155 protein-coding genes, 12 tRNA genes, 10 rRNA genes, 3 pseudogenes and 4 riboswitches (2 of these 184 running past the window's edge) are annotated in these 218009 nt (G+C 43.3%); of the genes and pseudogenes, 30 read left to right on the top strand and 150 right to left on the bottom strand.

What is annotated here, in order from left to right:
- From MHI53_RS02090 to MHI53_RS02055, 8 genes are all read right to left on the bottom strand, one after another.
- Positions 1-390 (bottom strand): 16S ribosomal RNA (locus MHI53_RS02090); it reaches 1161 nt to the left of the window's first position.
- Between the two features lie 387 nt (positions 391-777).
- Positions 778-2847 (bottom strand): glucose-specific PTS transporter subunit IIBC, encoded by a 2070-nt coding sequence (ptsG, locus tag MHI53_RS02085; RefSeq protein WP_340372649.1) that lies wholly within the window; start codon positions 2845-2847, stop codon positions 778-780.
- Between the two features lie 210 nt (positions 2848-3057).
- A complete protein-coding gene (locus MHI53_RS02080) occupies positions 3058-3900 on the bottom strand; it encodes a transcription antiterminator (RefSeq protein ID WP_061143204.1) in 843 nt (280 codons plus the stop codon).
- 149 nt (positions 3901-4049) lie between these two features.
- Positions 4050-5381, bottom strand: coding sequence for an NCS2 family permease (locus MHI53_RS02075; RefSeq protein WP_061143203.1), 1332 nt, complete (start codon positions 5379-5381; stop codon positions 4050-4052).
- Between the two features lie 97 nt (positions 5382-5478).
- Positions 5479-5580: riboswitch (purine riboswitch) on the bottom strand.
- Between the two features lie 222 nt (positions 5581-5802).
- Positions 5803-7323 carry a glutamine-hydrolyzing GMP synthase gene (gene guaA / locus MHI53_RS02070; protein ID WP_167353425.1) on the bottom strand — a complete coding sequence of 507 codons (1521 nt, stop codon included), beginning with the start codon at positions 7321-7323 and terminating at the stop codon, positions 5803-5805.
- Positions 7324-7501: 178 nt separating this feature from the next.
- A riboswitch (purine riboswitch) is annotated at positions 7502-7603 on the bottom strand.
- Positions 7604-7639: 36 nt separating this feature from the next.
- Positions 7640-9838 carry a transglutaminase domain-containing protein gene (locus MHI53_RS02065; protein WP_340372648.1) on the bottom strand — a complete coding sequence of 733 codons (2199 nt, stop codon included), beginning with the start codon at positions 9836-9838 and terminating at the stop codon, positions 7640-7642.
- Positions 9835-10989, bottom strand: coding sequence for a DUF58 domain-containing protein (locus MHI53_RS02060; protein WP_340372647.1), 1155 nt, complete (start codon positions 10987-10989; stop codon positions 9835-9837). Before MHI53_RS02060 ends, MHI53_RS02065 begins: the two co-directional genes overlap by 4 nt.
- A gap of 59 nt (positions 10990-11048) precedes the next feature.
- Positions 11049-12005, bottom strand: coding sequence for a MoxR family ATPase (locus MHI53_RS02055; RefSeq protein WP_340372646.1), 957 nt, complete (start codon positions 12003-12005; stop codon positions 11049-11051).
- 189 nt (positions 12006-12194) lie between these two features.
- A riboswitch (cobalamin riboswitch) is annotated at positions 12195-12410 on the top strand.
- A 106-nt stretch (positions 12411-12516) separates the two neighbouring features.
- On the opposite strand from MHI53_RS02055, the gene MHI53_RS02050 reads away from it, so the two are divergent.
- A complete protein-coding gene (locus tag MHI53_RS02050) occupies positions 12517-13116 on the top strand; it encodes a hypothetical protein (RefSeq protein WP_081092491.1) in 600 nt (199 codons plus the stop codon).
- Between the two features lie 3 nt (positions 13117-13119).
- Positions 13120-14058, top strand: coding sequence for an ABC transporter substrate-binding protein (locus MHI53_RS02045; protein WP_340372645.1), 939 nt, complete (start codon positions 13120-13122; stop codon positions 14056-14058).
- Positions 14059-14550: 492 nt separating this feature from the next.
- On the opposite strand, the gene essA is transcribed toward MHI53_RS02045, so the two are convergent.
- From essA to MHI53_RS02010, 7 genes are all read right to left on the bottom strand, one after another.
- Entirely contained in the window at positions 14551-15027 is a 477-nt protein-coding gene (gene essA / locus MHI53_RS02040; protein ID WP_340372644.1) for a type VII secretion protein EssA, read from the bottom strand.
- Positions 15014-17944, bottom strand: a complete 2931-nt coding sequence (gene esaA, locus MHI53_RS02035; RefSeq protein ID WP_340372643.1) for a type VII secretion protein EsaA — start codon at positions 17942-17944, stop codon at positions 15014-15016. The genes essA and esaA overlap by 14 nt, the downstream gene beginning before the upstream one ends.
- Positions 17937-22418 (bottom strand): type VII secretion protein EssC, encoded by a 4482-nt coding sequence (gene essC, locus MHI53_RS02030; protein WP_340372642.1) that lies wholly within the window; start codon positions 22416-22418, stop codon positions 17937-17939. The genes esaA and essC overlap by 8 nt, the downstream gene beginning before the upstream one ends.
- Before the next feature lie 30 nt (positions 22419-22448).
- Complete coding sequence (gene essB, locus MHI53_RS02025) at positions 22449-23756, bottom strand: type VII secretion protein EssB (RefSeq protein WP_340372641.1); 1308 nt, start codon at positions 23754-23756, stop codon at positions 22449-22451.
- A gap of 69 nt (positions 23757-23825) precedes the next feature.
- The gene (locus MHI53_RS02020; RefSeq protein WP_061143206.1) at positions 23826-24065 is read right to left on the bottom strand and encodes an EsaB/YukD family protein; all 240 of its coding nucleotides are present in this window, start codon (positions 24063-24065) and stop codon (positions 23826-23828) included.
- A 96-nt stretch (positions 24066-24161) separates the two neighbouring features.
- Positions 24162-24452, bottom strand: a complete 291-nt coding sequence (locus tag MHI53_RS02015; RefSeq protein ID WP_061143192.1) for a WXG100 family type VII secretion target — start codon at positions 24450-24452, stop codon at positions 24162-24164.
- Positions 24453-25021: 569 nt separating this feature from the next.
- On the bottom strand, positions 25022-25942 hold the full coding sequence (locus MHI53_RS02010) for a nucleoside hydrolase (protein WP_340372640.1): 921 nt from the start codon (positions 25940-25942) through the stop codon (positions 25022-25024).
- A 250-nt stretch (positions 25943-26192) separates the two neighbouring features.
- Here MHI53_RS02010 and MHI53_RS02005 point away from each other — a divergent pair, with 250 nt between their 5' ends.
- Complete coding sequence (locus MHI53_RS02005; RefSeq protein ID WP_061143190.1) at positions 26193-26375, top strand: hypothetical protein; 183 nt, start codon at positions 26193-26195, stop codon at positions 26373-26375.
- A 180-nt stretch (positions 26376-26555) separates the two neighbouring features.
- On the opposite strand, the gene MHI53_RS02000 is transcribed toward MHI53_RS02005, so the two are convergent.
- The 8 genes from MHI53_RS02000 to MHI53_RS01965 all read right to left on the bottom strand — a co-directional run bounded on the left by MHI53_RS02000 (position 26556) and on the right by MHI53_RS01965 (position 38203).
- Positions 26556-27914, bottom strand: a complete 1359-nt coding sequence (locus MHI53_RS02000; RefSeq protein ID WP_340372639.1) for an IS1182 family transposase — start codon at positions 27912-27914, stop codon at positions 26556-26558.
- A gap of 309 nt (positions 27915-28223) precedes the next feature.
- Positions 28224-29951 carry a glycine betaine ABC transporter substrate-binding protein gene (locus MHI53_RS01995; protein WP_061140633.1) on the bottom strand — a complete coding sequence of 576 codons (1728 nt, stop codon included), beginning with the start codon at positions 29949-29951 and terminating at the stop codon, positions 28224-28226.
- Positions 29952-29955: 4 nt separating this feature from the next.
- Complete coding sequence (locus MHI53_RS01990) at positions 29956-31161, bottom strand: glycine betaine/L-proline ABC transporter ATP-binding protein (RefSeq protein ID WP_061140632.1); 1206 nt, start codon at positions 31159-31161, stop codon at positions 29956-29958.
- Positions 31162-32125: 964 nt separating this feature from the next.
- Positions 32126-33520, bottom strand: a complete 1395-nt coding sequence (locus MHI53_RS01985; RefSeq protein ID WP_260320088.1) for an amino acid permease — start codon at positions 33518-33520, stop codon at positions 32126-32128.
- Between the two features lie 287 nt (positions 33521-33807).
- Positions 33808-35325 carry a histidine ammonia-lyase gene (gene hutH / locus MHI53_RS01980; protein ID WP_340372638.1) on the bottom strand — a complete coding sequence of 506 codons (1518 nt, stop codon included), beginning with the start codon at positions 35323-35325 and terminating at the stop codon, positions 33808-33810.
- A 114-nt stretch (positions 35326-35439) separates the two neighbouring features.
- Entirely contained in the window at positions 35440-35889 is a 450-nt protein-coding gene (gene hutP / locus MHI53_RS01975; RefSeq protein ID WP_061140629.1) for a hut operon transcriptional regulator HutP, read from the bottom strand.
- Positions 35890-36209: 320 nt separating this feature from the next.
- A complete protein-coding gene (locus tag MHI53_RS01970) occupies positions 36210-37235 on the bottom strand; it encodes an iron ABC transporter permease (RefSeq protein ID WP_061140628.1) in 1026 nt (341 codons plus the stop codon).
- Complete coding sequence (locus MHI53_RS01965) at positions 37235-38203, bottom strand: iron ABC transporter permease (RefSeq protein WP_260320087.1); 969 nt, start codon at positions 38201-38203, stop codon at positions 37235-37237. Before MHI53_RS01965 ends, MHI53_RS01970 begins: the two co-directional genes overlap by 1 nt.
- Positions 38204-38411: 208 nt before the next feature.
- Between MHI53_RS01965 and MHI53_RS01960 the strand changes: the two genes are divergently transcribed.
- On the top strand, positions 38412-39413 hold the full coding sequence (locus tag MHI53_RS01960) for an iron-hydroxamate ABC transporter substrate-binding protein (RefSeq protein ID WP_061140626.1): 1002 nt from the start codon (positions 38412-38414) through the stop codon (positions 39411-39413).
- Positions 39414-39599: 186 nt separating this feature from the next.
- On the opposite strand, the gene pbp4b is transcribed toward MHI53_RS01960, so the two are convergent.
- The 38 genes from pbp4b to MHI53_RS01770 all read right to left on the bottom strand — a co-directional run bounded on the left by pbp4b (position 39600) and on the right by MHI53_RS01770 (position 92815).
- Entirely contained in the window at positions 39600-40976 is a 1377-nt protein-coding gene (pbp4b, locus tag MHI53_RS01955) for a penicillin binding protein PBP4B (RefSeq protein WP_061140625.1), read from the bottom strand.
- A 352-nt stretch (positions 40977-41328) separates the two neighbouring features.
- Positions 41329-42732: a decarboxylating NADP(+)-dependent phosphogluconate dehydrogenase gene (gene gnd, locus MHI53_RS01950; protein ID WP_340372637.1), complete on the bottom strand. Its 1404-nt coding sequence runs from the start codon at positions 42730-42732 to the stop codon at positions 41329-41331.
- A 76-nt stretch (positions 42733-42808) separates the two neighbouring features.
- Positions 42809-44155 carry a GntP family permease gene (locus MHI53_RS01945; protein WP_340372636.1) on the bottom strand — a complete coding sequence of 449 codons (1347 nt, stop codon included), beginning with the start codon at positions 44153-44155 and terminating at the stop codon, positions 42809-42811.
- Between the two features lie 18 nt (positions 44156-44173).
- Positions 44174-45718, bottom strand: a complete 1545-nt coding sequence (gene gntK, locus MHI53_RS01940; protein WP_340372635.1) for a gluconokinase — start codon at positions 45716-45718, stop codon at positions 44174-44176.
- Entirely contained in the window at positions 45711-46442 is a 732-nt protein-coding gene (locus MHI53_RS01935; RefSeq protein WP_061142156.1) for a GntR family transcriptional regulator, read from the bottom strand. Before MHI53_RS01935 ends, gntK begins: the two co-directional genes overlap by 8 nt.
- A gap of 1097 nt (positions 46443-47539) precedes the next feature.
- Positions 47540-47992 (bottom strand): hypothetical protein, encoded by a 453-nt coding sequence (locus tag MHI53_RS01930; protein WP_061142155.1) that lies wholly within the window; start codon positions 47990-47992, stop codon positions 47540-47542.
- A gap of 3 nt (positions 47993-47995) precedes the next feature.
- Positions 47996-48808: a DUF3100 domain-containing protein gene (locus MHI53_RS01925; protein ID WP_061142154.1), complete on the bottom strand. Its 813-nt coding sequence runs from the start codon at positions 48806-48808 to the stop codon at positions 47996-47998.
- 76 nt (positions 48809-48884) lie between these two features.
- Positions 48885-50087 (bottom strand): M20 family metallopeptidase, encoded by a 1203-nt coding sequence (locus MHI53_RS01920; RefSeq protein ID WP_340372634.1) that lies wholly within the window; start codon positions 50085-50087, stop codon positions 48885-48887.
- A gap of 692 nt (positions 50088-50779) precedes the next feature.
- A complete protein-coding gene (locus MHI53_RS01915) occupies positions 50780-51139 on the bottom strand; it encodes a YrdB family protein (protein ID WP_340372633.1) in 360 nt (119 codons plus the stop codon).
- Between the two features lie 282 nt (positions 51140-51421).
- Positions 51422-52150, bottom strand: coding sequence for a nucleotidyltransferase domain-containing protein (locus MHI53_RS01910; protein WP_340372632.1), 729 nt, complete (start codon positions 52148-52150; stop codon positions 51422-51424).
- A 170-nt stretch (positions 52151-52320) separates the two neighbouring features.
- The gene (locus tag MHI53_RS01905; RefSeq protein WP_061142150.1) at positions 52321-52806 is read right to left on the bottom strand and encodes a DinB family protein; all 486 of its coding nucleotides are present in this window, start codon (positions 52804-52806) and stop codon (positions 52321-52323) included.
- A gap of 580 nt (positions 52807-53386) precedes the next feature.
- Positions 53387-54091 (bottom strand): DsbA family oxidoreductase, encoded by a 705-nt coding sequence (locus MHI53_RS01900; RefSeq protein ID WP_340372631.1) that lies wholly within the window; start codon positions 54089-54091, stop codon positions 53387-53389.
- Positions 54092-54189: 98 nt separating this feature from the next.
- Positions 54190-55056 (bottom strand): SDR family oxidoreductase, encoded by an 867-nt coding sequence (locus tag MHI53_RS01895; protein ID WP_061142148.1) that lies wholly within the window; start codon positions 55054-55056, stop codon positions 54190-54192.
- Between the two features lie 567 nt (positions 55057-55623).
- Entirely contained in the window at positions 55624-55977 is a 354-nt protein-coding gene (locus tag MHI53_RS01890; RefSeq protein WP_340372630.1) for an ester cyclase, read from the bottom strand.
- Entirely contained in the window at positions 55974-57128 is a 1155-nt protein-coding gene (locus MHI53_RS01885) for a stage II sporulation protein P (protein WP_340372629.1), read from the bottom strand. Before MHI53_RS01885 ends, MHI53_RS01890 begins: the two co-directional genes overlap by 4 nt.
- 201 nt (positions 57129-57329) lie before the next feature.
- Positions 57330-58223 carry an ROK family protein gene (locus MHI53_RS01880; protein WP_340372628.1) on the bottom strand — a complete coding sequence of 298 codons (894 nt, stop codon included), beginning with the start codon at positions 58221-58223 and terminating at the stop codon, positions 57330-57332.
- A 2-nt stretch (positions 58224-58225) separates the two neighbouring features.
- Positions 58226-59146, bottom strand: coding sequence for an ROK family protein (locus tag MHI53_RS01875; protein WP_340372627.1), 921 nt, complete (start codon positions 59144-59146; stop codon positions 58226-58228).
- Positions 59147-59207: 61 nt separating this feature from the next.
- The gene (locus tag MHI53_RS01870) at positions 59208-60614 is read right to left on the bottom strand and encodes a glycoside hydrolase family 1 protein (protein ID WP_340373634.1); all 1407 of its coding nucleotides are present in this window, start codon (positions 60612-60614) and stop codon (positions 59208-59210) included.
- A gap of 76 nt (positions 60615-60690) precedes the next feature.
- Positions 60691-62145 carry an ABC transporter substrate-binding protein gene (locus tag MHI53_RS01865; protein ID WP_340372626.1) on the bottom strand — a complete coding sequence of 485 codons (1455 nt, stop codon included), beginning with the start codon at positions 62143-62145 and terminating at the stop codon, positions 60691-60693.
- Between the two features lie 39 nt (positions 62146-62184).
- On the bottom strand, positions 62185-63039 hold the full coding sequence (locus MHI53_RS01860) for a carbohydrate ABC transporter permease (protein ID WP_260320183.1): 855 nt from the start codon (positions 63037-63039) through the stop codon (positions 62185-62187).
- Between the two features lie 179 nt (positions 63040-63218).
- Positions 63219-64103 (bottom strand): sugar ABC transporter permease, encoded by an 885-nt coding sequence (locus MHI53_RS01855; RefSeq protein WP_061142162.1) that lies wholly within the window; start codon positions 64101-64103, stop codon positions 63219-63221.
- 257 nt (positions 64104-64360) lie between these two features.
- Complete coding sequence (locus tag MHI53_RS01850; protein WP_061142142.1) at positions 64361-65866, bottom strand: response regulator transcription factor; 1506 nt, start codon at positions 65864-65866, stop codon at positions 64361-64363.
- 1 nt (position 65867) lies between these two features.
- Positions 65868-67730, bottom strand: a complete 1863-nt coding sequence (locus tag MHI53_RS01845; RefSeq protein ID WP_340372625.1) for a sensor histidine kinase — start codon at positions 67728-67730, stop codon at positions 65868-65870.
- Between the two features lie 60 nt (positions 67731-67790).
- On the bottom strand, positions 67791-70925 hold the full coding sequence (locus MHI53_RS01840; RefSeq protein ID WP_340372624.1) for an alpha-mannosidase: 3135 nt from the start codon (positions 70923-70925) through the stop codon (positions 67791-67793).
- 20 nt (positions 70926-70945) lie between these two features.
- Positions 70946-71590, bottom strand: a complete 645-nt coding sequence (locus tag MHI53_RS01835; RefSeq protein ID WP_340372623.1) for a YesL family protein — start codon at positions 71588-71590, stop codon at positions 70946-70948.
- A gap of 66 nt (positions 71591-71656) precedes the next feature.
- Positions 71657-74317 carry a discoidin domain-containing protein gene (locus MHI53_RS01830; RefSeq protein WP_340372622.1) on the bottom strand — a complete coding sequence of 887 codons (2661 nt, stop codon included), beginning with the start codon at positions 74315-74317 and terminating at the stop codon, positions 71657-71659.
- A 72-nt stretch (positions 74318-74389) separates the two neighbouring features.
- Complete coding sequence (locus tag MHI53_RS01825; RefSeq protein WP_061142138.1) at positions 74390-75718, bottom strand: glycoside hydrolase family 125 protein; 1329 nt, start codon at positions 75716-75718, stop codon at positions 74390-74392.
- 5 nt (positions 75719-75723) lie between these two features.
- Entirely contained in the window at positions 75724-78441 is a 2718-nt protein-coding gene (locus tag MHI53_RS01820) for an alpha-mannosidase (RefSeq protein ID WP_340372621.1), read from the bottom strand.
- A gap of 931 nt (positions 78442-79372) precedes the next feature.
- Complete coding sequence (locus tag MHI53_RS01815) at positions 79373-82102, bottom strand: CHASE3 domain-containing protein (protein WP_061142136.1); 2730 nt, start codon at positions 82100-82102, stop codon at positions 79373-79375.
- Positions 82103-82676: 574 nt separating this feature from the next.
- Complete coding sequence (locus MHI53_RS01810; RefSeq protein ID WP_340373633.1) at positions 82677-83600, bottom strand: C40 family peptidase; 924 nt, start codon at positions 83598-83600, stop codon at positions 82677-82679.
- Between the two features lie 186 nt (positions 83601-83786).
- Positions 83787-84842 carry a dipeptide epimerase gene (locus MHI53_RS01805; protein ID WP_061142134.1) on the bottom strand — a complete coding sequence of 352 codons (1056 nt, stop codon included), beginning with the start codon at positions 84840-84842 and terminating at the stop codon, positions 83787-83789.
- A 35-nt stretch (positions 84843-84877) separates the two neighbouring features.
- Positions 84878-86041: a DUF819 family protein gene (locus MHI53_RS01800; protein WP_061142133.1), complete on the bottom strand. Its 1164-nt coding sequence runs from the start codon at positions 86039-86041 to the stop codon at positions 84878-84880.
- Between the two features lie 72 nt (positions 86042-86113).
- Positions 86114-86434 (bottom strand): DUF3870 domain-containing protein, encoded by a 321-nt coding sequence (locus MHI53_RS01795; RefSeq protein WP_061142132.1) that lies wholly within the window; start codon positions 86432-86434, stop codon positions 86114-86116.
- A 756-nt stretch (positions 86435-87190) separates the two neighbouring features.
- Positions 87191-87523, bottom strand: coding sequence for a DUF1878 family protein (locus MHI53_RS01790; protein WP_340372620.1), 333 nt, complete (start codon positions 87521-87523; stop codon positions 87191-87193).
- A 651-nt stretch (positions 87524-88174) separates the two neighbouring features.
- Positions 88175-88672, bottom strand: a complete 498-nt coding sequence (locus MHI53_RS01785) for a GNAT family N-acetyltransferase (protein ID WP_061142130.1) — start codon at positions 88670-88672, stop codon at positions 88175-88177.
- A gap of 176 nt (positions 88673-88848) precedes the next feature.
- Positions 88849-89742 carry a DMT family transporter gene (locus MHI53_RS01780; RefSeq protein WP_340372619.1) on the bottom strand — a complete coding sequence of 298 codons (894 nt, stop codon included), beginning with the start codon at positions 89740-89742 and terminating at the stop codon, positions 88849-88851.
- Positions 89743-89969: 227 nt separating this feature from the next.
- Entirely contained in the window at positions 89970-91304 is a 1335-nt protein-coding gene (locus tag MHI53_RS01775; RefSeq protein WP_340372618.1) for an MFS transporter, read from the bottom strand.
- Between the two features lie 113 nt (positions 91305-91417).
- Entirely contained in the window at positions 91418-92815 is a 1398-nt protein-coding gene (locus tag MHI53_RS01770; RefSeq protein WP_185113074.1) for a PLP-dependent aminotransferase family protein, read from the bottom strand.
- A gap of 193 nt (positions 92816-93008) precedes the next feature.
- Here MHI53_RS01770 and MHI53_RS01765 point away from each other — a divergent pair, with 193 nt between their 5' ends.
- The 3 genes and pseudogenes from MHI53_RS01765 to MHI53_RS01755 all read left to right on the top strand — a co-directional run.
- Positions 93009-93596: a hypothetical protein gene (locus MHI53_RS01765; RefSeq protein ID WP_340372617.1), complete on the top strand. Its 588-nt coding sequence runs from the start codon at positions 93009-93011 to the stop codon at positions 93594-93596.
- Between the two features lie 643 nt (positions 93597-94239).
- Positions 94240-94386 (top strand): BH0509 family protein, encoded by a 147-nt coding sequence (locus MHI53_RS01760; RefSeq protein ID WP_155645458.1) that lies wholly within the window; start codon positions 94240-94242, stop codon positions 94384-94386.
- 445 nt (positions 94387-94831) lie between these two features.
- Positions 94832-94962: pseudogene (locus MHI53_RS01755) on the top strand (tyrosine-type recombinase/integrase); the annotation flags it as partial.
- A 97-nt stretch (positions 94963-95059) separates the two neighbouring features.
- On the opposite strand, the gene groL reads toward MHI53_RS01755, so the two are convergent.
- Both groL and groES read right to left on the bottom strand, forming a co-directional pair.
- On the bottom strand, positions 95060-96697 hold the full coding sequence (gene groL, locus MHI53_RS01750) for a chaperonin GroEL (protein WP_100533498.1): 1638 nt from the start codon (positions 96695-96697) through the stop codon (positions 95060-95062).
- Between the two features lie 60 nt (positions 96698-96757).
- Positions 96758-97042, bottom strand: a complete 285-nt coding sequence (groES, locus tag MHI53_RS01745; protein ID WP_061142109.1) for a co-chaperone GroES — start codon at positions 97040-97042, stop codon at positions 96758-96760.
- A 326-nt stretch (positions 97043-97368) separates the two neighbouring features.
- On the opposite strand from groES, the gene MHI53_RS01740 reads away from it, so the two are divergent.
- Together MHI53_RS01740 and MHI53_RS01735 are read left to right on the top strand one after the other, a co-directional pair.
- Positions 97369-98094 (top strand): type II CAAX endopeptidase family protein, encoded by a 726-nt coding sequence (locus tag MHI53_RS01740; RefSeq protein ID WP_061142108.1) that lies wholly within the window; start codon positions 97369-97371, stop codon positions 98092-98094.
- A complete protein-coding gene (locus tag MHI53_RS01735; protein ID WP_061142107.1) occupies positions 98091-98303 on the top strand; it encodes a YdiK family protein in 213 nt (70 codons plus the stop codon). Before MHI53_RS01740 ends, MHI53_RS01735 begins: the two co-directional genes overlap by 4 nt.
- Before the next feature lie 134 nt (positions 98304-98437).
- Here the strand turns inward: MHI53_RS01735 and MHI53_RS01730 are convergent.
- From MHI53_RS01730 to moaC, 3 genes and pseudogenes are all read right to left on the bottom strand, one after another.
- A pseudogene (locus MHI53_RS01730) lies at positions 98438-99785 on the bottom strand (IS1182 family transposase).
- A gap of 297 nt (positions 99786-100082) precedes the next feature.
- The gene (locus MHI53_RS01725) at positions 100083-100745 is read right to left on the bottom strand and encodes a redox-sensing transcriptional repressor Rex (protein ID WP_057915804.1); all 663 of its coding nucleotides are present in this window, start codon (positions 100743-100745) and stop codon (positions 100083-100085) included.
- 25 nt (positions 100746-100770) lie between these two features.
- Entirely contained in the window at positions 100771-101277 is a 507-nt protein-coding gene (gene moaC / locus MHI53_RS01720; RefSeq protein WP_061142106.1) for a cyclic pyranopterin monophosphate synthase MoaC, read from the bottom strand.
- Positions 101278-101406: 129 nt separating this feature from the next.
- Between moaC and MHI53_RS01715 the strand changes: the two genes are divergently transcribed.
- On the top strand, positions 101407-103326 hold the full coding sequence (locus MHI53_RS01715; RefSeq protein WP_061142105.1) for an ABC-F family ATP-binding cassette domain-containing protein: 1920 nt from the start codon (positions 101407-101409) through the stop codon (positions 103324-103326).
- A 276-nt stretch (positions 103327-103602) separates the two neighbouring features.
- Here the strand turns inward: MHI53_RS01715 and tsaD are convergent, their stop codons facing one another.
- The 20 genes from tsaD to MHI53_RS01615 form a co-directional block, all read right to left on the bottom strand.
- Complete coding sequence (gene tsaD, locus MHI53_RS01710) at positions 103603-104616, bottom strand: tRNA (adenosine(37)-N6)-threonylcarbamoyltransferase complex transferase subunit TsaD (RefSeq protein ID WP_061142104.1); 1014 nt, start codon at positions 104614-104616, stop codon at positions 103603-103605.
- The gene (rimI, locus tag MHI53_RS01705; RefSeq protein WP_061142103.1) at positions 104613-105065 is read right to left on the bottom strand and encodes a ribosomal protein S18-alanine N-acetyltransferase; all 453 of its coding nucleotides are present in this window, start codon (positions 105063-105065) and stop codon (positions 104613-104615) included. Before rimI ends, tsaD begins: the two co-directional genes overlap by 4 nt.
- 21 nt (positions 105066-105086) lie before the next feature.
- Complete coding sequence (gene tsaB / locus MHI53_RS01700) at positions 105087-105779, bottom strand: tRNA (adenosine(37)-N6)-threonylcarbamoyltransferase complex dimerization subunit type 1 TsaB (protein ID WP_061142102.1); 693 nt, start codon at positions 105777-105779, stop codon at positions 105087-105089.
- Complete coding sequence (tsaE, locus tag MHI53_RS01695; RefSeq protein WP_061142101.1) at positions 105779-106231, bottom strand: tRNA (adenosine(37)-N6)-threonylcarbamoyltransferase complex ATPase subunit type 1 TsaE; 453 nt, start codon at positions 106229-106231, stop codon at positions 105779-105781. Before tsaE ends, tsaB begins: the two co-directional genes overlap by 1 nt.
- Positions 106232-106432: 201 nt before the next feature.
- A tRNA-Met gene (locus MHI53_RS01690) sits at positions 106433-106506 on the bottom strand.
- A 34-nt stretch (positions 106507-106540) separates the two neighbouring features.
- Positions 106541-106656 (bottom strand): 5S ribosomal RNA (gene rrf, locus MHI53_RS01685).
- Between the two features lie 116 nt (positions 106657-106772).
- Positions 106773-109705: ribosomal RNA gene (locus MHI53_RS01680) — 23S ribosomal RNA — on the bottom strand.
- A 171-nt stretch (positions 109706-109876) separates the two neighbouring features.
- Positions 109877-111427, bottom strand: a 16S ribosomal RNA gene (locus MHI53_RS01675).
- Together the 16S, 23S and 5S rRNA genes with 12 tRNA genes alongside form the textbook arrangement of a ribosomal RNA operon.
- Positions 111428-111522: 95 nt before the next feature.
- Positions 111523-111596, bottom strand: a tRNA-Gly gene (locus tag MHI53_RS01670).
- A gap of 33 nt (positions 111597-111629) precedes the next feature.
- A tRNA-Pro gene (locus tag MHI53_RS01665) sits at positions 111630-111706 on the bottom strand.
- 8 nt (positions 111707-111714) lie between these two features.
- Positions 111715-111791 (bottom strand) — tRNA-Arg (locus MHI53_RS01660).
- An 18-nt stretch (positions 111792-111809) separates the two neighbouring features.
- Positions 111810-111895 (bottom strand) — tRNA-Leu (locus MHI53_RS01655).
- A gap of 60 nt (positions 111896-111955) precedes the next feature.
- Positions 111956-112037: transfer RNA gene (locus MHI53_RS01650), tRNA-Leu, on the bottom strand.
- Between the two features lie 8 nt (positions 112038-112045).
- Positions 112046-112121: transfer RNA gene (locus MHI53_RS01645), tRNA-Lys, on the bottom strand.
- A gap of 11 nt (positions 112122-112132) precedes the next feature.
- A tRNA-Gln gene (locus tag MHI53_RS01640) sits at positions 112133-112207 on the bottom strand.
- A gap of 79 nt (positions 112208-112286) precedes the next feature.
- Positions 112287-112362: transfer RNA gene (locus tag MHI53_RS01635), tRNA-Asp, on the bottom strand.
- Positions 112363-112381: 19 nt separating this feature from the next.
- Positions 112382-112453 (bottom strand) — tRNA-Glu (locus tag MHI53_RS01630).
- A gap of 17 nt (positions 112454-112470) precedes the next feature.
- Positions 112471-112561: transfer RNA gene (locus MHI53_RS01625), tRNA-Ser, on the bottom strand.
- 7 nt (positions 112562-112568) lie between these two features.
- A tRNA-Asn gene (locus MHI53_RS01620) sits at positions 112569-112643 on the bottom strand.
- Between the two features lie 131 nt (positions 112644-112774).
- Positions 112775-113254 carry a SprT family protein gene (locus MHI53_RS01615; protein WP_340372616.1) on the bottom strand — a complete coding sequence of 160 codons (480 nt, stop codon included), beginning with the start codon at positions 113252-113254 and terminating at the stop codon, positions 112775-112777.
- 83 nt (positions 113255-113337) lie between these two features.
- Between MHI53_RS01615 and cmpA the strand changes: the two genes are divergently transcribed.
- Positions 113338-113484, top strand: coding sequence for a cortex morphogenetic protein CmpA (gene cmpA / locus MHI53_RS01610; RefSeq protein WP_340372615.1), 147 nt, complete (start codon positions 113338-113340; stop codon positions 113482-113484).
- Between the two features lie 19 nt (positions 113485-113503).
- Here the strand turns inward: cmpA and MHI53_RS01605 are convergent, their stop codons facing one another.
- The 14 genes from MHI53_RS01605 to acpS form a co-directional block, all read right to left on the bottom strand.
- Entirely contained in the window at positions 113504-115687 is a 2184-nt protein-coding gene (locus MHI53_RS01605; protein ID WP_340372614.1) for a Tex family protein, read from the bottom strand.
- 92 nt (positions 115688-115779) lie between these two features.
- Positions 115780-116391, bottom strand: a complete 612-nt coding sequence (locus MHI53_RS01600) for a PP2C family serine/threonine-protein phosphatase (RefSeq protein ID WP_260320323.1) — start codon at positions 116389-116391, stop codon at positions 115780-115782.
- A complete protein-coding gene (sigB, locus tag MHI53_RS01595) occupies positions 116388-117176 on the bottom strand; it encodes an RNA polymerase sigma factor SigB (RefSeq protein WP_061143980.1) in 789 nt (262 codons plus the stop codon). The genes MHI53_RS01600 and sigB overlap by 4 nt, the downstream gene beginning before the upstream one ends.
- Positions 117154-117627: an anti-sigma B factor RsbW gene (gene rsbW, locus MHI53_RS01590; RefSeq protein ID WP_057915601.1), complete on the bottom strand. Its 474-nt coding sequence runs from the start codon at positions 117625-117627 to the stop codon at positions 117154-117156. Before rsbW ends, sigB begins: the two co-directional genes overlap by 23 nt.
- On the bottom strand, positions 117624-117956 hold the full coding sequence (locus MHI53_RS01585; protein WP_061143979.1) for an anti-sigma factor antagonist: 333 nt from the start codon (positions 117954-117956) through the stop codon (positions 117624-117626). Before MHI53_RS01585 ends, rsbW begins: the two co-directional genes overlap by 4 nt.
- A gap of 59 nt (positions 117957-118015) precedes the next feature.
- Positions 118016-119026: a PP2C family protein-serine/threonine phosphatase gene (locus MHI53_RS01580; RefSeq protein ID WP_340372613.1), complete on the bottom strand. Its 1011-nt coding sequence runs from the start codon at positions 119024-119026 to the stop codon at positions 118016-118018.
- An 8-nt stretch (positions 119027-119034) separates the two neighbouring features.
- Entirely contained in the window at positions 119035-119436 is a 402-nt protein-coding gene (locus MHI53_RS01575) for an anti-sigma regulatory factor (RefSeq protein ID WP_061143977.1), read from the bottom strand.
- A 3-nt stretch (positions 119437-119439) separates the two neighbouring features.
- Positions 119440-119796 carry an STAS domain-containing protein gene (locus tag MHI53_RS01570; protein ID WP_061143976.1) on the bottom strand — a complete coding sequence of 119 codons (357 nt, stop codon included), beginning with the start codon at positions 119794-119796 and terminating at the stop codon, positions 119440-119442.
- A gap of 2 nt (positions 119797-119798) precedes the next feature.
- Positions 119799-120626 carry an RsbT co-antagonist protein RsbRA gene (locus MHI53_RS01565; protein ID WP_340372612.1) on the bottom strand — a complete coding sequence of 276 codons (828 nt, stop codon included), beginning with the start codon at positions 120624-120626 and terminating at the stop codon, positions 119799-119801.
- A gap of 426 nt (positions 120627-121052) precedes the next feature.
- The gene (locus tag MHI53_RS01560) at positions 121053-121403 is read right to left on the bottom strand and encodes a type II toxin-antitoxin system PemK/MazF family toxin (RefSeq protein WP_034306610.1); all 351 of its coding nucleotides are present in this window, start codon (positions 121401-121403) and stop codon (positions 121053-121055) included.
- A 7-nt stretch (positions 121404-121410) separates the two neighbouring features.
- Positions 121411-121692 (bottom strand): antitoxin EndoAI, encoded by a 282-nt coding sequence (locus tag MHI53_RS01555; protein WP_034306380.1) that lies wholly within the window; start codon positions 121690-121692, stop codon positions 121411-121413.
- A gap of 160 nt (positions 121693-121852) precedes the next feature.
- Positions 121853-123016 carry an alanine racemase gene (alr, locus tag MHI53_RS01550; RefSeq protein ID WP_340373632.1) on the bottom strand — a complete coding sequence of 388 codons (1164 nt, stop codon included), beginning with the start codon at positions 123014-123016 and terminating at the stop codon, positions 121853-121855.
- A gap of 242 nt (positions 123017-123258) precedes the next feature.
- A complete protein-coding gene (locus MHI53_RS01545) occupies positions 123259-124266 on the bottom strand; it encodes an outer membrane lipoprotein carrier protein LolA (protein ID WP_061143974.1) in 1008 nt (335 codons plus the stop codon).
- Between the two features lie 237 nt (positions 124267-124503).
- A complete protein-coding gene (acpS, locus tag MHI53_RS01540; RefSeq protein WP_061143973.1) occupies positions 124504-124860 on the bottom strand; it encodes a holo-ACP synthase in 357 nt (118 codons plus the stop codon).
- A gap of 108 nt (positions 124861-124968) precedes the next feature.
- On the opposite strand from acpS, the gene MHI53_RS01535 reads away from it, so the two are divergent.
- Positions 124969-125556, top strand: a complete 588-nt coding sequence (locus MHI53_RS01535) for a rhomboid family intramembrane serine protease (RefSeq protein ID WP_061143972.1) — start codon at positions 124969-124971, stop codon at positions 125554-125556.
- Positions 125557-125581: 25 nt separating this feature from the next.
- Here MHI53_RS01535 and MHI53_RS01530 read toward each other — a convergent pair whose 3' ends face one another.
- The 3 genes from MHI53_RS01530 to MHI53_RS01520 all read right to left on the bottom strand — a co-directional run bounded on the left by MHI53_RS01530 (position 125582) and on the right by MHI53_RS01520 (position 129164).
- Positions 125582-127051: a PH domain-containing protein gene (locus MHI53_RS01530; protein ID WP_340372611.1), complete on the bottom strand. Its 1470-nt coding sequence runs from the start codon at positions 127049-127051 to the stop codon at positions 125582-125584.
- On the bottom strand, positions 127044-127517 hold the full coding sequence (locus tag MHI53_RS01525) for a PH domain-containing protein (protein ID WP_061143970.1): 474 nt from the start codon (positions 127515-127517) through the stop codon (positions 127044-127046). The genes MHI53_RS01530 and MHI53_RS01525 overlap by 8 nt, the downstream gene beginning before the upstream one ends.
- Before the next feature lie 186 nt (positions 127518-127703).
- Complete coding sequence (locus tag MHI53_RS01520) at positions 127704-129164, bottom strand: DEAD/DEAH box helicase (protein WP_311316496.1); 1461 nt, start codon at positions 129162-129164, stop codon at positions 127704-127706.
- A gap of 1242 nt (positions 129165-130406) precedes the next feature.
- Here MHI53_RS01520 and MHI53_RS01515 point away from each other — a divergent pair.
- Positions 130407-131510: a PP2C family protein-serine/threonine phosphatase gene (locus MHI53_RS01515; protein ID WP_340372610.1), complete on the top strand. Its 1104-nt coding sequence runs from the start codon at positions 130407-130409 to the stop codon at positions 131508-131510.
- Positions 131511-131642: 132 nt separating this feature from the next.
- Here the strand turns inward: MHI53_RS01515 and murF are convergent, their stop codons facing one another.
- From murF to MHI53_RS01475, 8 genes are all read right to left on the bottom strand, one after another.
- A complete protein-coding gene (gene murF, locus MHI53_RS01510; RefSeq protein ID WP_340372609.1) occupies positions 131643-133025 on the bottom strand; it encodes a UDP-N-acetylmuramoyl-tripeptide--D-alanyl-D-alanine ligase in 1383 nt (460 codons plus the stop codon).
- A gap of 155 nt (positions 133026-133180) precedes the next feature.
- Positions 133181-134263 carry a D-alanine--D-alanine ligase gene (locus MHI53_RS01505; RefSeq protein WP_061143966.1) on the bottom strand — a complete coding sequence of 361 codons (1083 nt, stop codon included), beginning with the start codon at positions 134261-134263 and terminating at the stop codon, positions 133181-133183.
- Positions 134264-134454: 191 nt separating this feature from the next.
- A complete protein-coding gene (locus MHI53_RS01500; RefSeq protein ID WP_061143965.1) occupies positions 134455-135237 on the bottom strand; it encodes a hypothetical protein in 783 nt (260 codons plus the stop codon).
- Positions 135238-135623: 386 nt separating this feature from the next.
- Positions 135624-136883, bottom strand: coding sequence for a cation:dicarboxylase symporter family transporter (locus MHI53_RS01495; protein ID WP_061143964.1), 1260 nt, complete (start codon positions 136881-136883; stop codon positions 135624-135626).
- A gap of 170 nt (positions 136884-137053) precedes the next feature.
- A riboswitch (cyclic di-AMP (ydaO/yuaA leader) is annotated at positions 137054-137200 on the bottom strand.
- Positions 137201-137385: 185 nt separating this feature from the next.
- On the bottom strand, positions 137386-138648 hold the full coding sequence (locus MHI53_RS01490; protein WP_340372608.1) for an efflux RND transporter periplasmic adaptor subunit: 1263 nt from the start codon (positions 138646-138648) through the stop codon (positions 137386-137388).
- A 15-nt stretch (positions 138649-138663) separates the two neighbouring features.
- On the bottom strand, positions 138664-139326 hold the full coding sequence (locus MHI53_RS01485; protein WP_061143962.1) for a hypothetical protein: 663 nt from the start codon (positions 139324-139326) through the stop codon (positions 138664-138666).
- Positions 139327-139442: 116 nt separating this feature from the next.
- Positions 139443-140339 (bottom strand): YegS/Rv2252/BmrU family lipid kinase, encoded by an 897-nt coding sequence (locus MHI53_RS01480; RefSeq protein ID WP_340372607.1) that lies wholly within the window; start codon positions 140337-140339, stop codon positions 139443-139445.
- A gap of 141 nt (positions 140340-140480) precedes the next feature.
- The gene (locus MHI53_RS01475) at positions 140481-141356 is read right to left on the bottom strand and encodes a TetR/AcrR family transcriptional regulator (protein WP_340372606.1); all 876 of its coding nucleotides are present in this window, start codon (positions 141354-141356) and stop codon (positions 140481-140483) included.
- A gap of 191 nt (positions 141357-141547) precedes the next feature.
- On the opposite strand from MHI53_RS01475, the gene MHI53_RS01470 reads away from it, so the two are divergent.
- Positions 141548-144691 carry an efflux RND transporter permease subunit gene (locus MHI53_RS01470; RefSeq protein WP_340372605.1) on the top strand — a complete coding sequence of 1048 codons (3144 nt, stop codon included), beginning with the start codon at positions 141548-141550 and terminating at the stop codon, positions 144689-144691.
- A 432-nt stretch (positions 144692-145123) separates the two neighbouring features.
- Here MHI53_RS01470 and MHI53_RS01465 read toward each other — a convergent pair whose 3' ends face one another.
- The 7 genes from MHI53_RS01465 to MHI53_RS01435 form a co-directional block, all read right to left on the bottom strand.
- A complete protein-coding gene (locus MHI53_RS01465; protein WP_340372604.1) occupies positions 145124-145963 on the bottom strand; it encodes a tyrosine-type recombinase/integrase in 840 nt (279 codons plus the stop codon).
- Positions 145964-146258: 295 nt separating this feature from the next.
- Positions 146259-146374 (bottom strand): 5S ribosomal RNA (rrf, locus tag MHI53_RS01460).
- Between the two features lie 62 nt (positions 146375-146436).
- Positions 146437-149369 (bottom strand): 23S ribosomal RNA (locus MHI53_RS01455).
- Between the two features lie 171 nt (positions 149370-149540).
- A 16S ribosomal RNA gene (locus MHI53_RS01450) occupies positions 149541-151091 on the bottom strand.
- A gap of 511 nt (positions 151092-151602) precedes the next feature.
- Positions 151603-151718, bottom strand: a 5S ribosomal RNA gene (gene rrf, locus MHI53_RS01445).
- 62 nt (positions 151719-151780) lie between these two features.
- Positions 151781-154713: ribosomal RNA gene (locus tag MHI53_RS01440) — 23S ribosomal RNA — on the bottom strand.
- Between the two features lie 171 nt (positions 154714-154884).
- A 16S ribosomal RNA gene (locus MHI53_RS01435) occupies positions 154885-156435 on the bottom strand.
- A gap of 656 nt (positions 156436-157091) precedes the next feature.
- Between MHI53_RS01435 and MHI53_RS01430 the strand changes: the two genes are divergently transcribed.
- A complete protein-coding gene (locus MHI53_RS01430; RefSeq protein ID WP_061143757.1) occupies positions 157092-157868 on the top strand; it encodes an alpha/beta fold hydrolase in 777 nt (258 codons plus the stop codon).
- 61 nt (positions 157869-157929) lie between these two features.
- Entirely contained in the window at positions 157930-158100 is a 171-nt protein-coding gene (locus MHI53_RS01425; protein WP_081092530.1) for a CsbD family protein, read from the top strand.
- Between the two features lie 84 nt (positions 158101-158184).
- Here MHI53_RS01425 and MHI53_RS01420 read toward each other — a convergent pair whose 3' ends face one another.
- The 5 genes from MHI53_RS01420 to MHI53_RS01400 all read right to left on the bottom strand — a co-directional run bounded on the left by MHI53_RS01420 (position 158185) and on the right by MHI53_RS01400 (position 165503).
- Complete coding sequence (locus tag MHI53_RS01420; protein ID WP_340372603.1) at positions 158185-159327, bottom strand: fused response regulator/phosphatase; 1143 nt, start codon at positions 159325-159327, stop codon at positions 158185-158187.
- Positions 159328-159602: 275 nt separating this feature from the next.
- Positions 159603-160439 (bottom strand): protein-glutamate O-methyltransferase CheR, encoded by an 837-nt coding sequence (locus MHI53_RS01415; RefSeq protein ID WP_340372602.1) that lies wholly within the window; start codon positions 160437-160439, stop codon positions 159603-159605.
- Positions 160440-160467: 28 nt separating this feature from the next.
- On the bottom strand, positions 160468-163272 hold the full coding sequence (locus tag MHI53_RS01410; protein ID WP_061143828.1) for a response regulator: 2805 nt from the start codon (positions 163270-163272) through the stop codon (positions 160468-160470).
- A 291-nt stretch (positions 163273-163563) separates the two neighbouring features.
- On the bottom strand, positions 163564-164862 hold the full coding sequence (locus tag MHI53_RS01405) for a hemolysin family protein (protein WP_061143829.1): 1299 nt from the start codon (positions 164860-164862) through the stop codon (positions 163564-163566).
- Between the two features lie 179 nt (positions 164863-165041).
- Entirely contained in the window at positions 165042-165503 is a 462-nt protein-coding gene (locus MHI53_RS01400) for a MerR family transcriptional regulator (protein WP_260320314.1), read from the bottom strand.
- A gap of 425 nt (positions 165504-165928) precedes the next feature.
- Between MHI53_RS01400 and MHI53_RS01395 the strand changes: the two genes are divergently transcribed.
- Together MHI53_RS01395 and MHI53_RS01390 are read left to right on the top strand one after the other, a co-directional pair.
- Complete coding sequence (locus tag MHI53_RS01395; protein ID WP_340372492.1) at positions 165929-166324, top strand: transposase; 396 nt, start codon at positions 165929-165931, stop codon at positions 166322-166324.
- Positions 166325-166800: 476 nt separating this feature from the next.
- Positions 166801-166947, top strand: a complete 147-nt coding sequence (locus tag MHI53_RS01390; RefSeq protein ID WP_340372601.1) for a DUF4395 family protein — start codon at positions 166801-166803, stop codon at positions 166945-166947.
- Here the strand turns inward: MHI53_RS01390 and MHI53_RS01385 are convergent.
- The 4 genes from MHI53_RS01385 to MHI53_RS01370 form a co-directional block, all read right to left on the bottom strand.
- Positions 166939-168693, bottom strand: coding sequence for an FTR1 family protein (locus MHI53_RS01385; protein ID WP_340372600.1), 1755 nt, complete (start codon positions 168691-168693; stop codon positions 166939-166941). The two genes, MHI53_RS01390 and MHI53_RS01385, sit on opposite strands and share 9 nt — an antisense overlap.
- Positions 168694-168780: 87 nt before the next feature.
- Entirely contained in the window at positions 168781-170067 is a 1287-nt protein-coding gene (gene efeB / locus MHI53_RS01380) for an iron uptake transporter deferrochelatase/peroxidase subunit (protein WP_340372599.1), read from the bottom strand.
- Positions 170068-170913: an iron uptake system protein EfeO gene (efeO, locus tag MHI53_RS01375; RefSeq protein WP_061143762.1), complete on the bottom strand. Its 846-nt coding sequence runs from the start codon at positions 170911-170913 to the stop codon at positions 170068-170070.
- 100 nt (positions 170914-171013) lie between these two features.
- Complete coding sequence (locus MHI53_RS01370; protein ID WP_061143763.1) at positions 171014-171493, bottom strand: MarR family transcriptional regulator; 480 nt, start codon at positions 171491-171493, stop codon at positions 171014-171016.
- 128 nt (positions 171494-171621) lie between these two features.
- Here MHI53_RS01370 and MHI53_RS01365 point away from each other — a divergent pair, with 128 nt between their 5' ends.
- Both MHI53_RS01365 and MHI53_RS01360 read left to right on the top strand, forming a co-directional pair.
- Positions 171622-173127, top strand: coding sequence for an MDR family MFS transporter (locus MHI53_RS01365; protein WP_061143764.1), 1506 nt, complete (start codon positions 171622-171624; stop codon positions 173125-173127).
- A gap of 137 nt (positions 173128-173264) precedes the next feature.
- Positions 173265-173993 (top strand): GDSL-type esterase/lipase family protein, encoded by a 729-nt coding sequence (locus MHI53_RS01360; RefSeq protein WP_061143765.1) that lies wholly within the window; start codon positions 173265-173267, stop codon positions 173991-173993.
- A gap of 203 nt (positions 173994-174196) precedes the next feature.
- On the opposite strand, the pseudogene MHI53_RS01355 reads toward MHI53_RS01360, so the two are convergent.
- The 3 genes and pseudogenes from MHI53_RS01355 to def all read right to left on the bottom strand — a co-directional run.
- Positions 174197-174328 (bottom strand): annotated as a pseudogene (locus tag MHI53_RS01355) (peptide deformylase); the annotation flags it as partial.
- A 1177-nt stretch (positions 174329-175505) separates the two neighbouring features.
- Positions 175506-176864, bottom strand: coding sequence for an IS1182 family transposase (locus MHI53_RS01350; protein ID WP_340371732.1), 1359 nt, complete (start codon positions 176862-176864; stop codon positions 175506-175508).
- Between the two features lie 303 nt (positions 176865-177167).
- A complete protein-coding gene (gene def, locus MHI53_RS01345; protein ID WP_100530797.1) occupies positions 177168-177746 on the bottom strand; it encodes a peptide deformylase in 579 nt (192 codons plus the stop codon).
- A gap of 248 nt (positions 177747-177994) precedes the next feature.
- Here def and MHI53_RS01340 point away from each other — a divergent pair, with 248 nt between their 5' ends.
- Positions 177995-179728 (top strand): AAA family ATPase, encoded by a 1734-nt coding sequence (locus tag MHI53_RS01340; protein WP_340372598.1) that lies wholly within the window; start codon positions 177995-177997, stop codon positions 179726-179728.
- 79 nt (positions 179729-179807) lie between these two features.
- Here MHI53_RS01340 and MHI53_RS01335 read toward each other — a convergent pair whose 3' ends face one another.
- The 11 genes from MHI53_RS01335 to MHI53_RS01285 form a co-directional block, all read right to left on the bottom strand.
- Complete coding sequence (locus MHI53_RS01335; protein ID WP_061143769.1) at positions 179808-180059, bottom strand: hypothetical protein; 252 nt, start codon at positions 180057-180059, stop codon at positions 179808-179810.
- Between the two features lie 44 nt (positions 180060-180103).
- A complete protein-coding gene (locus MHI53_RS01330) occupies positions 180104-181465 on the bottom strand; it encodes an aromatic acid/H+ symport family MFS transporter (RefSeq protein WP_061143770.1) in 1362 nt (453 codons plus the stop codon).
- A 76-nt stretch (positions 181466-181541) separates the two neighbouring features.
- Positions 181542-182258: a 4'-phosphopantetheinyl transferase superfamily protein gene (locus tag MHI53_RS01325; protein ID WP_061143771.1), complete on the bottom strand. Its 717-nt coding sequence runs from the start codon at positions 182256-182258 to the stop codon at positions 181542-181544.
- A gap of 100 nt (positions 182259-182358) precedes the next feature.
- On the bottom strand, positions 182359-183807 hold the full coding sequence (locus tag MHI53_RS01320) for an MDR family MFS transporter (RefSeq protein ID WP_061143772.1): 1449 nt from the start codon (positions 183805-183807) through the stop codon (positions 182359-182361).
- An 8-nt stretch (positions 183808-183815) separates the two neighbouring features.
- Complete coding sequence (locus tag MHI53_RS01315; RefSeq protein WP_340372597.1) at positions 183816-184037, bottom strand: MbtH family protein; 222 nt, start codon at positions 184035-184037, stop codon at positions 183816-183818.
- Positions 184037-191227, bottom strand: coding sequence for an amino acid adenylation domain-containing protein (locus MHI53_RS01310; RefSeq protein ID WP_340373631.1), 7191 nt, complete (start codon positions 191225-191227; stop codon positions 184037-184039). The genes MHI53_RS01315 and MHI53_RS01310 overlap by 1 nt, the downstream gene beginning before the upstream one ends.
- A gap of 37 nt (positions 191228-191264) precedes the next feature.
- Positions 191265-192161 carry an isochorismatase gene (locus tag MHI53_RS01305; RefSeq protein WP_061143774.1) on the bottom strand — a complete coding sequence of 299 codons (897 nt, stop codon included), beginning with the start codon at positions 192159-192161 and terminating at the stop codon, positions 191265-191267.
- A 31-nt stretch (positions 192162-192192) separates the two neighbouring features.
- On the bottom strand, positions 192193-193815 hold the full coding sequence (locus MHI53_RS01300) for a (2,3-dihydroxybenzoyl)adenylate synthase (protein WP_061143775.1): 1623 nt from the start codon (positions 193813-193815) through the stop codon (positions 192193-192195).
- Between the two features lie 20 nt (positions 193816-193835).
- Positions 193836-195059 (bottom strand): isochorismate synthase DhbC, encoded by a 1224-nt coding sequence (gene dhbC / locus MHI53_RS01295; RefSeq protein ID WP_061143776.1) that lies wholly within the window; start codon positions 195057-195059, stop codon positions 193836-193838.
- Positions 195060-195114: 55 nt separating this feature from the next.
- The gene (locus MHI53_RS01290; protein WP_061143832.1) at positions 195115-195900 is read right to left on the bottom strand and encodes a 2,3-dihydro-2,3-dihydroxybenzoate dehydrogenase; all 786 of its coding nucleotides are present in this window, start codon (positions 195898-195900) and stop codon (positions 195115-195117) included.
- A gap of 216 nt (positions 195901-196116) precedes the next feature.
- Positions 196117-196986, bottom strand: a complete 870-nt coding sequence (locus tag MHI53_RS01285) for an alpha/beta hydrolase-fold protein (RefSeq protein WP_061143777.1) — start codon at positions 196984-196986, stop codon at positions 196117-196119.
- Positions 196987-197467: 481 nt separating this feature from the next.
- Here MHI53_RS01285 and MHI53_RS01280 point away from each other — a divergent pair, with 481 nt between their 5' ends.
- Genes MHI53_RS01280 through MHI53_RS01265 form a run of 4 tightly spaced genes read left to right on the top strand, consistent with a single transcriptional unit; the run spans position 197468 to position 201333 of the window.
- Entirely contained in the window at positions 197468-198445 is a 978-nt protein-coding gene (locus MHI53_RS01280; protein ID WP_061143778.1) for an iron-hydroxamate ABC transporter substrate-binding protein, read from the top strand.
- Between the two features lie 22 nt (positions 198446-198467).
- The gene (locus MHI53_RS01275) at positions 198468-199475 is read left to right on the top strand and encodes an iron ABC transporter permease (protein WP_061143779.1); all 1008 of its coding nucleotides are present in this window, start codon (positions 198468-198470) and stop codon (positions 199473-199475) included.
- Positions 199468-200490 (top strand): iron ABC transporter permease, encoded by a 1023-nt coding sequence (locus MHI53_RS01270; protein WP_061143780.1) that lies wholly within the window; start codon positions 199468-199470, stop codon positions 200488-200490. Before MHI53_RS01275 ends, MHI53_RS01270 begins: the two co-directional genes overlap by 8 nt.
- Before the next feature lie 15 nt (positions 200491-200505).
- Entirely contained in the window at positions 200506-201333 is an 828-nt protein-coding gene (locus MHI53_RS01265; protein WP_061143781.1) for an ABC transporter ATP-binding protein, read from the top strand.
- A 47-nt stretch (positions 201334-201380) separates the two neighbouring features.
- Here MHI53_RS01265 and nagE read toward each other — a convergent pair whose 3' ends face one another.
- Complete coding sequence (gene nagE / locus MHI53_RS01260; RefSeq protein WP_340372596.1) at positions 201381-203297, bottom strand: N-acetylglucosamine-specific PTS transporter subunit IIBC; 1917 nt, start codon at positions 203295-203297, stop codon at positions 201381-201383.
- Between the two features lie 298 nt (positions 203298-203595).
- On the opposite strand from nagE, the gene nagA reads away from it, so the two are divergent.
- From nagA to MHI53_RS01240, 4 genes are all read left to right on the top strand, one after another.
- Positions 203596-204777: an N-acetylglucosamine-6-phosphate deacetylase gene (gene nagA / locus MHI53_RS01255; protein ID WP_340372595.1), complete on the top strand. Its 1182-nt coding sequence runs from the start codon at positions 203596-203598 to the stop codon at positions 204775-204777.
- Positions 204774-205508 carry a glucosamine-6-phosphate deaminase gene (nagB, locus tag MHI53_RS01250; RefSeq protein WP_061143784.1) on the top strand — a complete coding sequence of 245 codons (735 nt, stop codon included), beginning with the start codon at positions 204774-204776 and terminating at the stop codon, positions 205506-205508. Before nagA ends, nagB begins: the two co-directional genes overlap by 4 nt.
- Positions 205509-205523: 15 nt before the next feature.
- Positions 205524-206246, top strand: a complete 723-nt coding sequence (locus MHI53_RS01245; protein ID WP_061143785.1) for a GntR family transcriptional regulator — start codon at positions 205524-205526, stop codon at positions 206244-206246.
- A 67-nt stretch (positions 206247-206313) separates the two neighbouring features.
- A complete protein-coding gene (locus tag MHI53_RS01240) occupies positions 206314-207039 on the top strand; it encodes an SIS domain-containing protein (protein WP_061143833.1) in 726 nt (241 codons plus the stop codon).
- A 440-nt stretch (positions 207040-207479) separates the two neighbouring features.
- Here MHI53_RS01240 and MHI53_RS01235 read toward each other — a convergent pair whose 3' ends face one another.
- From MHI53_RS01235 to MHI53_RS01225, 3 genes are all read right to left on the bottom strand, one after another.
- A complete protein-coding gene (locus tag MHI53_RS01235) occupies positions 207480-208838 on the bottom strand; it encodes an IS1182 family transposase (protein ID WP_340371447.1) in 1359 nt (452 codons plus the stop codon).
- 306 nt (positions 208839-209144) lie between these two features.
- Positions 209145-212261 (bottom strand): MMPL family transporter, encoded by a 3117-nt coding sequence (locus tag MHI53_RS01230; protein ID WP_340372594.1) that lies wholly within the window; start codon positions 212259-212261, stop codon positions 209145-209147.
- On the bottom strand, positions 212262-212726 hold the full coding sequence (locus tag MHI53_RS01225) for a MarR family transcriptional regulator (RefSeq protein ID WP_061143787.1): 465 nt from the start codon (positions 212724-212726) through the stop codon (positions 212262-212264).
- A gap of 168 nt (positions 212727-212894) precedes the next feature.
- Here MHI53_RS01225 and MHI53_RS01220 point away from each other — a divergent pair, with 168 nt between their 5' ends.
- A complete protein-coding gene (locus MHI53_RS01220; RefSeq protein WP_061143788.1) occupies positions 212895-213416 on the top strand; it encodes a hypothetical protein in 522 nt (173 codons plus the stop codon).
- A gap of 287 nt (positions 213417-213703) precedes the next feature.
- On the opposite strand, the gene MHI53_RS01215 is transcribed toward MHI53_RS01220, so the two are convergent.
- The 5 genes from MHI53_RS01215 to MHI53_RS01195 all read right to left on the bottom strand — a co-directional run.
- Entirely contained in the window at positions 213704-214588 is an 885-nt protein-coding gene (locus MHI53_RS01215; RefSeq protein WP_340372593.1) for a peptidylprolyl isomerase, read from the bottom strand.
- A 217-nt stretch (positions 214589-214805) separates the two neighbouring features.
- On the bottom strand, positions 214806-215879 hold the full coding sequence (locus tag MHI53_RS01210) for an ABC transporter substrate-binding protein (protein ID WP_340372592.1): 1074 nt from the start codon (positions 215877-215879) through the stop codon (positions 214806-214808).
- Positions 215876-216679: an ABC transporter permease gene (locus MHI53_RS01205; RefSeq protein ID WP_061143791.1), complete on the bottom strand. Its 804-nt coding sequence runs from the start codon at positions 216677-216679 to the stop codon at positions 215876-215878. The genes MHI53_RS01210 and MHI53_RS01205 overlap by 4 nt, the downstream gene beginning before the upstream one ends.
- A gap of 1 nt (position 216680) precedes the next feature.
- Complete coding sequence (locus MHI53_RS01200; RefSeq protein WP_061143834.1) at positions 216681-217484, bottom strand: ABC transporter permease; 804 nt, start codon at positions 217482-217484, stop codon at positions 216681-216683.
- Positions 217474-218009, bottom strand: partial view of an ABC transporter ATP-binding protein gene (locus MHI53_RS01195; protein WP_061143792.1) — the 3' portion only. 574 nt of this gene lie beyond the right edge of the window; the window shows 536 of its 1110 coding nt (coding positions 575-1110); the start codon falls outside the window, past its right edge; the stop codon is at positions 217474-217476. Before MHI53_RS01195 ends, MHI53_RS01200 begins: the two co-directional genes overlap by 11 nt.

Here is a 218009-nt window from a genome sequence, read left to right as displayed (position 1 = left end):
CTTTCGTCCATTGCGGAAGATTCCCTACTGCTGCCTCCCGTAGGAGTCTGGGCCGTGTCTCAGTCCCAGTGTGGCCGATCACCCTCTCAGGTCGGCTACGCATCGTCGCCTTGGTGAGCCATTACCTCACCAACTAGCTAATGCGCCGCGGGCCCATCTATAAGTGACAGCGTAAACCGTCTTTCCATCTTCCTTCATGCGAAGGAAGAACGTATCCGGTATTAGCTCCGGTTTCCCGAAGTTATCCCAGTCTTATAGGCAGGTTGCCCACGTGTTACTCACCCGTCCGCCGCTAATCTCAGGGAGCAAGCTCCCGTCGATTCGCTCGACTTGCATGTATTAGGCACGCCGCCAGCGTTCGTCCTGAGCCAGGATCAAACTCTCCGAAGAAATGTTTGACTTGCTCATTTGCTTTTTTAATAGTGTGTGCTCACTTAAAATTTAACGTTGGCGCTTTGTTTTGTTCAGTTTTCAAAGAGCAATTTTTCACAACGTCGCTTTAGCAACTTTATGATTATAGCACCTTCCTCTGCGACATGTCAACAGCAAGTTTCAAAATAATCTTGTCTGCCTTTGATGTCGTAAGCGGTGTATTTAATATATTATCACTTGGCCTAAGACAAGTCAATTTAATCTTTGGATATTTTTCATTTTTTTCACGAACCTGCCGTCTTCTTCTATTATAATATATCCTTCCTGCCGAATAAGGCCCATACCAAGCATAAAGGAATGAAAATAGAGGGCAGCCATGACAGCTGCCCTCCTTGTCTACAATTATTATTTGATGGAAATGACGTCCGCTTCTTCCCTGTCTACAGTACCAGCCTTTTCAATCTTCACGCTTTCCCCCTCGGAAAGGTTCGTAAAGACGATTGGCGTGATGATGGAGGCGGCATTGTTTTTAACATATTCTAAATCGACTTTAAGCAACGGCTGCCCGCTTGTTACCTTATCACCTTGAGCGACAAGTGCTTCAAAGCCTTTGCCTTCCAGCTTAACCGTATCGATCCCGACATGAATCAAGATTTCACGTCCAGCATCGGAGACAATACCAATTGCATGTTTTGTAGGGAAGAGATTAACGATCGTGCCATCCACTGGAGAAACGACCAGTCCTTCATGCGGTAAGATGGCAAACCCATCACCCATCATTTTTCCGGCAAAGACTGCATCCGGCACTTCAGTAATCGGCTTCAATTCCCCTTTGATAGGTGAAACAAAGTGATGGGTTGCCCCTTCTGTCCGTAAAGGTTGCGGAATGATATCCTCGATTTGGTTTTCGACGCCTTTTTCCGGAGACGCCTCAACCTTACGAGGCCTTTTCCCATCCATGATATCTTTCATTTGTCCTTTGATCGTTTCCGAACGAGGTCCGAAGATAGCTTGGATATTATTGCCCACTTCCAGCACTCCAGCAGCCCCGAGTTTCTTCAACCTATTTTTATCAACGTTGCCGATATCATTCACGGATACACGAAGACGGGTGATACAAGCGTCTAAATGAGAGATATTCTCTTTTCCGCCCATGGCTTCAAGGATATCTCCAGGCAGGGTACCCGCTGTACTTGCAGATCCAGCAGATTCAGCGTCTTCATCCTCTTCCACTTCACGACCAGGAGTTTTCAGGTTGAATTTCCGGATGGCAAACCTGAAACCGAAGTAATAGATAAGCGCAAAGACTAAACCAACTGGAATGACAATCCAAGCATTCGTTTGCGGATTAATCAAACCGAACAGGACGTAGTCAATCAATCCACCCGAGAATGTCATCCCGATCTTAACATTAAGCAAATGCATCGTCATGAAAGAAAGACCGGCAAACACACAGTGGATACCAAAAAGTACCGGTGCAACAAATAAGAATGCAAATTCAAGCGGTTCCGTAATACCTGTCAAGAACGATGTCAGAGCTGCAGAAGCCATCAAGCCACCGACAATTTTCTTGCGTTCCGGTCTAGCTTCATGATAAATGGCCAAAGCTGCAGCTGGTAAACCGAACATCATGAATGGGTACTTACCAGTCATGAAGGTACCAGCAGTTAAATTCTGAACACCATCTTTAATTTGTTCCATGAAAATACGTTGGTCACCTTTAACCTCTACCCCAGCCGAATTGACATAGCTGCCAAATTCATACCAAAATGGAGAGTAGAAGATATGATGCAAACCAAACGGGATTAAAGCACGTTCCACTACCCCGAATATAAATGCTCCAAGTGTTAAGTTGGCACCTAACATGTTTTCGGAAAACGAATTTAGACCAGACTGTATCGTCGGCCAAACCAAGATCATCAACAGCCCAAGAATAACTGCACTTACAGCTGTCGCAATCGGTACGAACCGTTTACCCGCAAAGAATCCTAAATATGGAGGAAGTTCAATTTCATAAAATTTATTATACATAAAAGCAGCCATGACACCGACAATGATACCGCCAAAAACACCTGTTCCCAATGTCGGGATTCCAAGAACATTAGTATACATCGCACCATTGTTCTTAATATCGACAGCATCAATTCCAAGAACTGTTCCCATCGTTACATTCATTATTAAAAATCCTATAATTGCAGCAAGTCCGGCAACGCCATCCCCGCCTGCTAACCCAATCGCGACCCCAACAGCAAATAGCAAGGGAAGATTGCCAAAGATAATATTTCCGGCATTCTCCATGACGGATGCGACCATTTCAACTCCGCCACTCGCCAAGAACGGGGCGATATCCAACAAAGTCTCATTTTGCAATGCATTACCAAACGCAAGCAAGATTCCGGCAGCCGGTAATATGGCTACAGGAAGCATCAAAGCTTTACCGATTTTTTGCAACACACCAAACAACTTTTTAAACATGTATTTTCCTCCTCTTTAATAATTTCCAGACTAATAAAACGGTTACATATGGTGATATAATGCATTTTCCCACGCAGCATTTCCCCAATACAAAAAGGCATAAGCAAAGATAGGATCGAAATGAAATCAGGTATATATTACCCTCTTTCATAACAATCATTCTCCTCACTTATGCCTGATCGAATCAGTAACACGTAAGATAATGTATTTTTATTTTATTTTCTTTTGTAATCGTTGAATATGCATCGTTAAATAGACAGCTTCCGCATCACAAACCGGCTTGCCTAATTTCCTTTGCATAATTTTTATTAGCTTCCATGAGATATTGTAGCACAAAGGATATTCTTCTTTCAATAGCAAAGCGATTTTTTCTGGCTCATCCACTTTTTCCCCTGCGAGGACCCTATCTACCATGAATCTTAGATGACGGACCAGGCGGGAATAGTCGATGCTCTCTTTGTTTATCCGTACCCCGAGCTGCTCTTCCACCACTTGTATGAGATGATAGATTAATTGCGAATGCTGATTGACTTCCGATAAGTCCTTGTTGGCTATTGCACTATGGATATGAAGCGTTATGAATCCGATTTCTCCTTGCGGCAGGCCGATTCCTGTCTTGTCTTGAATTAAATCGATGACATCGACGGCGATATCGTGCTCAAAAGGATAGAGGGTTATCGTTTCTTTCAAAAATGGGTTTTTGATAGTCATTCCTTGTGAAACACGCTGAAGGGCGAACAATAAATGATCAGTTAATCCGACATGTATATGTTCATTGAGCTTTCCCGACACTCGATCATTAATAAGATGAATGGATTCTATAATGGCAGCTTGGAGATTCTGGTCGATCTGCGGCAAAAGTTTTTTGTAACTTTCCTGCTCCTTAACATCTTTTAGAACAAATGTCTTATCAAAAAGTTGCGGACTTAACTCCTCGCCTTTCTTTCTGTTGAAGCCTATGCCTTTCCCGATCGAAACCACTTCGCCATACGACGGATGCGTGGCAATCACCACGTTATTGTTCAATACCTTTTCAACGATAAAACCGCTCATTTTTCTCCCTCATTTTTTCGCAAAGTCATCCTTATGCGCACAGGATAAAGTACTCAGTACTTAGTCCCTTTACTATACACGATTTGTCCTTTCTCTTACAACAGAAAGAAGAGCCCCCAAAAAAGGGCTCTTCTGATCAATGCGTATCATTACTTCAAGAAAATAAAATATAAAAGGAAGACGACTCCTAGCCCCCACATGATGGGATGAACTTCCTTGGCTCTTCCCTTCATCGACATCGTGATCGGATAGAAGATGAATCCGCAAGCTATCCCCGTGGCGATCGAATAAGTCATCGGCATCATGATGACGGTAAAGAACGCTGGAACGGCCACTTCGAACTTGTGCCAATCAATATTCTTAAGTGAAGATGCCATCAGTACTCCGACTATGACCAATGCCGGAGCGGTCACCGCCGATGTTACGACGGAAAGAAGCGGGAAGAAGAAAAGCGATAGGATGAACAGCAAACCTGTCACCACGGCCGCAAATCCGCTTCGTGCACCGGCTGCCACGCCCGATGTTGACTCAACATACGATGTAGTTGTGGATGTACCCAGGATTGCACCTGAAACGATGGATAAAGAATCTGCAAGCAACCCTTTTCCCACTCTAGGAAGGACATTATCTTTCATTAAGCCTGCTTGCTGCGCTACAGCCACCAACGTACCAGCCGTATCGAAGAAAGCCACGAACAAGAAGGTCAATATAACGATTAACATTTGTCCCGTGAAGAGATCTCCCGGATTTCCGAAAGCATCGAATGCAACCCCAAATGTAGGGGCAATGCTTGGAACCGCTCCGATGATTTTCTCAGGAACAGGCACTTGGCCAAAAATCATTCCGGCGATGGCCGTAATGACCATACCGATGAACACGCCGCTTTTGACGCCCCTCGTCATTAAAATGACGGTTACGACAATTCCGAAGACTGCCAATAACGTATTTCCCGAGGTTAAATCGCCCAAGCCGACAAGGACACTGTCATCATTCGTAATGATTCCGGAGTTTTGGAACCCTACAAACGTAATGAATAAACCGATACCCGCTCCAACTGCGTATTTCAGCTCGACCGGTATTGCATTGATAATTTTCTCACGTATTCCAGATAAGGAGAGTAAAACGAAAATGACCCCTGATATCAAAACGCCAGTTAAAGCGGTCTGCCAAGGTATTCCGAAACCAAGAACAACGGTAAAGGCGAAAAATGCATTCAGTCCCATACCAGGGGCGAGTGAAATCGGATACCTTGCTATGAGCCCCATCAATATCGAGCCAATTGCGGCAGCTAGGGCTGTAGCCGCGAAAACCGCTCCGTAATCCATTCTCAATTCATCTGGATAGTCATCGATGCTTTGCAATGTCAGCATCACAGGGTTAACAACCAGGATATATGCCATAGAAAGGAACGTTGTTAGACCGCCAAGTATCTCACGGCGATAATTCGTTCCCAATTCATTAAAACGAAAATAATTCTTCATTATGAGTCTCCCCTATCATAAGATCGTAAGCCAAAAGACAAAAAGCCCGATTCGCTTCCGAACGGGACTTGACTACTATTATGTAAAGAAGTGGCCACTTGGCCTCTGTTCACATCGTAGTCAAGCCGTTAACGGCAGCTTGGTAGAAACTTTTGGGCCATATCCCCAATATTATACGACAATTATGTTTTTTTATTAATATAGGTATAGTGTATCAGTCGCCAAAATAATCGTCAATATGTCTCACGAATATTTTTTATGTAATTTCAGGAAACGTTCGCGTTTCGCTTTATATTCCTGTCTAATTATGGGTATACGTTCACCAACATACGTGAAACAAAACCACATCACATACTCTTTCGTTAATCCCACAAAAAAAATCAGTGAAGGTCTCCCTTCACTGATCAGCTGCTAGTTGCTTCTATTCCCACTCGATCGTTGCAGGCGGCTTGGACGTAATGTCATACACGACGCGGTTTACGTGGTTCACTTCATTCACGATTCTCGTCGAGATGATCTCAAGTACATCCCACGGAATACGTGCCCAATCCGAAGTCATCCCATCAATGGATGTAACCGCACGGATGCCGATGGTGTAATCGTACGTCCGGGCATCGCCCATGACCCCGACACTGCGGATGTTAGGCAGCACCGTGAAATACTGCCAGATTTCGCGCTCTAAGCCATTCTTTTTAATTTCTTCACGCAAGATATGGTCAGATTCACGAACGATTTCAAGTTTTTCATCAGAGATTTCGCCCAATACACGAATACCTAAACCTGGACCCGGGAATGGTTGACGCCATACGATTTCATCCGGAATGCCCATTTCACTTCCAAGTGCACGCACTTCATCCTTGAATAGCGTATTCAATGGCTCAATCAATTTAAATTGCATATCTTCCGGCAGGCCGCCGACATTGTGATGCGATTTGATTGTTTGTGCAGTGGCCGTGCCACTTTCAATAATATCCGTGTAAAGCGTACCTTGCGCAAGGAAATCGATGCCTTCAAGCTTCGTTGCTTCGTCATCGAATACGTAGATGAACTCGTTACCGATGATTTTCCGTTTTTGCTCGGGATCGGATACGCCAGCTAGCTTCGATAGGAAACGCTCGGATGCATCGACCTTGATTACGTTCATATTGAAGCCTTCGCTGAATGTTTCCATTACTCCTTCAGCTTCGCCTTTACGAAGCAATCCATGATCAACGAAGATACATGTCAGCTGATCGCCAATCGCTTTATGGATCAATACGGCAACAACGGAGGAATCGACACCGCCGCTTAAGGCGCATAATACCTTTTTATCTCCGACCGTTTGGCGGATTTTCTCCATCTCGATTTCAATGAAGTTCTCCATGGACCAATCGCCCTTGCAGCCGCAAACTCCGAATACGAAGTTTTTCAGAATGTCATTACCGTAAACCGAATGGCGGACCTCCGGATGGAATTGTACCGCGTATAATTTACGTGACTCGTCACTCATAGCCGAAATCGGGCATGATGGGTTCGTCCCATCAACGGTGAAGCCTTCAGGAGTCTCAACCACTAAGTCACCATGGCTCATCCAGACGATTTGCTCTTGCGGCAGGTCACTGAATAGCTTGGATTCATTTTGGATGGCTAATGTAGCTTTTCCGTATTCACGGTTTTTCGCCGGCTCCACTTTTCCGCCAAAATGCTTGGTCATCAACTGCATGCCATAACAAATACCGAAGATCGGCAGACCCATTTCGAAAATGCGTTCATCACAGCCAAACGCCGCTGCATCATAAACACTGTTCGGGCCCCCTGAAAAAATGATTCCGGTAGGATTCATTTTCTCGATTTCTTCTACCGTGATTGTATGAGGATGAAGCTCACTGTACACACCGAATTCACGGATACGACGAGTGATCAATTGGTTATATTGGCTTCCGAAATCTAGTACTACGATCATTTCCTGGTTTTTTTGCAATTCTGTTTTCCCCGGCACAAACGTCACCTCTATCAATGTAATTCACCCGTATAATCGGGTGATACTTTCTTATAAAAAATATTATCATAAAAAAAGAAAAACTAAAAATCCACCCTCAAAAATACACAAAAAGTACAGACGAAGGCAGATTTTCAGCTTTCCTGTTAAAATCCGCCTTCATAGTCAAATCATTTACGGTGATTCGGTAGAAACTTTCGATCCATATTATCGAGGATATATGAAGGATATATTAGTTTAAGTTAGTTTTTGTTATTGTATCAATATAATAAAAACCTGGTCAAGAGCTAGTTTTTTTCATCAAGCGTTCCCAGACGCTTTGAAAGTGCTCCCATTCGCCATCTTCCACGTCTCCACGATACAACATTATTTCGTATCCAGCCGTCAATTCGCTCATCTCATTTGTACCGTACACTGCATCGACATAAGCTGCGTACTCCCTTAACGTTTGCCCAGCTGGTCGAATTAGCCCAGCCCGGTTTAATTGCTTCAATAAAATGGCATACGCAGACGTGAAATGCTGGCCGGATTTCCGCCTATACATAAGGACGTGCAGATGCGGAATCCATTTCCTTCTCGAGATATAGCTTATTGCCAGGAGAATCAGGACAACCATAAGAGCGGAGGCCATCCATTTCCTTTGCCCGTCCAGTCTCCGTTCATCCTTTTCCTTCATGGATTCAGCATCGTTATCGGGTTTATCCAGGCGTTCCCTCTCCTCTACCTTTGGTTGCTCTGCATTAGCTGGGGCATCCTCCCGGTTCTTGATTTCTTGCTGTTTCAATTCCGAGTCATAAAATTCGACTTCCCCGTTGAAACTCTTTGTTGGTTCGAAGGGCACCCAGCCTATCCCCGAAAAATAAACCTCGACCCAGGAATGTGCATTATTGTTGGTGACTTTATAAACGGATTCTCCACGATTAACCGTTTTCTCCCCTTCCGTGTAGCCCTTTACCCATCTGGCAGGTATATTGGCGGCACGGAGTAATACGACCATTGCCGTCGAATAATTATCGCAGTACCCTATCTTTGTCTCGAATAAAAATTGATCGGCATAATCCTGATTCGTATCTGGATATGGAATTTCATCTTTTGAATAAATGAATTCAGGGCGATCGAAATAATTCTCAATGACTTTTGCCTTATCGTACCAATTCGTTTCATTTCTCGTAAGCTGCGTAACCAAATCATAGACCCGGTTAGGCAATCCCTCAGGAAGCTGTGTATTTTTTTCCATTAACACAGCCATCGATTCATCGGGTTCCGTTACCTTCCTTAGCTCAGCTATATCAAAACTAGGCATGTCATAGGTCAACTCATATTCTTTCATTAATTGAGGGTCGCCATTTTTCCATTCGGTAATGATTTTGTCCATGCCTAGATAATATATAAAATTCATTTCGGTGTTGCTGTTATCCTCAATCTTTTTTAAATACCCGGATTGAGGATGCAGGATATGCGGATACATTTCTTCCATGGACACTTCAGTTGTCATTTCCTTCGTTTTCATCACTTCAGGAACTTGGTAAATATCCAATGGGCCCATATCCTGACCAATGGAAAAAGAGGCAACGTCCGGTTCCTCTATGGAAACCCAGCCCTTCCCTGTATAAACATCTTTGTTTTCCACTTTCCAATAATGCCCCTCAGTTGCATTATTATAAAAAACGACGGAGCTATCAGGCTCTATCGAACCGCCAAGACTTGAATCATCTTCATCGTAACCGACGCTTTTGTCCTTAGAACCATCGCCTTCCTGCATCGTTTTATTTGAATAAGAAGTGATATAAGGAACTGGGTCGGGCCACTGAGGAGAGAGCTTTGGACCGATGAAGCCAGCGACGGCACTTAACACGATCACGCCAATCAGCACCATGGCCCATTTTTTGATGGCTGCCGGCGGAAATGCAATCTGCTCCTGTATCATGAGACGCAGCAGGGAAAGCAGGCCGAGCATCAGAAAACCAGTGATGATGATCCTTATCATTGACATGTCCCCCGCGTAGGGAGTGAATGTATCAAGTACAGATACGAAAAACACCGTTAAAAGGAAAAAGAAAAAAATGCTTTGCCTTACCATCACCCAGTAATGGATCAAATACGTTACAAGCCATAGAAGCACAAAAAATAACAACGTTCGAAATGGGTTTGTGATCGACTCCCAATTCGCATCGTATATAAACCTTAGGTTAGCTGTAAAATCGACTAGAAACCCACTCATCCATGATATACCATTTATTGAGTGAAGGAGCTGTAAGGAAAACATGATATACACGGAAATGAGGATAAAGCGGATGGGCCAATGTATTTGGAAGTAATGCAGCAGCAGGGAAAAGATTAAAAACAGGACAAAAATAAAAATATTGCCTGTATCCGTCAGTTGATCGACCGGCCTTAGCCACTCAGTGGTCAAGATCAGACCAAAAACATATAGGATGATATGCATGTACCTTTGCAGCTTTTCACCAGTGACAGTCATTTTGCCATCACCCCCGTTCTATCGAACCGCAGCTGCTCATGTTCAATAAAGCTAACCTTGATTCCTTTTGTCATAGCAGTAGTCATTACCCTTTTTTCCTCATCCAGTAGATTTTCCGGATTCTTCATGCATAACATCGTTAACCCTCGATTAGTGCGGAAAGCATTTAATAGTTCCATCTTTTCCCTGGTCAAATCGGATACGATGAAAATCACGGCTGCGTTTGCCGGCAAATTTCCCTTCCTTCCTTTATCAGCTAATGCATTTGTTTCATCCGTTCTTTCTTTAGCAAGTCTGGTAAAAATCTTCCTTCTCTGGTTCCTGCCCGCCCCGGCAGGCAGGATTAGACTCGAAGACGTACTCGCATAACCAACCTGGATGCCCTTTTTTAACAGGCTGTGGACAAAGGAAGCCGCCGCAATAATGGATTCTTCAAATGATATCGATGGCTGGTTATCAAGGATGATCCATACATCCCGATTTTTTTGCACTTCGAATTCCTTCGTCATGATCTCACTCGTTCGAGCCGTCGCTTTCCAGTTGATCCATGAAAGCTGATCACCTGGCTGATACTCCCTCACCCCGGATACCACCGAATGTTCCCGATGTGTTTTCTTTGTCGGGCCTGCTTGTCCCTGATTGAACAATTGATCGAGATATAGGGAGTCAAGCTCATGATACGTAGGGAAAACGGTTATATTCATAGGAGAATCGAATATCGCCTCCTTTTCAACGAGTCCAAAAAAGTCCCCTATCAAAAAACGGATCGATTGGAACCTATGCTCACCACGTGGCAGGCCCTCCAAAGCATACGACAAGCTGATGGTACGCTTGAACCCAGGGAAGATCAGCGCCTTTCTATAAATCCCACTATCTTCACTATCTTCACTATCTTCCATATCTCCTGGCAATTCCTCCTCTATCACCAGAAATAAGAGCGGGAGCCGGTTCTTACGGGTGAACGTCAGGTTCATTTCAACGGTTTCACCTGCCTGGCATTCTCTTTTGCTGACGTTTCTTTCAACCGTAATGGAGTGAAGGGGATAAAACAGCAGAATCATGGCATACGCGGCAAAGGGCAAAAACGAATAAAAAATGAACCAACTGACAAATCCGCCTTGAAACATCGCAAAGCAAAAGGAAGTGGCCATAAGAAATACCAACCCGGCCGCATTCATGTTTTTCTTTAGAAAATGATTGAAGCTACGCATTATGACAAGGCCCGTTTCACAGGCACATGAGTCTTCGCGACAATTTCGGTGATCACCATTTCAGCATCGAAGCCATCATAATTCGCTTCAGGTTTTAAAATCAGGCGGTGGGAGAAAACGAACGGAGCTAAATATTGAACATCATCCGGCAGGACATAATCCCTGCCCTGTATTAGTGCATAAGCTTGGGCTGCCTTCATCAAAGCAATCGATCCACGCGGACTGACCCCAAGATAGACAGCCTGATGGCTCCTCGTTTCATTGGCCAGTTCAACAATATATCCTTTTATTGTGTCATCCACGATCACCATCTTAGCCTCTGCCTGCAGGGCCTTCAATTCTTCCAAGGTGATGACTGATTCCAGCTCTTCAAGCGGAGCCATGTATTGAGCTCTTTGCAGGACCTCGATTTCTTCCGCAACACTCGGGTAGCCCATCTTCATTTTTAACAGGAATCGATCCAATTGCGCTTCCGGAAGCGGATATGTGCCCTCGTACTCAATCGGGTTCTGCGTCGCCATGACAAAAAAGGGCTGCTCCAATCCCCTGGTGACGCCATCGATCGTCACACTTGCCTCCTCCATCGCTTCAAGCAGGGCAGACTGCGTTTTCGGAGAGGTCCGGTTAATTTCATCTGCCAAAATAATATGTCCCATTATCGGTCCTGGCCGAAAAATGAACGCTTGTTCCTTTGGGTTGAAAATCGAAACGCCGGTTACATCGGAAGGGAGTAAATCAGGCGTGAATTGTATTCGCTTAAAGCTCGCACTTATCGATTTGGCAAGCGCCCGGACCATGACTGTCTTGCCTACTCCCGGAACATCCTCCAATAAAACATGCCCACCGGAAAGCAGTGCGACGATGCTCAGTTCTGCAATATCCCGCTTTCCGATAATCACTTTTTCAATATTTCCTAGAACCTTTTCCAGTTTTTGATTTGCCTGCTTATAAATCATTCGCTACCTCCTGGGAAATCTATCACGATTATCTCATTTCCAATCTATCTCCGACTTCTCTTTACAGTAACAGCCAATTAATCCTTACATTGTAAGTTTACTAGATATTCCGTAAACCATAAACGAAATTCTCTAAAAATATTAGTGCAGCTTAAGGAAAAAGGTATGGTAAACTTATCCTAAGTGAATATGAACCTTGCAGAAAAGGGTGCTGCCTTGTCAGCTTAATAGGGAATTCGGTTCAAAACCGAAGCTGTTTCCGCAACTGTAAGTGCTAATGAAATAAGATGCATACCACTATTTGATGGTGGATTGGACATTTGTGCTATCCATCATCAAATGGGAAGGTTCTTAGAGTAAAATGACGCACAAGCCAGGAGACCTGCCTTTTTTTATCGTATCATGCTCTTCGGAAGATAGGAGATTGTACGGCAGCCTTCCATCTTTTTTTCTACTAGGAATACATGGATGCTCGATGCCGACCAAAACTCTTGGTCGGCTTTTTGTTTTGATGCGAAAAGCGATACGGCAGTCATTCACCAAACTACGTAAAGGAGGAAGAGTTATGGCAAAGAAAGACCTTCGTTTTTTATGCTATCCATACATGCGCGAATCCGCTTCCACAGTCGATTTTGAAATACGAACAGACTCCTTGACGACGCGAATCGGCATGGCCGCATCCCTGACGAAGGATGTTCCTGACGTTCACCGGGATTTAATGGTTTTGCTGCCCATGGCCTATCATCTAAATGGTTCAGTCCGTGGAAAACTAGCCATCAGCGACCATGACCTGGACCATTTAAGTTCGATTTATGACCGGTATGTCGCAGAAGTTAAAGAACAGATCCAGACATTTGTGCTCCCCCAAGGGTCAACGGCGGCATGTGCCCTGCATGCCTGCCGCAGCGAAGCCAAAAAGTCCGTCCGCGCTTTGCACAAAGTCAGTCTGGAAAGGGAAGTTCCGGACATCCTTTTCGATTACGCCCACTTGCTTGCAAACGTTTTATTCGTAATGGCAGTCTACGTTAATAAGCGACAAGGCTTTGAAGAAATACCTTTTATTAGCAAATCTTATCCTACTAAACCGATGAAAAAACAGATGGAGGAATAAATAATGAAATGTACCCAAAGATTCAGCTGGATTTCCATGCTTATGCTCGCCCTTTTCCTTACAGGATGTGGCGTAACGGATCAATCTGCAAAAGATGATAAAAAAGCGAACGAGGCGAAGAGCTATACCGTTACAGATGATACTGGAAAGAAAATAAAATTCTATAAGGCACCAGAAAAAGTCGTTTCACTGCAGCCTAGCAATACCGAAATTCTATTTGCCTTAGGACAGGGGAAGAAAGTGGTTGGCGTGACGGACTTCGATAATTATCCCGAGGAAGCGAAGAAAATCGAACATGTTTCAGATTCCGTGAATATCAATGCAGAAAAGATCATAGCCCTGAAGCCAGATGCGATCATCGCTTATACCGTTGGCGATGAAGCGACGCTGAAGCCACTCGAAGATGCCGGCATCCCTATATTCATCATTAAATCGGCAGCCAATTTCGATGACGTATACGGAGATATTGAGCAGATTGCCAAAGTGATGGGAGTTACCAAGAAAGGCGATGCATTGGTGAAGGATATCAAATCCCAAATAGCAAGTGTCGAGGAAAAAGTGGGAACCTTGGATGAACAGGAGCAAACATATTTTGAAATCAGTCCGGCTCCGGAAATCTATACAACAGGTGACGAAACCTTCCAACAAGAAATCCTGGAAACCGCTGGCATTAAAAACGTCTTTGCCGACCAAAAGGGCTGGGTTAAAATATCCGGGGAAGAAGTCGTCAAGCGCAACCCGGAAACGATCCTTACCACTGCAACCTATGTAAAAGATGCCGTTGATGAAATAAAATCACGTAAAGGTTGGGAAGAAATCGCTGCCGTGAAAAACGATGACGTCCACCTGCTTGATGAAAGTGTCATGTCCCGTCCCGGACCAAGGATCGGTGAAGCGGTAGAACTTGCTGCTAAAACCGTTTACCCGGACTTATTTAAATAATATTGAACAAGGATGCTCCGATATATCGGGGCATCCTTCCATTCATATCATTCGCTACATTAAGTGATGGCAATGGACTCTGCTTTTCTTCCTTTGTTTATGCTAAAATGAAGGCAATCCAAACCTATGATATCCGAGGTATCGATCATGTATAAAAGATTCTTCATTTGGGTCTTGGCAATCGCCCTTGTTTTAGGGCTTCTTAGAGCCATCATGGACCTTTAGCAAAAAAAGATAGGCAACTACAAGGAGATGCTGTCTGCCTTTTTATTTTTCAGGCGGCATCTTTTTTTCGTAACTGTCGGTAATCAGTATTGCACCTTCATTTTCACGCCAAGTGGAATGAAACGGAATAAGTACACCACCACACTGCAGGCATCTTGATCTTAGTGCGGAGTGGAAGAGACGAAATATTACAAACAAAAATACCCTACAGGATAGACATTTTTCATAGTGTCTTCCTGTAGGGTATTTTTTAGCTAAAGCCCTTTTTCATGTTCGTTTAGTAGCTCCATTCAGCTTTCCCATTTTCGGGATGATGATAAAAAACAAACACACGACCGCAAGCGCTAGAATGATAACAAGCAAAATCGTCAGGTCAAAATGAAGCGAGGGCTCCGCTTCTTCTTCGCTTGTCATTCGCTTGCCGTCCTCTTTGAATAATCCAAGCTGTTCGGCCTTTGAAGCGATGGTATTATTATTCTCCGTTACTGGGGAAAGAAACAGTGAATCCGTCACCGAATCGACGGCATCATATTTCCCCCTTTCAAAGGAAAGGTCCTTTTGTTCCTCAGGCAGTCTCTGCTTTTGCTCCAGCAACCCCTCCTCATGGAAATACTCCGTTTGAATATCAATATCCTTTTCCTGATATTCGTTGGGCTCGACCATCGGCTCCTCGGCGTGGCCATGCGGATGATCGATAAAGAACAAAATGAACAAGATATACCATACATATTTATTCCGCTTCATGGGCCATTTCTCTTCTTTCTGTAAAGCGCTTCACTATATAGGGAATGACCGATCCGATGAGCGTCAGTATCATCAAAATGATGATGGCCGGAATGAATGCCGACTGATCACCGAATTGGATGGACATGTATACGTCTGCAACCGGATGATCGACGTTGAAATTAGGCATGATCAAATCCAATAATGGAATCATGAAGAAACTAATCAAACCAATCACCAGCATCGCCCCGACAAACGGCCCGATGGAGAAGGCAAGCCGGGTGCATGCAGAACAGAAGAATAACAGCAGGACGGTGAAAACGGTCCATTTAATCTCCTGCATATCCCCCAAAGGATATATTTTCAAGCCATAGATGCTGATGATCAAACCTACAATTAAATTCAATAAAGCGTTCAGTGCTGCATGGACCATCATTGGAAGGGATCCATAATGATGCAGGAAAAAACCGATCAATAAGCCGGAAATGAGGATGATCACCAACATGACGATCGGCGGGATATTGACCTTTTCCTGCTGAAGGACTTCTCCGCTGATTTGAACGGGATTCGCTAAATACTCATACACATACCCATTCTGCTGATCATCGACTAGCGTGTTATTCAAGACACTGTATACGTCCGTCTTGATTTGAACGGTCGAATCCACGTTTTTTGACCAATTATCATTAAGCTGATCGGCCCTTTCCTGTACGGAGCCCACTTTCACTTGCAGGTCGGCGGTATCCTTCGTAACCGTTTCTTGACGCTCGGCCACCGAATTGACAAGCTCGGAGATGAAGCCGACAGTTGTCGCTGTATTATCTTGAAGCGTTACAAACATTTCACCATCAAGGTTCAACGGCGGTTCCGTTTCTATTTCAGGTGGCTCCATATGATCCGACATTTGGGCAGATACTTCTTGAGCACGTACGGTAATTGCCGCCAACTCAGCTAACGTTGCTTCCTGCCCCGCTTTTACGTTTGCATCATATTCCTTCATAAAACCTAAGATGGAGTCGGAGAACACTCCGAAATTATCATCGACTCCTGCTAAACTTGTTTTGACGAGTTTCGCTCCCTCATCCACGTTTGGGGAAACCCCATTTTTCAGGTTTTCCAATTCCTTTATATTGGCTGCAAATATTTTATCGACTTTCGCTGCCGTGACTCGTTCAGCCAATTCACTGTAAGATGACAGCGAGCCATAATAGGATAGGAGCTCATTTGCATTACGGTTGGTGATGGAATCATTAAAGACCTGCACCAGCACCGCGCGCCTTTCTCCCCCCACTTTTTCAAGGAGGCTCTGCTCGGAACTCCTGATCTTCGCGATGGCCTCGTCGATGGTCATATTTTGGATGTTCTGCAGCTCCTCTATATCCTCCTGTGACTTTTTCCATTCATCGCCAAGATCCTTGTAATCGGAGCCAAGTTCATGATAATCAGCTTGTAGCTGCTTATGCTGTTCCAGCAGTTGATTATATGAATCTACCAGTGCATTGAACTCCGTTATCACTTGATTATAATTCCCGGTTCTGCCGTTCACCGTTCCGCTGAGGTTATTGATTTCTGCTTGGAGTTCTGCTGTAAGAATATTGAGTTGCTCAGCAGCTCCTTCACTCCCCTCAGCCGGCACCAAACCTGCAAGGGCCGATTGGATGCCATTGATTTGGTCCAGTAATGCCTGCAGCGAGAGCTCATCGATTGGATCCTTCTTTGTAGGGGCATCTGCCGCCTCCCCCATACCCGTTTCAGTCTCGATATCCTCTATCTTTGCACCGTTCCCTCCAGTGGCATCCGTCCCATCGCCAGAGCCGCTTGCAAGGTTTCCTCTTTGCGCAAGCATGGCAGCCTGAAGCTTATCAAGGTCTAACTCTTCCGTTTGTTTGAATTGTTCAATCGAGCTTTGTTGTTCTTGAGAGATTTTCGAAATTTGATCGACTTGCTTTCCTTTCAGGTTTGTTGTGAAGGTTTCCAACTCAGCATTGCTGGAGTCCAGCCTCTCCTTCATGATCCCGACGTTTTCACTAAAGTCTTTGTCATTTAGGCTGTACTTGGCACTCATTCCTTGCTGAATCTCAGGAATCTGTTGGCTCCCCTCATCCAACACCTTGCCATAAGCTTGCACACTGTCCTTGACTAGCTGCTGATTTTGGCTCGAAGCGTCCATGAAAAGTTTGCTTTGATTTTTTTGATATTCCTCGAACGAGGCGACATCTTTTACGAAGGAAGCCATTTGGGCTTTTGTATGACCCATTTCATCCATGGTTTCATTACTCGTCTTCCCGGCATCCTTCGTTTCGGCGAATACCCCTTCAAGCATATCCTTATGCTGCTTTATACTCCCGGCAAGGCTTTCCGAGCTAGGTGTATAGAATTCATACATCGTATTTTGAAAGGCGATTTCCTTTGCAAGGACATTATCGAATTTCTTGCGGATGTCCTCGACTGATTGGGAAACATAACTCCAATACTGTGTTGAAATATGCTTGTTCATTTTGCTTTTTGTCTTTTCTAATTCCTTTTGTACCTTTTCCATATTCTCTGCATTTAAACTTGTTTGTACCTTATACTTTATCCCCGCCTTGATTGGCCGTTCATCATTGAACGTATAAATATTCTTTGAAAAATCGGACGGGAAGTAGATAACGGCATCATACTTTTCATTGGCAAGCCCGCTTTCAGCCGTGCTTCGGTTAACTACGATCCACTCATATTCAGAATCCTTGTCCAATGTCGTAACAAGTTCCGAACCGACGTAAATCGGCTTTTCATTGAATTCAGTGCCATTATCTTCGTTGACGATCGCGATTTCACGGGATGCCGTTTCCAGTTTCTTCATTGGATTTTGACCAATATAAGAAAAAAACAAAATTGGCAGCGCTAAAATCACGAGTATTTTAGCGATTAACAGCACCGGTTTAATTTTTTCAGACACTCTCGTGCACTCTCCTTCTTTCTTCACTTAATGGAATTTGAATTTTACATTCCCGGCCATTTTGGACAAAGTATCCGTAGCCCGGCTGAATTTCTTCTTCTTTTCTCGAATAAGAGAGTGTATACAGGCTTTGGTCCGATTTTTTCAGGAGCAAGACTGCCTGCCTGACTTGCTTCAATTCCGTTGTCAATGAATCATACCCCTTGGTGAAGTCATTGGCATTTCCAGCGACGATCAGTCTGAAACCAAGATGACTATACTGCTTCATCATCCCGCTGATTCGATCCTGGATCCTGCCATCGATCGTTTGCTGAAACCGGGAAATGCTATCAATTACAAAAATGATGGCTTTGTATTCCTCTTGCTCCATCGGTTTCAACTCCAACGCTGCTAGGTACTCCCTTTCACGCTCTTCAAAGATTTCCGTAATATGATCGAGCCACTCCGTTATCTGATCTTTTGTTTCCACATAACGTACCTTTTCAATCGGAGCGTATGAGGATAAACCACGGTCGATTCCGTCAAATAAGCCTATTTCGCCAATCGATTGTGTCAGCAAGGACTCCATGAGCACTCTTAGCACATTCGTTTTTCCTTTCCTAGACTGACCGAGGACAAGCAAGAATGGATCGACATTCAGCTCCACACAAACAGGTGTAACGCTCTCCTCCGAAAGACCGATCGGGATGGCCTCTTTCTTGATGGCTTGTGTCCAGTATTCCTTGAAAGAGCCGGTATCAAGGTGCGTCGGCAACATCGCAATGGCCGGCGGCTTAGGGTATTCCCGGTACTTCCCTTTATGTTCAGCGACAGCCTGTTTCATTTCTGCCAGAACGGCTATATCATCGGCTCCATCGGCTGGTAAATAGACCTGCACGAGATAAGTTTGATCTTTTTTCACCAAAGCTCGTCCCGGGACCGGTTCATTTTCATAAGGGGTTCTGCCCAGGACTGAATATTGTTCCGAACTGTCCATTAAATAATGAACCACTTTCGTCTTAAGGTTATTCATCAATGGCTGGCGAATGGCATTGATTCTAGTCGCCGTCAAAATCATGAAAATCCCCAGTGATTGTCCGTCACGTGCAAACTGGATCAATTGCGCCTCCTGATCTTGCATCTCATCCTTCACTAAATCGAAATTGTCGACCGTGATATAAATAATCGGCAATTTCTCCTCCGCTAACGCGTTATAAAGCTTGATGTTACTAAGCTCCTTTTGCGAAAAAAGCTGCTTGCGCCTTTCGATTTCCGCTTTCATGAATAGCATGAATTTTTCAATTTTCCTAAGCTCATCGAATCGGAAGTAATCCCCTGTATGGGGCAGCTGGCGCAATGGCAGTAACGCGCTATTGCCAAAATCGAACAAATAATAATGTAGTTCTTCAGGAGAGAATTGATCGGCAAAGCTAAAGAGCAGGGTCAAAGCCGTAGTTGATTTACCGTATCCGGAAGAACCGAATATCCCGATATTTCCATCCTCCAACCAGTTATAGATATAATTTGTCTGGCTTTGCAATTCCGGTTCATCCTTCATTCCGAGATGGATTTGATTGCTCGTCAGGCTGCTTTCACCGCTTCTCGATAGGCGAGCTTGAAGGGGCGGAAGCCATGGGCTTGCCAGCTTCTCGATCTTCATTTCTGCCTGTGTCGCCACGATATGATCGGCAACGGCTTCGATTTCACTGATTTTTTCTTTCCTTCGACTAGCAGCCTGTTCCGAAACACTCGAGATTTGAACTAGGCCAAGGTCGGTGACCAGTGCCACCTCGTCCTCCGATCCCGCCGTATCCTCCAAATAAGGGGCACCGCTCCATGCTGACTGAAACAGTTCGTACACCTCGTTATTGCCTACCTGCAAATATCCCCGCCCCGTGACCGTGATATTTGCGGCATCGCCATTTTTAAGGATTTCCTTGCTATCATTGGCATCCTGCACCTTTAGGGAAATCTTGAAGCGGGCATTACTCCATATCTGGTTATCTATGACACCGCCGGGCTTTTGCGTGGCAAGAATCAAATGAACACCCAAGCTTCGACCAATTCTGGCAGTGCTGACTAATTCACGGATGAAATCCGGCTCCTCATTCTTAAGCTCGGCAAACTCATCTGATATTAAAAATAAATGCGGCAACGGTTCTTCCGCTTTTCCTTCTTTGTACAAATCCGTGTAGTCGTTGATGTGATTGACTTCATATCGATCGAATAGGCGCTGGCGTTTTTTCAATTCGCTATTGATGGAGGCAAGGGCCCTTGCGCTGAAGTTCTTGCTTCCCTCAATATTCGTAATCACTCCAAGCAGATGGGGAATCTGCCTGAATGGCTGCGCCATTCCCCCGCCTTTATAATCGATGAGCAAAAAGGCTACTTCATGTGGATGATAATGAACGGCTAACGATAGGATGTAGGTTTGCAGCAGTTCACTTTTCCCCGAACCCGTCGTCCCAGCCACCAATCCATGAGGTCCATGCGCCTTTTCATGCAGATTCAATTCAACTCTATCCGTTCTTCCTTTCAGACCAATCGGTACGGCCAAGGATTTGGAGGATTGGTTGGTAAGCCAGTTCTTGCCGATCGGCAGGTCCTCCACTTCTCGTGCCCTCAACAGTTCCAAAAAGGACACCGTTTCTGGGATTGAATTGTTCATGCCCTTTTGATGATCTAGTGAGCGCAGCGTCCGTGCAAAACGCTCATTACCTTCTCTAGCATGGACATCAAGTGTAAAGGGAGTATGGACAGCCTTCGATTGCTGGATGAGAATATCACCTTGGCGATCGTTTATATACTTCACGAGTGTATGAACATTTTCCGTCAAACTTTCTTTTGCATCGGCAGCAAAAATTGTCGAGATGCCCAAATCATCCGCTCTGCCTTCCAAGTATTCCAATATGACATGCTCAGCAATTAACTGGCGATCCGTAACGATGAAGACAATATGAGGAGTGAACCTCGCTTTTCCTTTGTTTTCATCCAAATCCCGCTCCCTCAAAAGCTGATAAATCGAAGTCAATAGCTGATCGCGTGATTGTTCATTGTATATGAATCCTCTTGCATAGGCGTGAGGCAGTTGAAAATGGGGAAGCCATTTCATCCATTCCCATTCCTGGTAGTCGGTTTCCGGAAAGATGGCCACAAACCGGACATCATGATAACTATGGAAAAATGCCAGCTGCCCAATCAATTGTTGCAACTCCCGTTTAACGATCGACTCCTTTCCGACAAGCCCCATCGATCCATGAGATAAATCGATTGATAACGGAAGAGCCTCCAGGTTTTTGTATACATCGACAAGTTCCTGTGACCGCTCGAGTAATTCATCAATTTCTCGATTGGACATATCGTTACTGTTGACCGAGACCTCATAGCTTGACGATATCGTCGCCGTCCCGATCTTAAAGTGGAGTGCGTCTTCACTTTCCAAGGTTCGCTCCCATATACGGTCACTGATACTTTCGGTTAGCTGCTTCATCCTTTCGAAGGATGGATAATGATAGAAAAGCACATTCCTTTGCTTTTCAGAAAGTTCTTGCAGTTCCTCCCGTTTTTGATCTAGATATCTTGTGTAGACACGTTGGCGTTTTTCTTCCCTGAATTTTTGTTTCTTTTTATCTTTAAAGTATTGTGCCGTCGAGGTTACCAAAGTCGTGGTGAACATCACAATCGATATGATGATGAATATCCCCCGCGGCTGAACGATCGTAATGACACCCATGACAATCAACATCATCAGCGGCGGCATCAGGATGAGCCATAACCCTCTATTATTATCTTCCGATTCCTGGCTCGGAAATGAGATTGTCACTTTCTCGTCAGGCAAATCATAGATCATCCTTGGAGTCCGGCGAAATTGGGGATAGCTTTTCTTCATTTCCGAGATCGGCTTCTTCATTTCAGGTAAGGATGTTGCATAGGTTTCGGCACTATGAACCATTAGTAAGTCGCCTTCAATCAACCTCAGTGTCATATTAGGCAAAAAAATGAGATCGCCATTTTGAATGGGTGCTTTTGCTGCCAGCCTTTCACCATTCAGGAAAACCCTGCTTTTTTCATCGGGCATTAGAAACCATCGCCCTCGAAGAAAAACCATGGATAAGCCATTCCACGAAAGGGTTCCTTCCTTACGGAAAGTGGCTTCCGCCTTGTGTGATACAGTGATTTCTTTCAAGTTGCCGATATAATAGAGGCTTTCTTCCGATTGTCCTGCTATATAAAAAATATCGACCGTTTCATCTCCCTCACGAAACGTGAAGCTCTGTAACGGCTTTACATCACCAAGCTTCTTTTCTCCTCCATATACCTCATATTCATGGAGCCCATCCCGTTTTCTCAGCTCGATAGATCCATGTTCGAAAGGCAACGAATGGATGCGGATTGTATCCTTTTTTGCTGGCCCAATCGTAATGGGGCCGTTATGCTGATCCTTGATCGTATAGGATTGGTAGGTTCGCTGGGAATAAATCCATAATAAACTCATATAATCTCACCTCCGCAAAAGGCAATATGCTCACTCTTTGCTTTTCTCTTTTTCATCAGATGTTTTTATTGAATCCTTGCTTTCTTTCTTTTCAACTTCCTCTTTTACTGCTGGCTTAGCTTCTGCTTCCGCATCGGATTTCTCCAGGTTCTGTCCTTCCTGTTCATCCAATTGCTTTTCCAATTCCTCTTTTTCCTTTTTATATTGGATCAGCTCCGTATCGACTTCTTTAAGTTGCGTTTCCTTTTCTTCTCCAGATAGCCGATCATCCAGCTTAATCTGTTCTTTCTGGTTGATCAGCCCGTACATGATCAATTCGCGGTCCTCCATGATTCTCGCCAAATCGATCGCGTCCTCGTTCTCCCCCCTGCCTATATAAATCCAATACAAGAGATACTGACTATCGGTCTGCAAGGTGATGGCATTTTCGACATTCTTCCTCGCGGCACCCTCTAACGGTTCATAAGTGACATAAGACCTTGCCAGTTCATATTGAACGACATACGGCATTTTCCTTGGATCATAATTTTCCAATCGGTCAATAACTTCACTATATTTTTGCGTTAGGAAGCTTTCACCGCTTTCTACGTATGCAGTATGTCTTGGCTGGGAGATGAAAAGCGTATAAATCGTAAAGAACAGCAATGGCACAAGGGCGATCATCGTTCCCATAAGAGTATACCGTGCCGTTTTCCACTTCTTTTCGGGGATATGCACAAATGCTTTTTCTTCCTTCTCCAACGCATCTATTCGAGATTGAATGATTGTGGAAAGTTCATCCCAGGTCCCGGCAGCCAATATGCTTTGTGCTTCGTTCGATAGCTTCAGTGTTTGATGGTAAAGCAGGTACTCTTCGAATGAATGTTGCCCATCCACAAGCGCCGAAATCGTTGCCTTCGTTTCTTGAAATAACATATCCTGATCCTGCTCATAGGGAGGCAGACTGTCCCTTACACCGTAATGGAGGAAATACGGGGACATACTTGAATCAAAAACGATATTTTCCGGACAGACGGCAAGCATCAACCGAGTCAATTGATGATTTCTGATCTTCTTCACGATTTGATAAGAAGATACCCATTGGCGTATCACATTTTTCTCTCTTGCCCTCGAAAAAACAAAAAAAGAGGCTGGTGGATTTACTCTGATCTGCACCTCATCCTCTGTCACTTCTATATGTCTCTGGAGAGCATCATCAGCTTCATGGATAAGCTGCAATTCCAGCCGATCTTGCATCGATAGTTTCGCCCGTTGAAAAACGAACATATAACCACTATCATCCTTCACCATATGTGTTGCGATTTTTTTCTCCAGATATGAGGAACTCAACTCGTCCATTTTATGTACTCCTTTACCCCTGCTAAAGGGCTTTAGACTTTTATCCTATTATGAGGCCGCACTGAACCACTAAAGGATCTCAAGGCGATCCCCAGTCGTAATCCCGCTATCGAGCAGGGTGTCATAACCTGAACATACAAACTCTTTATTCTGGACCCGCACCCAATAGCCCTCCTTAGGTGTAAGGGCAATATCCTTAAGCTGCCATACTATTTCGATAACCTTCTTGATGGATCGGTAATCCGACACTTGCAAGTCGAATACTTCACCCGTATACCTCTTTAAATCGATCGTTAATTGAATATATATAGAGCCCACCTCATTTCAAGCAAAAAAACACCACGATCTTCATAAAGAGTCGCGGCGCTTTTTCTAAATAATTCTTTATCATTTATGACCTGAAGATTATCCGCGAATTTGACTAGCAATCTGGTTATCTGTGTCCTCAAGGATCTGAGCTGATTTATGCAATTGTTGAGAAACTTCATTCAACAATCGGGCCATATCCATGAATGAAGGCTTCAATTCCTCGTATTGCCCGACGAAAGCCTCACTGGAAGAACCTTCCCAAATGCCAGTTAAATGATCTCTCATTCTATCTAAACGACCAATGATATCCGTAACCTGCTGGCTCTCATTATCATATTGTCTAGCTACATCTTTCAGTTCTGAAGGTGTTACGCGAATTTGTGACATAGTAAAAATCCTCCTTTTATCTTATAGTTACATTTTAATGGAACCATACAAATTCTGCCATATAAATAAGAACGAAGTCGAAAAATGGTAAAAAATGATTACGTAAATTAACCTAATTCTGGAATCACTAAAGTCTATGTACCTGTTTTCTTAAGGCACTAAACTTTTTTTTCATGAAAATTTCAAAGGTTTTACTTTTTTTCGAAAAAGAAAGTTCCTTTTACCCACTATTTCAGAAGCCTTGCTCAAATATATGATTCTAGTCATAACCATAGTGACTTTAGACTGGAATTAATCAAACGTTTGATTAATATTCGAAAAAACACCAGACTTATCAGCAACTCGGATTCAAAAAAGGACATCCGACAAAACGGAAGTCCTTTTTACAAATATATATGAAGCTGATGCGGCTTTATTCAGCCTTACTCAGTTTTATTCGGCCTTACCTCAACTTAATTCGACCTTACTCCAGATTTATTTGGCCTATCTCCGATTAATTCGACCTTACTCCGATTAATTCGTCCTAACCTCAACTTAATTCGACCTTACTCCAGATTTATTCGGACTTACTACGAACGAATGACCCGTTCCAAAAAGTGTTTTACAAATCGTTCGGCATCGACTTGCGTGCAGACGCGGATATTGGATTCGCGGTCAGGCTGACCGATTGTCCTGCCTGTCTCTTCGCCTTCGGTCACCACTTTGACGTTCATTTGTACTGTACTTACGAAACCTGAATCGATCGCAACCCCTACTGCAAGTGGGTCATGAAGAGCGCAACCGCCCAAGCCTGGATGGGAGGAATCATAAGCCTTCATATAATAATCGGTCATTTCCGCAAGAAATTGGGCAGATTCCTTACCAGACGCACGCCATTCACCAAGCTTCGATTTCGGTAAACACGTTTGCAAGGTCACATCAAGCCCCACCAATGTTACTGGCAGACCTGATGAGAATAAAAGTTCGGCAGCATCGGGATCTGATAGGATGTTCGCTTCAGCAAAGGGGGTTACATTGCCCGGTACTCGTACTGCACCGCCCATTATAATCACCTCTTTGACGAAGGACATGATTTTCGGGTCTTTTTTGATCGCCAAGGCGATATTGGTCAGCGGGCCAACTGCAATGACCGTAATTTCATGGGGGCGGCTTTTCACTTGATCGATGATGAAATCCACTGCATTTCCTTGTGATGCTTGGAGGGATGGTACCTCCTTACGTGTATTTCCCAGTCCGTCCTCGCCATGGACATGCTTCGGGTATTTCTTCTTTTCCCCGCGGTTCAATGTTTGATTGGCTCCGCTAAACACCGGTATATGCCGATCTAACTTTTCCAAAACAGTAAGCGTATTACGAGTCGCATCCTCAACGGCCACATTGCCGAAGCAAGTCGTGAAACCGAGCACCTCCAATTCTGGAGAATGTAATGCGTATGCCATCGCCAGGGCATCATCAATTCCTGTATCAACATCGAATATGATTGGTTTCATTTTTTCCACACCTTCCTGATTCAATATGTACCACTGCTTATTTCTTATGTAGCAAACAAACCTTATTCACAACTTTACCATTCCATAATATGCAGTACCAGACAAAGGTGGACACGCCTATCATTTGACAATCGGTGATGGTCTTGACTCATGATTATTGGAACAGCTAAAATTGTACATAATGACTGCATTCTTTAATCCGATACATGCAAAATGATGAACTTATGATAGTCAAGGTGGAAAAGATAAAATGAAAATGTATAAGTTAATCAAAGAAGAATCTTTTGCGTACAAAAAAGGAACAAAATTCTTTTTGATTTCGCATTCCGAATTCATCGGTGTCAAAAGCTATGTGCTACTGGCTGAAGATTTACAAGGGAAGATTGAAGTAACGGAAGAAGAATTGACAGGCAAGTTCGTTTCCATCCATTAAGCCCCCTTCATTCATAACAGTCTGTAGCTTGTGATAACTAAAAAAATAGGGAATCTCTAATGAGATTCCCTCAGTTTGTAGACAAAAGGGGTTCGGAATTAAAAAATTCCGAACCCCTTTTGAAATTCCTTTGAAATTTTGACCAAAGGTTACGAGATTTGGGCTCTTCGAGCCACTATGTTAAGCCATTTTAGGACCTTGCCATGTCCAAGTGGCCATCTTCTTTAAATTCATGGCAGCGAAAGTAAGCATCGCCTGCATCGACAATTTTTTAAGTCCCCTTAAAGTAGTCCAACGCATACCATGCTTTTCTTTTGCATCTGCGAATACACGCTCAATCGTTTCTTTGCGTTTCGCATATATAGGTTTTACCTCTTGATGATGACGCAGATGATCTGCTTCTTCCACATATGCTTGCCAGATATGCCGTGTCACTACTTTTTGATGGTCTTTGCTTTCCGTACACCGTGATAAAAATGAGCATGTTGCACAAATTTGTTTGGGCGATTTGTATTCGCGATAGCCCTCTTTATTTGTTGTTGAGTACTTTAAAGTTTCTCCCGAAGGGCAAAGGTAACAATCAAAGTGTTCATCGTAAACATAGTCATGTTTGCGAAAGAATCCTTCTTTTGTACGAGGACGTGTATAGGGTAAAGCAGGTGTGATTTCTTTGTTAAATAGGTAGCTTGTAATCGCTGGTGTTTTATAAGCTGCATCTGCGGCAACTGCTTCTGGTTTTCCAACTTTCTCAATCACTTGCTCAACAAGTGGCTCCAAAATATGACTGTCATGTGTATTACCAGGTGTTACAATCGTTCCCAATACAAAACCGTTGCCGTCTGCGGCCGCATGGAATGAATAGGCAAACTGTTTTGTTCGTTCATCTTTCACATAGTAGCCACTCTCAGGATCCGTAGTACTTTCTTTAATTGCTTTGGTTTCTTCCTTATCAAATTTATCTGGTGGAAAAGGCTTCTTTCCATGGTTTTCACGATCTTGATTGATTTCTTCTTGAAGACGTCCTTGATACGCTCGTGTTTCTTTACGAACGATTTTCTTTTCAAATTTCCGTTTATTCGCACTGGCTTTCACATGGGTGGAATCCACGAAAACGTGTTCTACACTTATTAACTTTTTATTAGCAGCTGTCATTAAAATGCGACAGAAAATCTGTTCAAACAGGTCTGTATCTTTAAAGCGTCGCTCATAATTTTTTCCGAACGTAGAGAAATGAGGTACTTTATCATGGAAACCATAGCCTAAGAACCAACGGTAAGCCATATTGGTTTCAACTTCTTCAATCGTTTTACGCATGGAACGAATACCGAAGGTATATTGAATGAAAGTCAGTTTAACTAAAATAACTGGATCAATACTTGGGCGTCCTACCTCTGAGTACATATCTTTCACCAAGTCATAAATGAAAGTGAAGTCAATGGCAGCCTCCATTTTACGAACCAAATGGTTCGGTGGCACCAGTTGATCTAAAGTAATCATTTCAAGTTGATCTCGCTGAATAGAATCATGTTTAGAAAGCATCCTCATCACCTCAAGTTTTAATCCTTCAATTTTAAAACAAAAATGACTCCAGTCAAAAGTGTTCTATCTAAAAGGTAAGACAAAATTGATTGGAACGGAAGGTACGAGACTCCTGCGGGAAAAGCGCGTCTAGGGGAGACCCCGCAGGCAAAGCCGAGGAGGCTCCCCGACCGCCCGCGGAAAGCGAGTGCCTGGAGTGGAAATCAACGTCTAAATTGTACAGGCCATAAAAATAGACAAACTCGATTTTCATCGAGTTTGTCTACAGTCTGAAATAGGGAATCTCTAATGAGATTCCCTATTTTTTAATTACTTTAAGTCTTCGATCGAATCGATCTCTACATAATCAGGTACGACCAGACCATTTTTCGTTCCTTTTAAGTTTGGTCCAAGGTTGACCAAATCGGCTTTGTACTTATCATAGTACTCCATATGTGTACTTGGAAGCCAACCAGCCACCATGGCATCGGCACTTCCGTTTGCCACACCGGCGAACATTGGTCCCACCTCAACTTGGCTTAATGTTACGTCATACCCGTTTTTCTCCAATACCTTGCCAATTACATTCGTGCTGGCAATTTCAGTATCCCAGGCAACATAAACCAATTTGATTTTTTTACCATTTCCTGGCACAGCATCCTTGGTCCATTTGGATACCTTGTCCTGATGTTCTTTTATCCACTTATCTGCTGCTTCTGAAGGAGTCATTCCTTCTGCAACATTAACCATTACATTTTCCATATCTTTCGTTTCCCAGTAGAATTGATCAAGAATTTTATAGGCTCCTGGCGCATCCTGTTCAAGACCTTTTCTGGCGATCGAATTGATATTTTCAGCTCCGCCGTATGCTTCATCCGGATCTTCGAGATATTTCAAGTCATATTTCGAGAACATCCAATGCGGTGTCCAGCCTGTAACGACGATTGGTTCTTTTTTATCGATTGCCTTTTTCAGTTCAGCTACCATTGCAGCCGAAGATCCTTCGACAAGCTTCCAATCATCTAGCTTATAATCGGAAATAGCGGTTTTGGTTTGCTTCATTATTCCTGCTCCAGGTTCGATTCCGATGATTTCATAATTGGCTTTGGCAGCAAAACTGTTCTCATCGCCTTTCACACCCGTGTCTTTTGCAAACGTAGTGAATAGTGCAGTAGCAACCACGAGTATCGCAAGAACGATTACAATGATTTTTCTGCTAACGATGTGCTCGTAAGCCGGCTTACGAAGATTTTGCGTAATACGATCAAGAATGATTGCTATGATGACGATGGATAGTCCTGCTTCGAATCCTTGTCCTACATTTATTTGGCTGACAGCGCGGTAAACATCTGCCCCAAGTCCTGGTGCACCGACCAATGAAGCTGTAACGACCATGGAAAGTGCGAGCATGATGCTTTGGTTTACCCCTGCCATGATCGTCGGAGTGGCCAAAGGTATTTGTACCTTGATTAACTTCTGGCCGCTAGTCGAGCCAAAAGCATCCGATGCTTCGATCAAATCATTGGGCACTTCCTGAATTCCAAGATTCGTCATCCGGATTGTCGGTGCGATTGCGAAAATGAATGACGCAATGATTCCCGGCACTACCCCTATTCCAAAGAATAATATCGAAGGAATCAAGTAAACGAATGCGGGCATCGTTTGCATGAAGTCCAAAATCGGGGTGACGATCTTGCGCACTGTATTATTTTGGGCGCACCATATCCCAATCGGTATCCCGATCAGTATCGTTAGGAATCCTGACAATAACACGATAGCCAGTGTTTGGATGCTTGATTCCCAATAACCAAGATTATCGATCAATAGCAAGCTGATAAGTGTAAAGATTCCCAATGGCCATCTGCTTGTATAAGTAACCAAAAGGGTTAGCACTACAATCAATACGATGGATGGTCCGGCACTCATTACGTCGACAAGTATATTTAAAAGTCCTTCAATCACATTCGTAATCAGTGTAAATAATCCAGCAAATACAATAGTTATCCAATCCACTAAAGAATCGACCCAAGCTCCTAGTGGGATTTTCGGCATATTCATTGAATTATTCACTCTCCATTTCATTCAAGGAATCTTTATTACCTGCCAAGGCACCGATAACGGCACCGCGGAGAAGAATTCCTTTAATTCTTTTTTCATCATCTACGACAGAGATCGGCAAGCTTGACGTTGCCATCACGTCCATAAGGTTTCCTAGTAATTCATCTTCTTTGACTGTCGGGATATCCGTAGTCATCACTTCGGAAATCGATTGATTATTGCTCATGGCCTGACGCGCTTGTTCAGCTGTCACCGCCCCCAATAATTTCTGCTTCCTATCCACAACGAAAATGCTTGAATATCCCTGTTTACGCATGATTTCCAAGGCAACCCTCGGTCCTCTGTCAACTGAGATTTTCTCTGGTCGGATCATCACATGAGATGCTGTCAATACTTTTGATAAATCAACATCTTCGACGAACTTCTCGACAAATTCATTGGCTGGATTCATCATGATTTGTTCTGGTGTTCCCAGCTGAATCACGCTTCCATCCTTCATAAGCGCGATCCTATCCCCGATTCTCAATGCTTCATCAAGATCATGGGTAATGAAAATGATCGTTTTTTTATACTGATCTTGAATTTCAACCAGCTCATCCTGCATATCTTTACGTATTAGTGGATCAAGGGCGCTAAAGGCCTCATCCATCAATAATACGTCCGTGTCGCTTGCAAGCGCCCGCGCTAATCCGACCCTTTGCTGCATACCGCCGCTAAGTTGGGATGGAAGCTGATTTTCATAGCCCTTCAATCCGACCGCCTCAAGCGCCTTCATGGCTTTATCATGACGTTTTGCAGGATCGACCTTCTGGATTTCGAGCCCGAATTCCGCGTTTTCCAATATCGTTTTATGCGGGAATAAAGCAAAGTTCTGAAATACCATGCTTATTTTCTTTTGCCTGACCTCTCTTAAACGGGCGGCGTTCATCTTTACGATATCTTCTCCGCCAATCAATATTTCACCAAGGGTGGGATCGATCAAGCGATTGAACATACGGATCAACGTCGATTTACCGCTTCCGGATAGACCCATGATGACGAATATTTCTCCAGGGTAAATCTCGAAATTCACATTATTAACGCCGACAGTCTGTCCCGTTTCTTTCAGTATTTCTTTTTTCGATTTGCCTTGAATCAATAAATCTGTTGCAGCTTTTGGAGATTTGCCGAAAATTTTCGAGACATTTCTGACTTCTACATATGGCTTCATCAAGTCACCTCATTCTAATAGTTGCCCATATGATTCAGTTTTGCTGAATTTCCCCGTTTTATGCGAGTGATGATGATTAATACACACGTCCCTTGAAATAATCGGAATGTAAAAAACGATTCTAGCTCTACACTTTTTCTTATGTTCCATACTATATATTCCATACTATATATAGATCAAAAAAAGCGGATTTGACACATATATGAGGGGCCTTCTTGTAATGTATTGTTCCCAAGAAGGAATTCTTTACTTGGATTATATATGCGTGATTAATTGAGCATTTCCAGTAGGAAAAAGAGGTGTAATCACAACTGAGGGAACAAGCAGGCACAACCTATACCACCTGTAACATAAACGATTTCCACTTAGAGACATTGTCCAGGCGTCGGACAAACGATTACCCTCTAAAGTACTTCATTTTCCTAAAACCAGGTGGAATAATACTTGGTATGACACCAAAACGCATTGAAAATAATATAGGATTCCCATGTGTCTATTTTGAGTATTTCAAGCAGGGAAAAGAGGTGCAATACTACTGAGGAATCGAACAGGCACAGCATATACCAACTGAAATATAATGGTTTTTATTTTAAAGCTTCGGTCAGTCCAAGCACATGGACTGAACCTTTATCCCTAAAGTACTTCATTACCTTAACAAACTATGAATATTAATTCAAATGATGTGCGGCCGGATTCCTGCTTATAATGGCCAAAATCACATTCCCTTACTAGGGTTCCGGAATCTTGAGAAAACGTTGATATACCAACGTTCTGGCAAGCCGAAAAAATAAAGTCCTACCCTCCGCCGTAATTTTTTTCAGTTTTTTTCGATTTGTAAAGTTCCAAAAAACCCCAGAAACACTTTTGGAACATCCCACCTTTGGATAATCCCGTATCTTATTCCCCCAAATCCTCAAAATAAAACCTTGAAATAATTTCCTATTTCAAGGCTTTCATCCATGCGTTACACATTCCTATGTTCATCGAAATTTATCCGGCATTTTTCTAACGGAATCACTTTCGTTTTTTTAACGAATTTATAGCCGAGCCACATTACCAGAAAAAACGGGATGCCAAGATAAGCTGCCATTACGCCCGCCCAATTAATGTGGTCTCCCATGAATGCCTGATAGTTTTGCGCCATTAAAACGAAGAAACATAGGGCAAAGGAAAATATCGGACCAAAAGGGAACCATTTTGACAGATAGGGAAGATCATTTAATGAATGCCCTTGAGCGATGTATGCTTTCCGAAACCGGTAATGACTTGCCGCTATGCCAAGCCAAAAGATAAAACCCGTAACTCCGACTGCATTCATCAGCCAAACATAAATCACTCCATCACCGAAAATGGATGCAAAAAATGCCAGCATGCCTACAAGTGAAGTGACGATCAGTCCCCAGATGGGAACGCCTCGCTTGTTGAGCTTTCCGAAAAGTTTTGGTGCCAGCCCTTCATTTGCCATCGAGTACAACATCCGGCTTGTCACATAAAGACTTGAATTACCTGCTGATAATACTGCCGTTAAAATGATGGCATTCATCACTGAAGCTGCAAATGCCAGTCCCACTTTTTCAAATACCATCGTAAACGGGCTGACCATGATTGTGTGCCCCTGAAGACTCCCATTTGTATAGGGAACGATCAGGCCGATAACCAGGATGGCTAAAATATAAAACAGGAATATCCGCCAAAAGATGCTGCGAACGGCCCTTGGAACATTCTTTGCCGGATCTTCACTTTCACCCGCTGCCACACCGACGATTTCGGTTCCTTGAAAAGAAAAACCAGCCGCTATGAAAATTCCCAATGTCGCCAAGAACCCGCCAGCGAACGGGGCGTCACCTACCGTGAAATTTTTAAAGCCGATCGCCTCTCCGTTCATGATTCCGAAGATCATCAGTATACCGACCACGATAAAGATGATGATGGTCGCGACCTTGATGAGTGAAAACCAATATTCCCCTTCTCCATACCCTTTCACGGATACGTAATTCAATAGGAATATCAAAACTAAAAACATGGAACTCCATAAAAATGATGGACTGTGCGGAAACCAGAATTTCATGACCATCGTTGCGGCAGATAGTTCCGCGGCAAGCGTCATCGCCCAAGTGAACCAATAGTTCCAGCCAAGCGCAAATCCGAGGGCGGGATCGATGAACCTTGTGGCATATGTACTGAAAGCACCGCTGACTGGCATGAATGATGCCAATTCCCCCAAGCTTGTCATGATGAAATATACCATGATGCCGATGACGGCATATGCGACCAACGCCCCGCCAGGACCTGCTGAATGGATGGCTGGGCCACTTCCGAGGAAGAGCCCCGTTCCAATCGCACCGCCTAATGAAATCATCGTCAGATGGCGCGCTTTCAGTTTTCTTTGCAAAGAATGTGGCGGCTCGTTTTGCTCATTTTTACCGGGCAGTTGCAATTGGCGATTTTCCAAATTAAATTCCCCTCCAACCATGCATTTTTAATCTCTCAAAATCTTGTCGATTTTCACTGCATCCAGGTCTTTTTCTCTAATCAAGAAGATACTTTCGGGTTTTTTGGAACTATGTACTTTTTCAAACGCCGCCAGGCCTACAAACCCGGTAAGGGGCTCATGGGCCTAGCGTTTAGAAGAAAACCGTCCTATCATTATGTGGTATGCAAGGTCCCATGAATGAACGAATTCCAGTCGATTTCAAGTAACCAGCTAGCCGCTGCTTCGATATCCTTAGCGAAGACGCGATCTTGTGTAATGCTCGGAATGATCTTTCTTGCTTCCGTATAAAAATCCTTCGTGAATGGAGCCATCTTTTCCGTTCCGCGGTACTCCACCGCTTGCAGGGCACAAATGAGCTCTATCGCCAAAACGCGGCGGACGTTTTGGATGATTTGATGCGCGTGCCGCGATCCAATAGTCCCCATGCTTACATGATCTTCCTGATTCGCTGAAGATGGAATGGAATCCACACTAGCCGGATGGGCGAGTGTCTTATTTTCAGAGACGAGTGAAGCGGCGCAATATTGCATGATCATCGCTCCCGATTGCAAGCCAGGCGACGGACTCAGGAATGGCGGTAAATCATTCAACTGGGGATTGACGAGTCGCTCGATCCGGCGCTCGGAAATGTTCGCAAGCTCGGCAACGGCGATTTTCATGAAGTCCATCGCAAACGCTATCGGCTGGCCATGGAAGTTTCCGCCTGAAATCACCTTTTCACCATCATCGAATATAAGCGGATTATCCGTTGCAGCATTCATTTCAATTTCCAGTTTTTCTTTGACATAATCGAGAGTTTGCCATGATGCCCCATGAACCTGAGGAATGCACCGAAGCGAATACGCATCCTGTACCCTGAGCTCCCCTTGCTTGGTGATGAGCTGGCTGCCATGGATCATGCGGCGAATCCGTTCCGCGACCTCCGTTTGCTGGCGATAACCGCGGGCAAGATGAACATCCGGATCAAAGGCGTCTTCAATGCCGCGCAGCCCTTCTAACGTCAAGGAAGCAATCGCCTCCGTTTGATGGGCAAGCTGTTCCGCTTCGATATAATTGACCAGGCCCATCCCCGTCATCGCCTGCGTTCCGTTGATTAATGCCAATCCTTCTTTCGCTTTAAGCGTCAGCGGCAGAATCCCTTCTTTCGATAATGCGGTGATCGCCTCCATTCGGTCACCTTTGTAGAACACTTCTCCTTCCCCCATCAATACCAGCGCCAAATGGGAAAGAGGCGCCAAGTCGCCGCTCGCCCCAAGTGAACCTTGCTGAGGGATGACCGGATGGACCCCGGCATTCAAAAGCTCGATCAAGCGTTCGATGACCACAGGACGCACCCCGGAGAACCCTTTTAAGAGCGCATTGGCACGGAGTAGGACCATCGCTCTTGAAACCACCTCAGGAAACGGTTCGCCTACACCGCATGCGTGAGAATGGATCAAATTCCACTGCAGCTGCTCTGCATCACCTGCATCAATCAGCACATCGCTGAATTTTCCGAAACCTGTTGTAATCCCATAGACGACTTTCTTTTGTTTCACGATATTCTCAACCGCCTCCCGGCTTTTTTCCACCTTCTCGACACTCTCGGCTGATGCCGTGACGAATGCCCCTCCATACAATACTTGCTTCGCATCTTCAATCGTTAAAGTTTGGCCTGTTAACGTAATCATTTTCCTGCACCCCTCATCCTTTTTTCACAAACAAAAAGGAGGCCATATTGACAGACTTATCCAGTCATCAATACAGCCCCCTAATTCACTAATTAACTATAGGCTTTTAAATATTTAAATGTGGTTAATTCCCAAGCCAACCGCTTCATGCTCGAATCCCCGAACCGGTGCGCCGATCGTTCCATACACGGCGACTGCAATCCATTCGCCCTCATCACCGTTCTTGAAGGGCCTGCCTCGGACGATTGCAAACCGAAGGCCCGCCGTCCTCAATAGACCGCCAAGCTCGACTTGGCCTCGAGTCACCCCGTGCAATGCCTCGATGATCGCATGGTACAGCGCATGCATTTCACGATATATATCGGGATTGACCAGTCCCAGCCTTTTCGCTGATGTCTCGATGGCTGCCACAATTTTCTGCAGCTCCATCGAACCGACCTTCCCTTTTCCATAAAGCCAATCCATTCGCTTTAAATCATTCGTTAATGAAATTTCTTCCTCTTCTTCCGCAAACGCGTACATGATTGCATGGCGCCCGATTCTTCTGTCGAATTCCTTAGTCATGCAAGGACCTCATTTTCAATTTTCTAAATTGACTAATAACTACATATTATTGTAAGCGGGTACAAGCCGTCCGGTCAACCTCTTTTTCAGATTTCTTTTTATTGCGAGACTTTCATCCCACTACATGCATATTCGGGCTACAGGCTTCGCTTCCTGAAATTTGACTCTCTTTCCTCTTCATCCAGCGTAAAACAATGTTAAAATCTTGCTTTCCGCGGGCGGCCCTGGACTCCGCTTTGGAACAAAAAAGAGGCCGCCTGCAAAATCAGACGGCATCTCCTTCCAGTTTATATGGTACAACCCTTGCACAACTTCAATAGCTAAATGTTTTTCACAAGCAAGTAAATGAAGTACGGAGCTCCTAGAATCGAGACGATGATCCCCACCGGCAGTTCCATCGGGGCCATGATGACCCGTCCCAATGTATCGGCGGATAACAGCAATAAAGCACCTAGGATTGCAGTCAATGGCAATAATCTTGCGTGTGTCCCCCCCACTAGCCTTCTCGCCATATGCGGGGCGATCAGACCTAAAAAGGTTATGCCCCCGCCCACGGAAACACATACACCAGCCAGTGCGACGGAAACCATCAATAATAACCTGCGTTCCTTTTCTATCCGTACACCGACGCCGATGGCGATCGAATCACCTAACCGCAGAACGTCCAATACTTTTGATTTATAAATGGCGAAAGGAATCAAGACAACCAACCACGGTAATAACGCCCAGACAAACGTCCAGTTCGTGCCCCAAATCGTTCCCGATAACCAGATTAATGCCTTCATGAAATTGTTCGGTTCCATTTTCATCTGGAAAATGACCAAACCTGCTCCGAACGCGGCATTGATGCCGATCCCGACCAGTAATAGCCTCGCAGGCGTCACCTGGCCTTTTTTCCAGGAAAGAACATAAATTAAAAACGCGGCAATGAACGAACCAAGCAAGGCCGTGATGGGCATGATGAAAACGGAAGATCCTCCATTGAAGAATGCAGTGCCCTGGAAAAAGAACATATAAAGGACGACCGTGAATCCTGCTCCTGCGTTGATGCCCAATATGCCAGGGTCGGCTAATGGATTTTGGGAAACGCCCTGTAAAATCGCTCCCGAAACGGCAATCCCCATTCCTACAAGGATCGCCATGACGATCCTTGGCAAACGGAAATCGAAAATGGTCAATTCATTTTCAGCAGTGCCATTTCCTAATAATGTTGATATAACATCCATCAGCGGAATCTTGAGGTATCCTGCGTTAATACTGATAAAAAACACAATTATGGTTAAAATGCTTGTTAAGGCAAGCAGCTTCTTAAAGCGTCCCTCATTGGGGCCGGAATGCTTCGGCATCATAGTCCCCTCCCTTCTTTACGAGCTAAATAAAGGAAAAAGGGAACGCCAATGATGGCTGTGATGGCCCCGACAGGCGTCTCGAATGGGGCATTCACCATCCGTCCAACGATATCGGCAACCAGCAATAGCACGCCACCAAGAATGGCGGAACAAGGGATGATCAGCCTATAATCATTCCCGACCAAAAACCTGGTGATATGAGGAATGACCAGGCCTACGAACCCAATCATGCCTGCAATCGATACTGCAGCTCCGGTCAGCAGCAGCACCGCAATCATTCCTATAAGCTTCACGATTCCGGTATTTTGCCCAAGTCCCTTTGCCACCTCTTCCCCTAAGCTAAGAATGGAAATGGAGCGGGAAAGAACCAAGGCTACCAATATCCCCACCACGATAAATGGAAGCGTAAATAAAACATGCTGCGGCTGCACACTTGAAACCCCTCCGGCAAACCAATAGCTGATATCTTTTGAAATATTGAATTTGATCCCGACCGCAGTTGAAAGCGAGCTAAGCAAGGATGCTATCGCCGAGCCGGCGAGTGCGAGCTTGACAGGCGTTATGCCGCCCCTTGAATACGATGTGATTCCGAAAACCAATGCTGCGCCCAACCCTGCACCGGCAAAAGAGAACATCATTAAGCCCAGATACGTTATACCCGGCATGACCACAAGCGCAATCGCAATGAAAAACGATGATCCGGCGGTTACACCCAGTATGGAAGGATCAGCCAATGGATTCCTCGTCATTCCCTGCATGATTGCCCCTGAGACGGCTAACGCCGCTCCTACACACACTGCAGCGATTGCCCGCGGAAATCTTAATTGGCGAATGATCGTATGAGCGGGATTGTCTTCATCAAATTGAAATAATGCATTATATACATCACGATAGCTCAAATCGGCGGCACCGAGATTGATTGAAGCAATAATCGAAACGAGTAAGCATGCAAGGCCCACTATCATGATGACCAAGCTGGTTACTCTATTTTTATATGTATTTAGTGGTATCTTGTCGATTTTTGTTTTTGAATTCATCTGTACAACTACTCTCCAGAGGGATTATCCCTAAAAAATAACGATTGACAATGAATGATTTCTATATTTAAATTAATTGAAATCGAGAATCATTATCATGCATAGATAATTTTATCATATTTTTAGGGGGATTTAAATGTATAACGTGATAAGCAAGAAAAAAATGCTGCAACTTTTGGGCGCTGGACTGTTAGCCATTTCATTGGCTGCCTGTGGTGATGAAGGAGCGAAGGATAGCCAATCTTCGACAAATAAAACGGATCAAACTTCCAATAAAGATAACCAAGAAGAAGTGAAGACAAGAACGTTAACGGATGCAATGGGACATAAAGTCACGATTCCGGCCAAGCCGAAGCGTGTCATCGCGTCATACCTTGAAGATAATCTTGTCACATTGGGTGTTAAACCAGTCGCGCAATGGAGTGTAAAAGATGGAGCAAGCATTCAAGGGTATTTACAGAAGGACCTTGATGGGGTTCCTACCATTCCACACGACCTTCCATTCGAAGCTGTTCAAAAAATGAAGCCGGACTTGATCATCATGGACTCTGCAAGCATGGTCGAAGGCGGGAAATATGAGCAATACAATAAAATCGCCCCTACTTATGTAATCGGTACCGAGGTGAACAATGATTGGCGTGATGAACTTAAGCGCGTTGGACAAGTGTTCGGCAAAGAAGATGAAGCCAAGAAGGCTTTAGACAAGTACGAGGCGAAAGCTGCAGAAGCTAAAAAAACGCTTGAAAAAGAAACGGACAACCCTTCCGTGGCAGCCGTTTGGCTTGTCGGCGGCAAGTTCTTCGTCGTTAGTGACAACCTATCGAGCGGAGCTGTCATGTATGACGATTTAGGCTTGAAGGAACCGGGTGTTGTCAAGGAAATTTCCGCTAGTGCAACAGGAAATTGGAGTGCCATTTCATTAGAGAAATTAGTGGAAATGGACGCCGATCACCTATTCTTGATCAATAGCGATACATCCACTGGCTCAAAAGCACTTAATGAAGCACTATGGAAAAGCATCCCTGCTGTAAAAGCAGGAAATGTACATGAGTTTTCTGCCGACGAAAGCTGGTTATACACAGGACCTATCGCTAACGAACAAATCATTGATAATGTGTTAAAAAGTTTAGTGAAATAAAAATCAAGGCTATCACATCTGGTGATAGCCTTGATTTTTTTAATAGCTCGAACTCCTATTTCCGTTTTCGTCGATATATCTCGGCTTTTCGTTGATAAATTCCAATTTTCGTCGATATATCTCGATTTCTCGTTGATATATCTCTTTTAATCGCAAGCAGCTGGAATGCGAGTCAGTACGCATCCTCTATTTTTCATTACTTTCCAACGCTTCATAGATCGCCGTTACGACGCTTCCATAACCTCCTGTTTTAAAGAGGTCACCGTAGAACTGATTGCTATTGGCTGCAGGGTTTACGAGCGGTGAATGCTTTTTATTCGTAAGCAAAACAATGCCTAACTGTTTCTCGGGATCAATGATCGTGACCGTTCCCGTCCAGCCTGTGTGACCGTAGGCACTCTCACTGGCATAAGGACTGAACATCCACTCCATGCTTGCATCGCCATTTCGTCTCCAGCCAAGGCCATAAGTCGGATTGATCTCGGAAGGTGCAACGAACTCATCGATCGTTTCTTGATCAAAAAACGCATGCTTTCCGTATCCCCCGCCATTCAGCATCACCTGCAGCAGGACAGCGAGATCTTTCGTATTGGAAAAAAGACCTGCATGACCTGAAACGCCCCCCATCGAATAAAAGGCCTTTTCATCATGGACCTCCCCTTGAAGCGTGTATGTGCGAATGTTAGGAAATGCTATCACGCCATCCCGTGTGTTGCCTAGCAATTCCGTTGCAGCAAAATCCTTTGGCTTGAACCCCTTTTGAAGCGGATTGAATTTTGTATGTTTCAAGTTAAGCGGCTTGTACACTTCATTTTCAACGTACGTATCAAGCGGCTGACCCGTTATTTTTTCAATAATCGCACCGAGCAGCATATAATCGACATCACTGTATACGTTCTGCGTTCCCGGTACATAGGTCAGCGGTGTTTTCGATAGGAACGAAATCGTTTTATCCCGCTCCTGTGAGTAGAGTTCCTTTGAAACAGTTGGATTGTGATATTGCGGATCCGGCTTAAAACCGGCGGTATGATGAAGGACATCAATGATCCTCAAGGTATCCTTCCCCTTGATTACATCCCCTTCCGCATCTTTGAAATCAGGAATATATTGCTGAACTTTTGCCTCGATATCGAGCTTGCCTTCACTGACTAATTTTTGAAGCGCAAAATTAGTCGCATACATCTTCGTGTTTGAAGCAAGGTCAAACATTGTATCGTCTTTCATCTTCTGAAACCGCTTAAGAGGCGTATGCTCATTGAACTTCCGTTTGTACCCGTAGCTATCATTTTTAACGATTTTTCCGTCCTTGATAACAATCAACGCAGCCCCGGGGAACCCGGAAGCCACCTCCATTTCAATCAACCGGTCGACCTTTTCCAACTTTTCCGATGAAAAGCCCGCATCTTCCGGTTTTCTTGCTTTTGTTAACACCGGAAACGAGTTGCCCGCTTCCTTACTCACTGCAGTCTCTTTGTTTGAATTTGCTTGTGCATAGGATGTGAAAGATATAAATAAAGAAAATGCCAAAATTGAACTCAGTGTACAGCTTGTCCATTTTTTCATCATATTCCCCCTATGAAATTCCAATTCATAAACCTTGTACCGTAAATGTTTGAACGCGTATTCGTAACCGTCATCATTTATTTTTTATTTTTTATTTTATAACATCCACGAATAAACCTCCTAGTTAATTCCAAAATGATTCGAAAGATGGCTCAAAAGTCATAACTTGAATAAAAGAGGGATTCTTTCGCAAACAGGACTATATTCACAATGAACACTATGATGATGTAAAACGAAAATTCAAATGTAATTGAAAAGAGCGATAAAAATCCACAAACTAAAAAGACCACTTCTAAAGTGGTCTTTTTAAATCGATATCTTTACTCTTTAAGCCATTGTACTGACTGATACATCACTGCCAGTCTGTGTGAAAGACTCCTGCCAAATCACGACGTTCATAGGTATGTGCACCAAAGTAATCACGTTGTGCCTGCAAGATGTTAGCGTTTGAGATGCCTTTTCGGTAACTATCGTAAAAATTGAGTGAAGAGCTTAAACAAGGGAACGAGATACCGGATATTATCCCCTCACAAACAACCTTTCGCAATCCTGCCTGATAGTCGGTAACCTTTTCGGCAAAGTATGGTGAGATTAATAAATTTGCCAGATTCGGCTGCTCTTGATAGGCTTCACTGATGACATTTAAAAATTCGGCACGGATGATGCAGCCACCGCGGAAAATCAGCGCAATATCCTTCAAAGGCAAATCCCAGCCGTAAAGTTCAGAAGACATTTTATATTGCGTGAAGCCTTGCGCGTAGGCACAAACCTTTCCCATATATAATGCCTGTCTGATGTAGTCGATCCACTCATTTTTATCGAGTTCTTGCCCAACGTTCTCAGGGCCCGTCAGGATGTTTTCGGCATTCATCCGTTCCTCTTTTAGAGCGGATATGTAACGTGCAAACAAAGCTTCTGTAATAATCGAAGCAGGTATTCCATTATCGATGGCCTGCATGCTCGTCCATTTACCCGTTCCCTTTTGTCCCGCTTTATCGAGAATCACATCGATCAATGGTAAGCCCGTTACTTCATCTTTTTTCCTTAAAATTTCGGCTGTTATTTCGATTAAATAACTTTTCAGTTCGCCTTGGTTCCATGTTTCAAAGATGTCAGCAATTTCATTCACTTCCAAATGGAGTCTTTCTCTTAGGAAAGTGTAAGCTTCGGCGATTAATTGCATGTCTGCATACTCAATCCCGTTATGCACCATTTTTACAAAATGACCTGATCCCTTTGGGCCGATATAGGTACAGCAAGGCTCTTCATTTACTTTGGCCGCGATTTTCGTCAGGATCGGAGCGACTTTTTCATAGGCGTCTTTATCGCCACCTGGCATGATTGAAGGCCCCTTTAATGCCCCGACTTCCCCGCCAGAAACCCCAATGCCTAAATAACTGATGCCTTTAGGTTTCAATTCATCATATCTGCGTTCCGTATCAACATAATGGGAGTTACCGCCGTCCATGATAATATCGCCTGATTCAAGATGAGGAAGCAATGATGTGATCACCGAGTCGATCGCCTTCCCTGCCGTCACCATCAGGAAAATCTTTCTTGGGGCTTCCAGTGACTGAACAAAGTCCTGGATTTCGTAATACGGATGGAGCGACTGACCGTCCAGCTTGGCAACAAGCTGGTCCGTTAGATCTCTTGTATAGTTATAGACGGCTACTTGTTCCCCTCTACTAGCCATATTTAAGGCGATATTGCTGCCCATAACCCCTAAACCAATGACACCAATTGAATTGAACATTATTTCTTCTCCTTTTATGTAAGAATAATAGGCAGTAACCCCTCCGATAAATGGGGGATTTACTGCCGGGATAGACCTATACGAATAAGCTGATCAATAGAATGAAGCCTAATCCAGCTACTGAAATGATCGTCTCAAGTAAGGTCCATGTTGCAAACGTTTCTTTCATGCTTAAACCAAAGTACTCTTTAAACATCCAGAATCCGGCGTCGTTAACGTGTGAAGCGATTAAACTTCCCGCTCCTGTCGCAAGAACGACTAAAGCGAGGTTAACGTCCGTCTGGCCTAACATCGGAATAACCAAGCCCGCTGTCGTTAAGGAAGCAACGGTGGCAGATCCCAAGGAAATACGCAGAATTGCCGCGATGATCCAGGCAAGCAGGATTGGCGAAAGCGATGTCCCTTTGAATAGTTCAGCCACATAGTCACCTACACCCCCGTCGATCAATACTTGCTTGAAGGCTCCGCCGCCTCCGATGATCAAGAGCATCATCCCGATATGCAAGATTGCGTTTGTACAGGAATCCATGATATCCTTCATTGGAATTTTTCTTGCCAATCCCATTGAATAGACCGCAAATAGCAAGGAAAGCAACATGGATGTACCAGCTTCGCCAATAAAACGGATCGCTGCCAGCCATCCATTATCTTCAAAGCCCATGGTTTTTTGCAGCAAAGTGATAATTGTAGCAATGGACATCAAAATGACCGGAAGTAAGGCGGTAAAAACACTGATCCCGAATCCAGGCGTGTCTTCCAGTTTAAATGTTTTTTGTTCTCCTAAAGAGGCTATGCTGCCTGTTTTCGTAAAGGATGCAGGTACTAATCTTTTAGCAATCTTCGTAAATACCGGTCCAGCTAAAAAAACGGTCGGGACCGCAATGATGAAGCCATACAGCAAGACCTGACCAAGGTCCGCACCATATTCACCGGCAATAACGGTTGGCCCTGGGTGCGGCGGTAAGAAACCGTGTGTTACGGATAACGACGCTACCATCGGAATGCCAAGATACAATATCGAAACTTTTAGTTCTCTTGAAATGGCAAATACGATCGGTATCAATAATACTAATCCTACTTCAAAAAATAAAGCAATACCGATTATAAAGGAAGCTGCCACGACTGCCCATTGAATATTCTTTTCACCGAATTTGTTAACAAGGGTCATGGCAATGCGTTGCGCACCGCCTGAATCTGCGATTAATTTACCTAACATCGCTCCAAGGCCAAAGATTAACGCTAAGTGGCCAAGTGTTCCGCCTAGCCCTGCTTCAATAGTCTTTACAATTTGGTCAAGTGGCATTCCAAGTGCCAAAGCTACCCCAAATGATACAACGATCAAGGAAATGAATGTGTTTAATTTCAAGCCCATTATTAAAATTAATAAAGCGACAATTCCTACAGCAACAATAACTAATGGCATTGTAACTCCCCCATGTGTTTACTTTGTAGCATGTATCAAGTTTCTTTGATAGTTCGCAATCTGCGTATATTCGTTTTCCAATACTCTTGATAGGTTAATGAATATCGGCAATATCTGCCTATATTCTTTTACCGAATCATCATTCGGTGTGTGCTTATGGGTGTTGCCAATCATTTCGGAAACGACCTCGAAGGAATCGATTTCCCCAGAAGCATATAAACCCAATATACAAGCCCCCAGGCATGAACTTTCATAGCTTTCTGGAACGACGACATCCGATTCGAAGATATCTGACATCATTTGCCGCCAAACAGCCGACCTGGCAAAGCCTCCCGTAGCCTGGATTCGGGTCACAGGACCGTCCATACATTCCGTTAAGGCTAAAAATACTGTGTATAAATTGTAAATGACTCCTTCAAGTGCTGCTCGAATCATATGTTCTTTCTTATGTGAAAGTGTCAATCCGAAAAATGAACCCCGTACATCTGGATTCCATAATGGAGCACGTTCACCGGCAAGATATGGATGAAACAGCAATCCATCGGCGCCTGGCCTTACACGTTCGGCAATTTTGGTTAACACTTCATAGGCGTCGATTCCGAGCCTTTTGGCTGTTTCCACCTCGGAAGATGCAAATTCATCGCGAATCCAGCGAAGGACCATTCCCCCATTGTTTACCGGACCGCCAATCACCCAATGCTTTTCCGTTAAGGCATAGCAAAAGATTCTTCCTTTTTCGTCTGTTTTCGGCTCGTCAATGATCGTCCGAATGGCACCGCTTGTCCCGATCGTGACAGCGATTTCACCCTTGCGGATAGCATTTACACCTAGATTGGAAAGGACGCCATCGCTAGCTCCGATCACAAAATCGGTTTGCGGATCAATTCCAAGCAGTTTCGCTATATCAGGGTCGCAGTTGTTGAAGATCTTCGTTGTTGGCACAAGCTCCGATAATTGACTGCGGGATATTCCCGCAATTCTTAGGGCTTCACCATCCCAATCCAAGCTTTTGAGGTTCATCATCCCCATCGATGACGCAAGGGAAATATCGACAACATATTGATCAAACAGCCTTTTAAAAATATATTCCTTAATCCCGATATACTTTTCAGCTTTGGCTGCGATCTCTTTGCAATCATTCACGATCCAAGTGATTTTGGATAATGGTGACATCGGATGAATCGGTGTCCCGGTCCGTTTGTACACTTCATGCCCATCCAGTTCAGCTTTTATTTTATGGGCCCAAGCTTCACTGCGGTTATCTGCCCAAGTGATGCAAGGGGTTAACGGCTGATCATTTTCATCCATCGCTATCACACTATGCATCGCACTGCTAAATGATATGAATGATGGTTTTTTATCGGCATGCTGTCTCGTTAACGTTGAAACGGCTTTCAAGACAGCCTGAAAAATCTCCTCAGGGTCCTGTTCCGCTGTTGTCATATCCGGTGTGTAAAGCGGATAGCCAATATTCGCTTGCCCGATCACATCGCCTTTTTTCGTAAATAATACTGCTTTTGTACTGGTTGTCCCAATGTCTACACCTAACATATAGCTAGTCATTTTCTTGTCCGACTCCTTTTGAAAGCATCTGTTGGGCCCTCCATAAGTCTTCGACCTTCTCTTGTACATCATCAAAATTCACATGCAGCGATTTGATCATGAGATCTCGATCTTTTGATTTGATCGCATCGATATAAAGCTGATGATTATTTATGACCCGTGTAAAGTCTTCATATTTTTCATTAATACGATGACGCATGGATAGAAGAATCAAACTTTCCATCACAGGTTTCAAATTATCCCAGATCATCAGGATATAGGAATGATCGATGGATCGAATAATCGTTTCGTGGAACAGGACGTCCTGATAGGAAAACTCATCTGCATCTTGGTATTTAATGGAGATTTTCATCATTTCCAGAATTTTACTAAGCTCCCTCACCAAGTCATCCGTCTCCACCCTCACTAGACGCTCAAATACAAACGTCTCGATGAGTATCCGTACATCATAAATTTCCGAATATTTTTTTTCCGTCAGCCCTATGACGACCGCACCCATTCTTTCCAAGCGAATGATATTTTCAGATGCCAATATTTTTAACGCTTCACGAACCGGTGAGCGGCTGACACCGAAATCCGCAGCTATTTTATTTTCAGATAAGATGGTACCGCTTTCAATCATGCCCGAAATAATGCGCATCCTAAGCTCCGAAGTTACCCGATCACCCGCAGAAGCTTTTGAAAGCCATTTTATAGGATAAAAAAATTCCTTTGATTCTGCCATACATTCACCTTCTTATAGAGTTCAAGTACACTTGTATACAAGTATTATAATCAATATTTCGAATAATGCAAGCGCTCTTTTCCTGGTTGTCACTGGAGTCGCGTGGAAACAAAGAACGTGAAACTGAGAATAATAAAGCAGCATTGGCTTGTAAGACTCCATTCATGCTCACGTAAAAAAGGCCTCCCGGATGAACCGCAAGATGCCTTCGACTTTAAAGATCTTCACATGTAAGGTATTTTACCTGGGTTACTCATTAAGCCTCCAGCAGCAACTGATTCTATGATGGATCGTGCCTTTTAAAAAAGTGCTTTAAAGCTATTTCAGCAGTATACTTTAATGTTCCAAGAGATAATTACTTAAATCCACTTCAATATATTGGTCTAGATAAATAGGATTCACATCAATATTTACATGTAACAATGCCTTTTCCAAGGTATCCATGGACACGGAATGGTTATCTCCTAATAACTGTTTGGTAAGTACCTTCCTTTTTATCTTCTAAAGCATGAAGTATATCAAAAATTAGCTTTGATCTTTTTCACTCAGATCATTATTCAAAATAAAATGAAAAAAAGTATATTATTCAGGGTTTTTGTCCAATGCAATTGTAAGTAATAACTTTTGATGATATTTCATCTTTTTAAATTATCTATTAGCTCATCCATGTGGTCAAACTCCTTATAACATTGGGCTAGGGTGATGTTTCCGCACTTCTAACTTTATTATGCTGTACCTAGTAAATCCTCTCGTTCCAAAAATGAAACGATTTATTTCATATCATAATTACCTTATTTCCCCTTGATGGACTAAAGTCGGAACCTTCCCTCCTCTTCAATGTCCATTGCGAGACGGAAGGCATTGATTCATCATGGATATCTTTTCGTAAGTCATTAGGCCTCCCACAGGAAACTGTGGGAGGCCTAAACTTTGCAGAATTCACATGTTTGGTAAGTTTTCCATTCTGAATTCCATAAAGGATTCAATGAAACATGTGATTAATGCCCTTTTGTTGATGAAATTCAAATCCGAACAATCCATTATAATTACAGAAAATTACCAATGAAGTTCGTTTTCTGCATTCACTCACCCTCCAATCATATAATGCCTTGAAAGCGTAGGACGATTTCAGCAATGATTGCAGAACCTAAAAAGGTCCCAAGTAATACACACATTCCAACAACGATCGTTCTCCAACCTAGTTTGGCAAAGTCTGCCCATGAACGGCCAATACCTATCCCCGCATAGGCTAAGATAGGTGTAGCTATTGCTAATAGACTGACGTCTGCAGTCCACTTTACAAGTTGATCTGACCCAGGCATGCTGGGGACAGTAAGGATAAAACCTATGATTCCTATGTAAGCTATACTTGGAATTTTGAGTGGGACCAGTTTACCGATAATAAGGCCCGCTAACGAAATAAGGATTAATATAATCATTCCTGGTAAAGCAGTTATTGGGAGTATATCATAGCCGATCCAATTTCCGGTTAACACCACAATCCCAATAATGCCTAAGACTAAAACCCATTCTTGGATGTTCTTTAACATTGGTTACGCCCCCACATTCGTTTTCATATTTTTCGTTTTCCTTTTTGTCATCCAGAGATAGATTTTTTCTGTTAGAGGCAAAGCAATGAAAATACTCACGTATAAACCTGTTACAGATGTTGCAAGGTTACTTGCACCTGAAAAAGCAATAATCTGATCTTTCATCTCTGGAAACGCCGTAACTAGAGGTCCTAATGCAGCAGCTGCCATACTTCCACTGCCTATTCCTGTTGCCATCGCAAAGGATAATGGATGAATCGGCGTAATAGTCGCTAACAATCCAGATATTAAACCCATAAAAATAGCGCCGAAAACGGTCCCGAAAATATATACGGCCATCACTCCACGGCCTTCCGGTGAGGAAAAACCGTATTTATCCGTTATTAAAGCGACATTGGGCTCACGTCCAATGGAGTGTGTCATTCCGATCGATTCTCGTTTCAATCCTAGTAAAACTGCGACTGGAAGGGCCAGAAAAATGGTGCCGAGATTCCCTATTTCCTGAAGCAGCAGTGCAGGGCCTGCTTCAATTAACAGAGGCAAGGCTGGGCCTGCCTGTACTCCAAACTTCGCAATAAGTAATGTAACCGATATAAAAACAAGTGATTCCGCACTTTTGGATTGCTTTTCCTTAACAAGTGGGGTGAAGAATAATAAAATTCCGATTATAACTGCATAAAGCATCGGCAATAATAAAATAACTCCTGGTCCTAATGGAATTTCGTGTGTGCCTATCGTTTCAGACAGTAATACGATAGCAAAGACGGTGGCATGCACTCGCCAATCTTTCCAAAGTGTCTGTGTTTCGTTTGTCATCTTTATCATCCCTTTTCATTATTGGTGTTAATTAAGGGGCCAAATGTGAATAGGCCCCCTTATTTTCACTATTTTTTTATACTTGTTGTGATGATAAAGTCTTTGCATTATTCTTCATGTATTGTAAAGTTGCTACCCCAAGGGTTTTTGCAGCGATTAATAATGAGCGTTCATCGATGTCAAACTTTGGATGATGATGTGGATAGGCTTGCTCCCAATCGGGACTTTTTGCTCCTGTGAAAAAGAATGTTCCTTTTACTTTTTCCAAATAATAGGAAAAGTCTTCACCGCCCATAATAGGCGGGGTTTCATTAACAGCTTCAACGCCAGGTACAGAGTGAGCCAATTTCGCAACGAATTCAGTTTCCTCCTTGTGGTTCACTGTCGTCGGATACCCTCTTGTATATGTATAGTCATAGGTTGCATCGGATACAATACATGTTCCCTTCACGACTCTTTCAATTTCTTTTTCGATAAAATTACGAATTTCTTCTTTAAATGTTCGGACCGTACCAGTCAATGTAGCTGTATCTGCAATGACATTGTAAGGATTTTTTGCTTCAAAGGCACAAACAGATACAACGGCAGATTCCAATGGATCTACTTTCCGGCTAACGATTTGTTGCAGATTGCCTATCAGCTGTCCTCCAATTACAATACTGTCCTTTGTTTCATGCGGAGCAGCGCCATGTCCGCCTTTACCCTGAATGGTTATATCAAATCGATCAGGTGCTGCTTGGAGCGGGCCTGACCGATAACCAATTTCACCTAAAGGCATCTGCGCCTGTAAGTGCGTCCCAAAAATAACATCCACCCCATTTAGGCAGCCATCTTCTATCATGGCAATGGCCCCACCCGGTGGCAATTCTTCGGCATGTTGATGGAGAAAAACCACGGTCCCTTCAATTTCCGACTTCATGCCATTCAGAACCTTTGCAAGACCTAATAATGTTGCTGTATGCCCATCATGGCCGCATGCATGCATGACTCCTTCGTTAACCGATTTAAACGGGACGTCCGTTTGTTCATGAATCGGAAGTGCATCAAAGTCCGCCCGTACTGCAACCGTCGGCCCTGGTTTATCTCCTTCCAGATAAGCTAAAACACCATTTCCCCCTACATTTTTGCGTACTTCATGCCCAAGTTTTTCATGGTAGGCCGCAATATAATTAGCTGTATTCACTTCTTCAAAAGAAAGCTCGGGATGTTGATGAAGATAGCGCCGAATATCGACGATTTCGTTATAAATATCATCTAATCCTTTAAATAATTGATCCATTAAATCCACTCCTTTAAGATTGTAGTATGTTCTTTCTAATAAATGGTCCCATAAAGCTTCAATCCTTACTGGAATATAATCATCATTATAGTATCAATAATTTTCAGAAAATTCAATATACCCAAATGTTAACAACTACCTGTTATTCCATCATTAGATAACTTAATGTGAGAAAAAAGGCTCATACTGCAGACGAGAGGCACTCGCTTATCAGGCGGCCGGTGAGCCCCTCCCTCGAGTCATTTTTGTTATTTAACAAACAGATATGGAAGGTCAGTTCGTCTGCGTCATCATCAGGATGTAAAGTTATATATGCGAAACGTATAGAAACGATCGAGGTGTATTCGCAGATGCAAAAGAAAAGCATGGTATGCGTTGGACTACTCTAAGGGGACTTAAAAAATTGTTCATGCACCTTGCCATGTCCAATTTGATACAGCGATAATAGCACCGCCGAAAAAACAGCTTATTAACAGACTTCGAATATTTATAAAATGTTAAAAGCCCTTCTCATTAGAGTAGGGCTCAGTTTGTAGACAAAAGGGGGCGGAATTATAAATTATTATATTACAAAAACTTTTGCTGCGTTTATTTTAATTCGTTAAAATGGGGAATTTCCCTTCTTCACCTATCACATCTCCTTATTCCAGATAGGCGCCCGATTATTGATGTTCGGTTTTAGACTAATCCATTTAATTCACTTTATGAAGTTTCAAGATAAAGACTGCTGCCACGATAAGAAGGGACATCGTCAGAAAAATAACCGCGAGCGCGCTTTGACCGCTTGCATACAAAGATGCGGAAGCAACAATGAACACAACCAGCTTAAGCGTCGTTCGGATGGAGAAGGAGAAGATGGGGAGCGGTGCCTTCGGAGAGAGAAACATACTCCATAAAGCGGCTATGACCACGGGGGTGGCAAATGCGAGTATAACGCTGACCGCTGCTCCTGTCTTAATATGATAACCCCAGTAACTGAACGCAGCCATCGCAGCAAGCTCCAGTAGAAAGAATCCGGTGAGGACGCTAACACCAATCCATTTTATTCCCATCTGACTCTTCCTCCTAATATATTGAAACTAGAATAAACTTTTTATATACAAGACGCCCCCTTTTTCAAATGGGTAGCAGACTTAAATAGAACGTTTTAATGACGAGGCTCCGCTTAGCTGAACAATAAAAAATTACTACAAATAGAATTATGCACGATATGTGAGGAAACCAGAAAAAAAACGTTTACACCAGATTTAAAAAAGCAAGTGGTTGCTATAGACAGATCGCACATACGATTTGAAACCAGACTGTATCTATCAGGAGCTAGGAAGTGATGGTTATTATTGAGGCTGATTTTTCCCCAACGAAAATCCATCAAACAACTGTCCACCATATGGTTCCAAAACCTTATCAACTAATTGCACAACTTTATTTTTATCACCTGTCCTATATAAAACATCAAAGGCTTCAACAAAATGATTAGCGAATTTCCGGTCATATTGTTTTAAGGAACGTACCATCCATTTAGAAGTGCCAATCCATTGAAGGTTTGATCTTAAATAAAATTCACTAACAAGTTCAGCTAAAGTATTAGCAATAAAAATTTCTTCGGCTCTATATTTACAGCCTATTAAATCGTCTAGTGCATCAGTTATAAAATATCGCTTCGTTTTAATGGTTTCATCTGACCATTTCTTCGGACCCTGGTCCAATATTTCTTTCGCCTCTTTTTTTATGGGTTCTATTATTCCGTCATCTTTTAAAATAATTCCTTCTGAAACCATCCTAGGCAAAGATGGCCTTGCTACCTCGCAATCACTTTCAAAAAAATGCTTATACGAGGTTAGATTATGTACAAAAACCTCTATAGCCCATCCAAAGTCAATGAATGACTCTCTGTAAGGGGAAGTAAGGTCTTTATCAAAAACAACAATATCAAGGTCCGATGTGTCTGTCGCTTCACCTCGAACGACACTTCCAGCTAATAAAGATCCTTGGCAATTTGGAAAATGCTTAAAGATAAACTGTTGTGCCGCTTCAATTGGTTTTAGCCTCATAATATCCTCCATTATCTTCACCTGAAAAAATCCAGTTACTATTTATTTCGATCATCAAGGTGAAGATCCCTCTAAAACGTGTTGTCCCTTCTTCAGCTATCCTGTCCCTTTCGTTCATGAAGGGCGACGAATCTTCCTCAAGAATCGTGCTCCTGATCCTTCGATATCCATCATGTAGCGAATTAAGGCAGCCCCAATATGTCTGTATTTTCAGGTATATGGCCAAGAATACGCAGCATCGTTACAATTTGCCCTTTATGGTGCGACTCATGTGTAATGGTATGGAATAGTAATTGGCGTGGCGTTTTTTTTACAAGCCCACTGCCGGTTCTCCAAGAAAGCTCTTTGTCGATAACCTCATCAAATTTGTTTGTGAATTGTTCAAATACACGTTCTACATATATATCTGCTTGTTGAAAATAACGTTGAATATCATCAAACTGCATATTATTAATCACTTCCTTCGTAAATAAAGGCGATGATGTTTCTGAAAGTACAAAAGAACCTAACCAAGCATGATAGCAGCCTGCCACATGAACTAAAGAATTTCTAATACTCTGAAAACCAAATTCAAACTCTTTAGTAAAATCAGCTTCAGCCAATTCTCCACACTGGTCCAATAAAATCTGACGTGTTTGTTTCACCCATTCATATTCTAGCTTTTCCATAGGTATCCCCCCCTTTGATATATAAAGATATAAACCAATTGATCTTATCATTACTATTCATTTATTTTTTTATCGAATTATCTAGAGGTTCTTAACACTCATCCCTATTATCAAAGGATTGATGACCGTCCTTCTCGTAGAAGTGATAGACATCAGGTGCTCCTTCAGTTAAAAAGTACTTTTTGACTTACATGCTTATACTTTTCACGGACATACGACATCATGATTATTGCAATGTCTTGATTTTGATATGCATTTAAAAATTAGCATCTCTTGAACATGGACAATTGTAAGACCCTCCGATCATACGATTAAGAAGCCTTTATGGAGTTGCTGAGTGGCTCCATGTTTTTTTGTTCTATAATGACCTTATATTTTCCTCCTCAAAATTTTATTTTGAAGAGTATACACCACTTTGTATTTCTACTTGCCAAAGCTCCAGATCATTCATTTTTGACTGTGCTAAATCACTAGCAGCATGGATTCCACTCAAGCCTAGCGCACAAAAAGAGGGAGATTTTTCAACCTCCCTCATACTGCACAACGCTATACTCGTTCATCATTTTCTCGTACTTTGACGTCAGTCCTTAATGACACAGGAGCCATCTGCACAAGCAGCATCGCTCGTCGATTTTACAATTTTCAGTTGTTGCTGGTCTTCCCACCCCTGCTGTAAAGCGTTCAGGAACACAGTGCCTGCCTGAGCGCCTGATACCGTATGTTTATGGTTAATGACATAGAATGGAACACCGCGTATACCAAGACGTCTACCTTTTTCTTCATCCGAACGCACTTGCTCAGCGAACTGCTTACCAGCGAGCATGAAGAGGGCTTCTTCACGATCAAGTCCTGCTTCAACTGCCAGGTCGGCGAGCATTGTGTGGTCGCTCAAATCCTTTGATTTGGTGAAATAAGCTTGGAACAACAGCTCCGATACCACAGCACCCTTACTGTATTGATCAGCGAAATGTCTTAGTCGATGTGCATCGAATGTATTCGTTAGCACCATGCCTTCATACTGAAACTGAAGTCCTTCGTCTGCTGCCTGTTTGATCACACTCTGATTCATGTTGATGGCTTCCTGACGGCTCATGCCATATCTGTTGGAGAGCATGTCATAAACATCATGAGACACATGTTTGGGAGCATTGGGATCCAGTTCGAAACTTCGGTATACAATTTCAATACCATCGTTGTGCTCAAATTCCTCTAGCGCTTTTTCGAAGCGACGTTTGCCAATAAAACAGAATGGACATGCAAAGTCTGCCCAAATCTCTACTTGCATAAAAACACCTCTATTTATTGTTATAAATCATTTCATTTGTTTAAGACTAGACCATTTTTGTTGTTCAACGTCAAACGTGTTTTTCTAACAATAACTATTTATTGGATATTTCCTTTAACAATTTGAGTAAGTGCCTCTTTCGTTGGTGTAACGGTTCGTCCGAGAAGTTTCTCGAGATCATGGCTCTCAACCTCTAATGTGCCTTCACGAATGTCTTTTTGGATATCAACAAGCATAGGAAGAAGGAAATCCGGTACACCAGCGCCTTTCATTATATCCGTATAGGTAGCATCATCAACCTGTTGCACAGGTACTTCTTTACCTAATACAGTGCCCAGAGTGGAAGCAAGTTCTTCTTGAGTCATTAACTTTCCAGAAAGCTCGTAGATGGTGTTTTCGTGCCCTTTACCAGATAGGACCGCAGCTGCAGCTTCTGCATAATCTTGTTGAAGTGCCCAGCCTACCTTGCCATTTCCTGCTGATGTCACCCATGGAGCTCCGGCTAGAACACCTTGAATACTTGAAATTTCATTCTCCAGGTACCAGTTGTTTCGTAAAAAAGAATAAGGAATTCCTGTTTTTAAAATAGCTTCTTCTGTTGCCTGATGAGTGGGAGCAAGGAAGTTTTTACTTTCCTTTGCATTCGTTATGCTAGTATAAGCAATAAATTTGACTCCGGCACGCTCTGCCGCAGCTACCGCATTTCTGTGTTGTGGAATTCTTGTTTCATTGTCACCATCCGCGGAAATGATCAATAAACGGTCAATCCCTTCAAAAGCAGTATCCAATGTTTCTGGATGGTCAAAATCTCCTTGGCGGATGTCCACTCCACGTGCACGTAATTGTTCCGCTTTGTCCATATTACGTACACTGACAGCAAGTTGGCTTGCCGGTACAATTTTCAATAGGGCTTCAACTACTTTTGAGCCTAATTTTCCTGTAGCACCTGTTACTAATATCTTCATTGTGTTTTCCTCCATATATATTTTGTCTTATTGATTGTTGTTTTAACTGGTCTGTACTATCAGCTCGTTACTTCTTACCGTGTACTCGACTGGCTATAAAAAGATTTACTTTTTGTGTTATCAAGTATAGGTATATGGTATATCCATAGTTCAAAAAATAAAAGTAGTCATAAAAATATGACCATTATGATTTATCATGGCTCGAACTTCATTTTAGGGTAAAATTCCCAAGAGTAAAACAGTGGTATGCTCAGTCACAGATAAATGGAAAGTTATTATTTTGTGGCACTTGATAGAGGATTTGGTGAGCTTGGAAGAGTTGTTCGGGGAATCTCAGAAGGTATTCCCTAAAAGGTGCCGGGAAAAGTTTTATAAAAGCGAACATGTATGCAACGAGGCATAAAGAACTATTGATAACATGATGATTTAGTAATAACGATCGTATATGTAAACTCGTTTCTTTCGATGATGTGTCGCCTATGAGCGATGATACGCCTGCGTAATATAGGAATCACAAGTTACCCAATTGGTACGCTGCAAGAGCTTGATGAGCTTGCAGCGTACCAATTAGAACATGCTATTTGTATTCTTAGCCTTCTCCGGCACTGTCTGGATCACGTCCCAATGCTCAACGACCTTGCCATCTTCTAGCAGGAAGAAGTCGGCCAGAGCCAATCCAGGATCATTCGGGTTCAAGATCAGATGGGAATGGGTGACGACATAGTCGTCCTCTCTGAAAATCCGCTTAATCTCAAGCTTCATTTCAGGATTTTCACCTCGCAGCGCATGCCCGAATCCAATAAACGCTTCCGGTCCGTTGTCCGCTTCTGGATTATGCTGGATAATGTGCAAACTAATGAAGGTCGATGAAAAAGTGAATAAAAGCCATTTCAAGGAGCTTTTATTTGTTCTCTTCTTCATTGTCCGTTTACCTCTTTCGCTTCATTTTCTTTCCAATAGATGTATGAAAACACTTCAGAAAACGCATCAATACTTCTATCTAGTTCTTCAAAGTCATTATCTACGCCACCTACTTCAATTAGGATGGCCTTTTCAGAGATATTTTGGTTATACACCCCATTACCCATACTATTAGGTTTCAGGAATATGCCACGACTTATACCTGGATATCTTTTTTCAAGCTCTGTATTTAATTTTTTTACAAACTGCAGGTTTTTTTCATATTTTTCATTGCCTTTGCCGACTACAAAAAAAAGTTTCGCGTAATCTTTTCCATTTAGAGTTTTGGTCGTGATATCTTTACGTGAGGAATCACGATGGATGTCTATAAAATACTCCAATTTCCCATTTTTGTTTGCATTTGCTTCAATGATAGCTCCAGACATGGAATAAGATTTAGTTGATTTCCATTGTCTCTTATTCAATTCTCTAGTCATGTTAGTTTGATCATGTTCCGTTCCTATACCTTTTTCATTCAATTTATTACTTAAACGACTTCCGAGGGCGACGACATTAACTCTATTGTCGTTACTTATCGCATCATCCGGAACTTTAGCACCTCTTAACAGAGGAAGGTACGATTCCCAACTATGGGTTTGATAGATAAATACTGTTTTATTTTGAATTTCAGGGCTATTTTTGATTGTTGAATCCTCTTCATGCCCTTTATTTTGTAGCTCGTCTTCAACTACATCTCTTTCTTTTAACAAAACATCCGTAGGTGGTGAAGATTCTAAGGGTAAAGTCGAAATATCAGTCCCTTCTCCGGCAACTGCAATTTCATAATCGTAAGCGGATAGTCCTGGCAGTTCACTCCCTAAAAACGTTCTAATATCATCCGTCCTTATATTTACACCTAACTCCATTAGATACATTGAAACGCTTCCTAATGTTAGCCAATTTTCACCGGTATCTTGAAAGAAATAATGATTTTCCGTACGCATTACTTGAGAAAATAATTTCTCTGATTTCACATGTTTTAAAGAATCTTGAATGAATTTATATTGGTAGCTAATGTTTAAACTGATGATGAATCCGCTAATAATGATTGAAAGAGTAACCAAAATCGTTGAACTAGTAATGATTAAAAAACCAACCCTTTTGAATTTCATAAGGCACCTCCATGATCCATTTATATGCAGGAGGTAAGTTTATATTATTAAAGTCATCCTTTTTAATAGAATTCAAACAAGAAACTTATAGCGATCGTTTTTTTATAGGAGCAGCAACCTACCTAACGATTGGCACTCACATTTTACCGATCATTTTGTTATTCCGTTCTTTATTCGTGCTAGTGTCAGGTAAGAAGCTCCCTATTTTCGATTCAGGAAATGAAAGAGGGCGCCAATCAAGTTTGCATCGTTTTCAAATTTACAAGCTTCAACCGTAATATCCAATGTAGAGATATCATTCTTCAATTGTGCCAGTTCACTATTTATGCCTTCTATTACATCCGGGCGCTTGCTGATTCCCCCGCCGATTAGAATCTTGTCAGGATCTAGTACATACTTCAAATTATAGATTCCCGTTGCCAGTTTCTTAAATAGGTTGGCAATGCATTCATTCGCAATCGTATCTCCTGCTTCCGCCAATCGAAATATTTCTTCACCGTCCAACGTTCCCCTTGCTAGAGATTTTTTCCGTTCGACTTCTTCTACAAGTGAGTTTGTCGATGCAACATTGCTCCAAGTTGATTGTAGAGGGCTCTTACCTGATTCACCCATGATCATGTATCCAAACTCCCCTCCATGGAGGTTAGCTCCACGGAGAATGGATTGGTTAATCACGATTGCCCCGCCAATTCCTGTACCAATTACAATACAAATGTAAAAATCAGTTCCTTTTGCTACACCCAGCCAGCCTTCTGCCAATGCCGCGCAGTTCGCATCGTTTTCAATGGACACCTGCAGCCCTGTTCGTTCCTTTAGTTTTTCTGTCATGTAAATGCCATGTATAAAGGGAATAGCACTTGCGCCGCCAACAAACCCTGTTGCCACATCTACGGCACCAGGCGAACTTAAAGCGATGCCTTGAATGTCAAATGAATTCGAATAATGATGTACTATTTCGGTGATTCGATCTAAAAATATATCTAATCCTTCTTTAGGGGTTGGAATCTTCCCCCATTCCAGTTTCTTTGATTTGTCATCCATCACCGCATACTTTATGTAAGTTCCGCCAATATCTAGCACCATGTAAGCTTTCATTGTCATCCCCTTCCCTTACCGGAATACCCTTGCTGTGTCAACAGTGCCGCTCCGATAACACCCGCTTTTGTTCCTAACGAGGCACATTCAATTTGTACCTTATTACGTAGCTGTGGATATAAGTAATCATTTACTTTTTCAAGAAGAAGCGGCATTATATACTCTTTTGATTGCATGACTCCCCCGCCTAACACGATGATATGCGGATCAATTGTATGAACGATATTGGAGATTCCTTTTGCCAAATAAGTTAGCACCGTATCAACAATCTCCTCCGCTTCCTGCTGACCGTTCATCGCCAGAGTAAACACTTCACCCGCATCTCCTGCCATACCTACCTTTTCTTTTCCAAGACGGTGCACAGCAGTACCGCTTGCCAAAGATTCCAAAGAGCCAACATTCAGTATAGGGTGCGGTGGTCCATCTGGATTAACCACCATGTTGCCAACTTCACCCGCACAGAAATTGGCACCTTGAATCAACTGATTTCGATAGATATATCCTCCACCGATTCCTGTACTGATTGTCATATAAAATACGGATTCTTTTCCTTTGCCTGCCCCAATTGCTGCTTCCGCTAAAGCAGCTGCGTTGGCATCGTTATCGAGTACTACCTTTTTCCCTAAAGCTTCTTTTAAGATTAGAGTTAAAGGAACCTCATCCCACCCTGGTAAATTGGGAGGGTTTAAAATAATCCCTTGCTTTGAATCTAAAGGACCGGGAGCTCCGATCCCTATCGCTTCAATATTTCGTTTTTGAAGCAGCCCTTCGCATATGGTGATCATGTTATGGATGACATGTTTCGGTCCTTTGTCACTTTCCGTTTTTACTTTGACCTCTTCTATAAGGTTGCCTTCCGATGTAACGACGGCCATTCTCAAGTTTGTTCCACCCAAATCGATGCCAAGAAGATACTTGTCCATTCCCTTCACTTCCTTCGTGATATCCTGATAGAACAATCGCTCATCAGCGCTCTTCCATCAATCAAAAACCGTTGTTTTCAGATAATTGTTTATACCATATACCTGATTTCTTGATTGTACGCCTGAAGTTTTTAGTTAAATCCACTTCTACTAGCCCATATCGGTTCTTATATGAATTTAACCATGACCAGTTATCCATGAATGTCCATACATGAAACCCTTTTACATTGACCCCTTCATTTAGTGCTTGATGAATCCACTTTAAATGATCTTCGTAAAAGGTAATTCGATAATCATCCTGAATCATTCCACTCTCATCCTTGAAGCGCTCTTCCGCTTCAACTCCCATACCGCTTTCCGATATGAAACATTCGATATTCCCATAGTTTTCTTGGATGTTTTTTAAAATATCGTAGACGCCCTTTTCATAAATCTCCCAGCCTCTATATGGGTTCACCTTTTTTCCTGGCATGTCATAATGATCAAAGTACCGTTCTGGCAGGAATGGAGCATTTGGATTCGGAATATTTTCCTTCGCCTTGACTCTTCGTGGCTGGTAGTAATTAATCCCTAATAAATCGACTGTATTGTCTCGGATAATATCCAAATCTTCAGTTAAATATTCAGGCAAAAAGTTTTCTACTCGCAACATCTCTATTAGCTTCTCAGGAAAAGTGCCTTTGACTGAAGGATCTAGAAAGGAACGGTTGAATAGTAAATCCGATTTTTCGGCAGCATCTACGTCAGCAGGGTGATTACTTCTTGGATAAGAAGGAGTGACATTCAGTATAATTCCGATTTTTCCTCCTAGCTCTTTTTCATGGTATGCATTAATTGCTTTTGCGGAGGCTAATACAGAATGGAACCCAACTTGAACAGCCTTTCCAAAGTCACAAAATGCTGGATAATGATGTCCATATAAATAACCGCATTCAACAGGTACGATTGGCTCATTATGTGTGAACCACTTCATCACCCGGTCTCCAAAGTTCTCGAAACAAGCAGACGCATATTCCACATACGCATCGACTACAGAGCGGCTTTCCCAACCACCCTCTTCTTGCATAGCCATGGGCATGTCAAAATGATAGAGATTCACAAAAGGCTCTATTCCATTCTCCAGTAAGGTGTCAATGACAGAATTATAGAAGTCGATTGCCTTTGGATTCATTTCTCCACGCCCCTTTGGAAACAGGCGGGACCACGAGATAGAAAACCGAAAACTGTTATGCCCCGTTTCCTTCATGAGGGGAATATCATCAATGAAATTCGTATAAAACAGTGAAGTTTTATCCGGTCCAATACCTTGGTGAAAACGATTCGGTTCTGTTTCATACCAGTGGTCCCATATATTCTTCCCTTTACCATCCGCCCCGGAGAACCCTTCCATTTGCGTTGCCGATGATGCAGATCCCCACCAAAAGTCTTTCGGAAACTGGTAAATATTCTTTTCTACTTCTATACTCATTTTCATTCCTGCCTTCCCCTAAAAAGAAAGCAGCCGGAAAATTAACTCTCCGACTTTGCCTCCTGAATGAGATCTATTAGTTATCTTTCTTCCACTCATCATATTGTTTTTGAATTTCTGCCAGCACTTTATCCAATCCAGCTTCTTTAAACTTCTTATTGGCCTTTGGCAAATATTTCTCAGGGTCAACACTTCCAGTTAACAGGGGAGGTGCATATTCATTCGCAACGTTCGCGATTGCCGCGATCTCCGTTCGGACAGGATTCGTATCGAAATAAAAACCTAAGGTTGGTGCTTGAACGGATGCCTCATTGAATTTTTTGAACGCATCCCATTTATCTTCGGGATCATTTTCATATAATTTAAGAATGAAATGGTTTCCTAGAGAGTAACTTGGCATGTTGTAGCTTTCTATACGGGCAGGAAGGTCTTTAATTTTTCCGTTATCTTCCTCTTCGTAATGCACGCCTTCAATGCCTCTATCAATTAAATTGCGAAGGTATGGATCTGTATTCAATAGATTTAAGAACGCCATGGCCTTTTCTGGATTTTTGGAAGTTGCAGAGATAGCTTGAATGGCGCCTGTTACAGAGTTGTTAAATGTAATCGGATCATGCATCGGTTGGACGGCTACGTTATAACCTGCAGAACGGGACCATATCAATTCCGCATATGGCTGGTACATTTCTTTACGTACGAACCAGTTTTGTACCTCTAACGGCCATGGATCTGTACTTGTGGCTGCATCCGCTTTTATATAACCCGCTTTATAGTATTCGTGCATCGTTTTTAACGTTTCCATCATAATATCCGATTCAAAGATATTAACTACTTTTCCTTTATCTCCCTCTAGAGGAAACGCAAACGGCAATTCATCTTCCAATACATAATCAAATGGTAGATACGGTTTGAAAGTGGCAATCGGTGTAAAGTCTGGCTCATTTTCTTTAACGGTTTGCAATAAAGGCTTCAAGTCTTTCAATGAGTGAATGCTTGAAATATCCATATTATATTTATCGACGATATCCTTATTGAATACGTACACGCTTTGCTGACCTACTTCTTTGTTTGAAGGAATGCCATAAAGCTTTCCATCAATTTTAGCTCCTTCTAAGTAAGCTGGATCAATCGTTGCTTTCAATTCTTTTCCATGTGTGTCAAGAAGTTCATTCAAGTCTTTAAATGCCCCTTTTTGTGCATTTAACACATAGTTTCCTCCTGCAGTATAGGCAATATCAAATGATTCACCTGAAGCAATCATAACTTGCATTTTTTGATCATAATCGCCCCAGTCGATCTGTCTCATTTTAACGGTGGCGTTAATTTTTTCTTTCGTGTATTTACTTACTTCCTCCATGACTTTATCAGCATCTTTTTGAGGTGTCCCGATCGTGTACCACGTAATTTCATAAGGTTTTCCTTCACCCGCTTTACTTCCGCTCGTTTTTTCTGAATCCCCTCCACTACATGCAGCTAAAAATGTTGATAAACTTAATAAGAGTACTAGAATGATAGCTAACTTCTTATTCATTTTAACTCCCCCCTTTTATTTGTTTTTTTCAAAAATCAATTATTCCTTAACCCCGCCGATTGTCAATCCATTAACAAAGTATTTTTGGAAAAACGGATAGGCAATCGCTATTGGCAAAGTTGAAATAACGACCATTGCCATTTTTGCAGCATCCTGAGGTACTGCACTTAATAAATCATTTTGTAAACCTCCTGCTAACGAATTTTGCCTTAAAAATTCTATATTGTTTTCAATTTTCATCAGCATAGACTGTAGTGGCACCAAGTGCGCTTCATCAATGAACAACAATGCATTAAACCAATCATTCCAGTAACCCAATGTACTAAAAAGGGCAATCGTTGCAAGACCTGGCAATGATAGTGGAATGACAATTTTGACAAATATCCTTAATTCACTCGCTCCATCAATTCTAGCCGACTCCAAAATGGATTCTGGTACAGACCTTTGGAAAAAGGTCCTCATGATTAGAATGTAGAATGCATTCATTGCGAGTGGTAAGATCAAAGCCCAAATGGAGTTACGTAAATGTAAAAACTGGGTTGCTACTATATAGAAAGGAACTAGTCCTCCACTGAATAGCATCGTGAAGAATGCAATAAAAGTAAAGAATCCGCGATATTTGAATTGCTTTCTGGAAATGGCATAGGCATATAATGAAATCATCATTACACTGACAAGTGTACCAAGCACCGTTACTACAATCGTTATCGTATAAGATTGCAGTAACTGATCCTTCATTTGCCACAAGTATCGATATGCTTCGAAACTCCATATTTCAGGTAACAGCTGATATCCATTTCGAGCTAAGGTTTTTTCATCCGTTAAAGAGATGACGATTACATATAGAAATGGAAAGATACACATCATAGAAAATGCCGCAAACAATATATTCATAATCAGGTTAGGAAATCCGCTTAGACCATGTGGTGTGTACTTTTTCTTACGCTTATGTGGTTGATTCACTTGATTTTGGGCATTGCCTTTGTTTAATGGAGTAGGTTGAGAGCTATGTTGATTTGTTATCATTGTATTTGCCACAAAACTGCGGCCACTCTCCTTTCTCTCTCGATTTTTTAAAAGAGGGCATATTCTTTATCAACCTTCTGAACAAGATAATTTGTCAGCATGACTAAGGCAAACCCTACAATTGATTGATAAAGACCAGCGGCCGTACTCATACTAATATCACCCATTGTCGTTATCCCACGGTATACATAAGTATCTATAACGTTTGTTACGGAATATAATGGACCTGAATCACGAGGAACCTGAAAAAACAGACCAAAGTCTGCACTAAAAATCCTCCCAACATTTAAAATGGTTAAAATAACAATGAGCGGTGTAATCATCGGAATTGTAATATTACGAATTTGTTGCCACTTATTGGCGCCATCTATCATAGCGGCTTCGTAATAGTTTTTATCAATCCCGACTATAGCTGCTAAATAAACGATACTTCCGTAACCAACGCCCTTCCACATACTTGTTAGAACGATAATGAAAGGCCAATATTCCGCTTCGTTATACCAGGATATGGGATCTTCCACTCCAAACCATAAAAGTATATTATTAAGCAATCCTCTATCCACGCTTAGAAACGTAAAGACAAAATAACTAACAACAACCCATGATAAAAAGTGTGGAAACAGCATTCCTGTTTGGTAAATTTTCGACAACTTCTTATTTGCAAGCTCATTTAGAACAATCGCTACAAACACTGCTAATACAAGCCCTACCACGATAAAGACTAAATTATATAGAACCGTATTTCTTGTAATGATCCAGGCATCATTTGTATTGAATAAAAACTTGAAGTTTTCAAAGCCGACCCACTCACTATTTAGGATGCTTGCAAAAAAACCATTCGGATCATATCGGAAATTTTTAAAGGCAATGACCGTTCCAAACATCGGAAGATATGAAAATAACAATAGCCAAATGGTTCCTGGTAAAACCATGAGGAGCCATACTCGATTCTTATAAACATCTTGGAAAAAACTCTTGATATGATTCACAAAGCCCCTCCTCCCTTTTATTGAAAACCCTTACATCTTTATATTAAGAAAAAGCAAAAAATGTATAAAGTTAACAATATTAAGATTTACTGTACTTATTAAACATTCGATCGTTTATCCAGTATCTTTTGTCATTTTTGTGATTCTTTTAGGATGAGAGACGCTCCTAAAAAAACAAAAAAATCCCGAATGACGGGATATCAAGATTTGATATTCATGGCTCTCCAAGCTGATGGTGTAATCCCCACCGCCTTCTTAAACTGTTTATAAAAATAAGCGGAATCCGAATAGCCAACTTGTTTTCCAATCATTCCAGCCTTTAAATGTGTCCCTTTCAACAATTGCTTTGCTTTTTTGAGCCTTAAATGATTAATATACTCAGAGAATACCAAGCCCGTTTCTTTCTGGAAAAGTTGTCCTAAGTAAATCGAATTTATATGAAATTTATAGCTTAAGGTTTTCAAAGAAAGTTCCTCATGAAAATGTTCTTGAATATATTGCACCACGCTTTGAATGATAGGACTTCGATGTTCCGCCCTTTGTTCCAATGTTCTAAAAATTCCCTCGATATAATCAGTAAGAATGTCAACTAACATCCCCATTGAATGGGCCTCCAAGATTCGCTTCACAATGCCTACCGTTTGATCATCTGCATGTGACGATACATCTTTTTGGATAGACGTAACTATTTCAATCGCAAACCCTCTTATAATGGTCGGAGCTACTTGTTTAGTGGATTGATTAATCTCATCGAAGGCACCTTTGATCCACAAAAACGCCTTTTCTTGTTCTGAGCCCACAATATATCTCTTTAAATTATCCAAATCATTCGAAGTAGAAAGGCTTGCTTGCGTATACTGCTTTGTTAATTCATCTGTTATTAATCCACTTTCTTTGAGTACCAATCGATAGCTGGATAGTTCTTTTGCACGTTGATAGCTCTTATGCAATTCACTTGTGGTGCAAACGAATGAGCCAATGCTAATATGATACTTCCCGGTCATATAACCAGCAAGTAGCCTATTCAATTCATTAAGTTTTTTCTTAAGTCCCTCTTCACAATCAAACGAAACCAAGAGGATAAGTTCGCCACCTGGATTAATGATGCAGCTAGACTGAAATATCTCCTCTGCTCTTTTTCTGAAAAAGGAGGATTTTTCATGTTCTCCATCTGATATTTGCATTAAAACAACAGCCTGGTTTTGACCCTCGAACTCCAAACCATACAACTCTACTCTTTCACGCCATTCTTTTGCATCGATGTCTTGATTAAGGCATCGCCAAATCGTATTATCTCTTAAAATAGTATAGGCTTCCTCGTTATTTGTAGATTTCTCAAGTTTCTCTATACTATTTACCAATGTTGAAATCAGTTCTTGCTCATTGACAGGCTTTAAAAGATAATTTTCTATTCCTAGCTTCATACCCTTTTTCACATATTCAAATTCCTCGTATCCAGATAAAACGATATATTTTGTATTAGGATGACTTTCTTTCAGCCTGCTAATTAACTCCAATCCATCCATTATGGGCATCATGATATCCGTTAATACTATATCAACCTGACACGTTGCCAGCTTTTTAATGGCCTCACTACCATCAGAAGCCTCACCAACAACCTTTAGTCCATAATCTTCCCAAGGTACCAACGCTTTCATGCCCTCAATAATGAATGGTTCATCATCTACTAAAAATACGTTATACATGTTATACCTGATCCCTCCTAGCTGCTGGAAATCGAACCTTTACAATCGTTTCTTCTTCTTCATTACTGCTGATTTGCACCCCATAATTTTGTCCGTATTTCAATTGTATTCTTTGATGAACATTACTCAGCCCGATTGAACCCTCGGACGTGGTAGTTCCTTCCAATAATTTGGTTTGAATAGCCAATAGTCCAGCTGCTGGAATACCTCTCCCATTGTCTTTTATGATTATTTCCATTTCCTGATGAGTTCTTTGAACTTTTATTAATAATTCATTATTATTTGTTTCTTTTCGGAAGCCATGAACCAAATAATTCTCAATAAGCGGTTGAAGGGTGAATTTGAGGATTTTTTCGTCTAAACAATTATCTGGAATCTCGTACGTCACATGTAAGCGGTTAGCATACCTAATCTGGTTTAGGCTTATATACTCCTTAACATGTTGGATTTCATCAGAAATTTGAACGATTTCTTTGCTGCTTAAAGAATAACGAAATAATTGCCCTAAACTATAAATCATGTTACTAGTTGGTTTAGATCCGTCAGCTATAGCTTTCATCCGAATGGCTTCCAGTGTATTGTATAGAAAATGCGGCTGAATTTGCGACTGAAGCGCTTTCATTTCAGCCTCCCTTTGGCGAATATTTAAAACATATACATCTTTGATATACATGTTCAGATCATCTAACATATCATTGAAACTTTCTGATATCGCTGTTAATTCGTCTTTTTCTCTACTATTAGGTATTCTGATTTGCAAGTTTCCACCGCGAACTTCATGAATGGCCGTTTCTATTTTATTGATTCTTCTAGAATACGATCTCATCGCAAAATAGGTTACAGCAATTGCTATACAGGAAAGTAAAACGGTAGATAATAACATATACCTATGAACAATCGTTATTTTCTTAATATCTTCCTCAGGCATGAAACCGACATATAGGTAGCCCCTATGGTCGTCAGCCAATGTATTGATATAGTAGTTTTTTCCCTTCCACTTTATTTTCTTAAAGCTCGTTTCAAATGATACATCCTTCAATGGGACTGGCATGGCACCCTCGTCTGACGAGTAAAGATAATCCCCATTACGTTGAAAAATATGGACTGTTCCTTTAAATTGAGATTTCCTTAAACGAATCAAGTCTTGAATTCCTGCCGTATCATAATAAACCGTTAGATCCCCTAATTTCTTAAGGGTCGCAGGATCATTAATCGAACGAGATATTTGAATATTGTTGAAGATACTCCTTTTTTGCTCCCACTCAACTTGCTTAAATTGCAGGTCTTCAGGATGAACAGCCATACCTTCCTGATTCCCGTTCATTTGCTCTCTCTTATCCATATATTTATTCCATCTATAGTGGCTATTTATATATTCATACTCCGTACCGGGGCTTGCACTTTTTAATCGAACTGCATTTATATCGGAATCTTGACTAAAATACGCTTGAAAAAATGTATTTAAGTTGTTCGGAATGAATGAAGAGTTTTCACTATACTTATCTAGTCGATACGCAAGATACGCATCATAATCATGCTGCAAGGCAAATGCAATATCATTGTATATGAGATCTGTCTTTAAATATAATTCCTGCATGACATATTGTACATGCTCATCTTTTTGCTGGAGATAAGATTCAACCCTTTCCAGTGTTTCTGTACTTGCGTCCATTTCTTTCTGGATAATAACTTCTGTATAATAGCGTGATAATACAAGGAGCAACAGAAACATGGTAAGAAGGATTGTAACGGAATAAGTGATTAGAATTTTGCTAAACACCTTATTCGTTAGCCGCCGCTTTATTATATTACTCAAGAACATCTCTTGTATCCTTCCCTGCAAATTTAATAACTCATCTACCATTTTACGTATTTTCTGTCGGAAAGTGAAGTTGATTCACTGCCCGACAGAGGATAAATACGATTACCTTATTTCATCATGAAAATAGACGGCTATCGTTTTGATTTCATACGGTTTTATTTCAAAGTCGATAAGTTCGGTTTGTTTCTTGCCATCGACTTGTTCCATCAAGTTTGTTTCATACCATTTTTTAACGTTGCACGGAAATTCAATCAAGACCCTTCCGCGTCGCCCCTCATACTCATGAAGGCGAATGATTACTGCGTCATCGCCCTCTTTTTTCTTTATCGCATCGATCTTAACATGATCGTTATTCACATTCATAAACGAGCTTTCTGCTGGGAAAAATCCTCCTTTCACCACTTTCAATCCATTATTCAAAAGCCATGCTTGCTTTACTGTTTGCCCAGCTCTCCAATCTCCCTGATGAGGTAGCAGTGAATACGTAAATTCGTGTTCACCTTGATCTGCAGTTGGATCAGGATGAAGTGCTGCTTTTAGCAAGGATAAGCGAATCGTTTGGTCTTTAATGTCATATCCATATTTGCAATCATTCAATAAACTCACTCCGTACCCTGTTTCAGAAAGGTCTGCCCACTGATGTCCAACTGTTTCAAATCGTGCCATATCCCAGCTCGTATTCCAATGTGTCGGTCTCTTAACGTTACCAAATTGAATATCATATGTTGCTTCGGTAGAACGAACATCAACTGGGAATGCTACCTTCATTAATTTACGTTGCTCATGCCAATCCACTTTTGTTTTAAAATCAATCCGTCCATTTTGTGCATAGAAAATCATATCTTGTTCGACCAAAGAACTTTGATACTTCCATTTCGTCCGAATGACAATACGGAGCGGGCCATTTTCAACAACTTCACTTGATACTAAATCACGGATCTCCTCCATTTTTTCTTGGTAAAACAAATCAATATCCCACGCATCATGTGCCAATGGTTTATCTTCAAAAATTTGAATGATGTTTCCTTTTTTCTGTTGTGCCAGTACTTCACGCCTAGCTTCCTTATCAAATATACGAGTCAGTTGAAGCGAGTCATTCCATTCAACTTGATAAAAAGGTGTTTCTAGCACCCTTCCCTTAATAAGAAATGGTGTTTCATTTTCCACCGGACGATCTTGTTTGAATTGAATTTCTACTGCACCGAATTGTTTGGTCTCCTCTAATTCAACTAACCAGCCATTTTCAGTTCGTTGGCTACATAGAATTTCATCTGAACCTGATATCCATCCTCCAACCGCATCATTCGTTTGATCATATGGGATGATTACGCTTTGTTGATTTTGCCAGCTCGTTGCATTGAAGACCGTATACGTTCCGTGCTTAGGTTCAATAAACTCTTTGAAATTATTCTGATCCATTCCAAGTTGTATATCTTCTGCTTGTTTATATTCCACCTTTGCATCTTCGTATACTTCCTTAATGGATGAACCAGGAATAATATCATGGAATTGATTCCGCAAAATAATCTTCCACCCATCATCAAGCTGTTTCTTAGGATATTTGGCCCATGAAGACAGTAAAGAGTTCCAAACAGACAACCATTCCGACTCCCTATAGCTCAACTCTAGTTTACGATTCATTCGTTTTGTATAGGCTTGACTTGTATAGGTCCCCCTGTGGTATTCAAGGTACAATTCACCGTCCCACGTGTGGACATACTCATTTGAATTCTCTATATTCCTGTGTAGCTTTTGGAAGTAATCCCCTGCTTTTGTCGTTTTTACTTTTGGCAGTCCTGGCATATTCTCGAATCTACGACGAAGCTCTATCATTTCTCGATTGACTCCTCCACCTCCATCACCATACCCATAGGAAAGCAGTAAATCTTGGTTCACATCCTTATTCCGGTATGAATTCCACGCACCGTTTACAGTCTTTGCGGTAATCAGCCCATTATATGTATAAAACCACGAATCTTCCGGATTCCAAGGTTCAGGGGTGGTTACAAAATGCGTCAGGATTTCTGTCCCATCGATTCCGCGCCACTTAAAAGTATCATTTGGCATACGATTGTACTGATTCCAGCTGATTTTAGTCGTCATAAATGTATCGATTCCCGATTTTTTCAAAATTTGCGGAAGTGCCCAGCAATACCCAAAAACATCTGGCAGCCACAGATATGTGCAATCGACCTCAAATTCCCTTTTAAAGAATTCCTTCCCGTACAAGATTTGTCTCACTAGTGATTCCCCGCTAGGGATATTACAATCCGCTTCCAACCACATTGCACCTTCAGTTTCCCAACGACCCTCTTTTACACGTTTTTTTATATTTTCATAGATTTCTGGGTAGTCTTCTTTAATATACTCATATAACTGTGGCTGTGTTTGGAGAAAATAATATTCCGGATATTGTTCCATTAATCTTAAAACAGTAGAAAAAGATCGAGCGGCTTTTTCACGTGTATGTTTCAAACGCCATAGCCATGCAACATCAATATGTGTATGACCAACACAATGAATGGTCACAGGATGATGTTTCTCGATTTCGTTAAGACTTTCATTTAATTCCCCCCTAGCAATCGCACAACTATCAAAAAATGCTTCATTACCAGGCTTACTCCAATTTATTTTCATGAAGGCTTGATTCAACGCATTGATAATGGCATGTTTTTCTGGTCGCTCATCACCCAGTTCTTTAATTGTTTGCCACGCTGCTAGGGATGTATAATATAAATCATCTACAGCCTCGTCCAACCAAGCCAATTGGGCCATCTCAAGTGTATACATTTGTTCCTTTGGCTCTCCGCCGCCTTCAAGTCCAGACCAAAGTCTGAAATCTAGTTGAACTGTGTTTCCTATTTCGGTTGATGGAAAAAACACTTCTTGATGGTTAGAATCGACACCTTGGTATGGATTTCCATTCAAGAATAATAATGATTCAAAACCAGAATTATTTCCTCCGCCTGTACGTCCAAAGTCAAATAAACCGACTACTTTTCTATCCGCCCATTCCGTTGGAAGTTTAACAGCTGCATGTAGCCAAAGATACCGATCTCGCCCCTTCCATTGGTCTCTTCGTTGTAATGTCGCTTCCCCCTTTACCATAGGAGGATATGCTCCTACTGCACCGTCATCCTCAGTTGTGCTGAACTGACCAATCTCAATTCCATCACGATAGCGGTACTGTGCCATTTCTTGTATTCTTGCTTCCAGCTTTCTTTCTACTAAAAACATATAAATCCCCCATTTTCCTATTAATTTATACTTTGCTCGATCTTCATATGTTCAATTACTTGCGATTGCTGCTGTTCTAGAGTTTTAAACCTTTTTATACAAACATTCATAATCCAATAGGCAGGTAGTACACCTGATATAAATGGTATAAGTCCCGGCATATTCGTGATCAAATAGCCTATGAAAAACAAACCGATACAAATCATTATTGTGGAAACAGGACTAATAAGAGAAATAATGAATGATTGTTTTAGGTAATCCTTTAGTGAGTAATGATAATGGACATACATAGGGAAAAAATGAACGATAGCATTCAAATATAAAAGAATGATAAAGCTGATGAAGACATAAAGAATAACGGAAAACGTTCCCTCCATGCTTTCAGCCATTCTTAAATCGACATATAAAAAAAAGCCGATCGCTGCATAAATCAGCCCAATACAATTTGAACGGATAAACTCTTTTTTATAGGTTTCTTTAAAGGTTTTCCATAAGGAAACATCCAGGTCCTTCATCTTCCACTTTCGTGTAACAGCAAATAAAGCAACAGTCGCCGGCATAATACCCAAAACCCCTAATCCAGCCACAATAAATGCAAACCAAAGAATATTCGTCCATACTAATCTAACGATCCATTCACTTACTTCTTGTAACATTCTCCCCATTTTTTCATCTCCCACCAATATGATAAAAGGAAAGGGGGACAAACCCCTTTCCGATTACAATATTACTTAATATCCATATGCCTCGACTTCATATATTCTAATTGCTTGATCTCCACCTTGTGTTGGCTGTTGGACTGAAAGGCGGATATAGCGAGCTTCTGTCGTTGTAATGGCATGTTCCGAGATATCATCTGCATTATTTGTGACAGTTACTGCGTTCGTCCATTTTTCACCATCAAGACTCACCTCGATCGTGAATGCCCTCGTATTGAAGGCTGCTGGCTCCCCACCTGCCTCAGCATGTTTGACAACAAACTTTGATAGATGTAACGCCTCACCGAAATCGACTTCCAGCCAATGATTTGCACCAATTGCACACCATTTACTATTACTCGTCACGATTCCATCAATCGCGTACTTTGGCCCTTCAGAGGGGCCGCATTGCCCACTAGCAGTTGCCGTTTTGTTCAGTGCAACGTTAGTAATGTTTTTTGCATCCTTTGAAATTGTAATAAAGCCTTCTTTTGTAAGGACATCTTCTCCTTCGCTATTTTTAGCGGTTAGAGTAACGGAGTACACGCCTTCTTCTTCATACCTTACAACAGGATTATTCTCTTCACTTTCTAAAGGTGTACCACCTTCAATCCGCCATTCAACTTCTTCTGTCGCTTCAGATGAATGGTTGAAAAATTGAATTTCTTCACCTGGTGCTGCAACCGTTTGACTTACGCTAAAGTCTGCCTCTGGTTTTGGGTATGCAGGCCATTTAAACATTACCTTCGCAGCCTTGCCCCGAACAAAATCAGTCGTTACAGCTACGATTTCCAGGGTACTTGCTGTTTCCTTACCACTTCTCCGTAGATTCGAAAGGTAGTATGCATCATTTGGAACTGCTCCGATAAATTCTTTTTTGCCATTAGGAAGGTCACGATATATTTCATAATGCTGAATATCACCTTTCACTGACTCCCATGATACATCTAAATCAGCATATAGCCCCTTCGGGAAAGTTGCATTTTTCACCTTAGCTTTCGTCGGCTTTGCCGGGACCTCTTTAGCGTTATGTTTGTTTGTAACTTTAATTTCCCCGATGTTGATTTGATAGTCTTTTATTGCTTCATCACTCTCGAAGAATAGAGAGATGGTTGCGATTTTTTTCCCCTTGTATTTGTTTAATTTAAATGTTTCCTTCACCCATTGATTTCGGCTCTTTTTCTTCACATCAAAAAACACAAAATCATCAGGCTGATCCACAAAGCTTACACCAAGCTTCATATTAGGCTTTTTCACACCCGTTTTGTAAGTTACAGAGACCTCCGTATCCTTTTCAATGGGTAGATTCGTTTTATAAAGCTTCACATGTGTCGCATTTTTTTTCGTTAGGTTACCCGAAACCTTCAAAGAACTGCCACCAAAAAATGCTGTATCCCAATCAAAATCAACCTTTAGAGGCTCCCCTTTGCTATCCTTTAGCCAGCGCCATGTTGGTAAAACATCTTGTAAACTGCGATTATTCCATTCTTCCATCCTTTGTGCTGAACCAGCCACGGCAAAGAATTTCCCACTACCTGTATTAAAATGAGTGACAAAAGGAAGCTCTTGAATCACCGTTTTTGCTGTAAAATAATGAGCCATTCCTTTCCAGTTTCCATTATCACCAGTCTTGCGAGGATCCCCAGCTTTTCCAGTCCAGAATTCTTGTTCTTTCTGATAGAACGCTTCCATTGTTTCAGTTGTTTTAAAAGCCCAGTCTGGACGATAAACCCCTAATGAAGTCAAAGGTTTTTGCCCTTCTGGAAAAATCCCATTCCAAGGAATGTTTGTCTTCGTTCCATTGGCTTCTACATCAATGCCGGTATATAGGTCATAAGGGTTTCTACCCATTTCCAATGCCTTATCATGGGAGGATTGTTGATTCGTCCACCAGAAGTTCAAAAACATACTGTCGGATATTCTGTCCTTATCATCTTGCAAGAACATCTTATTACGATCTGTTAAGTGATTTTGCCAGTTGATTGATCCGTCTTCCACCATTGAGTCATACCACATAATGTGCATGTCTTCTTGCTTATTGTTTTGAAGATATTTTAAAAACTTTTTGGTTTTTTGTGCAGTTTCATTATTCCCACCTGCTGTTTCTTGATTGACGAACCAGCCGTCGAATCCGTAATATTCAGCTGCCTCTAAAAGTTTATCAGCAGCAGGAAATGACCCATCTTCCCGCTGTGCAAGCATTTGTTCTACCCACTTCGCTTGTCCTCCGTACGTTATCGGAGGAAAGAAAATCGTGCCTAAGATTGGAACGCCATTCTTATGGGAGGCATCGATCACATCAGCGCTTGGAGGAGTAATGATTCCTTCTCCGGCAGAACCCGCCCAATACACCATTAAATCAACATACTGCCAGTAGCTAAATGTATTCGCAAAAAATTCATTTCCGCCTTGAGAGGGCACCCCGCTTGTGTTGGGGTTTAATGCCGATAATGCAACCAATTTAGCTTCTGACTGAGCTGTTTCATTCACATTGAAAACAACCTCTCTATCAGCTAATGGAACGGTGCTTTTGTTATATACAGCATCCGGGTCATTTTCCGGACTCCAGGCTAATAATGTCTCAGGATACCAATAAGATGATTCCGGCTGTTTTGCAAACCCCGTAATAGGAAGTATACAAACTAAAAGCAAACCGAAGAACGCAGTGACGAGTCCAAATCTTATCTTCAACAAATCCCCACTCCTGTCAGTAAGATCATTTTATTCATCCTCTGTAACAACCAAGATGCGGTACTGTGCCTTGAATCAGATATTGTTTTCTTGTAGCTTTTTATGGAGCGGGCTGCCCTTGACTGCAAAACCGCATAAGCTTAATACAAATTCACTGAACATCGAATTTGCCCAGGAGAACCACTCTCTCGTAAATTCTTCTGGTTGGTCTGCATTGAAGCCTTCATGCATAAATCCAGTTCCGCCATCCGATTGCTTCATCGCTTCCAAAATCCTCTTTTTATCCGAAACATCTGTAGATGTCATCCCCTCCATTGCCAATGCAATATGCCATATATAATGATCGGGTGTGTGCGGACTACCAATTCCATGGGCCGCTTTTCCTTCATAAAAGTAAGGATTATCCCTACTTAATAAGAAGCGTCGAGTATTCTGATAGGTTGTATCATCAAATTGGCACCAGCCCAGATATGGAGCAGCTAGTAAACTGGGGATGTTCGCATCATCCATAAGATGATATCTTCCCATTCCATCCGTTTCATAGACATATAAATCTCCATGAATCGGATGTTCTAACACTGCATGTTCTTCTATTCCCGCTTTTATCTCAGAAGCTAATTGCTCACATTGCTTCGCAAGACCTTCATCCTTTAAAACTTCTCTACAAATCTCTGAGGCATACCCTAGCACTACTACGGCAAACATATTTGCAGGTACCAAATAACCATATAAACAAGCATCATCACTTGGTCTAAATCCGCTCCAGGTCATTCCCGTTCTCACAGTTTTAGATCCCTTCCCATCCCGGTGCAAAGTATCTGATTGCCTTACATCCATTCTTTCGAAGCTATATGGTGATTCATCCTCATGATTTTGTTCCACTTTCCAGACGTGCAAAATCTTGTTCAATGCTTGTACAAAGATGTCATCAAAGCAGGCCGTTTCCCCAGTGGATTTCCACAAAAGATAAGAAAGCTGAATCGGGTAGCAGAGTGAGTCAATTTCATATTTACGTTCCCATGTCATTGGGGACATTTCCGTTTTATCATCTTGATGGCCTTTTCCATTAGCGGCTTCATTGAATGCATTTGCGTATGGGTCATGAACGATATAGTTCATTTGGCGACGAACCACACCTTCAATTAATTTCGCCATTTCATCGTCCTTCTCGGCAGCCAGTAAATATGGACGCACTTGGGCTGCTGAATCTCTTAACCACATAGCTGGTATATCACCTGTAATGACAAATGTTGTTCCATCTTCTTGCGGCTTTAGTGTCGTTTCATACGTATTAACAAAACATCGTTCAAACATTTCCTGAAGCTTTTTATCTTCAGGGAAATTCTCCTTCACCTTTTCGATGAAATAAGATAGTGATTGCGGGATCGTTTTCTCAGTTTCCATTACCTTCACTCCTTCACTTGCCAACCAAGGCTTATGATTTCAAACGGTTTTACTTTTTCTTGAATTTTCGTATTGCCAAAAGGCTCTTTCACATTCTCAACGATAGTACTTTTATAGCCATTTATTCCTTGCGATGGTTGAGCATTTACCATTGTTGCTTCTTCAGAAGTATTGAACCATCGGGCAATTACATCATCTCTTTCCTCCGCTAACTTGATAGAAGAGATGGCTAATGATTTACCTTCCCAAGTAAAAAATTCCTTTTCGGTTGGAAGTGCCCCTTCATGGATATCTGTTTGTACAGCAATCACAGGCACTTGGAAGTCATACGCCGCTTTGAATACTTCTGACTCAACGACTGTACCTTGGTGAGGGATGACCATCCATTCTGCTTGATATGTTCCAATGCACTGAGCTTCTGGTGTCGGGAAAAGACCCCAATCCCCTAACTCAGAAGTGGAACGGAGAATCGTAACGGCTATTGTTTGTTGCTCCTCAAGGATTTCATACTCATGTAATCCTTTATTCGCAATTGTCATCCCATGTTTCCCATCCGTTACACTTACAAATGCCTGTTGATGATGATCAAAACTAGGATTGTCCCACTCCCTTTCCGGTATATTAGGACGTTTGGCCACTTCAAAAATACTGTCTGCATAGTGCTCATTCGTATGTAGATTAGTTGGAAAAAGAACACGCAGACGATGATCCTTTGCTTGATTTTCAATTGTCACCTTAACTGAAGGTCCCTTCGCTTTTTCATCTAACTGAATTCGAGTAGTTAAGCGAATGGTTACATTTTCGGAAGATCTGCCTGACAGCCGGTCCTTATGCCAAACCAATAGTGCCTTTTCTCGTTGAAACGATTCATCGGCCTCTTTTGGAATCTCCCACTCATGAACAAGTTCCATAACTGTACGTACTGGATGGTCTTCTACGACTCGTATCTCCGCTTTCAAATCTTTCGTTGTAAGTGGAACTTCACCATTTGGCTTCCTGAACATATATTCATTTCCAATGTCCCCGCTATTTTCATAAATTCCGAGATTTTTAAATACTTTCCCAGTCTGCTTGTCAGTCAATGTATACGAACCATTTTCATGAACAAACAAATGAACAAATTCATTCTCCAATTCACGAACACATGGATTGATCGGTGGCTGTTCATTCAACTTGGTTCCCTTGGCCGGTTTGAGATAATATGTTTGAAATCCATAACCCGGAAGAGATTGAGCCAGGAATGTTAATTTGATGATTCTTGCATAATAAGGACGCCGGAAGCCATCTCCTGGTAACTCATATCCAAACCGGGTCCCAAGGTCCTTTGTTTTACAAGCAAGTATCTTGCCGCTTTTATCAACCAAATTAATATCAGGCAAATCCTTCGAACCAAGGAAAGCTGGAATCTCTGAAAAAGTCATATCTGAAAAATAGACTTTTTCTAATTCAATTTCCTTTTCGATAACCACATCTCGTCGATTTCCTGATGTGTTAAAAATAACAACTGGAATCATGTCCTCATCAACAAGACTATGTTTCGTTGAAATATGAGATACAACTTCATTGGCCTTATCCTCGACAATGGATGATGCAACCTGCTGAACCTTCTCAAAGCGAGTTACCATTTCTCGATGCACTTCATCTACACTACAACCGCAAATACTGTCATGGGGATGGTTTTCCATCAAAGTTTTCCACGCATATCGCAAATAATCACGTGGATATTCATGACCAAGGAAATATGAAAAAACGGATAGCGGCTCAGCCACTTTTTCTAAAAGCGTTTGACACTCTTGATTCATCTGCTTTAAATAGATACGGGCGGAGGCTGTATTTACAAGAGTGGACCACCCATCTGTACGTTGATTCCGCAGTTCTCCCGTAATCGTCTGGAGCTGTTCTGGTAATGATTCCTGCAGCGCTTCCATATAATCATCAAAATTGGAGTGTACAAACGTGATATCCGGAAAAAGATCTTCAGCCACCTTGATTGCTTCTCCTACATCCACTTGAATTGGCTGATGATCACAACCATTCATGAAAAGAAGATTTGCTGTTGAAGAATATTTCTTGGCATCCGCTAGTTTTGTTTCCCAATACTTTCTCGCAGTCTCTCTTTCCACTGGTACTTCATTGCCGTTTGAATACCAATTCGCAAACAACACACCAAGCACCGCCGAACCATCCGGCGACTCCCACTTAAGTTCTGAAAAAGGAGATTCAAATGATTTCGCATCGCTCACCATATTATTGAATCCGGTCGGCTTTACACCTCTCCCAAACGCGGCAGTATTGATATTAGCTTGCTGAAGCATTTGAGGCGCTTGCCCGTAAATGCCGAATGTATCCGGGAAGTAGCCTACCTTTGACACAGCACCGTATTCCTTTGCCGCTTGCAATCCATATAACATATTCCTGACATTCGCTTCCGAGCTTGTTAAAAAGGCATCCTGTAACACATACCACGGACCGATATGAAGCTTTTGTTCTTGTATGAGCTTCTTAATCCATTCCTTTTTGTCAGGACGAATTTGGAAATAATCATCCAAGATAATCATCTGTCCATCCAAGTGAAAGCTCTTGAAATCTTCCCCCTTTTCAAATAGATCGATAAGTGTATCCATTAATTTCACTAAGTGGTAGCGATGCTTTTCAAAAGGCATATACCATTCCCGATCCCAATGGGAATGAGAAATAATATGCGCAGTAGTCTTACATTCCATCTTGTTTCCCTCCTATATCTTAATCCTTCGACAGGAAAGTAGCCGCCAGAGCACCCTTCGGTCACGTCCATGTACCCTGACACTTTTTCCTATCTCATTCATTAGCCAGCTTGGTGAAAATGATAATAAGTCATCACCTACTACGAACAGCCAACCCCATTAGGAAAGCGCTATCAATATTTTCTTAGGATGACCTTGCCACGATTTAGATTATGTGGATTTAGTGCCTTCACTTATTTCTAATCCAGGAGAAGCGGAGTCCCTATAACGGTATGGAACTGCTGCATCGAATTCTTTCACACACGAGGCAATCTATCGGTATCGGAACCACCCGGTGCTAGGACGACTTCACCTCTTGTACATATTTCAATCGCTATAATCGTTCTTATATGTTGCCTATAGCCGTTTTCATGTACAATCTCCTTCTTCTATTTTTCTTCACATTAACGATATGTTTCAGAAAGTCAATAGTCAATCACCACAGAGAAAGTGATAAGCTTTTTCCATATAATCTATAATTTATCCATAATTTATAATAATTCATTTTTTACATGTGAACCCCTGTTCGATAAAAGATCCAAAGAGCCGAGCAGTAGCTTCTGGCAACATCAATCTGCATTATTGCACCCATCACCCGGAGCTATAAAAATGGCATTCCACAGTAAATGAAGTGCACCCCCATTGTTAGACACATATCTAAGGGGCATGCCGACAAAACGCAAAGACTCTAATACAATTTCCCCGAATAAAAAGCCCTGAATGTTCTACGCTAGGTAGAACATTCAGGGCTTTTTTTGAGTTGTATTTGGAAAATACAACGTAAAATATATGCAAATTATCGGTCAAACTGAGAGAAATAGAATCAAAATATACTTATCATCCTAGGTCTTATAGTTTATGGACTTGATTTTGCAAACTTACCGTAAATCTCTTACTTTGTCATCCAAACATGCATCACCGAAAACAGTTGTTCCAATTTCAATGGTTTGCTAATATAGTCTGACGCACCTGATTCCAGGCATTTTTTCCGGTCATCTTTCATCGCCTTTGCAGTCAGGGAGATAATCGGAAGATCCGCGAATTCTTTTATGTCACGAATCCGCTTCATCGTTTCGTACCCATCCATCTCAGGCATCATGATATCCATCAAAATGAGGTCTATCCCTTTATTTTTGTCTAGTACATCCAGGCATTCCAGGCCATTATTCGCAATCAGGATCTTCATCCCTTTACTTTCAAGAGCTCTTCTTAATGCAAAAATATTACGGTGATCATCATCGGTAATCAAAACCGTCTTGCCATAGAAAACATTATTTTCATCGGCCAATTCTTCATTTGACTTGGTATGTTCCACTTCCGGAACTGCCGCTATTGCTGTATTAGACTGTTCAAGAGTTGCTGCTACTTCTGCGGACGCTTGTAAAAATGTTTCACGGGAGATACTTTCTTCGGTAATACTCGGAATGAGAAGAGCGAACGTACTTCCTTTCCCTTCTTCACTATCAAGCTGGATTCTGCCACCTAAAAGTTTTGCAAATTCAGTGCTGATGGACAACCCTAGACCTGTACCGCCATATTTTCTACTCGTAGCTCCTTCTCCTTGTTGGAATGCTTCAAAGATCAGGGCATGTGTTTCTTTTGGAATGCCAATCCCCGTATCCGTAACCGAAATCTCTAGCCAATAATCGACACCCGTGTAGTTCACGTTCGTCAGCACTTTCTTGATTTGGACGGATACAGAACCCTTCTCTGTGAACTTGAAGGCATTCGAGAGCAGATTTTTAATGATTTGCTGGAAACGCTTCTCATCGGTTTGGAAAATGGTCGGTACATCCGGGCTCATAGTTATATGAAAATTAAGGCCCTTCTGATTCGCAATATGTGAAAAATTCCTCTCTAAACTGGCAGGAAGTTCACTTATATTCACTTCACTTAGCGTAAGCTCAAGCTTTCCAGCTTCAACTTTTGAAAGATCTAGAATATCATTGATCAAGTTTAACAAGTCTTGCCCAGAAGAATGAATGACTCCAGCAAACTCTAATTCTTCTTCTGATAGAGAACGCGTGTTATTTTCAGTAAGCATCTCGGATAGGATCAAAATACTATTTAACGGAGTGCGTAGTTCATGAGACATATTCGCCAGGAATTCCGATTTGTATTTAGAACTAATCGTAAGCTGTTTCGCCTTCTCTTCAAGATCTTTCTTTGCGATTTCAAGATCTCTTGACTTTTCTTCCGCTTCTTGTGAACGATTTTTCAGCTGCTCATTGATCATCTGTAATTCTTCTGACTGCATCTGCAGTTCCTCAGACTGACTCTGCATTTCTTCAGATTGTGCCTGAAGTTCTTCGGTCATCGCCTGAGATTCAGTTAATAATCGTGCAATCTCCATGCGATCAATGACACTATTGATGGTTAACCCGAATGTTTCAAGTACAGTATCTATAAAAGCGATATGCTGCTCCGTAAATTCATTAAGGCTCGCAAGTTCAAATACGGCGATGACTTCCCCTTCATGAATGATTGGAGCGATCAGAATACTTCTCGGCTTTGTTTCTCCTAATCCAGAAGAAATCAACTGATAGTCTGCTTCCATTCCATTGATCACTTGTATTCGTTTTTCAAGTGCACATTGTCCGATCAAGCCTTGTCCGAGGTTGAAACTCTCTCTTCCTGCATCATCCACGGAATCTGCAAAGGAAGCCTTTTTTACGAACTTAGTCCCTTTCTCTTTTCCTTCTTTACTATAAAAAGCTCCAAATGATGAACCCGTTATTTTAGCGGCACCGGATAGGAATGTCTCCGCAAGGTTCTCCAATGAAGATATGCCTTGGTTGTTACTTACGACTTTTGTAACATTCGTTTGCAGCCAATCCCGTTCTTCAAATGAATTCAGAAGTTCGTTCGTCGCTTCTCCAAGATCCCGAATTTCGTCGTTGGTCTTAACGTGAATCCGCCCGCTCAAGTCACTGCCGTTCGCCATTGCACGAATGCTTGCCACAACTGCTTTTAACGTTTTGAGGATGGATCCGGATATAATCATCGCTAGGACAACAGATGCAATGATGACGAAGGCTAACATGCTAAAGAGACCAATTTTCAGATTCAGGTTCTGCTCGTTCAAACTCTCCGCACGTTGTTCCGTAAGCGCTTTTTCCTTATTTCGGAAGGTTTCAAATTGGATCAAGACGTTATCGATTTCTTCTTTTCCCCGTTCTTCTTTAAAAAATTCGCGAATACCCGCTGTATCGTTCTGCTCCTTCAGCTTAATGAACGGATCACCTGCGACCGCTACCCATTGCTTGATGTTTTCATTAATCGAATCAAGCACTTTTTGCTGTTTCGGATTGTCGGACAGAAGCTCCCTAAGTGCATTGTAGTCTTTTCTCAATTGGGAACGCGTCTCATTATACGGCTCTAAATAGCTCTGCTCTCCCGTAATAATATAAGCTCGCTGACCCGATTCCAGCTTTAACAGATCTTTTTCAATTCGATTTGTGATATCTCTAACCGCGAAATCATGCTCGACGATAAAGTTTCTTTCCGTGTTCATCGTATCTAACTGCTTCATTACAGCCCAAATAGACGCAATTAAACAAATAATCACAATAATATACCCAGTAATAATCTTCTGGCGTATTCCAAATCTAAAATTACTCATCCATGCTTGCCTGCCTTTTAATAACATAATTTCTTTTAATTATAATATGTTCCACAAGATATAGATAGCTCTTGAGCATGTTATATGTTTGATAGTAGGACAAGCACTGCACGTATTCGAATGAAACACGCCAAATAGGCTTGGTGACAGGATTCTTTTTGTAGCTCGCAACTTATAACACGGCCTTTGTATGGTCCTGTTAAACATGGTTGCTTTAAAACTTTATTGTACTAAAATCAAATTCGGACTTCCTCCTTGCCCGGAACTATATGCCTGTCTTTCTATGAAACTGGATGTATGAAGTTTCCCTTTCAACAACAAAAAAAATCCTCCCACAGTAAACCGCGAGAGGCCTTCAACGTTAAAGATCTTCACATTTTTGGTGAGCTTTCATGATTTCGTGGTCAAAAAATGGGTAGCACCTGACTTAGTCGGGTGCTACACCAAAAAATATCAATCTACTTGTTACCTTCAGCGGCACCCACACTCTTTATGGAACGATGAAGGGTAAAACTTTCTCTACAGCCTATGACGGAAGATTTACCGTCAATTTCCTTACTTCACAAATTTCTTGTTAAGGCAAATACCTTCTTGCACCTGTTAATTCCTCTATATACCCTTTAGTATTAACAGGAATGATTTCAACATTTTTCTTTGAGTTAGGCGAGTGAATCATCATACCATTTCCCGCGTACATCGCTACATGGTGTACACTTCCTTTTCCATTATCATGAGCAAAGAAAAGTAAGTCCCCCGGCTGGAGATCTTCAAGTTCAACTGATACACCATTTTTTGCTTGAACACTGGAATCCCTTGGTATGGTAATTCCGTATGATTGATACATCGTAAAGGTAAATCCTGAACAATCAAAACCAAAGCCGCTCATGCCGGCCCATAAATAATGCAATCCAAGAAATCTTTTTCCCGTTTCTACTAACACTTCCCCTGTTGGCGCAGGAATTTCAGCTGTTGAGTGAAACAACTTGGCGTGTTCCTTTTTTACAAAAGCCTTTTTGCCATTTGGTTTGAGTACTTTATATGCATGTTTGGTTTCACCTTCATAGGGAAGGCGAGTATTGTAGCTAATTTCTATATTTTTTTCTTTAAAAGATGGTGATGGATAAAGAAAGGTTGTAGGTTCGGTAATCATAATAAAAGGTTGATTTTCTGCCTTTGCAAACTTTTTGCTATAGGTTAATTGGGATGCTGGCAACCAACCAGGGTATCCCAAATCATTTCTTGGGGTTGGTTGACCCGCTACAGCTACTTTCACCCATTCACCTTGTCTTTCAAGAATTGTCACTTTATTTCCGTAAAGAGCTTGAGTTTCCAGCATTCCGTCAGCGGATAATTGCAATTGCTGCTCATATGTCATAGCACTCGTCCATTTTCTCATATTCACTGGGTTGGCAGCAGATGGTTCATCAACGGGGCGTAAAATATTGGGAGCTGTCCAAAGTGTCGAAACTGAGACATCCACATAAGCGGTTTCATCCATTTTTTTCTCTTTCGTGTTTGCTTGTACATTCGAACCAAATCCTACTAGGAAAATGGCGATAATCGTTAAAATGAAATGTTTCATAATCCAAGTCCTCCTTTTTTTTGTTAACATGGTTTGAATCCTCGGAACTATCATCCAATTAAATTACTATTGCACGCTATAGTAAAACTTCCATTACTCTACTTAGACCCGACCAATCCCAGGCAAATCCGATAATTGAATTTCTTCCCCGTGATACATAAGTACATCCGGTTTTTCCGAAAGCCAAAGCGGTGCATCAAGATCAAAATATTTCACATTTGGATGTGAGGCCGCAAAATGGGCTGCAGCTCCAACAGAAAGGGCTGGTTCCATCATGCTTCCAATCATACAAGCGACTCCATTTGCTTCGGCGATACTCGCAATATTCCAGGCTTGTGAGATTCCACCACATTTCATCAATTTAATGTTTAATAGATCAATATATCGACCAGCGACAAGTTTCAACGTATCTTTGGTCGAAAAGAGACTTTCATCCGCCATAATTGGAAGCCCAACTCGTTCCGTGACGAATTTTAGTCCCTCCAGATCATAGCTTGCTACAGGCTGTTCGATGAATTCGATGTTAAACTTTTTTCGTTCCATCTCGTTAATCAGCTGTACCGCTTGTTTGGGTCTCCAGCCTTGGTTCGCATCGAGACGAAGCTTAATCGTTTCTGGTATTCCATCACGGATGGCTTCGATTCGTGCAATATCAAGCTCTGGATTTGCTCCAACCTTCACTTTTAAGGTCTGAAAACCATCATCAGCACTTTTGCTGGCATCAGATGCCATTTTTTCTGGTGTATCTACCCCCACTGTCATACATGTTTTCAAGTCCTTTTTATCGCCAAGAAAAGCATACAAAGGGATATTTAATAGTTTGCAATAAGCATCGTGTACAGCAATGTCAGCAGCTGCTTTGGCACTTGTATTCCCGACACAGCAGGATTGGATTCTTTGAAGGACCGTTTGAAAATGAGTAATATCAGCACCGACAAGTTCATTTTTTATTGGCCCAACTAGAGCCGCTTCAATGCCCTCTGATGAGTCTCCCGTAATGATGAAGGTTGGTGCTGCTGCCCCCTTGCCAATCATGCCATTTTCAAGCGTTAATGACACTTCGATATTTTCGATTTCGGTTGCTGTTCTTAATGCGGTTTTAAAGGGTACACGCAAGGAAACCTTACGACGCTTGACTTGTAAGTCATGTATAATCACGATACTCATTTCCTTTCCATTTTTTTATAGCCCTTTTAGAAAATACTTAATATTTTAGCAACGATCATACCAAAATAGGTTCCAAGGAATGATCCGATTAATGCCATGATCACACCAACTGGAATGAGTGCGCGGCTATATGATGCAGCTAACATTGGCGCTGATGCCATCCCGCCGATGTTCGCAAGGCTTGCCACGCCAAGTGTAAATAAATCATATTTAAAGAGTTTCCCTAACAATAGCATGATGATTAAATGGATCAACATGATCAAGAATCCAGAGACAAGATAAATCGGTGCTTGCGCAATATTTGAAAAATCCGATTGCGAGGCAATGAGTGCAACAATAACATATAGCATCACATTCGAAACATCCAATGCACCCGGAATCTTGGCAACTGGTGTTTGTCCTAAAATTAAACCGATCACGGAAGCAAGCATGATTGTCCAGCTTGTCCCATTTATTACGGCACCTATCTCGGGAAGATGCTGACCTGCAAAGGTAGATAGAGCTGAAATGAATAAACCAATACCCAATAAATACAACATATGCTGGAATTGTACTCCAGTCTTTTCTTCGGAACTTGCTGCCGCTTCCTCGAATCCTTTTTGAAGAAAGCTTGTATCCGCCTTTGTCCAGCGATTAAACTTTCCCGCAAATGGAACAAGCCAAAACATGAACATGACCCAAACTGCGTAATTAATTGTATCCATCATTAAGGCATAACCAAAGATATTCTCCGGCACTTTCAATATGCCTTGAAGGGCCACCATGTTTGCAGATCCACCTGTCCAGCTTCCTGCAAGTGCTCCAAATGCCTTCCACGTATCTTTAATATAAAAGTGTTGAAAAGCGATATAGACTACGATAAAGCCAATCATTATACTGACAACAGCTACTAAAAACCCGCCAAGCATCCGCGGTCCTAGCTTGATAATACTGCGTATGTCACACTTTAATAACATGATGGCCAGCATAGCGGGAAGCAAGGCTCCTTTTACACTGGAATAAACAGTCGCTGTGGACTCATTATCTGCAAAGAGACCACAAGTTTGCATGATCGCAGAACCGATGTAAATAAGAACTATACCCGGTATAAATTTTAAAAAGCGATTGGTATTGAATTTCTTCTCAAACGCAACCATTAAAGCTGCAAAAGCAACCAATACACTGAAATACATGAATCCATCCTGAATCATTGATATATCCTCCTTAAAAAGACAAAAAAATCCAGCCTAACAAAAAATCGTTAGACTGGATTTTGTCTAGGTTTATTTAGACAAAGCAGTTATAGCTATATATTTCTTTAGAGCATCCTGAAAAGCGACAACCATCGCCTTTTGGGAAGAACCAAAATAACGGTTGGTAATATCTTCTACAATGGACGGATCATCCACATGACGTCCAATAAAAAGTGATTGCACAAAGCGAATGGTTAAATCCACTGTCGCCGAGCAATCCACATCAATAATTTTGCCATCTCTTCGATCGACTACCAGCGCCAAAAAATATTGACTGAATTTCATGGTAATCGGGTTATTTTGTGACGACTTCGCATCACCAATTATAAAAATCGTGTCTTTTTCATACATGCCATTGAATTCCTTTCAATCATAATTCAGACGATATAAGGGACCAACAAGGAGCACTTGCAGAAGCTCATATCATGAAATCGTTTTCAAAGGAATATTAACAATATACCATCCCTTTTATTTTCAGACAATAGGAAATTATTAATTATTAGCTTTGTAGAGTAAATTTTATCAAAAATTTCACGAAAAGGAAAAACTTTTATTAATGAAGCGGGTTTCACCATATAAAATCACTGATACTTTTGCTAAAAAATAACCTATTCCATCTATTTGTATTAAGTTGGAAAGTTGAATCCGATTTTAATTACTGGTAGTCCCTTTATTTTCAAGATCTTAATTGTCTCTGAATATTTAATCTCTAATACATTTATATCGACCCCTTTAATCAAATTTTCCAATCTAAAATAACCCCAGACCACGATTGGATATCAATTCAGTAATAGCATACGAATGGATCCAACAGATAAAAAAAACTTTGCATCTAATAAGCATTTCCATATTGTTCAGGTGATTTATAACGGAGGTAGTTAATAAAGTTAAACCAATATTTTAAAATCAAAAAAGCCCCTACTCAACAAGTAGGGGTTTTCCTAAAGATAAATGCCTCATGACGGCTGCCGCACAGATCGCTTATGTATTTTTAAAAGTAGTATGAAAAAGATTTTTTATACAGCATTAAACTGTATTCACTCAACAGTTATAAAATTTTCACTTTAATTCTCGTAGTAAATAATTACATAAATCAACTAGAATATATTAATCTCTCATAGATTTAGTTAGATAAACGGGATTTACATCTATATTTACATGCAACAATGCCTTTTCAATAGTATCTATGGACACTGAAGGATTATCTCCTAGTAGTGATGCAATGCCTGCTTCATATTTGTCCTTTTGGTAAGTACCTTTCCTTTTATCTTCTAAAGCATGCAGCAAATGAAAAATTACCTTTGAATCCTTTTCACTTAAATCATGATTCATAATGAAATGAAAATATGTATATTGTTCAGGGTTATTATCCAATGCAATTGTAAGCAGTAATTTTTGATGATATTTCACCTTATTTAATTCATCTAACATATTATCCATTATAATCCACCTCTTTTATTATAAAACCCAAAGTGCAATTGCAACTTCTCTAACTCTAATACTTTTCATTGTGGTCAAACTCCTTTTAATAATGGGGTTAGGGTAAGTGTTTCCTCACTTCTAACTTTATTTTAATATATTTAGTAAATTCTCTCGTTCCAAAAATGAAACGATGTATTTCACATTTCCAATTCCTTTATTCCCCTGTGTTAATTGTTATTCGTTAGTAAACTTTAATAAAATAGAGTGAGCAGGATTGAAGTAAGGTAAGCCATACTCCCTTAAGGAAACTGCATCTACAATATCAACATTGGTTAAAAGACCCTCTAGCTTTTGTTTTGGTTTAAAAACGCTATATGGTAATAATGCTGATCCATCATACTATCTTCTATCTTATCTCTGCACACCTTGCCCCAGCTAAAAGATCCTAATGAACCTGTTGGCTCCAAAAACATCGAGAAGAGGCCTCTCACAGTAAACCGTGAGAGGCCTCAACCTTAAAGGTATTCACATGTTTGATGACCTTTGAATTCCAAAAGATTCTTAATGACCAAAAGAAGGGTTTAAATAGTCAAAACCGATACGCATAGATCGAGTGTTTTCACCTTTCGCCCCACTGGCTACTCTTTAATACGGACGCACCTGTACGAATCAATTCTTATCCTCTCTAAATTTGACCAAGTTGAACCAGCTGGCTCCCCCATGTTGCGATTCAGACAGGCCATGGCTAACAAACCCCAATTTTTCATAGAAAGGAACTAATTCCTGTTTACAAGTTAAAGTGATTCCCTTTCTGTCATGTTCTTCTACAAGTGATTCCATTTTCTCCATTAAAGTCTTCGCAATTCCTTGCTGCCTGGCATTCTTGGACACAGCTAACCCTAGGATGCTCTGATATCCTCCACTTTTCGGATTCTCTTTGATTTCCTCAAAAAGATCATCCGTTATATAAGGCTGATCAATGATGGGACCATTAATATAACCAAGGATTCCGCCTTCCTTTTCTGCCACAATAAAGGTGTCGGATATCAGAGTGATCCTGTCCACAAACGCTTCCCTTGTGGCAGCTTCTTCCACGGAAAACCCTTCATTCTCAATGACTATAAGCTGTTCTAAATCTGCAGCTTGAACATTTCTTAAAAAAATCATTCTGACAAAAACCCCTTTCCTAACCGGATTGATTTGCATGAGTTTTACGAGTAAACAATATTTTATCTAGAAAGCTTTCATTGATGGATAGCGGACATATCGAACCACACGGTAAACCCGGCCTTTTACTTGAACGGGATAAAAGGCAGGGAGGAAGTTCCCCCACTGCCCTATTTTCATTTCGTTAAGATCTTCGCGTAAACTTTTCGGACATGAATGAAATTATATTCACTTACAAAGGTTGAGCCTAACAGGAGGGTGCCGCCAAAGATTTGAACGGTTGTCATATTTTCTTGTAGTAATGCAGCCGATATCAGGATCGCTACAAATGGATCCACATAGCTTAGCATGGCAATGCTTTGCCCTTTTAAATTTTCCATTCCGGAAAAAAACAACCAAAAACCAATACCTGTGTTCACAACCCCTAAGAGCAGCACAAACGGAATGGAAGTCCTTGGTGCTTCCAAAATACCCAGCCCCTCAGTGAATAATACATAAGGCAAGAGCAGGAAGGCAGTGGTGCCAAGCTGAATGATGGTAATCTCCAACATGTCGATGTTTTTAATGAATTTATTCAATAACATTAAGGCGGCGTAAAATGCAGCCGCGATCAACCCGAAAAGAATCCCCAGCAAATCTTCTCTGCCAGAGGCGCCAATACCGTTTCCGATAATCAATAACATACCGACTATCGCTACGCCAATGCAAACTACTTTTTTGATTGGCAATCGTTCTTTCAGTACGAATGGCGAGAGAACCATGACAAAGACTGGTGCAAAATAATAACCCAATGTTGCATTCGCAAGTGTTGTGTGTTCGTAGGATTGATAAAGAAAAATCCAATTCCCTCCCAAAGCGAAAGCGGAAAGAAACAAGGGAAGAGCATTGCCCTTTACGAATTTCCAAGGAATGGGCTTCCTCATCATTACAAATACGAACACTAAAAAAAGACACCCGATCGAACTGCTCAGCAAAGCTGTTTCACTCGAGGATAAATCAATGAATTTTACAACTAAACCGATCGTACCAAAGATGATCATTGATAAGATAAACTGAATGCTAGATTTCATCGTCTACTCCTTCGAATCTGCGAAACAGCTTATACATTTCGCAGATTCTTAATCTGTTTTATATATAAGCAAATACAGCTGAGTAAACGGTGGCGGCGGTGATGTCGAAACTGGCTTTGTAAGGTATGGATTTTCACATGATTTTGGCATCATGAACCTCCTAATATGCAAGAATGATAGTTTTAAGCATAATGCTTTGGTTAAACAATGGGAAGGGATATCTTTTTTTATTTTTTATCAATTTGCTGAAGTCCTGAAGTTTTTTCATGTCGACCGCTACCTGCCCAAAGGACAAACGGAATGAGCAGTAAGGCAAGCACGGCACCCGCAATCGATAACGTTGCATAACTGGAATGGGCTACAACCATTCCCGATAAGCCTCCGCCCAATGCGCCCGACAATGCAATCAAAACATCTACAGAGCCCTGTGTCTTAGCCCGGGTGGATGGAGGGGCGGCATCCACCAGAATGGCTGTGCCACTAATCAGACCGAAATTCCAGCCTAGCCCAAGCAAGGCAAGTGCAATGATGAGCATCATCATCGAATCAGCAGGTCCAAGAGCAGCTAAAATGCCGGCAATCAGTAACGTAAGGGCAGAAGCAATCGCCATAACGCCACGACCCATTTTATCCACAAGAAAACCGGTCACCAACGAAGGCAAAAACATGGCACCGATATGGAATCCGATGACCAGCCCCACTTCATTTAACCCGTGACCATGGTGGCCCATATGTATGGGTGTTATCGTCATGATGGCAATCATGACGAATTGGGTTAAAACCATTACTGCAGCTCCTGCATAAATGCCCCGCCTGTTTGCCGATAGCAAATCGGCCTTCCCATTCAAAGGTGAATCACTAGTTCCTTTTTGAGCAGCAGCAATCGCTTTTGCAACAATGAAGGGATCAGGACGAAGCAGCATGAATAATACGAAGCCTGCAAGTAGATAAGCTATCGCAGCTAATATGAATGGACCAGCTAAAGCTGGAATTCCAATTGATACAGCCAAATCCCCCATGACATCCACCAGGTTCGGTCCTGCCACGGCACCGAATGTCGTCGAAACCATGGCCATGCTGATCGCTTTTGCTCTTTGGCTCGAGTTTGCCAAGTCCGTTCCTGCGTATCGTGCTTGCAAGTTTGTCGCCGTCCCGGCGCCGTAGATAAGCAGTGATGCAAATAACAGCAGGATGCTATTTGTTAAAGCTGCGATCACCACGCCAACGGCACCGATGCCTCCCGCAAAAAATCCTGCCGCAAGTCCTGGACGGCGTCCGAAGCGCTGGGACAGACGCCCCACTAGCAGCGCAGCCCCTGCTGACCCTAACGTGAATAACGCCGTAGGAATTCCCGTCACACTATCTGTACCCAGCATATCCTGTGCCAGCAATGCCCCCACTGTCACCCCCGCTGCAAGTCCTGCTCCGCCGAAAATTTGGGATATGACAACAACCAGTAACGACCGTTTGTATAATTGTTGTTGTTTTTCAGGAGAATCAATATAGCTTTGCAGTCTATTCGATTGGCCTGCCAACTCTTTTACACTATTTTGCAATACCATCTAACCTCTCTTTCCAAAATGATGATTCTATTCTTGTAACGATCCAAGATTTGCATTATCATAACATTCACAAAAAAACCATACAATATCATAATTGTATGGCGAACAATATATTAGGCTAAGTTTTTTAGTAAACGTTCAAGGATACGTAATCCTCTTTCCAGCTCCTCCATTGTTTCCGGAGCACAAATGGAAACCCGTACAGCCCTCTCCGGGGAACTTTTCCCCACTACAAACCGTTCAGCGGCATACACCTGTACCCCCTGCTCTGCAGCTAACGCTTCGAAGCCAGCACCTGTAATCTTTCCAGGCAATAGTAACCAACGGAAGATACTTGTTTCAGCACCTAAACACGCATAGCCTGCCAAATATCGATTGACGACCTGATTCCGACGAATTGTTTGCTTCCGATGGCCCGCAATCATACCTTCAAATTGATTCGATATGATGGTACGCGCCGCAAGCTCCGCTAATAACGGGGAAACAGTTATATTCAAATTATAAAGTGCCCTTGAAATCGGCTCCTTGAATGGACTCGGCACAGCGACATAGGCTAGCCGCAAACCCGGTGCGATCGACTTCGATAAACTGGCAATGTAGATGACCTGTTCCGGGGCAAATGAGGCGATGGCCGGTAATGGTTTTTCGTTATGTAGATGATACGTCGCATCTTCTATGATGAACTGATCATGCTTTTTCGCAATTGCCGCAATCATTTTCCGATTCTCGACAGACATCGAGCAAGCTGTCGGATTATGAAAATCCGGGATCAAGTATATGCCTTTAATATTGTCATGCTTACACGCATCCTCAAAAGCAGCTGGACTCATTTCACCATTCTCGGATTTTATCGGCACTATTTGCACACTAAGCATCGCGGCCGCCGTTTTCAAGCCTGGATACGTATGTTGATCAGCGCCAATGCGATCACCTGGCTGACACAGACTCGCCAGCGTGGCGGCAATCGCATTTTGACCGCCATTTGCAAATAATATGCGCTCGACTGTCGTTTCAAACCCGCCTCTTTTCATTAGCTTGATCGCTGCATCCTTTTGCCAAAAGCTTTCACCTGTTCTGCCATATCCGAACCACTTTTCATAATCCGTCTCCTGCAGCATGTTTTTCAGCTGGTGGAGCAATGGCTCAAACGAAGCATTATCTGGCAGTGTCGCTCCCATTTCAATCAAATGCCCCGGCTTCACTTCGTCCAGTAAGTAAGCATTCGATAAAGCATCATACGAAACGAACGTGCCGCTTCCAACCGTTGCACTCAGCAAGCCCTTCAACTCACACACCTTAAACGCCTTTGAAACAGTACTTACATTCAAATCCAAATAATCGGCCAATTCCCGCTGCGGAGGAAGCTTCGTACCAGGCACCAAAAGCCCCTCCATAATGTCACATTCTAACCGCTTCGCCAATGCCTGATATATCGGCCTATCCTCCCTACTGATCGTCGGCTTCCAGGTCATTGGATAATCCTCAAACGAATTGATCGGCACAGTCCTCATCCTTTTTCATACAATCTTAATATTGTATGGCGATAAATTCAAACCAATCCTGCACCGATCACCTTAACTAAACATTGATTATTCCTATTATTCACAATACCATTGACAATGAAGTGAATCCATCATACAGCAAAAGCAACGACTGCAACTGATGATTACACTATCATCACGAAAATAAAGAGGTGCTACATATATGCTTCCAAAGTATGCTTTCCCTTTTATCATTTGTATGTTTCTTCTAATGGGGTGTGATACCACAGAAAAGACAAGTGAAAAATCTGTCCATGATCCAATCGAGACTAAACAGAATAACTCATCGAATCAAAAAAACAAATCATTGGAAAACAAGCTGCTTCCCCCTAAATTTAGCATCACAAAGTTTGAAATGAATTATATTCCTGAGAATAAGGAATTAACTTTTCTGATGAATTACGAAATAGATCAGGACATATACGAAATCTTACAGGAAAACACCCAAAAGCTGTACTTTTCACTGGAGTACCCTGAAGCAGTATACGATGTTTTACATAAGACAACCAGTGAATCAGTGTTGGCAGAGCAGCCTACAGATCACAAAACTACATATCAAACTCCATTCAAACTAAACATCGATTTAACGAAAAAAGAATTGGAGAAAATAAAAAACAACCTATCTGGCTTTAACCTCATTATAGCTGACAAAGATAAGGATCCTATTGCCCATTTTATTGATTTGAATGGGTTCAATACTTTCGATCCTGATACTTCAAACTCTACTCATATAGATGAGATAACGGAATAGATCGCAAAGAAAACTGCCGATTCAGTTAATGCTTCCATTAACCCTCATAACGAAAATGTTTTGAGGGTATTTGTTTACCATAGCTTTGGGGCTATAGGGCGGATAACGAAAAATGTCTACTCTAATATTTCTCAGAATAGCGAAGGCCTCCCGCATTAAACCGTGGAATGCCTCAAATTTATATATTTACATGTATATAGTGAGCAAATTCCTAAACCCTCGTTAAATCCCTATATTAAAGGATTTAAGCGATGATTACATCATGCCGTCCATAGATTGTGAAGTCTTACATAATAACATCATACAATTTAACCTTAATTAAAACACATAACAAAACATACGTTCTAAACTAAGATATTCACTCAAAAATTTAAAATAATAACATTTTCGGCATCCATTCGGCACCTTTGAATCAAATCCCTACTCCTTAACAAAAATCAAGCTTTGGAAATCCGACCTTGTCTCATTAACTGCTTCAAAGTAAATAGATAAATACCATTTCTATATTATATCCTTAAAATTCATCTATATTTGATATTTGTTTAATCTAACATTGAGATATATAATAAAAATAAGATAAAAAAGAAAGCGTTTTCAACATTTAAATACTTCGTTACTTCTCATATTATAAGGAGGATTTAAGATGAGCCAAGTAGAAAGAAATTCCAAAGCGCAGAAATTAATTGAGCAACAAAAGTTCAATGAGAAAGACATTTCCAAGATGACGGATTCACAGGTTGAATATTATCACTGGCTCTATTTCGATGACTCTGTTTATGATTATATGTAACTCAAATATTAAATGATAAAAAGCGGGGAAAACACTGATAATTCAGGGTTCCCCGCTTTTCCTTTTATCCTTTCCGAAATACTTTCTTGCAAACCCGATCTTTGCTGATAAGTGGGTTTCAGTTGCTTTTTTGACCTGGCTGACTTTCAGCTTCCTTCCTTTCCCCCCATTTACTTCCTTGCGGCTGGGCACCCATACATAATAGAAGGGAATGAGCTCTACAAAACAGTCGAGGGAACAAACCTCCCACTCAAGCCAAAACATTTTCTAAAGATTGCTTTATAATCCACATATCACAGTACACTGCATCCAATACTAATCCTCCGTTCAACAGTTATTCATATAAAAAAGCCCTCCTTGGATATATGGCAGCGTAGAGATCAGTAATAGGTTTTTCTTGTTTTCCAGATGATTTATTAGCTGAACCCAAATGCTATCTCGAACCAGGCATACGCATACATCCTTACTGATTGAAGCAGGAGTGGGGTTGAAAGAAATTCAACAACGAATAGGGCATACAGATATTCAAACACGATGAATATCTATGCTCATATGAAAAAAGCCTCCCACAGTTAACCGTGGGAGGCCTTCTAATTTAAAGATATTCACATGTTTGGTGAGCAATCATCCTGAATACTCGTTAAATCCCTATATTAAGGGATTTAAGCAATGATTACATCATGCCGCCCATTCCACCCATGCCGCCCATGTCAGGCATGCCCATGCCGCCAGCGCCTGCTGGTTCTGGTTTGTCCGCAACAACAGCTTCTGTTGTTAAGAACATGGCTGCAACTGATCCAGCGTTTTGTAGAGCTGAACGAGTTACTTTAGTTGGATCGACGATACCGGATGCGATCATGTTGACCCATTCGCCAGTAGCTGCGTTGAAGCCAGTGCCTACTGCTTCGCCTTTTAGGCGTTCTACGATTACAGAGCCTTCAAGTCCAGCGTTGTGAGCGATTTGGCGTACAGGCTCTTCGATTGCACGAAGGACGATTTTCACGCCTGTTGCTACGTCGCCTTCCGCTTGGATTTCAGCGATTTTATTGTATACATTAAGAAGTGCTGTACCACCACCGGCTACGATACCTTCTTCAACAGCGGCACGAGTGGAGTTCAATGCATCTTCAATACGAAGTTTACGTTCTTTTAATTCTGTTTCAGTGGCAGCACCAACTTTGATGACCGCTACACCGCCAGCTAATTTAGCAAGGCGTTCTTGTAATTTTTCACGGTCGAATTCAGAAGTCGTTTCTTCCAATTGAACACGGATTTGGTTTACACGAGCTTGGATTTGCGCTGTATCTCCAGATCCTTCAACGATCGTTGTGTTTTCTTTTGTAACAACCACTTTAGAAGCACGTCCTAAAGATTCGATTGTTGCAGATTTAAGGTCAAGTCCGATTTCTTCAGTGATTACTTCGCCGCCTGTAAGAGCTGCGATGTCTTCAAGCATTGCTTTACGACGGTCACCGAAACCAGGAGCTTTAACCGCAACTGCATTGAATGTTCCACGAAGTTTGTTCACAACAAGAGTTGCAAGCGCTTCGCCTTCTACATCTTCAGCAATCAATAATAGCGGTTTACCTTGTTGTACAACTTGCTCAAGTACAGGAAGGATTTCTTGGATATTCGTGATTTTTTTATCTGTGATCAAGATATATGGATTTTCAAGGACTGCTTCCATTTTATCTGAATCAGTAACCATGTATGGAGAGGCATATCCGCGATCGAACTGCATACCTTCTACTACGTCCAATTCTGTTGTGAAACCTTTCGACTCTTCGATTGTGATGACGCCGTCGTTACCAACGCGCTCCATTGCTTCCGCAATCAGTTGGCCCACTTCTTCATCAGCTGAAGAGATGGCAGCAACTTGTGCAATCGATTCTTTGTTTTCGACAGGTTGGGAAATGGCTTTCAATTCTGCGATGGCAGAGTTGACCGCTTTCTCGATCCCTTTGCGGATACCCATTGGGTTCGCACCAGCTGTAACGTTTTTCAAACCTTCGCGGATCATCGCTTGTGCAAGAACCGTTGCAGTCGTAGTACCGTCACCAGCTACGTCGTTTGTTTTGCTTGCTACTTCAGCAACCAATTTCGCACCCATGTTTTCGAATGCATCTTCCAATTCGATTTCTTTAGCGATCGTCACACCGTCATTCGTGATAAGCGGTGAACCGAATTTTTTCTCAAGAACCACGTTACGGCCTTTTGGTCCAAGCGTTACTTTAACTGCATCTGCAAGTGCGTCCACACCACGAAGCATGGAGCGGCGTGCTTCTTCACTAAATTTGATTTCTTTAGCCATTTTTAAGTACCTCCCTAAAATTTTAAGAAAATTTTTCGTTCAGTTAAGTATGATGTATAATTAGCCGATTACAGCCAAAATGTCGCTTTCACGTAAAATTAAGTATTCAGTATTTTCGTATTTAACTTCAGTACCTGCATATTTTGAGAAGATAATTAGATCGCCTTGGGCAACCTCTAAAGCAACACGTTCGCCATTTTCAAGGACACGGCCAGTACCGACTGCTACTACCTTACCTTCTTGTGGCTTTTCTTTTGCAGTATCAGGAAGAACAATACCGCTTGCCGTTTTCTCTTCAGATTGAACTAGTTCAATAATAACGCGATCACCTAATGGTTTTAACAAGTGAAACAACCTCCTCATATTCTCTTGATAATGTGCTTCATGATTATTAGCACTCTTCATCATCGAGTGCTAACACATTTATAATATTAAATAAACCGAGCCTTTTTTGCAAGTATCTTATCGAAAATTTTTTATTAATTTCTGATAAATTCCGGGTATACTACATTAACATAATGATTAGATACGGAAATGTTTTTGCAGGGGTACCTTTGAGTGGTGTTCTGCCTCATTATTTGATACCATTTTGGAGTATGCGTTTATCGATTTTCCCCTGTCAGGAACGTTTTCAGGCGAAATGGGCGACTAAATAAAAGGAGTTTTCATCTTTGAAAAAAGAATATTGGTTCGTCATCATCACTTACATTGCCATGCAATTATCCAGTATTGTCGGGGTACCCATCTTCATGCTGATTGGGACTTCAACCGGAATGCCTGCTGATGAACTTGAGCAAAAGTCTGCAGCATACTGGATCGTATTCAGCTTTTTCGTTGCATTAGCCTTGATTCTTTTTTTAATGAGAAAAGATATGAAGGAAAAGATGGACACAAGCAACCAAGCTCCCGTTTCCGAATCGATATTGTGGGCGATAGGCGGTGTGTTCCTGGCCCTGGCTGCTCAAGCGGTCGCTGGGATCATTGAACAAAATCTTGGTGTGGAGCCTGAATCGGAAAATACGCAGCAACTCATTGCAATCATTTCCCAAGTCCCCATGGTCATTTTCGTCACTTCAGTACTCGGACCAATCATGGAAGAAATCATTTTCCGGAAGATCATTTTCGGATCACTTCATAAACGCTTTAACTTCTTCATTTCCGCTGTACTTAGCTCGGTTATTTTCGGCTTGGCGCATGGTGAATTGGAGCATCTGCTTTTATATACGGCAATGGGCTTTACCTTTGCTTTTCTTTATGCGAAAACAGGCCGCATCCTCGTGTCCATGAGCGCACATATTGCGATGAATACGCTTGTCGTCATCTTTCAAGTCGTGAATCGCGAGCAAATTGAGAAGATGCTGGATACTGCTCAAGCCTTCATCGGAGGTTTATTATGAAACGACAGTCACCCTTGTTCATCGGAATCATCTATGCAGGCTTAGGTGTCCTTTTTACGGCGATTGCGGTGCAAACCGTCAATTCGTCAGGATGGGGCATCTTCGCCTACATACTTGTCCTTATCGCGACGCTTGATTTTGGATCGGGCTTACGGATGATCATGATCCATTTTAAGATCAAGGCAGCGCAAAAAAATAAGAAAAAATAAAAAAACGCTGCAAATGTGCAGCGTTCAGTTTGTAGACAAAAGGGGTTCGGAATTAAAAAATTCCGAACCCCTTTTGAAATTCCTTTGAAATTTTGACCAAAGGTTACGAGATTTGGGCTCTTCGAGCCACTATGTTAAGCCATTTTAGGACCTTGCCATGTCCAAGTGGCCATCTTCTTTACATTCATGGCAGCGAAAGTAAGCATCGCCTGCATCGACAATTTTTTAAGTCCCCTTAAAGTAGTCCAACGCATACCATGCTTTTCTTTTGCATCTGCGAATACACGCTCAATCGTTTCTTTGCGTTTCGCATATATAGGTTTTACCTCTTGATGATGACGCAGATGATCTGCTTCTTCCACATATGCTTGCCAGATATGCCGTGTCACTACTTTTTGATGGTCTTTGCTTTCCGTACACCGTGATAAAAATGAGCATGTTGCACAAATTTGTTTGGGCGATTTGTATTCGCGATAGCCCTCTTTATTTGTTGTTGAGTACTTTAAAGTTTCTCCCGAAGGGCAAAGGTAACAATCAAAGTGTTCATCGTAAACATAGTCATGTTTGCGAAAGAATCCTTCTTTTGTACGAGGACGTGTATAGGGTAAAGCAGGTGTGATTTCTTTGTTAAATAGGTAGCTTGTAATCGCTGGTGTTTTATAAGCTGCATCTGCGGCAACTGCTTCTGGTTTTCCAACTTTCTCAATCACTTGCTCAACAAGTGGCTCCAAAATATGACTGTCATGTGTATTACCAGGTGTTACAATCGTTCCCAATACAAAACCGTTGCCGTCTGCGGCCGCATGGAATGAATAGGCAAACTGTTTTGTTCGTTCATCTTTCACATAGTAGCCACTCTCAGGATCCGTAGTACTTTCTTTAATTGCTTTGGTTTCTTCCTTATCAAATTTATCTGGTGGAAAAGGCTTCTTTCCGTGGTTTTCACGATCTTGATTGATTTCTTCTTGAAGACGTCCTTGATACGCTCGTGTTTCTTTACGAACGATTTTCTTTTCAAATTTCCGTTTATTCGCACTGGCTTTCACATGTGTGGAATCCACGAAAACGTGTTCTACACTTATTACCTTTTTATTAGCAGCTGTCATTAAAATGCGACAGAAAATCTGTTCAAACAGGTCTGTATCTTTAAAGCGTCGCTCATAATTTTTTCCGAACGTAGAGAAATGAGGCACTTTATCATGGAAACAACCAACGATAAGCCATATTGGTTTCAACTTCTTCAATCGTTTTACGCATGGAACGAATACCGAAGGTATATTGAATGAAAGTCAGTTTAACTAAAATAACTGGATCAATACTTGGGCGTCCTACCTCTGAGTACATATCTTTCACCAAGTCATAAATGAAAGTGAAGTCAATGGCAGCCTCCATTTTACGAACCAAATGGTTCGGTGGCACCAGTTGATCTAAAGTAATCATTTCAAGTTGATCTCGCTGAATAGTATCATGTTTAGAAAGCATCCTCATCACCTCAAGTTTTAATACTTCAATTTTAAAACAAAAATGACTCCAGTCAAAAGTGTTCTATCTAAAAGGTAAGACAAAGTTGATTGGAACGGAAGGTACGAGACTCCTGCGGGAAAAGCGCGTCTAGGGGAGACCCCGCAGGCAAAGCCGAGGAGGCTCCCCGACCGCCCGCGGAAAGCGAGTGCCTGGAGTGGAAATCAACGTCTAAATTGTACAGGCCATAAAAATAGACAAACTCGATTTTCATCGAGTTTGTCTACAGTCTGAACGCTGCAAATGTGCAGCGTTTTTTCATTCTTCTAATGCCGCTTCCTCCACTACCGGATAATGCTTCAAAAAGTAGATGAGCGATTGGAGCTCCACGGCAAGGTCAATGTGGTGCACCCTTATGGATGGCGGCACCGTCAGCCGCGCAGGGGTGAAATTCAATATCCCTTTAATGTCCGCTTTGACCAGGCGATCGGTAATCGTCTGAGCCACTTGTGCAGGGACTGTCAAGATAGCAGCCGTGATATTATTTTCCTGCAATAGTGTATCGATTTGGTCCATATGATAAATCGGCACGTCAGCTATTTGCTTCCCTACCTTGTCTTCAGAAACTTCAAATGCCATTTCGATCTTTGTATTATTATTTTTTATGAAATTGTAATTCAAGAACGCAGTCCCTAAATTCCCTACCCCGATCAAAGCGACTTTCGTCAGCTCATCTTGATCCAGGGTTTTCCTGAAGAAGGATAATAAATAATTGACATTGTAGCCGTAGCCTTTTTTCCCAAGCGCGCCAAAGTAGGAAAAATCGCGGCGAATGGTGGCAGAATCCACTTTTACAGCTTCGCTTAACTCTGCCGAGGAAACTCTTTGTTTTCCTGAGGAGTGTAAGTTCTTTAAAAATCGATAGTACAGTGGCAACCTTTTTGCAGTTGCCTGCGGTATCTTTGGGTCATGGTTCATCATTCTTCCCCGCCTTCACACATGCTTTTCAATCTCTATTTGTTTGATTTACTTGTCTTCTATAATCGCTGCTGGATACTCCACCGGTTTTCTCGACTAAGAATGTAGGCCCGATTACCATCCCCTTATCCAAGGCCTTACACATATCATATACAGTAAGGGCAGTCACGGATGCAGCTGTTAACGCTTCCATTTCCACACCTGTACTCCCTTTGGTCTTGGCTTCCGTTTCAATCCCAAGTCTATATCCCTTTGGTTCCTTTTCCCAATCAAAGGCTATATTGACCCCCTGCAGTGCAATGGGATGGCACATCGGGATGATATTGGACGTATTCTTGCTGGCCATGATTCCCGCAACTTGGGCGACAGCCAAAACATCACCCTTTTTCATTTTCTGGTTGGTGATCGCTTCATATATTTCATCGTTCACCATAATGCTCGATCGAGCCGTGGCCGTCCGGGTCGTTTCCGGCTTGGCACTCACATCGACCATTTTTGCCCTGCCTTGATCATTGAAATGCGTCAAGTCTGCCATTAAATAACCCCTCCTAAATAATACACTATTATTCCACTTTATGTAACAGCTTGTTTTGGCCCGGAACCAAGCTATTGCCGATAATAACTATAATACGTTACACTAACAATAATCAATTGAGGTGAAACTATGATTTTATTACAAATCAATCAACTATCAAAATATTACGGAGCTGAACTTATTTTATCAAACATGAAGCTCGAAGTTCAGAATAAAGATCGAATTGCACTTGTCGGGCGGAATGGTGCGGGTAAATCCACATTGCTGAAAATCATAGCCGGCCAGCTATCGCATGATGGCGGTGAAATCATCAAGCCAAAAGGTGTCACGATCGGCTACATGGCACAGGATACCGGCCTTGAATCCGAGCTGACCATCTGGGATGAGATGCTGACCGTATTCAAGGATCTTATGGATCAAGAGAAGGAGCTGCGCCGCCTTGAAGCGGATATGGCCAAGCCTGATATCTTTGGAAATGAAGCCGTGTACCAAAAGGTGCTCAACGAATATGACGCACTGATGGTCGCATTCAAGGAAAAGGGCGGTTATCAGTATGAAGCGGATATCCGTTCCGTATTGCATGGCCTTCAGTTTGCAGACTTTGACTACTCTACCCTGATTTCCACATTGAGCGGCGGCCAAAAAACGAGGCTTGCGTTAGGGAAGCTGTTGCTAAGGAAACCGGATATATTGATACTCGATGAGCCGACGAACCATTTGGATATCGAAACCCTCTCATGGCTTGAACAATATTTACAGAGCTATCAAGGCGCTGTCCTCATCGTTTCCCATGACCGTTATTTCCTCGATAAAGTGGTCAATCAGGTTTATGAAATTTCCCGCAATAATATGAAAAAGTATTATGGGAATTATAGTTCCTACCTGGAGGGAAAAGCCGAGGATTATGAGCGGGACATGAAGCTGTTCGAGAAACAACAGGGGGAAATCGAAAAGCTCCGCGACTTTGTCCAACGGAACATCACAAGGGCGTCGACCACGAAAAGGGCGCAAAGCAGGCGCAAACAGCTTGAAAAGATGGACGTGCTGGACAAGCCGCAAGGTGATGAGAAATCCGCCAATTTTTCATTCCAGATTGAGAAGCAAAGCGGAAACGAAGTGCTCCACCTTCAGGATTTGGCGATCGGTTACGAAGATGAAACGGTTTCCAAAAACATTAACTCGCGGATGACGAAAGGCGAAAGCATAGCGCTAGTCGGTCCGAACGGGGTTGGAAAATCGACATTACTGAAGACGATCATCTCCAAGCTGCCTGCACGTGCCGGATCTTTCCGTTTCGGAACGAACGTCGAGGTCAGCTACTACGATCAAGAACAAGCCAACCTTATTTCCAATAAGCGCGTACTCAATGAATTATGGGATGACTATCCCCTTAAACCGGAAAAGGATATCCGCACGGTTCTCGGGAATTTCCTTTTTAGCGGGGACGATGTTTTGAAAACCGTGTCCACTTTAAGCGGCGGGGAAAAGGCCCGGCTGGCGCTGGCCAAGATGATGATGGAGAAAGGGAATTTCTTGATACTGGATGAGCCCACGAACCATTTGGATCTCGACAGTAAATTGGTGCTTGAAAATGCGTTGATCGATTATCCGGGAACGATACTTTTCGTCTCACATGACCGTTATTTCATAAATAGAATTGCCACCAAGGTCATCGAGCTCTCCAAGGAAGGCAATGAGGAATTCCTTGGTGATTATGATTATTATGTAGAGAAAAAACAAGAGCAAGCGGAGATCAAGGCGCTTGAACAGGAAAATCAAGCGAAAATCGTAGATGTGGCTGTCGAAAAAACGAATTACAAGATCGATAAGGAAGCTAAAAAGGCTGAACGGCAGAGAAAGCGGCGGATAGAGGAAATCGAAGCGGCCATGGAGCAGCTTGAAGCCGAAATAAACGAATACAATGAACTCCTTTGCGACCCAAATGTCTTTCAGGACCACGAAAAGGTGATGGAGGTCCAAACAAAGCTCGATCAAGCCCAAGAAACATTGGACCAGCTCCTCGAGGAATGGGCGGAACTGGAAGAATGACAAAAGACCAGAGTCTGATGACTCGGTCTTTTCTTTTTGAATGAAAAAGACAATTAAAGTTATCCACACATTTATTAACAAAACAATTACCCTTCACTAGCGAACAATTAGAGTTATACACATTATCCACAGAAACATATCCACTTATCCACATAATCACCTGTTTATACACATGACGTTCGATTTCCCCAAAATAATTATCCACAGAATATTCTATTTTTAATAAAACGGGGCAAAAAACAGGATCCCTCAATAGGGATCCTGTCTTCTCATTCTTTAAAACATTTCTATATCCAATCCAGGGTTTCCGTTCAAATCCATTCCGGAGCGTTTACCCTTTTCGAACATTACACTTCCAGCAGCACCGATCATCGCCGCATTGTCCGTGCAAAGATAAAGGGGAGGGATGGATAGATCGATAGGCAACTCCAAAAATGCCTCCGTTAACGCTTCCCTTAGCCCTTTATTCGCAGCAACTCCCCCTGCAAGCAATACCTGTTTAACATTGTACTCTTTGGCAGCCTTCACAGCCTTCACGACGAGAACTTCTATTACGCTCGCCTGGAAGCTGGCAGCCAAATCTTCAGGTTCAATCTTTTCCCCGCGCTGTTCTGCATTATGCAAAGTATTGATCACGGCGGATTTCAATCCACTGAAGGAAAAGTCATAGCTGCCTTCCAGCCACGCCCGGGGAAGCTTCAATGAAGGTGAACCCATTTGGGCAAGCCTATCGATATGCGGACCGCCTGGATAAGGAAGCCCCAAGGTCCGTGCCACTTTATCATAGGCCTCCCCTGCTGCATCATCACGCGTCTCCCCTATCACCTTGAAGGAGCCCGGTTCTTCCAAAAGGACCAATTCGGTATGGCCGCCTGAAACGACCAAAGATAATGCAGGGTATTCAATTTCCTGAATAAGCCGATTCGCATAAATATGGCCGGCAATATGGTGTGTCCCTACAATCGGGAGTCCATGGGCGAAAGCCACCGCTTTAGCCGCATTCACACCTATCAGGAGTGCCCCTACCAGACCAGGGCCCTCTGTAACAGCTATCGCATCCAAATCTTCATAGCTCACACCTGCCTGGAGCAGGGCTTCTTCAATTACAATCGTAATTTGCTCCACGTGATGACGCGAGGCTATTTCAGGGACGACCCCGCCAAAACGTTTATGGCTTTCTATTTGTGAAGCCACGACATTGCTTACTATCTCTGTTCCATTTTTGATGACCGCAGCCGCGGTTTCATCACAGCTCGTTTCTATTCCTAATATAAGTTGATCTGTTTTCATGCAAAATTCACCCACATAACATAAGCATCTTCTAGATTATCTGTATAATAATTCTTCCGGATTCCACCCTTTTGAAAACCTAGCTTTTCATAAAGTGTAATGGCCACTACATTACTGACACGAACTTCAAGAGTCATCCTCACCACACCCATGGCAATGGAGATCTCAACCATCTTCCTGAGCAAGGCTTCCCCAAGCTTTTGCCCTCGATATTCGGGCAGAATGGCAATATTGGTGATGTGCGATTCATCGATGACGATCCATGCACCGCAATAACCGGCAATTTTCCCCTCGTCCTCTATTACCATGTATACGGCATATTGATTATGATTCAATTCATTATAAAAAGCTTCCCGGCTCCAAGGCAGAGTAAAGGACTGTGTTTCCACGTGCAGCACTTGGTCGATATCTTCCGTTTTCATCTTTCGGAACGTCATTGTTTTACTCATAATAATCGGTCGCTTTCTTTTTTATTTCCCCTGCTGTTCAAGCCACTTAGCTTCTGCTTCCGCCATGCGTATATAGTTCGGTACAAACTTGTGAATATCCTCTTCCGTCTTGTTAAGGCCAAGGAAAGCCAGTTCGCTTGGTCTTGAGTTGAAGGACTGTATCGGGGCAAATACGGCTGATTCGCCCAGTGAGTCCGTGATTGCCTCCCGATGGATATCTGCATCTTGGCCAACAAATAAAATGGGACGATCCAATCCCTTCAATCGTTTCGCCCATTCAGAGGATAGGATATTACAATCTTCCATCACCGTTTTTAACAGATTATTGTCCATTTCATATAGACCGGTATAAATCTGCCCTCTTCTTGCATCGAACAAGGGAGAAATCAGCCCATTAAAATGGCGTCCATTAGCGGCCAATGCTTCCAGACTCGAAACGCCTGATAACGGTATTTGAAGCGTCCAGGCCAAAGTTTTGGCGATTGTCACACCAATCCTTACTCCTGTATAAGAGCCTGGCCCCTTGGCGACCACTATCTTGGTCAATTCCTTTGGAGCGGTATCACAATCCTTAAGCAGCGTTTCAATGGCCGGCATGACCCGAACTGAATGATTTTTCTTCAAATTTGTCGTGTACTCTCCAATTACCTGATTGCCATCCACAAGGGCGACCCCTAATGTGAAGTTCGATGTATCTATCGCTAAAACTTTCATCAAATAATCTCCTTACATAACTTTACATACCGGTCACCTTTAGGTTCCAGGACAATCCGCCTGCTAGTATCACCGAGACGATAAATATAGATGGTCAGGATTTCATCTGGAAGCTGATCCTTTATTATATGTGCCCATTCAACGACAGTCACACCATCACCTTCAAAATATTCATCGAATCCTAAATCTTCTTCGGATTCACTAACCCGGTATACATCCATATGAAATAAAGGCAATCGGCCCATGTATTCCTTTATAATCGTAAAAGTTGGGCTGTTTACCGTTCTGGAAACGCCTAACCCTTTGGCCAGGCCTTTGGTAAATGCCGTTTTCCCTGCACCCAAGTCGCCTTCCAAGGCCAATACATCACGGCTTGAAAGCCTTTGGGCCAGCTTCTGTGCAAACTGCGCCGTTTCTTCTTCATTTTGAGAAATCCATTCAACATGCTGCATATATCAATCACCTTTTATCATTATTAGCAAAATCATCATCCGGATTTTGACGTGAACCAGAAACGATATTTAACACGATGGTCAAAGAGCTCTATATGTAGTTTACCTTGTTTCAAAAGAAGAAACAAATAAGTTAAGGTCTTATTATTCGCATTTTGGATAAAACAAAAAAACGAAACATAAGTTTCGTTTTTTTCATGATTGCGGGGACAGGATTTGAACCTGCGACCTTCGGGTTATGAGCCCGACGAGCTACCGGACTGCTCCACCCCGCGACGGTATAAATGATGCTTTATGAAATTGATTACAGCTTGGCGGCGTCCTACTCTCACAGGGGGAAACCCCCAACTACCATCGGCGCTGAAGAGCTTAACTGCCGTGTTCGGAATGGGAACGGGTGTGACCTCTTCGCTATCGCCACCAAACATATAATCATTTTCCAGTACATCTCTTATCATAACATATATGATTTTGAAATGCAAGAGGGAATTTTCATTCCTTCAAAACTAGATAATAAGAAGGCCTTTCATTTTTTAAAGCGTTGGTTAAGTCCTCGATCTATTAGTATCAGTCAGCTCCACATGTCGCCACGCTTCCACCTCTGACCTATCAACCTGATCATCTTTCAGGGATCTTACTAGCTTGCGCCATGGGAAATCTCATCTTGAGGGGGGCTTCATGCTTAGATGCTTTCAGCACTTATCCCGTCCGCACGTAGCTACCCAGCTATGCCTTTGGCAAGACAACTGGTACACCAGCGGTGCGTCCATCCCGGTCCTCTCGTACTAAGGACAGCTCCTCTCAAATTTCCTGCGCCCGCGACGGATAGGGACCGAACTGTCTCACGACGTTCTGAACCCAGCTCGCGTACCGCTTTAATGGGCGAACAGCCCAACCCTTGGGACCGACTACAGCCCCAGGATGCGATGAGCCGACATCGAGGTGCCAAACCTCCCCGTCGATGTGGACTCTTGGGGGAGATAAGCCTGTTATCCCCGGGGTAGCTTTTATCCGTTGAGCGATGGCCCTTCCATGCGGAACCACCGGATCACTAAGCCCGACTTTCGTCCCTGCTCGACTTGTAGGTCTCGCAGTCAAGCTCCCTTGTGCCTTTACACTCTACGAATGATTTCCAACCATTCTGAGGGAACCTTTGGGCGCCTCCGTTACTCTTTAGGAGGCGACCGCCCCAGTCAAACTGCCCACCTGACACTGTCTCCCACCCCGATAAGGGGCGCGGGTTAGAATTTCAATACAGCCAGGGTAGTATCCCACCAACGCCTCCACCGAAGCTAGCGCTCCGGCTTCTCAGGCTCCTACCTATCCTGTACAAGCTGTACCAAAATTCAATATCAGGCTGCAGTAAAGCTCCACGGGGTCTTTCCGTCCTGTCGCGGGTAACCTGCATCTTCACAGGTACTATAATTTCACCGAGTCTCTCGTTGAGACAGTGCCCAGATCGTTACACCTTTCGTGCGGGTCGGAACTTACCCGACAAGGAATTTCGCTACCTTAGGACCGTTATAGTTACGGCCGCCGTTTACTGGGGCTTCGGTTCAAAGCTTCGCTTGCGCTAACCTCTCCCCTTAACCTTCCAGCACCGGGCAGGTGTCAGCCCCTATACTTCGCCTTGCGGCTTCGCAGAGACCTGTGTTTTTGCTAAACAGTCGCCTGGGCCTATTCACTGCGGCTTTTCCGGGCTATTCACCCTAAAAAGCACCCCTTCTCCCGAAGTTACGGGGTCATTTTGCCGAGTTCCTTAACGAGAGTTCTCTCGCACACCTTAGGATTCTCTCCTCGCCTACCTGTGTCGGTTTGCGGTACGGGCACCTTACATCTCACTAGAGGCTTTTCTTGGCAGCGTGGAATCAGGAACTTCGGTACTATATTTCCCTCGCCATCACAGCTCCGCCTTAATGGAAACGGGATTTGCCTCGTTTCCGGCCTAACTGCTTGGACGCGCATATCCAACAGCGCGCTTACCCTATCCTTCTGCGTCCCCCCATCGTTCAAACGATGTATAGGTGGTACAGGAATATCAACCTGTTGTCCATCGCCTACGCCTTTCGGCCTCGGCTTAGGTCCCGACTAACCCTGAGCGGACGAGCCTTCCTCAGGAAACCTTAGGCATTCGGTGGAAGGGATTCTCACCCTTCTTTCGCTACTCATACCGGCATTCTCACTTCTAAGCGCTCCACCAGTCCTTCCGGTCTGACTTCAACGCCCTTAGAACGCTCTCCTACCATCGACACCCTACGGTGTCAATCCACAGCTTCGGTGATACGTTTAGCCCCGGTACATTTTCGGCGCGGAGTCACTCGACCAGTGAGCTATTACGCACTCTTTAAATGGTGGCTGCTTCTAAGCCAACATCCTGGTTGTCTAAGCAACTCCACATCCTTTTCCACTTAACGTATACTTTGGGACCTTAGCTGGTGGTCTGGGCTGTTTCCCTTTCGACTACGGATCTTATCACTCGCAGTCTGACTCCCAAGAATAAGTATTTGGCATTCGGAGTTTGACTGAATTCGGTAACCCGTTGGGGGCCCCTAGTCCAATCAGTGCTCTACCTCCAATACTCTCATCTTGAGGCTAGCCCTAAAGCTATTTCGGAGAGAACCAGCTATCTCCAGGTTCGATTGGAATTTCTCCGCTACCCACACCTCATCCCCGCACTTTTCAACGTGCGTGGGTTCGGGCCTCCATTCAGTGTTACCTGAACTTCACCCTGGACATGGGTAGATCACCTGGTTTCGGGTCTACGACCTCATACTCATTCGCCCTATTCAGACTCGCTTTCGCTGCGGCTCCGTCTCATCAACTTAACCTCGCATGAAATCGTAACTCGCCGGTTCATTCTACAAAAGGCACGCCATTACCCATTAACGGGCTTTGACTACTTGTAGGCACACGGTTTCAGGATCTATTTCACTCCCCTTCCGGGGTGCTTTTCACCTTTCCCTCACGGTACTGGTTCACTATCGGTCACTAGGGAGTATTTAGCCTTGGGAGATGGTCCTCCCTGCTTCCGACGGGATTTCTCGTGTCCCGCCGTACTCAGGATCCACTCAGGAGGGAACGAAGTTTCAACTACAGGGTTTTTACCTTCTTTGACGGACCTTTCCAGATCGCTTCATTTACCCCGTTCCTTTGTAACTCCATGTTGAGTGTCCTACAACCCCAAGAGGCAAGCCTCTTGGTTTGGGCTAATTCCGTTTCGCTCGCCGCTACTCAGGAAATCGCGTTTGCTTTCTCTTCCTCCGGGTACTTAGATGTTTCAGTTCCCCGGGTCTGCCTTCAGTACCCTATGTATTCAGGTAAAGATACTGTTCCATTACGAACAGTGGGTTTCCCCATTCGGAAATCTCCGGATCAAAGCTTACTTACAGCTCCCCGAAGCATATCGGTGTTAGTCCCGTCCTTCATCGGCTCCTAGTGCCAAGGCATCCACCGTGCGCCCTTTCTAACTTAACCGTTAAAAAAGTCTTACAGATGCTTTGAAAAAATTAATTGCCTTCTATCTATTATCTAGTTTTCAAGGAACAAAGTGGAGAGAATTCATCACATCGTGATGCCTCTACCTTCATTGAATGAATTACTCATTCAAAACTGAACAAAACAAAAGCGCACTCGTATTATCCTTAGAAAGGAGGTGATCCAGCCGCACCTTCCGATACGGCTACCTTGTTACGACTTCACCCCAATCATCTGTCCCACCTTAGGCGGCTGGCTCCATGAAGGTTACCTCACCGACTTCGGGTGTTACAAACTCTCGTGGTGTGACGGGCGGTGTGTACAAGGCCCGGGAACGTATTCACCGCGGCATGCTGATCCGCGATTACTAGCGATTCCGGCTTCATGCAGGCGAGTTGCAGCCTGCAATCCGAACTGAGAATGGCTTTATGGGATTCGCTTACCTTCGCAGGTTTGCAGCCCTTTGTACCATCCATTGTAGCACGTGTGTAGCCCAGGTCATAAGGGGCATGATGATTTGACGTCATCCCCACCTTCCTCCGGTTTGTCACCGGCAGTCACCTTAGAGTGCCCAACTGAATGCTGGCAACTAAGATCAAGGGTTGCGCTCGTTGCGGGACTTAACCCAACATCTCACGACACGAGCTGACGACAACCATGCACCACCTGTCACTCTGTCCCCCGAAGGGGAACGCCCTATCTCTAGGGTTGTCAGAGGATGTCAAGACCTGGTAAGGTTCTTCGCGTTGCTTCGAATTAAACCACATGCTCCACCGCTTGTGCGGGCCCCCGTCAATTCCTTTGAGTTTCAGCCTTGCGGCCGTACTCCCCAGGCGGAGTGCTTAATGCGTTAGCTGCAGCACTAAAGGGCGGAAACCCTCTAACACTTAGCACTCATCGTTTACGGCGTGGACTACCAGGGTATCTAATCCTGTTTGCTCCCCACGCTTTCGCGCCTCAGTGTCAGTTACAGACCAGAAAGTCGCCTTCGCCACTGGTGTTCCTCCAAATCTCTACGCATTTCACCGCTACACTTGGAATTCCACTTTCCTCTTCTGCACTCAAGTTCCCCAGTTTCCAATGACCCTCCACGGTTGAGCCGTGGGCTTTCACATCAGACTTAAGGAACCACCTGCGCGCGCTTTACGCCCAATAATTCCGGACAACGCTTGCCACCTACGTATTACCGCGGCTGCTGGCACGTAGTTAGCCGTGGCTTTCTGGTTAGGTACCGTCAAGGTACCAGCAGTTACTCTGGTACTTGTTCTTCCCTAACAACAGAACTTTACGACCCGAAGGCCTTCTTCGTTCACGCGGCGTTGCTCCGTCAGACTTTCGTCCATTGCGGAAGATTCCCTACTGCTGCCTCCCGTAGGAGTCTGGGCCGTGTCTCAGTCCCAGTGTGGCCGATCACCCTCTCAGGTCGGCTACGCATCGTCGCCTTGGTGAGCCATTACCTCACCAACTAGCTAATGCGCCGCGGGCCCATCTATAAGTGACAGCGTAAACCGTCTTTCCATCTTCCCTCATGCGAGAAAAGAACGTATCCGGTATTAGCTCCGGTTTCCCGAAGTTATCCCAGTCTTATAGGCAGGTTGCCCACGTGTTACTCACCCGTCCGCCGCTAATCTCAGGGAGCAAGCTCCCATCGATTCGCTCGACTTGCATGTATTAGGCACGCCGCCAGCGTTCGTCCTGAGCCAGGATCAAACTCTCCGAAGAAATGTTTGACTTGCTCATTTGCTTTTTTGATAGTGTGTGCTCACTTAAAATTTAACGTTGGCGCTTTGTTTTGTTCAGTTTTCAAAGAGCAATAATGGAGCGGGTGAAGAGAATCGAACTCTCATCATCAGCTTGGAAGGCTGAGGTTTTACCACTAAACTACACCCGCATTTATATTTTCTTGAAATGTTACGAGAAAGGATGGTCGGGAAGACAGGATTCGAACCTGCGACCCCTTGGTCCCAAACCAAGTGCTCTACCAAGCTGAGCTACTTCCCGTAAAAAAATGGTGCGCCCGGCGGGAGTCGAACCTACAACCTTCTGATTCGTAGTCAGATGCTCTATCCAATTGAGCTACGGGCGCTAATTTCTATGATGTTAATGGTGCGGCCGAGAGGAGTCGAACCTCCACGGGGTTTCCCCCACTAGGCCCTCAACCTAGCGCGTCTGCCATTCCGCCACGACCGCGAAAGCGACTTCGTAAGTATAACACCCTTTTCATCTTGATGTCAAGAAGAAAATTATCAGTGCGGGTGAAGGGACTTGAACCCCCACGCCTTGCGGCGCCAGATCCTAAGTCTGGTGCGTCTGCCAATTCCGCCACACCCGCATACAAAATGGTGAGCCATGAAGGATTCGAACCTTCGACCCTCTGATTAAAAGTCAGATGCTCTACCAACTGAGCTAATGGCTCTAAAATAAAAATGGCTGGGCTAGAAGGGATCGAACCTTCGCATGACGGAATCAAAATCCGTTGCCTTACCGCTTGGCTATAGCCCAATGACTTGTGATAATTAACAGTCAGGTTAATATTATATCACAATAACTTTATTTTAGCAAGTGTTTCTTAAAAAAATAATGGCGGTCCCGACGGGAATCGAACCCGCGATCTCCTGCGTGACAGGCAGGCATGTTAACCGCTACACCACGGGACCATGTTGATATGTAAGAGAGTGACCCATACGGGATTCGAACCCGTGTTACCGCCGTGAAAGGGCGGTGTCTTAACCGCTTGACCAATGGGCCTTGATATAATATGTAACTGGCGGAGAAGGAGGGATTTGAACCCTCGCGCCGCTTACGCGACCTACACCCTTAGCAGGGGCGCCTCTTCAGCCTCTTGAGTACTTCCCCAAAAAAATGGCTCCGCAGGTAGGACTCGAACCTACGACCGTTCGGTTAACAGCCGAATGCTCTACCACTGAGCTACTGCGGAATAATGTAAATGGGTTCCTTTTTCATGCTCAAGGACCTTCGTGTTTGTCGTGAAGAACAAGTTGTTATCTTGTCGACTCTTATGATTATAAAGAGGTTGCAACTTAAAGTCAAGCGTTCTTTTGTGTTTTTTTATATTTTTGTTTCACCCTCTAAAAACCCCCGGTAGATCAAGGTTCCGCGGCATTTTCCACATACGAAACGGGAGGTGTCAATTCGTTTTTTTCTCATATATACCTGCTGACAGTCTTTACATTTATATTGAATCGTATTCATTTTTCTCTTTAATTGATTTGATGGCAGCGGCTTGCAAAATCTCGGAGCCCCTACCTCCATGAGTAAACGCTTGAAGTCCGCATCACGATGCTGATACCCCTTTTTTCCGATGTGAAGGTGATAATGGCATAATTCATGCTTTATGATACCAATGATTTCGTCGATCCCGCGTTCATCAAGATACTTCTTGTTAATTTCGATATTATGTGATCGCAATAAGTATCGACCTCCTGTCGTTCTAAGGCGCGGATTAAAACTGGCAAGGTGTTTAAATCTCCTATTAAAGTCTTTCAACGATATTTCCTCTACTAGCTTTTGCAATTCCCGATTATCCATTTCCCCCTCCTATTCCCTGGTAACAGGACAACCCATTATAACATAGACTAATAATACAAGAGGAGACTAAGGGAGGAAAAGCTATGCCTAATTGGTTCCAGAATCAAATTCGTAAAGCCTTTTATGAAAAGGATTATCATCAAGTGAAGATGTTGAATCAATGCTGGTTTTTTTATCAAAGGAAAGAAAGCCCCGGTTATATATATCCCAAAAAAACTCCTTCCAATTAAAGAAGGAGCTTGCCGCAAGCTAGTTTTGTTCCTTTGGTTCGAGCATCGTCAAAGATACCCTTTGCTTTTGAGCGTCGACTTGTTCGACCCAAACCGTCACCACATCCCCAACGGCCACTATATCCAGCGGGTGCTTAACGAACCGATTGCTAAGTTTTGATATGTGCACCAATCCGTCTTGTTTAACACCAATGTCCACAAACGCACCGAAATCCACGACGTTCCTCACTGTACCTTGCAATTCCATTCCAACTTGCAGATCCTCCATTTTCAGCACATCCTGCTTAAGCAGAGGTTTTGATAATTCATCCCGAGGATCTCTTCCCGGCTTCAGTAAATCCTCTATTATATCTTTGATCGTGATTTCCCCAATGTCCAATTCATCGGCCAATTGAGCTGGGTCTAATTTGGTTAACTCCGCATTCAATGCGTCATCGCCTAAATCAGCTGAAGTGAACCCCATCTTCTTCAACAGCTTATTGACGGCACCGTAGTTCTCTGGATGGATCGCGGTTTGATCCAAAGGCTCTTCGCCATTAATGATACGCAGGAACCCTATGCATTGTTCATACGTTTTCGCACCTAGCCTTGGGATTTTCTTCAATTCCTTCCTGCTTGAAAACTTCCCTTCCGCTTCCCTTTTCTTGACGATATTTTGAGCAACGGATTTTGATAAACCAGCTACATATTGCAATAAGGAAGATGAAGCGGTATTGACGTTCACTCCCACTTGGTTAACAGCTGTTTCCACGACAAAGGAGAGGGATTCGCCCAGTTTTTTCTGGGAAACATCATGTTGATATTGGCCTACCCCAACTGATTGGGGGTCAATCTTCACAAGTTCAGCTAATGGGTCTTGAAGCCTTCTCCCTATCGATACGGCACTTCTCTGTTCCACTTGCAGATCCGGAAACTCTTCTCGCGCAATGTCCGAGGCAGAATATACACTGGCTCCCGCTTCGTTGACAATGATATAGGAAATATTCCCTTTGACATCTTTTAATATATCGGCAATGAACTGCTCCGATTCCCGTGACGCGGTCCCATTGCCAATCGCCACGATCTCAACCGAGAATCGCTGAAGTATCTCGATCGTTTTTTCACGCGCGGCCTGAAGCTTTGCAGCCGGTGGATGCGGGTAGATGACACTGATGTCCAGCACCTTGCCCGTTTCATCGACGACAGCCAATTTACATCCCGTTCGGTAGGCAGGATCGAGGGCAAGTACCACCTTTCCCTTAAGCGGAGGCTGCAGGAGCAGATTTCGCAGGTTTTCCGAAAATATATGAATGGCTTGATCCTCTGCTTTTTCAGTCAGCTCCTTCCTGATTTCCCGCTCTACGGATGGCATGATCAAACGTTTGAAGCCATCTTCAATCGCAGATATCAGTATATCTTTTGCATCGGCATGACCATTTTTTATGATTTTTCTCTCAAGATGACCAATGATGATTTCAGTTCGCGGCTGAATCGATATCCGTAGCACTTCTTCCTTTTCCCCTCGATTAAGCGCCAAAACCCGATGCGGTACGATCCTTTGAACAGGCTCTTCGTATTCATAATACATTTCAAAGATTCTTTTCTCGTCCTTTTCTTGATTCTTAACAACCGAAATCACTTTTCCGGCTTTAAAAATCTCTGCCCTAATCCACTTTCTCAATTCTGCATCATCGGAAATATGTTCAGCTATTATATCCTGTGCTCCTGCAACAGCCTCTTCAATAGAAGAAACTTCTTTTTCTTCCGAAATGAATTCCGCGGCTTTTTCATTCACTCGGGCATCCATATGGCATTCAAGCAGCCAATTGGCAAACGGCTCAAGCCCCTTTTCTTTCGCGACAGTGGCTTTCGTTCTCCTTTTTTGCTTGAACGGCCTGTATAAATCCTCGACTTCCTGCAGTTTTGTTGCCTTATCGATTTGCCTTTTTAATTCATCCGTCAATTTCCCCTGTTCACCGATTGAACGGGTAACTTCCATTTTCCTTTGGCCGAGGTTCTCTAGATAATTCCATCTTTCCATGATCGAACGAATCTCGACTTCATCAAGCGAACCTGTCATTTCTTTTCTATAACGGGCAATGAAAGGAACTGTATTCCCTTCCTGCAGCATTTGTATAACGTTTTGAACCTGGTGATTTTTCAAACTTAGCTCATTGGATATTTGTTTAATCAATTCTTTTAACGTATCTTCAACAACGATCATAACGTTTCCCTCCAGCCTTTCGAACTCATATATATAGTCTAGCAAATCAGGAATGAAGTTGCGAATTCCATATAAAAAAGCTCACTTCCGAATTACAACGAAAGTAAGCTTCCTAAAATGAATGTCGTATCATCTGCAGTTGCTGGACTGCTTTCCAATATGGATTTAGCGTTCAATTCGATAGGGGCCTGCCTTTTCAAAAATGATTTAGCACCCTTAAGCTCAAGGCCATCAGAGTAAAGAATGAATTTTGCATCCGGTTCATATTTGTATCTTTCCGTCCTGTATTTTTGTTTCCTGCCCGATAGATAACCTGTTACGGGCAACGGGTAGACAAGCTTGTCGACCTTGGGATTATACAGGAAGAAACGGATGTTACCAACGGAACTGTATACAAATTCATTCTTTTCATAAAAAATTTTCAAAATGGATACGGCCGCCCCCCGTTTGTCGATTAAAACCTGATTGCATACAGCCATCAGTGATTCGACATCCAATTCATGATTGCGTTTGACTTCTTCGATGACGGCATGGGAAGATTCGTACGCATATTTACCACTGCCGAGCCCATCTGCCAAAACACATACAAAGTATTCTTTCGTATGAAGAAAAAAATAATCATCACCACAATAGACCATTCCGTTTTTGGAGGATTGGGAGACGAGGATTTCAATTTTTTCTTCACGCAGAATAGCTTTAATCACTGTATTAACTCCGAGTTTTCAGCGTTAATCGCCTCTTGAAGCTTCTTGATTGCACGGCGCTGGAGCCTTGATACATGCATTTGGGAAATCCCAAGCTTATCGCCCGCTTCTTTTTGGCTTAAGTTTTCTAAATAGGTATGTTGGATGATCATCTTTTCACGGTCGCTCAAAACATGAAGCACCTTTTCAAGAACAAGGCGTTGATTGACCCTTTCAAACCCTTCATCCACATTCCCGAATATATCAAGCAAGGTGACGGTACCGCCATCGGAATCCGCTTCGATGGAATGATCGACAGATAAAGCTTGATAGCTTTTCCCCATCTCCATCGCTTCCAAAACCTCTTCTTCCGTCACGCCTATGCTATCGGCTATTTCATCGATCCTTGGCGAACGATGCAGCGTCGTCGTCAGTTCCTCGACCGTGACCCTTATTTTCGGTCCCAGTTCCTTTATTCTTCTTGGAACATGGACACTCCAGGTCTTATCACGCAAAAACCTTTTGATTTCACCGATTATGGTAGGAACGGCAAATGCTTCGAAGCTTTTGCCGAATGATTCGTCATATCGTCTGATGGCACCTAATAAACCAATCATGCCGACCTGAGAAATATCCTCCTGAAATGATTTGCCTTTTGCGTACTTACGCGAGATCGTTTCAACCAAACCTTTATAATGGATGACTAGATTGCTTTGCGCTTCGTCATCTTGGTTCTGCTGATACGCTCTGATCCACTCGTTTACTTGTTCTCTTTGTGCCTGATTAGGTTGAGACTGTTTTTGCATCCATCTCCACCTGCTCTCCTTCTAAAAACTTAGTCATAAAAACTGTAACCCCGTCATGCTGATGAATTTTCACATCATCCATCAAAGTTTCAATGAGGTAAAGGCCCAAGCCTCCCTCTCTCATAAGTTCGACTTTTTGCCCATTTTCGTATGGTCCGAGACCTTGGCGAACTTCTTCGAAATTACAGCTCTTACCACTATCAGAAACCATGACCTCCAAGCGGTCTGGATAAAGGCCGAAACTGACCTTCACTTCCCCTTTTTCCGAATCCTTATACGCATGCTGCACTGCATTTGTACAAGCTTCACTTGTAGCGATCTTCAAATCCTCGATTTCCTCATACGCAAATCCCATACGGCTTCCTATTCCAGAAAGTGTTAAACGAATGACACCGATGAACTCTGGTTTTGCAGGTATTTTCATTTCGATGTAATCATATACTTGACTCATTCTAACCCACCCTCTGTACCACTTTTTATATCAATGATATCTGCAAGACCTGTAATATCAAATAAACGTCGCAGCCTTTCCGATAAACCAACTAAAGTGAATTCGCCATTATTCGCACGCACGCTTTTGAATGCACCGACAAACACTCCAAGACCCGTGCTATCCATGTAGGAAACTTCAGTCAAATCGATGGTGATCTTGACGTTGTCCCGTTCCGATATCGGGAATAGTGACTCCCTTAACTTCGGCGCAGTGTAAGCATCGATTTCACCTTTTAATTTCACTATAAATTCAGTATTCAATTCATTGACATCTACTGTTATATTCATCCTTGACCCACCTCTTCAAATCCTCTTCATTCTTATATCTATACCCAGAGAAAAAAAAGCTAAACATTTGATTTCAAAATTATTAAGGTGAAATCATCCCTTAGCTGGAAGTTCTGCATTTTCTCCAATTGCTTATATATATTATTCACCATTTCCTGGGCTTGTAGATGCATATTCTTCTTAATGAAACCAATAATTGTGTCCCTTTCTATAAATCCATCATTCGTCCGGCATTCCGTCACTCCATCAGATAATAAGATGATCATGTCCCCACGGTTCACCGTCTTTTCATATTGGCGGTACCTCGTCTTCTTATCGACTCCAAGCAAAAGACCTTTCGCATCCAAATCACTGAAAGTCCCTGAAGCGGCGTCATAATAAAAACCCGGTTCATGGCCAGCCGAAGCATAGGAGAATTTCCTGTCATGCGGATCATATAACCCATAGAACATCGTTATGAACATGCTCGGATCGACGTTATGCTCAACCACACGGTTCAAACTCTCAAGCACACTGTTCGGTTCATGCCGGTGCTCAGGAAGACTATCCATGGCATATTTGATCATGGACATGCACAAGGCCGCAGGGATCCCTTTGCCGATGACATCTGCTATCCCCACTCCGATCCGCTCATTTTCATCTTGGACGAAGTGATAATAATCTCCATTCATCTGTCTGGCAGGAACACTTATCGCCCCAATTTCAAGAGACTTTATATCGGGTATTTCCGTTTCCAAAAGGGTATGCTGCACGTTTGCCGCAATTTCTATTTCCGTTTTCAATTCCTGCTGTTGATGTCTGAGGCTTTGATGTTCACGGTAGGCAATTCCATATCCCATCATGACTTCAAGCAGGAAATCGAAAGAATCCATCACTTTCCCAGGTAAATCGGGGTAAAGTTCCATTAAGTTATTTTTATGCATACTGATGATTTCTTCTGGAGATATATTGTATTTAATATGTAGGCGGCTAATCTTTTGCCCTTGATAGAGTGCCTGCTCATTTTGGTCTTTAAGATAAGTAGAAAGCGCCTCATGATACTTTTTCTCCATGTTCTCCCTATTATCCATAGTCCCCCCTAACGGAGCCATTTCGTAGCGACAATCGTAGTCCCTTCACCTGGTGTCGATTCGATATCGAATTCATCCATCAAGCGCTTGGCACCAGGAAGCCCTGCACCCAATCCCCCTGAAGTGGTATACCCATCTTCCATGACTCTGCGGATGTCCTCAATTCCAGGCCCCTGGTCCTCTGCAATGATTTTCAATCCTGACTTCCCGTTTTGGTTAAGCTTTTCTATGCTTACACTGCCTTGTCCGGCATATAGGTAAATATTTCGGGCCAATTCGCTTATAGCCGTGGTGATCCTTGCCTGGTCGACAGTGCCGAACCCCAGCTCTTTAGCGACATTTCTTCCTAGCTGCCTTGCAGCTACAATGTCCCATTCATTAATTATTTTTACGCAGGATTGGAACTCCATTCTTTAATCCCCCAATTCCTGTTGTAATTTCTCCAGGCCCTTCTCTAAATCTAATGCTGTCATGACATCATCGAGACTGATTCCAAGTTCGATCAATGTTATTGCAACAGCTGGCTGGATTCCCGTAATTACAACCTTTGCCCCCATAAGCTTAGACATACTAAAAACATCGCCTAATACCTTTGCGATAAAAGAATCAATAAAATCTATTGAGGTAATATCTATGACAACGCCATTCGCGCTCGTTTCATGAATCTTATGCAACAAGTCCTCTTGAAATTGAAGGGCGGTCACATCATCCAATTCCCACTGTATCGAGACTAACAAGCAGTCATAAAGCTTTAATATCGGAATCCTCATCCTTATCCCTCCACCTCTACGATCTTGCGGCTCGTTAATTCCAACGCGACTTCTATTCCTTTTTTCAATGTGTTTTTGGTAATCACTTCATTTAGGTTAATCCCAAGATTAACGATGGTTTGGGCTATTTCCGGCCGTATGCCGCATAGGATGCATTTAGCTCCAACCAAACGGACCGCTTCCGCTGCCTGAATGATATGATGTGCAACCATCGTATCCACTACCGGTACACCCGTTATATCAATGAGGACGACTTCGGATCTATGCTGTACCACGCCGGTCAAGAGGTTTTCCATTATCTGTTTGGCGCGCTCCGTATCAATGGTGCCGATCAGCGGCATGACCGTAATACCCTCCAATACAGGAATGAGCGGTGCTGAAAGCTCCTGCAAGGCTATCTTCTGCATCGACACCGTTCTTTCCCAGGTTTGCGTATATATATTGACGATTTCATTGTTTATCGGTGTGGCCCACTTATCCAAATGATTAACAAGATTGACTTGATTATCCGGAGTCACCAGACCCTTTTCCACCATTCCATTAATGACAATCAACGTGAATTTATGAAGTCCTTCGTTGACGAATGTAAGAGGCCATCCCAATTGGACGACTTTCTCGGCAAAATCCGAAAGCTTCAATGTGAATTCCTTGTTCTTACTATCTACATTCGTGATGATCATATCGATAAATTCACTGCTCGTTTGCGTGAACATACGATCAGAAACAACTTTTAGCAGTCTTTCGTCCGTACTTTCCTTCATGATATCCATCCACTCAGTCAGGATGTAATCTTGATTTTGCTTAATAAAATCGTAAACCAATTGATTCATAATATCCTCCCATTCTAACACAATTGCTATGTTTTCCTGTCCTCGTCACAAGGATGTTAACTAACTGTAATGATGTTTCCATCTAGCCTTTCCATAGGTTTCCCCCTGGCACTTTCGTTTTCACTTTAACTATTTACAACATAACTTTATACCCGTTATCCGTTTAAAAAAACATATTTCAAGGAAAACATCACAACCCCGCCCTAATGACGCACCGCTCCAGACGGGTTTGATTGTACACTATTTTTATTCGTCAATTTTTTCATATTTCCTGCTCTAATGACCCATTATCACAAAACGGGGTACGCCCCCCCCTTATTTCAATCATAAAAAAAACGCGATTCCCTTATCAGGAATCGCGCCATCTAAATAAATCAAGAATGATTTGTATTATAATAACGCCCGCAAAAACGGGAAAACATTTCTCTAAAACTCAATGAGACCCAAGCTGATTTGCAAAGCTTCATTGACTTTTTGCATCATAGGTTCGTCAAGATGCGTGATTTTATCAGTTAAACGCTGCTTATCGATCGTCCTGATCTGCTCCAATAAAATGACGGAATCTCGCTCGAATCCGTATTTTTTTGCATTAATCTCAACATGTGTCGGCAATTTCGCTTTTTGGATTTGAGCTGTAATGGCTGCCACGATCACAGTCGGACTGAAGCGATTACCTATATCGTTTTGTAAAATCAATACCGGACGGGTTCCGCCTTGCTCTGAACCGACCACCGGGGAAAGGTCTGCGAAGTATACGTCACCACGCTTAACAACAATCAATGGCTCAGCCTCCGCTAACTAATCGTTCAACGCAATGACCAGCCTCGAATTCAGCCTGAAAAGCTTCAGAAGCAATCGTTAAATTAATGGCCGCCATTTCAATATAACCGCGTTTCATCGATTCACGGAACTCTTTCTTTTTACGTTCACGAAGATACATTTTTGTGGCACGATAAATAAATTCACTGCGATTCACATTTTCCTCACTCGCATACCCATCTAGTTCAGTTAAAAAATTTTGAGGTAATCGAATTAATATCTCTCTTGTTGCGCTGGATTCAGACACAAACATACACCTCCACCATCACTACACACCTGTATTATATATCCTTTTCAATATTACCATTAAAATGCCTATCTGCAAAGAGTATATTCTATTCTCAATCCTATTATCAGCATAATAAAGGAAATCTTATTCACATTCTTAGGATTTTTTTACAATCGGATCATTCCAAGATGTAGTTTCGGATATGTTTTTGCTGGTTATCTTTTATATATACGCGCGGTACCCTTGCCCCTATCATGCAGGTTACCTCATAATTGATCGTTTCCAGTTTCGCAGCTATCTCATCAATGGAAATCGTTTCCAGTCCGTCAGCACCAATGAGTGTAACCTCCGTCCCGACAGGGAATGATCTAGGGAGCTTGATCATGCATTGGTCCATGCAAATCCGGCCGACAATCGGAACCCTCATTCCATCTATAAGCACTTCCTGACCTTGCAGCTTACGGATCCAGCCGTCAGCATAACCAATCGGCAAGGTTCCGATCCATTCATTTCCTTGTGCCGTATAGGTCGCCCCATAACTTACACTTTCACCTTTAACCAGCTGCTTAACCGCGACCAATTTCGTTTTTAACGAGATGGCTTGTTGTAATGGAAATGGAACTATCGGCTTCATTTCCATCGATGGGCTTAGGCCATACATGGAAATACCCATCCTTACCGCATTCCATACCGGATCGGCAAACCTCAAAGATGCAGCACTATTGGCGGCATGGACAAATTCCGGAAGTGACGTAAGCGCAGTGAGCATCCCTTTAAATACGGCAAGCTGTTTTTCATAGAAATCGGTATTCAGTTCATCTGCCGTCGCGAAATGAGTGAATATCCCTTGAAAGTTGAAACACGCTTCCTTTTCAAGCGAACTTTCCACTTTCATCAGTTTATTTTTATCGCGTATGCCAATCCTGCCCATACCGCTGTCCACTTTTATATGAACCTGAAGGACTTGTCCCGGTTTAAGCTGGGCCTTTGCACTATCCAGCCAGGCATCATCAAAAGCTGTCACGGAAATCCCCTGCTCGGCAGCAATCGCCACGCTTTCCGGCCTGGAGATCCCAAGTACAAGAATCGGAGCAGTTATCCCCTTTTTCCGGAGAGCCAGCGCCTCATCCATAAAAGCAACGCTTAAAAAATCAGCGCCCGCTTCAAGCGCCGTTTTAGCCACTTCATAATCCCCATGTCCATAAGCATTCGCTTTAACGACAGCGAATAGGCTGACGCCAGTTTGCAATCTTGTTTTCATTGAAGAAATATTTTCATGAATATGATCCAAATTCACTTCTGCCCACGTATCTCGATGAAATAATTTCGTTTCCAAGCCCATTTCCTTCTTTCTCATGCTTACGATAAGATTCTTCCCATAGCAAAGTTTGCTTTTCATTATACGACCATTCTATAACCAACCGCCAGAAAGATAAAGCGCTTTTCACCAAAGAATCTAATTTCCCAAGATACAGCCCGTTGCCGGATGAAGCTGATCCAAATGATAACAAGCCGCTTCCCCGCCTGCTCTTCCTAGAAGAAACCTTCCTAAGGAGACGGGAAACATCAGCTTGTTTTGCAAACCTATTTGACTGGATCTCCCCCAACCGAACGGGCCACCTCTATCATCTCTACCTGCGTCAAATCCTTTGATGCAAGCATATAATCCACACCTTCAAAAGTCCACGCAATCGTATTTCCAGTCATGGCTCCAACTGTATAACCCAAATCAACCGGATCACCATTCACATTCGTTGAAACGGAAGTTTGGACCACTTCAGCTTTTTCCTGAACCAATGTAAAGCTTTTCGTGCCCTCATATGTCAAAACGACACGTTCCCCATCATTATCGGTCTTGATTTCCTTTTCTTCCGTCAAGCTCATATCACCAATATTCTCAGGGTATTTCACTGCAAAGCCTTCATTTTGGACTTCTGCCATAACAGGCGCTTCAAGTTGTGCGCTTGTCATGTTTTTCTTCATATCAAATGAATCCTTATCAAAGGTCGTATCGAATTTCACTTTTGAAAATTCAACAAGGACCAACGCCGTTTTATCCGGGTCCATGACCTTTACACTGACTGGGGATAGGTCCTTTTTGTTTATAGTAATCTCTTGATAAGGCAACATTTTATTGTTTTGGTAACGTGTCTTCGTTTCAAAGACATAATGTTTATCCGTTTCTTTGTATGTTGCACTTTTATCTTCCGTAATGTCTTTCACCAACGACTCGAATAAATAGGCCTGACTGCTGTTCTCCGGCCATTCACTTTGAAATTTAAAGCTTTTATTCAAAGCGGGCGTCAATACATACACACCATCATCATTCTTCAAAATCATTTGGCTTTGATCCTTCTCTTCATTTTTTAGGTTCACGCGATAAAAAGACGGATCCTTATGCCAAATTTCCACATTATATACTTGAGGTTCCGTGCCCATCTTCAACGTCATCTTCGCGTTAGCTTTATATCCCTTCATCTCGCCAAGCTTCTCATTCAATTCACTTACTACATCACTCTGTGATTTTTGGCCGCAAGCAGAAAGAGCAAGCAAGAGCATGATCCCTGCAAAAAGCATTAACATCTTCTTCATCTTTTCAACCCCTTTTTGTCATTTGAACGTAAAAGGGAGAGGAAAAGGCAGGATCCGGACATTGGCTCGACTGATGTCTTAGACTCCTCAGCATTTTAGCGCGGACCTAACATGATCCTGCTAAAAAGCCCTCTTAGAGCCCCCACTCTGCCATGTACCTTCTACCGGGCCTTGTCTCCCTATAGCACTAAATGTATATGAGACAACCTTAAGGTTTATGACCCGATCGGACAAAACTCAATCCACCCTCTCAATGATGACTTGGGCAACCGCATAATCACGGCTGTGGCTAATCGACAGATGCACCCCATTTGAAAACGGCTTGGAGATGGCCGGCTTTCCCTTATCATCCGCACTGATTTCGATATCCAAGAAGGATAAGTACTTACCGATTCCCGTACCGTATGCTTTTGAAAAAGCCTCCTTGGCTGCAAAACGTCCAGCAAAATACTCGATCTTCCTTCTTCCGTTCAACCCATCAAAAATCAAGATTTCCTTTTCCGTCAATATACGCTCCTTCAATCGCGGTTGTCGTTCAATCAATGTTTCCATTCTATCCAATTCAGTTATGTCCACGCCGATACCTTTAATCACTTTGACACCTCTTCTATTCAATTGATATGTTGCATAGTATTAGGAGGACTCTTTTACCTAGAAGGTGATAATATGGTCCCTAATTAAAACGATGCCCAGGAGGAATTTATGTTTACAAGAACCGAAAGCTTCCGCGAATATACCACTGCCTATCGAGCTGTGACTGCGCTCATTTTCATCATGATGCTCGTTTTCGTTCTCGTCCTTTTCCCCATAATTCCCGGCAATTTACTTTTTTATTACGGCTCAGGTGTAAATTTATTCATCAATGATGGACAATGGTGGCGATTGGTCACCCCGATTTTTCTCCATAGCACATTCACGCATTTACTGTTCAACGGGTTCTCGCTTGCCATCTTCGGACCAGCCCTCGAGAAGTATCTCGGTTCCTTTAAGTTCTTAATTTTCTTTTTGACGACCGGAATCCTGGCCAATATCGCGACCTTCTTATTTAAACCGCTCACTTATACCCACATAGGTGCAAGCGGTGCGATTTTTGGTTTACTCGGTTTCTTTCTTTACCTTGTGTTATTCAATAAAAACAACTTTACGAACAACGAAAGAAATACAGTCTATACACTGACCGGAATCGCCATCATCATGACCTTCATCCAACCGCAGATCAATGTTGTCGGTCACTTGGCCGGCCTGGTAATCGGCGTTTTAACCGCACCACTATATTGGAGAAAAAGATGATAGGAAAAAGAGCCGACTCTTTCGATCATTTGGAGTCGACTGCTTTTTTAGGTACATACCAAGATTCGATTGTTCGGCAATCCCCTTCTTCAACATCCCTGACAACGCCGACCCGGGAATGAACCCCAGACTTGATCGAGGCTGATATCGTGGCCAGTCCTTTCCGGCTCTGAAACCAGCTTTTTTTATAGGAAACGGATTGGATCCTGCTTCTTTGCATGATCAAGGTTTGCTTAGAGAACAAGCGATGGCTCAAAAGCAATAAATCTCCTTCTATATTCCATCCGGCATCCCTATATTGCATGTATGCCCAACAGATCCCCAACGGCAATAACAGTAGGGATAGGAAGCCCCAAGGCTTGAAAAACCAGGACAAGACACCAATGATAGGGATGATAAAAAGGGCTTTACGAAAAATGTAGCGGGAAATTGCCCGTTTAGGTATCGGGGTCATTTCCATAGTCGTTTGATAAACTGGTAACATTCCCCCTAATTTCCCTTGTAAATGCTTCTTCTTGATAAAAGGGAAAAGCATGATGGATAAGCTTTCTTTATCTTCAATACTGCCGCCCGCATATTCGAGGTAAACAGTCGCGAATCCCAACGGTTTTCGAACCAAATTTTCGATGATCCGAATTCCTTGAATTTTATGGACAGGGATGGTCAACTGCCTTTTCTCGAGAAGTCCTCTGGAAATGATGAGTTCCTCCTCCGTTTTCATCACGGTAAAAGAAGCATATTTCATGACCATGCTTAATGTGGCCAGTACATATACGGCCAATAAGCCCAATATTGCAAAAGAGGTCAAGATAACGGTGCCCATTCCAACAAAGTCTTCATAGTTCTTAAATATCCGTTCAAAAGGAATGACCTCATCAAACTGTGAAATAAAAGCGATGGCCCCAGATAAAAAGACCCCTACCGCTCCCGAGGTGGCAGCCATGAATACTAATTGCGGCAACGTCTGCTTATAAACGGAAGAAGCTATCACGACTTCTTCATTACCGGTCCATTCATCTTGTTCCAACCCAGGAGGCTCACTCGCTTTATTGTTTTTTTCGGCACTTATGAAGGCATTGATGCGCTCGGCATCACGTTTACTGATTGCCGATAAAACGGCATCCGCTTGGGTTCCTCCTGCCGTTTCAATATTGACCTTCACCAGACGGAATATCCGTTGGATGATGCCCTCCGAAATATCGATGCTATGAATCCGACCAAGCTTGATATATCGTTTCTTCCTTACGAACACCCCAGACTCGATTCTAAACTCGCCATCTTCTATGCGATAAGTAAAGCGTAGCCATTGAAGGAACGCATGAACGATCAAAAAAAGGACAATGACGGAAATGACTAGCGGTTGTACCCACCCAGGAATTCCTTCATTCCTTCCAGGAATAACGATCACCAATACGAAAGGCAGAACTAACTCCTTGATTGATTTCAAGATGTTAAGCAATACAGCTATGGGGTGAAGCCTCTTTAATTCAGACATCTTCCTCCTCCACACTGGCCATTCTGGAAATGTAGCGCCTCAATTCATCTGCCTCTGCAAGGTCGAGTGCAGGTATAACATGCATGGTTGCCGCAGTCGAAATTTCCACGGAGGCCAACTCATATTTTCTTAACAACGGTCCTTGCTTCGTTTCAACATGCTGCACCCGAATCATCGGAATGAGTGTTCTTTTTATGATGAAAATACCGTTCTGGATGTCAATATCCGTATTCCGTACTTCATAACGCCATCTTTTCCATTTTATCGATGGCATCAAGTAGATGGACAGATACGACTGGATGATCGAAATGATGAATAAAATACCAACAATCCAATATGTCCACTTAAAAAAGATGGTAAGTGTGAGTATCGCAATGGATATGATCCAAGTGATTGCAGAGCCTATCAATCCACTGATTTTCCAGACGGTCAAGGCCTTATTCGAGATGCGATTTTCCGGTTCCATGAACCCTCCTCTTCCGCATGGGGATATATTTTGAAGCATTATCCAGCCTGCGCACTTTTCTCCATTATACTATAATAATCCCCTCTCAATTAACCTGCTTTTTCGGGACTTCTCTTTCAAAAGAACCTGGCTGGATTATACCTATACATAAAAAAAGCCGCTCAATTGAGCGGCTTTCATAATTAATTAAATTTTATTGGATTTTTCTCTTTTTTGGCTTGTGCTACGGTTTCCGTAACCATTGGATTTACGGTTCGAACTTGGGCGTTTGCTTGATCCGCTGCCGTAATCTTTTCTGCCTGAAGAACTGCGGCCATTGCGCTGTCTGTTATTGGAAGAACTGCTTCCCCCGCGATTGCGACGCATTGGAGATGGAGACTCTTCGGTTAACTTGATTGGCGTTTGATCCGGTTCTTTCGTCATTGATTTAAGCATGGCAGCCACTAGGTCAGCCGCACCATGTTTTTGCAATAATTCTTCCGCTTGACCAAGATATAATGTTAAATCATCATTCTCGATTGTAGAAAGGATTTTTTCAGTAACTGCTTTTTGTTGGCCTTCCAACGCTTCAGTCAATGTAGGAGTTTTAAGTTTTTCCATACGTTTTTTCGTTGTATGTTCAACCGCATGCAGTTGGCCTCTTTCTCTTGGTGTTACAAACGTAATGGCAATACCATGTTTACCCGCACGACCTGTACGTCCAATACGGTGAACGTAACTTTCAGGATCTTGAGGGATATCAAAGTTGTATACATGTGTAACGCCTGAAATATCAAGACCACGTGCAGCCACATCTGTTGCAACTAGAACATCGATGCTGCGATCCTTGAATTTTTTCAATACGGAAAGACGTTTAGCCTGGCTAAGGTCACCATGGATTCCTTCAGCCATATAGCCGCGAATATTCAAGGCAGAAGCCAATTCATCGACACGGCGCTTCGTACGTCCGAAGACAATCGCAAGATCCGGTGTTTGAATGTCAAAAAGGCGGGCCAATGTATCGAATTTTTCACTTTCTTTTAGCTCCAAGTAATATTGCTCGATGCGATCCACTGTCATTTCTTTCGCTTTCACGCGCACAAGAACTGGTTCATGCATGAATCTTTCAGCGATTTTACGGATCGGATCAGGCATTGTAGCTGAGAAAAGCAATGTTTGCCTTTCGTCAGGAACTGTTGAAAGGATGGATTCGATATCCTCAATGAATCCCATGTTAAGCATTTCATCCGCTTCATCAAGAACTACAGTATGAACTCCGCCCAATTTAATATTTTTACGTTTGATATGGTCTAAAAGACGACCAGGTGTACCAACGATAATATGTGGTTTTTTCTTCAATGCACGGATTTGACGGTCGATATCTTGTCCACCATAAACCGCCAGAACACGAGCGCGTTTTCCGTAGCCAAGCTTGAAAAGTTCTTCAGAAACTTGGATGGCAAGCTCACGCGTAGGTGCGATGACAATCCCTTGAACGTTTTCATTGTTGATATCGATATTCTCCATCAACGGGATGCCGAATGCTGCCGTTTTACCTGTTCCCGTTTGCGCTTGACCGATGATATCTTTACCTTCAAGTGCTAGAGGAATCGTTTGGGATTGAATCGGGCTTGCTTCTTCAAATCCCATTTTTTCTATTGATTTCATAGACGTTCTATCTAATCCTAATTCGCTAAACAATGTCAATGTTTTCGTACTCCTTTTTATATCGTAAATTTACACGTGCATTCAAGAATGATGCACAGATGTTTAGTTCAAATCCTCATCATCATGACGGATGTTCTACTTTATCTCTTATGCAAAAGTTTATCATTATCACCTAAAAGTATGTCTGCCTTTTAGTTCAAATGAACTCAATATGATTTTTTAAAAAGGAAATATACCAGCACGAGCATTCACTGGCATTTTTAGCTTCGCGCACGTGTAGAGTTATTTTTAACATACGCACATCTTTTTAAAAGTACATGTAACCAAAATTAAATTCAATATGGAAAATTAAAAGTAGCATAAACGGGTGTTTCACCGTTTTATTCAGGTGAGGGCTGCTGCACCTTATTCAACAGACTTAAAAAGACTGTATGAACAAAACTTGACGAGAGCCAAGATTCTTATACAAAACAGGCCCGGTGCGTTGAGGATTTGCAGAAGTGGAAAAGCGCTAAAATGCGGCTTGATTCCCTATTAGCTACTAAAGCCGCCAAGAGATGCAGCTTTTATATATGACCAGACGCGCGGCCTATTTAATCTAAAATAATCTCAAGAATGAACTCATGAAACATGTAAGAACATACAATTTTGTTGCCTCAACCTGATTAATTAAACTAATCATCAATGATAAGACATTTAAACTCATACTTCATATTACCATTTTCAAACTGTTAATGCAATAAAGGATATCGACCCATTCACTGTTCCCTACAACTTTTCATCACTTCGAAAATAAGATAAGTCCAAATCATCCATACGAATCCCGCCCTGTATCACATTTGGGGAGATGATGTCATAATTCCTTCTGGAAAAATGAACCGACAGGATTCTTAAAGGACCCACGCTTACTATATCCCAATACAAGGTGTAGGATTCTTTATTGAATAAGCACAATCAATACTTATCTGAAAGGTTTTACCTACTATATGATATGTATTTCGAACAAATAGTTTCAACCTGATTTTGAACCATGCTTCTCCAACTCCAATTCCTCATCTCAATCTCCCCCTTCCAAAAACCTAGGCATTCCAACTCAATGAATGTATATTTTTTCAATTTTAAAAGAAAAAACGGTAAAAACCGTTATGGATTACAGTATGATAGACCTATAAACATAACACTTAAGGAGGCTGTATGAATATATACTCATTAGATATACCTGCATGCAAGGAGTTTTGCCTATTGTTAAAAACAATGAACAAGAACGTCACTTTTTTGGAAAATCCAATGAAACAAAGATATCTATTTCAGGAATCAACGGACCTCATGCAAACACTATTCGTATTACCATTGCACCTTTCAAAAGATTCCTGGCAGCAAACGGCCTTGTTTAGCTTAGCCGAATCCCTTGAAATTCCGATTTTGTTCATTTATAAACGGACGAAAAAAATGAGAGTTCCTCCTGAGTTACCAAAAAAGACCTTATATCTGACCATCCCCGTCCCTGCTGACCCGGTGGAAGTCAACATCAAGTTAAACTCACTCCAAAACATCAGCATGCACCTGTTCTCATTTAAAATGAAGGGACAGGAACTTGAAAAGATAAATCAGAAGTCGGCAAGGAGCATGCGCATCGCAAGGGGCTTTCAACATTTATGCTTACCTACACCAATCCAAAATAACCATATTGAGATCAAAGGCCTTTCCCAGCCTTCCACTGAATTATTAGGCGATTTATTTTTCTGGACCGAGGTAAGTGACGGCAAATACGCTTTCATCATGATCGATATGTGCGGAAAAGGCATACATACAGCGCTTGTACACATGTCCATCCGAACCTTGATACCCGAGCTGATAAAACGGATACGGGATCCTATCCTCATAATCAGGGAACTGAAAAAGCATATGAAGGGTTTATTCCAGGGAATGCATTGGGAAGATACAATCAATGCCTGTTTTTCAGCCTTCATTACATACGTGAATACAAGGAAAAGATTCATTGAATATGTGAACTGTGGACACCCCCCAGCCATTTTGCATGCCCCAGACACCAATTACATTCTCAAACTGAGTGAAGGGGCTGGCCCTATAGGCTGCATTAAGGAAACACCGATAACAAAAGTAGTATTTCATTACGAACCAGGAAGCCGCTTCATCATTTATTCAGACGGCCTCTCTAAATCTCCTAGTCCTTCCGCCGCTGAACGGACAGAACGCATCGAGAAGGAATTCATTGAAAACGCCCATCTTTCTACACACGACCTACTACAGGCGCTCTTGCTATCAAGAATGAGGCATTCCGAAATTGATGATGATATCAGCATCATTGCCGGTACACTTTTTTAGGATAAACGAGCGCCTGCAGAGGTATGCAACGTTTATTGAGAGAACCAAAAAAATCTGCAGATCAACTCCATGATTATCGAGTTGGTCTGCAGCCTGATTGAATCAAATAAAAACAACCTGTTTAAAAAAACCTTACTTCTGTAAAGCCTGAACGACTTCCTCCAACTTCATGCCCCTGGACGCTTTCACAAGGATGATGTCATTTGCCTGCGTCGATGTTTTCAGCTCCTCAATAAGCTTCTGCTTATCTTGGAAGGAACGAACATTTTCTGCAGGAAAAGCTCCGCTTGCTCCCTTGCCAATAAACTCGGCCAAAGGACCATAGGTGAAAATCTTATCAATCCGGTCATTTGAAATCAATTCACCAATTTTCAAATGAAAGTCTTTCTCCTGCGGTCCCAACTCCAGCATGTCTCCCAGAACGAGGATTTTTTTCTCGAAACCGGATAAACCTTCGATCAGCTCGACAGCGGCCTTAACGGAAGTCGGACTCGCATTGTACGCATCATTGATGATTTTCTGCCCTTTTGCGCCCTCGACCAATTCCATCCTCATATTCGTTAACTGAATGGTTGACAGGCCTTTTCGGATGGAGGAATCATCCACACCGAACTCCTTCGCAACCAAAATGGCTGCCAATGCATTAAGAACATTATGATGACCTAAAACGGGTATTTCGTATTCAGCTTCCTTTTCATCACAGGCGATGGTAAATGTGGTGCTATCGGTCCCTTGGGTGATCAGCTGTGGAAATAGATCATTTTGTTCGGTGCGGCCAAAAGATATTACATTCAAATCAGGGAGATCCCTTTTGATCCGATTGCGAAGCAGCGGTTCGTCTCCGTGATAGATCAGCACGCCATCTTTCGCCAAGCCTTCGACAATCTCCAGCTTTGCATTCGCAATTTCCTCACGTGACCCCAAATCCAATAAGTGCGATTCACCGATATTGGTAATGATGGCTACATCAGGTTTTGCCATTTTGGACAAAAATTCGATTTCACCGCGGCTGCTCATTCCCATCTCCAAAACGGCCGCTTCGGTATCCTCTTCAATCGAAAGTACCGTTAGTGGCAAGCCTAGGTGATTATTGAAATTACCGTTCGTTTTATGAACTTTGTACGTAGTGGCAAGCAGGGCAGCCGTCATATCCTTCGTCGTGGTTTTCCCGTTGCTTCCTGTAATCCCGACGACCTTTATATTCAGCTGAGAAAGGTAGGAACGCGCTAATTCCTGAAGTGCTTTTTCCGTATTTTCGACAATGATTAATGGTAAATCGGTAGGGGGATTCGGAACATCCTTTTGCCAAAAAGAAGCTGCCGCTCCCTCCGCCAAAGCCTGCTTGACATACTGGTGCCCGTCAACTTGCCCCCCCTTAAGCGGAACGAACAAGCATCCTTCTTTAACTTTTCTTGAATCAATGGTGACCCCTTCAATTGCTACGGATTGAAATGAAGTGATATCATTCAATCCAGCTGCCATTTCATGCACTTGTTTTAACGTTCTCTTTATCATTTTGTTCCTCCTACATTCTTCGAAACATTAACCGATCTCCCATCCATTAACCAAATGAAGCAGAAACCAGTTAACTGCCGGCTCCTGCTAATTTGGACCCATCAAAAAATGACCATTTGACGGTTTGTTGAGATAACTTATACATCACCTGATGATTAGACGGTATATTTGATTTGCTGTTTTTCTTGATGGCGTTCCAAAGCAAGCTTCACGAGTTTTTCAATCAACGCTGGATAGTCGACTCCCGTATGCTTCCACAGTAATGGGAACATGCTGTAAGGAGTGAATCCTGGCATCGTATTCACTTCATTAATATAAATTTCACCATCTTTGGTCAAGAAGAAATCAGCTCTGACCAACCCTGAGCAATCCAATGACTTAAAGGCTCTTATTGCCATATCGGATAATGCAGCATATTCGCTTTCGCTTATCTCAGCCGGGATGACCATTGCGGAATTGCCATCCTCGTATTTTGCTGAGTAATCATAGAAGGCGAAGTCTTTTTTAGGGATGATTTCCCCTGCCACCGAACAAGTCGGATCGTCATTGCCGAGAATGCCAAACTCCACTTCCCGAGCAATGACCCCTTCTTCAATGATGATCTTCCGGTCGAATTGGAAAGCCTCAGCTACCGCTTTTTCCAAGCTTTGTGCATCATCACATTTGCTGATGCCGACACTGGAACCTAAGTTCGCCGGTTTAACAAAGCAAGGGTACCCTATTTCATCTTCAACCTTTTTAATGCCAGCTTCCTTATCGGCCTCCCATTCGGAGCGAATGAACCACGTGTACTTCACTTGAGGAAGTCCAGCTTGGGCGAAGATGTTTTTCATGATAACCTTATCCATTCCAGCTGACGACGCTAATACGCCATTCCCTACATAAGGGAGATTCAGCAGTTCCAACATTCCTTGAACCGTGCCATCCTCTCCATTTGGACCGTGAAGCAATGGAAAAATGACGTCATATCCAGTCGATTCACTATTTTCATCAGTTGAATGTGCTTGCAGCGCCAGCGGGGAAGTCGTTTTTTCAGGTAAGAAAGTCAAAGCCGCGACATTCTCGGCAGGTGCCGTCAATTTCGGTCCATTTATCCATGAACCTTCTTTTGTTATGTAAATCGGATATATATCAAACTTTGCTAAATCGAGAGCTTTAATGACCGCTAAAGCTGTCTGCATTGAAACATCATGCTCCGCAGATTTTCCACCATAAAGCAAACCAAGTTTAGTTTTCATGAGTTATTACCCTCCAATATTCTTTTAACCATGTTCATTGTATCATTTTACACTAAAACGGGAAAAGCGAAACTTCCATCATCGATGCATTTCCAATCATTTCTAAGGGCTGCCGTTCACTGAATCCCCTCTTATCTTGTATGCATGGGATAGTAAGTCTTACTACTAAAGAATGAAAAGATCGAGAATCTTCACTTGTAGGAATCATTTTTGATGACACAATCCCATATTTTTTCCTTTCTGCTGAAAGTGATGAAGACATCCGGACTCTTAGCGTTTCGGTCTGAAAAGTCCTCATGCATCTCGTCCATGTTTAAATAATCACCTACGACCCATACAGGAATTTCTATTTTCGCTCTTGAATATTTAGCATCTCGAAACGAAAAAACGATGCCCTCGGCAAGTATCGGAATCAAGGTGGAAATAACTTCCAGAGGAATGGCCGTCAACTCTTTTTTCTTTCGGACTCCGAGCCACGTCCGCTCTACTTTCAGCAGCTCCAGCTTTAGGGGGATCAAACTTCCCAACATTATATAAAATGTTGAAAGAGATCGAAAATAGACCTTATTGAACCATCCATCGTCCTGTGCAAGGTACGCAAGTTGGTTATTCAATTTAGGAAAAAAAGGAGGCTGCAAATGGGTCTTGGTATGACCTAAATATAAAAGCTCCGCCAGTTCCCTTCCTTCCAGCTCATTCAGCCCTTCCGCCTCTTCAAAGTCGACCCAGCAAAAATCACCATATGAGCGGACGTTTTCTTTAAGAAGCTTGGCGATGGACTCTGACGAAGCACTCTCAAGCAGCACATTCAAATTGTATTCCCCACCATCGAATTGATGTTTCAATAATAAGATGGAATCCAAGGCAAATGGCAGTGAATAGGAAAACTCCCGAAAGTTGAGTCCGTTAAATAGGACAAACCGTTGGGAAGCTTGCATATGCATATATAATATATCATCGCTAACATTCTTCATAACCAGACCCCCTCCGAACTTGCAATCAATACTGTTATTTTAACAAACTTTTTGGTTTTGACGTAGGTTATATAACCGAGAATATTCATTCATCCTCACTAAATACGGAAGCTTGCACTACACTTTCACCTTTATATAATGAACTAACTCCGCACATTTAAATATCCACATGATAAAAAATGGGTACTCATGATAAGGATGGAGCCGAGGCAATCTGGAGAACAACTCTGAACCGGAATGACCAAATTCGCCTGGTGTGATGGTAAGATTTCAGGAGCATTTGAGACCCTATGTGATACAGGGGTGTCTTTGCAGCCGTCAATAGACGAAGCCGCGTTTTAAATTAAAAAAAATCCAGAGTGAACCTTCACTCTGGATTTTCGTTATTAAGAAACTTGTTTTAATTCCTCGGCGGATGGAGGATTGAATTGACCTTCCCATTTAGAGATGACAATTGCAGCCAGTGAATTACCGATTACATTGACTACCGTACGTCCCATATCAAGAATACGGTCGATACCGGCAATGAACGCTAAACCTTCGACAGGAATACCAACGGTTCCCAATGTAGCTAAAAGAACGACGAAGGATACACCCGGTACGCCTGCAATACCCTTGGAAGTAATCATCAGTACAAGCATTAACGTAACTTGCTCATAAACACTCAAATCAATTCCATACATTTGAGCGATGAAGATAGCTGCCAATGCTTGATATAATGTCGAGCCATCAAGGTTGAATGAATATCCAGTCGGGATAACGAATGTAGCAATATGTTTCGGGCATCCCGCTTTCTCCATTTTTTCCATGATTTTCGGAAGAACGGCTTCTGAACTTGCAGTAGAGAACGCAAGAATCAATTCCGCTTTAAGAAGTCTAATTAACGTAAAGATGTTGAATCCTACAAATTTTGCAATAAGCCCCAGAACGACGATAACAAAGAAAATCATGGTTCCATATACAGAAAGCGCTAACTTCCCTAACGGAATTAAAGATTCCAAACCGAACTTGGAGATGGTCACACCAATTAGGGCAAATACCCCGATAGGAGCGAATTTCATGACCATATTGGTTAAGTAGAACATTCCTTCTGCTGTACCTTGGAAGAAACGGAATACTGGTTTACCTTTTTCACCGATGGCCGCGATACTTAGTCCAAACAATACGGAGAAGAAGATGATTGCCAGCATATCGCCTTCTACCATGGCTTTTACTGGATTGGACGGCACAATGTGAACGAGCGTGTCCACAAATGATTCATGCTGCTTCGTTTCTGCTGTATCAACATATGTGGAGATATCTGTTTGTTCCAGATTATTCATATTCACACCGGCACCAGGCTGGATGATATTAGCTGAAATCAGACCAACAGCAATCGCTGTAAGGGTTACCACTACAAAGTATGAAAGTGATTTAGCACCCAATTTACCTACAGCTTTCAAATCACCTACGCCCGCAACTGCAACGATCAGGCTTGACACAATGATTGGTACAACAATCATTTTGATCATTCTTAGGAAAATGTCCCCGAATGGCTGTAAAAAGTTTTGAGCTGTCGCATTACCATAAAAAATGGCTCCAACGATTATCCCTAGAATTAAACCAATGAAGATCTGGCTTGCTAAACTTAATTTAATTTTCTTCATGTACTTTCCTCACCTTCTATAAAGTCTTTGATGCAAAAACGTTTGTCTCGGTAAGGGAAACAGATACTAATAGAAAGAAAGTAATTTTTCTTTTTTTGAAAAACTCTATCTTTACGCCGAAAAAAAAGACACTTCATGTGTCGATTTCTTATTGGCGTGAATATTCACACATGTTCCCTTAAAGACGCTGACGAGGTTAGCTGTCGGGTTAGGAATTGGAAACACAAATGCCCTTTCATTTCTGAATTCACCCCTAGCGGATTAAATCCACAAAGTTGGGTCCCCCGTTCTTGAATAAGATTAAGCGAATTAACTTATAATAAAATATTATACTAAAAACTTTAATCTGTAAATATTTATTCTTGTCGAACATATAAAAAATCTTTAAAAATGTCTGAAAATTCAGTATAGTAGACCGATTATACAAAAAATTATTTTCTAGATTTATCTAAAATAGTTATACCGATATATTATTCAGACTCTTTTCACACAAAGATTTTAGCTATTTTTCAAGGACTCCGAGCAATAAATATCTTACCTTTTCCCTAGTGGTGAACGTCTTGTAGGTTTTAATCTTCACTTGTTCGAAGTGAACGGGCGTAATGAAATGAGAATGGTTTTTCATCACATTCTCCGGTTCCATCAGGATGGCATCTCCTACTGCAGGTCCCTTTATAAGTTCCTGTTTTCCTTCAGCCTTAAGCCCCAATGTCACGTATTGTTTATCCAAATAGCCTTTTTTCGTCAATTTGTAGACATGCGGTTTTTTGGTTTGTTGAACAGCTCCTACAGGGACAGAAGGTACACCCGCCTTTTCATTGGTTATGACGGATAGGTTTACCTTGGATCCAACCAACAACGGCTCAGTTTCTTCACCTTCCGTTTCGATCATCGCTTGAAATGGAAAACGGTTATCTTTTGTTAGTGTCGGCTCTTCTGCCGGATACGAATGGATACGGCTTATTTTCCCCTTTAATTCCTTTTTTAGATCGGGGACGCTTGCCTTTATAGTCATGCCCACTTTGGCTTTTTTCATTTCACTTTCAGAGAAATCCCCTTCAATTCCCATATTTGCAGAAGCTATGGATATGATGGGATTATTAAGGTTTTTGTTAATATTTTTAACTATGCCGTCAGCCTCACTGGTCGTCTCGACCGCGCTGGTCTGTGTCTCGATTGAACTTAACTGGGTACTCAACATCTTCACTTTCTCGTTCAAACGGCTTTTTTCGAGTTCTTGCTTGTACATTTCTTGCTCGATGTTACTTTTAATAAGGTCCGAGGAGCTTGTTGTTATATCAATGTTCAACTTTTGTTTTACCGAATCATCAATGACCGCTTTATCAGGATCCCGGTCCAGATTCCCTTGATAGGCCCTCAGCTTCGCTATGTATTGGTCGATCCCTGAAATTTCTCCTTCAGCAGCCGTTTTCTCCGCTGATAGATCCGCTTTAAGCGCATCAAGCTCCGTTGTCGTAAACTCAAACAATGATGTGCCAGCGGTAACCACATCCCCTTCTTTTACGAGGAATTTCCGGAAGTCGTTTTTCTTGGCATCGAAATAAATATCATGCACTTCTGCAGGCTTCACAATCGCCTTTGTTTGAATGGTATCCGTAATGGTATCTTTTTTTACCTTTGACCAGTTTTCCACGAAAACGGTTCGTTCCACTTTGCTTTCTTTCTTTTCAATAAGATATATGTTAACTGTTATTAAAACGATCGACGCAACGGAGACCGCGGTTATCTTCCATTTCCCTTTCATTCCCCTTCACCCGCCTTAGACAAATACTCCCACATGTATGTATGCCAAAAAGGCTTTGGCAAACCATGTGACCAAATAGAATAGCGCAACCAATAAAAAAATCAAATAATGATTTCGTTCTGAAAATCCCTTTATATAGAAGTATTGCAGGGATATGATCAGCAATTGAAAAATGGTGATTTCACTGAAAACATGTATAAAGTAATCATTGCTGAGAAAATGCTGACTTATGACTCCGAGTGAAAAGGGATTGCCGTCGTTTCCTACATGTAACAATATGAACATCGGAATCAGCAAAACCTTTTCCAATAACTGCAAGCAAAATAGGATCATTTGAACGATTACTACTTTTATGTATGGGACATCCCCGATCATCCAAAAATAGAGAGACGCTAAAAATATGTATAAAGAAGGGTAAAGGAGACCGGCAATCATATTGCCGCCCATGATCAGCAGCTTACCCGCTTCGAATTCATTCATACTCATCGTCGTGATTTGCTTGGAAAAGGTTTCGGAACCAATCCCAAAATATCCACCAATGGCAAATACAATAAGACTAAGAAAATATAACAATAGCAATTTACTTCCAAGTCGAGTGATCGCCTCAGCATTTTGCAGCTGATAACGACTCCTGTCAGGCTCAAAAATGCCCTTTAACAATCTTACCTGGTAAACCATATGTGTTCCCCCTGCAAAAATTGATCTTTCTTCTAATATTTTATCTTATTTTGGAAACAATTGCAGATATAAGGAACCATTAAAACAAAAAACACATAATTAACCCCCGCTCTTCTCTAACTTGGGGTTAATACCGATAAATGGTGTTCAAGCACCTTAATTCCCGCAGGAGTCTGGCTGCTATAGTTTTCTCCATCCATGTCCACATCAAGCGGCGTCTTCGTTTCAATAGTTAAATTACTGCCCTGTACATAAGTCACTCCGGAATTCGAACCGAGATTTTCGGACCATTCACGTTTCATCGTTATTAATTCTAAAAAAGTACTAAAGTTTGCATTTTCCAAAATGGCAACGCCTAATTTCCCATCATCAGGATTCAGCATCGGAAAAGGCAAAACATTGGTTCCGATGAATGAGCCATTCATGACCAAAATCATGAGCGCTTCCCCTTCCATCTGTTTCCCATCAAATTCGACTTTGAATTGGAAGCCGTCATTATCTCCAATCGTCCTTATCGCGCTTAATAAGTAACCGATCTTTCCGAACCGGTTTTTTTCCTGATCATCAATATTGTTCGAGGTCTCGGAAACAAGTCCAATTCCCCAGAAATTAGAGAAATACACATCATTGGCCACCCCGATGTCGATGGGACGAACCTTGCCATTAACAAGGGCTTCCGCAGCTTGGCGTACATTTTGGGGAATGTTTAACGTCCTGGAAAAATCATTGCAGGTCCCTCCAGGTAAAACACCGAACAACGGCCGCTTCGCAAGTGGTGATAGACCGTTTACACACTCATGGACCGTTCCATCTCCTCCTAATACGAAAACTACATCCATCTCTTCCCCATATTCCAAACAAAAACGGTGAGCATCGCCTTTTTCCTTGGTTTTCATAATAAGGAACTCATCTATTTGTGGTGCAATCACCGGAAGACAACCTTCGAGGTTTCTTGCCAGTTTGTGATTACCTGCATTCTCGTTATAAATCAGCATTCCTTTTTTCCATCTCATGATCTTCCCCCCTATACGTATAATGAACAAATCACATTTCACTACCTATACTTTCTCCTAAACCATATCATTTGAAACGCACTCATGACTAAATGTAATTTACATACACTATAAAAAAAAGAGGCGTTGCGCCCCTTTCTTTCATATATTCGTTAAATATTCCTTCATCGTTAAGACAAGCTTTGAATATAAGGGGCCCTTCTTATCACTTTTTTCCAAGAATAATAAAAGGCTCTCCAATATTATCGATCTTGGCTTACCTTTAGATAGCTCTTCTTGAATCGCACTCAATGCTTTCGTATTTTTACTCGCTTTCCTTCCTTCTTCTTGGGTTTCCATTTCCAATAGTTTAGTGATGATCAAAAGGATTTCCTCTTTTGGATTAATGTCATGCAACGTGCAATTCGGCAAAGGAAAGTGCTTCAATAGTGGGTCTTCCATGTTTTGCAGGCTTGCGATTATCGAATCCAGCCGATTCAAAAAGAAGTTAGGGAATAATTCCACATCAAAAGCATCTTTTTTCCTCATGAGGATGCCCATATATCCTTTGAACAATGAATCCAGCATGACTGTGCAGTCCGGCAGAAATTCTGCAGGCAGTTCCGGGTATAACTCCGTAATTTTACGCTGGAACCAAATCATCCCTTCTTCATGGATATAATGCAAGAACTGATCCAGTTCTTTACTGATATGTACCATCTGCTCCTGCATCAGCATTTGAATTAAGTTGGTATTCCCCGCCATATGTTCAATTTGAACGGAGATTTGCCCTAGAAACCTGTCTTTATTGGACAAAGAAACATCAAGCTCCCAATCGAGCAAAGCGTCCGTCAACGCTTCATAGAAGTACTTGAAAATGGATACGAGCAGCTCTTCCTTCGATTTAAAATAATTATAAAAAGACCCCTTTGCTATCCCGCACTTTTCGGCAATCTCTTGAACCGAGGTAGCATGATAGCCCTTCTCCGAGAAAAGCTCTACCGATTTATCTATGATCAATTTATGTTTTTCATTCATCAGATCCATCCTATCCTTAAAATATTGTCCCTGTATGACCATCGAGTCACTTCATCCACATTGTATCTCAAAACCCTTGAAACCTCAATGATATGGCTACGGATTACTATCTGTTGCAATCGTAATTAATATGCTATATATTTGAGTCTATGACCGGCTGGTCACAATCTTATGTATGGAGGGTACAAAGCTTGAATTCGATAATCAAATTTTCTTTAAAGAATAAACTGGCAATCTGGTTGCTTACAATCATCATCGTTGCAGCAGGTTTATATTCCGGTTTAAACATGAAACAAGAAACCATCCCAAACATCTCCACCCCTTTAATCAGCATCTCCACCGTATATCCCGGGGCTGCACCTGAGGAAGTAGCCGATAAACTCACAGACCAAATTGAACAAAAAGTCACCAATCTATCAGGAGTAGAATTGGTCAGTTCGTCTTCCATGGCCAATGTTTCTTCCGTCCAATTGCAATATGATTATGATACGGACATGGACGATGCTGTAAAAGATGTGAAAGAAGCATTGGAGAAGCTCGAACTGCCTGATGGCGTAGATGATCCAAGCGTGTCCAAGTTGGAATTGAATGCTTTTCCGGTTGTCGCACTTAGTGTAACCGATAAGGATTCTGATTTGCCTGCCCTGACAACAAATGTCGAGGATGTGTTAGTTCCTAAACTTGAAGGAATCGACGGGGTGACATCCGTAACGATTTCAGGTCAACAAGTTAATGAAGGCAGCCTTGAATTCGATCAAAAAAAGATGGCACAATACGGGCTTAATGAAGAGGACGTAAAAAAGGTCATTCAAGCCGCAAATGTCAACATGCCGCTTGGCTTATATAACTTTGACGATAAAGAAAAAACGATCGTGGTTGACGGTAACATCTCCACGCTAAAAGACCTGAAAAACATTAAGATTCCCTTAACTGGCGGAGCACAAGCAGGAGCACAAGCACAAACAGCACCGGCACAGGGGCAAGCGGAAGCTAATCAAGCGGCCCCAGGAACGGCACCAACCGCTCCCCAAATGCAAAGTGTCAAATTATCGGACATTGCCGACGTGAAAATCATCGGTAAGGCTGAGTCCATTTCGAAGACAAACGGCAGCGAATCAATTGGAATACAGGTTACAAGATCGCCTGATGCCGATACAGTCGCCATTGTCGATGAAGTGCAAGACCAAGTTTCCAATTTTAAAGATGAATTTAAAGGCGTGGGCGTACATACTACGCTTGATCAAGCAAAACCGATTAAGGACTCTGTCGAAACGATGATTAGCAAGGCCATTTTCGGCTGTCTGTTTGCTGTCATAGTGATCATGCTTTTCCTAAGAAACTTCAAAACGACCCTAATCTCCGTCATTTCGATTCCACTATCCTTGTTGGCAGCCCTTTTGGTGCTCAAACAAATGGATATCTCACTAAATGTCATGACATTGGGAGCCATGACTGTTGCGATTGGCCGAGTCGTCGATGACTCAATAGTGGTAATCGAAAATATTTATCGAAGGATGGCACTAAAAGGCGAACAATTAAAAGGCGGCGAATTGATTCGTTCCGCCACTAAGGAAATGTTCATCCCTATCCTTTCATCAACAATTGTTACTGTAGCCGTATATCTGCCGTTGGCAAGCGTTACGGGACCTGTTGGCGAGCTATTCATGCCATTCGCTTTAACGATGGTGTTTGCATTAGTCGCATCATTAATCATTGCCATCACTCTTGTACCGGCCATGGCAGACTCATTATTTAAAAACGGCCTTTCCGAAAAAGAGTTGAAGTCACATGAAGAAAAACCAAGCAAGCTATCCGGTTTCTACCGCAGGGCACTGAATTGGTCATTAAGCCATAAATTGATTACATTCGGTACAGCTATAGTATTATTGGCCGGCAGCTTATTCCTCATTCCAAGCATCGGCGTCAGCTTCATGCCTGCAGATGAAGAGAAGCAGATCATCGTCACTTATACTCCAGCACCTGGCGAGTTAAAAGAGGATATTGAAAAGGAAACGGAAAAAGTAGAAAAGTACCTGATGAATAAGGATGATGTGGAAACAGTCCAATACACACTAGGTGAAAACATGATGAGCGGCATGATGGGCGGCTCCAGTAATTCCGCGCTCTTCTATGTGCTTTATGATGAAGACACCGAAAACTTCGGGGAAAAGAAAGAAAAGATCATTAAATATCTGACCAATCTTGACTCTCCCGGAACGTGGAAGCAACAAGAGTTCACATCTACATCAAGCAATGAAACGACTCTTTATGTCTATGGAAATACACAAAAAGACATTGAACCGGTAATCAATGATATTCAAAACATCATGAAGAAAAATAAACAATTGAAAGATGTCGATTCAAGTCTATCCGATGCATATGAGCAATATACACTCGTGACAGACCAGAAGAAACTTAGTGAACTTGGACTAACGGCCGCCCAAGTCGGCATGTCCATTGCAAATTCGAACAAAGACGATGCTTTGACCACTATCAAGAAAGATGGAGAAGAAGTCAAAGTTTATGTAGAGACAGAAGAAAAGACATTCGAAGATAAAAAAGATCTCGAGAATACGAAAATCACTTCTCCAATGGGAATGGAAATACCTTTAAAAGAGGTTGTTAAAATCGAGGAAGGTAAGGCATCCGATACGATAAGCCGCCGCGACGGAAAAATTTACGCGGACGTTTCTGCAACGATCAAATCGGATGATGTTGCAGCAGTAACAAAAGAAGTGCAAAAGGAAGTTGAAAAATTAGACCTTCCAGCAAGTGTCACTGTGGACTATGGTGGTGTGACCGAAGATATCCAAGAATCGTTCACTCAGCTTGGAATCGCTATGTTGGCAGCCATCGCAATCGTTTACTTTGTCCTTGTCGTCACTTTCCATGGCGGGTTAGCTCCGATCGCCATTCTATTCTCCTTACCGTTCACGGTAATCGGAGCTTTAGTAGGCTTATTCATTGCCGGTGAGACCATTAGCGTTTCAGCCATGATGGGTGTGCTCATGCTTATCGGTATCGTTGTAACCAACGCCATCGTATTGGTGGACCGGGTAATCAAAAATGAAGAATCCGGATTATCTACACGTGAAGCGCTGCTCGAGGCGGGCTCTACCCGTCTACGCCCAATCTTGATGACCGCCCTGGCTACAATCGGTGCTTTAATTCCGTTGGCCATAGGAGCGGAAGGCAGCGGCCTGATCTCACAAGGCTTGGGTATTACCGTAATTGGCGGATTAGTGAGTTCCACCTTGCTGACACTTGTCATAGTACCGGTAGTATATGAAGTAATCATGAAAATAGGTAAAAAGAAGAAAAAAGCAGCTAAATAAAGATCATTGAAAAAAGCCCTTGTAGCAGACACTTAACAAAAGTGGCGACCTACAAGGGCTTTTTTATGTACAATGAAATGGACCTTGAACAAAACGATAATAAGGAAATAATACTAAAAAAGCCCTCAGTGAGGTCTTTGGGCGAGCTGATCGATTAAAATTGCCTATAACGTCGTCGTGCCGTTATCAGCGGCCCCGGAAGGCAGGATAAAAGCTGGAGGATAAAGCCCGGCCTGGAAATCATTTGATTTCACCGAGGGAGACACATACCAAACAGCCCAGCAGAGACCGCGAGTAGCTCCTCAAGCCCCGCTCCCTTCCTTTCGATAAGCTAAGGTTGGGCGTATACCTGTATTTCCAAGGAAATGCTTAGGCCCTTTAAATGACACAAAAAAAAGGAAAGACCGTTCCTTCCTTTTACTTACCTATGAATCAATGCTTGGTGAATGTTTGGTCAATCGCATCTTCCAAATCCAGTGATTTTTCCTTTAAATAACGCTTTGTCACATTTAAATCTTTATGACCGGCAAGCTTGGATATCGTTTGAACATCTATCCCATTATCCACTAGCCTTTGGCAAAAGGTATGACGCAATTTATGCGGATGCACATTATATTTTTTCAATATATATTGAACCGATCTCGGAGTGATTCTTTGATTATAACTCGAAAGGAACAAAGGATCTGCTTTATCTTTTAAAGAGTATAGATAATTCTTTACATGCTGAATCGCCGATTGTGTAAGGGGAATGGTTCGATCGATTTCACCTTTTGCATTTCTGACTAGTATGCAATTCCGCTCCTGATCCATGATGACGTCAGAGCCATTTAAGTCACATAATTCAGAAACACGGATTCCAGTATGCAACAACAGGTACACGATGGCGATGTTCCTTAGATTTCCCTCTGCTTCTATATCCCTCAACAGGATTTCCTGCTCTTTTATATTTAAAGTTTCAGGCACCTCATGCTTGTGCTCTTTAACCTTACGCTCGACAGAGAGCATTATTTGCGGTTTTCCTAAAAATTTGAAGAATACATTTAGGGCGATATAGTGTTTTTCAATTGTCCCTGGGCTTTTCTTGCAATTTTCTAAATTATCAAGATATTCCTGAACATCTTCAGAATCAATCTCCATCAATATCTTTTGTGTCTGGTCACAAAACTGTGAAAGGACACCAGTATATGTTTTGATCGTATTATCTGATTTGCCTTGGTCTCTCAACCATTCAGCAAACGAAAAAATCATTTCATCTTTAGCAGAGGTATCCATCGGCTATTCCCCCAATGACAGTTTCAGAACTAAGTTAATTTTAACATATATCCCTACAGAAACGAAGAATTCTGTCCAGATGTCTTCATCTGGTTAAGAATATATAGAAAGAAGGTGACGTATTTATCCATATATCATAAAAAATGCTTCAAATATAATATGCCCTAACCTATTCTATATAGTAATATCATTATTTGAAGCTGATAGCCGCTTCCTTTTTTCATGCAGCTGGATACAGCGTGGATAAGGATATATCTCGCAAAAAAAGACCAGCCGGATGGCTGATCTTGAAATGGCTTGGCGGCGTCCTACTCTCACAGGGGGAGACCCCCAACTACCATCGGCGCTGAAGAGCTTAACTGCCGTGTTCGGAATGGGAACGGGTGTGACCTCTTCGCTATCGCCACCAAACATATGAGGAACGTTGTTCCTTCAAAACTAGATAATAAGAAGGTATTTCATTTTTTAAAGCGTTGGTTAAGTCCTCGATCTATTAGTATCAGTCAGCTCCACATGTCGCCACGCTTCCACCTCTGACCTATCAACCTGATCATCTTTCAGGGATCTTACTAGCTTGCGCCATGGGAAATCTCATCTTGAGGGGGGCTTCATGCTTAGATGCTTTCAGCACTTATCCCGTCCGCACGTAGCTACCCAGCTATGCCTTTGGCAAGACAACTGGTACACCAGCGGTGCGTCCATCCCGGTCCTCTCGTACTAAGGACAGCTCCTCTCAAATTTCCTGCGCCCGCGACGGATAGGGACCGAACTGTCTCACGACGTTCTGAACCCAGCTCGCGTACCGCTTTAATGGGCGAACAGCCCAACCCTTGGGACCGACTACAGCCCCAGGATGCGATGAGCCGACATCGAGGTGCCAAACCTCCCCGTCGATGTGGACTCTTGGGGGAGATAAGCCTGTTATCCCCGGGGTAGCTTTTATCCGTTGAGCGATGGCCCTTCCATGCGGAACCACCGGATCACTAAGCCCGACTTTCGTCCCTGCTCGACTTGTAGGTCTCGCAGTCAAGCTCCCTTGTGCCTTTACACTCTACGAATGATTTCCAACCATTCTGAGGGAACCTTTGGGCGCCTCCGTTACTCTTTAGGAGGCGACCGCCCCAGTCAAACTGCCCACCTGACACTGTCTCCCACCCCGATAAGGGGCGCGGGTTAGAATTTCAATACAGCCAGGGTAGTATCCCACCAACGCCTCCACCGAAGCTAGCGCTCCGGCTTCTCAGGCTCCTACCTATCCTGTACAAGCTGTACCAAAATTCAATATCAGGCTGCAGTAAAGCTCCACGGGGTCTTTCCGTCCTGTCGCGGGTAACCTGCATCTTCACAGGTACTATAATTTCACCGAGTCTCTCGTTGAGACAGTGCCCAGATCGTTACACCTTTCGTGCGGGTCGGAACTTACCCGACAAGGAATTTCGCTACCTTAGGACCGTTATAGTTACGGCCGCCGTTTACTGGGGCTTCGGTTCAAAGCTTCGCTTGCGCTAACCTCTCCCCTTAACCTTCCAGCACCGGGCAGGTGTCAGCCCCTATACTTCGCCTTGCGGCTTCGCAGAGACCTGTGTTTTTGCTAAACAGTCGCCTGGGCCTATTCACTGCGGCTTTTCCGGGCTATTCACCCTAAAAAGCACCCCTTCTCCCGAAGTTACGGGGTCATTTTGCCGAGTTCCTTAACGAGAGTTCTCTCGCACACCTTAGGATTCTCTCCTCGCCTACCTGTGTCGGTTTGCGGTACGGGCACCTTACATCTCACTAGAGGCTTTTCTTGGCAGCGTGGAATCAGGAACTTCGGTACTATATTTCCCTCGCCATCACAGCTCCGCCTTAATGGAAACGGGATTTGCCTCGTTTCCGGCCTAACTGCTTGGACGCGCATATCCAACAGCGCGCTTACCCTATCCTTCTGCGTCCCCCCATCGTTCAAACGATGTATAGGTGGTACAGGAATATCAACCTGTTGTCCATCGCCTACGCCTTTCGGCCTCGGCTTAGGTCCCGACTAACCCTGAGCGGACGAGCCTTCCTCAGGAAACCTTAGGCATTCGGTGGAAGGGATTCTCACCCTTCTTTCGCTACTCATACCGGCATTCTCACTTCTAAGCGCTCCACCAGTCCTTCCGGTCTGACTTCAACGCCCTTAGAACGCTCTCCTACCATCGACACCCTACGGTGTCAATCCACAGCTTCGGTGATACGTTTAGCCCCGGTACATTTTCGGCGCGGAGTCACTCGACCAGTGAGCTATTACGCACTCTTTAAATGGTGGCTGCTTCTAAGCCAACATCCTGGTTGTCTAAGCAACTCCACATCCTTTTCCACTTAACGTATACTTTGGGACCTTAGCTGGTGGTCTGGGCTGTTTCCCTTTCGACTACGGATCTTATCACTCGCAGTCTGACTCCCAAGAATAAGTATTTGGCATTCGGAGTTTGACTGAATTCGGTAACCCGTTGGGGGCCCCTAGTCCAATCAGTGCTCTACCTCCAATACTCTCATCTTGAGGCTAGCCCTAAAGCTATTTCGGAGAGAACCAGCTATCTCCAGGTTCGATTGGAATTTCTCCGCTACCCACACCTCATCCCCGCACTTTTCAACGTGCGTGGGTTCGGGCCTCCATTCAGTGTTACCTGAACTTCACCCTGGACATGGGTAGATCACCTGGTTTCGGGTCTACGACCTCATACTCATTCGCCCTATTCAGACTCGCTTTCGCTGCGGCTCCGTCTCATCAACTTAACCTCGCATGAAATCGTAACTCGCCGGTTCATTCTACAAAAGGCACGCCATTACCCATTAACGGGCTTTGACTACTTGTAGGCACACGGTTTCAGGATCTATTTCACTCCCCTTCCGGGGTGCTTTTCACCTTTCCCTCACGGTACTGGTTCACTATCGGTCACTAGGGAGTATTTAGCCTTGGGAGATGGTCCTCCCTGCTTCCGACGGGATTTCTCGTGTCCCGCCGTACTCAGGATCCACTCAGGAGGGAACGAAGTTTCAACTACAGGGTTTTTACCTTCTTTGACGGACCTTTCCAGATCGCTTCATTTACCCCGTTCCTTTGTAACTCCATGTTGAGTGTCCTACAACCCCAAGAGGCAAGCCTCTTGGTTTGGGCTAATTCCGTTTCGCTCGCCGCTACTCAGGAAATCGCGTTTGCTTTCTCTTCCTCCGGGTACTTAGATGTTTCAGTTCCCCGGGTCTGCCTTCAGTACCCTATGTATTCAGGTAAAGATACTGTTCCATTACGAACAGTGGGTTTCCCCATTCGGAAATCTCCGGATCAAAGCTTACTTACAGCTCCCCGAAGCATATCGGTGTTAGTCCCGTCCTTCATCGGCTCCTAGTGCCAAGGCATCCACCGTGCGCCCTTTCTAACTTAACCGTTAAAAAAGTCTTACAGATGCTTTGAAAAAATTAATTGCCTTCTATCTATTATCTAGTTTTCAAGGAACAAAGTGGAGAGAATTCATCACATCGTGATGCCTCTACCTTCAATGAATGAATTACTCATTCAAAACTGAACAAAACAAAAGCGCACTCGTATTATCCTTAGAAAGGAGGTGATCCAGCCGCACCTTCCGATACGGCTACCTTGTTACGACTTCACCCCAATCATCTGTCCCACCTTAGGCGGCTGGCTCCATGAAGGTTACCTCACCGACTTCGGGTGTTACAAACTCTCGTGGTGTGACGGGCGGTGTGTACAAGGCCCGGGAACGTATTCACCGCGGCATGCTGATCCGCGATTACTAGCGATTCCGGCTTCATGCAGGCGAGTTGCAGCCTGCAATCCGAACTGAGAATGGCTTTATGGGATTCGCTTACCTTCGCAGATTTGCAGCCCTTTGTACCATCCATTGTAGCACGTGTGTAGCCCAGGTCATAAGGGGCATGATGATTTGACGTCATCCCCACCTTCCTCCGGTTTGTCACCGGCAGTCACCTTAGAGTGCCCAACTGAATGCTGGCAACTAAGATCAAGGGTTGCGCTCGTTGCGGGACTTAACCCAACATCTCACGACACGAGCTGACGACAACCATGCACCACCTGTCACTCTGTCCCCCGAAGGGGAACGCCCTATCTCTAGGGTTGTCAGAGGATGTCAAGACCTGGTAAGGTTCTTCGCGTTGCTTCGAATTAAACCACATGCTCCACCGCTTGTGCGGGCCCCCGTCAATTCCTTTGAGTTTCAGCCTTGCGGCCGTACTCCCCAGGCGGAGTGCTTAATGCGTTAGCTGCAGCACTAAAGGGCGGAAACCCTCTAACACTTAGCACTCATCGTTTACGGCGTGGACTACCAGGGTATCTAATCCTGTTTGCTCCCCACGCTTTCGCGCCTCAGTGTCAGTTACAGACCAGAAAGTCGCCTTCGCCACTGGTGTTCCTCCAAATCTCTACGCATTTCACCGCTACACTTGGAATTCCACTTTCCTCTTCTGCACTCAAGTTCCCCAGTTTCCAATGACCCTCCACGGTTGAGCCGTGGGCTTTCACATCAGACTTAAGGAACCACCTGCGCGCGCTTTACGCCCAATAATTCCGGACAACGCTTGCCACCTACGTATTACCGCGGCTGCTGGCACGTAGTTAGCCGTGGCTTTCTGGTTAGGTACCGTCAAGGTACCAGCAGTTACTCTGGTACTTGTTCTTCCCTAACAACAGAACTTTACGACCCGAAGGCCTTCTTCGTTCACGCGGCGTTGCTCCGTCAGACTTTCGTCCATTGCGGAAGATTCCCTACTGCTGCCTCCCGTAGGAGTCTGGGCCGTGTCTCAGTCCCAGTGTGGCCGATCACCCTCTCAGGTCGGCTACGCATCGTCGCCTTGGTGAGCCATTACCTCACCAACTAGCTAATGCGCCGCGGGCCCATCTATAAGTGACAGCGTAAACCGTCTTTCCATCTTCCTTCATGCGAAGGAAGAACGTATCCGGTATTAGCTCCGGTTTCCCGAAGTTATCCCAGTCTTATAGGCAGGTTGCCCACGTGTTACTCACCCGTCCGCCGCTAATCTCAGGGAGCAAGCTCCCGTCGATTCGCTCGACTTGCATGTATTAGGCACGCCGCCAGCGTTCGTCCTGAGCCAGGATCAAACTCTCCGAAGAAATGTTTGACTTGCTCATTTGCTTTTTTAATAGTGTGTGCTCACTTAAAATTTAACGTTGGCGCTTTGTTTTGTTCAGTTTTCAAAGAGCAATTTCACAAATCGTCCGTTTCGACGGCTTGTTTATTTAGCATAACACACTATTGATTAGTTGTCAACTTCTGCGAAGTTTTTAACTTGTTTTTAATCGCCTTGTTTCTCAGCGACCATTTCATCTTATCATTTTCATAGTAAGAAGTCAATAGTTATTATTCCTTTTAGTAATCTACCAAAAGCGGATGAAACTTTCGTTTGTCTTACGTGGTGCTTATTTATATTAATCCTATTTCACCTTAAAGTCAATACATTTCGTAATTAATAATTCACACGCTAAATGTCCTCGAAATAGCATGATTAGGTTAGGGGTCGAATTATTGGCTGCCCGGGACGATTTATTTCAATTTCCCTTTTCCCCCAAAAAACGAACATATAATGACGAAAAAAGACCAGCCGGATGGCTGATCTTTGAAATGGCTTGGCGGCGTCCTACTCTCACAGGGGGAGACCCCCAACTACCATCGGCGCTGAAGAGCTTAACTGCCGTGTTCGGAATGGGAACGGGTGTGACCTCTTCGCTATCGCCACCAAACATATGAGGAACGTTGTTCCTTCAAAACTAGATAATAAGAAGGTATTTCATTTTTTAAAGCGTTGGTTAAGTCCTCGATCTATTAGTATCAGTCAGCTCCACATGTCGCCATGCTTCCACCTCTGACCTATCAACCTGATCATCTTTCAGGGATCTTACTAGCTTGCGCCATGGGAAATCTCATCTTGAGGGGGGCTTCATGCTTAGATGCTTTCAGCACTTATCCCGTCCGCACGTAGCTACCCAGCTATGCCTTTGGCAAGACAACTGGTACACCAGCGGTGCGTCCATCCCGGTCCTCTCGTACTAAGGACAGCTCCTCTCAAATTTCCTGCGCCCGCGACGGATAGGGACCGAACTGTCTCACGACGTTCTGAACCCAGCTCGCGTACCGCTTTAATGGGCGAACAGCCCAACCCTTGGGACCGACTACAGCCCCAGGATGCGATGAGCCGACATCGAGGTGCCAAACCTCCCCGTCGATGTGGACTCTTGGGGGAGATAAGCCTGTTATCCCCGGGGTAGCTTTTATCCGTTGAGCGATGGCCCTTCCATGCGGAACCACCGGATCACTAAGCCCGACTTTCGTCCCTGCTCGACTTGTAGGTCTCGCAGTCAAGCTCCCTTGTGCCTTTACACTCTACGAATGATTTCCAACCATTCTGAGGGAACCTTTGGGCGCCTCCGTTACTCTTTAGGAGGCGACCGCCCCAGTCAAACTGCCCACCTGACACTGTCTCCCACCCCGATAAGGGGCGCGGGTTAGAATTTCAATACAGCCAGGGTAGTATCCCACCAACGCCTCCACCGAAGCTAGCGCTCCGGCTTCTCAGGCTCCTACCTATCCTGTACAAGCTGTACCAAAATTCAATATCAGGCTGCAGTAAAGCTCCACGGGGTCTTTCCGTCCTGTCGCGGGTAACCTGCATCTTCACAGGTACTATAATTTCACCGAGTCTCTCGTTGAGACAGTGCCCAGATCGTTACACCTTTCGTGCGGGTCGGAACTTACCCGACAAGGAATTTCGCTACCTTAGGACCGTTATAGTTACGGCCGCCGTTTACTGGGGCTTCGGTTCAAAGCTTCGCTTGCGCTAACCTCTCCCCTTAACCTTCCAGCACCGGGCAGGTGTCAGCCCCTATACTTCGCCTTGCGGCTTCGCAGAGACCTGTGTTTTTGCTAAACAGTCGCCTGGGCCTATTCACTGCGGCTTTTCCGGGCTATTCACCCTAAAAAGCACCCCTTCTCCCGAAGTTACGGGGTCATTTTGCCGAGTTCCTTAACGAGAGTTCTCTCGCACACCTTAGGATTCTCTCCTCGCCTACCTGTGTCGGTTTGCGGTACGGGCACCTTACATCTCACTAGAGGCTTTTCTTGGCAGCGTGGAATCAGGAACTTCGGTACTATATTTCCCTCGCCATCACAGCTCCGCCTTAATGGAAACGGGATTTGCCTCGTTTCCGGCCTAACTGCTTGGACGCGCATATCCAACAGCGCGCTTACCCTATCCTTCTGCGTCCCCCCATCGTTCAAACGATGTATAGGTGGTACAGGAATATCAACCTGTTGTCCATCGCCTACGCCTTTCGGCCTCGGCTTAGGTCCCGACTAACCCTGAGCGGACGAGCCTTCCTCAGGAAACCTTAGGCATTCGGTGGAAGGGATTCTCACCCTTCTTTCGCTACTCATACCGGCATTCTCACTTCTAAGCGCTCCACCAGTCCTTCCGGTCTGACTTCAACGCCCTTAGAACGCTCTCCTACCATCGACACCCTACGGTGTCAATCCACAGCTTCGGTGATACGTTTAGCCCCGGTACATTTTCGGCGCGGAGTCACTCGACCAGTGAGCTATTACGCACTCTTTAAATGGTGGCTGCTTCTAAGCCAACATCCTGGTTGTCTAAGCAACTCCACATCCTTTTCCACTTAACGTATACTTTGGGACCTTAGCTGGTGGTCTGGGCTGTTTCCCTTTCGACTACGGATCTTATCACTCGCAGTCTGACTCCCAAGAATAAGTATTTGGCATTCGGAGTTTGACTGAATTCGGTAACCCGTTGGGGGCCCCTAGTCCAATCAGTGCTCTACCTCCAATACTCTCATCTTGAGGCTAGCCCTAAAGCTATTTCGGAGAGAACCAGCTATCTCCAGGTTCGATTGGAATTTCTCCGCTACCCACACCTCATCCCCGCACTTTTCAACGTGCGTGGGTTCGGGCCTCCATTCAGTGTTACCTGAACTTCACCCTGGACATGGGTAGATCACCTGGTTTCGGGTCTACGACCTCATACTCATTCGCCCTATTCAGACTCGCTTTCGCTGCGGCTCCGTCTCATCAACTTAACCTCGCATGAAATCGTAACTCGCCGGTTCATTCTACAAAAGGCACGCCATTACCCATTAACGGGCTTTGACTACTTGTAGGCACACGGTTTCAGGATCTATTTCACTCCCCTTCCGGGGTGCTTTTCACCTTTCCCTCACGGTACTGGTTCACTATCGGTCACTAGGGAGTATTTAGCCTTGGGAGATGGTCCTCCCTGCTTCCGACGGGATTTCTCGTGTCCCGCCGTACTCAGGATCCACTCAGGAGGGAACGAAGTTTCAACTACAGGGTTTTTACCTTCTTTGACGGACCTTTCCAGATCGCTTCATTTACCCCGTTCCTTTGTAACTCCATGTTGAGTGTCCTACAACCCCAAGAGGCAAGCCTCTTGGTTTGGGCTAATTCCGTTTCGCTCGCCGCTACTCAGGAAATCGCGTTTGCTTTCTCTTCCTCCGGGTACTTAGATGTTTCAGTTCCCCGGGTCTGCCTTCAGTACCCTATGTATTCAGGTAAAGATACTGTTCCATTACGAACAGTGGGTTTCCCCATTCGGAAATCTCCGGATCAAAGCTTACTTACAGCTCCCCGAAGCATATCGGTGTTAGTCCCGTCCTTCATCGGCTCCTAGTGCCAAGGCATCCACCGTGCGCCCTTTCTAACTTAACCGTTAAAAAAGTCTTACAGATGCTTTGAAAAAATTAATTGCCTTCTATCTATTATCTAGTTTTCAAGGAACAAAGTGGAGAGAATTCATCACATCGTGATGCCTCTACCTTCATTGAATGAATTACTCATTCAAAACTGAACAAAACAAAAGCGCACTCGTATTATCCTTAGAAAGGAGGTGATCCAGCCGCACCTTCCGATACGGCTACCTTGTTACGACTTCACCCCAATCATCTGTCCCACCTTAGGCGGCTGGCTCCATGAAGGTTACCTCACCGACTTCGGGTGTTACAAACTCTCGTGGTGTGACGGGCGGTGTGTACAAGGCCCGGGAACGTATTCACCGCGGCATGCTGATCCGCGATTACTAGCGATTCCGGCTTCATGCAGGCGAGTTGCAGCCTGCAATCCGAACTGAGAATGGCTTTATGGGATTCGCTTACCTTCGCAGGTTTGCAGCCCTTTGTACCATCCATTGTAGCACGTGTGTAGCCCAGGTCATAAGGGGCATGATGATTTGACGTCATCCCCACCTTCCTCCGGTTTGTCACCGGCAGTCACCTTAGAGTGCCCAACTGAATGCTGGCAACTAAGATCAAGGGTTGCGCTCGTTGCGGGACTTAACCCAACATCTCACGACACGAGCTGACGACAACCATGCACCACCTGTCACTCTGTCCCCCGAAGGGGAACGCCCTATCTCTAGGGTTGTCAGAGGATGTCAAGACCTGGTAAGGTTCTTCGCGTTGCTTCGAATTAAACCACATGCTCCACCGCTTGTGCGGGCCCCCGTCAATTCCTTTGAGTTTCAGCCTTGCGGCCGTACTCCCCAGGCGGAGTGCTTAATGCGTTAGCTGCAGCACTAAAGGGCGGAAACCCTCTAACACTTAGCACTCATCGTTTACGGCGTGGACTACCAGGGTATCTAATCCTGTTTGCTCCCCACGCTTTCGCGCCTCAGTGTCAGTTACAGACCAGAAAGTCGCCTTCGCCACTGGTGTTCCTCCAAATCTCTACGCATTTCACCGCTACACTTGGAATTCCACTTTCCTCTTCTGCACTCAAGTTCCCCAGTTTCCAATGACCCTCCACGGTTGAGCCGTGGGCTTTCACATCAGACTTAAGGAACCACCTGCGCGCGCTTTACGCCCAATAATTCCGGACAACGCTTGCCACCTACGTATTACCGCGGCTGCTGGCACGTAGTTAGCCGTGGCTTTCTGGTTAGGTACCGTCAAGGTACCAGCAGTTACTCTGGTACTTGTTCTTCCCTAACAACAGAACTTTACGACCCGAAGGCCTTCTTCGTTCACGCGGCGTTGCTCCGTCAGACTTTCGTCCATTGCGGAAGATTCCCTACTGCTGCCTCCCGTAGGAGTCTGGGCCGTGTCTCAGTCCCAGTGTGGCCGATCACCCTCTCAGGTCGGCTACGCATCGTCGCCTTGGTGAGCCATTACCTCACCAACTAGCTAATGCGCCGCGGGCCCATCTATAAGTGACAGCGTAAACCGTCTTTCCATCTTCCTTCATGCGAAGGAAGAACGTATCCGGTATTAGCTCCGGTTTCCCGAAGTTATCCCAGTCTTATAGGCAGGTTGCCCACGTGTTACTCACCCGTCCGCCGCTAATCTCAGGGAGCAAGCTCCCGTCGATTCGCTCGACTTGCATGTATTAGGCACGCCGCCAGCGTTCGTCCTGAGCCAGGATCAAACTCTCCGAAGAAATGTTTGACTTGCTCATTTGCTTTTTTAATAGTGTGTGCTCACTTAAAATTTAACGTTGGCGCTTTGTTTTGTTCAGTTTTCAAAGAGCAATTTCACAAATCGTCCGTTTCGACGGCTTGTTTATTTAGCATAACACACTATTGATTAGTTGTCAACTTCTGCGAAGTTTTTAACTTGTTTTTAATCGCCTTGTTTCTCAGCGACCATTTCATCTTATCATTTTCATAGTAAGAAGTCAATAGTTATTATTTCTTTTAGTAATCTACCAAAAGCGGATGAAATTTTCGTTTGTCTTACGTGGTGCTTATTTATATTAATCCTATTCCTGATCAAAGTCAACGCATTTTCTAAAATAAATATCTCTTGTTCCATCTCCTTGCTTCTTAACGGCCGCCAAGCAAAATGGAGAACTTATATAATAAGAAGTTTTATTTAGTTGCCGACCGTCCCCTTACAACCTAATGGATATTTATCGGAACGTGTTCATTTAATTACCTTGCCATCGATCCAACCTTCAGGAAATTACGCTAATCCAAGTTGACTTCACAAATCTCACTATGCTAGTATATAACCAAGTAATATAATCGGAATAGTTTATATTGTATTCTTACCGTTCAGCTTTTTACACAAAACACGCTTAAAGGAGATGGGACTATGACAGCAGCAAAGGTAATATCAGGTGCGGAACATTTTTTCTTGCCGGGCAATTCTATAGGTATCCTTATTTGCCATGGTTTTAATGGCACACCACAAAGCGTAAGATATTTAGGTGAAAACTTTGCTGCCAGAGGATTCACTGTCTTCGCCCCTCGTTTGGCTGGCCATGGAACGGACGAGAACGAAATGGAAACGAGCCATTATCGGGATTGGATACAAGATGTCGAAGCGGCTTACGCCGAATTAAAGAAGACCTGCACAAATGTATTCGCCATCGGGCAATCAATGGGAGGTGCTCTCGTCCTCGATTTAGCCACAAAAGTGGCTTGCGATGGAATACTCACGATCAATGCAGCGCTCAAAGTTCCTGAATATGAAAAATACCGCAACCAATCGGTCCCACGTTTCATCCCTGAAGGCAAACCGGATATAAAAGCGGAAAACGTTATTGAAATCGCTTATGACAGGGTTCCAACAAAAGCGGTGAATCAATTGCTTGATATCATGCAGCATACCGGTACACGACTCCAAAGGATCACTTGCCCACTCATGCTCTTCCACTCCCCAGATGATCACGTTGTACCTGACCGATGCTCCCATCAAATATACGAAACAGTCATGTCTGATGATAAGGAAATGATTTCGCTTGATAATTCATATCATGTGGCATCACTCGATCATGATAAAGATTATATCATTGAACAAACCCATCGCTTCATTCAAAAACATACCAAACAGGCAAACAGCGCCCCACTGACCTCCTTAATCATATAAAAGGGTTTACGCAAGAACTTCACGGGTATATATAAGTTATAACCAAAAAGGAGGTAACATAATGAGCGGCTTATCAGACAAAATAAAAGGTACTGTAAATAAGGTAAAAGGCGAAACAAAAGACCAGGTCGGAAACGCGAAAAATGATCCTCACTTACAAACAGAAGGTAAAATTGATAAATTAAAAGGAAATCTTCAAGAAGGTTTGGGAAAACTAAAAGATAATAAATAACATTCCCGCCTTAAATAAACTCGACTACACCCCCTTGCAAACCGAGAAGAGGCGGCAGATAATCTGCCGCCTCTTCTCGGTTGTTCAATTAGCCTGAATGACAACGACACACATATCATCAGGTTGATCTTGTTGCATTTCCGGGGACATCACAAAATCAATTGGAGCCATTTCCTTACATCCCAACCACCGAGTCGAGACAGCTTCTTGTATTTGATCAAGCCCATCCGACCCTTCGCCATCTATGGCCTCCATCACTCCATCCGTAAAGAGCAGGATTTGAATCCTATCTTCATAATGAATGGTCGATTTCTCCATTTTCATCTCAGTAAAGAAACCTACGGGGCATGTTCCTTTTGAAAGCGAGGCCACCTTACCGTCATCCATCAGCGCAAAGCCCGGCGGATGCCCCGCATTGACATACTCCACTGTTTTTTGCTCCGTATCAATGATCATATAAATTGCGGTAAAGTAATAATGCACATGGTTATCTTCTTTATTGAGTGTGTTCATCCAGCGATTCATTTCGCTTATGACCGCCACCGGATCCGAATGGGTCCTGATCGCATCCCTTAAAACAGAGGAAATGAACATACACACGAGCGAAGAGGATATACCATGCCCCATCATATCCAACAGGATGATCCCATACCGGTTTTCATCAATTCGATGCCAATAATACATATCTCCCGCTAATTTATTTGCAGGCAAGTATGAAGCCTTGATGGTTAAGTGATCATTAAGAATGGGTTCACTTAACAAACTGCTCTGAACCTGCATGGAGAGATCCAATTCGTTGCGGATTTTTTCATCCTGCATTTTATGCCAATCTTTTTCATATTTTAGCCTTAATCCTACTCGTATCCTTGCAAGCAAATCTATTTTATTAATAGGCTTCATTATATAATCGATTCCGCCCACATCAAGTGCCTCGGCGACCTTATTTGAATCTTCAAGAGCGGTCACGAAAATTACGGGTATATCTTTAAGATGAGGGATGCTTTGCAATTTTCTGCACGCCTCTATCCCATCGATGTCCGGCATCATGATATCGAGCAAGATTATATCAACGGAAGTCTCCTTAGGTTGCGGACTATCCACCTGTAAATATTCAAACATCTCAACAGCTGAAGTTAATGATAGAAAGTCCGTATAGCCAGCCCGCTTTAGTATTTTTTCTATAACGAAAAGGTTAACCTGGTTATCATCTACGATTAAAATCGTCATTCTTTCATTCCCCTTTTGGCTTATATCGAGCGGCAACTTTTATCTTTATTATATGGATCGACTTATTAAGCTCCCTTTATTAGGGATGTTTCTATTATATTATAACGAAGTTCAGTCTCATTTAATAATAATAAGCAGTGAAGGCACATGCACTTGCAGACTAACTGATTACATATTCCCCATCCTGACACTCCATAAACATGAAAAGGCAAAGAAAATGAAAAAAATTGTACCAATTCCAGTAAAAACAAAGAGTCCGCATAAATGCGGACTCTTTATTTCAATTTCCGATAAATCCGTTCCTTTGGATCAAAGTCCTCGTAATCTTCCGAAAAGGAGGATGTATGAAGTGTTTCCTTGCTGCCAACCGCAAGGAAACCATCTTTACATAAGCTGTCATAAAACAACTGATTAACATACGTTTGTAATTCGCTGGTAAAGTAGATCATCACATTCCTGCACATGATGATATGAAATTCATTGAATGAGCCATCCGTCACCAAGTTGTGCTGAAAGAATTCAATGTTTTTCAGAAGGCTCGGATCAAGGTAGGCATACTGATAATCGGTTGTGTAATACTCCGAAAATTCTTGGTTACCGCCTGCATGCAAATAGTTTTTCGTATAAGATTGCATTCTATTTAAGGGTAAAATCCCTTTTTCCGCATGCAGGAGGACGTCTTCATTCATATCAGTGGCATAAATCCTCGCCTTATCATAAAGCCCTTCTTCCTTTAGAATGATGGCCATGGAAAAGGCTTCCTCGCCAGTAGAGCAACCAGCATGCCATATCCTGATTTCCGGTAGGTTTCTCAGGAGCGGAACGATATTCAATCGGAAAGCTTTAAAGAAATCGGGATCGCGGAACATTTCGGTAACATTTATCGAAAAATCTTTCAGAAGCTTCTCGACATATCCCTTTTCATATAAAACCATTTCAATCAATCCGCTTATCCTGCGAACATGGTCCAGTCTCATTCGATTTTCCACTCTGCGTTTTATTGAAGAACGCATGTATTTCCGAAAGTCGAAGCCGGAAACGGAATAGATCGCTTGTAACAATAAATCGATTTCTATATCTTCTCGTTCTTCAATCGTTAAAGTATCCTTCATGTAAGACCTTCCTTACCTGTACTATCCATCAATTAGTCAACCAAACCCTTAAAACCGATAACAACTGATCTAATTTTAATGGCTTGCTGACATAGTCGGACGCTCCGGCCTTGAGGCATTTTTCCCTATCGCCCTTCATCGCTTTTGCCGTCAGCGCTATGATCGGAAGATTCTCGAACTGATCCTGTTCGCGAATCCTTGTCATCGTCTCATAACCGTCCATGCCCGGCATCATGATATCCATTAATATTGCATCTATATTATTTCCCTGTTCGAGAATATCCAAACACTCATAGCCGTTTTCAGCGATCAGGATTTCCATCCCTTCATGCTTAAGGGCGTTTTTTAGCGCAAATATATTTCGGTGGTCATCATCCACTACCAGTACCGTTTTATTGCAGAATGGCTTGGATTTATCCTGGCCATCCTCATCCAGTACTTCCACCGCCGTTTCTTCACGGCTGACAAAAGCGGCTGCGGGTGGTTCCTCGTGTGTGGCTGCTGCCACTTCTGGAGAAGCCGCTATCGCTTCACCGACATTCTTGAAGCCCTCTGGCATGCTTGGGATGAAGAACGTAAAGGTGCTGCCTTTGCCTTCCTCACTATCGACAACGACCCAGCCGCCTAGAAGCTTAGCGAACTCACGGCAGATGGATAGACCTAATCCTGTACCGCCATACTTCCTCACCGTAGCTCCGTCGGCTTGCTGGAACGCTTCAAAGATGATTTTCTGCTTTTCTTTCGAAATTCCGATGCCCGTATCGGTCACCTTGATTTCAACCCAATTGCTCGCCCCTTTAGTTTGTATCCATTGAGCTACATTTTCTTCGTCCGCCTTTTTGATCTGGACAGAAACGGAACCTTTTTCCGTAAATTTAAAAGCATTGGACAACAGGTTTTTCAGGATCTGCTGGAAGCGCTGTTCATCCGTAAAGAAAATGTCAGGAACATTTTTATCTTTTTCTATTATAAAATCAATGTTCTTCTTCTTCGCTACATGATCAAAGTTGCGGTGCAGTAAGTCGGGAAGCTCACTCATGTTCATTTCGTCGAATACCACTTCCAGCTTTCCTACTTCCACCTTGGATAAATCCAGAATATCATTGATCAAGGTCAGTAAATCCTGGCCCGATGAGTTAATGACACGAGCGAATTCCTGCTGCTCTTCGTTCAATTTACTATCATTCGGGTCGGAAAGCATTTCCGATAGTATCAATATACTATTGAGAGGTGTCCGCAACTCATGAGACATATTTGCCATGAATTCCGATTTATATTTAGAACTTAATTTTAATTCTTCCGCTTGTTTTTCAAGGTTCACCTTCGCGACCTGAAGCTCTTTCGATTTCTCTTCCGTTTCACGGTTTCTCTCTTCCAATTGCTCATTGATCATCCGCAGCTCTTCAGCCTGTGTTTGCAGTTCTTCCGATTGGGCCTGCATTTCCTCTGACTGTGATTGCAATTCTTCCGATTGAGCCTGTAATTCTTCCGTCTGTGCCTGAGACTCCTTCAATAAACGCTCGATTTCCATCCGGCCCTCGACACTATTAATCGTGATGCCCAATGTATCAAGGACATGATTAAGAAAGTTTTTTTGCAGCTTCGTAAAGGCATCGAGGCTGGCCAGTTCAACCATCGCCACAACTTCGCCCTCAAAAAGGACTGGCGCAATGACAATGCTTTTCGGGCTGACTTCCCCTAACCCCGTTGTAACCAACTGGAAGTCTTCAGGGATATCTTCAATGATCTTCGATTTCCTTTCAAGGGCACACTGCCCAATCAAGCCCTCTCCCAATCGGAATTCACGCCGTCCTGAGTCTTCGCCATCTCCCGCAAAGCTGGCAAGCTTCACGAAACGCATATTGTCACCTTCACCGCGCTTGACGTAAAACGCTCCGATTGAGGCTCCCATCATCGGGGCAAGCCTTGTAATGAACCGATCACCCAGAACCTCGACATCAACGATACGCTGATACATGGTGGCGATATCGGCAACACGGGTTTGAATCCAGTTCTGCTCACTGATTTTTTCCGTAAAATCTTTTTCTTTTTGATTATACACTTCAAGCGATTCCGCCATATCATTGAAGGAACGGGCAATGTCACCGATCTCGTCCTTCGTTCGTACCGGAACCCTCGGTATGACCGATAGATTTTTAAAGTCAATATTTTTGATGACCTTCGTAATGGATTGCAGGTCTTTTGACGTGCTGCGCATCATCCAGGCCATCGTTATCGAAATGACCAAAATGCTAAGAATAACCGCAAAGATGATGAACCCGATCATGTCTTCATAGGTTTGTTTCGAATTTTTCAAGGTATCTTTCATGACACCTTCTTGATAATCCTTGAAGTCATCCATCGTACGGATGACTTTCGTCCGCTTTTCCCTTTGATCGTTCATCAGGCTGGAGATATTATCGCCAGTATTCCCTGATTGTATCTTTTGCAGGATCTCGGCTTCCGTTATTGAGTATGATGCATACTGCGTTTCAAACTCTTTCAATAGTTGCTTTGCCTTCACCTTGTTTAACGTGCCGGATAACTTGGCAACCTTTGATTCAATCAAACTATGATTATCATTGATGATTTCAAGGCTTTCTGCTCTTTCTTCTTTGTTTGCATCATTGGCCGCAAACAAGATTTCACGATCCGACCTTGAAAACAGCTGCCGGATTTCCATCGAAGCTTGAACTTTTTCATAACGATTTTCGACTATTTCAGTCATGCTGCTCTTTAAATTGTTAAGAGTAAACATCATGAAAGAAAGTAATATCGCCAAGAATAGCAAAATTAAACCGAACCCTAACATTTGCTTCTTCTTAAAACCCATTTTCCCGCCCACCTTCAATACTTTTTTATGACCAGCCGATAATAAACGGCATTGCAAGATAAATCTTCATCCTATCACCAGTATTGTTTTTTGAAGAAATTTCATTATATGCTTAACATTCATAAAAATGATAACTAGGTAGATTCATTGCCTGAACTCCATTCTAACATTTCCTAAGAGAATATGGTTACCTACATAATTATTTTACATAAATTCCTTTTCCATTTTTACTGCAAAGTGACTCCATTATAAAAACCGAAAGTATGCACCTTCGGTTTTTACGTGTCTTGTTTATTGGATTTTCTTCACTTCAACGTATAATACATGGTGGCCATCCATTTCTTTTACGGTGAATTCATAGCCGGCGTACTCCATTTTATCGCCGACCGCAATTTCGAACCTTCCAGTCAGGACCCATCCGCCAAGTGTATCGATATCTTCTTCAGGTAAATCTATCGCAAGTGTATCATTGACATCCTCGATCAAGGTTTTTGCATCGAAAACATAATGACCCTCATCGATTTTTTGAATGAGCGGACGTTCGTCTTGATCGAATTCATCACGGATTTCGCCAACTATTTCTTCAAGAATATCTTCAACAGTAACAAGGCCCGCAGTTCCGCCATATTCATCGGTCAAAACAGCCATATGAATCCGTTCCTTCTGCATTTTCAGCAGCAAATCATGGATGGCAATCGTTTCAAGTACACGGATGACGGGCGTTACGAATGAATCGACCGTCAATGCCGATACATTCTCCTCTGTAATCGTCGCTGTATATAGACGTTTGATATTGACCATGCCCACGACATTATCCTTATCTCCATCTATGACCGGGTATCTTGTATATTGCTCCTCTTGAATCAATTCAACAACTTCCAATAACGGCATACCCTTTTCAACAACGGTCATTTCCGTACGGGGGACCATGATTTCATTTGCTATACGCTCATCGAATTCAAAGATCTGATTGACATATTTGTATTCGGATTGATTGATTTCACCGCTTTTATAACTTTCCGATAAAATGATGCGAAGCTCTTCTTCCGAATGGGCCATTTCCGACTCGGAGGCCGGCTTTAAACCGAATATGCCGGTCAGGAGACGGGCAGAACCATTCAGCAGCCAAATGAAAGGATATAAAATACGGTAAAAAAGGATTAACGGTTTAGCAAAAAGCAAGGTGACTTCCTCCGCCTTTTGAATCGCTACGGTTTTAGGCGCCAGTTCTCCGACGACAACGTGAAGGAAAGTCACTGAACCAAAAGCGATTACGAAAGAAATGATGTGACTTACGGATGCCTCCAGTCCCCATTTTGTAAATATTGGTTTTAAGATCGCCTCGACGGTCGGTTCTCCCAACACCCCTAACCCTAGAGCCGTTACGGTAATCCCCAATTGGCACGCTGATAAATATTCATCAATATGGGTTGTTACTTTTTTTGCTGCCAAAGCACTTCTATGCCCCTCTTCAATCAGTTGGTTGATGCGGGAACTTCTGACTTTGACGATGGCAAATTCCGAAGCAACGAAAAAAGCGGTCAATGCTATTAATACGGCTACTGCTAATAATTTTATAAAAATCTCCAATATGTGCGGGTAGACCAGGCATGGTGACCATCCTTTAAACAAGGGAATGGACATGCACGGTATAATCCCAAGCACCTCCTGTATAAATGGTTAGTTTCATTCCTGCATGCACCAAAACCATTTAGCCTATATCGTTATCATGCACCTTTGCACACTAAACTATAGGGGATAAATTTCAATCATACCAGCAAAACTAACAATGATTGGATTAAGGCCATGCTTTCATGGGAAATCTGTTTTTTTAAAAGAAGTTCATTTTTTTCGTCCTGCTTGATCAAGGTGATGACTTCTTGAAGTTCCTCGTTCAAGCCATCCAATTTGCTTTTCAGTTTAAGTCCTGTTTCTTCAATCGCTGATGCGGTTTCCAAATCTTGTTTAAGTAATTCTTTTATATCTTCCAATGATAGGTTTTTTCGTTTATATCGCTCGATCAGGCGAAGCCTTTCCAGTTCACCGAGTGAATAATAACGGTAATTGGAGGCGGAACGTTCTGCTTTAAGCAAACCTAAGTTTGTATAATAATCAACGGTTCGTTTCGTAACATTCGCCATTTCCGCCAACTCGCCAATTTTTAATGTCTCGTTCCCAACATAACCCCTCCAAACCGTCGCGTGATGGTTTGGGCATCCTCGAAGATTCATGCCCTAACACCTTGACGTTTTATTCTATTATCTAATCGTACAATATTTTAACTGAAATGAAAAATAATATTATTGGTTGAAGGGGTATATATTTCATTCTATTTATCCTTACCCCTCATGGAAAATAAAAAAACCGATTATTTGATAATCGGTTCAGACTGTAGACAAACTCGATGAAAATCGAGTTTGTCTATTTTTATGGCCTGTACAATTTAGACGTTGATTTCCACTCCAGGCACTCGCTTTCCGCGGGCGGTCGGGGAGCCTCCTCGGCTTTGCCTGCGGGGTCTCCCCTAGACGCGCTTTTCCCGCAGGAGTCTCGAACACCCGCTCCAATCAACTTTGTCTTACCTTTTAGATAGAACACTTTTGACTGGAGTCATTTTTGTTTTAAAATTGAAGGATTAAAACTTGAGGTGATGAGGATGCTTTCTAAACATGATTCTATTCAGCGAGATCAACTTGAAATGATTACTTTAGATCAACTGGTGCCACCGAACCATTTGGTTCGTAAAATGGAGGCTGCCATTGACTTCACTTTCATTTATGACTTGGTGAAAGATATGTACTCAGAGGTAGGACGCCCAAGTATTGATCCAGTTATTTTAGTTAAACTGACTTTCATTCAATATACCTTCGGTATTCGTTCCATGCGTAAAACGATTGAGCGTGTATTCGCAGATGCAAAAGAAAAGCATGGTATGCGTTGGACTACTTTAAGGGGACTTAAAAAATTGTCGATGCAGGCGATGCTTACTTTCGCTGCCATGAATTTAAAGAAGATGGCCACTTGGACATGGCAAGGTCCTAAAACGGCTTAACATAGTGGCTCGAAGAGCCCAAATCTCGTAACCTTTGGTCAAAATTTCAAAGGAATTTCAAAAGGGGTTCGGAATTTTTTAATTCCGAACCCCTTTTGTCTACAAACTGAAACCGATTATTTGATAATCGGTTTTCAACTATATCTATGTTATTTATTTTTTTGTTTTCACAGGAAATTGAGTGCTCAATATTTTAGGACCGCATTGGCATAGGGTGGAATGCTTTAGCTTTTTGATGGGTGTACCGCAAGTTTCACAAACTTTAGCTACCATTTATACCGTCCCCTCCTCATTCAAACTAGATGTCCCATTCATTATAACACTTCCGTTATTATAATCAATACTAAATTAAAATAATTATAAATAATCTCATTGTTCAGTTGCTGGCTTATCATGCCGCTTGAGTAAAAAGCCCTCCGAATACATTCCTGAAGAACATTCGCAGCAGCAATTCAATCAGCTGATCGCTGGCCGGCTTGATATCTTTCCTGCTTGGATGGACCGTTATCGGTTATTTGTTCACCTTGATCGTCGGGATAGCTTCCCTCATCGCCATTCTCGGTTTTTGCACCGGCTGCTTTATCCTTTATCAATGGAAGCGATATACCTATAAATCATTCTGAAGTACGCTTGGAATTGCTCTTTTTAACCCAATAAGCAGCAAGCAGGATCAATAGAAGCAGTACAGCTTGCGGTACAAGCGTTTCGATTGTTGGGTAAAGGCCAATCGCTTCAATGAACGGGAATGAGCTGATCGTATTTGTCGGTATCACCTGCGAAACCTGAAGCGAATGGATAGAGACTCCAAGTATCTTGAAAGCTAGAGCATATATCAGTATCGTTGCCACTTTAAAGAATACCGACATCGGTAATTTCACACTGTAGCGCAGCATAATGAAACCAATGACCATTAAGATGAGGAAGGCTAGCAAAATCCCGCTTAGCAGCTGCTTTACCTCCATATAAGGGGCCATTCCTGCATAAAAGATAATGGTCTCCGCACCCTCACGGAAAATGGATAAAAAACTTATCAACGCGAAAGAGAGGATGCTTCCCGTGGCAATGGCCTGATTCATTTGCTTGCTGATATATCGGTTCCATGCATGGACATTCGATTTACTATGAAGCCAAATGCCAATCGTCAGCATCATCGATACTGCTATTATTCCAGTAATTCCCTCGATATATTCCCGGCTTGACGCAGCCGTGATCTGAGAGAAAACGATGTTGATGATGACAGCCAATGCGGAACTGGCAACCAAGCCCGCACCAACACCTGCCCAAATCCATTTCTGTTTGTCCGCTTGCCCGATTTTGTTCAGGAAAGATAATAACGTAGCGACAATCAAGAGCGCCTCCAAGCCTTCCCGCAACAGAATCAGGGCGGCATCCCATGTTGTATAGCTTGTATCATCAATCAAAGGAAGTAATCTTGTGTTTAAATCGGCTACGATCGCCTTTGCTTCCTCCGCCTTTATATTCTTCGATTGCAAGAGGCTGATGGCAGTGGGGACTTTCGTTTCCATATCACTGTACAGCTTACTATCCCTTGTAGAGACTTCCCCTTCGACATTGGGCCAAATCCTTAAAATTTCATTTAAACGGTCAACGGCCGAATTCATGTCCTCTTTTTCAATATTTTTTACACTCCCTTGTAACAGCTGTGTTACATCCGCAAGGGAATAGGTTGTCTTCTTGCTTCCTTTTTCAACTTTGCCAGCGAGGAAATCCTCCATTAGCCCTCTTAATTCAGCTAAACTCTTTTTGCCTTTTTCCCGATCAGGAGGATCTTGTGTAATCGCAATTCGCACAAACGCCATTTTTGTTTCGATCTCACCATATGTAGCCACGCTTTTTTCCCTGACCACAACCTCCGCGTCTGTCCACCGATTCAGCAGGTTGGCATATTGAACGTTAGCTTGATCAAAGTCCTTTGCCGTGATCGAAGCGTCCAATTCATCGATTAAAGGCAGAAGGGATTGCAGCCGTTCTTTATAGTCTGTCTTGTCAACGGGGTTTTCGTTCGTGTCATAGACGATCAGCGCACTCGATAATGACGATAGCCGCTTTTTGATGTCAGCCGTTGAAGCTTCGTCTTTCAAGGCACTTTTTACGGATTGCAGCTCTTTGCTCACTTTCTTCGCGCCTTCGCTGTCCGTTTTAATCGTTTCCCAATCTTTCTCGAATGAATCGATGTTTTTCGATACCTGCTTAACTTCGCCGGATTTCACCTTCATTAAACTATCGCCAATATAGACAAAAAGCTGATCGTGATTTTCACCAGCCGAGGCCATCCTGATACCAGGTAAAATCAATAAAAGGCCGACGATCAAAACCAATATCCCACTTTTCCATTTAAAAACGTTCATATTCGCCACTCCTCATTCATGAACTAAAATCGCCAACCCGGATTAAATCCACGCTGGCGATTTTATGTCCTAAATCTGAAATTCAATTTATCCAAACAGGGAATCTCCTATATATCCACCCTTTTTCACACCTGGTAAACACGCAAACATCGCACTTCCCCTGTGAACGATATATTCATTGAGCTTGTCTTTTTTTGCTAGTCGCTCTTGTATAGGGATGAATTGTTTACTCGGGCTTCGCTGAAAGCAAATGAATAGCAGACCAGCATTGAAGCTGCCTGTTTTGGGATCCATGCCATCCGCATATGAATAAGGACGCCTCAGGATTTTTGCTTTGCCGTCTCCCCTGGCTAGGCTCATATGGGAATTTTCCGGAATGGTCAGGTTTCCATTTGAATCTTTCGCTTCTAAATCAACGCGATCAAACTCATTCTTCATCCCTAGTGGAGCTCCGCTGTCCCGGTGACGCCCAAACGTGTTTTCTTGTTCTTTCAATATCGTACGGTCCCAAACCTCGATATACATCTGGATTCGGCGCACAACCATATAACTGCCGCCAACAAGCCAGTCGGGTCCGTCCCCGGCCTTTACCCAAACATGCTCATTCATTTCACTGGCATCATCCGTATCCGGATTGACCGTACCATCCTTAAAACCGAATAAATTACGCGGTGTCGTCTTTTTCGAATCGGCTTGCTTAGTCCGTTGAAAACCCGTCTGCGCCCAATGAATGATCGTCTTCCCTCTTCCTATCCTTACCAAGTTCCGCACGGCATGAAAAGCGACTTGCAAATCATCGGCACACGCTTGAATGCAAATGTCCCCACCGCTCCATGAATCCTCCAACGCATCCAAAGGGAACTTCGGCAGATCCTTCAATTCAGCAGGTTTTTTCGAGTTCAAGCCAAACCGGTCTTTTCCATCCTTTGAAAACAAGGTCGGACCGACGCCGAACGTAATCGTTAAATTGGATGGTGATAATTCCTTCGCTTCCCCTGTGTCCTTTGGAGGCATATTCGCATTTAGGGATGCTTCCCCCACCAAGTTTCCCGCTGTCATCTGGGCCGCGGCCTCCGTCCAATCCTTAAATAACTGAATTAAGTCGGATCTTTTATCCGTAGTGACCTCCAATGAAGCGAAATACAGGTTATCCTGCGTTTCGGTCGTGATTCCTGCTTGATGCGCTCCATAAAAAGGGACAATATCCTTCGTTTGTCCCTTCGCCCTTGAATCGGAGAGCGTCAGCAGCCCGCCAATTCCAGATGCTCCTATCACGACTCCGATTCCGCCGACCCCTGCCGTTTTCAACATATTGCGGCGACTCACTTTTTTTGTGAAAAGCCCGGTTTTATCATTCGGCGTATTTTCCTTCAATTACGATTCCTCCGTTACAATCCCTATTTGCGAAAGTGGTTCAGCCAAGGCATCAATCGCTTGACTAAGCTCTTTAACTTCGGATTCCTTTAAATCCGTATAGGAGATGTATCCATCGCCTTCTTTGTGCTTTTCAAGCAGGGCGTATACTTCGTCAAAACGCTGTTGGATTTCCACGGCAAGCTTTGCATCCTTTTCTTTTAACGCTGGAGTAAGCAGTTCAAAAATCTTTTCTGCCCCTTCCACATTGGCCACGAAATCATATAAATCCGTATGGGAATACCGGTCCTCTTCGCCTGTAACTTTACTTGTTGAAACCTCATTCAATAGATCGACTGCACCCGTGATCAATAAATCCGGCGTGACCTCGACCGTTTCAACTTTGGCACGAAGCAAATTGACATCGCTCATCAACTGCTTTGCATACTTTTCATATCCTTTTGTCGTGTTTTCTTCCCATAGTCCCATTTCAATGCGGTGGTATCCACCCCATTCTTCATCCTTGACATCACCTTTACGTGCATCGATTTTCGGATCCAGGTCACCGAATACTTCAGCAATTGGTTCGGCTCTCTCATAATGCATACGGGCTGGTGCGTACACTTCCTTAGCCTTTTCAAGATCACCGGCTGATACCGCCGCCGTAAATTCTTCCGTAGCTTTTACAAACTCTTCTATTTCATTGATCGCATATTCGCGGTACTCACCCGAGACATCATCCAGCTTACTCTCACTTTTTTCTTTGGCTTTGTCATCTGCCGGCTTAGTCCCTTCGTTTTCCTGCGCACACCCGAATAATAGACTGGTAGATAGCAGGACTGCTAATGACGCCTTTGCTTTCTTCATAATGTATTCTCCCTTTAATATGATTTGTAGATTCATATTAGCAGATAATGAAAATCATTATCAATATATATTTTATTGGAAGGTGTATATTTTCAGTTAGCTATCCTTCACGCTCTTTCATTAATGTGTCGATTTCTTTATCCATGATATTTGTGATATCCTCAATGAATTGGATGGCAAATGTCAGCTCTTGCTCGTTATAAGCGGAGCATAAAGCCTGTGTGGACACCGACAGTGATCGATAATGCGATTTGATTTGTTCCTGCCTACCTGGTATCGGTGCAATCATGACTCGCCTTCCATCCTGGTGATCCCGTTCTCTTTTTACATAACCCGATTTTTCAAGACGATTGATCAGCGCCGTAACCGAACCTGTGCTCAATCCTGTAATCTTTGCTAACTCACCTGCAGTTATCGCGCCTGTTTCTTTCAATATTTCGGCAGTCTTCAAGTCGGTATGGGTCACCCCTATCTTTTGGGCCATGTTTTGTTGAAATAAAACGGATCTCATGCCGAACCGCTGCAAGCCATGAGTCAAACTCTCCAATAGAGCTACATTTACCTCTTTACCGCTTGACATAAAATGCCACCCCTTTTAAACTTAAATTTATCTTGATTTTCAAGATAAATGTTTGGTTTAATCTTAACGTTTACCTTTCAACCATGTAAAGCAAATTCAGAGCTGGTTGAAACGAAGGAGGATAATAAATGAACAATCAAAAAAACCAGAAATTCATTGTTGCCGGACTTTTATTGGGCATCTTGATGTCAGCGATGGATAATACGATCGTTGCGACTGCCATGGGAACGATCGTTTCTGATTTAGGCGGGTTCGATAAGTTTGTCTGGGTGACATCTGCCTATATGGTTGCGACGATGGCAAGCATGCCGATTTTCGGTAAGCTTTCCGATATGTATGGAAGAAAAAGATTTTTCATTTTTGGACTGATCGTCTTTTTAATCGGATCGGCTTTATGCGGTATGGCCCAAAGCATCGTGCAATTAAGCATCTTCCGTGCGATCCAGGGAATAGGCGGGGGCGCCCTGATGCCCATTGCCTTTACCATCATCTTCGATATATTCCCGCCTGAGAAGCGCGGGAAGTTAACAGGACTTTTTGGTGCAGTATTCGGAGCCTCCAGTGTATTGGGCCCGCTTTTAGGTGCTTATATCACTGAATATTCCAGCTGGAAATGGATATTTTACGTCAACGTCCCGATTGGGATCATATCGCTATTCTTCATCTCGAGATATTACAAGGAGTCGGCAAACACCCAGGAGCAAAAAATCGATTGGGGCGGCGCGGCTACGCTCGTCATTGCCGTTGTCAGCTTAATGTTTGCGCTCGAATTGGGCGGGGAGTATGGTTGGTCTTCTTCTCCGATCATCGCTCTGTTTGCTAGCTTCGCCGTGTTCTTCGTTTCCTTTTTCTTTTTCGAAAGAAGAGCAAAAGATCCGATCATTTCATTGTGGCTGTTTAAAAGACGACTGTTTGCCACTTCCCAAATTTTAGCGATCCTTTATGGCGGGACATTCATCATTTTAACGGTCTATATCCCGATTTTCGTCCAGGCCGTTTACGGTGGCTCGGCCACGAACGCCGGATTGATCCTCACACCGATGATGCTCGGCTCGGTAGTCGGCAGTGCAATAGGCGGGATATTCAATACAAAAACAAGCTTTCGCAACCTAATGACGATTTCCGTCATCTGCTATTTTGTTGGAATGCTGCTCTTAGGGACGATCACCCCTGAAACGAGCAGGACTTCATTGACGTTATTCATGATTCTGACTGGATTTGGCATGGGCTTCTCCTTTTCCCTATTACCCATTGCTTCCATTCACAATCTGGAACCGAGATTCCGTGGATCGGCCAACTCTACAAACTCATTCCTTCGTTCATTTGGTATGACGCTTGGTGTCACGATTTATGGAGCGATCCAAAATAATGTATTTACAAGTAAGATGGAGGACGCATTCAAAGGAATGCAAGGCGGCCCAGATCCAGGATTGCTGAAGGATCCGCGCCAGCTCTTCCAATCCGATGCACGGGCCGAGATCCCGGACTTTATCCTGGATAAAATCGTTCATGCCATGTCCGATTCCATTTCATTGATATTCACCTTGGCGCTCATCCCGATCGGGCTTGCAGCCATCACCGTGTTCTTTATGGGGAAAACGAGAGTGGAAACACATGCAAAAGAGGAATCATGACAATAAATAACGGATAAGCACTGGATTTCCAGTGCTTTTTTGTTGCCCTTCCATTAAGAAATTGGGGGTAAAGATTGCCTGACAATCAATCTACAACTAAAATATAAGTAACACATTCACAAACCGAGGTGAGAAGTTTGAAGATCGTCTGTTTTGGAGACAGTTTAACCAGAGGCATTTCTTATGTCAAAGGCAGGCTACGGATCATTAAAGAAAATTACCCGAACTCTTTAGCTAAGCTGACAGAATCATTGCCCTTCGTCGAGGTTTTGAATAAAGGGGTTTTCAATGACAACTCCGACCTATTGGTGAGCCGGTTCGAGAAAGATGTCATGTCGGAAAATCCCGATATCGTTTTAATAGAGGTCGGTGGAAATGACTGTAACTTCCATTGGGCTGAAGTAGCAAAAGATCCGGAAGGTCATCACGAGCCGATCGTTCCAATCGAACGCTACCTCGACAATATCACCCAGCTTGTCAAACAGGTTCAGGACAAGCATGTCACACCCTTCCTTTTAACACTCCCGCCATTGGATCCTGCTAGGTATTACAGATCCCTGGCTGATAAGTTCGGGCATTCAATCGGGCATTTCGTTTCCCATGTCGGAGGTATCGAGCACTGGCACGGCATGTATAACCGACAATTGAAAAAACTTGCGGAAGAATTGAAGGTGCCTTTGATAGATGTGCGTTCCTACATCAAAACCTCCGGAGATCTGGAACACCTGATCAGTGATGACGGCATCCACCTCACCTCGGAAGGATATCAGCAAATGAGCTTGGCCATATTCAGTGACTTAAAGAAACATATGACAGGAAAAATGCCTTCACAATCTTCATTTGATTGTAAACATTCATCGTGGTAAAGGACGACTTCCAATAAGAACCGCAGTTGCAATAGAGAGTGGCAGCAGGGATTTCCAAAACCAGAAATTAGCGACCATTGGAGTTCTACCTTCATTCTATTGTACGGTCGATATATTTAAAAAATAAAAAACCGCAGTCAATCTCATTATTATCGAGATTGCCTACGGTCCGGGGCAAAGCATGGCGCTTTGCCTTTTTTACTTTACAGGCTTTTCACTTCCACGTTTTCCGGAAGCTTGAAAGGGTTGTCGGCATTGATCCGGTCATAAAACATCATCCCGTTCAAATGATCTAACTCATGTTGAAACACGATGGCGGCAAAGCCCTTCAGCTTCCTTTTATATTAAAGGTGAAGATTGCCGGGAAATCATTCTACAACTAACTTCTTCTCGGCCTTGCTAATCAATAAAAGTATCATGTTTTTTTTATAATTGATTTTACGATTAAAAATACTCAAAACACTTAATAAAACTGCAACGCTAACAAAATAAATTAAACCACTACTAGTAAATCCAAAGCTATAAAAGATAATCGTAGCAATAATAAACACACTTGTTAAGATTATTTTATACGCCCAATATTTATTCATTATGATCACCTCTATTTAATCTTAAAAATCTCGATAGCTAGTTTTACTTGACCCCTTATGGTTCTTATCTTTATAGTAGACAATTTTCAGCTGTCCTTTTTTATTAGATTAATTCTATAAAATGGTTCAAATTCCTCTTTTTAATTTATTTTATTAATTATTATCTAATTAATTCCTCTTTTGTGCCTATATGAGAAAAGTTCTTTACAATAAAAAAAATGGTGAAACTTAAAAACTTCCACCACTTTTTTTGTTTTCCTCTTTGATTGATGCTCTTTCCAATTTGGTATTGATGTATTCTTGCTGTTTGTGCTATCTATTCTCTATATCAACAAGATGTTCCTTAATTTAGCATTTTTTTTATTTGGTCAGCGATGATGTGCATAGTTGAACTGATTTGTTCGAATGATTTTTGAATTGAAAATTTTGTTTTAGTTAGTTTTTTTGTTACTGCTGCATTACTGCCGTTGTTCTTTCGGTTTCTTGCAAGCATTAGGGATAAGCCGTCCTAAAATCCTTTCTCTATAAAATCTGGCTGTAGATTCAGCAAGATTTTATTATTTTGCGATAACGCTGCATCATGATTAAAAAGTCTTTTTCCAAACTAACCTTGCCGAATGGAAATTCATGTATTGGTATACTTCGATGTGTATCTTAAAAAATTACTGTTTAAAGTTGTCCGATATTGATATGGGAAATAAGAGAACTGAAAGAGAGTATAGACTATGCAGGTCGAATTGTCCTTGCAAACCCTTTATTCAAATCTATTGTTGTATAAATGAACAAAAAAAGGCAAAGCATGGCGCTTTGCCTCAGTTTGTAGACAAAAGGGGTTCGGAATTAAAAAATTCCGAACCCCTTTTGAAATTCCTTTGAAATTTTGACCAAAGGTTACGAGATTTGGGCTCTTCGAGCCACTATGTTAAGCCGTTTTAGGACCTTGCCATGTCCAAGTGGCCATCTTCTTTACATTCATGGCAGCGAAAGTAAGCATCGCCTGCATCGACAATTTTTTAAGTCCCCTTAAAGTAGTCCAACGCATACCATGCTTTTCTTTTGCATCTGCGAATACACGCTCAATCGTTTCTTTGCGTTTCGCATATATAGGTTTTACCTCTTGATGATGACGCAGATGATCTGCTTCTTCCACATATGCTTGCCAGATATGCCGTGTCACTACTTTTTGATGGTCTTTGCTTTCCGTACACCGTGATAAAAATGAGCATGTTGCACAAATTTGTTTGGGCGATTTGTACTCGCGATAGCCCTCTTTATTTGTTGTTGAGTACTTTAAAGTTTCTCCCGAAGGGCAAAGGTAACAATCAAAGTGTTCATCGTAAACATAGTCATGTTTGCGAAAGAATCCTTCTTTTGTACGAGGACGTGTATAGGGTAAAGCAGGTGTGATTTCTTTGTTAAATAGGTAGCTTGTAATCGCTGGTGTTTTATAAGCTGCATCTGCGGCAACTGCTTCTGGTTTTCCAACTTTCTCAATCACTTGCTCAACAAGTGGCTCCAAAATATGACTGTCATGTGTATTACCAGGTGTTACAATCGTTCCCAATACAAAACCGTTGCCGTCTGCGGCCGCATGGAATGAATAGGCAAACTGTTTTGTTCGTTCATCTTTCACATAGTAGCCACTCTCAGGATCCGTAGTACTTTCTTTAATTGCTTTGGTTTCTTCCTTATCAAATTTATCTGGTGGAAAAGGCTTCTTTCCGTGGTTTTCACGATCTTGATTGATTTCTTCTTGAAGACGTCCTTGATACGCTCGTGTTTCTTTACGAACGATTTTCTTTTCAAATTTCCGTTTATTCGCACTGGCTTTCACATGTGTGGAATCCACGAAAACGTGTTCTACACTTATTACCTTTTTATTAGCAGCTGTCATTAAAATGCGACAGAAAATCTGTTCAAACAGGTCTGTATCTTTAAAGCGTCGCTCATAATTTTTTCCGAACGTAGAGAAATGAGGTACTTTATCATGGAAACCATAGCCTAAGAACCAACGGTAAGCCATATTGGTTTCAACTTCTTCAATCGTTTTACGCATGGAACGAATACCGAAGGTATATTGAATGAAAGTCAGTTTAACTAAAATAACTGGATCAATACTTGGGCGTCCTACCTCTGAGTACATATCTTTCACCAAGTCATAAATGAAAGTGAAGTCAATGGCAGCCTCCATTTTACGAACCAAATGGTTCGGTGGCACCAGTTGATCTAAAGTAATCATTTCAAGTTGATCTCGCTGAATAGAATCATGTTTAGAAAGCATCCTCATCACCTCAAGTTTTAATCCTTCAATTTTAAAACAAAAATGACTCCAGTCAAAAGTGTTCTATCTAAAAGGTAAGACAAAGTTGATTGGAGCGGGTGTTCGAGACTCCTGCGGGAAAAGCGCGTCTAGGGGAGACCCCGCAGGCAAAGCCGAGGAGGCTCCCCGACCGCCCGCGGAAAGCGAGTGCCTGGAGTGGAAATCAACGTCTAAATTGTACAGGCCATAAAAATAGACAAACTCGATTTTCATCGAGTTTGTCTACAGTCTGAGGCAAAGCATGGCGCTTTGCCTTTTTTTACTTTACAGACTTTTCACTTCCACGTTTTCCGGAAGCTTGAAAGGGTTGTCGGCATTGATCCGGTCATAAAACATCATCCCGTTCAAATGATCTAACTCATGTTGAAACACGATGGCGGCAAAGCCCTTCAGCCGCAACTCTATTTCCTTACCATTACCATCCACCGCTTTAATTTTCACGCGTTCATATCGGGGTACATAGCCTTTGATGTCACGGTCTACAGAAAGGCAGCCTTCACTTTGGGGTAAATAGATCATTGTGGCCGAATGGCTGATGATCTTAGGATTCACAAGGGCGTATTCATACTGCTTCCCTTTTTCATCTGGAAAATACATGACGAACATGCGCTTGTTCAAACCTATCTGATTGGCAGACAATCCTACTCCTTCACGCAGGTTATACTTCTTTTGCAGTTTTGGATCCTGGCTATTTTTCAAATATTGCATCATACATTCCAATGTTTCACGATCTTCATCTGAAATCGGCAGGCTGACTTCCTCCGTTACTTGCCGCAGAATGGGATCACCTTCCCTAACGATATCCTTCATCGTGATCATATAGTCTTTTATAAATTTACTCATAGAAATTCACACTCTTCTACCATTTTATTTTTTCATCACTTAGACCATTACACTTTAGCATTTCAGATTTAAAAAGTCTAATGTGCAGGTTGGATGTCCCTAACGCATGACTTCACGCTTATCTCTTCAATAATAAATACTTTTTCTTGACTTTAACATTATTTACCTTTAATTTAGGGCATAAAGACCCATAGATTACAGGTTTAAAAATTTTATACTGAAGTTATATTCTTAAAGGAGATGAAAAATTGAATTCGAACTCTAAATTAGTTTCGAAGTTGCTGCCGTTCCTGACGGCTTTCATTGTGATAATCGGTGGTATCAGTTGGTATGTTGTAACTCAGTCAAAGGATAAGGTCATTCCCTTTTCTTCGGTTGAAAAGACGATCAAAGCCCAAGATGGGGCCCTGGTCTCCATAGAAGAAAAAAGAAACGGGACTCTCCACATCACGACACCTGATGGAGAATATGTTTCTAACATCCCTCCCAATAGTCAAATGATTAACAAACTAGTCGAAACTTATAATGTTCAATATTCTTTTTCATCAACCAATAAGTCGGCAATATGGATTCTAGGCGCATTGATGGCAGCTCTCGCCGCAACCGCGGTGATCATCAAAAAAAGAACCAAAGGCGGACTGCGCATCGGCAGTAAGAAACAAAGCCTTTCCGCCCCCAGGCCTTTACCAGAGATAACCTTGGCTGATGTAGGCGGCTTGCAGAACGAGATCAAGCAAGAAATCCTCCAGACCCTCACTACATTGAAGGAACCTGAGCGTTCGGAAAAGATTGGAATCAAGCCGCCTCAAGGCATTTTATTATACGGACCTCCCGGAACCGGGAAAACGCTGCTTGCACAGGCAATTGCCAAAGAACTGGGTGCCAATTTCTTCTCAACGAGCGGCTCTGCCTTCAACGAAATGTTTGTCGGAGTCGGTGCAGCACGGGTCCGCAGCCTTTTTCAAAACGCACGCAAGCAATCGCCGGCCGTCATTTTCATTGATGAGGTGGACGCACTGGCTGGCAAAAGGAAACCCCATGGCGGGGAGGAAGCCGAGAAAACGTTAACGGAACTGCTTGTCCAATTGGATGGAGGTCATCCTAATGAAGGCATTCTATTCATTGCCGCGACAAACCGCAAAGATATGCTTGATGAAGCTTTTCTACGGCCGGGCAGGATTGATTTCTCCTTCCAGGTTCCACTTCCTGATACTCAAGGACGGAAGGAAATCATCGATATCCATACGAAGGGAAAACGACTGGCAACTGACGTCCTTGCATCCCTTGATGAATTGGCTGAAAGTACATCCGGTTTCTCCGGCGCGGACTTATCCTCCCTGTTCGATACGGCATCACGCCACGCCCTTAGGAATGAACAGGATATGATCCGTAAACAAGATCTGGATTATGCAATTGACTGCACGATTCTAGGTGCCACATCACGGACATTGAACGATGTCGATACAAAACGGCGAGTGGCGATCCATGAAAGCGGACATGCCTTGATCGCCGCTTTGACAAAGCCCGGCTCTGTTCGAAAAGCGACCATCATTCCCCGGGGCGAGGCCCTTGGATATGTCGCACCTATACCAAAAGAGCTCCATTTGGCAACGGCAAGTGAATTGCTTGATCAAGTCAAAATGATACTGGCCGGTGGTGTAGCCGAAAGGATGTATTTAGGGGAGCACAGCATTGGTGTCGGCGGTGATGTCCAACAGGCGAAACAGCTTCTTGAGCAGATGGTCGATACGGGAATGCTTCAAGACGGATTTACCCTTACTTTCAATAAAAGCGATAAGGAACACAAGATGCAGGAATTATTCACCAGGGCGATTTCGGAAACGGAAATGTTGATTGACGCGAATCGCCCACAATATGAAGTTCTGGTTGAGGAGCTATTGAAAAAAGAGACACTCGAGGGATCGGTTGTACAGCGAATCGTTGATGCTTCCGAATTCACCAAGGCATGCTCCAACGCTTAATATTATACTTTGCATGACTAGGGGCCTGGACAGGCCCCTTTTTTTCGTTTCCCCTTATGTGTTCCATATAAGGGGGCATTCATTCAAACGGAACGCCTATGCAATCCGCTTGTTTATTGGCAGCTTTATTTTTCCTGCCGATATTACTGCATTCCAATGAACAATATTTACTGCTTGCCTTTCTTGGTTTAAACTCTTTCCCGCAATGTTCACATTTCTTCCATTGATATTTTATATAGGCTGTCCCTTTGCATGTTTGGGAACAGTATTTAGCATTTTGATTGTAACTTTTAAATTCACGACCACACACCATGCAATCGAATTGTGCCATTATCTTTCCTCCATATTATTAGTCTAATAGCAGGGAACCATCGATCAATCCACTTTTTCGTGTCGCTGCAGACGTTCACCATTAAAAACGTCTTCCTTTGCACTCCCGGAGCTTTTATACTTGTCCTGAATTAAACTTATCGCCACTGCCGCAATCACGGCTGGAATCGCGAAGCTAATGAAATTCATATAAATGGGTAGCTTTAGCTCGATTAACATACCACCCATCGCAGGTCCGAGAATGGCACCGAACCTCCCTATTCCGAGGGCCCATCCTAAAGCTGTTGATTTGATATCGGTAGGATAAAAGATCGATATAAATGCATTGTTCAAATTTTGGGACCCGATCGAGGCTGCTCCGGCAACGGCAACCAATCCATATAAAATGATCGTACCTGGTTTAAAGCCGAGTAAGGTCAAACAAATGGCGCCAAAGGTAAATAAACTAATGAGCACCTTTTTCGATCCAATCCTATCAGCCAGCCAGCCACCGCAAATCGACCCGATTATCGCCCCGATATTCAAACTGAAAAGGAACAGCAAGCTGGACCTTAATGGATAACCTGCTTCCATCATCAATTGAGGTAACCAAGTCCCCAATCCGTAAACCATTAATAACCCCATAAAACAGGCAATCCAGAACATGATGGTGGTTCTTCCTCTCCGATTTTCAAAGAGCTTGGCGACCGAAACGCCTGTCGTCGATAATTCGTTTATGAATCTATCGTTTTTTTGCGGGACGTAGGAAGGGTTCAAACGCTTCACTATCGCACTGGCTTTTTGATAATCCCCTTTTTCAACATAATAATAGAGGGACTCCGGTAAAAATTTAATTAAAAAAGGGATCGATAACAGCGGAATCGCCCCGATGAAGAACATCCATCGCCAACCTAAAGCCGGAATCACATTCATTCCTAATAGCGACACCAAAATGCCGCCTATCGAATAACCGCTAAACATGACGGCCACCATGATATTTTTTATTGATTTTGGCGAATACTCGGACGTCAGGACGACTAACAATGGAGGAATTCCGCCCAGTCCCATCCCGGCAATAAACCGGTATACAGCAAAATCAACCGGTCCCTGTGCAAAACCTGTCAATAATGTGAATGTGCCAAAAAGGGCCACACAAGTAATGATGACTGCCTTTCTCCCCACTTTATCCGCCAATATCCCACAGAAAAGAGAACCGATAAGACCGCCTACCAAAGTCAAACTTCCAATCATGCCCAAAACGCTTGGCGCTGTGCCCCAAGCTTCACCTACACTCGGGATGACGGCTCCATAAACGACTAAATCAAACCCATCAAAAAGAATGAGAAAAATGCACCATAATAAAACGGAAAGGTGAAAAGAATTAAATTTACTATTTTCGATGACGTGTGCAATATGAATATTCTGCAAGTTTATTCCCCCGTATATGTTTGGTATCCACTTCCTAAGGCCAGCTAGTGGTATCACCGATATGGAATCTTGCTCCTTATGTCTTGGGGGTTATTTTAAGACCCTCGCATATCCCTTCGATGGTGACAAATAGGGGCTGATCGATGAATCCTGCGGCACTTCCTTGATGTGCACAAACGGCAAGACTATATTCGCTGTCTACCCTATATTGTTTACAGGTATAATCAGCTATTGGTTTATTGCTATGTACATCTGTCAGTTGAATGTCATCCATGCCATTCCTGCTCACATTAAAAGCGCGTAAAGGCATGGATAAACCTTTACCGACTGCCTTGATATAGCTTTCCTTCAGGGTCCACATATCATAAAAGGCTGAAAGTCTATCTCCCGCTTCCCAGACCTCGGCATATTCTTCTTCTGTAAAGAAACCTTTTGCCAGCTCCAAATCGAACGGACCGTTTTTCTCGATGTCCACTCCAACCTCAGCATCATGGAAGGCACAAACCACATACTCTCCGGAATGGGAAATATTATAATGGATGGATGGATGCTTGGGTAAAAAAGGCTTTCCATATGCATTAGTCTCCACTTCCAAATTTCCCCTAACCGATCCATGCCGTTTTTCAAGAATGAATCTCAGCAGCAAGTCCCCTATAAGGGACCGGTATGCATCATCCACCTTATGGTATCTTTTCAGACGAACCTGCCTTTTTGTTGAAACATGGGCAAACAGTTCGTCCAAGTCTCCCTCACTTCTCTTGGCAGGCAAAGTACATATATACACCTCTACCATTCTTCTTCCTCCTTTCTCTCTTCTGGCAAAATGAATAGGAGGTCACTGTATAATCACAGCGACCTTCCCTTTAATGAAATCTCCAGGCTAACTGGATGAGTCACTCACTGACGCTTCTGACCTGTTTTACATCATGGGGCTTGGCAGTATCCTTTGCTGGCATGATGGCTTTGAAATCATCCTTCCTCAAACGCAGGGCCCACAATAATGCAGCGACGAGGAACAAGGCTGAGCCGAGGAGGGCGAATTGATAAGAGGCTAAATGAACCACCATATCCCCATTCGCTCCCGTCATGCTCGTACCGGCTGCCCCGAGAATGCTCGCCAGGATGGCTACACCAACGGCGGAACCCATTCGGTTTTGCACATTGAACAATGTCGTTGCCCTTCCCATGGAAGCCGAGTCGATATTTGTGAAAGTAGAGAATTGTACCGCAACGACCGTGTGTCCCAAGCATATCCCGACGCTGAATAATAAAGCACGCAGGACCCATGGGTTGGCTGTCGGCCCAACCAGGCTTATCACTGTGAATATGATGATCGTGCCAAGCAGGCCTATCCGGATCACCTGATGGATTCCCCATTTTTTAGTGGTCCAAGGCATCAGCCGCGACGCCACCATTAAACCCAGCGCTTCCGGAAAAGTTGTCAGGCCGCTTTCTAAAGCTGAAGCCTGAAGCGAACTTTGATACATTAACGGGAATACAAAGAGCATCCCCAATAACCCTGCCATTGAAAATAAAGAAATGATGCCCAACGTCCGAAATAATCGGTCGGATAATAAACGCAAATCAAGCATCGGTTTGTCCACTTTTAACTCCACTACAATGAATGTGCAAACAAGAATCGCTCCAGCCATTCCTGTATACAGGACCACGGGGGAATCCCACCCTTTAGCCGGCCCTGCGTTCAGTGCATACATCAGCATGGAGAATCCAGATGCCGAAAGCAAGAATCCCGGGAGGTCCAGCCTGCCTGCGGTTGGTTCCTTGTGTTCTTTTAAAAAAAGTAAGCCGAATAATATAACGAGAATGCCGAAAGGGACATTTATATAAAACGCCCAGCGCCATGACAGCTGTTCGGCAAAGAATCCGCCAACTATAGGACCAATGGCTGGCGCGAAGGCAATCGGCAGCACAAGCGACCGGGATACCTTCGGCCGTTCTTCAGGAGAGAATGTCCTAAATAAAAGCGCCATTCCAACCGGTGTCAGGACACCGCCCCCTGCCCCCTGCATAACCCGGAACAAGTTCAAGGTTTGGAGATCATTCGCGAATCCGCATAAAAGGGAGGCGGCCGTGAAGACACCCAAGGCCATCAAGAAGATTTTCTTGGTGCCAAAGCGATCACCAAGCCAACCAGCTACCGGGAGGAATACGGCCAGACTTACTAAATACCCGGTGTTGATTCCACTCGTCGACGAAGGCTCGATGTTAAATTCCTTGCTGATCGTTGGCAGGATCACATTGACGATCGTCCCGTCCATCGAAACCATGAACATCGCTATGACATAAACGATGCTCACTACTGCTTTAGGATCAAGCTGCATCCTTGCCTTCACTTTGTTCCGTCACTGCTGGCAACTAGCTTCAAGCTTTTTGGCTGCAAGTCCGTCCAGTTCGTGTTGATGTACTTCAAGCAATCCTGCCGGCTTTCCTCCCGGTATATGACGGACCAGCCGGATGGAATAACAAGAAAAGCGGGCCAAAGGGAATGCTGACCTTCTTCATTTATTAACACATTGTAGATGCCGTTTTCATTCTCGAAAGGGTTGGTCATCAGTTATCTCCTCCTTCATAAATCTTTGCTGACTTCTGCAGATTGATGAGTTTTTCAGCAATTACTTGGCCAATTTCAGCAAGCGGTCCTGGCTGACACATATCCTTATGGCGGCAATGGATATTATGCTGTTCTATTTCACCGTGAATGAATGGCTTCCAAGTCTCTGGGTGAATCGGATCGAACCAATCCGGGATGATCGTCGACCTAAAGAAGAGCACATCCCCTTTAAAGGTCTTTGGTTTATACTCACTCATGATCCGGACTGAATTCACATATGTCTCTTTCAGGTTCAGGATCGTTTCCTCTTCTAAACTGGCCAATGCACTTCCGTCACGACGCAGGATTTCTATGGCACTAGCATTATCCAACGGCTGGTCTCCTAATGTATCAGGATCGTATCCACCCAATGCAAGCAGCGCGATTAAAGCTTCCTCATCATCCGGCGCCTCATTTATAGGCAGGAAATGACTTGGATATGCATCTAGGATTGCAACAAGGCGTACGTCCTCTCCCTCATTTTGCAGTTGGGTTGCCATTGCATGAACGACATTGCCTCCGAGAGACCAACCCAATAGATGGTAAGGGCCTTTTGGCTGGATCGTCCGCAACTGTTCAATATAGTCGGCCGCCATTTCAATCAGCGTTTTCGGGAATGCCTCTTTCTGAGCTATGCCTCGTGCTTGTAACCCGTAGATTGGATAGTCAGGTCCAAGCGCAGTCATCAATCCAGCGTAGCACCAGCTAAGTCCGCCCGCCGGATGTACGCAAAACAACGGAAGTTCCCTCCCATTTTTCCTAAGTGGCAGCAGGACGTCCAATGCACTTTGGCTCGTGCCCATTTCCAAGCGTTCTGCCAGCCCCGCAACAGTCGGAGCTTCGAATAGGTTACCAATACTAAGCTCGACCCCAAGTGCTTCACGGATTTTGCTCATCAAATGGACAGCTAGCAGCGAGTGACCGCCTAGATCGAAGAATCCATCATCTATTCCGACATGAGGTAAATCTAGAACCTCCATAAACAGATCGCAAAGAATCTCCTCCTGCGGCGTTCTCGGCCCGCGTCCCGATTGTACGGCACCGAATTCCGGCGCCGGCAATGCTTTACGGTCCAACTTGCCATTCGGTGTCAAAGGCAGTTCTTCCATTTCAACGAAAGCGGAAGGAACCATATAATCCGGAAGGCCTTCAGCTACTGAACGACGTACATGTGCAGCATCGAAGGTCACATTTGATCCAGGTACGACATATGCGACCAGTCGCTTATCACCGGGGTTATCTTCACGAACCACTACCGCAACTTGTTCAATATCGGAGTGTTGGGCGACCGTTGCCTCTATTTCACCCAATTCAATACGGAATCCGCGGATTTTGATTTGATGATCGGCACGCCCCATATAATCCAATGATCCATCCTCGCGCCAGCGAGCCAAATCCCCGGTACGGTACATCCTCTCACCTGATGAACTGAATGGGTTGGCGACAAAACGGTCCGCCGTCAAGCCAGGGCGTCCCAAATACCCACGGGCAAGGCCTGGCCCGGAAACATAGAGTTCCCCCACTACCCCTGGCGGAACAGGCTGTAAGACGGCATCCAACACATACACCCCAAGATCGGGTATCGCGCACCCAATGAGGCTATTGGCTTTTATGGATGTAATATCACGATTAAGCTCTAGATAGCTGACATGAACGGTCGTTTCCGTAATTCCATACATGTTGATGAGATATGGTGCATTTTCCGGATGACGGCCATACCAATCCTCCAAACGGCTTAGTTCTAGTGCCTCCCCGCCATAAATCACATAGCGCAAAGCAAGTTGCTGCCCAATTTCCGGCATTTCCCGATCGGCCTGCATCAATTGATAAAATGCCGATGGGGTCTGATTCAGGACCGTTACTCCTTCTTTAACCAATAGCCCTAAAAATTCCATAGGTGATCGGCTGATCGAGTGCGGCACGACAACAAGCTTGCCTCCGTGGAGTAATGCTCCCCAAATTTCCCACACCGAAAAGTCAAAAGCATAGGAGTGGAACATCGTCCACACATCATTGGAATCGAAACCGTACCAATACTGCGTCGACCCAAATAGTCTGATTACATTCTGGTGCGGAACGACAACCCCTTTTGGTACACCGGTCGAACCGGAAGTATAGATGATATACGCCGAATTCAGGGGTGATAACGGGCGGATGCGGTCAACATCCGTTGGATTGATCGGCGAATGATGCTCTAATTCTTCAATGGTACTCGCTTCATCCAGGATGATTTGGCTGATATCTTTCATATCAGGCAGCTTCGATGCTACACTCGAATCGGTCAGAACACATGCAGGCTGGGCATCAGAGAGCATGAACGATAACCGGTCCGCCGGATACTCTGGATCCAGCGGCAGGTATGCGGCTCCTGCCTTGAGTACAGCCAGCAGGCCGATAACCATTTCCAATGATCTAGGCAAGGCCAATGCGACAAATTGCTCCGGTCCTATCCCTTTCGCAATGAGTAGGCGGGCAAGCTGGTTCGCCTTTTTGTTCACCTCTTCATATGTCAATGAAGTTTCACCAAATACCAAGGCAATATGTTGAGGATACTTTTTCACCTGTTCTTCAAGCAGTGAAGGTATGCTCGCATGCTCTATTTCATCGGAACTTCCATTCCAGTCCACTAGGATTTTTTGACGCTCTTCAGGTGCCAGTATATCCAAAAGCCCTATATGCTGATCGGGTTCCGAAAGGGCGCCGTCCAATAGTCTTAATAAACGATAGATTAGCATTTCGGCAGTTTCCCGTTTAAAGAGATCTGTACTATATTCAAGGAACCCGCTGATTCCATCCGGCCTGCCATTTTCAGCGTGCACTTCTCGGAATTCCATGGTCAAATCGAACTTCGAAGCACCTACGCTGTATAGCTTCAGGTTGGATTGCACCCCTGGAAGCTCCAATTTAGGATCTGGTGTATTCTGCAGCGCAAGCATGATCTGGAATAACGGATGCCTAGAGCGTGACCGGACTGGATTCAGCACCTCCACCAGTCGCTCAAACGGCAGGTCCTGGTGCTCATAAGCTTGTAAATTGACCCTCCGCACCCTGTCAAGAAGCTCCCGGAAAGTAGGATCACCTGATGTATCCGTCCTTAATACCAAGGTGTTGATGAACATCCCTACCAGGTCGCTTAAAGCATCATCACTGCGACCCGCTATCGGACTTCCGATCGGAATATCGTTACCGGCGCCAAGGCGAGTGAGAAGTGCAGTCAGGCCGGATTGCAATACCATGAATAAGCTGACGCCATTTTCACGAGCCAAATCCAATAAACGCCGATGCATGTCGGGATTTATCGAAAAATCGATCGTATCGCCGCGATAGCTGGATTCGAGTGGCCGCGGAAAATCGGTTGACAATTCCAATTGGTCTGGCAGGTTTGCTAATATCTCTTTCCAATAATCGATTTGTTCATTGGCTAAACTGGCTTCATCACGTTCGCTTCCTAAAAGATCATCCTGCCAGATTGCATAATCGGCATACTGTACAGGCAACGGCGGAAGGTTCGGTTCGTCACCTTTAATTCGCGAAGCATAAGCTGCGGTCAGATCGCGAGTAAGCGGTGTTAACGACCATCCATCTCCTGCAATATGATGTAATAATAAAACCAATACATGCTTGTCAGGGGCCATTGTGAAAAGCTGGGCACAAATGGCCGGTTCTTTCGCAAGATTGAAACTATATCTCGTAGCCGTCGCGATTTCCGCTTCAAGCTCGGCCTCTTTTATATGCGATACCAATAATTCCACTTGCGCCTCGGAAGGATCGAGCACATATTGATGAGCTGTACCCAATGTAACGGGAAAGAGTGTACGCAAAGCTTCATGGCGCTCGACTACATCATTGAGCGCCGCTTCGAGTGCCCCGGTATCGAGTTCGCCGGACATTTCAACCACGAGCGGAATGTTATACGTCGGGCTCGGACCTTCCAGGCTATGAAGGAACCATAATCGCCGCTGGGCAAAGGAAAGAGGCACCTGTTTTGGCCTTTTTGCCTTTTTAACAGGCAACCTTGCACTTCTCCCGTTGGAAAGCTGTTTGACAAGACCGGAAACGGTCGGTGTCTCGAACAATTTACCAATGCCTATTTCAACTCCGAATGTTTCTCTTATTCGAACCATCAAAGTCGAGGCAAGCAGAGAGTGACCGCCTAAATTAAAGAAGCTATCATCGATACCCACCCTTGAAAGGCCTAGGACCTCGGCGAAAAGATCGCTGACGATTTCCTCCTGCGGTGTTCTGGGAGCACGTTCGGAAACAAGGCCAGAAAGATCAGGCGCGGGCAATTCCTTCCTGTTGAGCTTTCCATTTGGAGTCAATGGCAACTCCTCAAGCTCAACGATAGCGGATGGGACCATGTATTCCGGCAAAACACTACCTACAAATTCCCGTATTTCCACAACATCGACCGTCACTCCCAAAGAAGGAACGATATAGGCAACGATCCGTTTCTCGCCCGGCTGATCTTCGCGTACGATGACTGCCGCCTGCTCGATGTCAGGATGCCGGGTAAGCCTTGCTTCGATTTCCCCTAATTCAATGCGGAACCCTCTTATTTTGATTTGATGATCGGCACGGCTGATATAATCCAGTGTGCCATCACTACGCCAACGAACAAGATCACCGGTGCGATACATGCGGCTGCCCTTTGGACCATACGGATTAGCGACAAACCGCTCAGCAGTTAAATCCGGGCGTCCTAAATATCCACGCGCAAGCCCTGTACCCGCGATATATAATTCCCCTACAGTCCCTTTAGGAACGGGCTTCAAGGCTGCATCAAGCACATATACCTGTGTATTCCAAAGTGGCTTGCCGATCGATGGCATACCGCTCTGTTCCGGATCAAGGGTAAGGGCTGAAGACCATATCGTTGTTTCCGTCGGTCCGTACAGGTTCGTCACTTCACATCCTAATTCATGTAAAGCGTTTGTCAGGCTGATCGAAAGGGCCTCTCCGCCAACTAACACCCGGAAATTCTTTATCACATCAGGATAATTCGCTACAAGTGAATGCCAAAGCGTTGGTGTGGCCTGCATGATGCTTATCTCATGCTGAACGATCATCTCGGACAAGGTCTTCGGATCTTGAATCGTTTCCTTAGCGGCAATGACACAGCTTGCCCCATTCAAAAGCGGCAGGAAGATTTCCAAACCGGATATATCAAAGGCAATGGTTGTAACAGCCAGGAGACGGTCGCGATGATCCAAGGAAAATTCGTTTTGCATTGAAGATAGGAAATTGATAAGGCTTTGCGATTGAATCACGACACCTTTTGGCTTCCCGGTAGAACCCGAAGTGTAAATCATATAAGCCGGGTTAAGCGGGGACATCGTTCCCTTCCTGTTTCCATCCTCCACATTTGCATCCGGCTGTTGCGCTAGCGCTAGAGCGGTCTCTTGCTCGTCCAATAAGATGCGCTCCGCTCCTTTGGCATCCGTTAGTTTCGAGGCAATCCCTTTACTGGTTATGATGGCTGCTGGCCTGGCATCTTCCAGCATGAATTCGATTCGATCTGATGGATAATCCGGGTCGATAGGCAAATATGCCGCTCCCGTCTTTAAAACCGCTAACATGGAAATGACCATATCCACCGAACGCGTCAAAGCGATCGCCACGAATTTCTCAGGTCCCAGCCTCTTCTGCAAAAGGAGGTGTGACAGTTGATTGACCCGCCTGTTTAAATCTTTATATGTAAGAACTTCGTTATCATCGATTACGGCCGTCCAATCAGGGGTTTTTCGCACCTGGTACTCGAACAATCGGGGTAAAGGTCCAGTTGGGAGCTCTGTTGCCGTACAATTCCATTCAAGCAGGACCTGCTGGTGTTCCTCGGGCAATAGAAGTTCAACTTCACCGATCGAACGATCTTCCTCTGCAATCGCAACCTTTTCAAGAAAGCTCAAAAACCGTGCATGATGGGTACCTAAATCTTCGAGGCCATATACTTCCGGGTTCGCATCAATATCGATCCTCAGCCCTTTTCCATCAGACTTGTCATAGATGTTAATCGACAAATCATCGACAGGACCGGTGGCAAGCTTATGTGTGATCGCCTTGATTCCTGAAAAATCGAGGCCATAGTCAAACGGCATGACATTGATTTGCGGTCCGAATAATCGCTGGTTATCACCCAGCAATTTAAGATCTCGGCGCAATTCCTCATGACGGTAGTTTTGATGGCGGCGGATATTGCGGACCTCCTTGGACACTTGCTGCACCAATTCTTTGAAGCTCATCTCAGGCTTTACAGACAAACGCAGCGGCAACAGATTCATGACCATGCTCGGGATGTTCAATGAGGAAGACCCCAACCGTCCCATCATCGGTAAACTGAGGATGACGTCTTCCGATCCTGTCAAACGGTTCACATAAGCGGCCGTCACCGCAATCACCACTTCATGCCAGCTTCCCGAATATGTATGGGCGTTCGCTTTTAAAGCTTGTGTAGCGGAAGGTGATAAATAACCCGTTTGGCTAAGAAAGCCTTTAGAGGTCCTGGGTGCACGATCCGCTAGGCTCATGACCTCCGGCTGATCGGCAAAACGTTCTAGCCAAAACTGGCGATCACTTTCGAACTTTTCGGAATTCCTATATGCCTTCTCTTCCTCAAGCAGTGTACGTAGGGGGGAAAAGGCAGCTTCGTTCACATTTCCCCCTTTTTGAAGTGCCGTATATAATTTGGCTACACGTTGTGAGATAAGGGAAAACCCAAATGCATCCATGACAATATGGTGAATGCGTTGATACCAGAAAAAGCGGTCCGATTCCACCTTGAATAAAACTTGATTGAAGAGCGGGTCATGTTTCAAGTCTATTGGATGAGCCAAATCTTCCTTCATCCATTGGATGGCCTTGTGCCGGGAGTTTTCCTCTTCGCTTAAGTCCATGAATGTAAAAGGAAAATCAAGCGATTCCCCACTCATTTGAAACGGACCTTCATGATCTTCGCCAAAGCGGACATGTAAAAACTCCGCCTCCTTGACCGCCTGCGTCAGTGCCTGTTCAAAATGCACGATATCAATTTGTCCGGCTATTTCTATGTATTCCCCTGTGTTATATATCGGGTTATCCGGCTCCAGCTGCTGAGCGAACCAGATACCGGATTGTGCGCCGGTCAAATTCCAGCGCACATCTTGATCCTGAATATTAAGCACTCCGAATTACCTCCTTCCTGTTTCTAATTCAAGCTAACACCTTTTGTGACGATAATAGTTCCCACCACGCGGCGAGTGTCGGTTTTTCAGCCATCTGCATGAAATTGATTTCCGCCCCTTTTCCTCTTAGGATTTCAACAAGGCTCATCATTCTAATCGAATCCATTCCTATATCCACTAGATCTTCATGGTCACCTATATCCGATGGCGATTCGCCCAGAAGGTCAGCGATGGTAATCCTCAGGCCATCCAACGTCAAACCTTGATCTTCTTTTTCTTGCTCTCTGCCGTTATTCAATTGTTCGAGCAATCGTGCTGTCGATGTTGTGACGGCACAGCGTTCAGCTGCGTATTTGATCGCCATTTTATGTTCATCCAACGAAAAGTCCGCTACTGCATCGGTTATCAGGAATGGCTCGATATCCTGCATGAAGGCCTCGCTTGCCGTCAGAAGACAGCCGATATGTGCATAGACCCCGCAGATGATAAGTTGATCACGTCCCTGCTCCCTCATCATTTCAAGGAGATTCGTCCGTTTGAATGCACTGTAGCGCCATTTAGTAAGGACAATGTCATCCTCGCTTGGAGCAACCTCGTCAACGACTTTAGTTTGATTGATATCGTCATCAAGTCCCGGGCCCCAGAAATCGGTAAGCAGTGCACGATCGTCAGGGTTCTGATTGCCAGGCTGAGCTGTATAGACAACAGGGATTCCCAGGTCCACGCAACGGCTTTTTATTGCCTGTATATGCGAAATCAGTTCCGTTATCGGTGATTCGGTTACTGTATAGTAATCGAGGAAATATTGTTGCATGTCATGAACGAGAAGCACCGCACGCGATGGATCGACTTTCCACGAAACTTTATTCTTTGGTAACTCGGATTCTACAGGCATTGCGTATGGTGTGATAGCAGGAATAGCCATCATAATCACTCCTTCTATATAGGTTATTTAGTCACTTCAGTGTAAGTTGATTGTTCAGTTTATCTGATATGATTTGCCGCAAGGCTTTTTTACTCACCTTACCTAACGGCGTTTTTGGAAAGGACGCGGTGAACTCAATCCGATCAGGAATTTTAAAAGCGGCAAGTCCCCGCCCCTTCAGGAATAGTTTAAGTTCCTTTGCCGTCGGAGCCTTCTCGCGCGGTATCACGAAGGCGCAGGATCTTTCGCCTAAATAATCATCGGACATGGAAACGATGGCGACATCATGTACAGACTCATGTGCCAGGAGATGGTTTTCCACTTCCTCGGCGGCGATCTTTTCACCGCCGCGGTTGATTTGATCCTTATCCCGCCCTTCAACGACGATATAGCCCGTCTCGGTCATACTTACCAGGTCACCCGTTCGGTAAAATCCATCTATCGTGAACGCCTTCGCATTATGCTCTTCCGCTTTGTAATAGCCACGGATGGTGTAAGGCCCCCGCGTTAACAAATGCCCCACCTCACCCTGCTCAACATCTCTGTCTTCCTCATCGACAATGCGCACTTCATCATATTTTGACATTGGCCTGCCTTGAGTATTGACGATGATTTCTTCCGGATCGTCCAATCTTGTATAGTTAACCAGTCCTTCGGCCATGCCGAATACTTGTTGCAATTTACACCCAAAAGCTGGAGATACCCGACGGGCAGCTTCCGCACTGAACTTCGCTCCCCCCACCTGCAGCACCTGGAGACTGGATAAATCATGGTCGCGGGTGGATATCGCATCAAGCCATCTCAAAGCAAGGGGCGGTACAAGTGCCGTAATCGTCACGCCTTGTTTTTCAATTAGCGGAAAGGCTTCGTCAGGACTAGGGCCTGGTGAAAGAACCACTCTGCCGCCTGCATAAAGGGTTCCGAGGGTCCCAGGCGAGCTCATTGGAAAGTTATGGGCGATCGGCAGCACAGCGAGGTAAACACTATCCTTGTCCAACCCGCAAACTTCGGCGCTAACCTCCAAGCTGTACATATAATCATCATGTGTTCTTGGAATCAGTTTGGAGAGCCCCGTACTTCCTCCGGATAATTGAAGAAAGGCAATGTCACTTGAAGCCACTTTTGCTCCGGTTTTTTTGGGATCGATATATAAATCAGCCAAATTCACAAATTCCGCGGCATCCCCCGTGACAATGACGTTTAATTTTTCATTCTTACGTTTTGCACCTCTTGCCAGCGTACGGTGGTCGAAACCAGCGTGCTTATCAGGGATGATGTAGGCAACCGCCTCAGCGAATTCGCAAAAATAGTTAATTTCACTGCTTCGGTGTGATGGAAGGGCAAACACTGGCAATGCGCCTAATCTGAATAATGCAAAACAAACTTCAAAAAACTCGATTACGTTGGGGAGCTGGACGACTACCCTGTCCATTTGCTTGATTCCTAGTTCCTGGAAACCAGCAGCCAACCGGTCGGCGCGATCATCCAATTCCGCATAGCTCATGTTTCTGTCCCCGCTGGTAATGGCGATCTTGTCAGCTTGTTTTTCGGCACGATCACGCAACATTTCCCCGAAGGTTTTCCCTTTCCAACACCCCTCCCGTTTATATAAATCCGCATAATCCGCAGGCCATGAAGAACACCCTGTTAACATTCTTTATCCCCCCACACTCTTTAGTTTAATGACTTTGCATCTATTCCCATTGCACGCAGCATCGTTTGGAATTTAGCCGATGTTTCCGCCAATTCCTCTTCTGGCTTGGATTCCGCAACGACTCCTGCCCCAGCAAATAAGCGAAGAACCTGTTTTTCTACCTCCGCACACCGAATGGTAACGATCCATTCGCCGTCTCCTTCTGCATTGCACCAGCCGACCATGCCCGTAAAGAAGCCACGATCAAACGGTTCGATTTCCTGAATGGCCTCCCGGGCCAATTCGGACGGAGAGCCGCAAACGGCCGGAGTCGGATGAAGCGCAATCGCCAGCTCCAACGAGGAAGTTTCAGGATCTTGAAGCTCTCCTCTTACTTCCGTAGATAGGTGCCACATGGTTTCTGTATGTATCACTGATGGTTTTTCCGGCACGTCCATCTTTTTGAAAAATGGGCGCAGGGCCTCTGCCACAGCTTGGACGACAACAGCATGTTCATGTAAATCCTTAGCGGAGGAGAGTAACTCTTCCGCCCGTCGCTTATCCTCGATTGGATCGTCACTCCTAGGCCTCGACCCTGCCAAAGGATTGGCCACCACTTGTAATCCCGTTCTTGAAACAAGCAATTCAGGACTAGCCCCGATTAGTGTTTTCAGGTTATCGGGATCCGCGTTTTCCGTTTCCGGCTGCGGTAAATCCACGGCAAAGGTATACCCGTTCTTATTGTGCCGCGCCAAATTTTGAAGCAACCGATTGATATTCACCTGCTCCGATGAAGTGAGATGCAACGATCTTGATAGGACGATCTTGTCAAGATGGCCGCTTTTAATATGAGTGAGACCTTGTTCCACACCATCCATATACCGAGAAGGTTCCGGTACGGATTCGATTTCATAGTCCGGCTTCGAAGTTCCAGCTTGCTGACTTGTGCCTAAGTCTTGCAAAGGTACTGATGTCCATATCATTCCTGGTACGATGAGCTGGGCATCCTTTTCATAATCGAATGGTACGGCTCCCGTTACCATTGGATTGGGGTGACCTTGCTCTTTTGCAGTTTTTAATGCAGCCGCCACTCGTGCTGCAAGGCTTGTCATTTGATCACGGTTTTCCCTATCATTTGGAACTGTCAGAAAGGAACCTTTTCCCAGTATTGTTTGAGAAGGCGATGCCAGAAAAAAGTCCCCGACCTCATAATCGTCCAACAGCTGTTTTTCCAATACGGTTGAATTCTCTTTGCTCTTGATCATATATATAAAACCTCCAAATTCACGTAATATTCAGACCGGAAATGAATGTGCTGCATCAAGCCCCTAAAGTGGCCCCGCCATCCACACATAAATTACTCATCGTAATATGATTTGATTGATTGGATATGAAAAACAGAATGGCGTCGACTATATCGGAAGGAGCAGCTATTTTGTTCAGTGGTATTCCCACTTTGAATGTCTCAGGCATCCCATTTATAACCGCTTGTGCACCATTTTCGTCATTCCACATCGACCACTGCATCTCCGTATCCGTTGATCCGGGCGAGACGATGTTACAGCGAATATTATATTGGGCCAATTCCAGCCCTAAACATTTAGTGAACATGACGGCAGCTGCCTTTGATGCTGCATATGCACCCAGTGAAATTCTTGGGACGCTTGCTGCATTGGATCCCACCGTGACGATCGAACCTCTTTTTCTCGTCATCATGTATGTGCTCACTGAACGTGAGACATTAAAAACACCAGTGGTATTGACGGCAAAGATCTTTTCCCAATCCTGATCACTGAATGATTCGATCAACCCTGTGCGAAGCACCCCTGCAACATTGACCAGTGTCTCTATGGGACCGATATCACGTTCGATTTCATCGACTATGCCAACGATTGCACGACCCTCACTTACATCAGCCGCAAAGGCATGTACATCCAAACCTTGAGACTTCCATTCACTTACTTGGCCATTAAGTTTTTCGGCATTATAATCAATTGCCGCAACGACCATACCCAGCTTTGCCAAAGCCTGGACGACTGCGGCCCCGATTCCTTGGGCACCTCCCGTTACAAGTGCAACCTTCCCACTGCATTCCAAAAAGTCCACCATGACACTCCCTTTCTTACTCCAAGATCTCAATATATAGTAGCCCGAATACCATCTCCCTCGAATATGGGGAGGTACTCACGGCTTAACCCATTACGCTGCAAAACGCAAGATTCCAACTAATAATGATAATCATTATCAACTGGAATCTACAGGTAATGATATATATTAAAAACTTGGTGGTCAAGTACCATTTGGCGATTTACTCAGATAGTCCTATTCCTCATCAGGAATATTTCGCTTCAATGCAAAACGCAGGCCCCTGTTAATCAAAGGCGGCAAAACGGATAAGTGACCTTCCTCTTCGAACTCCTTGAATTGAACATTTATTCCGCTATCGATCATCGATAAACGTGTTGATAACTTCCGTGCATTTTCATTCATGCCGCTTTTATGCGTGCCTTCCTGCTCCCCTACTCCCAGCATTAAGGAGATATCCCCGTTTCCTTGTTTCAACCGGGAAAGGAACCTCCCCTCTTCCTCGTGGAACCAATTTTTGTTCCAATGAAGTGATGGACTTCCAGCTATGTAATTTTGGAATGCATATGGATTTGTATAAAGAACATATAAAGCGAAAAGGCCGCCAAGGGAATGCCCGAAGAGGGTCTGGCTATTATGGTCGATCTTGAATCTGTTACCGATTTCCGGTTTTAAATCCTCTTCAATGAATTTCAGGAAGTTCTCCGCACCCCCATGTGCAGGCCATGGACTTCCATCCGGTCTTTCAGGTAGCTCGGCAGCTGCAACCGGTAATGTAAAATCATAATACCGTTCAGAAGAAAATGGTCCATTCGTGTGATAACCAATGCCCACGATGATGGCCGGAACTACACCCGACTTCTCCGGCCGGCGCGATTGCAACCTCACCGCCTCAACCATTGTTCCAAACACCGAGTTGGCATCGAGTAAATAAATGACCGGATATCCTGACGGAGGCGGCTCTTCCTGCGGCCGCGATACAAAGATTTGAAACTCACGATTCCCATTGCTTGAATGCATGATGCTCCGTTCGGTGCCTTTAATCGTGACCTCTCCGCTGCCAGCCGTTATATCCGTTGCATTTGTATCGATTTTTTTATGTATCATCCTATCGAATTCCCCCACCCATTATTACTAGTAATCTAATTCACCACTTTTCGGAATGATATCTGCCAAACCATAGTTTGGTAGAATCAAATTGAGAAAGATTACCATGACTTCGATAATGATAATCCTTCTCAATGAATATATCAACAGTGTATCTCTACCTTTTTACAATCTCTTACAAAAAAACCGCTATATCCTCACTCTCCGCGTTATTCTTCACAGTGTTTTTTGGGGGAAATTCCAAACGAAATATATTGTTTGGAAAATTATTCTTGAATTATTGGAAGTTTAATTATATATTTAATATCGTGTGGTGATGATAATGATAATCGTTATCACTACCACACATTATTATGTTAAGCTAATATTAATTTGGGCAAAGGAAGTGAAAATACATTTTCAACCGATTAGGATTGATTTTTTTGGTCCTTTGAAGCAGCGATAAATGATTTTTAATATATTAAAAAAGGGGAATCAACTTATGAAAAAGCAATTATTCGTACTTGGAATGGCAACAGTATTCAGTTTAGGACTTGGAGCTTGCGGTAATGCCGAAAAGTCTTCCGAGGATGCTTCACAGAAAAACAACGCGACTGAAACCACTGCAAAAAAAGAAGCGAAGACCCAAACCGTTACATATTTGGACAAGGAGTATACAATTCCAGCCAAAGTTACCAGTATCGCGACTGCTAGTTTGGAATCCATGGAGGATGCTGCCATATTGGGGGTTAAGCCAACAGGTGTCGTTACTGTAGGCGGAGAAATTCCGGAATATTTGGCGAAGGACCTTGCCGGTGCAAAATCAATCGGGGAAAAAATGCAGCCAAACTATGAAACTCTTCTTGGATTGAAACCTGATGTGATCATGTGGTCTTCTAAATCACCAGCGAACGTAACGGAGCAATTAGACAAAGTGGCGCCAACATTCCCCTATTCACATATCTCGACAAATTGGGAAGCGAACTTGCGGTTGATGGCCAGCCTAACAGGTAAAAAAGACGAAGCTGAAAAAATCATCACGACTTATAATGATGACGCTGCGAAAGCAAAAGTGGAAATCGGTGAAAAATTGAAGGACAAAAAGGTATTAGTGGTGAGAATCCGGAATGGAAGCCTCTTCCTATATCCTCAGGATGTTTATTTCAACCCAGTCGTTTATAAAGACCTAGGCTTGACTGTTCCTGAAGAAATTAAACCTATTAAAGCACAAGAAATGATTTCATTGGAAAAATTTGCAGAACTTGATCCAGATTATGTTTTCTTGCAGTTCTCTGAAAGTGAAAATGCACAAAAACCGGAAGCATTAAAAGATTTGGAAAACAACTCCATTTGGAAGAGCATCACGGCAGTGAAAGAAAACAAAGTGTTCGTCAACTCGGTTGATCCTCTTGCTCAAGGTGGAACGGCTTGGAGCAAGACTGCTTTCTTGAAAGCTGCAACGGAAAAATTAGCTAAATAAGCAGTAAGGTGCGTTGATTGATATGGCCAAAACAAATTCATTACCAATAATAATCCTTTGTATGGCACCTCTATTGATTTGCTTTTCCATCGTTTTATCGATTTTATATGGTGCCAAAAATATAGATTCCATGACGGTATGGAATGCCATTTTCCACTATGACTCTGGTAACGTTGATCACACGATCATCATGACTTCCCGTTTGCCCAGAGTTTTGGGTGCCCTTATCGTCGGGGCATTTTTAGCCATATCAGGAGCACTCATGCAGGGGATGACAAGAAATTATCTTGCATCCCCTTCAATCATGGGAGTGACGGATGGCTCTGCGTTCGTGATTACACTATGTATGGTATTTGCTCCAGGTATGTCTTCATTCCAAATGATCCTCTTTTCCATGTTAGGTTCTGCAATGGGTGCCGGAATTGTCTTTGGTTTTGGTTCGCTGCTTCCAAATGGACTGTCGCCTGTTCGGCTAGCCATAATCGGGACTGTGATCGGGACATTTTTAAGCAGTATTTCTGCTGCCATAGCATCCTATTTCCAAATTTCCCAAAATGTAAGTTTTTGGTACAACTCCAGGTTGCACCAGATTGATCCCAATGTACTCAAATTAGCGATACCGTGTGGAATGGTGGGAATCATCCTCGCCCTTTCCATCTCAAAATCCGTTACGATATTATCTTTAGGCGAAGAAATTTCCATCAATTTAGGCCAGCGCACGAAATTAGTAAAAGCCGTGGCCCTCCTTTCCGTGATCTGCTTAACGGGAATTGCCGTGGCGCTTGTAGGGAAAATTGGCTTTGTTGGCCTTATCATCCCCCACATCACCCGGTTTTTGATCGGGATCGATTATAAGTGGATCGTTCCATGTGCCGGGGTAATTGGTGCGGTTTTTCTAGCTCTGTGTGATGTCTTGAGCCGGTTTGTCAATTATCCATTCGAAACCCCCATAGGAGTCGTGACCTCCCTGATCGGCATTCCTTTCTTCCTGTACTTAATAAGAACGAGAGGAGGAGAAAAAAATGGATAAGAATACTCGGTGGCGCTTCACCCTTACGATGACCATCATTTCCTGTTTAATTGTTGTTACAAGCTATTTCAGCTTGATTTCCGGGACATTCGACATGACCGTCAAGGCTGTCCTTCAGACCTTATTCAGGGTGAATCCGGTACCCGATTTTGATTTGGTCATTTTTGATTTCCGCCTCCCCCGCATCGTGATCGCCGGTTTGGTGGGAGTGAGCTTAGGAATTGCGGGCACTGTCATTCAAGGTGTTACGAAAAATGGCTTGGCCGATTCGGGCATTCTCGGCATTAATGCCGGTGCCGGGACAGCCATTGTCATTTTCATGTTTTTCTATCAAGGTCAAACCAGCAGCTCGGACTGGTTCTCGATCATGAGTTTACCGCTATTTGGTCTTTTTGGCGGACTTTTGGCAGCCCTGGTGATTTTCCTTTTCGCTTGGAAGAACGGGACCCTGGACATGGGCCGCCTTTTACTGACCGGAATCGCGATAGGCTCGGCATTCGGCGCCCTTTCCTTATATTTGTCATTAAAAATGAAATCAACCGATTTTGAAATGGCAACGGTTTGGCTCTCGGGTACGATATATGATGCAAACTGGAAATACATCGCATCCATGTTACCATGGATGTTAATCCTGATCCCGATCATTAAGAAAAAGGCTTATTTACTTGATTTGTATCAGTTGGAAGAATCGAGCGTTAAAAGTTTGGGGATTTCCGTAGAAAAGGAAACGGTCATCCTTTTACTCTGCAGCATCGGATTGGTGGGCGCCTCCGTTTCGGTGTCGGGGAATATCGGTTTCGTAGGTTTGATGGCTCCCCACATCGCAAAGCATCTTGTAGGGATTCATCATAATCAGGTCATCCCGGTATCCGGGGCAATTGGCGCACTGCTGGTGATCGCATCCGACTTCATTGCAAAAACCGTTTTTGCGCCGGCAGAATTACCGGTCGGGATTGTCATCTCCATTATTGGTGTCCCTTATTTTCTTTATTTACTCATTAAAGCTAAAGCATAGAAGGAGAGATGATCGGTGAGTATTCTCCGTATGGAAAATTTAGAAACGAATTACGAGAAATTGACGGTATTCAAAAACTTGAATCTGGAAATAAAAGAAGGCCTGGTCACGACCATCATTGGACCCAATGGCTGCGGTAAATCGACATTATTAAAGACAATCGGCCGGATTTTAAAACAAAAAAGCGGAAGCGTTTTTTTACAAGGGCAGGACCTGCATAAGATCCACACAAAGGAGATTGCCAAGCAGCTGAGTTTGCTCCCCCAAAACCCGGTCGCACCTGCACAATTGAAGGTCGAGGAACTTATTTCATATGGAAGGTATCCACACCGTAATAATGTAAATAAGCTGACGAAGGAAGATAAAGAAACGATCGAATGGGCCATGGATATTACCAAGACCGTTTCATTTCGAAACAGGCAAATCGCCAATTTATCTGGCGGTCAAAGACAAAAGGTATGGCTGGCAATGGCTTTAGCACAGAAAACGGATATATTATTATTGGATGAGCCAACCACCTACCTTGATATGGCTCATCAATTAGAGGTTTTGCAAATCGTTGAAAAGCTAAATAAAGAACAGAAAATAACGACTGTCATGGTTTTGCATGATATTAACCACGCGTCCCGGTTTTCACATGAAATCATCACGATGAAAGAAGGAGAAATCATTAAGATCGGGCCTCCTTCGGAGATCATTACGCCTGCCATACTGGAAGAAGTGTTTCGTATTGATGCAAGGGTCATGATTGATCCTGCCAATGGGGCCCCTGTTTGTTTCGGATATGACAATCTATCACAGCAAGAAACATTTAAAGAAGCCGTTTTATCAAATAACCAATGAAAAAGGCAGTCGACATTGTCGACCGCCTTTTTTTTCCACCCATCCACTCAATGATTTTCCAAACGGATGATGTCTGCTGTATTTTGATTCTGAGTTCCCGTTTTTTGCAATTTCACTGCCGTTCCTTCAGGTAAATTAGTGAAGATGATAGGTGTGATCGCAGAAGGAGCATTCCGTTTTACGAAATCAAGATCGATATCCAAAAGCGGCGTACCTTTAGTAATCTTCTGGCCTTCTTGGACAAGAGATTTGAAACCTTCTCCATTTAATTTAACTGTATCTAACCCTACATGAATCAGAATTTCCAGTCCATTATTCATTTTCAATCCCAGGGCGTGCTTAGTTGGAAATACATTAAGCACTTCCCCATCGATAGGTGAAACAAGTTTTCCATCTACAGGATCGATTGCGAAGCCATCCCCCATCATTTTCATCGCAAACACTTGATCAGGGACTTGTTCGATTGGTAAAACGGTCCCTTCGATCGGAAGCACAAAATCATCGAAGCCTAAATCTGATGCTTTGTTTTCTACTACACGTTCATCCACAACTTGTGCTGCTGGTGCTGTTTTCACTTGGCTTGGACTAACTCCATTTTGAACAAGCTGTTTCATCGCATCTGCAACAAATTCGACGTTTGTTCCTACTATGACCTGAACGCTTGTTTTATTTAACTTCAGCACACCTCGTGCACCATGTCTTTTTAGAGCCGATTCATTCACATTATCTGCATCAGCCACTACTAAACGTAAGCGTGTTGTACAATTATCTATAGATTTCAGATTTTCTTTACCGCCAAGATCTTGAATGAACAGAGAACCCATATCGGTATATTTATCACCTGTTTTCACAACCGTTTCTTCTTCTGGGCCTTCCTCATCGTCTTCACGTCCTGGTGTTTTCAAATCCATGGCCTTGATGACAAAGTAGAAAATCACGAAATAAATGGCTCCATATACCAACCCGATCGGTATGATCCATAATGGTTTTTGAGCTATCCCAAAGTTCAACAAATAATCGATGGCCCCTGCCGAGAATCCAAAACCGTGATGGATATCCAGCATAACAGCCAGTGCCATGGAAACCCCTGTTAAAAGGGCATGTATGACATATAACACCGGCGCAATGAACATAAATAGAAATTCGATTGGTTCCGTGATTCCGGTCAAGAAGGAAGTGAAAGCCAATCCGACCAGCATTCCCGTTACTAATTTACGTTTCTCTTTCTTGGCCGCTGCAATCATGGCTAATGCCGCTGCCGGCAGACCAAACATCATGATTGGGAAAAAGCCGGTCATGAAAGGTCCAGCACTTGGATCGCCTGCGAAGAAACGATTAATATCTCCAGTTGCTCCATTATATTCTCCAAATACAAACCATACCAAGCTGTTCAGAACGTGATGCAATCCTACAGGAAGCAATAAACGATTCAATACGCCAAATACACCAGCGCCTAAAGCCCCTGCACCTGTGATCCATTCGCCAATGTTATTGATGACATCTTGAATCGGCGGCCATACAATCCCGAATATTCCCGCCAGTGCAATCATCGCAAGCGAAGTGATAATCGGGACAAACCGTTTTCCTGAAAAGAATCCAAGCCATTCAGGAAGCTTTATATCAGAGTATCTGTTATATAGGAAAGCTGCCACGATACCAGATATGATACCGCCTAAAACAGCCATGTCGATTTCTTTATTAATGGCCTGTGTACCATTGGTTAATACAAAATAACCAACAAGACCAGCTAATGCCGCGGCACCGCTTCCGTCTTTAGATAACCCGATTGCAATACCTAAAGCGAAAAGTAAGGCAAGGTTATCAAAGATCGCTTTACCCGCGGCTGCCATGAATGATATATCCAGCAAATCTGGCTGACCCAGGCGAAGCAATATAGCCGCTGCCGGCAAGACAGCAATCGGTAACATTAGAGCTTTACCAATTTTTTGTAAATAATTTAACATCGAACTCATCTCCCTTGTTCCTAACTTCTATTGATAAGGCTAAATGACAAGAAGTGTAAAAGCGTTTTCATTTCATTAATAACTTTTCATTGGCTTATACTAGCACAAAAAATATATAGATGTCTATACCAATTTTATTGAAATTCTTCGGAAATAGCCCGATTCGTTCTTTTTCGTTGCTTGTACGAAGCAACTGGTCTAGACAACTTTTAATAAAAGCGATAAAATTAGAACAAAATATGTGAGACTCAATTCGTGACTCATTCATTACGTTTCACTTTCATAAAGGAGATTATGTATGAAAACATTCATTATCAATAATCTAATGGTTCATAGCGAAAAGGAAACCTACAAGGACGGGTACATTAAAGTCGTGGACGGGAAAATTGCCGAAGTGGGCCCAGCCAGTCAATGTAAACAGGATGACGATACCACGGTAATTACGCTTCCATCGGAGTATCAGATCATCCCCGGTGCCATCGATGTTCATATCCACGGCGCGGCCAAGGCCGATGCAATGGACGCCACTAGCGAAGCATTGTCGACGATGGCAAAGACTCTTCCAAAAGAAGGCACGACCAGCTTTCTGGCAACCACGATGACCCAATCTGCTGATGCCATCGAATCAGCACTGCTTAATGCGGGTACCTATATTAAAGAACAAAACGAAGATCATGCTGAAATAGTCGGGATTCATTTGGAAGGCCCGTTCATTTCACCAGCACGTAAAGGGGCACAGCCTGAAGACTTCATCGTCGATCCCGATGTTTCGCTCTTCAAGAGATGGCAATTGCTTGCCCATAACCATATCAAGCTTGTAACGCTTGCACCTGAACAACCAAATGGACTGGAGCTTGCGCGACACCTAAAGGAAACAGGCGTCGTCGCTTCCATTGGACATTCCGATGCAACATATGACCAAATCAGTGAAGCGATTGAAGCTGGCACGACACATGTGACACATCTTTATAACGGGATGCGGGGCCTCCATCACCGAGAGCCTGGCGTTTTGGGCGCGGCCTACCTTCGTGACGAGTTATTCGTTGAACTTATCACGGACGGCATTCATTGCCGACCGGAAATGGTGAAATTGGCTTTTGACCAAATCACCAGCAATCGCATGATCCTGATAACCGACTCGCTTCGTGCCAAATGGCTTGAAAAGGGCACTTACGACTTGGGCGGCCAGGATGTGAATGTTGATGAAACGAAAGCAACGCTTCCAGATGGGACACTTGCGGGCAGTATACTGAAAATGAATGATGCGATTAAGAATACTTTGCAATATACCGGTTGTTCCATGACTGACATTATAAAAATGACGGCAGAAAATCCTGCCAAGCAACTTCGGATTTTTGATAGGAAAGGCAGCATTGAAGTTGGAAAAGATGCGGACCTTGTCATCTTAAATGAAGAATTGGACGTTGAAATGACGTTTTGCAGAGGTAAATTAGCTTATAAAAAGGAGAATGTAAAATGAATATCATCAAAGTGCAGGACTATGCAGAAATGAGCCGGACGGCTGCAGAAATCGTTATTGGAAAGGTTAAAGGAAATCCGGAAGTCATCCTTGGCCTGGCAACGGGCGGTACACCTAAAGGAATGTATGATTCCATGATCGAAGACCATGTCCAAAATCATACTTCTTATGAACATGTAACATCTTTTAATCTCGATGAGTATATCGGCTTAAAACCAAACGATCCCAACAGTTACCATTTTTATATGAATGACTCCCTATTCAACCATATCGATATCAATAAAGGGCAAACCTTCGTACCAAACGGCACACCGGATAATTCAGATGAAGAATGCAGACGGTATGACGAAAGAATCGATTCCTTGGGAGGGATTGACCTGCAAATACTTGGAATTGGCCAAAATGGACATATCGGTTTTAATGAGCCTGGAACTTCTTTCAATTCCGGTACCCATGTAGTAACGCTTGAGGATTCAACACGCCAAGCGAATGCCCGTTATTTCGACTCCATTGACGAAGTTCCCACACAAGCAATGACGATGGGCATTTCCACAATCATGAAAAGCAAGGAGATCCTTCTTCTGATTTCCGGCGAAGAAAAAGCCGAAACCTTGAAGAGGCTCTTCGATGGAGAGATTACGGAAGAATTCCCTGCATCTATCCTTAAAAAACATAATAATGTTACAATTATCGCAGACCAAAAAGCGTTATCCGGCGTGGTAATGCCCTAAAAGGAGCGAAAATCGATGATTGATAAAAACTCACCTCTTCCGATTTATTTTCAAATCGAAGAACAAATAAAAAGGCAAATAGAAAACGGTGAGTTCCAAGCGCACAATGCCCTGCCGTCTGAACGTGAATATGCCGAGCAATTCGAAATTAGCCGGATGACCGTGCGGCAGGCGATAAATAACTTGGTTAATGATGGATATCTATACCGGCAAAAAGGCCGGGGAACCTTCGTCGCCGACAAGAAGCTCGAGCAGCAGCTTAACGGTCTGACCAGCTTTACAGAAGATATGAAGGCCAGGGGCCTCAATCCCAGCAGCAGGCTTCTGAGCTTCGAAATCATACCGGCTACTAAGAAAATCGCCAATGAATTGCATATTTCCCTATATGCCCCCGTTTATGAAATCAAACGGATTCGATTGGCCGATGATGTCCCAATGGCACTCGAGACGGTATACATGTCTGCGAATTTAATTAAAGGATTAACGGAAGAAATCATTAACCTTTCGCTTTACCAATATGTCGAGAATTACGTTAAACTTAAAATAGACTATGCGACACAAACGTTGGAATCATCGATTGCTTCCGATTTGGAAATCGCCCATTTGGCAATTCCCAAACACTCGCCCATTTTATTCATTCAAAGGAATACGTACCTAATCGATGGAACTCCCCTTGAATTTGTCAGATCAGCATATCGGGCAGACAGGTATAAGTTCACCATCACCATCAACAGATAACCTCGATTGTTTTGGCTGATATTCGTATAGAGACAATTTCATCACTATGATCAATGGAGGGTGTCATATAATGAACTCATATTTCAAAGAAGTGCAGGCTCTACTTTCCACTGTTGTAGAAAAGGAAAAACAATCATTGAATGAAGCAGTGGAAAGGATCTCAGCATCCATCATGTCTGACGGAATCGTCCATTTATTCGGAAGTGGGCACTCCCACATTTTGACGGAAGAGGTGTTCTACAGGGCTGGCGGATTGGCAGCCATCCGCCCCATTTTCGTTGAAGATTTAATGCTTTTCAAAGGCGCATCAAGAGCATCGCAACTTGAACGGCAAAATAACCTATCGGAAAAATTCATGCAGGATGAAGATATCCGTCCGGGTGATGTCTGCATCGTCATCTCATCCTCTGGTGTCAATCCCGTACCGATTGATGTCGCTGCAATCGCTAAGGAAAAAGGCGCCTTTGTCATAGGTTTGACATCACCGGCTTATGCATCCAGCTGTCCTTCCCGGCATAAAGAGAAACTTTACCTCCATGATGTCGTGGATATGGTCATCGACAATCATATTTCCAAAGGTGATACTTTGCTGAAATCAAACAATATTACATTTGGATCCGGATCGACCGTAACCGGTGCCGTCCTCCTAAACATGATCTTCACCCAAGTCATCGAAACGATCATTGATTCAGGAGTGACCCCCCCGGTATTCCTAAGCAGCAATATCGAAGGGGCCGACGAACACAATCAACGCCTCATCGCAAAATATAAAACAAGAATTCCCCAATTATAAAATGCACTACATAATTAAAGAAGGCATTCGAATGGATGCCTTTTTACTGTAGCCAACCCGAATCAACTTCAGCCTTTCACGCAGTTTTTCGGCCTTCCATTCACTTTTTTCGACCGTCGCAGGTTTTCCGACCGTTCATGCAGATTTTCCGGCCTTCGACGCAATTTTCCCGACCTTCCTCTCACTTTTCCCGCCCTTCCAGGCAACTTTTCCGACCTTCGTCGCAATTTTTCCGCCCATCCACTCACTTTTTCCGGCCGCTCATGCAGTTATCACTATTGCCTTCAAAATACAGGGCGCACACAAACTGAAGGCATCCGAATGGATGCCTCAGTTTGTAGACAAAAGGGGTTCGGAATTAAAAAATTCCGAACCCCTTTTGAAATTCCTTTGAAATTTTGACCAAAGGTTACGAGATTTGGGCTCTTCGAGCCGCTATGTTAAGCCGTTTTAGGACCTTGCCATGTCCAAGTGGCCATCTTCTTTACATTCATGGCAGCGAAAGTAAGCATCGCCTGCATCGACAATTTTTTAAGTCCCCTTAAAGTAGTCCAACGCATACCATGCTTTTCTTTTGCATCTGCGAATACACGCTCAATCGTTTCTTTGCGTTTCGCATATATAGGTTTTACCTCTTGATGATGACGCAGATGATCTGCTTCTTCCACATATGCTTGCCAGATATGCCGTGTCACTACTTTTTGATGGTCTTTGCTTTCCGTACACCGTGATAAAAATGAGCATGTTGCACAAATTTGTTTGGGCGATTTGTACTCGCGATAGCCCTCTTTATTTGTTGTTGAGTACTTTAAAGTTTCTCCCGAAGGGCAAAGGTAACAATCAAAGTGTTCATCGTAAACATAGTCATGTTTGCGAAAGAATCCTTCTTTTGTACGAGGACGTGTATAGGGTAAAGCAGGTGTGATTTCTTTGTTAAATAGGTAGCTTGTAATCGCTGGTGTTTTATAAGCTGCATCTGCGGCAACTGCTTCTGGTTTTCCAACTTTCTCAATCACTTGCTCAACAAGTGGCTCCAAAATATGACTGTCATGTGTATTACCAGGTGTTACAATCGTTCCCAATACAAAACCGTTGCCGTCTGCGGCCGCATGGAATGAATAGGCAAACTGTTTTGTTCGTTCATCTTTCACATAGTAGCCACTCTCAGGATCCGTAGTACTTTCTTTAATTGCTTTGGTTTCTTCCTTATCAAATTTATCTGGTGGAAAAGGCTTCTTTCCATGGTTTTCACGATCTTGATTGATTTCTTCTTGAAGACGTCCTTGATACGCTCGTGTTTCTTTACGAACGATTTTCTTTTCAAATTTCCGTTTATTCGCACTGGCTTTCACATGGGTGGAATCCACGAAAACGTGTTCTACACTTATTAACTTTTTATTAGCAGCTGTCATTAAAATGCGACAGAAAATCTGTTCAAACAGGTCTGTATCTTTAAAGCGTCGCTCATAATTTTTTCCGAACGTAGAGAAATGAGGTACTTTATCATGGAAACCATAGCCTAAGAACCAACGGTAAGCCATATTGGTTTCAACTTCTTCAATCGTTTTACGCATGGAACGAATACCGAAGGTATATTGAATGAAAGTCAGTTTAACTAAAATAACTGGATCAATACTTGGGCGTCCTACCTCTGAGTACATATCTTTCACCAAGTCATAAATGAAAGTGAAGTCAATGGCAGCCTCCATTTTACGAACCAAATGGTTCGGTGGCACCAGTTGATCTAAAGTAATCATTTCAAGTTGATCTCGCTGAATAGAATCATGTTTAGAAAGCATCCTCATCACCTCAAGTTTTAATACTTCAATTTTAAAACAAAAATGACTCCAGTCAAAAGTGTTCTATCTAAAAGGTAAGACAAAATTGATTGGAACGGAAGGTACGAGACTCCTGCGGGAAAAGCGCGTCTAGGGGAGACCCCGCAGGCAAAGCCGAGGAGGCTCCCCGACCGCCCGCGGAAAGCGAGTGCCTGGAGTGGAAATCAACGTCTAAATTGTACAGGCCATAAAAATAGACAAACTCGATTTTCATCGAGTTTGTCTACAGTCTGAAACATCCGAATGGATGCCTTCTTTAATTTACGTTTATTCCTTATCTTTCAAAAATGGCCACCAATTCGCGTTTCCAAATGTTGCAACCATTATGGGTATGAACAATGGCAAGATGACAAACGCATATAATCCAAGGCCAACCAATATTAAGGTGGCAATCTCCAAGAGTGATAAAACCCCTGCTGGCATCATGGCCGCAAATGTCCCGCCCAGAATGACAGCCGCTGAGATGATCACCGTTCCCATTTTTCTCATCGACAGCAGCATCGCTTCCTTCACCGGCTTTTCTTTCATTTCGTTAAAGCGATCCATCAAGAAGATGCTATAGTCAATGCCCAGGGCCATCAGGATGACGAAGGCAAAGAAAGGAACGGCCCAGCCGATACCTGCATAACCAAGAATGTTAACAAAAATCAACTCTGTTATCGCTGCCGCTGTATAGTATGTCAAGACGAGCGACACAATCAGGTAAATTGGCATCACCAGTGATCGCAGCATGAAAAAGAGGATGATTGCAATGCCTGACAGCATCAAGATGACGGTGCGTGAGAAGTCCGCCTCGGACATTACGCTCAAGTCATGATGCGTACTTGTGATTCCCCCTATCGCCACCTGCGCATTTTCAAGCTTTGTACCTTTCGTGACTCGCTCTACCGTTTCCTCAATCGAGTCGATTTGCTCGATTGCTTCATTGGAATATGGATTCTCCTTGAAGACCACATCCATTGTCATCACTTTACCATCTTCAGATAAGTACGCGTTCAATGCTTCACCAAATTCTTTGCTTTCCACTACTTCTTTTGGAATGTACATGCCCGTTACCGTTTTATCCGTTTTTGCCAACCCGGATAAATACCCCTGTGCAGACGATAATCCATCATGCACTTCATTGAGGCCATCTGCGCTTTGATTCAAACCGTCTTCCAAATCGGTAAGCTGCCCTCCAAGACTTGAAAAACCATTCAGGAGTTCTTGCTGCCCATTGTTAAGGCTAGTAAGTCCCCCTTTGAATTGTGATAGATTATTGATGACTTCACCTTGACCATTGGCCATCGTGCCCAGGCCTTTTTGTAGCTCATCAACACCAGCAATCAACCGGTTCAGGCCGCTCCCTAGAGCTTTCTGTCCGTTTACGATTTCTGCCATATTTTCGTTTGCTGTATTCAAGCCGCCCGACACCACACCAAGATTCCGATTGAGCTCGGAAAGACCTGCTGCCATGGGCTCCAACCCATTCTGGGCCCCTTGTATGGTTTGCTTGATTTTTTGATAAGATGCATCTGCCTGTAATTCCGGATGGGCGCCTTCCACTTGCTCAAAGGAAGGATTTAAAGCAGCCAGGCTTTGTGACACAGCCGTCAGATTCGTTTGGATCTGTTTGTAACCATTCGTGAGTTCCGTCAGGCCATTGGTTGATTGCCGATAGCCCCCCAGGAGCTTCTCGCTTCCGGCAGACAGCTTCTCCAAATTGGCCTTCACTTCATTCAGACCTGCTTTGATGTCACCTGTCCCGGAAGACCCGTCACGAATACCTGCTTCAATGCTCGTTAACGCTTTCTCTACCTGACCTACACCGCTCTTTAATTCATCCGTGCCAGAAATGAGTCCCCCTATCCCGTCAGTCGCTTGCTTCAAGCGCGGTCCTGAATCGGAGAGCTCATTGCCTGCCGTTTTTAACCCGTCACTGATTTCTTTAATCCCGTCATTCCCTTCCCCGATTCCTTTTTCCAGCGTTTCAGCTTGATTGGAGACAAAAAGGTCCTTGATGGGCTCACCTGCCGGGCGGGTCATGGCTCGGACTATATCGACTTCATCGACCTTGGCGACTTCCTGACCGATTTTTTCTGCGAGCGCGACGTATTCCTCCGAGTCCATCCGTTCGTCATTTTTTATGACGATCTGTGTTGGCATCGACTGTCCCGGCCCGAATTCATCGGAAATGATATTAAAAGCCATGATCGAAGGAACGTCATCGCCCGCTTCCTCCAGGGAGTTATAGGATATGTCCCCATCGTATACGAACAAAAAAGGCACACAAATGATTGCAACGATCACTAACGCCAATAAGGGACGTTTCAAGGAAAAATTCCCAAGGATTGCCCATAATTTGCTTTCACTATGCGCAAGCTTCCCTTTAGCAGGCCAAAATAACCTTTTGCCTAAAATCGCCATGAAAAATGGAACGATCGTATATAGGGCAAGCATCAATATGAAAACCCCGATGGCAACCGCTGCAGCAGATTGATAGAGCTTGAAAGTGGAAAAACCAATTGCCGCAAAGCCAATCATTACAGTCAGGCCGCTGAAGAAGACCGTCTTGCCAGCCGTTCGATATGTCTCCACGATGGCTTCGACCAATGATTCCTGTGACGACAGCTCCTCCTTGAAGCGACTAAGCAGCAGGATGCAATAATCGGTGCCGATTCCAAATAAAATCCCGACTAGGAATATTTGCGTATAAGATGAAATCGGAAAGTCCCATCGATCGACCAGGAATGAAACGATGGATTGTGAACATAAATACGTAAAGCCTACGGTGATCAACGGAATGATCGGTGTCACCACCGACCGGAAAACGATCAGCAATACCGCCAAAATGAAGACAACCGTAATGCCTTCGGTTTTTTTCAGCCCTTCTTGGGAATTGGTATTAAGATCTTCATCGATCATCCAGCTGCTAGTGTAATAATGTTCGATATCGACTTGTTCCAGTTCCTTATAAAGGGTATTTATCACTTCCTTGGCTTCCCTGTCCCCTAATGTCATCGTGATGGATGTCAAAACCGTCGATCCATCCTCCGAAACCAATTGATCCTTAAGCGATTTCTCTTTGAAATGTGTCATGATTTCCGTGATGCCTAACTCGGATTTATCCTTTTCCAGCTTTTCTATGGCTAGCTTGATTTCCTTCAATTCCGAGGAAGTTAGCTTCTTATCACCATGGAATACGAGAGCTACTTGGGACTCATCTTCATCTTGTATCTCTTTCATGAGTTCATTGGCTTTTCCAGAGGAATACTCTGCCGGTACATCAAGCTGGCCCTTATCACGGACAAGGTTTGCGATATTAGGAGCCGAAAACATTAAACCGGCTGTAATGGCAACCCAGATGATCAGGACTAACCACCTTGCCTTTATTATCCCTCTCATTTACAGTTCCTCCTGTTCGCCATTTTTCATTTCTATGAAAATTTGTGAGAGCTTCTCATATGTATCAAGGAATTTAACAATCTCTTCATATTCGAATTTAGTCATGATGCCCTCGACCAATTTATGAATCTTATGCTCCGTTTTATGCAACAATGCCGCTCCCTCTTCGGAAAGCTTCAAATGAAAGACCCTCCGGTCATATTGGTCCTGCTCCCGTTCAATCAGCCCTTTGCCTTCAAGCCTGTTGATATTGGAGGTGACCGCGCTCTTATTTATATAAAAGGCTTCGCTGATATCCGTAGAGGTACATAATCGTTGTTGTTCAATGAATCGTAGTGTGTAGTATTGCTCGTTCGTCAGCACATCACATATTTGATCTTTAATCAATAGTTCCCCCATCTTATTGACATAAAAGGATACTTTCATATATCGGTCAATTAAAATGGATATTTTTTCATCATTCATCGAAACACCTCGCAAAATTAGTTCACTCACTTAACTATATGTAGCTTACTACTAGTTTATTTATTATGTCAATCCTATGACAGTTTATTTTTTCCAGTTTAAATTATGGTAAATAAGGGAAAACCCGAAGTAAGCAAACAATCTACTATTCTTAAGGAGGAAATATAAATGACTCAATCGACGATCGAAACTCAATCGAATAGCAAATTATTAAAAGGCATTCTCATCGGAGGACTTGTCGGCGGCGCCTTGACCTTGCTTGACTCCACTACAAGAAATAAAATGAAGCGTTCTGCGGTCCTTTTAAAAGATAACTCCATGAATATGATTGAACAGGTTAAGGAAAATCCCGGAGAAGTGAAGGACCAGATGGTATCAGGCGTCAAAGGGGCTACCGAGACGATCAAAGAGGCCATTCATGATGTTGAGGCTTTGTATGAAACCGTCAATGAAGACGTGGTAGGTAAAGTTTCCGAAGTGAAGGATATCTCGACTGATGCCCTTGGTACAGCCAAGGAAGCTACAAGTGAATTGAAAGACATCAGCTCAAAAGTTGTCGTTGCCGGGAAACAGCTAAAAGAAACGCCATCTTCATCCGTGAAATCGAATAAAAAAGGGGAAAAAGAAAGTGATGAAATCGTAACGAAATCGGAATTATCCAATCAAAAATCGATCTCATCGAACTTCTAATGATTAAATAGCTGAAGAAACGACTCAGCTTCAAAGCTGCAGGCAAACTCGTTAATTGGAGTTTGCCTGCAGCTTTTTTGAGTTCTGATCGTTTGGCACTCGCTTATCCAGGGGCGGTCCGTTGAGCCCCCGCCAAGCCACAGCGGCTGCATGGTCGCAGATCTAAATAATCGCTTCTGCCAACAGTCATTTGATGGCCATGTGAACGTGGCTGTGACCGAATAAGGAATGATAAAAAATAAAAAAAGGTTTCGGGATGCTGCTAGCATTCCGAAACCTTCAAGACCTTATTCAGACTCCGTTAATTCATTCGTTATATCGTGGTCTTTTTTCACTTCCGCCAACCAAGCGGGATATTCCTCCTGCAATCGTTCAGTGATAAGCGTTTCTTTAATCGCATCTTTACTATCTTCCAAATTCGCTTTTTTCGCTTCCTTCTTTCCAGTGACTTTAATGATATGGTAGCCGTATTCGGTTTTGACCGGTTCACTGACCTTGTCCACATCAAGATCGAAGGCAACATCCTCAAATTCGCCGACCATATCACCTTTTCCAAAATACCCTAAGCTGCCGCCGTTACTCGCCGTTTGCGTATCGGTAGAATACTTGGCGGCCAGTTTGGCAAAGTCGCCGCCATCCGCTATTTCTTTTGCGACTTTTTTAGCCGTTTTTTCGTCTTCGACTAAAATATGGCTAGCCTCGACTTGCTCCGCTTGTGCAAAGGTATCTTTATTGTCTTCGAAATAGGTGCTGATTTCATCATCTGTCACGGTAATTCGCGGTTCGACCAGCTTTCTCGTTTGCAGATAAACAACGATATCCTTTTTCAAGGCGTCCATGGAAGATCCGCTTGCTTCCAATTGCTCTTTGAACGCTGCCTCCTCGCCATAGGATGCAACCATGTTATCGATTTCCTTCTGGATCTCTGCATCCTTTATTTTGATTCCCGCTTTTTTCGCTTCCAATTCGATCAACTTATTCGTGATCAAAAGGTCTAATGTATCTGCTCCATATCCTGCAACAAGGGCATCGTGCAGCTCATCCTCATTGATTTTCTCGCCGTCGATGCTCGCCACTGCCTTACCCATCGACGATACCATCGCAAATGCCATGATACCGGCAATGATTAGAATGGATCCTGCCCAAACATATGCCTTCGTAAATAGTTTCATGAATACTCTCCCTTAATTTTTCTATAATGATAGTGATTAAATATTAATTAATCCTTAAGATAAACTGCCCGCGGCTATATGAATGAACCGACCAGCCATTATACTACCATACTTATCTTCCCACTAATATTTTTGTGCCTTTCGGATTCTCCCCGTTTGCATACGAAAAAAACATGGTGTAACGGGATTTCTCCATTACACCATGCTTTTTCATTTGTTATTTACGATGCATCTTGAATTCGAGGAAGAGTTCATTATAGCGTGCCAAGTTTTTCTTCCCGAGGTTTTCATACACTTCAAGCTTCTCTGTCAGTTCTGGTGATGGATAGAAGCGTTCATCCTTCACCACTTCTTCTGGCATATATTTCAGCGCTTCTTTATTAGGTGTCGAATAGCTTACATATTCGGCATTCTGTGCCGCAACTTCAGGGTCAAGCATGAAGTTGATGAACTGGTGGGCAGCATCGACATTTTTGGTCGTTCTCGGAATGACCATATTATCAAACCAAAGATTCGACCCTTCCTCCGGAACCACGTATTCGAGATCTTCATTTTCAGCCATGATTTCGGAAGCCACTCCCGACCATACAAGGCCAATCGCCGCTTCCTGGGCCTCCAATAGCATGCGGCTTTCATCCCCGACGATCGCTTTAATATTAGGAGTGAGCGCATCGAGCTTGGTCTTCGCCTCTTGAAGGTGCGCTTCATCGGTATCATTCAATGAATAGTTCAAGGAGTTCAGACCCATGCCCATGACTTCCCTGGCTCCATCCGTCAGGAGGATTTCATTTTTTAAATCCTTATCCCAAAGATCGGCCCAGGCTGTGATCTTTTTACCGCCGAGCATCTTGGAATTGTAAACAATGCCAACGGTCCCCCAGAAATAAGGGACGGAATATTTATTCCCCGGATCGAATGGCAGATCGATGAATCGTTGGTCAATATTTTTCAAATTCGGTAGCTTGGAATGATCCAAGGGAACCAATAAGTCTTCCTGCCTCATTTTATCAATCATATATTCAGACGGAATGGCAATATCATAAGTCGTACCGCCCTGTTCGATTTTCGTCATCATCGCCTCATTGGAATCGAACGTCTCATAAATGACCTTGATGCCCGTTTCTTCTTCAAAACGGTCGATCAGATCGGCATCGATATAATCTCCCCAATTATAAATGGTGAGTGTATTGCTGCTCGTAAAACCTTGTGAAGAATTCAGCTTGGATATCGCATATAATAGCAAAGCGGATACAAGGGCAATGACTAAAAACAATTGGACGAGCTTTTTCATCGTTTCCCCCCCATTCCCGTCTGCCTAACTCGCTGGGTGATGAAGTAATAAACGATGACCAGCAGCAATGTCACGACAAACAGCAGAGTCGATAACGCATTGATATTCAATGAAATCCCGCGGCGGGCCAATGAATAGATTTCCACGGAAAGAGTGGAGAATCCGTTGCCGGTCACGAAAAACGTCACCGCAAAATCATCAAGTGAATAAGTGAGTGCCATGAAGAATCCCGCAAAGATACCTGGCAAAATGTACGGTAGGACGACCTTCGTCAATACATCCCACCGACTTGCCCCTAAATCACGCGCCGCATCGATCAGGGTTGGGCTCATTTCCTGAAGCTTCGGCAGGACAAGCAGCACAACGATCGGGATGCTGAAGGCGATATGCGACAGCAGCACCGAGTAGAATCCAAGCTTGATTCCGGCCATCGTGAAAAGAATCAGGAAGGAAGCACCGATGATAACATCAGGACTGACAATCAATACGTTATTCAGTGACAATACCGTATTCTTTGCCTTGCTGCTCGTAAACGACCGAATCCCGATCGCTCCAATCACCCCTATGATCGTGGCGATGAGAGCCGATAATAACGCAATGACAAGGGTATTCAATACGATGATCAGCAGCCTTGTATCTTTGAACAGCTCCTTGTACCACTCCATGGTGAATCCTTTAAAGTCATACATCGTTCCACCGCTGTTGAACGAGTAAAACACTAAAAAGAAAATCGGTGCATAGAGTATGAGAAAAATTAAAACGAGAAACGCCTTTGATAATGGCGATAATTTATTGCTCATTTTACACACCCTGCTTTCGGTTACCCGTTACAAACATAATCAGGAACATGATAATAATCAAAAACACAGCAATCGTCGAGCCCATTCCCCAATCCTGGGTCACGAGAAAATGCTGTTCAATCGCCGTACCAAGCGTGATGACACGGTTACCGGCAATCAACCTTGTAAGCATGAACAATGAAAGCGCCGGGATGAAGACGACTTGGCATCCCGTCTTTACACCATCAAGCGTCAAAGGGAAAATGACGCGGCGAAATGTCATCCACCGGGACGCACCCAGGTCATTGGCCGCATCCAAAAGGGTGGGATTCAGTTCATCCAGCGCATTGAAGATCGGCAGGATCATGAATGGGATGAAGATATAAACCGAAACGAATATGAAACTGAAATCAGTAAAAAGAATTTGCTGACTGCCGATTCCGATTACCTCGAGAAAACCATTCGCCACACCATATGTGCCAAAAATCCCAATGAAGGCATAAGCCTTCAAGAGTAAGTTGATCCAGGAGGGGACGATGATCAGTAAAAGCCACAGCTGCTTGTGCTTGGTTTTCGTTAACAACAAAGCGGTCGGGTACGCGACCAAAAGTGATATGGCCGTAATCAGGAAGGCATACCAAAATGAGCTCAATGTCATTCTTAAATAAACGGGTGTAAAGAACTTCTGATAGTTTACCAAGGATAGATTTCCTTCGATGTCAAAGAAGGAATAGTAAAGGATCAGCAGAATCGGTGCAATCACGAATAAGGCGATCCATAAGACATAGGGTATGAAGAATATATTCTTTGATAGTTTATTCTGCATGGCTTTCCTCATCATGATACGCTTCCAAACGCTTATCGAATTCTTCTTCCGTCTCGCCCAATCGCATGACATGGATTGCTTCCGGATCGAAGTGCAGGCCTATTTCATCGCCAACGGTCGCCTTTTTGGTTGATTGGACAAGCCATTCATTTCCATCATGATCATAGCAGCTGATTTCATAATGAACACCGCGGAATAGCTGGGAATCGACCCGGACTTGGAGCTTTCCGCGATCGACGGAGGTAATTTCCAAATCCTCCGGACGAATGACAATATCGACAGCTTCATTACTGTTCAATCCCTGGTCTACACATTCGAACTGCCTTCCGACGAACTCCACCAGGTAATCTTGGATCATTTTTCCTTTTACGATATTCGACTCACCGATGAAATCGGCGACGAATCGATTCAGCGGTTCATCATAAATATCCGTAGGAGTCCCGCTTTGCTGGATCTTCCCTTTGTTAAGGACAAAGATCTCGTCTGACATCGCCAACGCCTCTTCTTGGTCATGCGTAACGAAGA

It is taken from the genome of Peribacillus sp. FSL E2-0218 (assembly GCF_037992945.1).
Classification (GTDB): Bacteria; Bacillota; Bacilli; order Bacillales; family DSM-1321; genus Peribacillus; species Peribacillus simplex_B.
This window is presented reverse-complemented; position numbering and strand designations above follow the sequence as displayed.

Bases quoted from the DNA above. Each gene is read 5' to 3' on its own strand.
- MHI53_RS01270 (WP_061143780.1), top strand. From the start codon at position 199,468: ATGGATAAGAATACTCGGTGGCGCTTCACCCTTACGATGACCATCATT.
- MHI53_RS01385 (WP_340372600.1), bottom strand. From the start codon at position 168,693: ATGAACGTTTTTAAATGGAAAAGTGGGATATTGGTTTTGATCGTCGGC.
- MHI53_RS01960 (WP_061140626.1), top strand. From the start codon at position 38,412: ATGTATAACGTGATAAGCAAGAAAAAAATGCTGCAACTTTTGGGCGCT.
- MHI53_RS01890 (WP_340372630.1), bottom strand. From the start codon at position 55,977: ATGAAGAAGAGAACAAATAAAAGCTCCTTGAAATGGCTTTTATTCACT.
- essC (WP_340372642.1), bottom strand. From the start codon at position 22,418: ATGAGTTTATTATGGATTTATTCCCAGCGAACCTACCAATCCTATACG.
- MHI53_RS01490 (WP_340372608.1), bottom strand. From the start codon at position 138,648: ATGAAAGGGAAATGGAAGATAACCGCGGTCTCCGTTGCGTCGATCGTT.
- MHI53_RS01795 (WP_061142132.1), bottom strand. From the start codon at position 86,434: ATGTATGAAAAAGACACGATTTTTATAATTGGTGATGCGAAGTCGTCA.
- MHI53_RS01365 (WP_061143764.1), top strand. From the start codon at position 171,622: ATGAACAATCAAAAAAACCAGAAATTCATTGTTGCCGGACTTTTATTG.
- MHI53_RS01350 (WP_340371732.1), bottom strand. From the start codon at position 176,864: ATGCTTTCTAAACATGATTCTATTCAGCGAGATCAACTTGAAATGATT.
- MHI53_RS02065 (WP_340372648.1), bottom strand. From the start codon at position 9,838: ATGACTGTCACTGGTGAAAAGCTGCAAAGGTACATGCATATCATCCTA.
- MHI53_RS01580 (WP_340372613.1), bottom strand. From the start codon at position 119,026: ATGGATAATAGGGAGAACATGGAGAAAAAGTATCATGAGGCGCTTTCT.
- MHI53_RS01565 (WP_340372612.1), bottom strand. From the start codon at position 120,626: ATGAATCAATTGGTTTACGATTTTATTAAGCAAAATCAAGATTACATC.
- gnd (WP_340372637.1), bottom strand. From the start codon at position 42,732: ATGTTCAATTCAATTGGTGTCATTGGTTTAGGGGTTATGGGCAGCAAT.
- MHI53_RS01615 (WP_340372616.1), bottom strand. From the start codon at position 113,254: ATGGATAATCGGGAATTGCAAAAGCTAGTAGAGGAAATATCGTTGAAA.
- MHI53_RS01280 (WP_061143778.1), top strand. From the start codon at position 197,468: ATGAAAAAGCAATTATTCGTACTTGGAATGGCAACAGTATTCAGTTTA.
- MHI53_RS01520 (WP_311316496.1), bottom strand. From the start codon at position 129,164: ATGAAATCAATAGAAAAAATGGGATTTGAAGAAGCAAGCCCGATTCAA.
- MHI53_RS01205 (WP_061143791.1), bottom strand. From the start codon at position 216,679: ATGAGCAATAAATTATCGCCATTATCAAAGGCGTTTCTCGTTTTAATT.
- MHI53_RS01245 (WP_061143785.1), top strand. From the start codon at position 205,524: ATGATTGATAAAAACTCACCTCTTCCGATTTATTTTCAAATCGAAGAA.
- MHI53_RS01210 (WP_340372592.1), bottom strand. From the start codon at position 215,879: ATGAAAAAGCTCGTCCAATTGTTTTTAGTCATTGCCCTTGTATCCGCT.
- MHI53_RS01970 (WP_061140628.1), bottom strand. From the start codon at position 37,235: ATGCCGAAGCATTCCGGCCCCAATGAGGGACGCTTTAAGAAGCTGCTT.
- MHI53_RS01545 (WP_061143974.1), bottom strand. From the start codon at position 124,266: ATGAAGAAGATGTTAATGCTTTTTGCAGGGATCATGCTCTTGCTTGCT.
- MHI53_RS01430 (WP_061143757.1), top strand. From the start codon at position 157,092: ATGACAGCAGCAAAGGTAATATCAGGTGCGGAACATTTTTTCTTGCCG.
- MHI53_RS01990 (WP_061140632.1), bottom strand. From the start codon at position 31,161: ATGAAGCCATATGTAGAAGTCAGAAATGTCTCGAAAATTTTCGGCAAA.
- MHI53_RS01900 (WP_340372631.1), bottom strand. From the start codon at position 54,091: ATGCAAGTAGAGATTTGGGCAGACTTTGCATGTCCATTCTGTTTTATT.
- MHI53_RS01880 (WP_340372628.1), bottom strand. From the start codon at position 58,223: ATGAAAGCTTACATGGTGCTAGATATTGGCGGAACTTACATAAAGTAT.
- cmpA (WP_340372615.1), top strand. From the start codon at position 113,338: ATGCCTAATTGGTTCCAGAATCAAATTCGTAAAGCCTTTTATGAAAAG.
- MHI53_RS01855 (WP_061142162.1), bottom strand. From the start codon at position 64,103: ATGGTTTTACCAGGAACCATTTGGCTATTGTTATTTTCATATCTTCCG.
- MHI53_RS01530 (WP_340372611.1), bottom strand. From the start codon at position 127,051: ATGTCTGAATTAAAGAGGCTTCACCCCATAGCTGTATTGCTTAACATC.
- MHI53_RS01535 (WP_061143972.1), top strand. From the start codon at position 124,969: ATGTTTACAAGAACCGAAAGCTTCCGCGAATATACCACTGCCTATCGA.
- nagA (WP_340372595.1), top strand. From the start codon at position 203,596: ATGAAAACATTCATTATCAATAATCTAATGGTTCATAGCGAAAAGGAA.
- MHI53_RS01780 (WP_340372619.1), bottom strand. From the start codon at position 89,742: ATGAAATCTAGCATTCAGTTTATCTTATCAATGATCATCTTTGGTACG.
- MHI53_RS01485 (WP_061143962.1), bottom strand. From the start codon at position 139,326: ATGGTTTACCAGGTAAGATTGTTAAAGGGCATTTTTGAGCCTGACAGG.
- MHI53_RS01200 (WP_061143834.1), bottom strand. From the start codon at position 217,484: ATGCAGAATAAACTATCAAAGAATATATTCTTCATACCCTATGTCTTA.
- guaA (WP_167353425.1), bottom strand. From the start codon at position 7,323: ATGATCGTAGTACTAGATTTCGGAAGCCAATATAACCAATTGATCACT.
- MHI53_RS01840 (WP_340372624.1), bottom strand. From the start codon at position 70,925: ATGTTTTTAGTAGAAAGAAAGCTGGAAGCAAGAATACAAGAAATGGCA.
- MHI53_RS01305 (WP_061143774.1), bottom strand. From the start codon at position 192,161: ATGGCTATTCCTGCTATCACACCATACGCAATGCCTGTAGAATCCGAG.
- MHI53_RS01930 (WP_061142155.1), bottom strand. From the start codon at position 47,992: ATGTTAAAGAACATCCAAGAATGGGTTTTAGTCTTAGGCATTATTGGG.
- nagB (WP_061143784.1), top strand. From the start codon at position 204,774: ATGAATATCATCAAAGTGCAGGACTATGCAGAAATGAGCCGGACGGCT.
- MHI53_RS01230 (WP_340372594.1), bottom strand. From the start codon at position 212,261: ATGAGAGGGATAATAAAGGCAAGGTGGTTAGTCCTGATCATCTGGGTT.
- rimI (WP_061142103.1), bottom strand. From the start codon at position 105,065: ATGAGTAAAACAATGACGTTCCGAAAGATGAAAACGGAAGATATCGAC.
- MHI53_RS02005 (WP_061143190.1), top strand. From the start codon at position 26,193: ATGAAAATGTATAAGTTAATCAAAGAAGAATCTTTTGCGTACAAAAAA.
- MHI53_RS01400 (WP_260320314.1), bottom strand. From the start codon at position 165,503: ATGAATCTTCGAGGATGCCCAAACCATCACGCGACGGTTTGGAGGGGT.
- MHI53_RS01480 (WP_340372607.1), bottom strand. From the start codon at position 140,339: ATGAGATGGAAAAAAGGAATGCTGATTTATAACGAGAATGCAGGTAAT.
- MHI53_RS01785 (WP_061142130.1), bottom strand. From the start codon at position 88,672: ATGATTTTTTTAAGAAATGTTCAAGCTGCAGATTTAGAACAGCTTATA.
- MHI53_RS01985 (WP_260320088.1), bottom strand. From the start codon at position 33,520: ATGATTTCATTAGGCGGTGCGATTGGAACGGGGCTCTTCCTCGGAAGT.
- MHI53_RS01835 (WP_340372623.1), bottom strand. From the start codon at position 71,590: ATGGGGAGAATGTTACAAGAAGTAAGTGAATGGATCGTTAGATTAGTA.
- MHI53_RS01945 (WP_340372636.1), bottom strand. From the start codon at position 44,155: ATGCCATTAGTTATTGTTGCTGTAGGAATTGTCGCTTTATTAATTTTA.
- MHI53_RS01905 (WP_061142150.1), bottom strand. From the start codon at position 52,806: ATGGAAAAGCTAGAATATGAATGGGTGAAACAAACACGTCAGATTTTA.
- MHI53_RS01475 (WP_340372606.1), bottom strand. From the start codon at position 141,356: ATGAATGAAAAACATAAATTGATCATAGATAAATCGGTAGAGCTTTTC.
- pbp4b (WP_061140625.1), bottom strand. From the start codon at position 40,976: ATGAAAAAATGGACAAGCTGTACACTGAGTTCAATTTTGGCATTTTCT.
- sigB (WP_061143980.1), bottom strand. From the start codon at position 117,176: ATGCAAAAACAGTCTCAACCTAATCAGGCACAAAGAGAACAAGTAAAC.
- dhbC (WP_061143776.1), bottom strand. From the start codon at position 195,059: ATGATCAAGAGCAAAGAGAATTCAACCGTATTGGAAAAACAGCTGTTG.
- MHI53_RS01790 (WP_340372620.1), bottom strand. From the start codon at position 87,523: ATGGATAATATGTTAGATGAATTAAATAAGGTGAAATATCATCAAAAA.
- moaC (WP_061142106.1), bottom strand. From the start codon at position 101,277: ATGGCAGACTTGACGCATTTCAATGATCAAGGCAGGGCAAAAATGGTC.
- MHI53_RS01420 (WP_340372603.1), bottom strand. From the start codon at position 159,327: ATGACGATTTTAATCGTAGATGATAACCAGGTTAACCTTTTCGTTATA.
- MHI53_RS01825 (WP_061142138.1), bottom strand. From the start codon at position 75,718: ATGGAAACTGAGAAAACGATCCCGCAATCACTATCTTATTTCATCGAA.
- MHI53_RS01815 (WP_061142136.1), bottom strand. From the start codon at position 82,102: ATGAGTAATTTTAGATTTGGAATACGCCAGAAGATTATTACTGGGTAT.
- MHI53_RS02000 (WP_340372639.1), bottom strand. From the start codon at position 27,914: ATGCTTTCTAAACATGATTCTATTCAGCGAGATCAACTTGAAATGATT.
- rsbW (WP_057915601.1), bottom strand. From the start codon at position 117,627: ATGAGTCAAGTATATGATTACATCGAAATGAAAATACCTGCAAAACCA.
- MHI53_RS02015 (WP_061143192.1), bottom strand. From the start codon at position 24,452: ATGTCACAAATTCGCGTAACACCTTCAGAACTGAAAGATGTAGCTAGA.
- MHI53_RS01465 (WP_340372604.1), bottom strand. From the start codon at position 145,963: ATGGATACCTCTGCTAAAGATGAAATGATTTTTTCGTTTGCTGAATGG.
- tsaE (WP_061142101.1), bottom strand. From the start codon at position 106,231: ATGCAGCATGTTGAATGGATTTCTCAAAATGAAGAAGAAACGGCGCAG.
- MHI53_RS01965 (WP_260320087.1), bottom strand. From the start codon at position 38,203: ATGATAGTGGGCCTTGCATGCTTACTCGTTTCGATTATTGCTTCAATC.
- MHI53_RS01300 (WP_061143775.1), bottom strand. From the start codon at position 193,815: ATGTTAACAGGGTGTTCTTCATGGCCTGCGGATTATGCGGATTTATAT.
- MHI53_RS01410 (WP_061143828.1), bottom strand. From the start codon at position 163,272: ATGGGTTTTAAGAAGAAGCAAATGTTAGGGTTCGGTTTAATTTTGCTA.
- MHI53_RS02075 (WP_061143203.1), bottom strand. From the start codon at position 5,381: ATGAAGAATTATTTTCGTTTTAATGAATTGGGAACGAATTATCGCCGT.
- MHI53_RS01585 (WP_061143979.1), bottom strand. From the start codon at position 117,956: ATGAATATAACAGTAGATGTCAATGAATTGAATACTGAATTTATAGTG.
- MHI53_RS01870 (WP_340373634.1), bottom strand. From the start codon at position 60,614: ATGAGTATAGAAGTAGAAAAGAATATTTACCAGTTTCCGAAAGACTTT.
- MHI53_RS01325 (WP_061143771.1), bottom strand. From the start codon at position 182,258: ATGGTAGAGGTGTATATATGTACTTTGCCTGCCAAGAGAAGTGAGGGA.
- MHI53_RS01850 (WP_061142142.1), bottom strand. From the start codon at position 65,866: ATGTATAACGTATTTTTAGTAGATGATGAACCATTCATTATTGAGGGC.
- MHI53_RS01925 (WP_061142154.1), bottom strand. From the start codon at position 48,808: ATGACAAACGAAACACAGACACTTTGGAAAGATTGGCGAGTGCATGCC.
- MHI53_RS01525 (WP_061143970.1), bottom strand. From the start codon at position 127,517: ATGGAACCGGAAAATCGCATCTCGAATAAGGCCTTGACCGTCTGGAAA.
- MHI53_RS01935 (WP_061142156.1), bottom strand. From the start codon at position 46,442: ATGGCAGAATCAAAGGAATTTTTTTATCCTATAAAATGGCTTTCAAAA.
- groL (WP_100533498.1), bottom strand. From the start codon at position 96,697: ATGGCTAAAGAAATCAAATTTAGTGAAGAAGCACGCCGCTCCATGCTT.
- MHI53_RS01215 (WP_340372593.1), bottom strand. From the start codon at position 214,588: ATGAAACTATTTACGAAGGCATATGTTTGGGCAGGATCCATTCTAATC.
- hutH (WP_340372638.1), bottom strand. From the start codon at position 35,325: ATGATTACGTTAACAGGCCAAACTTTAACGATTGAAGATGCGAAGCAA.
- MHI53_RS01735 (WP_061142107.1), top strand. From the start codon at position 98,091: ATGAAACGACAGTCACCCTTGTTCATCGGAATCATCTATGCAGGCTTA.
- tsaB (WP_061142102.1), bottom strand. From the start codon at position 105,779: ATGAAAGTTTTAGCGATAGATACATCGAACTTCACATTAGGGGTCGCC.
- MHI53_RS01725 (WP_057915804.1), bottom strand. From the start codon at position 100,745: ATGATGAACCATGACCCAAAGATACCGCAGGCAACTGCAAAAAGGTTG.
- MHI53_RS01770 (WP_185113074.1), bottom strand. From the start codon at position 92,815: ATGAGGACTGTGCCGATCAATTCGTTTGAGGATTATCCAATGACCTGG.
- MHI53_RS01800 (WP_061142133.1), bottom strand. From the start codon at position 86,041: ATGATTCAGGATGGATTCATGTATTTCAGTGTATTGGTTGCTTTTGCA.
- hutP (WP_061140629.1), bottom strand. From the start codon at position 35,889: ATGACTAAGGAATTCGACAGAAGAATCGGGCGCCATGCAATCATGTAC.
- MHI53_RS01225 (WP_061143787.1), bottom strand. From the start codon at position 212,726: ATGAATGATGAAAAAATATCCATTTTAATTGACCGATATATGAAAGTA.
- MHI53_RS01235 (WP_340371447.1), bottom strand. From the start codon at position 208,838: ATGCTTTCTAAACATGATTCTATTCAGCGAGATCAACTTGAAATGATT.
- MHI53_RS01415 (WP_340372602.1), bottom strand. From the start codon at position 160,439: ATGAAGGATACTTTAACGATTGAAGAACGAGAAGATATAGAAATCGAT.
- MHI53_RS01885 (WP_340372629.1), bottom strand. From the start codon at position 57,128: ATGAAATTCAAAAGGGTTGGTTTTTTAATCATTACTAGTTCAACGATT.
- def (WP_100530797.1), bottom strand. From the start codon at position 177,746: ATGAGTAAATTTATAAAAGACTATATGATCACGATGAAGGATATCGTT.
- MHI53_RS02080 (WP_061143204.1), bottom strand. From the start codon at position 3,900: ATGAGCGGTTTTATCGTTGAAAAGGTATTGAACAATAACGTGGTGATT.
- MHI53_RS01910 (WP_340372632.1), bottom strand. From the start codon at position 52,150: ATGGAGGATATTATGAGGCTAAAACCAATTGAAGCGGCACAACAGTTT.
- MHI53_RS01875 (WP_340372627.1), bottom strand. From the start codon at position 59,146: ATGGACAAGTATCTTCTTGGCATCGATTTGGGTGGAACAAACTTGAGA.
- MHI53_RS01605 (WP_340372614.1), bottom strand. From the start codon at position 115,687: ATGATCGTTGTTGAAGATACGTTAAAAGAATTGATTAAACAAATATCC.
- MHI53_RS01765 (WP_340372617.1), top strand. From the start codon at position 93,009: ATGCTTCCAAAGTATGCTTTCCCTTTTATCATTTGTATGTTTCTTCTA.
- tsaD (WP_061142104.1), bottom strand. From the start codon at position 104,616: ATGAAAACAGATCAACTTATATTAGGAATAGAAACGAGCTGTGATGAA.
- MHI53_RS01500 (WP_061143965.1), bottom strand. From the start codon at position 135,237: ATGAAGAATGTTAGCGATGATATATTATATATGCATATGCAAGCTTCC.
- ptsG (WP_340372649.1), bottom strand. From the start codon at position 2,847: ATGTTTAAAAAGTTGTTTGGTGTGTTGCAAAAAATCGGTAAAGCTTTG.
- MHI53_RS01865 (WP_340372626.1), bottom strand. From the start codon at position 62,145: ATGAATAAGAAGTTAGCTATCATTCTAGTACTCTTATTAAGTTTATCA.
- gntK (WP_340372635.1), bottom strand. From the start codon at position 45,718: ATGACTAGCTATATGTTAGGTGTAGACATTGGGACAACCAGTACAAAA.
- MHI53_RS01895 (WP_061142148.1), bottom strand. From the start codon at position 55,056: ATGAAGATATTAGTAACAGGTGCTACAGGAAAATTAGGCTCAAAAGTA.
- murF (WP_340372609.1), bottom strand. From the start codon at position 133,025: ATGATAAAGAGAACGTTAAAACAAGTGCATGAAATGGCAGCTGGATTG.
- MHI53_RS01505 (WP_061143966.1), bottom strand. From the start codon at position 134,263: ATGAAAACTAAACTTGGTTTGCTTTATGGTGGAAAATCTGCGGAGCAT.
- efeO (WP_061143762.1), bottom strand. From the start codon at position 170,913: ATGAAGAAAGCAAAGGCGTCATTAGCAGTCCTGCTATCTACCAGTCTA.
- nagE (WP_340372596.1), bottom strand. From the start codon at position 203,297: ATGTTAAATTATTTACAAAAAATTGGTAAAGCTCTAATGTTACCGATT.
- MHI53_RS02050 (WP_081092491.1), top strand. From the start codon at position 12,517: ATGCGAAAAGCGATACGGCAGTCATTCACCAAACTACGTAAAGGAGGA.
- MHI53_RS01320 (WP_061143772.1), bottom strand. From the start codon at position 183,807: ATGCAGCTTGATCCTAAAGCAGTAGTGAGCATCGTTTATGTCATAGCG.
- MHI53_RS01335 (WP_061143769.1), bottom strand. From the start codon at position 180,059: ATGGCACAATTCGATTGCATGGTGTGTGGTCGTGAATTTAAAAGTTAC.
- alr (WP_340373632.1), bottom strand. From the start codon at position 123,016: ATGGGCTTGGAAACGAAATTATTTCATCGAGATACGTGGGCAGAAGTG.
- MHI53_RS01425 (WP_081092530.1), top strand. From the start codon at position 157,930: ATGAGCGGCTTATCAGACAAAATAAAAGGTACTGTAAATAAGGTAAAA.
- MHI53_RS01285 (WP_061143777.1), bottom strand. From the start codon at position 196,986: ATGATACATAAAAAAATCGATACAAATGCAACGGATATAACGGCTGGC.
- MHI53_RS01760 (WP_155645458.1), top strand. From the start codon at position 94,240: ATGAGCCAAGTAGAAAGAAATTCCAAAGCGCAGAAATTAATTGAGCAA.
- MHI53_RS01810 (WP_340373633.1), bottom strand. From the start codon at position 83,600: ATGGATGAAACCGCTTATGTGGATGTCTCAGTTTCGACACTTTGGACA.
- essB (WP_340372641.1), bottom strand. From the start codon at position 23,756: ATGGACGAGTTGAGTTCCTCATATCTGGAGAAAAAAATCGCAACACAT.
- MHI53_RS01370 (WP_061143763.1), bottom strand. From the start codon at position 171,493: ATGTCAAGCGGTAAAGAGGTAAATGTAGCTCTATTGGAGAGTTTGACT.
- MHI53_RS01275 (WP_061143779.1), top strand. From the start codon at position 198,468: ATGGCCAAAACAAATTCATTACCAATAATAATCCTTTGTATGGCACCT.
- essA (WP_340372644.1), bottom strand. From the start codon at position 15,027: ATGAAGCGGAATAAATATGTATGGTATATCTTGTTCATTTTGTTCTTT.
- MHI53_RS01220 (WP_061143788.1), top strand. From the start codon at position 212,895: ATGACTCAATCGACGATCGAAACTCAATCGAATAGCAAATTATTAAAA.
- MHI53_RS01915 (WP_340372633.1), bottom strand. From the start codon at position 51,139: ATGGGAATAAAATGGATTGGTGTTAGCGTCCTCACCGGATTCTTTCTA.
- MHI53_RS01395 (WP_340372492.1), top strand. From the start codon at position 165,929: ATGCTTTCTAAACATGATTCTATTCAGCGAGATCAACTTGAAATGATT.
- MHI53_RS02055 (WP_340372646.1), bottom strand. From the start codon at position 12,005: ATGATTTATAAGCAGGCAAATCAAAAACTGGAAAAGGTTCTAGGAAAT.
- MHI53_RS01715 (WP_061142105.1), top strand. From the start codon at position 101,407: ATGATTTTATTACAAATCAATCAACTATCAAAATATTACGGAGCTGAA.
- MHI53_RS01920 (WP_340372634.1), bottom strand. From the start codon at position 50,087: ATGGATCAATTATTTAAAGGATTAGATGATATTTATAACGAAATCGTC.
- MHI53_RS01495 (WP_061143964.1), bottom strand. From the start codon at position 136,883: ATGAAGAAAATTAAATTAAGTTTAGCAAGCCAGATCTTCATTGGTTTA.
- MHI53_RS01575 (WP_061143977.1), bottom strand. From the start codon at position 119,436: ATGGAGTTCCAATCCTGCGTAAAAATAATTAATGAATGGGACATTGTA.
- MHI53_RS01845 (WP_340372625.1), bottom strand. From the start codon at position 67,730: ATGGTAGATGAGTTATTAAATTTGCAGGGAAGGATACAAGAGATGTTC.
- MHI53_RS01860 (WP_260320183.1), bottom strand. From the start codon at position 63,039: ATGAATATATTGTTTGCGGCATTTTCTATGATGTGTATCTTTCCATTT.
- MHI53_RS02045 (WP_340372645.1), top strand. From the start codon at position 13,120: ATGAAATGTACCCAAAGATTCAGCTGGATTTCCATGCTTATGCTCGCC.
- MHI53_RS02010 (WP_340372640.1), bottom strand. From the start codon at position 25,942: ATGAAACCAATCATATTCGATGTTGATACAGGAATTGATGATGCCCTG.
- MHI53_RS01315 (WP_340372597.1), bottom strand. From the start codon at position 184,037: ATGACCAACCCTTTCGAGAATGAAAACGGCATCTACAATGTGTTAATA.
- MHI53_RS02060 (WP_340372647.1), bottom strand. From the start codon at position 10,989: ATGGCCACTTCCTTTTGCTTTGCGATGTTTCAAGGCGGATTTGTCAGT.
- MHI53_RS01775 (WP_340372618.1), bottom strand. From the start codon at position 91,304: ATGGTATTGCAAAATAGTGTAAAAGAGTTGGCAGGCCAATCGAATAGA.
- MHI53_RS01995 (WP_061140633.1), bottom strand. From the start codon at position 29,951: ATGAATATGCCGAAAATCCCACTAGGAGCTTGGGTCGATTCTTTAGTG.
- MHI53_RS01570 (WP_061143976.1), bottom strand. From the start codon at position 119,796: ATGAGGATTCCGATATTAAAGCTTTATGACTGCTTGTTAGTCTCGATA.
- MHI53_RS01820 (WP_340372621.1), bottom strand. From the start codon at position 78,441: ATGGAATGTAAGACTACTGCGCATATTATTTCTCATTCCCATTGGGAT.